This window comes from Sedimentibacter acidaminivorans (assembly GCF_017873955.1).
In the GTDB taxonomy this organism is placed as follows: domain Bacteria; phylum Bacillota; class Clostridia; order Tissierellales; family Sedimentibacteraceae; genus Sedimentibacter; species Sedimentibacter acidaminivorans.
This window is the reverse complement of record NZ_JAGGKS010000002.1, coordinates 173,015-403,700: the sequence shown is the minus strand read 5'-3', so window position 1 is coordinate 403,700 and position 230,686 is coordinate 173,015. Positions and strand designations below refer to the sequence as shown.

Below are 230,686 nucleotides of genomic sequence, written 5' to 3'. Positions count from 1 at the left end.
CCTGAGTTACAGGCATATGCAGGAGGAAAAGGCAGTATGTTAGCAAAAATGTATCAGTCAGGATATCCAGTTCCAGATGGTTTTGTCATCTTACCTTCTGCCTTTGAAAATGAAAAGTTAAATAATAAAGCTTCAGAATACTAAAGCTTGGTGGGGCTTATTGGTAGGAGGTAGTAAAGCTGGTCTTACTTTGACACCTATCAATAAGAAACTTACTGAAATGGTAGGAAGTGAAGATGCAAGTACATTGCTATCAAATCTTAGGGAAGATTCTGATTTACAGAGCCTTGGACCAGTTGTAGGAATTTTGAAGGTTATTAAGGGCAAAATGAGTAGAGAGGAATATTTGAAACAGTATGGTCACCGTCGCCCCCATGAATTCGAATTATCAATACCTGATCCAGGGGAAGATGAAAGTTGGTTAGATAAGCAGATAGAAGAGTATAAAAAGTCTGATACAAATGTTGAAGAACTTTTAAAGAAACAGCACAGGTGCACTGATATATGGAGTGATTCTTAATAAATTAGAGGTGCACTGGACAGTTATGGGAATGACAATATTAATGGTATCAATTTCAGTTATATTTTTGATTTCGTTATTAAGAATTCATGAAAGTTAACTTAAAATTGGAAGTTTTAAAACGTCATACTAGCTACCTAGTCAGCAAATTATAGGAGGATAGAATATGCCTAAAAACTTTATGATTTGAACGCTTTATATTATTAAATCATGTAAAATGTTCAATACTGATAACAACAATAAATGTATTGACCAATGTTTAATTATTAATATTATCAGGAGGATTTAAAATATGATTATCTCATTTCCAATTAAAAGTAATATTGATTCACGAAGATCAGCACGTAGTTATAAAATGATTTCTGTTGAAAAGGTTGTTATGGAATCCATACAGGACTTTGTAAAGTCATTATCAGTTCCTTTTGATCACAATGTCGAGATTAAGTTCTTTAATGCTAACGCTACAAAAACTCTTTATACAAACATGTTATCTCCACCAGATAACATTGCTTTTGTGGCAGAAACTGATATCATCTCAATCTCAAAGGTAGGTTTTATTGGGGAATTGTTAATACTTTTTGCACAAAGTAAAGGTCTTTCAACCTGTTGGTATGGGCACTATAAGTTATCAGAACTGGAAAGTTTAATGCCCCATTTACAATCTACGGATCAGTTAAAAGAGTCAAACATGGGTTATGGATATTCAAAAGGTGTAACCACCGGTAGACGGGTAATATGTATTACGCCTCTAGGATATTATGAAGATGGAGGACTTCGTCTTGTGGACAGAATTACTAAAAAGACTTCAAGTTTCAAGCGTAAAGATATTAAAGATTTGCTTGAGAATCCAAATGATTATGATAAGCTTTCAGATGACGTTTTATATGCGCTTGATTTAGGACGAAAAGCACCATCTGCTGCAAATTCTCAAATGTGGAAATTTGCTTTTGAAAATAGTTTCAAAACAATTACTGTTGCTATGACAGTGGGATATAAACACTTCAAATGGGAACATCCAAACGTAGATATAGGTATTTGTGCATGTCATGTCTGGCTTGGATTAATTGACAAAGGATACAATCCTAGTGTGACAGTTAGCGAAGATTCTGGGAGAGCTATTTGGAAAATTTCAATATAAATAAAATTTGTATTTAGAAAAACTCAATAAATCGTAGTATAAATTTAGAGCAATTAGTTATAGTGACGGACCTCTTCTGAAGTAATAGAGGGAAGAGCGAGGTTTAAAAGAATCTAATATAAGCATATAAAGTAAAAAAGAGACTTAATATGATAAAAAGTTTAGCATTTATATTCTCCTGAATTTCTCTAAATTTTTAATTCCATGATAAAAGAAAACTGCAGTTAATATGAATGACAAGAAATCTGCAAATGGCGCTGCATAAACTAAGCCTTCAATTCCCCAAATTTTCGAGAATATTATAATAGAAGGTATAAGTAGGATAACTTGTCTTGTAAGGGTTAAAAACATTGCAGTTTTTGACCTTCCAACTGCTTGGAAGAAATTAGCTCCAATAATTTGAAAACCAACAACTGGTAAACATAAGAACCATGCAAATATTGCAGAACTGCCGAATTTAAGAAGCTCAGGCTCTCTATTGAACATTGATATTATTTGCAATGGAAATAATCTAGTAATAATAAATCCAATTGATATGGTTATAGTAGCAGCTTTGACTGCTAATTTGGCTGCGCTTTTAACTCTGTCATATTTTTCAGCTCCAAAGTTGAAGCTGATGGATTGGCTGAACACCTTGGTTTAGTCCAATTATAGGCATAATTATCATCGTTTGAATGCTGTTTATTACGCCCATACCTGATACGGCAATATCTCCACCATATTGTTGCAAGTTCTTGTTTAAAATTAAATTTAATAAACTGCTGGCAATTTGCAATGAAAAACCTGGCAATCCTAAAGAAATATTTTAAAAACAACAGTAAAATCTGGTTTCAAATACTTTAGATTGAATTTTATTCTGCTTTTTTTTCCTGTGAAGTATGAAACCACCCAAATAAATGAAAATAATTGAGATAAAATTGTTGCAATTGCAGCACCTGCCATTCCCATTTTAAAATTCTACTATAATGCTTTTTATATAACAATAGTAATATTAAAAAAATCCGAGAGAATAATGCTAAATGTAGAATTTAATTAATTATTCTGAAATAGATTATGCGGTTTTGTTGGGTCATCATAAAAAAATAAAATTATAAAAATAGTATTTACAAATGACGCCTGTATGGTATAATGTGGTAGTTTAGTAAATCTTAAGGAGGTGCACATTGACTTTTGAAAAAAATGTTTTAGCAAAGATATCGTTACCAATATTATTGATATCTTTACCATTAACATCAATGAGTGTTCTATTGCCAGTATTTACGACTAGACTTGGATTGACTCCAATACAAGTAACTGGACTTTTTTCAGTGTTTTCTTTAGGTCTTTTAATATTTCGATTAATTGTAGGATACGTTTCTGATAAGGTAGGCAGAAAACCTATATTTATTTTAGGAATACTATTTTACGTGGTTTCTTATTTTGTTTTCTATAAAGCTACAACTTTACCTTTAATATATTTAGCGAGGGGATTACAATCAATAGCAGCTGTTTTTATTAGTATTTCAACTTTCAGTATGATTTCTGATTTGAACGGTAAAAATAATGCATATAATTTTGGAAAACTAGGCAGCTATTCTGAAAAAGGTGGTTTATTCGGTATAGCATTATGCTTTGCTTTCTTATACAATAATAAACTAGTGGTTGGGTGGGCTAATTTGTTTTTTACTTGTTCGGTAGCTGCAGTAATCGCTTTAGTTTATTCTTTGTTCAACATAATGGAAACCAAATCAATCAATAATAACAATAAAGATAATATTGTAAAATTTTTGTTACCTTCTAATAAGATGAAAATAGCATTATTTAATCTTGTTGCAAGTATATTCACTAGTGTAGTTTCATCAATTTTTGTCTTGTATTTACAAGCAAGATTTGATTCTGATTTGCTAGAAATAGCTTTAGCGTTTATTCTACCAACAATGATAATCGCCTTCTCATCTCCGCGTATTGGAACAATAAGTGATAATATTGGCGCTAAAAATGCAACTACGATTTCACTTTTATTGTTGTTTATTACTTTGTTAGTTATTCCATATTTAGAAAATATTTATTTGTACGGAGTAATATGGACGATATACTGTATTGCATTAACTATGCTTAACGTTACTATAAGCAGTATTTTTGTTGAAGGTATAGTTGAAGAAACAAAGGGATCTGCTATAGGCCAATTATCAACAGCTACAAATATAGGAAATACCATTGGACCGATAGTAGGAGGATTAGCTTTTCAGAATATCGGGTTAAAAGCCCCATATTTAATAAGCTCCTTAGGATTTGTTATTTTATTCTCGCTTAGTTTAAAAAATTTAAAACACCCTACTCCATAGGGTGTTTTCGGTAAAAATGATGAAGCAATTATAGAACTATTGTAAAAAAGAAACATAGATTTGGTTAAGGGGTATATGACGAGTTAAGTGTAGAATAAGTTAACGTTAATCACTAAGTCAAAGGAGTAGATATTGAAGTAGAGCAGGGAGACATCTTTGCATTACAACAGGTAGGAAGTAATTGATAAATGAACCGAGCTCTAAAGTGTGTTTAGCACTTTAGAGCTCGGTTGTTGTTATATGGTTTGGCACCAATATATACGTAATGATATTATTACACTAAATATACAATCAGTCAAGTAGCAAATTTTGTAAAGGAATATGTTAGTTAAATGTACTTTATTAACTCAAGCGGTACCTGGTACCGCTTGAGTAAAAAACAAAACCTCATTAAGCGGTAATATAAGGCAAAATAGAAAAATATATATAAAGTATACATTTTATGATATAATATGATAAATTATACCAAGGAGGAAGATATTTAATGAGAAAGATTTTAAGTTTAATCATTGTAATTGCAATTATGACAAGTAGCGTGGCTTTTGCGGGTGGTTGGTTTACTGGTGCTAGTGATTGGGCAGAAGAGGAGCTTTTAAATTCTGTAAAAAATGAAATACTAAGTTATGACGATTTTAATTTACCAGGAGTTGTGTTCAATAATAATATAAGCAGAGAGTCTTTTGCGATGCTTATTGTTAGATTATATAAAGCTATGACAGGTATCACACCTGAAGAAGCTCCAATCGATACATTTTCAGATACTGTAAATAGTGATGTTCTTGTGGCTAATAAGCTTGGCATTATTAAGGGAAAAGGTAATGGTATATTTGCACCAAACGATAAAATAACAAGACAAGAAATGGCTATAATGATAAAGAGAACACTTGATAGTATTGGTACCGATTATTATGCTGGTGATGGTGTTTTATCGTTTAATGATAAGGATATTGTAGCTTCTTGGGCTGTTCAGGGAGTTGACTTTGCATACGATAATGGTTTTATGAAAGGTGATGGTGTTAACTTTGGGCCACAAAGTAATACAACAATAGAGCAAGCGGTTATTATAGTGAATAGAGTTTTTGAAAAGTATCATGAGGTTCTAAAGAAAGAAAATGATTATTCTAAGGGTTACAAATTAAATATTCAAGGAAACAATCTTTACGTAACTTATGATAATACATCTAATAAGGAACTTATAGTAGAAGGTGTTAAAAAAGCAGATTATTTTGAAAATGAAAGCAGTAAAATATACTATATAGGTACTAATGGTCTTATATATAGATATAGTTTAGAAGGTAAATACCCTACATATATAAAGGATACAAAGAATGCTAAAGATTTCGTTTTAGTTGGAAATGGAACCTATTCAGGGTATATGATTTATGAGAGTGAATTACAAGGTACTACATACAAAGTTGTTAAGCTTAATGATGACTATAATGCAACATACATTGGAGACGTGGGATCAATGTATGATCCTAATTATGAAATATGTGAATTGTATGAACAGATGGAAAGTGATAAATATAAATTTACTATAGATGTAACAGATGCAGTTAATTTTGATGGATTGTCTCATTGGAGTGAAGATCATATGAAATTCTATAGTTATGCTTCTCATTATGATTATATTGACAATAAAGAAGGTTTTTTGAGAATGTATCCTTCTGATTATGATAAAGATAATTATTGCGCGCCTATGGGAATTATCGGGAACGATACATCTGTATTAGGTTATAATGGATATGGGGGAATATATAAGACAGAAGTTACTTTTAATGATAATGAAGACGGCAACGCAGGTATTGTATTTAATGTTAAATATTCAGCAGATGGAGTTGATGATTTTGCAGGATACTATGCAGGAATTAGTCCTGGTGGTAACACTGTAATTCTTCGTAAAGCATCTTATGGTAAATGGAATAAACTTGCTACCGAAGAACTAGGCTATGATATTTCAAAAGGTGATAAAATTATATTGTATGTTCAGAAAAATGGTTCAGAAATAAGTGTATTTGTAAATGGAAAAAACTATATATCAGTTACAGATAAAACATATAGTGATGTAGGCACATTTGGTATAAGAACTTGGAAATGTGATGCGACATATAGCAACTATACTGTAAATCCACTACCGTATTAAGTATCATATTAAAGATCGCTTTTATGAAAATTAGTTTCAAATGGGTCTAGAACATGGCAACTGTAAATATAGAATAGTAAAGTAAATCTATGACCTGTTATTACGAGAGTGGTATTCTAAAAGAAATATATGTTTTACTTGTTAAAGTAAGAAAATAATCATACATGGAGGGAATTAATGAAAAAAATAATTAGCGTACTTGTATTATTAACGTTAGTACTTACAGCATGTTCTGGAAATGAAACTTCGAAAACAGAAAAAGAATTAAAATCAGAAATAAAAGCTGAGATGGAGGCAGAAACAAATTTAAAAGAAGAACAAATTGAAGAAATAAAAGAAGAAATATCCCCAGAAGAAGAGACTGTTGAATTCACAGATGACGAGATTATTACCACATATGCCTATCCAAATATTGATGAAGTAGACGTATCTTCTTTAAAAGAGGTCGTATGTGATGCCTTAGAGGTTACTAGTGGTAATGGAACAAGTTATGAATATAAAATGGCTTTTTTTGGAGAAGTAAATAATGTAAAGATTAATTATAGTAGTTATGCTTACGAGAGTTTTGGATTAGAGATTGAGAGTTATGATCATTTAAAAGACACTTTATTGATTATCAAAACCAATGAGTTAGTTGATTATGCAGGATTTTTTGTGAGTTTTCAAGATGGAAGAGGAACAGATAATAGATTTTTCTTTGGTGATGAGATGGTAGCGACCAATGAAAAAAAAGAGTTAGTATCAGGGTTTACAGCCCTAGAAAAAACTCCTTCACCTTATTCGCCATATGGTATATCCGATATAACAATGTATATGGGGATGACAATAGATGAATTTGAAACTAGTAACATTATGCAGCATGCAGAAAAGCAAATAGGTGATGGCATGGATTATATGTTTTATCAATATACTTTGAACAATTATGTTAAAGGTGTTCAGATACAATTTGAAGCGTCAGAAGAAGATAATATTATAGATATATGTTATATACGTAAAGAGCAAGAAACTTATGAAAATTTATCAGATGAAGAAAAATATAATTTCCAAGGCATTGATTTTGATATGTCGGTAGCTAGGGCAAAATATAACTTAGATAATCAAGACTCATCCATAGAAATAAGTATTTGGGGAGAGACTCCAGACAGTTTGGTATCTGAACTATTACTTTCTAAGTAGATTTATGAAATAGAAATGGGGACGTTTTTCTAGCACAAAAATATCATGGTAATGTTTGCATAAAAAGTTTTATTATGTTTGGTATAATAAAACTTTTTAAAATAAGAAATGGTTCCTAATATAATTGTTATCTTCTAGTTGGAACCATTTCTATAATATTATATTTATTTGAATTGTTAAAAGTTAAAACTATCTTATAAACATTATCTTTTCTTATTGTGTTTATACATTTCACATTTTTATAAATATCACTTTTAGTTATATTTATAAAACCAAATCCTGTAAAATTATATAAACTAATTCTATATTCGCTGTTTCTATTTTTTTCTAAAACTGCCGCTAAATCATGTCCATAATTAAAATAATCTCCAAAAGTTATATCAACTAAATCCCAATCTGTAAAAAAAGAACCCTGCCATTTTTTGTAAAGTTTCTCTCCATCCCAAGAGTAAAAGAAAGGTCTATTTCTTACATCTTTATAGAATACAGTATCTTTATTTACTCCAATAAAAATATCTGTATCATTATCATTATCTAAATTACAAGCATCTACTTTCCAAGGAGTTATATTAGAAAAATCTTGTCTGTAGATCTCAGTAACTACAATAGTTTGATTAATTAAATTTGTATCATATATAACTAAATATTCACCATAAATACTTTTTTTATTTTGTTTTGTAATTACAAGAATTTCATCATTTTTATCTTCATCTATATCATAAAATTTAAAGTCAATTATTTTTTCTTGAAGCAGTTTTTTATATTTAAAATAATGATTATTTAAATAAAGAGTATTATTCTTAAATACAATTTTATAGATATTATTATCTATTTTAATATCATAATTTTTTGGCTGATTGCATAAAAACACTATGCAGCCAGCCAAAAAAATACTAATAACTATCAAATTTTTTTTCATTTAATTTGCCCAATCTATTTCCAGATCTTCATTAATGGTAACTTTATTTTCTTGCTCAGAAATAAATGATTTTGTCCATTCTGGTTTTGATGGAACATGAGGTGATGGCTCAGTTATTTCTACAGATTCAAAATATTCAACATCATCTCCTACAGTTTTATTTCCATTTTCATCGTATAAATCTTGGGTTACAAATTCATTTTTTGTTTCATCCTGATAGTGAATTACTTTTTTAATACCAATTAAATTATACCATTCTTCATCAGTCATTCTTTTATCTGATAAAAATTCATAATAATTAAATAATGAACCTTTAGCTAAATATGTTTTTCCGTTTGTGTTACATACAACATAAATTTCACAAGGGAGTCCATTCCCTAATTCTAAATAATTACCTGATGGTACAAACTCATTTGGCGCAACAGTTGAAACATCAGCAATAAGAGCAGAAGTATAATTGTCATCATCTTTTATACCAGCGTCCATAAGCATATAATTTAAACTTTGCATGATATAATCTATTCGTCCACCATATTGGTAAAGTTTTATATTTTCCTCTTCTGTTATAGCATGATTTGTAAGCTCTTTAACAGAAACATTCATTAAAGTTTCTTGCATTTCTATTATTGAATCAAGTATTTCTGTTGATCTTTCATCTAACATATTTCTAATACTTAAGTTTTCTTTTGTATTTTTTGCAAGCCATGTAAGTTTTGCATAAACTTCAACATTAGGTTCAACATAATTGTATGGAATAGTCATTTCGCCTCCACCACCCATTTCAGCGCCGGATTGTTTTTTATACAAAATACTATCATGTTTTAGTTCAGCATAGCTACCAAGTGCTGTATGTATATTTTTGTCAGTCCACTTTTGATTTCTCATAAATTGAGGCATTCCATCCACATCTTCAAAAGAAACAGAGGATGATTTTAAGCTCCATAACCAACCATTATATAAATCAGATTTCCATTCATCATCAGTTATAGATTTTTCCTTATCACGCATTATTTCTAAATTCTCTGTGTAATTTGGCCAATTTATTTTTGGTGCATAATAAATATCAAGTATTTCTTCAGCTCTTTTATTATCAAAAGCAGAAATAACATCGAGGCCTGATGGCACAGGGCGAAGTTGAGGTTCAATTAAATTTTGCATTGTTTCAGCATCAAATGAATATCTTTGCCCCATAAATCTAAATTGTTTACCAACTGGCGTTGTAACCATTGAATATTTAGCTTGTATTTTTGGTTCGGGCAACAATAATGCTTGTTCTAATAGTTTATCATTGTAGGAAGTATCTTTAAAAATATTAATATTAGGATTAGTACCATATACTTTTTTAATTAAATCCCTATATTCAAAGATTCCTAAGTCATCAGATAATCCAGTATATAAAGCTGTAGTTGAGTAAATATTTTCATAGTTTTTAAAAGTTTCTTCGTCACTAAGTGCTAGGGAAGTAATAATCATAGATTTAACCATATTATCCATATCCAAAGTTGGCTCAGTTTCTTCATCCATAAATACAGGGAAACCACATTGACCATACCACATCATAGTTTTAAAATATCTAATGAGATTATCATTTCCTGCATAATGTCCCCTTACAACAAATTGAGAATAATCAAGGTCTTTATTTAATATAGGAGATTCTTTAAATTCAGATGCATCATTAATAAGTACTATTTCTTTATCAACCATCGATGATATCTCAGATGGTATATTATGTTCGTCTATATTTATTTCCATTAACCTACAAGCAGTCATAAAATATGCAGATACAAACTTTAACTCTTCTTTTAAATTTTCATATTGAGGATCATTGTAATATTCAATACTCTTTTTAAGCATACTTTGTGATAATTTATCTAATTTTTCATACATAGAACTTAATTCAATATATTTTAAACTATTATCATAAAATATATGATATAAATGCAATGCCGAATCAACAGTTATAAACATAGGTGATTTTTTATACATAGGAAACTCGTAGATATGGTGCATTTGAAGATCAGAGTAGCTTGGTTTTAAAACAACAAATCCATCTTCATAAATAGAATTTTTTTGTTCTTCTGTAAAACCAGTGTATTGACCTGCATTGAATAAATTTAACAAATCTTTATTAATATCATAATTATTAACTTGAGGCGTAAATTCAGGCAATACATAGGGGATGTTGACATCATAAGATGACATTTCACTTTTCCATACAGGTGATGTTTCTTTATTATCCAATCCTTCATCATTATCAGTAACAGGAATTTCATCTTCTTGTTTTACTTGAGTATTAGCACATGATGTCAGTATAATTATTTGACATAAAAGTACTATGATAATGAAAAAACTTTTAAATTTTTTATTGTTCATTTTTACCTCCAAATACTTTAGTTTCTTTCGAAAACACAATTCATTATACCATATTATTACAAAATGGAAACGTGAAATTATAATTTTAAGTTTGAAAAAACTTTTCCTATAATGTATCAGGTTTTAAATGTTTAAGGGGAAAAGATAACTTTCACTTTGCAATATTAACTCACGCAATTTTTTTCTACATTATAGTTAGTTTAAATTACTATTAGAAATATTTAAACTTTTGAATTTAATAAATTTGTGTTAGAATATTATATATAATAATATGATGAAAGATGGTTGCTACTATTAGAAAATTTATTATAGTCGTCAATTTGGTGAGAACATAAAACTTGTGTAAATATTAATGGTAACAAATCTAATCTCATAAAAAGATTTAATGTCATATGCATTCATCATACATTGAAAGGAGTATCTTATGCAAAAGTATAATGAGTTACAAGACCTAATTTTAGAAAGTAACAATATAGTATTTTTTGGTGGGGCAGGAGTATCTACAGAGAGTGGTATTCCTGATTTTCGTAGTGTTGATGGGTTATATAATCAAAAATATAGTTATCCACCAGAACAAATACTTTCACATAGCTTCTTTATAAGTAATACCGAATATTTTTATGATTTTTATAAAAACAAGATGTTATTTTTAGAAGTTTCACCGAACAAAGCACATATAAAGCTTGCAGAACTTGAAAGGGTTGGAAAGCTAAAAGCAGTAATTACTCAAAATATAGATGGACTTCATCAAAAAGCAGGCAGCAAAAACGTATTGGAACTTCATGGTTCTGTACATCGAAATTATTGTATGAAGTGTGGGAAGTTTTATGATGTAGATAAAGTTATAGAAAGTAAAGGGATTCCTAGATGTACTTGTAATGGTATAATTAAACCAGATGTAGTTCTTTATGAAGAGGGTCTCGATAATGAAACTATTGATAAAGCAGTAAATTACATTTCTAATGCTGATGTATTAATTATTGGGGGTACTTCTTTAGCTGTATATCCTGCGGCTGGATTAATTAGATATTATAAAGGGAATAAATTGATTTTAATAAATAAGTCATCTACATCTATGGATAGTATGGCTAATTTGGTTATTAATGATAGTATAGGTAAAGTTTTTGAAGGAATAAAATTATAGAAGTAAGTTTATAAACATAAAATAAGAAAGATTAAAGAGATAAAATATGATATATAACAATATAAAAAAAGCAAAGTTTATTAATAGACCTAATAGGTTTATAGCCAACATTGAAATAGACGGTAAAAATGAAATATGCCATGTGAAAAATACAGGACGTTGCAAGGAACTTCTAACTGACAATGCAACTGTATTTGTGGAGGAATTTGATAGCTCTACTCGTAAAACAAAGTATGATTTAATATCAGTATACAAGGGTGAACGATTAATAAATATGGATAGTCAAGTGCCTAACAAGGTATTTCACGAGTGGGTTAAAAATTCTGGGCTATTTGAAAATATAACGATGATAAAACCAGAATATAAATATGGGAATTCACGATTTGATTTTTATATAGAAACTATAGATAAGAAAATATTTGTTGAAGTGAAGGGTGTTACATTGGAGGAAAATGATGTTGCAATGTTTCCTGATGCCCCAACATTAAGAGGTCTAAAACATATAAATGAACTAATTAATTCTGTTGAGGATGGATTCGAAGCTTATGTTGTGTTTATAGTTCAGATGAAAAATATAAAATATTTCACCCCAAACAATAAAACACATATGGAGTTTGGTGAAGCATTAGTATTAGCTAAAAGTAAGGGTGTAAATATATTAGCTCTTGATTGCGAAGTTACTAAAAATAGCATAGAAGCTAGAAATTTTGTAGATGTTAGATTATAAAAATATTTAGTATTAATCTTGAAGTAAAAAAGTTACAAAAAATAAGTAATAATTTTTTTGATTTAGATAGTAATTTATTAACTAATAACAAATAATCTAATTAATAGGGGGCATTAAAAGTGAAATTATTGATTCATGATTTAGGAGAAAACGATTTTTGTAGTATTTTTCCAAAGTTAGACGACAGTATAAGAGTTATTTCAGATGATGGTACAATACATAATTGTATAGGTTGTTTTGGATGTTGGATAAAAACGCCAGCTTCATGTGTAATACATGATAAATATTCTGATATGGGCGAATTATTATCTAAGTGTGACACATTAATTATTATTAGTAAATGTTACTACGGAGGATTTAGCCCATTTGTAAAGAATGTACTTGACAGAAGTATTTCGTATTCTCATCCGTATTTTGTAATAAGAAATGGCGAGATGCATCATAGGCGCAGATATGAAAATCATTTTGATTTACAAGTAACTTTCTATGGGGGAAATATTACGGAAAATGAAAAACAAACTGCAAAAAAATTGATAGAGGCAAATTCTATTAATTTAGATTGCAATGATTGTAGTGTTTCTTTTGTTGAAAGTTTAGCAGAAATGGGAGGGATAACTATATGAAAATAGCATTAATAAACGGTAGTCCCAAAGTGAAAAATAGCGCATCAGAAAATATTTTAAATACATTAAAAAAACTTTTTACTGAAAGTAATGTTATTTCAGAATATAATTTTAGAACACCAAAGTTGGATACTAAAGAGATAGAGGAAATATCGAAATGTAATGTAATAGTATTTGCGTTTCCTTTATATATTGATGAAATTCCAGCACATTTAAAAAGTTGTCTTTATCAAATGGAAACATACTTCAAAACGAATCTTAATCATGACATTAAGGTCTACGTTTTAGTGAACTGCGGATTTTATGAAGGAAAACAGGGTTTGATAGCACTTGAAATGATGGAAAATTGGTGTAAAAAAGCAGAAATTAGCTGGGGACAGGGTATAGGTATTGGTGGAGGTGGAATGTTGTCAGGGATGGCAAGTGTGCCGGACGGACAAGGTCCAAAAAAAAACGTTTGGAATGCTTTGAATATTCTTTCGAAAAATGTTTCAAATTGCATTAGCTCAGAAAATATTTTTGTTTCACCTAATCTTCCTAGATTTTTATATAAAATTGGAGGAGATGCAGGTTGGCGTCAACAGATAAAATCAAATGGATTAAGAAGTAAGGATTTATTCATTAAGAAGTAAGTAAGGTATTGTCAAATCCAACTTTAGAATAATTAATTTAAAAGGATAGTATTTAAAAATAAAAAATATATTTAAACAAAAGATGATATGTTACGTATCATTTTTTGTTTTTGCTATTTTAGTAGGTAAATAAATTATACAAATAAACCAAAAATTAATTATAAAATATTACTTTAACTTTTAAAAAAATATGATATAATTAATTAAAATCGAACATATGTTTTAACAGGAGCGATATTATGTCAAATATTATAATGCATGTAGATGTAAATTCAGCATTTTTATCATGGACAGCTGCATATGAGCAACAAATGGGATTGGAAAGAGATATAAGAGAAGTTGCATCTGTAATAGGCGGGAATGAAGAAAATAGACATGGGATTGTTTTAGCTAAATCAATGAAGGCAAAAAAATATGGAATAAAAACAGGTAATTCACTAATGGAAGCACGACTTATGTGTCCAAATCTTCTTGTAGTTCCTCCAAATTATCAAGTTTATGTACGTGCAAGCAAATCTTTATATGAATTACTAAATACATTTTCACCTGATATTGAGGTGTTTAGCATAGATGAATGCTTTATTCGCTTCATGGATTTAAACAAAGAAAAAGCTATTGAATTGGCATATTCAATTAAGGAACAGATAAAACAAGTTTTCGGTTACACTGTAAACATTGGAATATCTACAAATAAATTACTTGCAAAAATGGCAGGAGATTTTGAAAAACCTGATAAATGCCATACCTGCTTTCCAGAGGAAATAAAAGAAAAAATGTGGATATTGCCAGTAGAAAATTTATTTATGGTTGGACGTCGCACACAGCCTAAATTAAATAAGCTTGGAATATATACAATTGGAGATTTGGCAAATGCAGATTTCAATCTGATTTCAACATTATTAAAGTCACATGGACGGCTTATATATGCATATGCTAATGGACATGATGCGTCAACTTTCAAGCCTCCAACTCCAATAAAAAGCGTAGGAAACAGCTCAACTTTAAAATTTAATGTTGAAGATATAGAAACAGCTCACGTAATAATTTTAAGCCTTGTTGAGATGACAGCATGGCGCCTTAGAGAAGCCAAAATGATGTGTAGTGTAGTAAGTATAAGTATAAAGGATTCAAGTTTTGGATATATATCACGTCAGAAAAAGCTTCAATATTTCACTGACTGTACTCAGGATATCTATAAAAATATATGTAGTTTATTTGATAAAGTTTGGGATAAAAATCCCATTCGTCAGCTAGGTGTTTCAGTATCTGATTTGGATGAAGCCAAATTTCAACAATTGAGCATATTTAAAGATCGCAATAGTTTGAACAATGAAAAATTGGATAAGGTAATAGATAAAATAAGAGAAAAATATGGTGATGCAGCTATAATTCGTGGTGTGTTTGCTAACTCTGATTTAGAACCGCTCCTTGGTGGATATCCAGATGATGAATATCCTGGAATGTCAAGTATTCTATAAAGAAGGTGAAGTTTATGAAAATTCTTAATCAACCGATTAAGGTAATGGCTATTTTTTATCCAGATGGAAAAATACAGCCAGTTAAATTTAGATTAGATGAAAAAGCTGTAATAGTAGAAAAAATAATAAAGTCATACGAAGAAAAGATTGTAGGTAATAAAAGAGTTGTTTTTGTCTGCATTCACAATGGAAAAGATATATATGAATTAAAATATGAAATAGATTCTAAAACATGGTTCCTATTTAAAAAGTAAGTAAAAGTCATAAATTAAGTATAACAAAAAAACTTCAACATAAGAATGTGTTTATGTAGTATAATAATCACTATGAATATTAAGCATAATAATATCGGAGGATAAATGAAAAAATATTATACTATAACAGTTTTATTTTTGTTACAAATGCTTGCATATTTTGAAATGGCAGGTCTAATTTCAGCAAGTGGGCACATCATAGAAACATTTGGCGTTGAAAGTAATAAGGTCATGTATTTAAGTATAGGTGCGTATATAGTTGGGTTCTTTGCACCCTTCATTGGAAATTTCGCAGACAAATATGGGAAAAAACTTACTTTATTAATAAGTACTGCATTATTTATTATAGGAAGCTTCAGCATAGTTGTTTCAAATAATTTTATATTGTTTATTATATCTAGAATATCAATTGGATTTTTAGTTAGTAATGGAAATGCCATTATTTTAAGCTATATAGGAGATATTATTTCGTATGAAAATAGAGGTAAATTTTTTGGAATTATAAGAATATCAATTGGTATTGGTATTATGTTAACACCTATATATACGTCAAGAATTATATTGAATTATGGAACTGAAATGTTATATAAGTTATATATGGTTTATGCAGCAATATTATTTATTGCATTACTTTTTATCCCAGAGGTAAAGTCTCACGATAATGCTGAAAAAATCAAAGTATCAGATATATTTGATATACTAAAAGATGAAGTTGCAAGAAATTTTGTAATATTGCAGTGCTTATTAGCTTTTTCTGCAATAGCCATATTTGGGTATTTGGGCATACATATATTAAATGTATTAGGTGGTACCATAATACAAGTTGGATATGTTTTTACAATTGGAGGGTTGGGAACCGTTTTAGCTTCTTTTGCAAGCACTATTTTACTAGATAAATTAAATAGAATTAAATATACTAAATTTGTTTTTATAGCTACAGCAGTAGTTGTGTTGCCATTGTCATTTGTAAAAATCTCAATACTATATATATTTATGTTTTTATTTTCACTAAATTTTGATAGTTCTTGGCCTGCTTTTCAACTACTTTCTTCGGAAATAGTACCGCATAGAAAGTCAACATATATGTCAATATTAGGAGGATCAATGGCAATTACAAATATTTTTGCTGCTTTTATTGGGCAATATATGTATAGCTTTGGTGGATTGAGAGTAATGAGTATTACAGTGAGCATGTTATTTATAATTGCTATAGTTATTTTTAGTATAACAGTAAAAAAATATGAAAACAGATTTAGTCAATAAAATTTGTAATTTTGCTAGCAAGACACACTAATGACTTAAAAAACTGCTAAAATCAATTGATTTTAGCAGTTTTTTTCTTCTAAAGATTTAATAATGCAATATAGAACATGATTTACTGGGGTTTCTATATTTAATTTTTTACCCATTTCAATTACTGTTCCTGCAAAATAGTCAACCTCTGTTTTACGTTTTGCTTCTATATCCTGAAGCATTGATGTCTTGCCTTCTGGTGAAAAGTGACTCATTAATTTTAAATGATCATCTATATCTTCTTGTCTTAGGTCAATATTTTGTGCCTGCGCTATTGATAGAACTTCTTCCATTGATTCCTTAAAAATAATACGATTTGTTTCTATGCTAGTGGATTTTCCATATGGAACACCTGTTACTGCAGTTATTTGATTTACTCCCACATTTAGCATGAATTTTCTCCAAATGGTTCGTATCATATCATTATAAATTTTATTATTAATTTCAGCATTATCAAAACATTCTTTTACTGCTTGTACTTCTGGTGCAATAACTTTATTGTCTGCATCACCAAATTGTATTTCTCCGTTTTCTGTATTAACAACACCATCTTCGGTTCTTACAGCATCTATTCCCATAGACAAACCATAAAGTACTTTATTATTAGGATATGCTGATAGTATTCTATCCCTTGCAGTAACTCCATTAAGAAAAGTAATCATTATTGTATCTTTGCCTACAAAATTTTTAACATCTTCAATAGCTTCGTCAAGTTGATAATTTTTCACACAAAAAATTATTAAGTCAAATATAATCCCTTTGTCTTCTGATGAAAGAATTTGAGGATAAAAGGTGTTGTTATTTAATGTAAATCCATTTGATTTTAATTTTTCCTTACGTGATTCTCCAGTAATTACTGCGAAATCAGAGTCATATTTGTTGTAGAGAAGATTTCCATAAACAGTTCCAACTGCTCCCATACCAATTAATGCAACATTTTTTATACTCATAGCACGCTCCTTTAATTATTATTATAATTTAATTATAACATTATATATAAATTATGTAAATTAACTATATTCTAATATATATACTTAATACGAATTGACAAACAGTATATTCAAGGTTACACTATATGTAATAATTAACAATTGTTCCAATAATATATTTAATTATGATTTAACTGTATATGCAATTTTAAAAAATGCTTGGTTAATGGAAAGCAAGTAATTATCATAAGTAGTAGAGGAATATAATGAAAAATAACATAAAACATTTAGATGAAAACTATAAATTGGTTTTGTTAACTGAAGAACATCTTCAAACAATTTTTAATTGGAATATTGAAGAAACCCATTTCGAATATTATACATGCCGCCCCTTGAAATTAAGTAAATCTTATGAAGAATATTCTAGTAAAATACTAAGAGCAATTACAGAGGAAAAACAAAGAATTTATGTATTAGTAAAAGAAGATTGCAATAAGCCATTAGGTAAAATAACGTTATTTGATTTAAATGTTAGAAATCATAGTGCTGAATTTGGATATTATTTACCAGATAGTAATAGGGGTAAGGGATTGGGTAGTATAATGTTATATAAGTTCATACATAAATCATTCAATGACAATGAATTGAGTTTAAATAAATTGTATGCAACTACTTCTTCAAACAATTATCCTTCGGCAAAACTGTTGGAACAATATGGATTTAAATTAGATGGAAGATTAAGAGAACATTACTGGATTAATGAAAATTTATATGATCAACTTATTTATTCGATTCTAAGAAGAGAATGGATTAAGTAATGGTTATTTGAGATAGTACAATATAATTAATAATAAAGTTTGATAAACTTAAGGATGTTTAAAGGAGGTGAATCTTTTGAGAGATAAACGAATTAAATACTCAGTTCAGTTGATTCAAACTGTTGGCAGATTGGATTGAGGTTAATAATATTATGAAATATGCTAACAGTTGCAACTGAACTGTGCTATATAATTTGAAATTATTAGAAAATATTTAAATCAAATTAATAAAAAAGGAGCACAGTTATGCATAGTTTTAATAAATATATAAATAAAGTTGAAAGATTAGAATTTACAATAACAAATGGTTGTACAGGAAATTGCAAACATTGCTCAGAAGGAAATTTACCAGGAAATAAAAAACTTGATTTAGAAAAAGCAGCAAATGTAATTGCAGATATATCTTCTGCTTATGATGTAAAATCAATTATGACATTTGGAGGAGAGGCGTTATTATATCCAGATACGGTATGTGCTATACATGAAAAAGCAATGGAATGTAATATTCCAAATCGTCAGCTTATTACAAATGGTTGTTTCTCAAAGAATGAAGACAAGATTATTGAAGTTGCGAAAAATTTAAATAAAGTTGGCGTGAACGATATTTTATTATCTGTAGATTGTTTTCATGTTGAAAGTCTACCATTAGAATGGGTTCGTATGTTTGCAAAAGCGTTATGTCAAAATTATAATGGAAGGTTTAGATTACAGCCTACTTGGGTAAATGACGAGTTAGACGATAATCCATATAATAGAAAGACAAAAGAGTGCCTTACATATTTTGATGACCTTCATATTGAAAGAAATGGTGGAGATAGTGTTTTTCCATCTGGAAATGCTGTTAAATATCTTTCGGAATACTTTGATAAGAAACCATTAGATAGGAAATTTCAATGTGGTCACGCATTATATACAACGCGATTAGATAATATTAATGATTTAACGATAGATTGTAATGGTGATGTTTTAACTTGTAATTTTTCAATTGGTAATATTATGAATAATGATATTCTTGATATTATAGCTAATTATGATCCATATAAAAACCCGTACACAAAAGCATTATTAGATAATGGTATTCATGGATTGTTAAAAGAAGCAAAAAATAATGGAATTAATATCAATGCATCAGATTATTATTCTCCATGTGAAATTTGCAGAGAAATAGCAAAAATATTAAAGAAGTAAGTAATTAAAACAAGCAACATATAAATAGTATAAAATTATTAATATTAATATGTTGCTTATCTATATAAAATTAAGAAGTAAATCTAATAGATAAAGAAAAAGAAGCAGAATTTTTTAGGAGGTAAGAAGAAATGTCGTATTTACTAAATCCCTTAAATAAGGGCAAGTTAACTTTAAAAAACAGGTTGGTTATGCCGCCAATGGCTACATCAAAATCTGATAAGGATGGAAAAATAAGCAAGAGTATATTAGATTATTATGATGAAAAATCTAAGGGTGGTTATATATCATTGATTATAATTGAACATAGCTTTATTACACAACAAGGAAAAGTAAGTGAAGGTCAACTTTCGGTTGCAGATGATAGCCTTATTGATGATTTAAGTAAGCTAGCAGATATTATTCATAGAAACGGATCTAAAGCAGTAATGCAAATAAATCATGCTGGTAGTGCAGCAAAAGAAACTATAACAGGCTATGAGGCAGTTGGACCTTCTGCTGTAGCAAATCCACGTTTAGGTAATACTCCAAAAGAATTAAATCAAAAAGAAATTAAAGAGATAATTAATGAATTTAAAAATGCTGCATTACGTGTAAAAGAAGCTGGATTTGATGGTGTGGAAATTCATTCCGCTCACGGATATTTTCTAAATCAATTTTTTTCTCCTCTAACTAACAAGAGAACTGACGAATATGGTGGAGATGTATTAGGAAGAATCAAAATTCATTTAGAGGTTATTAACGCAGTTCGTGATGCTGTTGGTGATAATTTTCCAATTCTGTTGCGCTTAGGTGCTTCTGACTATATGGATGTTGGTAGTACAATTGAAGATAGTAAAATTGCAGCACAAGAGTTTGAAAAAGCAGGAGTAGATATTCTTGATGTTTCTGGTGGATTTTGTGGATATATTTCTCCAGAGATTGCTGGTCAAGGCTATTTTTCATCACTATCTGAAGAAATCAAGAAAGTTGTATCAATCCCTGTTATACTAACTGGTGGAATTACTGATGTTTCCGCTGCTGAAAAACTTCTTGCTGAAAATAAGGCGGATTTAATTGGTGTAGGAAGAGCAATATACAAAGATTCTGAGTGGGCTGAAAAAGCTATAAAAAATCTTTGTGATAATTAAAGTAATTTTGAGGATATATGCTTAGAAAAAATAGGGGTTAAAATGGTGTAAAATAGGTGGATGTACCTCTGAACAAAGTACATCCACCTGTATTTAATTTTTACCTTATATATATTGTATTACTGTCTATGGTTCTTTTTTGTTACCCTCGTATTTTTTACTATTAATTTCTTCAAATATATCATTGTTGTTATTTAAAGATAAAGGTCTCTTATTATCGTTTATTCCCACGAATAATTTAATTTGATTTATTTCGTTTATAATATTATTGTAGTCTTCTTTGGTCATAGGCTTCTTATTCTCCATTAGCTCATAGCCCAACTGTCCACTAACTTCAATAGTTCCATATTTCACGTCTTTGATAGAGGATATGCCTGATTGTCTTAACCTTGTTTCCAGCCTGTCTATTGACATTCTCAGTTTTTTTAGGTTATTTATCTTTGGCTCTCCATTTTCAATAACCATTACAGATTTACCAGTAAAAAATGTTTCCCATAAATCAATCTTAACTTCTAGATATTCAGTACCAATCATTAAAAAGGTAAACAGCAGTGATATTATCAAAGTAATAACTAAATTATTGCCAGACAAAGGCTGTATTAATAAAGAACCAATTCCAACCATAACTATAGTTTGTGTAATGGTCATCTGCGAAATTGATTTTCTGCCGCCTAATCTTAAAACAAATTTTCCAATAATAAATATAATTATAGTATCCCAAAACCAATGCAACTCAATATTTGCAATTTTATCCCAAATCATACGCCAAGACTCCTGTTATTTTAATTAATAGTTATTTTGCCACAAATTAAAATTAATAAACACATATTTTAATTATGATCTATAATTAAGAAGTTTTTGAATGGTTTGTTATAATAAGTAGCATGTATTAAAAATTAGTAAATAATAAAAAAATAGGAGGTAGGTACTCTTTTATATAATCTAACTCCTATTTTAACAATTACTTCGTTATTTTGTCTCTTTCTTTAATTTTAAAAGATAATGCTAAACCAATTGAAGCCGCTACAGCAGAAAAAATAAATGTAGAAGTATAACTACCTACCATTGATTTAATGAATATTCCTGATAATGCTGCAAGTCCATATGCTTGATAAACTACACCATAGTTAGATGCATATCTAAATGAACCAAATTCTTGATTTGTGAAAGTTGGAAATAATGCTAAAAATCCACCATAACCAACTGCAACTCCAATTACACTTAAATAGAATACTGCTTTTATTTCAGCTAAGAAACTAAGTGATAGCAGTGAAGTAATTGTTATTACAAATATTAGTTTTAATACATTAAGTGTACCAAACTTGTCGGATAAAGTACCTGAAATTAAACGACTGCCTGCATTCGAAATAGCTAGGATTGAAATAATCCCTGCAGCAGTTGCTGCATCTAAACCTGCAACTTCAATTCCTATATTTTTAGCAGCACCTAATACTAATAATCCTGGGATAACCGCTAACCAATACATAATCCAAGTAATGCGGAATTTTGATGTTTTTATCATTTCTAATGTTGTAAAATCACCTTCACCTTTTTCAGTTTTTTGTTTGACTAAACCTTCTGGATTATTTGTGAATATAGCACCAATTAAAATTAATGTCATAGAAATTATACCAAGTTTTAAGAATGCACCAGATACATCAGTAACTAATAGAAAATTCGAAATAACTTTTTGAAAAATAATACTTCCACCACCAAATACACCAACGGATAATCCAGTAATCATTCCTCTGTGTGTAGGGAACCATTTAATTAAAGTTGACAGTGGACATACATAAACAAACCCTACGCCTGCACCGGTAATTACTCCATAAGTTAAATATAGTAAAGAAGGAGAAGTTACAAATGAAGAAAGAATTAATCCACCACCATACAATAAACCACCAATAAATAGTGCTATTCTAGGTCCTTTTTTATCAACCAACTTGCCTGAAATTATTGTGCTAAATGCAAAAATAAATTGTGCAAGTGAATATGGGAATAAAATTTCATTGCCTCCCCATCCTCTTTCATGTTGAAGGGCCGTGCCAAAGATACTCCATGCATAAAGACCTGCAATAGTTACCTGTGCTAATAATGCACCTATTAATACCAAATACTTATTTTTAATATTAAACATAAACACCTCATTAAGTTATTTAACAACAGCCTCGGCTGTTATTTTTACGTAGTATATCATTCCATTATAATTTTGACTACATTTTTTTTATGGTAAAACAGATGTTTAATTATGCAGCGGATGAATATTAATTGAAAATAAGCCAAATAATTTGCATAGTTAATATTTTCATTATAAGTAAATATAAGTAAATTAGTAAGAGTAAATTATCGTTTTTAAGTATCATTAATATAAAAATTAACAATGGAAAAGATATTTAAGGGTTAAAATATAAAATGGATTATAAAATTTAGTTTTTCATTTTAAAAGACACTTGAAAATATTAAAAAATGATGAGAAAAAAATTTAAGAAATGGAGATGAATTTAAAAAATATGGAAAGACCTGTGGTGTTATTAAGTAAATGTATAGAACATGAAGCTTGTCGTTATGATGGTTCAATGGTTGGAGATAGTTTTGTAAAAAGGTTAGAAAATTATGTTGATTTTATTCTTGTATGCCCCGAGGTGGAGATTGGATTACCAATACCAAGAGAAGCTATTAGAATTATAGGTGATAATGGTGTTGAAAAACTTGTTTTTTCAAGAAGTGGTCATGATTTAACAAAAAAGATGCAAACTTTTGTAGAATATACTGTTGAAAATTTGAAAAAGAAATCTATTCATGGTGCTATACTTAAGAGTCGCTCTCCGTCTTGTGGAATCAAAGACGTTAAAGTATATAAAGATATTGGAAAATCTCCTTCCGCCGGTTATAAAACAGCAGGTTTTTTTGGCAGGGAAGTTATAAACATATTTGATGGATTGGCTATTGAAGACGAAGGAAGGTTGACTAATTATGACATTAGAAATCATTTCTTAACTAGAATATTTACCATGTATTCATATGAATCTGTTAAAAAAGAAAACTCAATTAATGAGTTAATAAAATTTCATAGTAGTAATAAGTATTTATTAATGGCATATCACCAAACTAATCAGAAAGTTTTAGGAAAATTAGTGGCTAATCACAATAATGAACCTATTAAGAAAATTATTATTGAATATGAGCAAATTTTAAAATATGCATTGGCAACCCCTATGAAAACAAGCAAAAATATAAACATGTTAATGCATTTGTTAGGTTATTTTAAAAACAAACTTTCAAAAGACGAAAAATCATATTTTTTAGATTTGTTAGAGCAATATTCATCAAAAAAAGTTCCTTTTTCAGTGCCACTTACATTGATAGGTGGTTGGGTAGTAAGGTTTAATGAACCATATTTAAAAGGGCAAACAATTTTCAGTCCATACCCTAGAGCAATATTAGATGTTGCTGATTCTGGTAAAGGAATTGATTAATTACATAACTAGGAGGCGTAAATGATTAACGAAGAATTTTATGAACAAATATATGAAGAATATTTTGACAAAACATACAATTTTATAAAATCAGGACTATCAGATGATATAGAAAAAGAAATTGATATGCTAGATAAGACTCTCGAAACACTTTATACAAGACAGGGCGACGATTAGATAGGAAGAGGCGAATTAGCTTCAATAAAATCTAATGCTACTATTGCTTCAATAGAAGTTGTAAATCTGAACTTTTGGAAAAAATTAAAAAGAGCACAGCTATATAGATATACTCAAATAACTTGAAATTAATTGGTATAAAATATATAATACTCATAAAATATTAATTGCAACCATAAGTTGCATAATGGAAACTATTAAGTGGTTGCAACATTAATACATTAAGTAGTATATTACATTCACGAGGAGTGATATTATGAGATTATATGAAACAATTCAAAAACTGCGTAAAGATGCAGGATATTCTCAAGAGCAATTAGCAGAAAAATTAGGTGTGTCAAGACAGGCTGTATCAAAATGGGAAAATGGTACAGCAAGTCCGGGAATGGATAGGTTGCAAGATATATGTCATGTATTTGGTGTATCCCTAGGTGAATTGGTTGGTACAGATTCAGATGATAAAGAATCTGACTTGGAACAAATTCAATTATATGAAGATGAAATAAAAAAACTAAAGAGTCAAAAACAATTTCAGAAAATTTTAATTCTTGGTACTGCAGTTACTGCAATAATATTATTAGTTTTATTTGTTACTTTATTTTATCGTATTGACTTAATGAATAATCATATACAACAGCTAGATAGTCAAGTAAGCCAAATATATAACAATGTTGATTATAAAATTGCGCAAATTGACTCTCAATTTTCTTCTATGCTAGAAGAAAAAGAAAGTCTAGTGGCAGAATATGCTATAGACGTTAAAAGTCTTAATATAAAAGATGGTCAATTAACTTTGAATTTACGTTCTACACCTAAATATTACAAAAAAGGTATGACAGCAGAATTTGTTATAAATGGGGAAAAGAGTTATTCGGCAAATTCAGTTTTTGAAAATGGTAGCTTTTGGGCGGATATCCCAGTAGATGTTAATGAAAATAACTTAAAGGTATTAGTACGCTTTACGAATGATGGAGAAACTAGTACTCAATATTTAGACTCCAATCCAAATATAATCAATAGTTTTATAATGGAAGTAGGGGCAGAAAATAAACTAAATTTTTTTAATGGTAAAGAAGGATTATTAATTACTGGAGAAGTAGTTACTACGTATAATCCACGTTATCATAATCAAAATTCGTATTCAACGCAAGCGAAATTAATTAATTATCCAGTTAGTGGAGAAGTTATTGTAGAGAAAGATGGAGTAGTTGTTATACAAAAGGAAGTAGAATTAGATATCGATCTATCTGATGGTCAGTATTCTAATTGTAGTATTTATACGCATTTCGAAGATAGAATTGAAGATTATAATAAAGATGATAAGATTAAAGTTATTAGTAAACTTGTTGATAATTTTGGCAATGTTCGTGAAACTGAAGTGTATTTTGATTCTGTTAGATAATTATTCACAAAGAGCTATCTTTAGGTATAAATAATAAATTGATTATATTTGAGCAAATGAAGTACAGGTAAACAAAAATTAACATACTATGTTTTTATTGATGAAATAGTATGTTAATTTTTATTTTCTTTTCTAATAATTATTCCTGGTTTAATTATAGAAGAACCATATTTTTGACGGATATTATGAATCGTGTTTTCAACACTTTCGATTTTATTCGAGGTTTTTTCATTGATTACAGGTAGCTCAAAAAGGGATATTTGTTCGGAATTTTTATTGCCATCAAAACCACTTAGACTTATGCCAAGCAATCTTATAGGCTTGTTATTCCAATTCTTTTTTAAAAGCTCAACTCCAGTAGTATAAATATCTTTTACTAGAAATGTTTCAGGTATAGTTATTTGTCTAGTTATACTTTTAAAATCTGAATACTTAATGTTAATTTGTACTGTATGACCTTTTTTACCATATTTTCTAGCTGTCATGCCTACATCATCGGATAGCTCAAATAAAACAGCTTTTGCATATTCTATATCTAGTGTATCATGAGGCAATGTAGTTGACCTTCCAATTGATTTCATATCACCTACAGAGTTAGGCGTTACTAAAGATGTATCAATCCCATTTGCTAACAAAGAGAGTTCTACAGCCATTCTCCCAAGGATTTTTAAGAGAAATTCTTTGTCTGCTAAGGCTAAATCTCTTATAATTTTAATTCCATGATTTTGAAGTTTTTGAGCTGTTTGCTTACCAACTCCATACATGTAGTTTACTGGAAGAGGCCACATTTTTTGCTTTATATCTTTTTTCCAAAGTTCTGTTATACCAAGTGGTTTTTTCATTTCTGATGCCATTTTGGATAGAAATTTATTTTCAGATATTCCAATAGAGCACCATAGACCTAATTCTGTTTTTATACGTTCCATAATATTCTTTGCTGACTCTACAGGCTCACCAAAAATTCCACTGCAACCAGTCATATCAAGCCATGCTTCATCTATGCTATTTTGTTCAACAAGAGGAGTGTAAGAAGCTAAAATTTTCATAACTTCTTTAGATTTTTGTTCATAGAATTGGTGGTCTGGTGGAATTATAATTAAATTTGGGCATAGTTTTAAAGCTTCTCTAACTACCATAGTTGTTTTAATTCCATATTTTCTAGCTTCATAGTTTGCAGTTAAGATTATTCCTGTACGATTTATAGGATCACCAGCTACTGCAGCAGGCTTACCTTCTATCTCAGGATGGCGTGTCCGTTCACAACTTATATAAAAAGCATTCATATCAACTAAGAAAACCACTCGTTCCATTTTTTCACCTACCTAAGCATTGAATGTAGTTATTGTAATTATTATATCATAATTAGGCGTTTTTTGTCATAAGTTTTTTAAATGATAAACCATTAGATTATAATATATAGTAATTAAAAATATTTAATTGCTTATATAATCATAAATTGAAATAAGGATGGTATCTTACATAAAATAAACTCATAATTATTTTTATAATAATTTACAGTTTATGTAAAAAAAATTACAATATAAATGTATAAGTTGAAAAATAATCTGGAATAGGGATTAAGCAAGAAAAGGCTACTGACATTTAGCCAATAGCCTTATTAAGATTAATTAGTATCTTTAATATACATGTTGATAGTTTTATAGAACAACCGTATACCAAATGATACAAACATCAGAAGGAAATTTAAATAATAGTTAATTACCTCTTAAAACATACCTTTGCCATAAACACTATTTTGCATTTCTTTTTTTGCATTTTGTAATTCTTCAGATCCTACAGATGTAGAACTATTTAAGCTAGGAACAGAATTTGTCATATTTCCTTGGCTTGCATTATTTGAAGTCATGTTAGCGCCTAAAATCATATTTTGACCTTTAGTTGAGTTCATATTTTGCTTAACATTTTGAATTTCTGCCTGACCTATTGATTGTGAATTTCTTAGACTAGGAATATTTCCATTTGTAATTGACATATTATATTACCTCCGTAAAAATTTTGTAAGTCTTGCTTACTTAAATTAGTATCTGCAAAAAAAGACTATGTATTCTAGTAGTATAATTTACAAAATTTACATAAATATGATGCTTCATGTAATATAAAGTGTAGTTATTTAATAATTGAAAATTTACATTATTTTTCAATTTAATAGTAATATTAAAAAATACTAAATTATTAATAAATGTATCCAAGACATTTATTTCATCCTTTGCTTTCAATGATTGTTGATTTCGAAAATAAGTTATGATATAATTTACAAAATGAAAAGAATGTATTTTATGAGACTATTCAAATATAAGCTGATTAAAGATGTTATCATTTAGTCAAATGAAAAAACTCTGTTCAAAAGTTTATTACTTGGAGGCGGATATGAATAATCGAGGAAATTTTAATTTAGGTGATGAAATTCGTTTTATTGTTCAAGATGCAGTGAACAATAGGGATTTCAACAGACTAAACCATGACATCAGGAATATTGTTAATGGTGCACTTGATGAGGTCAAAAATTCACTTGGGGGGAATCGTGGGCGTCAAGAGCCGTGGGACCATCAGACATGGAAAGTAAATGATTATTCCCAAAGTTATGATCAAGATTCACAAACCTGGAATTTTAATAATAATCAACAAGATTATGAAGACAATTCAAAAACAAGAAATGCACGAAATTCAAGTAAACAGAAATATAATAAAAATACGAATTATACCTACACTAATAGACAAAGGTATAAACACAACAGACAAGAGCCAAAGTATGATAAAGATACAGTTCCTGTGGGAAAAGTTTTAAGTACGCTTTTGACTGTATTTGGTTCAATTGGAAGTATTGGATTACTAATTGCAATAATCGTATTATCAATAATAGGTTATTCATTGAGAATTAACACTATGTTTAATATTATTTCTTTTATACTGTTACCCTGCTTTATAACAAGTATGGGTTTGTTATTGAATGGAGGCAGAATTCGTAAAAGATTGAAGAGATTCAAAAGGTATATATCACAGTTGCATAATCGTAATTATTGTATGATTAATGAATTGTCTTCTGTAACAGGTCGAAGTGTTAAATATATAGTTAAAGATTTACAAAAAATGATTGATATTGGAATGTTTCCAGAAGGTCATATCGATGATAAAAAAACTTGCTTCATGTTAAATGACGAAAGCTATGAGCAATATCTCAAATTACAAGAAAATATGAGAATGAGGGAAACTGAGGAAAAGAAAAAAGAAGAGAATTTGAATCAAAATCAGAAACAGGATGATAGAAGTGATAAGAAGGTTACCTTGGATCCAAAAATCAGAAAAGCAATTGATGAAGGCAGACAATATGTAAAAGAAATCAGATTTGCAAACATCGAAATACCAGGAGAAGAAATCTCACGTAAACTAGATAGACTGGAAGAAGTGACTGGAAAAATTTTTGATTATGTCGAGGCACATCCTGAAAAATTTCCTGAAATAAAGAAATTTGTAGAATATTTCTTACCAACGACATTAAAACTATTAGATGCTTACAGGGAATTCGACTACCAGCCTGTAGGCGGCACTAATATTTCAGCTGCTAAGAAAGAGATAGAGGAAACTATGGATACCATTATTCTTGCATTTGAAAATTTATTGGATGGTTTGTTTGAAGATGTGGCAATGGACATATCGACGGATATATCCGTTATGGAGACTATGTTTGCACAGGAAGGATTGTCACATAAAAATATAAAAAAATAAAAATACTATAGGGGAAGTAACCATGGATAATAAAGTACCTACATTAACCTTTGAACCTTTTGAAGAAGAAACATCTGAACAAGGGGAAATACTCAGTGAAATAGTTGAAAAGGAAAGCACTCAGATTGAAAAACCAACATTTGATGAAATTGATATGACACCAGAAGAGAAAAAAATGGTTGATGATTTTGTAAGTCAGATTGATTTAAGAAAATCAAATCAGATACTTCAATATGGTGTAGGAGCTCAGAAGAAAATTGCAGATTTTTCAGAGTCTACCCTAAATAATGTAAAGACCAAAGATTTAGGTGAAATAGGCGATATGCTATCAGGTGTTGTGACAGAACTAAAAAGTTTTGATGTAGATGAAGAGGAAAAAGGATTTTTGGGACTCTTTAAAAAATCGTCAAATAAACTTACGGCAATGAAGGCTAAGTATGATAAGGCAGAGGTAAATGTAAATAAAATCTGCGAGTCCCTAGAAAAGAATCAAATACAGTTACTTAAAGACATAGCAATGCTTGATAAAATGTATGACCTAAATAAAACATACTATAAAGAGCTTTCTATGTATATATTGGCTGGTAAAAAAAAGCTAGCTAAAGTTCAGAAGGAAGAATTGCCTGCATTAATAGAAAAGTCTAATGTAAGTGGCTTACCAGAAGATGCGCAGGCAGTTAACGACATGGTTGCTATCTGTAATCGATTTGAGAAGAAAATTCATGATTTGGAATTAACCAGAATGATTTCTATTCAAATGGCACCACAAATTCGCTTGGTTCAAGGAAATGATACTATAATGGCTGAGAAAATACAGTCAACAATTGTAAACACAATTCCTCTTTGGAAAAGCCAGATGGTTCTAGCCCTAGGAGTTACCCATTCAGGCCAAGCAGCAAAAGCTCAGAGGGAAGTAACGGATATGACCAATGAGCTATTAAGAAAAAATTCAGAAATACTCAAGATGGCAACAATAGATACAGCCAAGGAATCAGAACGAGGAGTTGTTGATATTGAAACACTTCGTATCACTAATGAGTCATTGATTTCAACTCTTGATGAAGTTATGCATATTCAAGCAGAAGGTCGTCAGAAGAGAAAAGAAGCAGAAATCGAGTTAAATCGAATTGAAGTAGAGTTGAAAAATAAGCTTTTAGAAGTGAGAGGCTAGAAACAGTACAACTGGATATTTATGTTATACAAATTGATATTTATCTAATAATTAAAGTCGGAGAATTACCTATTATAAAAATGATTGTATCAAGTTTGAAAAATGCAAGTTACAATATTTACGTAATTGATAATTGGAAACATAATATTATGTTTGACTTAAATATTATGTTATGCTAAAATTTTTATATATATGAAAAGCCTAGGAGATATTGAATAATACCTTTAGGCTTTTATTTTTAGTATTTCAATATAGGAGGTTTTAAAATGAAAAAATTTGTCATTGAGGATTCTTTTTTGAGTCTGTTTCCTAATGCAAAAATTGGAATTGTTATTTGTCAGGGCATGGATAATTTTATAAAAGACAAAGAGCAGTATGCGGAAATGATTTTAGAGGCAGAAAAGGAAGCATTAAAACATTTACAGAATGAAGAATTTAGTAAGAACAATGTAATAAAAGTATGGAGAGAAGCATTTCAAAAATTCAAAACAAAGAAAGGTGCAAGGGCTTCAATTGAATCATTGCTAAAGCGAGTTCATAATGGAAATCATATAGGAACTATTAACCCACTGGTCGATATTTACAATTCTATTTCATTAAGATATGCATTACCTTGTGGTGGAGAGGATATAGATAAATTTGTAGGTGATATAAGATTGACTACGGCTGTTGGAAATGAGGAATTTATTCCGCTTGGAACGGATGAAAATTCACCTCCTTATGAAGGAGAAATAGTCTACAAAGATGACAATGGTGCAATTTGCAGGTGTTGGAATTGGCGAGAAGCTGTAAGAACAATGCTTACTGAAAATACAAATAATGCTTTTATGTGTATAGAATTAATAGATGAAAGTAGATTAAATGATTTTGAAAGTGCACTAAAAGACCTGTCAACATTAGTACAGGATAATTTAGGTGGAAAGTGTAAAATTTCAATTATGGATATTAATAATAAGGAACTAGAAATAGAGTAATCTAGGAAGATAAATAAATGATCGTTAAAAAAATGAAAAATAAAGGAGGTCAACATGAATAAACCTAAGGTAGCATTTATATGTGTTCACAATTCATGCCGAAGTCAAATTGCAGAAGCTCTTGGAAAGCATTATGCAAGTGATGCTTTTGAAAGCTATTCAGCAGGAACTGATACTAAACCACAAATAAATCAAGATGCAGTAAGGTTAATGAAAAAAATATATAATATTGATATTGAAAAAACGCAATACTCAAAATTAATAACTGAACTTCCGGAGATAGATATAGTTATAAAAATGGGATGTAATGTAATTTGTCCATTTGTAGACAGTAAGTATGAAGAGGATTGGGGTTTGGATGATCCTACTGGCAAAAGTGATGAGGAATTTGAGCTAGTGATTACAAAGATAGAAACTAAAATAAAAGAGCTTGCTTATAAAGTAGAAAATAATAAATTATATTAATGAAATATAATAAAATTATGATACAGAATATGATTTAATTTGAGTGGGACCAATGTCTTTAATATAATGAAAATTATTTTATAAAATCCCACTCTATACAATATTCTTTTGTACTATTTTACTTAGTTATTAAAAAATTTAAACTAAAATAGTTTTCTGTTGCATTTTCAGATGGAAACATAAAATCAGACTGAGTATTACTATGATTACTATAACCAGAATACTCGGTATCGCATGAAAAAGTAATACCTGCCTCTTTAAATTTGAAATCCTCAAAGGTTTTATCACCAATTTGTTTAGCAATTCGGGTTGGAATCTTTGAAAATAGCTTCATTTCTTCCTGTGCACCGGCAAAAGCAAGGGAAGCTAAAAACATTTGTGTATCATAGGAACTAAGCAAATTTTCATTGTTTTTTATTTCAACTTCAAATGAAATACTTGACACATATCCTTTATCTAATGTAAAGTTATACTCTGGCTTTTCACCATGACCAATTTGAATATACATAGTCCCATCTTGATCATTTTCTACCCATTTCCCGTTTTTATCTAAGTATTCATTACCAAAATCAATATCAAAAAATTTAACATAGTAATTGTAGTTTTCAACAAATTCTTCTATTGTTAAATCACCTCGATTAGGTGGTATCTGCTGTGAGTATACTAATGCAACTAAAACAATCAGAACGACAGCATTAGCTCCAATATAAAATAGACTTCGATACCATTTCGTATCCTTGATGGTGTAAGATATAGACTCATCCCAAGGTTGAGTTTCGTTATCATTGCATATGCTGTAACTTTTCCAGAGACGTACAAGGTTATATATTGGAATATTGAATCCCATACCTATGCCTATAACTCTCCACGTTCGTTCTAAACCCTCACTATAAGAAAGAAGCCTGCCATCAGCAGTTTCTATTTTGAGACCAAAAATTGCCTTTCCTGGCGTAGTCCCAAACAAATGAAGAAGTAGTGGTTCTAAAAACAACATAATGGTAATTGCTATAAAAACATCAAGGATATTTTCAAGATTGCTTCTAACTGTCAAAGGTACATTAAATGCAAATGCTAGAAAAGACGACCAAAAGATATTGTATATGGTTATGTCAAAAAATCTAGCCAAATATCTGCGCCATGGGTGAAATACTTGTGGAAGTTCTTCGCTTTTTAATGGTAAATACGAGTTTTCTGTTTCCTTTGTTGTGAAGCACACATTCTGTGTAGAGGAAGCATCTCCTTTCTCTTGATTTTCAATTTCTTTATTAGTCATATAGTTTCCCCCTTTTATTTACTGCCTTCATTATAAACCATAAAGCCTATTAACAGTCAAGTTTTTTAAAAAAACTTTCTATAATTTGTAAGAAATATAAAAATAAGCAAACTAGTATGTATTTTCGTTTTGTTTCTTGATTTTGTATTTATAAGATTATCTTATTTACATGATTTGATTATTTTGGTATAATTATCCTACAAATATTAAGCAGAAATAAATTTAGATAAATCATAATTACTATCTAAATAAATTTAACTAATAAAATAAATTATGAGGAGAAAACTTTGAAATTTAAATCTTTTATTTTACTTTTAAATATCGCTATAATTTCGATTATACTTACCGCCTGTATTAACTCTCAGCAACAATATGAATTTCCTCTTGAAAGGGAAGAAGTTGAAAAAGTTTTATCAGATATTAATTTTGGGTGGTATATAGAAGATTTCAAATATTATGATGATAATACCATAAGTATTGTTACATTAAAAAATAATGATAATACTTTAGGTATACATACATTAGCAAAAGATAATGGCAAATCTATGTCAGTAACATGGTGGTTATCGAGAGAATATACAGATAAACAATTTAATGATTTTTATATGAAAGAGACACCTGAAATTTTTAATTTAGTTGGTAAGCTTTATGGTAATAAAAAATTAGAAATTGGACTAAAAGAATTTAATCGTTATTATGAAAAAGGTTATGGTAAATTTGAAGGAGGTTTGTTCTGGACTAAACGCATTGGAGAGTATCATGTACGGATGGATGTAAAGCCAACGTCAAGTTCTGAGGATAAAAGAAATAGAATAGGGTTACTGCTTATTACAAATATGTATGAAGATTATCTTAATGTTAGGTTTGAAAACATGAGGAATAGCGCGAAATATAATTCCATAGAATTATGGGATACTACAGTATCGGAAATAAAGAATTACGAGCCTATAGATTATGATAATTTTTACGGCAAACATTATATAATAAAAGGTCATTTAGAAAATATAAATGAAATTAAAGAAATACCAGATTCCCTTAAATATACACATTCTAGTTTATTAATACCTAACAAAGATAAATATTTAAAAGCTAAAATTGTTGATGATACAGGTGAATTGAATGTATTTCTAGAGACTACTTCTTTAAATGATAATGAATTATTAATGGAAAGAGAGCATCATGTTGTGTTACTTTATTATAAAAACAACCCATTCTATGTAGTTAAGTTCAGCGCGCTAAAAAAATACAAGGAGGGAAGGTGAATTGAATAGTACTGACACTCAAAATAATTTAAAACCAATTAAACGAAAAAATATATAATTATATAAGTGTAAAATTTATTAAAACTATTATATGAACCTCTTGATTAAATAAATGAGATAACACTAAAATATTAGAGCATGCTAAACAAGATAGAACGAAATATAAGTTTCGTAAACATATTTGAATTATATTGACATTTATATATATAAGATATATAATTTTTTCAAATAGGATCAATTATACAGTTTATCATAAAACCATTATAGAAAATGGTTTTTAATAAGCATACTATATGCATACATGCTCATATAGTGATATACGGTTTTGTTGTTGTATTTATAAAAAAATGAAATATAAAAAAGTGAAGGAGGCGATAATTTGATTGAAATTTTAAAAGCATTAGCAGATGAAACAAGGCTTCGAATAATATCTCAAATACTTAAAGGTGAAATGTGTGTATGTGAAATTGAAGAGTGTTTAGGGCTAACGCAGTCTAATGCTTCTAGACATTTAACTGTATTAAAGAAAGCAAGAATATTAGAAAGCTATAAAACTGCACAATGGACTTATTATAAAATTAGCGATGAATTTATTAGAGAAAATAAGAAACTATATGATTATCTAATAATTAAAATCGGCGAATTACCTTGCTATAAAAATGACTGTATTAAGTTTGAAAAATGTAAAATAAAAGATTTATGTAATTGCGATAATTAAAATGGAGGATATGTTATGAGTAATGAACAGACACAAGGAATAGGATTTTTTCAAAAATACTTAACATTATGGGTAGCAATTTGTATGGCGGTAGGAGTATTAATAGGAAAATTTATGCCTGTAATTCCTAAATTTTTCGGTAGATTTGAGTATGCTAATGTTTCTATCCCGACCGCTATACTTATTTGGGTAATGATATACCCTATGATGATGAAAGTAGATTTCCAAAGTATTAAAAATGTTAGAAAAAGCCCAAAAGGTTTATATGTAACATGGATCACGAATTGGATAATAAAACCTTTTACAATGTATGCTATAGCATCATTTTTCTTGTTTATAGTATTTAAAAACTTGATAACACCTGAACTAGCAAAGGAATATCTAGCAGGTGCGGTATTATTAGGAGCTGCTCCATGTACTGCAATGGTATTTGTTTGGAGTCAATTAACAAAAGGAAACCCAGCATATACTATAGTTCAAGTAGCAACTAATGATATAATAATTTTAATTGCATTTGTCCCTATTGTTAAGTTTTTATTAGGGGTAAGCAATATCTCTGTTCCGTGGAATACTCTTATTTTATCAGTAGTGCTTTTTGTAGTAATACCATTATCTGCAGGAATTTTAACTAGAATGAATATTACCAAAAAAAGAGGATTAAAATACTTTGAAAATGAGTTTTTACCTAAATTTGATAATGCTACAATAATTGGATTACTGCTTATGCTTATATTGTTATTCTCATTCCAGGGAGAGGTTATTTTAAATAATCCACTTCACATAATTTTGATAGCAGTACCACTAACAATACAAACATTTTTAATTTTCTTTATTGCATATATTGCATGTAAAACACTAAAATTACCATACAATATTGCTGCTCCTGCTGGAATGATCGGTGCATCAAATTTTTTCGAACTAGCAGTAGCAGTGGCGATTGCATTGTTTGGTATGGATTCACCTGCAGCATTAGCAACCGTTGTAGGGGTGTTAACTGAAGTTCCTGTAATGTTGTTATTAGTCAAAATAGCTAATAATACAAAACATTGGTTTCCAAAATCAAAGAATAATTGAAATAATAGCAAGGATGGAGATATTTAAATAAAAAAGAAATGTTTAAACTAGCTATGTTCTATCCAATATGATTTTGTAAAACCTTAAAGTGAACATTGTATAAGTAAATGGATAAAAAGTTCATTTTAGTTGTTAAGATAAATGGAGGTTAGATAAACATATCATAGAAGTTTGTGAAAATATAGAAATAGTTATCAAACGATTTATAGACAGCGGACTTTCTGTTGAAGAAACAGCTGTACGAATGGATGTGCCGGTTGACTACATAAAACTCCTTTGTTGAGGCAACTTAAAGATGATTGTTGATGTACCCTTATGTATTTTATACATATTATAAATGCAGGAGGGATATAAAAATGAATAAAGACTATTGCTACAAAGCAAACATCAGTATGAAGAAAATTGAGGAGACGTTTAAATATGATTACATTGAAATGCTTAAACTTACTATTAAATATCCGGTAATAAGCATGGAATATAATCCAAGATCAGAATGGATAATAAATAATCAAATAGCTATTAGTGTTAGAGAATATATAAGATACGCTGAGTATTTGTATCAACAAGCCATTAATTATTACAAAAACTCACAGGTTAATGATTTTCCGTTTCATCCATATGAAGCATATATGGAATATACAGTAACTTATAATGAAAATTGTTTTTTAAGTGTATATTTTGAAAAATATGAATTCACTGGAGGAGCTCACGGTAGTACAGTAAGAAGCTCAGAAACTTGGGAATTATGCAGCGGAATGCAGTTACCCCTTTATAGTTTTTTCAAACCAGAAATAAACTACAGGAATCTGCTTATAGAAGAAATAACAAAACAAGCAGAATATAATATAAAACAAAATTCTAACATTTATTTTACTGAATACAAAAGCTTAATTTTAAAGAATTTTAATGAAAATAATTTTTACCTCACTACTCAAGGAATAGTAATTTACTATGAGCAATATGATATTGCTCCATATGCTGCAGGCATTGTTGAATTTTTAATACCATATGCAACAATAGGATGGTATCCGCAATGCTGAGAGATTAAGGGGCGGTTCTAATGAACTTATTGATGAGCTTAAAATAAGTAATTAAATATAATACCATCAATAGAAATTTTTAACAATTATAATATATTGAAATTGGTAGAATATTCTGTTATATTAAAAAAGTAAAAAATATAATTGCTCTCATATAATTCCGATAATATGGTTCGGAAGTTTCTACAAAATAACCGTAAATTATTTAACTATGGGTAGAATGACAGTAATAAAATGCGAGGTAATATTTCCTACCTTTATTTTTTGATTATAAAAATCTGAAATTCTTTCCCAATTGGGGGAGTTTCAGATTTTTTGTTTTGTATTCCGTTTTTTGAGAGCAAACAATGGAGGAATATTAATGGATTTTAAAGATTTACTAGCAGCTTTAAGTGTTATTCTTAATGGGTTGCCACAAGGACTTTTAGCGTTATCGTTTGGATTTGCATCTGTACCTACAGCTTTTGCATTTATAGTTGGTGCAGTAGGATGTTTAGCTCTTGGAGTAGTAGCTCCAGTTTCATTTCAAGCCGAGACTATCACATTGGCTGGAACTATGGGAAAAAATATGAGAGAGCGTACTTCTATGGTTATGGTTGGTGCTATAGGTATGACAGCAATTGGTGTGTTCGGTTTGCTTGAGAAGATTGTCTCATTTATTGGACCAGCAATTACTAATGGTATGATGGCAGGTGTTGGTATTATGTTAGCACGTGTTTCTTTAGAAATGGCAAAGAAGAATAAAATTGTTGGTTATTCATCTATTGCTGTTAGCTTCGTAACATATATGATTACAAAAGACTTAGTTTATACAATTACTTTTTCAGTAATTGGTACAAGTATTCTTTCAATGGCTCTAAAAAAGCAAACAGGTATGGTCGCTACAGAAAGAGAAAAGTTAGTTTTCCAAAAACCTATTATAAATTTTGATGTTATACGTGGTGCACTAGCATTGATATGCTTAAATATTGGTGCTAATATAGCTTTTGGTCAAATTACTGGTTCTATTGCAAATACTAAAGTAAATATAGACCATTTATCTATCGTCAGCAGTTTAGCTGATTTAGCATCTGCATCATTTGGCGGTGGTCCTGTTGAGTCCATTATTTCAGCAACAGGAGGAGCACCAAATCCTTTATTTTCTGGTGTTTTGATGATGGGAATCATGGCCGCAATATTATTTGCAGGACTACTACCTAAAATTGGGAATTATATACCAAGTGAATCGATTGCAGGATTTTTATTCGTACTTGGAGCGATAGTAACTGCACCTAGCAGTGCATTAGCAGCATTAAGTGTAACAAATATACCAGGTGGAGCTATTGTTGGAGGAATAACTATGACAGTAACAGCAATCAGTGATCCGTTTTTTGGAATGCTATCTGGTGTTATTTTTAGAATTGTAGCGGGAACATTAGGAATGTAAAATTAAAGGAGGAAATGACATGAAAGATATCTATACTATTGAAGTAGCTGGAGTAAAAAGAGAACTGCCTATTATTAAAATCAGTAATAATCTTAGTATTGCAAGCTTTGTAATATTAGGAGATACAGAAATTGTTTGTGCAGCAGCACCTGAAATTGTCAAAAGATTGCCTGAAGTTGATATATTAGTAACTGCTGAAGCAAAGGGTATTCCACTTATATTTGAAATATCAAGACTTTTGAAAATGAAAAAATATATAGTTGCCAGGAAAAGTATAAAACCATACATGGATTCTCCACTTGTAGATGAGGTTGTATCCATTACGACTCAAAAGAAGCAGATTCTTGTTTTAGACGAACAGGATGCAGCTTTTATAAAAGGAAAAAGAGTTGCAATAATAGATGATGTAATAAGTACAGGTGAATCTATACAGGGTATTGAAAGGCTTGTTGAGTCTGCCGGAGGAATAATTACTGCAAAAGCAGCAATTTTAGCAGAAGGTGATGCTGCAAAAAGAGATGACATCATATTTCTTGAGCCACTTCCTTTGTTTGCAGAGCAATAAAATTTAAATAATATCAAGGTGACCAATAATAATAATGATCACCTTGGTAAAATAAAATTTTCTTGATTTCAACCTCTCGTTTATTATGACGAGAGGTTTTTTTCATACTTTTTATTATTTATACCTATTATTTGACCATTCGCTCGCAAACCATACATCAGAATTATCTTTATGATCAATTTTTTGTAGCTCAACATGTAAAATTAAGAAAAAAAATATAATTTTATAGAAATGCCTTTTAGAGTGGAGTATAATGGAAATGTTTAGTATAAATTTATTCATTATTTATATTAGGAGTCATTATCAAGCGAAATACAAATTATTTATATAGGATTATTTGAAAGGAGATTTTATTATGAAATATAAAGGATCATGTCTTTGTGGTGAAGTCACTTTTGAGATTGAAGGAGAATTTGAGAATTTCTTTCTTTGTCATTGTGAGAGATGTCGTAAGGATACAGGCTCAGCCCATGCGGCTAATCTGTTTTCTTCTACAGCCAAGTTAAGATGGCTGTCTGGTGAAAATAAAGCTAAAATTTTTAATTACAATTCAGAAGGTCACATAAAAAGCTTCTGCTCCAATTGCGGATCGGCGCTGCCAAATATTCAGTTTGATGGAAATCTGCTGGTTGTTCCCGCAGGATGTATTGATAGTGACATACACATGAAACCGCAAGGGCACATCTTCTACGCAAACAAAGCAAGTTGGGATAATGACTTAGAGAGCGTACAAAAGTTTGAAGAACTTCCTAAAGGATGAAGAAAGCCAATTTTAACTTCAAGACACGTTTGAGAGTATAATTCTGATGACATATGGTAATTTGAGAAGAATTTAGATTTAAGATTAAGTTTACAGGAATAATAAATCAGAATTTGCAAAGGAGCATATATGGTAATAAAAATAAATTGCTGAATGATATAACTGTTTTATATTTAATGGTAGGCATAAATTATTTGCAGAGCAATAAAAATTGAATAATATTAAATAACCAATGGTAATAATGGTAAAATAAAATTTGTTTAAATTTGAACCTCTCGGTTATTATGACGAGAGGTTTTTTCATGCTTCTTATTATTTATACCTATTATTTGCTGTATTGAAAGAGACAAGTCCCTGTGCTGCTGAACTTTATGTTATGATATTAAATTTAATATGAGATATATTCCTAATTAATATTGTTTAATAAAATATTACTATTGACTTTAACAATGTTAAATGTTACACTTAACATTGTTAAAGAGAGGTGATCGAAATGATGTTAGAAGTAGTTCCTGAATGGATGACAAACTTAGATGATGAGGACATATCATTTATAAAAAAATTCATTATGGCTTCAGGGTCATTAAAAGAAGTTGCTAATCAGTATTGTGTAACATATCCAACTGTTAGACTTAGATTAGATAGACTTATACAAAAAATTAAAATTAGTGAAGATAACGCAAATGAACCGTATGTTGCTTTGATAAAAAGACTTGCTATAAATGAAAAAATTGACTTTGATACAGCAAAAATATTAATTTCAGAGTATAAAAAAATAAGAAAGGAAGGTAAATAGTTATGTACAGAATAACATTTATATTGATCGCATTGATTATTATTCCATTAAGTTTATTTTATATCGAGTATCGATTAGCAAAAGAACAAAGCAAATTTGCTATTGTATTACCAGTTATTGTTTTGTGTTTTGCTGTAATAATACCATTTGTTGCTTTAACCAGTATTATTATGTTTGTAATATATTTTGTGGTAAAGTATTTAGAAAAAGAAAAGCAAGAAAAGTTGTCAGAAATAGAAAAAATGAATATTCAAGATTTAGAATAAATTTGTACAGATAGTATTATCCTTATATGTTGTGGAGGAATAAAAGTGAAAAAAGTAATAAGACATGGGGACGTAAAGACGTCTTAAACGTCCCCATGTCTTTCCCATGTCTTTAGTTGCGTAGTGAAATGGAAAGAGCTAAGTAACGACAAGGTTATTAAAGATAATTTATGTTTTGTGAGGTATGAAAAAATGTTAATAAATGAATTAGAAAATGTTTTATCAGAATACATTATAAAACCCATAACTGAAGAAAATATTGAAGATGTATTTCACTTAATGAAGAGTAATAAATATTTCTACTCTAAAACACAAAATCATGAAGTGACAATAGAAGAGTGTCTGGAAGATATTGATGCTCTGCCACCCAGAGTTGAAAAGTCAAAGAAGACATTTGTCGCTTTATATGACAAAAATAAATGTTTAGCAGTAATAGATTTTATTGAAGGATATCCTAGAGAAGACATAGGGTATTTAGGTTTGCTAATGTTAGATGAAAGCATTCAAAGAAAAGGGATGGGGAAAAAAATATTAACTAATATTTTTAAAGTTGCAAGGAATAAAAAATTCAAAATTATCGAATTGGCATGTTATGAAACCAATGAAAACGGGTTTGCTTTTTGGACTAAGATGGGTTTTGTTGAAGTGAGAAAATCCGAAAGAGAAACAGATGGGAAGATTTATAATTTAATTTCAATGCAGTATAGATTATGAGTAATAATCAGTCACTATAAAGATAATATGAAACGCAAATTATACACAATATTAAGACAAATAGTAATAAACTATAAATAAATGTATAAAAAGTCATTATCAGGACATGCGAACAAATTAATTAAATTTTATAAAGGAGAAACAAAACAGATGGAAATATTTAATACAGAATATTTGCCAGAATCATTTATATGGAATGATTCCATTGGATTAGTTACTAAATCGTTAGGTGCTGCGGCAGGGAGCCAAAAAATTTATGTGAATATTGATTACGTTCAGCCTAAAGCATATAGCACCAAATATCATAGCCATTCTCAACAAGAAGAGTTTTTTATGATCCTTTCTGGTGTTGGAACTTTGCGCTTGAATGACAAAGAATTCCCTGTGAAACAGGGTGACTTCATTGCAAAACCAGCGGCTCAAGAAATAGCACATACATTTTATAACTCTGGAAATGAAAATCTGGTAATTTTAGATATAGGAACCAACGAAAAGGAGGATACTTGCTACTATCCGGATGAGGATAGGTATCTTCAGAAATCCAATGACCAACGCCGGATTTTTAGAGGCAAAGATTTAGATTCGACGTGGACTTCAGAGCCGAACCATACATAATAGCAATAATGATAAATTATAGTTTGTGGAGGTTATAAAAAATTGCGAAAGATAGAATTTAATGTTGCAGAAGAAAAAAAATTACAAGAAATATTTAATATATTTTCTGCTGCAATTGAAGAAATGAATAAACATAATATTCCACAATGGGATGAAGTATATCCAGATAAACATACCCTTCAAAACGATATTAGAAAGAAACATCTTTATATTGGTAAGATTGATAGTGAGATTGTTTGTGTATATGTTTTGAATAGTGATTGCGATGAACAATATATTAATGGAAATTGGAAATATCCGAATGAAACATATAGTGTAATTCATAGAATGTGCGTAAATCCTAAATTTCAAAATCAAGGTATAGGAGCATTAACTTTAAATAATATTGAAAAAAGATTGAAAAGTGAAGGAGTAGGGACAATACGACTCGATGTTTTTTCATTAAATCCATTCGCTTTAAAAATGTATTTTAAACAAGGTTATATTAAAGTAGGAGAAGCAAATTGGCGAAAAGGTAAATTTTATCTTATGGAAAAGAAATTATAGAGGAGCCTTTGTCTATTTAGGAATTTATAAGACATGGGGACGTAAGACATGGGGACGTAAAAGACGTCTTAAACGTCCCCAAGTCTTACCCATGTATTAATCCCAAGTCTTATAGAAAGGAAATAACTAATATGAATAAATTTAAGATAGCGCTATTACAAACAAGAGTATATGAAAATAAAAATAAGAATATCGAGAACGCTCTAAGTTTTATTGAAGAGGTATCTAAAAAGGGTGCAGATATAGTGGTACTTCCTGAAATGTTTTGCTGTCCATATAATACTTCTTATTTTAAAGATTATGGAGAAGAAGAAAATGGTTTAGCGTACAAAGCGTTAAGTCAAGCGGCTCAAAACAACGAAATATATTTAGTTGCTGGAACAATGCCAGAAATTGACGGTGATAAAGTTTATAATACTTCTTATGTTTTCAATAGAAAGGGAATTCAAATTGAAAAGCATAGAAAAATGCATTTATTTGATATTGATGTAGAAGGTGGACAATCATTTAAAGAGTCAGATGTACTCTCGTCTGGAAGTAACATTACAGTTTTTGATACCGAATTTTGCAAAATTGGTCTATTAATATGCTATGATATAAGATTTCCTGAACTAAGCAGAATATTAGTTCAAAATGGAGCTGAAGTAATAATTGTTCCAGGTGCTTTTAATATGACTACAGGTCCAGCTCATTGGGAAACACTTTTTAAATGTAGAGCTCTTGATAATCAAGCATATACTGTAGGGGTTGCTCCAGCAAGAGACTATGATAGTGGATATACATCATACGGTAATTCTATAATCGTATCTCCTTGGGGCAATATCACTAATAAAATGGATGAAAATCAAGGATATATAATTGAAGAAATTGATTTAGATATAGTAAAAAAAGTTAGAAGTGAACTACCTCTATTAAAACATATTAGAAAAGATGTATATAAAATAGAATTAATTTAAATATGCTTTGGGAAAAAATGAATAAAATTAGAAAACATGATATAATATAGAATGTTTTTCATATTAATAATGAGGGTTCAATCCTATGTGCTGTTCGTATAAATTGGAGCAGTGCATAGGCGAGAACGCTCATCCTTATTCACAATGAAATAGTCTATAAATTTAAATAAATCCACCATCCAACGCATGCCACCATTGTACCGATAATGCTTGTAATGGTATCGTTCATAGTGTCCACTAAGCCTGGTGGTTGGATAGCATTCTCAGGTTGATGATTAATGACGGGGCTGTTCTTTTGCCAATGCTGATGATCGGTGTGAAAAGTGCTATCAATAAGGAATTCTAGGACCTCCCAAATCTCATGCAAGGCCAACGATAAGGCAAAACTAAATATCAATGTACCGACAAATCCGGCATCGGGTGCTTTTTTGGAAAACGATACTCCAAATCCGAAAAATAGTATTCCAGATAGGAAATGGATACTCCTATCCCACCATGGGTATAAATCATAATATTTATTTCCTGAACCTAGATACACAGCCATAAATGTAACAGTTTGAAATAAGAAACCCGTAAGTGCATTTATTTGGACATGTATTAGGCTGAGTAGCCAAGGTACAAATGTAAGAGCTATCACAATAACAGCGGGAGTAAGTTTTTTGTAATTTTGTTTAAATAATTGAACTACAGTCATAATTACTAATACTACCCTTACTAGATTAGTATATAAGAATAGAAAATTCATACTGAACACCTCCACATTTTTATAATAGTATGACATTTTATTAGTTATTTATCAAATATTACGTCGAAACAGTAAAATATGCTTTATATGTCAGCTGTTTTGGTATAATACAAAGCAGTAAAAGCATTGAATATTTATATAAATAGGAATTCAAGATAATATTTAGTTTTAGTACAAGGTGGTAAAAAAATCCAAAATAAATATTAATTATAGTTGGTGTTGTTAAATGGAAAGTGCTAAGTAACGATAAGGTTACTAGAGATAATTTATATTTTGCGAGAAATACGAATTAATTAAATTTTACAAAGGAGAAGTAAAACAGATGGAAATATTTAATGCAGAGCAATTACCAGAGTCATTTATATGGGATGATTCCATTGGATTAGTTACAAAATCGTTAGGTGCTGCGGCAGGGAGCCAAAAAATTTATGTGAATATTGATTACGTTCAGCCTAAAGCATATAGCACTAAATATCATAGTCATTCTCAACAAGAAGAGTTTTTTATGATCCTTTCTGGCGTTGGAACTTTGCGCTTGAATGACAAAGAATTCCCTGTGAAACACGGTGACTTCATTGCAAAACCAGCGGCTCAAGAAATAGCACATACATTTTATAACTCTGGAAATGAAAATCTGGTAATTTTAGATATAGGAACCAACGAAAAGGAAGATACTTGCTACTATCCGGACGAGGATATGTATCTTCAGAAATCCAATGACCAACGCCGTATTTTTAGAGGCAAAGATTTAGATTCGACGTGGACTTCAGAGCCGAACGACACAAAATAGTAATTAATGAGGTGAAAAATAAAAACATTACACAAGAATAAAAATAAGATGAATTCTAGTTTTTGGAGGGAAAAAATATGAGGAAAATAGAATTTAATGTTGCAGAAGAAAATAATATTATCGAGGTAGGAGAAGCAAATTGGCGAAAAGGTAAATTTTATCTTATGGAAAAGAAATTATAGAGGAGCCTTTGTCTATTTAGGAATTTATAGTTAGTATATTAAAAGATAAAACAGGCTTATATTGATGATTTAAATGCTATTATACGAATATATCAGGTTGTGTTATATGAAATTTGTCATCTACTAAATAAAGAAGGAGATGCATTTTCTCCTTCCTATATAAAATAGTAACTATCTGCTGTGTATTTCTTCTGTTGTAGGTTGTATTATAAGATCAAATCTTCTTTGGTCATTGGAGTCTTTGGAAGTAGGGCTTAAATATATTCTGAAAGTTGTAGTTTCGTCTTGAAATATCTGTACATGAAATAAATGTGCATCATAAAATCCATCAGTATATACAGAAATAATATAAAAATTATGATTGAGTTTACCCATCAATTCGTTATGAATTGGCAGTTCTGTAATCGGTATTTTTCCGTTTTCATCTGTTTTGTATTCGTATAGAATACTACCCTTACCAAATTCAAAAAACTGGCCCGAGTATGAAACACTCGAAATTAATACTGTAGCACCTCTTATTGGCATATTTGTGATGTCGTTGTATAAACTTATGTCAAGATAACCTGTTTCTTCTTTATCTATTCCTTGATTACATCTTATTAAATTATTATAGATATAATTTGGAGGAAAATAGCATTTTCTTGGATACATCATTTTCATTATCCTTTCTATAATTTTCTTATGATTCATATTATGTAGTAGAATAAATTTTGCGCCGATTAACTTTATTTCAATTATTCAAGAGATGTTAGTACTACGATATGAAAAATAAGACATTAAGAGTAACGTTTAATAGAAATTGAAAACAGGTTCACATAAAGGAGAACAGACATATGAATAAATTTAAAAGAGTGTTGTGAGATGCTAAAAAGTATATTATACCATGTTATGGAGTAAAATATTGACATGAGTATATATATAATATATAGTATTGCTAATAGTAATTTAACAATGAAATTGCATTCTAAAATAAAATTTGATGAGAGCAGTTTTTACTTAAAATATGATATTAATTAACCATTGGTAATCATATTTTTTTACTTGTAAAATAAATGAGACGAGAACAATTGAGGAGGACATATGGAAAATAATCAACATATAAAAAATAAAATACATAGTAACAGAGAATTTATGAAAAGCAAATTTGCCGAGGAAGGGTATGAATCTGACCAACAAAAACAACTTCCTCAGCCTCCTTTGACAAAAGCTCCTATAGGCAATAATTCAATTAAATTAACTAAGGAATTTTCTTCATTAATAAAAGAATCGGATTATTTGAAATTGGTGCAGGAAAGAAAAAGTCAACGTGTTTATAAAAAAGAAAGCATTACACTTGACCAATTATCATTTCTGCTATGGACTACCCAAGGAATTAAGGAAATAAAGGGAGATAATTATGCTACAATCAGGACAGTACCATCTGCAGGGGCAAGACATGCATTTGAAACATACTTGGCGGTATTGAATGTAGATGGTTTAGAAAAAGGTATATATCATTATTTACCACTTGATCATTCTATAGAACTAATTACAGAAGTGGATGATATTGAAAATAAAGTATCAAACAGTTTGTGTGAACAGAAATTTGCCGCAAAATCAGCAGTTGTTTTTTATTACAGTGCAGTTGCCTACAGAAGTGAATGGAGATATGTTTTAGAATCACACAAGGTTATGTTAATAGATGCAGGTCATGTAATGCAGAATTTATATTTAAGCTGTGGGGCTATAGGCTGTGGTACCTGTGCAATAGCTGCATTTAATCAAGAATTGGCTGACAATTTGCTTAAGCTTAATGGGAAAGATGAGTTTGTAATATATGCAGCACCTATTGGCAATGTATAATGATTAAATATGTGAGGTAATGATTATATTAGGTTCATAATTTACATTTGAGAGTGCGTAATTTAATTTAGGAAATTTTTATAAAAAAACAATGCAAACATACTTATGCTTGCATTGTTTTTTTATGGATACATTAGGTCGTCATTAATTTTCATATATATAGTTTCTATCATTGACATGTAATGAAACGGAAGATATAATGATTTATACAGACTATAGTCTGTTACTTTAGTTTGTGAATTTAAATATGAAACCACAAGGGGATATAATTGTATGAACAAGAGAGAACTTCAAGGAATAGAAACAAAAAAAAGGCTTATAGAATGTGCACGAAAACTGTTTAAGGAAAAGGGATTTAATAGGACAACGGTTGATGACATTATAAAAGAAGCCAACTCGTCAAAGGGTGGTTTTTACACTCATTTTAAATCAAAGGAAGAGTTGTTGTTTAATATGGTTCCATTGATTAATGAGATATATGATTCGTTTTTGAAAATGGATTTTAAATCGACAAACGCTATAGAGAAAATTTCCATATTTATTCAGTATGTTTTCAAAACTATGACTGATGAAATAGGTTTGGAGTTTATCTCAACAATTTATGCTTCTCAGATTAAAGACTTAACAACAGAGAGTTTTTTAATTATAGATTCGGAAAGAACATATTATATTGTGTTTGAAAAACTTATAGAGGAAGGCAAGGCAAAAAATGAAATTAAACCAGAAGTGAATACGAAGGATACTATAGATATTTTTACAACATGTTTCAGAGGAGCAATTTATGATTGGTGCTTGCATAAAGGAGAATTTAATCTTGCAGAGTATGGTGGGAAAATTATGGATATAATTTTAAATAGTATAAAAGTAGCACAAAAAAATGGACATACATTGTTAAACAGGGAGGTTTAATAAATGAAAAGAATCATTAGTTTAATTCTAGTAATCATGTTGCTATTTACAACAAATGTACAATATGTCTTTGCTAATGAAGACGTATACACCGATGAAGTAATTGTAGAGATGGACACAGAGTGGTTGACATCAGATTTAGTATTTGGAGTAGGCGATTATGAAGAATTTGCTACATCCGATGGTGAAATAATTTATTATAATATAAACGGCAATCTTAACCTGCCTTTAGTAGGAGAGAACGGCAGCTCCTTAGTTTGGTCTTCATCCGATGAGACATTTATTGAAGCAAACGGAGTGATACATAAACCCTCGTATTTGGAAGGGTACAAAATGGTAGTTATTACTGCTACATTGATAAAAGGTACGGTACAGACCGAGAAGCTTTTTGTTATAGAATTAAGCCCATCAGAACCAACAGCGGATGAACAAGCAGTACAAGCTGATTACGATTGGCTTGTAGGCGAGGATGTTATTCATTATGGCTGTTTTTACAATGATATTAGAAGTGATGTAACTATGCCAACAGAGGGTAAAAATGGCAGCACTATTACTTGGGCTTCATCAGATGAAAGATGGATTACAATTGATGGCACTGTAGAGCAGCCTCCTTTCTCTTTCGCTATGGGCAATGCTCCAGTGACACTTTCAGCAATTATATCCAGCGGGACCGTATCAAAGCAGAAAACGTTTGAATTGGAGGTAGTTGCTCAATCACCTACCGAAGGGGATAATGTTGCTATAGATAAGGAATGGCTTACGTATGAAAATATATTGAACAACAACAGTCAGGATAACGTTAAGACAAGGCTTTCACTACCTACGAAAACCGAAAGACGTTGGTCACCATCTGGCTTTTACAGCGGATGTAACATAGCTTGGGAATCTTCAAATCCCAATATTGTTGCAGTAGATGGAAGTGTCTACAGGCCTACACTAAGTGAAGGAAATCAAACTGTAACACTTACGGCTACCATATCATATGGTGAGGCTACTGACACAAAGACATTTAGTTTTGTGGTTACAGCTGTTGAGGAATTTCCACTTGCAATTATGTATCACAGTTTTGACGATTCATCTCGATTACAATTCAATGGTATCTCTGGAACTGTTGTAACAACAGATAGAGACGATAATGAAATTATAGCGTTACAATTTAACAACGATAGGGTGGCAGAACCAACTACAGGAGGAAGCATTTTTACTAAAAACAAAATTCGTTTGGGAGATGACTTATCCTTTAGCGCAGCTTTTTCTTATAAAAATCCTCATCCTGATTTTACAAAAGGAGAAGGAGGATTTATCTTTACTTTGCAAACAGTAGGCAATTCCATTTATGTGAATGATGAAGATATTGGGCCAAGCTTTAATATTGCATTTAATACAGATTATTATAGTGCACCTGGTTCTGGGCAATCTACCGGCTATGGCTATATTGAAAAAGCTGCGGTGTATTATAATGGAGACTATGAACAACGCACAGAGCAATATTTGGCCTCGGGGTCAACAAATGACTCTCCAACTTACAACAATGTATGGATTGAGTATGATGGTGTATCAAAGGTACTGGAGGTTCGTTTCAGTACGGATGGGATAAGACCTGTCAACAGTAATCTTAAGTTAGAAAATCTAGAGCTTGATCAGATTTTAACCAGCGCAGGATATGGTCTTGATATTGAAGATGTTCGTGAAGTCTATGTTGGTTTCATGGGCTCAATGGGAAATGCAAAGGATAAAAGTGAAATAAGAAGCTTATATTTTAAAAACGATTGTACTCCTATTGATTTTGAGCCATATAACTTCATTGATGTTTCTAATATTAATCTTATTGCAAATCCTCCAGCAGGGCAAGCAAGTACTACTATGTCAGCTATTGTATGTAGCGTAGATGGAACCCCTGTGTCTGACATACCGGTTTATTTTACTACTTCATTTGGGATGCTTGATTCATCCTATGAAGTTACAGATGATTCAGGCCATGCATCTGTTGAATTATACTCTGGCATATCAGGTACTGCACAGGTTAAAGCATATACAACTGGTGGAGCCACGGCTTTGGCAGATGTGCAACTATCAGCAAATGATACAGACCGGTTGTTTTTTGATTCATCTTGGCTGACAGGCGATAGAATAAAAGGTGAAAATACAACACTAAGTAGTGTTACTGTTAATTTGAATTTACCTTTGAATGCTCCAAATGGTAGCACTATAAGCTGGGAATCCAGTAACTCTGATTTTTTAAGCACAAATGGTGTAGTGACAAGATCTTCAATTACTCAAGGAGATCAATCTGTAACACTTAAAGCCAACATATCCATAGGCACTGAATCCATTCGAAAAACTTTTAACGTAAAAATTAAGGTGTGTGATGATGATTTGGCAAATGCTGACAGAGATTGGTTAACTGATGAAATTATCTTAGGAGAAAATGAGAGTAGGGATAAGATAATATCAGATTTAACCCTTCCAACTATTGGTGAAAACGGTAGTGCTATAAGCTGGAGGTCTGACAAAGTAGGTGCTGTGGCTTTAGATGGTACAGTGACCCGTCCTTCTTTCACCCAAGGAAATCAGACTGTGACTCTTACTGCAACTATAAAAATGGGAGAAGTAACTTTAGAAAAAACATTTAATATTACAGTTATTGCATCGGAGGCAATAGATGAAGAAATAGCATATGCTGATTTTGAATGGCTTACAGATGAGGTTATACTTAATGAAAATATAAATCTTAATGAGGTATTGTCAAGTTTGACGCTTCCTACAGTTGGAGTAAATGGCTCGCAAATTAGCTGGGAATCTACAAATGAGGATTTTATTAAAGTTGATGGTACCATAAATCGACCAACTTTCAGTCAAGGAACTCAATCTATAATGCTAACAGCAACCATAAGTGAAGGCTCTTTTGAATATACAAAAATATTTAATATGTTAGTGCTTCCATTGGCAACGGATGATGAAGCACTATCGCTTGATAAGGAGTGGCTAAATTACAGTAGGATTTTAGGAGAAAATAGCATTAATAATGTAACAGTTAATCTTAATCTACCCGTTCTTGGACTGTACGGTTCCTCTATAAGCTGGAAGTCAAGTAATGATACATTTATTATGCCTGATGGAACAGTTAACCGCCCAACCTTTACACAAGGAAATAAAACAGTTACACTTACTGCTTCCATATCAAAAGGTGGCAAAACTATTGACAAGAGCTTTTTATTTTCAGTTGAAAAGTTAGAACAAACTGATATGGAGGCTGTAGCGGCTGATAAAAGATGGCTTCAAGTGTCGCGAACCTTGGGAGGAAATCTGTCACAGTATTCAATAAATCAAAACTTAGCACTTCCTACATTAGCACCTAATGGCTCATTGATAACATGGGTTTCGGATATGCCATCAGTGATTTCACCAAACGGAGAAATCACAATACCTGAATACAGCGAAGGACATAAAAATGTAGTTTTGACTGCAACTATTGAAAAGGGAAGTGTTGTAGAAAGTGGTATATATAAATATACAGTTCTTTCTAAGTCAGACACATTTTTACCTGTTGTTATAGAAACAACACCAATTAACAATAGCGACAATGTTTTATGGAATACAAGAGAGATAACTATATCCTTTGATGAAGATATAAAATTGTTAACGCCGATAAATGACATAGAAAATTACGGGATTATACTTAATGGGTTGGAAACACCGAAAATTTCTGTTAGCATTTTCAAAAACAAGTTAACAGTTAATCTGATGGATTATTTAAAAGCAGGAGCAGAGTATGAGCTAATTGTTCCTTCTAACACCATTGCTGACAACTCTAATAATTATTTAGACGAAGAATTAAAAATATCATTTAGTGTTGAACAGAAGCCTGAAAATAAAATAGAGGTTGTTTCCTCGACACCAAACCACATGGAAAAAGAGATTTCCTGTGATATGGATCAATTATCCTTTAGATATAATTATAGCAATATTATCAAAGGAAGTGGGTTTGAAGATATTTCACTGCTTGATATTAGTGGCAATAAAGTTAATGCAACAAAGTCCATAACTAACGACACTGTGACTCTCGCTCTTGAAAAAGGAATAAATTTGAAGTCAGGTTCAGTTTATGAAGTAGCTATACCAGCTGATGCAGTTATTGACAGGTTTGAAAACAGCAGTATAGGAAAATCTATAAAATTCCGAACAAAGAGCAGTAATACCCTGCCATCAGTTACTGGGTATTATCCAAATAACAGTCAATCTAATGTTGATATACACCAAAAAATAGAAATAAATTTTTCTGAAGCAATAAATGCAAAAGACTGTAATTTAGTGCTGTTAGATGATAAAGGAAACAAAGTAAATACAGAAATAACAACATTAAGGGGTGTTCAAAATACTGTATTTATGGAAGCTCCGTACTTTGACAGCCTCAAGCCAAATACTGTATATACTGTTAAAGGAGCATATGACAGCTCGGAAGGTAGCTCAGATTTAGGGCTTGAAATGTCCTTTGCTACAGGAGACAATAAACTTTATATCACGAAGCCTAGTATGCTTTTAGGTGGTGATTTGCCAATAAATACACAAATTGAAATTCCATTTTCTGCATCCATATCCGAAGGTGATGATTTTGTCAATATTAAAGTTATGGATTCAAATAATAACCAGGTGAACTTTAGAACAAGTGTGATTGACAACAAGCTTGTTTTGACACCAGATTCACCACTGAATCCATCTGAAACATATGCTTTCTACATACCAGAAGGTGCGGTTAAAAATCAAGCTGACATAGAAAATGATTCTGTTAAATTTTTCCGTACAGCTGCAGAGCGGCTGAATTATGGAAGTTACTCATTTTATATGCCTTCAACTTGGGTAACTGAAAAGGTGATTACATTTAATGCAAGGTGGTTGGGGGAAATCAGCCGTCCACTTAAATCAATTACATGGGATTTTGGAGATGGAAAACAAGGAAGTGGCTTATTTCCAGCTAATGTATACTGGCATGCGGGCAATTACAAGGTTACTTTGACATTGGTTGATAACAGAGATATTTCATATAAATTTGAACAAAATATAACCATTAACGGATTAAGCTTAGACGATGCAAAAATATCAGTTTATCCAAATGATAATTGCTATTTTACCGTTTTTGAAGAAAACAACCAATACGGCTTGAAAAATCTTGAACCATTTAGTATTACCTTGTACTCACCATCAATTGGATATATTTCAGATGAAACAGTCAAGGTCAGCCTTTATAAAAATGGAGTTTTCGTAGAAAACCTCGGAAATATAAAAACAAAATATAACGGTGAAGCTGAATTTTCTTTCCTATACGGAAACAAGGATTATTTTGGAGGATATGAGTTAGTTTTTGAGCATGAAGGATCTAAAAATCAAAAGATTCGGGTACCTGTCAACTTTTCTGAGGAAACAAAAAAGCAAAGTATGGTTATTCAACTATATAATCAAGAAGAAGGCGGAATTATTGACGACCCACAGGATATGTATTTTGAATTAAATGGAGAAAAAACATTAGCTCAATATGAAAAAATTGAAGGTTGGTCAGAAGGCTGTTATGTAATCAAAGGCTTAGAAACAGGTGTATCTTATTCATTAAAACTCTCAAGCTCAGAGGATGTTGCATATGTCACTGAGGAGCAAGAGATTTATCATCAAGGGTCTGATTACCCTGTGTACTTAGCAACTAAAGTAAAACAACCTGGACTTAACTATATTAAATCTACTTTGACAGATTCAAGAGTTGGGAACAAGTATAAAGGGCTTTTTATTAATAATATAAGCATACCAAATCTGTATTTTGAACTGGATGGTGATTGGGATGGATTAGCTCCTGGATATTATGAACTTAAGTCATCAATGGGCAGCATTTCCCTAAAATCCGATAAACCCGTTTTTGAATTACAGCCAAGCTTGCAGATGCAAGTTGGTGAGGAATTATGGGGACGCATGGTTTCAAAATCTGGTGTTGCCACCTTATGGCAAAATGCTAATGTAATAGTAGCTCCTTATCCATCATTAGACAATGGAATAAAGCTAGATGTTAGCTACATAAATGGAAAGTATATTGTTGATTCGTTTGTAACGTTAAGCAGCCTTACAGGAGGTAAAGTTGATATACTTGATGGAGTACCCCTTTTAGATAGTGCTCAAAGCTTTGGACTTGGCAGCACTTCTAATAGATTTGAAGGCTCAATAAATGAAAGAGGATTATTAAAACTAATGTATGAGTACAGCTCGGGACGTGGTATGAGTACAAAAAAATCAAAAACTCTTACTACAGGATATGAGGTTGAAACTGACATTGCTTTTTATGGAAGTCTTAAATATGATAGATTTAATAAAAAGTGGAATTTAAACTACTACTACTATTATTTAAGTGGTAGGGGTGAGTATTACTGGAAAAGACCTTACACTATACCAAAGCTTGATATAGGTGGGTGGGGTAAAGTTGCAATCTGCCCTAACATCGACGGAAGATTAGCTGTTTATGGAAATGAATACAGCAATAAGGATTTTGAAGGGATACTTGAATTCGATCCGTCTGTATATGTTTCAATAGGCGCAGGTATTGAAAATACATTGTCTGTTGAAGGATATGTTACAGGTAGTATTCCTGCAGAGTTTCACATACCTACGGGATATATTCAGGTTGAGCCTAGTATCTCTGCTGGAATAGATGTTTATTATATATATGACTCTAGTGAGCTTTATTACAAGGAAATAGCAAGCACACACTGGGATAATGGAAAGGAAAAAGTTATATTGTTTTCGAGACAGCTTATAAATGAATCTAAAGAAGATGATATACAACTTACTTCTACCGCTAGAAATTACTTGGAAAGAGGTTCGCAGTGGCTTGTAGGAAGCAGTAAGAAACAAAAAAGCAGGATGATGGCAGTTTCTAAAGCAGCAACTGTTGAAGAGGATAAAATTTCCCTTGTAACAATGACGGAAAATATTTATCCAAGAGCAGAGGTTCAACAGATAAATGGAGAAAGTGAGCAGTGGCTGGTGTGGACAGACGACAATCCTATTAGAGATGCAAATAACCGTACACAATTGAAATATTCTATTTACAGAGATGGAAGCTGGTTAGAGCCAGGTTGGTTCGGACAGGATGATACTGCTGACTTTGCTCCTGTTGCGATCTCTTTAGGAGACGGTGTAATTTTAGCATGGCAAAATATTAAAAATGCTATGACTGAAGAAAATAAAAATGTTTCATATGTAAAGGATTCAGAAATAAGCGTTACTAATAGTATTTACAAAGCTAATGGCAATGAGCCGGATATAATAACACTGACTGATGACGAAAAATTTGACCATTCACCGGTTATTGCATCTGATAGCACAAATGCAATTTTGGTTTGGACGAAATCTGAAGGCTTGAGTCTTACATTTGGGGAAGATATGGATGCACTTCATTCTCCTGCAAATAGTGATTGTTTGTACAGTTCTGTTTGGGATGGTAACTCTTGGAGCACTCCTGAGGAAATTGAAAGCTCACTACCAACTATTTTAGATTCAAGCTTGACTATGCATAAAGAAGAAGGACTGCTCACGTACACTCTTGATACGGACAATGATTTATCAACCCAGGATGACAGAGAAGTTTATTACAGAATTTATGACGGGACAGCATGGGGTGATGCTATACAACTATCAAATAATAATGTTGAGGATTCTGTTCCTAAGGCAGTAAATATTAATAATGAATGGTTTGTTATATGGCAGCAAAACGGACACGTTATGTACAAAATAGGTTTAAGTGGAGAAACTAAGACTGATGAAAATCTTTCAAAAGTACCAAACAATTATAAAATTGCAATTATGGAAGGTGATGACCCACAACTTGCCATAGTATATGCAAATACAAATCAAGATAATACAACGTCACTTTTAGCATCTTTTTACGATATTAAAAAGGGTATATGGAGTAATCCAATTGCCCTTAGTGAAAATACAGGTTACATTCGTTCTTTCAGTCTAATATTTACAAATGAAGGAAAGCTGGATGTTGTCTATACTAAAGCTGAGGTTATAAATAAAGTTATTGAAGAAACTAGCTTTTTATCTCCTAGTGATAAGGTTGATTTGATGCTTTTAAGCTATACTCCTAAGCATGATATTGCCCTTGGTGAAGTTAGTAATCTACAATTAACTCCTTCGATTCCAGTTAAAGGAGCTTTGACAACAGTATCAGCAGTTGTAAAAAATCTTGGAGACTTTGCTGAAAATGCTACATTATATCTGTATGACGGTAACCCTGATAATGGCAATCTATTAGGTGAAACAGCAACAACAAAACCTATAGCAGCAGGTTCAATGGCTCAGTTAGAAGTTGAGTGGCTTGTTGGTTTAGAAGAAAAAAGCGAGTATGAGCTATATGCTATTGTTCGCTCTGATGGAGGAATTCATGATGCAAATGAAAATAACAATACTCTAAGCTTGAAAATTGCAACTTCAGATATAGCCGTTATAAATGTGGATTGTGAAAATATGGCTGGAAATGATTATTTAGCTAAAGCAACAGTAGCAAATACCGGTAGCACAATACTTGAAGATGTGGATGTGCAGGTTAAACATGAAAAGAGTGGTCAAATTTTGGGATCTAAGTCAATAGACCAAATAATGCCTGGGCAGAAAATAGATTTAAGCTTCCTCTTTACTTCTTCTGGATTAATTGAAGATAAAGACGGAGAAATAAACATGTATGTATGTACCAAGCTTAGCAATGCTGAGGAAGAGTATTCTACTGAAAATAACATATACAGATTTACTCTAGAGCAAGCTGTTATTACTGTAGATAAAATTGAGCCTTCGCCTAATGAAACACAAATAAACATAGCAAAACCTATAACAATTAGTTTCAATATGAATGTCGAGCCAGGCTTAGAATTTGGAGTGATAGAATTATATGATAATGATTTAAATGAAGTTGATATAAAAAGGGAATTGAACGGTAGAATCTTGACAATTACGCCACAAAACTCATTGGCATATAGCACAGGGTACACCCTTACATTACCAGAAAAGGTTGTTTCGGATTCATATGGACATACAATGAATGAATCCTATAGTCAGCATTTTGTTACTACGTCAAGCAACCCTGAAATAATTTTCGCTTATCCAGGTGATGGAATGACAGATATAGCATTGGATACAGAACTAAAGGTTAAATTTAATCAAAATGTTATGAGTGGCCAAACTTTTGATAATATTGCAATGTACACCAAAGATCTTAAAAAAGTTTCAATATCCACTTTAATAGATGGGGAATGGTTGTATGTGAACCTTGTAGGTCACTTAAGTGGCGGCACGGCTTACTCACTTGTAATTCCTGGAGGAGCAGTGAAAAATGTAAACAATGAGATGTTAGAGGAAGATTATACACTAAATTTCACAACCATCGTATCAAAAGATAATAATAATAAATCAGATTCACATTTTGTACAACAGGAATATAAGGTTTCAAAGGATGAAAAAGGTATTGTAACCATTGATATAACCAAACAGGCTTTGTTAAAGGCTCCATATATAATATCAATTCCTTATACGCCTACAACAGAAGAAATGTTAAACCCTGAAAGTATCATAATCAGATATGTAGATAACAGTGGCAATTTAGTTGTGGTTCCTGATGGGCACTATGATTCTGATACTGGAGTTTTAGTCTTCAATATCACTAGCTTCAGTCATTATGTAGTTAGTTTCAATAAGGTGGATTTTAGCGATGTAGCTTCTGATGCATGGTATAGGAAAGCTGTAAACTATATTGCAGCAAGAGGAATAACCTCAGGTACGGGATATGGCAAATATAGCCCTGATGCTAAACTAACACGAAGTGATTTTCTTGTACTGCTTATGAGGTCTTATAGCATAGCCCCTGATGTAAATACTACAGATAACTTTGTTGACAGTGGAAATACCTATTATACCAACTATCTAGCTACTGCAAAAAAACTTGGTATAACTGCTGGTGTAGGGAATAATATGTTTTTACCAGAAAAAGAAATTACACGTCAAGAAATGTTCACACTTTTATATAATGCTTTAAATGTTATAGGTCGTCTTCCTAAGCAAACTTCTGACAAAACACTTTCTGACTTCGCAGATGAAGAGTTGGTTGACTCTTGGGCTAAAGAGGCCATGACATTACTAATTGAAACAGGAACTATCTCAGGAAATGCTGGTAAACTTTCTCCAATAAGCACCACAACTAGAGCTGAAATGGCACAAGTGCTATATAATATGCTGTCAAGATAGCATAAATTATTTGTGGAAATTAGTTTGAAAACTAAAGAACTTCCCATAGAAACGAAAGATTATCTAGAAAAATAGAAAGTTCCTTGCAGAAACTTTGTAGGACGATAGATTAGAGGCAATGTAGTTTGAAAAAACGAGATAGTTTTAACAATTATCTCGTTTTCTTATGTCACAGATACATGGTCTGTAATTATTTGCAAACTAATTGTTAATTGAAGCAATAATATCTTAAAAATGTAATAATTACTAATATTTGTTAATCATTTCCTTCGTTTCATCAGTCTTTTTATATTTTTTCTTTTCTAGATTAATAAATTCTTTTACTTCATTATCCGTTAGCGATTCGGACTTAGTTTGATCTACTGTTTGTCTTGATTCCATACTTGTCAAAATTATTTCGTTATCCGAATTTATAGTCATAATAATCTCCTTTCATTAAACTAAGTAATGTTACTTAGATTTTCACAACATCATAAGATAAGAATATGTAGATATTTTATAACTATACTGATAAGTCTATCTTTTTTTGTGGTGAACTTTTTATTTTCAAACTGTGATACACATAAGGGCTAAATCTTTTGATATTATTAAATATTATGTATATAATAAAAATTATTGTAAATGATATAAAAATAATATAATGCAACCTAAAATAGGTGCGGCGTATGTATAATTATAACATATTCTGAGTTAAGGAAATTCGTAAAATTTGAACGGTTGAAGCTGCATGGAATAATATGGATATGGATCTTGGCGCGACATTGGAATTTAAAGGGTTTACAATAATGTAAAATTATGCTATAATACCAAAGGTAAATAAATTGATTAACAAACAGAACGGAGATGATGCATATATGATTATTTATGAAAATATTACAAAAAAATATGATGATGTAATTATTATAGACAACCTTAATTTAACTATAAATGATGGTGAGTTTGTAGTATTAATAGGACCATCTGGTTGTGGAAAAACTACAACATTAAAAATGATAAATAGATTAATTAAATATAATGAGGGAAATATTTATATTGATGATAAAAATATTAAGGACGTTAATGCTGTTGAACTTCGTAGAAAAATTGGTTATGTAATTCAGCAAATAGGATTGTTTCCTAATATGACTATAGAAGAAAATATATCAGTGGTACCTAAGTTATTGAAATGGAGCAAAGAAAAACAAATTAAAAGGGTTAAAGAACTATTAGAATTAGTAGATTTACCTTATGAAGAAAATGCTAAGAAATATCCGAATGAATTAAGTGGAGGTCAACAACAGCGTATTGGAGTTCTTAGAGCATTAGCTGCTGAGCCTCCTATTATTTTAATGGACGAACCATTTGGAGCCTTAGATCCAATTACAAGGGATAGCCTTCAAGATGAATTAAAAACATTACAACAAAAATTACACAAAACAATAATTTTTGTTACTCATGATATGGAGGAAGCTGTAAAATTAGCTGATAAAATAGTTTTTATGTCTGATGGTAAGGTATTACAAGCTGCTTCGCCAGAAGAAATGCTTAATAAACCAGCTCATCCTATGATAAGCAAGTTTATGGGTAAACTTTCATATTCTAGAAGTGGTAATGATTTAACATGTGAAGATGTAATGAAGAAAAAAATATTCACTGTACCAGAAACTAAAAAGACTCTAGAATGTATTGAACTTATGAAACAAAAAGAATTAGATACAGTTATTGTAGTTGATGCAAATGGTAAATATAAAGGAATTGTAACTATAGAATACATTAGGGAATATGGGAAACCAGGTGAGATGATTTCTAAGATTACGAAAACCGACCAACCATCAGTTCTGATAAATACAAATGCAAAAGATGCTATTGATAAACTTATAGAATTGAAATGTGACTATCTTGTTGTTTTAAATAGGAACAAGACAGTAGCAGGAATTCTTACGCGGACTAGCATAACAAAAGCATTAGCAAGTGTAGTTTGGGGTGAAGAGGATTGAGAATAATAACAAAATTCTTTGAAAATTATGGAGAAATGTTAGTTAAAGCTATATTAACTCATCTTCAATATGTATTTATTTCTGTAGGGCTAGGATTTATTATAGCTCTTATTTTAGGAATAGCTTTGTCAAGGTTACCAAAGTTTTCAAATATTATTATTACAATAATTGGAATATTTCAAACTGTTCCTGGTTTAGTGTTCATTGGAATTCTTTTTATTTATTTGGGTATGAAACCTATAACAGTTATAACAGCTCTTACAATATATGCAATATTTCCAATATTGAAAAATACCTATACAGGTATTCTTGATGTTGATAAAAGTTTAATAGAAGCTGCAAAGGGTTGCGGAATGACAAAAACTCAAATTTTATTTAAAGTAGAACTTCCACTAGCTATGAATTCAATTTTTAGCGGTTTAAGAATGTCAACTATATATACAGTCAGTTGGGCAGTTTTAACTGCTATGATTGGTCTAGGAGGCCTTGGAGAATTTGTATATCGTGGTATTGAAACTAACAACCAATCATTAATAATTGGTGGGGCTCTACCATCAGCAATACTTGCAATGACATTAGGATATATAATTGATAAAATTCAAAATAAAGTTACCCCTAAGGGTTTAAAGGGGAGTGAATAATTTGAAATTAGAAAAAGTATTAGAACATTTATATTTGGTTGGTATGGCTTGCTTATTTGCCACAATTGTTGGTCTTATGTTGGCGGTGATAGCCTATATTTCAAAACCATCAAGAAAAGTCATACTATGGGTTGTAGACGTTCTACAAACTATTCCAGCTCTTGCTTTACTAGGTATAATAATGATTGTTTTTGGACCGAATGGTACAACTGTAATAATAGGTCTTATGCTATATTCATTACTTCCTATAGTTAGAAATACCTATGTTGGATTACAAAACATCGAACCAGGTATTAAGGAAGCAGCATTAGGAATGGGAATGACAAAGATTCAGAGATTAATAGAAGTTGAACTGCCTTTAGCATTTCCAATGGTATTTACAGGAATTAGAATAGCAGTAGTAACATCAATTGGTACAGCAGTATTTGGAGCTATTGTAGGTGGTGGCGGTCTTGGGTCAATCATCAATAGAGCAATATTGATACAAGATATGGAAACATTAATAGAAGCAACTCTTGTCCTTATGGCCATGGCAATTATATTTGACTTTGGTATGGGATATGTAGAAAAAAAGTTAAAAACTAGAAACTAGGGAGGATTTATGAAAAAAAATATGAAGAAGAGTATTTGCATGATTTTAATAGTAGCTATGTTAGCTGTATCAGTTACAGCATGTAATAATGCTACAAAAGAAAGTAAAGACGAGATAGTATTGTTGAGTGGATATTTCACAGAAATTGAAATATTAATGCAGATGGCGGGTATTTTAATAGAAGAAAACACTGATTTGAAGGTGAAATTCCATGATTCTATGAATACAGTTCCAGCTTCTCAAGCAAATGAGTCTGGTGAAATAGACTTGTTTGTATCTTATGATGGAACAATGTTAACAACATTATTGGGATATGATGTTAGCGATGTGCCAGAAGGTGAAGATTTATTAGAATGGGTGAGAGCAAAGAGTATAGAAAAATTAGGACTTACATTAATGGAACCATTTGGTTTTGAAAACACTTACGCATTAGCAGTTCGTGAAGATTTTGCTAATGAAAACAATATACAAAGCATTAGTGACTTAGCGCAATACACTACAGATTTAGTCTTTGGAGCAGAGCATGAGTTTTTTGATGAAGAAGCTTCAATGCGTTTTAAACCACTTAATAAGCAATATGGACTTGAGTGGAAAGATAGTAAATCAATTGATATTGGCTTAAAATATGCAGCAATGGATAGCGGAAATATAGATGCAACAATAGCATATTCAACTGATGGTTTAGTAAAAAAATCAAACTTAAAAGTTCTTGAAGATGATAAATCTTTCTTCCCTCAATACTTCGCAGCATATCAAGTTAGAGATTCTTTATTTGAAGAATTCGCTGATTCAGCTCCAAACTTAGAAGAAGAATTAAATAAGTTAGCAGGCAAAATTGATAATGTAAGTATGACAGAACTAAATTATTTAGTAGATGTTGAAGGCCAAGATGCATATGATGTTGCTAAGGCATATTTGGTGAAAATTGGATTATCTAAATAGAAAAATACATTCTATATAGAAGAAAGAAACACGTATATACATTAATATACTTTAAATTATATAAATAAATATTTTTGATTAATTTACAAAAACCCCTGTTTTATACGCTGGATACTGCCAGCAGGCGAAACAGGGGTTTTGCATATAAAATATAAAGGATAAAGTAAATTATTTTTTTGTGAATATTTAATGGATAAATAACTACTCTTGTATTATAATTAATAAAAGAATATAAAAAGGTGGTTTTGACATGAAAATAAAAACTTTTAAAGTTGAACAATGGATGAATGAATTTGAAAATGATGCAATTTATAATTTGGGAGAGACTTGCATTGATTCTATGACATTAGGTGAATTGATAGAACTTTCAGGCTATAAACCAGAGGAATATTTAGCTGCGCTAAAGGATACGAGGATGACATACAGCCATATTTATGGTTCTCCAGAATTTTTAAATGGAGTATCCGGATTGTATAAAAGTATTAAACCTGAGCAGGTTATTCCTACTCATGGAGCAGTTGGAGCTAATCATATGGTTATTGTATCCATGATTGAACCAAGTGATAACATGATATCTGTAATGCCAACATACCAGCAGCATTATTCAATACCTGAATCAATTGGTGCAGAGGTTAGAATACTTCAACTTACGCCTGAAAATAAATTTTTGCCGGATTTGGACTTATTAAAAAAATTAGTTGATGAAAATACTAAAATGATTACCATAAATAATCCTGATAATCCGACAGGTTCATGGATACCTGAAAAGGAAATGATGGAGATTGTTGAAATAGCAAGAAATGTAGGTGCATACATATTATCAGATGAAGTTTATAGAGGGATCTCTGAGGATGGAAGATACATGCCGTCAATAGTTGATTTGTACGAAAAAGGAATTTCTGTAGGAAGCATGTCTAAAATTTTTTCTTTAGCTGGACTTCGTATGGGATGGATTGCTTCAAGAAGCGAAGAAGTAATCACTGCATGCCTTGAAAGAAGAGATTATGATACAATCAGCTGTGGAGTTCTAGATGATTTATTTGCTTCCATGGCACTTTCCAATAAAGAAAAGATATTTGAAAGAAACAGAAATATTTTGCAGAAAAACAGATTAATTTTGGATGAATGGGTTCAAGAAACACCTGAGGTACACTACATTAAGCCTGTTGCAGGAACAACTGCGCTTGTATATTATAATAAGAATATGCCATCATATGATTTGTGCGTAAAATTATTAAGAGAAAAAGGAGTATTGTTTACACCTGGTTCATGTTTTGAAATGGAAGGCAGCGTAAGAATCGGATATGCATTTGATTCTAAGACATTAAAGGACGGACTTAATAAATTTACAGAATTTTTAAGAGAAATATAAAGAAAGTTGAATCAATTCGGGGACGGTTCTTTTTGTTTGAAATCATCCTCGATCTTTTATAGACTTCAAATTATATTTCTTTATTTTGCGATAAACATTGGATAAATCAATCTTTAAAACTTGTGCAACCTTTAAGGGAGATTTGTACTGTTCCAGAAGATCAAGTAATAATTTTTTTTCACATTCATCCATGTAAGAGCTTAGTGAAAATATTTCATCATAATGTGAAATAGTATCCATATCAATAACTGATGATAAATTTGTTGACGAATTTGTACTGTTGGTTGTTTTATCTTCGTCTTGTAGTAGAGGTTCCTGTGGAATTGTTGAAATTATCAATTCTGTATCGGGAGATGATATAATTAGTCGCTCGATAAAATTTCGTAACTCTCGTACATTTCCATGCCATTTATAAGAAAGCATGGTATTTAGTACATTTTCATCCAATGCTTTTACACAATTGTATTTTTTGCAGAAATATTGAATATAAAACAAAGATAATGGAATTATATCTTCTTTACGCTCGCAGAGCGGAGGAATATATACAGATATTACATTAATACGGTAAAATAAATCGGAACGAAAAAGTTTTTTGCTAACAAGATCTGGTAGATTCTCATTTGTAGCGCACACTAGACGAAAGTCAATTTCTTTTGGTACAACAGATCCTAGACGCGTAACTTGTTTGGTTTCTAGTACACGTAGAAGCTTCGCTTGAAGTCCAAGTGGCATGGAGTTGATTTCGTCTAAAAATAAGGTGCCGCCGTTTGCAGCTTCAATCAAGCCCTCTTTACCATAAGAAGATGCTCCGCTGAATGCACCTTTTTCGTAACCATATAATTCAGATTCCATAAGGTTTTCGGGAATTGCAGCACAATTTAATACAATAAATGGACCTTTATTGCGAAGGCTTGTATGATGAATATATTTTGTCAAAACTTCTTTACCGACACCGGATGGTCCAGAAATTAATATTGAAGCATCGGTCTTCGATACATGGTACAGCATTTCTAATACTTGCTTCATTTGAGGACTTTCAGCTATAATGTCAAATTGTGGAGCCCTTGGATTTACTATAGAGCCTGTAATAACATGTCGATTTAATATTCCGGTCTGAATACGCTTGCTTGTCTTTTCAATTGGCTCTTGAGTAAAAAAAATATATTTAATTGAACCATCTGAATTAAAGGTTGGGGTAGCAGTAGTAAAAAAATGATATACCTTATTAAACAAAAAATCATTAATTGTGACAATAGTTGTTATAGGTGCTTTTTTCTCTATAACCATATCCCAGACACTAGAAGTCAAGTATCCCTGTTCCTTAAATTTTGGAATAGACATACCCTCATAAGTATCACGTGCTCTATTTAGAAGTTCACAATATTCATTGTTTACGTATAAATAATTGCCTTTCGCATCTAATACAAAAATACCAATATCTATATTTTCCAGTACTGTCATTAAAAATTCGTAACTATAGTTCATAAGATAATCTCCTGCTACAATATACTTTTTAATTAGTTTAGTAATGTTATCATAAAATTTGCGATAATGCAAGAAAAAATGGCGAAAATGCAAATATTTGCATTTTCGCCATTTTTTCTTGCGGAAATCATTATTAAAATCAAGTTCAAATTTAAAAATTGAATTACATGTAATTTTGTTGTGCTTTCAATGCTTAAGATAGGCAGAAATTTAAGTGTTGGTGCCTGAAAAAACAAATAAGAATGAATTGGCATAATAGTTGCTATTAAATAGTTTGTATTAAAAAATTGTATTTTAATTAGTATATGGAGGTTAATATTATGCGAATTGCTATTTTAGGTTGTGGGGCTATGGGTACTGTTCTAGGTGCATATTTAGCTAAGAATGGATGTTCAGTAGATTTTATCGATAACTACGAAGAGCATGTAAAAGTATTGAATGAAAAAGGTGCTCATATTATTGGCAAGGTTGATTTTACTGTTCCTGTCAAAGCTATTACACCTAATCAAATGGAAGATATTTACGATATTGTATTTTTGTTTACTAAACAAACTGCTAATGAAGTCATCCTTCCTCAATTGTTACCACATCTAGATGAAAACAGTACTGTCTGTACACTTCAGAACGGTGTACCAGAGCCTTTTGTTGCAAAGTATGTTGGTGAAAATCGTACAGTTGGAGGTGCAGTTTTATGGAGCGCAACCTTTTCTGCTCCAGGTGTTTCTGAATTGACTCAAGATGTGAGCAATCTTGATCATTTTTTTGAAATTGGAGAAATAAATGGAAAAATCACTGATCGAATTCAGAAAGTTGCTGAAATTCTAAACCTTATGGGTAAAGCATCAGTGTCAACTAACCTTATGGCTTCCAGATGGGGCAAGCTGGTCAACAATGCATGCGTGAGTGGCATGTCTGCTGCTTGTGGATGTACATTTGGTGAAGTGATGCAGAATGACAAAGCAAGAGCTTGCGTGAGTTATTTAGGACATGAGGTTAAAGTATGCTGTGAAGCAGCAGGCTATGAATTACCACCATTGGTTTTGGGTTTATCTCCTGATTCTTTATCACTTAAAGATCAAGAGCAATTTAATGAAAATCAGCAGATGTTTACATATATGTATTCATTTGCACCTAATGCTAAGGCAAGTATGCTTCAAGATTTGGAAAAGGGCAAGATTACTGAAGTGAAAATGATTAACGGTTACGTTTCTGAAATAGGTAAAAAATATGGAATTCCAACTCCGTTTAATGATACTGTTATCGAAATTGTTAAAAAAATCGAGAAAAAGGAATTACCGTTATCTATGAGTAATTTGAAATACTTTAATGATGATTGGTTTACTTACGATATGTATAAAGCAAAATAATGTAATTTATATTTGTGAATATAACAAATAAATAGAAATTTTAAGGAGGATTTAATGTGAATAACAAAGTAATAATTTCATGTGCTTTAACTGGTGCTCTAACACCAAAAGAAAAAAATCCAGCTGTTCCATATACACCTCAGGAAATAGCTGATGTCGCTTATGCAAGCTGGCAAGCAGGAGCTGCTATTGTACATCTTCATATGAGAGACGATAATGGTATTGGTACTATGGATAAAGAGAGATTTAAAGAAACTGTTCGCTTGATAAGAGAACATAAGGATTGTGATGTAGTAATTAATTGTACATCATCTGGTGGGTTCGTTTCAAATGAGGACGATAGAATGACTCATTTTATTGAAACTCCTGAAATTGAAATGGGTTCATTTGATATTGGTTCCTTTAATTGGGGAGATTCATTTATATTCGATAATAACCCTGTTTTTTTGAAGAAGTTATGCAATGTTTATAAACAGTACGATGTTAAACCGGAAGTGGAAATATTTGATTACGGTATGCTTGGAAATGCTAAGCATTACATTGAAAAAGAATATATTAAAAAGCCTATGTGGTGTCAATTAGTTCTTGGTGTTTTAGGTGGAATGGATGCTACAGTTGATAACTTATTATACTTAGTTAGACATTTGCCGGAAAATACTGTATGGTCGGCTTCGGGTATTGGAAACGGACATCTTCCAATCATGTACGCAGCTTTAGCATTAGGCGGCCATATACGCGTTGGTCTTGAGGATAACTTATATATGTCTCGTGGAGAGAAAGCAACAAACCCACTAATGGTTGAAAGAGCTGTAAGGATAGTCAAGGAATTTGGCAAGCAGCCGGCGACTTCCCAAGAAGCGCGTGAAATTCTTGGTATTAGGCCATTTGTTCGCTAATATAGCTCGTTTATAATTTAAGCAAGGTATATGCTATGTTGTATATTCTGCTAATATATTAAAATTTTAGGAGGTAATTATGAATAACAAAAGAGATGCAGTTGTATTGGCATATGGACGCTCTCCGCTAGCTAGAGCATTTAAAGGTTCTTTCGCAAATACTCATCCCATAGAATATGGTGCACAGACACTGAAAGGTGTCATTGCAAAGCTGCCTGGTTTTGATCTGGATGTTGTTGATGACGTCATTGTAGGATGTGCCACGCCAGAAAAATGTACAGGTTACAATATAGGACGTTTGATTGCTCAGCGTGCAGGTTTGCCTGATTTTGTACCGGGTCAGACAGTCAATAGATTTTGTTCATCTGGTCTTCAAACTATCGCTACAGCTGCAAATGCTATTATGGCAAATCAGATGGATGTAATAATAGCTGGCGGGATTGAGATGATGACTGGTATGAATATGTTACATCCTGAGGAATATCAGGATACATTGTTAGCTGAACAGGTTCCCGGCACTTACATTTCTATGGGCTTAACTGCTGAAAATGTTGCTGAACGCTACGGTATTGCTCGTCATGATATGGAAGTCATGGCTGTAGAAAGTCATAAGAAAGCAGCAGCGGCTCAAGTGGCCGGAAAGCTGGCTGATGAGATTATTCCCATAACAGTAGATACTGATAACGGACCAGTTGTTGTGTCTAAAGATGAAGGCATCCGACCAAATACAAATATAGAGGACTTAGCTACACTAAAAACACCATTTAAGGAGGATGGGGTAGTAACTGCTGCTACATCATCCCAAATGACTGATGGCACTGGTTTTGTTATATTGATGTCGCGTGAAAAGGCGGAAGAACTTGGCTATACTCCTATTGCAAAATTTGTATCATTTGCTGTGGGTGGTGTTGCTGCTGATGTGATGGGTTTAGGCCCTATTGTTGCTGTTCCTAAAGTTATGAAACGCGTGGGTTTAAATATTGATGATATGGATGTAATTGAAATTAATGAAGCATTTGCAGCACAAGCATTAGTTTGCATCCGTGAATTAAAGATGCCTTTAGAGAAAGTTAATCCAAATGGAGGCGCTATGGCTCTTGGTCATCCACTTGGTGCAACTGGAGCAGTTCTTACTTGCAAAGCACTATCTGAATTGAAACGCACAAACGGCAGATACGCATTAATCACTATGTGTATTGGCGGAGGAATGGGTGCAGCGGGTATCTTTGAAATGGAAAAGGATACTAAAAAATAAGGTTGAAATACTTAATACTTTAAGGATTATTAGTAAAAAAATCAAGGAGGCATATGACATGATATTTAATAACAGAGTTGCAGTTGTAACAGGTTCAACTAAAGGTATCGGACTTTCAATAGCGAAAAGGCTTGCAAAAGAAGGAGTAAAAGTTGTAGTAACAAGTAGAAATATTGGTAAAATAAATGAAGCTGTTGCTGAGATAAAAAATGAAGGAGGAGAAGCCTTTGGTCTTAAGTGCGATGTAACAAACAGAGAAGAAGTTAAAGCTCTAGGGGAGAAAGTTATCGAAAAATATGGCAGTATTGACATATTAGTCAACAATGCAGGAATAACCAAAGATTCATCTTTTAAAAAGATGACCGATGAACAATGGGATGAAGTTCTTGATTCTGATTTGAAGTCTGTATTTATTGTGACACAGGAATTAAGCAAATATATGGAATTAAACAGATATGGAAGAATCCTAAACTTAAGTTCAGTTGTTGGCCTTTCAGGAAACTATGGCCAGTCCAATTATTCAGCAGCGAAAGCGGGAATAATTGGGTTAACTAAAACATTAGCTATGGAATTAGGCAAAAAAGGAATTACTGTTAATGCGATAGCACCAGGCTTTATTGAAACGGCTATGACACAGGAAATTCCAGAAAATATTAGAATGGAAATTGTTGCAAGCATTCCGGTTGGCAGACCAGGATCACCTGAAGATATAGCAGCAGCTACAGCATACCTTGTGTCAGAAGAGGCTGGATTTATAAGTGGTGTTACACTTAGTGTTAATGGTGCAATGTATAGATCATAGAAAATATAGGACATTAATTAAGTATTCAGAATCTTAAATCTTCATTAAAGTATTAAAAATATTATATAAATAGATTTAATGCAAAATAATAAAGGTAATTTTATAAAAAATATTAAAAGGAGAAATAACATGAATACATTTGCAATTATTGGTCTTTTTTTAGCTGTAATAGTACTTGCTGGTGGCGCATACAAAGGATTGGGCGCCCTTGCATCTACACTTCTGGCTTCTCTTGTAGTAATACTAACAAATGGAATTGGGATATGGCAGGGATATTCAGAATTCTATATGAATGGTTACGTAGGGGCGTATGCCGGATATTTCTTGTTATTATGTTGTTCAAGCTTGTTCGCTAGTTTTATGAATGAATCCGGAAGTGCAACATCTATTGCGTATCAGTTTATTGATTGGTTTGGAAGGAAAAGAGTGTTACTTGTTTGCTATGCGATTACTGTAGTGCTGACATATGGCGGTATAAGTTTGTTTGTTGTTATATATACTTTGGCACCAATTGCATACACACTTTTCAAAGAAGCAAATTTGCCACGACATTTAATAGTAGCCGCAACAACAGCCGGTTCGGCGACGATTACAATGACTTCTCTTCCTGGTACGCCGGCACTTACTAACGTAATCCCTACTCAGTTCTTAGGTACGACGTTAACTGCTGCTCCTATTTTTGGAATTATCGCTTCAATAGTATTTATTGTAATGACATTGTTTTATTTTAGCTACAGTGAAAAGAAAGCAAGGTCTAATAACGAATGCTGGGTAAATCCTGAAGGTTTTGATGTTGCAAAAAATGAAATTCAGGATCGCAACATGCTGCCATCATCCATTAAAGCATTTTTACCGATAATAGTACTGCTTTTTATTATCGTATTGGGAAGCAGATTTGGACTTAATTCCACGATGCTTGCTACGGGAGCTATGTTAGCAGGTACTGCGGTTGTATGTGTTCTTAACTTTGATAAATTCAAAGGAAAAAATATTAAAAAGATATTATCCTCCGGATTAGAAGGTGGTATCGGTGCAATTGGAGGATTTGCAGGAGTTGTTGCTTTTGGAGCTGTTGTATCAAACTCTCAAGCTTTTACTTCGATAGTGAACTGGGTATTAAGCTTACAAATGAATCCATATACACAAGGGGTTGTTGCTACAGGGGTAGTGTCTGCCATAACAGGGTCATCATCAGGGGGATTAAGAATAATGTTTAGTGCATTTACTGATAGCTTTTTAGCCTCAGGTGTGAATCTGGATTTATTACATCGTTTGGTAAGCATAGCTGCCGGTGCATTAGATACCTTACCTCATTCACCTGGAATATTCTTGACATTTGCAGTGCTTGGTCTTACTCACAAGCAAGCATATAAACATGTACTTGCGACAAGTGTAGTAATACCAACCATAATTACGTTAGTATCATTAGTGATGTTGGTTGCGTTTTTCTAAAAGGTAGAAAAATATAATTATATGTTAATTAATATGAAATACTGCGATGTGTTAGACGCATCGCAGTATTAATAATAGAGAAGGTTTTATAGGAGGAAAATATGAACTGGTGTAATGAATATAAACAAAAATTAATGAATGCCGAAGAAGCAGTCACACTTATTAATTCTGGGGAGAGAGTTTATGTCGGTACTAGTTCTAGTGTAGCCTTTGTATTGATGAAGGCGTTGTGGGACAGGCGAGAAGAGCTTGAAAATGTTGAAATAACAAGTGCTTTAGCACTAAAATCTATGTCATTATATGATGAAGCAGAAGGGAACCCATTTACATTTGGAACTTTTTTTATGGGAGCTAAAGAAAGAAAGGCAAGAGACAATGGGTTAAATCTGAACTTTACATCAGTTCATCTGAGCCAAATTGATATATGGTGTAAAGAAGCCGCACGACCAGATGTCTGCTTATTTGATGTTTCTGAACCTGATGAGAATGGGTATATGTGTCTTGGTCCATCAGGTATCGCGCTTCATAAATTCCTAAAGGAAAGTGCGGATAAGGTAATTGTTCAAGTTAACAAACAAACATCATATATATTCGGACAAAACAACTTAATACACGTTTCTGAGGTAGATGCAATAATTGAGGTGGATGATGAACCGGTAACTTTAGCAAATCCAGAAATTGATGAAGTAACAAAAACCCTTTCAAATATCATTGTTGACCAAGTTCCGGAAGGTGCAACTATCCAGCTTGGACTAGGTTCGTTGTCAACTGCAATAGGATTTGAACTTGTTAATAAGAATGATCTTGGAATACATTCTGAATTGCTAAGCGAGCCCATGGTGGAATTAATGATTAATGGAAATGTTACAAACAAGTACAAAGGGTTTATGGATGGAAAAAGTGTGTTTGCGTTCGCTCTTGGATCTACAAAATTATATCGATATCTGAATAGAAATGAAAATATTTATGGTGCAGAATTTCCATTTGTAAATGATCCGAGAATTATTGCAAAAAATAAAAAAATGATTTCAATAAACTCAACGATGGCCTTTGATATTTTTGGTCAAGCAGCATCTGATTCATTGGGATGGAAACAACAAAGTGCAACAGGTGGACAACTGGATTTTGTAAGAGGCGCTCAGTGGTCGGAAGGTGGTAAATCTATTATTGCAACAACTTCAAGCTTTATAAAAGATGGTAAAAGGATTAGCAAGATAGTGACAGCATTCCCCGAAGGAACAGCAATTACAACACCTAGATCTGATATTCAATATGTTGCTACAGAGTATGGTTGTGTCAATTTAAAGATACTTAATATGTCAGATAGGGTAAAGGCAATGATTAACCTTGCTCATCCTGATTTTAGGGATCAGCTCACGGAAGATGCTAAAAGGTTTGATCTCATATAAAAATTAGAGGGACAGGCTGGATGTGGTTATATCTAGCTGTCCCTAATATAGTAAGAAGAATCGGTAGTGGAGCAAAGTGGGTATGCCGACTATTCAAAGAAACTATTAACCGATTTACTTCAAGTTTGAACGAGTTTGTAGCTAGGTAAAGTATACATAATTTAAAGTAATTTAATCAGCTTTTCTAACTCTTCAGATAAAATTTTTGCAAGCTCAAAATCAGTATCTTTTAAAGCTAATGCTATTTTCGTTTCCACTGATTTTTTCTTTTGTTCAATTTCTAAATAGTCTTTATCAAAGTGATTTGAATAAATCATCTTTCTAAATTTTCTCATGCTAATTTTTCTAATTGTTTTATCTTCAATGATTAAAACATAATCCATACAATTTATTATAGAATAGTAATCATGAGAAATCATAAGGATTGCACCATTATAGTTTTCTATAGCTTTTTCCAATGCTATTTGTGAATAGGTATCTAAATGACTTGTCGGTTCATCTAGAAGCAACAAGTTTGCATTATTAGAAGCAACTTTAGCCAATTGCAATATATTCTTTTCTCCGCCAGATAAAGATTCTATCTTTTGATTCATAACTTTTTCGTCAAAACCATAATTTGAAATATATGATTTAATTTCTTGATTAGTTTTAAATCCTGCATCAAAGAATTCTTCAATTATTGTATTAGATTCATTCAGTATTTCTACTTGAAGTTGAGATAAATAAGCTAATTTAACATCCTTATTTATTTCAATAGAGTCATGATTGTTTTTAAAGATTTCTCTCAATAAAGTAGTTTTACCACTACCATTTGAACCAATAAGAGCTACTTTTTCATTTGATTTAATCTCAAAGCTAACATTTTCTAAAAGAATTTCATCAAAGGAGACACTGTAATCATTAACTTTTAAAATAATGGTCTCCTCTTCAATTTTATTATCAGAAGCTAAGTTTATATATGGTTGTTTAATATCTACAAATGGAGCTTTAATTCTGCGTGTTTCTAATCTTTCTTGTATTTTAACTCTAGCTTTTAGAGTTTTTCCTTTAGAAGCGTCTGAATTATTTGTTGCAATAAATCTAAGTTTGTTAATTAAGGTTTTATTTCTTTCAATTTCTTCAATATCAGCAATTGCTAGTTCTTGTAACTCGATTTTAGTTTGAAGTAATGAAAAGTTATAATCAATATATCTTCCATCAAACTCTTGAAGCCCCATATTTTCAAGGTGTATAATTTTGTTAAAACAATGATTCAATAGATATCTGTTGTGTGTAATAACTAACATTGTTTTTTTGTAAGAATTTATTAGATTTTTAAGAGAATTAAGGTTTTCAAAATCCAAAAACACATCAGGTTCATCCATAATAATCAAATCTGGACTATTGAGCATTTCCTTAATCACTTGAATAAGTTTAAATTCACCACCACTTAGATCAGATATCATTAGATCTTTATGCTTATTTAAGTTTGCTAGATTTAGTTTCTTATTAATGTTGCTCTCGAATTCATCGCCATTAATTGCATCAAATGCATCTGAAGCTTGTTGGTACCTTTCTAGTAAAGTATCGATATCCGAAGCTGTTTCCATTTCAGCACAAATAGATGTTATTTCATTTTGTAATTTAATAAATTCTTCCCCTATATATTCGAAAACTGTAGTTTCTTTTACTTTGCCTAGTTGTGAAAACTGACTTACATACCCAATTCTACAATTTGGGTCTATATCTAACTTACCATCAAATAAATATTTCTCTGGATCCATAATTATATCTATCAGTGTACTCTTTCCACTTCCACTTGTTCCTATAAAAGCGCAATGTTGACCATCTTCTATTGTAAATGAAATCTTGTCATATAGATTTTTTTGTGGAAATGAGTAGGACAAGTTATCAACTTTTATCATATTATTACCTCTCTTTATCACTTAAAAAGAGCCTATAAAAATAAGCTCCTTAATATATAATCTTCCAAATTGCAATTTTGCAATTGATTATCATGTAGTAACGACATTTTATTTGGTGTTATCGTTGACAGTATAACATTTTTTATAATTAATTTCAATCTTTTAATATTAGAGATTTTCGTTACTCTGATTGATTTATGATAATGTCTTAGTATACCACATTTGATTATGTCCCAAATAAAAAAAGTATAGTATAATAAAACCTCATGACAAAAAATGAGGAGACAAAATGAGAAAGGCAATACTGACAATGAATGAAGAGAATAATAAGTTAAGTACCTGGTACGGCTCCAAACTTCAGATAAGTGATATACCATATTATGGAACAGAAATATTGACATGGGTAGATAGATGATATATATTATTGTTAATAGTTTTTGAACTGAGGGGAAAGGACGGTTGAAGTTTGAAAAAGAAAGATATAAAAAAAATATTACTTTATATAATTATAATATTATTTATTTGGTTTACTATACATATTATATTAATTACAACAGATGGACTAAATGATGAATTAGGAGTTTGTGATGCAGCTGTAGTATTAGGAAATAAAGTTGAATTGAATGGTAAGCCGTCTAAGAGATTACAAGGAAGATTGGACGAGGCAATAGAGCTTTATGAGAAGAACTACTTTGAATATGTAATAGTGAGTGGTGGAATAGGAAAAGAAGGCTTTGATGAAGCAGTTGTAATGAAAGAATATTTAGTTGAGGAAGGAATTGCCGATAATAAAGTAATAATTGACAGTGCTGGATACAATTCGTATATGACAGCAAAAAACACAAAGGTAATTATGAATGATAGGGGATTTAAAAGCATTATGATTATTACGCAGTTTTATCATATATCAAGAACAAAGTTAGCATTTGAAAAAGTGGGTGTTGGGAATGTTTATTCAGCCCACGCATCATATTTAGACATAAGAGATGTTTACTCAGTTGTGAGAGAATTTTTTGCATATTATAAGTATTTGTTATTGTGAAAAACAGAACATAAATTTAAATACAATTATATTTCAATGAAAAAGCAGTATAGGCATATATAATTTTGTCATTCTATAGCAAATTTAATAATTTATTAATATTTCTTTTATAGTTTTTTAAGTATGTGTATCTATAATTATATCAGGCACATAACAAAGGAACATTAGGAGAAATTATGGAAAACAAGAAAATTTATATTGTTCTTACAAGAACAAATACAATATTATCAAGATTGATTGGGTTTGTGAAAGATGATGAATATACACATGCTTCAATTTCATTGGATAGTGGATTAAGAGAAATGTACAGCTTTGGAAGAAAATATACATATAACCCTTTTGTCGGACGCTTCGTTAAAGAGAATTTTAATAAAGGGGTATACGGTAGGCACAATAATCTATACGGTTTAATAATGGAAATAGAAGTTTCCCAAGAACAGTATCAGAAAGCGGAGAATTTAATAAATGAATTCATTTTAAACAAAGATTTATACAAATACAATTATATTGGGCTTGTTAATTGTTTACTTAACATAGAATCATGCAATAATAAAAGATTTTTGTGCTCTGAATTTGTATATTATATTTTAATTATTAGTAATATAGTTGATTTGAAGAAATCCAGAAATCTTGTAAGACCGCAGGATTTGCTTAATATAAAAGGAAGGGTAGTCTTTAGTGGAAACTTGAAAAAAGCAAAGTGGCTAGGAAAAACATACAATGAAGATGAATTTTTACCAAAGTATCAATATGCTGAAATATAATACAAATTTTAATCAGCTCATTTTACATCAAATTATAATAAGAAAAACATGATAATAAAATTTTTAAAGGAGGTATTTTTTATGAAACCTGTTATAACTAATATTACCGACTTCAGTATTAGATTTGCAGAGAAAAAGGACGCGTCACTTATTGTTAAGTATATTCGTGATTTAGCTACTTATGAAAACGAGCTAGAAGATGTTTATGTTACCACAGAAACACTTGAAAAATATATGTTCGACAATAATGGCGCAGAAGCTCTTATCGGTATGTATAATGGAAATCCAGTAGGATTTGCTTTATTTCATTATAGCTTTTCTACATTTTTAGGTAGACCTGGTATAGCTTTAGTTGATTTATACATTGAACCAGATTTCAGGGGGAATGGATTCGGGAAGGCAATGTTATCTTATTTGGCTCAGTTAACTGTAAAACGAGATTGTGGTCGTCTAGAATGGTGGTGTCATGATTGGAATAAACCTGCAATTGAACGATATCTTAATTGGGGTGCAAATCCAGAAAAAAATATTCGTGTTTATCGTCTAACGAATCAAGTACTTTTTGATTTCGCAAAAGAGTATAAGTCAGAAAAATAAAGAATAACAAGTTTATATAGATACAATACTGGTTATAAAATATAAATGGGAGTGATTTAATGTGAATTTAAGATTATGTGATGAATATGATGAACAAATATGGATTAAGTTGAATCAGGAATTTATGAATTATGAAATTCAAGATGACGATTTTTGGAATAACACACAAAAAAATTCTGTGGAAGTATTCAGAAATACATTTATGGAGGCTTTAAAAAATCAAGATTTAATAAAATTGTTTTTAATTGAATATGAGAATGAAATTGTTGGATTTGCTAATATTATGATTGTATTTAGCGTTTGGGCTCATGGAAAAGCAATAATACTAGATGATTTATATATTAAAGAGGAATATAGAGGGAGAGGCATTGGCAGGGAAGTGTTGAAATACATAGAAATATATGCTAAAGAAAATGGATACAACCGATTGCAATTTCAATCCGAGTTAACAAACCATGATGCATTTAAATTTTATACAAAGATAGGTTATTCTCATGCGAAAATGAATTTTTACGTAAAATTTTTATAAATAATATATAATAGATTATAGAAGTGATAGTATATTTGATAACTTAATAGTGTTAAAAAAATACTATGACTTGTTAAGGAGATTTTATGAATGGAGAAATAACAAATATCAATCCGCTGATAATCATAATGATTTTAATAATTGTTATGGTGTATTTTTATTTGCAAAATAGGTGGATTGAAGTTGAACACTTTGATATAAAATTAGAAAATTTGCCAGTAAATTTTCAAAATTTAAAAATAGCACACATTTCGGATGTACATATTCCTAAAAATGTTTATGGTGCTGAAAAATTAATAAATGTATTAAAATTAGAAAAACCTGATTTTATTGTTCTCACAGGTGATTTAATTTATAAACATAATAAAATAGATGAAGTGCAGTTAGGAAAGTTGTGTTTAAGTTTATCTGAAATAACTAAAACATATGCAGTGACTGGAAATCATGAAATTTGGAATAATGAGGTAGAATGGTGGATTGAAATACTTAAATCAAGTAACGTTGAGGTTTTAGACAATAAAGTTAAAGTACTTAAAAAAAATAATTCTGAAGTTGTTATTATAGGGCTTAAAGAAGGCTGCATATATTCTGAAGAGTTTTTAGAATGTAAAGATTTAAAATGCAATGTTACTAAAATATTGTTGTCACATAGACCAGAAAAGTTTGATACTCACTGTTCATCTCCAGATTGCATTAGACCAGATTTGATACTTTCAGGTCATGCACATGGTGGACAATTTAGAATACCTTTTATCAATAAAGCAATTTATGCACCAAATCAGGGAGTTTTTCCGAAGTATTCATCCGGTCATTATATTTCTTCAAATAATGTCCAAATGGTAGTTAGTAGAGGATTAAGTAATAGTGGTTTTCCTATTAGGATAAATAATAGAATTCATTTGCCAATTATTCAAATAAAATGAAAAGTGGGCGGTTAAGCAGTTTTTGCTTAATTATCATTGGTATAAAGGCGAGATGTTAAGTTATTGTTTGTTATCAATAAGTTAATAAATTGTTAATAATTAGTTTATAGTTATTCAAGACTAATAATGTATTATATAATTATAATAAAAATGCTTAAGCTTTATTATAGTAAATTATATAATAGGAGGTTAATAAAAATGAAATTTAGTAAAAAAACAGCTACGCTATGTGCTTTTGCCCTAGGGGTTACACTCTTAGCTGCGTCAGCTTTTGCAGATACTATGCTTGGCTCAGGATTTCAAAGTTTGAAAGACTCTATAAAGACAACTATGTCAAAACTGACCAATGATGTTGATAACTTCAGTGCTAATATAATTGTATCTACTAAAATTGATGGTCAAGTTATTTCAGAATCAACTAATGATTTAAAGTTCGATGTAACAAATAAAGCCAAAGAAACGAGGGAAAAAATTGTTAAAAAAGGTGAAATAACTGAATTCTACAAGTATGATAATGAGAATCAAATTATATACAAAAACTTTGAGGATGATTCATATAATGTTTATGAGAAACGAAAATATAATAATGACAATAATAAAATAGTTGAAAACCCTTTTGAAGAGGAACAAGCCAAGGATGCAGAAAAGATTCTTGATGCATTTGTAGGTAGCTTACAAGATGTTATTGAAATCGAGGAATCAGGTGGAAAGAAAATGTATACAGGAAACCTATCAGAAACTCAAATTCCTCCTCTTGCAAATGCCATAGCATCCTTTGTTTTTAAGTATTCTATACTTGATGAAAGGAATGCAGATAGGCTAGATATTCCATATCCTAAATCAAATATATATCTTCTAAATGCTTCAGGTAAGGCAATTGAAGATGAAGAGGGGATTGTAGAAAGTGGAATTTTTACTGCAAGTATATCAGCGCAGGACAGTAAAGGTATTGAACACATTTATTCTTTGGATTTTTCAGTTGATATAAAAGATATAAACAATACAGTTGTTGTAGCTCCAAATTTAGATGGTCAAAAAGTCACTTATAACAAAGAAGGTTATGAATTTGACAATAAATATATTGGAAAATATAAAAATGATATAGTAAAAAGAGAAGGTAATTCCTTTGTGAAAGTGGGAGAAAGATTTATAGAAATTATTTCTATTGAAGATGGTAATGTAAAGGGCAAGTATTATGAGGTTTATAATGAAGGTTATGATGCTGATAATGTAAGAAGTTTTGACTTCTACTCAAACTATGATGAATCAATTCATTTTACAATAATACATTATACAAACGATAAGAGCGAAAATAAAACAGGAATTATTCATCGTACTGGTACACAGAATATTAACGTATCATTTAATGCTATAATTGATGAAGAAAATGGTGGTTACTCATATTCAAATGATGATGAAGAGGGATTTGATAATACCTTTATCAGAATATTTGAATAATAATAAATAAGGGTGTAAAAGATTGACTTTTATGCCCTAAGGCTTTTTCATGGCCTAACCCCGTTTTTTTGACCGTAAGGGATAGAAAAATGGTTGGTAGGTCAGATGTAGTGTAATCCCAATTTGCAAAGGAGGAACAGGATTGGATAAAGCAATTGTAATTGAAAATCTATCAAAAATGTATAAAAACAATCGCGGGATACAGGAAATTAATTTAGAAATTAATAAGGGAGAAATATTTGGATTTTTAGGACCTAATGGGGCAGGAAAAACCACTACGATGAAAGTTATGGTTGGGCTTATGAAAGCTGATAAAGGTGATGTTAAAATAAATGGTTTTAGTATTATAAATAACTATGAAAAAGCAATGAATGAAGTTGGATGTATTATTGAGAATGTAAATCCATTTCCTTATTTAACAGCATACGAAAATATGCAATTATGCGGTCGATTCAAAAAAGAAGTTAATAGAATTCGAATAGATGAATGCTTGGAGATTACCAGAATTATTAAATATAAGAATGAAAAGATAAAAAATTATTCCTTAGGAATGAAGCAAAGGCTTGGTATAGCCATGGCGATTTTGTCTAATCCTAAAATCATAATTTTGGATGAGCCATTTAATGGTTTAGATGTTGAAGGAATGGTTGAAATGAGAGAATTAATAATTTGTCTGTCCCAAAAACACAAAACTACATTTTTTATATCTAGCCATTTAATACACGACATAGAACTTACATGTGATAAGGTGGGAATTTTATATAATGGCAAGCTTGTAGGAGTTGACAGTACTCATAATATTCTAAAAAACTATTCTTCTTTAGAAAACTATTATTTAAGCGAGGTTGATTTGAATGCAGATTATTAAATCAGTTTTTATAAATGAAATATTCAAAATATCGAAAAAGAAAAAAATAACAGCAGCGTTGATATTTTCAATGCTATCTGTTATAATAGCAGCAATTGTGGAATATTCTTTAAATAACTTTGCAGGAATACGTGTAACGGGAAACTCAGAATTTTCGATTTTGATTTTAACGATTTTAATTTACTCACTTCTTCCGCTTTTTACTACATTTATTTGTGTAGATATGTTTGCTGGTGAATTTGCTGATCATACAATTAAATTTACTCTTACTGGACCTGCATCAAGAGCTAAAGTGTTTTTGGGAAAAATTCTTGCAATTGCTACGTTTATAATTTGTAATCTTATTGTAGTTATGATTTTTTCAATTGTTGCTTCTTTATTTTTAAATAGCAACTTGCCAAACTTTTTTAAAATATTAGTATCTTATTTTATGGCATTCTTACCTATTTTTATCTTTGCATTAGCTGCTGTTTTGATTTCTAATATTACAAGGGGTCCAACAAGTGCTTTTATGCTTTCTATTTTTGTGTTTTTAGTTTTTATTGGGTTAAACTTAGTTTTTCCACAAATTAGAAGTTTTTTATTTACTTCTTTTTTTGATTGGTTCAGATTGATTTTAGGAAACTATATAAATTATAGCAAGATTTTAAGAATATTTCTTATTTTGCTTGGTTACGGTATAATGTTTTGTGCAGCAGGTTACTACCTGTTTGAAAAAAAAGATATTTAGGATTATTGTATGAATTTAAAACAAAGATTTTTAACACAAAATATATTGATTCTCATAGGTACAATTGTTATTACCAGTTGTTTTGGCTTTGCCTATGTCCATTTTTACAATTTATTAAATGAATCTCATGTTGACGGGGGAGCTAGTCATGCATTTATTGTTGTAATGAAAAGCGATGATATTGTATATAATAGTGAAGATTTTACTGTGTTGCAAATTAAAGAAATACTAATGAATCTCAGTATTGAAAATAATTATTATGAATATGAAAATAGAAGATATGGCATAAGTGAAGAGAACTTTCACATACAGGATGGAGACAATTATAAAATAATAACTCTTAATGAGATTATAAGTATTAATAATTATTATAGTTCATTTATTACATTTGTTTTCATGACGTTTTTAATAGTTTTTATTGTTGCAAGCGTAATAGTTCAAAAACAATACATGAAAAATATTATAGTTCCTATTACTAATTTAACAAATGAAACAGAAAATTTAAGAATTGGTGAGCTTGAAACTACGATTACAGATAGTGGATATGGCGAAGTAAGAGAACTTGGAATTGCTATAGAACAATTACGACTTCAGCTTAAGAATTCAATATATTATCAGCAAAGAGTTGATGAAAATAGAAAGTTTTTAATATCAAGCATATCTCATGACCTAAAGACACCAGTCACATCCATAATAGGATATATAGATGGAGTTCTGGATGGTGTTGCAGATACTGATGAAAAAAAACAATATTACTTATCAAAAGCCATTGAAAAAACAAAGATGATAAATACAATGATTGAGGATTTATTGTTATATTCTAAGCTGGATTTGAATCAAATGACATTTGAAAATGAAAAAGTCAATATTGTAAAGTACTTAGAAAACTGTATTGAAGATAGTTCAGAAGAATTCATGCGTGAAAATAAAAGGATACTTTTTGAGAATAAACTTTCAACTTCATATTTTGTTATTATAGATATTGTTAAATTTAAACGGGTCATACAAAATATTTTGGATAATGCTAAAAGAAGCATTGAAACAAAAACAGGTCAGCTTAAAGTAATCTTAAGAGAAACAAATACCTCAATTATAATAGAATTTAAGGATAATGGTATAGGAATTAGTATACATGATTTGCCGCATGTTTTCGATAGATTTTATAGAGCTGATACTGCTAGAGAGGTTAAAGGCTCAAGTGGTTTGGGTCTTGCAATTTCCAAACAAATTATTGAAGGCTTGAACGGACGAATATGGGCAGTTAGTGAAAATGGTCAAGGAGCTTCGATTATAATTTCTTTAAAAAAGGTAAAAAAGGGGAAGTGACAATATGAAAAGAATTTTAATTATTGAAGATGATAAAAGCATATCAGAACTTCAAAAAGACTATTTGGAAATGAGCGGTTATGAGGTAGTTTGTGCTTTTGATGGTAATTCCGGTTTTGAATATATTAAAAATGAAAACTTTGATTTAATTATTTTGGATTTAATGCTTCCCCAAAAGGGAGGATTTGACATATTAAGGGAGATATCCGATTCAAAACAAATACCTGTACTTATTGTATCTGCAAAGTCTGATGAAATATTTAAGATTAAAGGATTAAACTTGGGAGCTGACGATTATATAACTAAACCTTTTGGAATGGGTGAACTGGTAGCAAGGGTGAATAGTCATATAAAAACATATGAAAAGTTTAAACACATTTCTAAAAAGAAGTTGATAACAGTTGGAGCAATATCTATTGATAAGCAAGACCGCAGGGTTTTTGTAGATGAAAATGAAGTTTTATTTACCCATAAGGAGTTTGATTTGCTGTTGTTTTTAGCAGAAAATCCAAATAGAGTTTTTAGTAAAGAACATCTATATGAAAGGATTTGGGGTTATGATTCTTTGTCAGATGCATCAACTATAACTGTACATATAGCAAGAATAAGGGAGAAGCTTGAAACTAACCCTGAAAGGCGACAAAACATTGAAACCGTATGGGGTACTGGATATAGATTTAAAATTTAAATATAAAATTTTAAATCTTGTACCAGAAGCGTTCCCTCTAGCTACTCCATTTAGTTACGTAATTAGCTTTATCAAAATAGGAATTGTTATTAATGATATTAATGTTGTTGCAGAAACAATAATTGCCGCAAATTCTTTTTCTTTATTGAAACTTTCAGCGAATATGGAAGTCATAGCTGATGCAGGCATAGCAGTCATAATAATTACAGAATAAACCGCTTTTGAGGAATCATTTAGGAGTAATGAAATTAAGTAAATTATAGTCGGAATAATAATTAGTTTGATTGCTATACCATAATAAACAATCCAGTCTTTTAGGTGCTGTCTTATTTTAACATTGGACAAAATAACACCGATAATAAGCATGGATATTGCTCCTGTTATATTCCCAATGCTTTTAATACTTAATAAAAGAGCTCCAGTTATTTCAATATTAAAGGCCATTATAACTATTCCCATAACAACGGCAATGATAGAGGGATTCAACAATAAATTTATAATTTCTCTTTTAATATATCCCTTTTCTAAATTACCCTTATAAAGTATAACTCCGTATGTCCACACAAAAATGACAAAGAACATATTGAATATGGAACCGTAAATTACACCTTCAGAACCGTATATGGAGTTTAAAACTGGAAATCCGACGTAACCTGTATTTACAAATATATTTGCAAAATGAAGTACTGTTTTTTTACTGTTTTTCACAGGTAACAGTAGAATATATGAGGCAGCTGCCATTATAATATATGCTCCTAAGCTGTAGTAAAATGTTTTTAAAACATTGTATTTAATAGTGTCATCATATTCGAACATAAACGATGATATAATCATAAAGGGAAGTGCTATCTTTATTAAGATATCAGTTAAGCCCTTATTTAATTCTTCTGTTATAATTTTTTTCCTGCTGCTGTAAACTCCTACCAAAATAATTATTAAAAGAGCAATAACACTGTTTGTTATAGGTGATACTTCCAAAATGAACCTCCTTTATTTTACTTATAATTATATTATTCAAGAAGCTTAGAATGTTTCTATACTGTACATGCATAAAAAAATAAACTCATGTTGTCATTAAAATTAAAAAATGAAATAATTATCTTCTTTATTAATTAAATTTACAATGTATTGATAAATAATTTTAATAAATATATATAGAATTTGCATAATTTGTAGGTTATAATAACATATATATTATTCTTGGAAAGCATTTTATGCTTGGAAAGAGGAAGGTATCATTATGTATATTGGAAAAAACATGAAATTATTATGTTTTATTACAGTAATTGTCTTAGTATTTATAGCGATAATGCTCCGTAACAGCAGAGATTCAACTGATAAAGAGTTAATTTCTGCAATTGAAAATGAAAATTCAAATATAATAAGCAACATTGATGTAGATGTAAAGGAAGAAGCCTCTAGGGAGGAAATCGATTTAATTGACAGAGAAGCAAATGAATCTTCAGATAATAATGAACTAAATGTAATAATGAAAGAAAATCAAGAAAAATTAGAAGAATCCGAAAAATATGAAGAGGTAGCGAGTTCTAAAGAATCTAAAGAGCGTGAAAATGAGATTAGTTCAAATGCAGTGGACATCATAGGGAATGATTTGCCTATTGAACATCCTCCAGAAAATGAGGGGAATTTTGTTATAATAAATAGTGTAGGTTATGAAAAGTTTATATTTAGCAAATATAATGCGAACATTTATGTTGAATCAGTTAATAATTATGTAGAAAACTTGACTGATGACGTTAAAATATATAGCCTTATTGCCCCTACATCAAGCGAATTTAATATGCCTGGTGATTATAGAGATTTGAGTGGTTCACAAAAAGATGGAATTGATTATGCTTATTCAAATATGGATAATAAAATTATAACTGTAGATGCTTACTCTAATATCGAAGCAAATAAGGAAGAATATTTGTATTTTAAAACAGATCACCATTGGACAGCTTTAGGCGCATATAGAGCATATGAAGCATTTATGAAAATTAAATGTGAAGTTTCAGTACCTTTAGAAAACTATAATAAAATAGATTCTAAAAATAAATATCTAGGTTCTATTTATAATATGACTCAAAATGAAAGATTAGAAAATAATTTGGATGATATATGGTATTATAAACCTTTGCAATCGGTTGAGTATTCATCGATAAACAGAGATGGAACAACATGGGATTCAAGTCAGATAATTTTTCCATTCTACTTTGAAAAAGCTAGGAAATATTCTGTTTTCATGGGCGGAGACACTGCTTTATCGCATATTAAAATTGATTCAGGCATGGAGAAAAAAATTCTCATCATTAAAGATTCATACGGAAATGCTTTTATTCCATTTCTTCTGCCCCATTACAGTGACATATTTGTAGCAGATCCACGCTATTTTACAAATAATATCTATGATGTCATACAGGAAAATAAAATCGATGAAGTACTCATAATCAATTATGCAACCGTTTTACAATTACCTGTGTATTCTCAAATGCTAGGGGATATGGGAGCTGTTGGTGTTACAAGCGAGACAGCAATCAAGGCAATACTAAATGATTAAAAATGAAGATGTGGAAAATTTCCTGTAACGAGGCATTTGTTGCATTATAAAAAGTATCGGAAATAATTATATATTTATTATTGTATAGAGAATAATAAAAATATGACATAATAAAACATCGGTTGATTTTGTTCAACCGATGTTAATAATTAATTTTCTATTGTTAGAATTATAACTTTTTAATTAGTTAGTGAACATTTGTGTCCAATAAGGTGTTCCGTTTGAATTTACGGCATATCCAACACCTAGTTTTGAGAAGTTAGTAGACATAATATTAGCTTTATGTCCAGGAGAGTTCATCCATGCAGTTACAACTTCTTGTGGTGTTCTTTGACCTGATGCGATATTTTCGCCCCATGCAGACCATTTGATTCCGTATTTTGTTAACATGTCTCCAGCACTACCATAAGTTGGTGATTGGTGTGCAAAATAATTGTTAGTTGCCATATCTTTAGATTTCATTCTTGCTACATTAGATATTGCTGTGTCAAGAGAAAGTGAAGACAAACCAGCTTTTTGTCTTTCAACATTTACAAGTTCTACTACTTTTTGCTCATATGAAGATACTGACGAAGAAACTTCTGTGTTGCTTGGTGCTGCTTGTTGAGTTGCAGCAGGTTTTTCGGATGTAGTTTGAGTCACCGATGGTTTTGTAACTGTCGATTGAGTTGCAGTTGGTTTTTCAGCTGTAGACTGAGTCGCGGCTGGTTTTGCAGCTGTTTGCTTTGTTTCTGCGGGACTAGTTGTTTTGTTATTCAATATCGATTTCCAATCTATTGAATTCAAATCTACTGTATTTCCATTTACAGTCATCTTAGTTATGTTAGTTTTCTCATTATCTAAATTACTGATGTAATTTTCCAAGTTGTTTAAATCATAATTAGATTCGGTACATGTTGTTGTTGATGCAAATACTGATGTTGATGATAAAGTTAGTGTTGCAGCCAAAGTTAATGCTAATATTTTCTTTTTCATAATGTCACTCCTATTTAGTCTTAGATTTTTTTGGAAGAAGGTTTTACCCCTTACTTCTTTTGAAACTTTATAACTTGTTAATGAGCTTTTCGTCATGATAGAATTATAGCATGTACTTTTTTGCTTTTAAACCCACAATAACTTGCTTAAATGGCAAACAAGACAATAATATTACACGAATTTTCATAAAAATAAAAATATTACAATAATATTACAGATTTAAAGAGTTTGGTTAAGGATTACTTAAGGATTTGTTAATAATATTCACAAAATATGTATATTTTGATTGTTTTTGACTGATTATTATAAGAAATAAAAAGCTTAACTTCACAATGATTAAGTTTTTCATTATTATTCTTAACACATTATAACCCTGCAATAAGGTGTATTAAGTGACAGTATTATTACAAATTTAAGCATTCGCTTCATATAACATCAGATTATTGTTTTATTATTTACTCTGAAATAACCTAATTACGACAAAATATAATTAATGAAAAATAAATAAATGAGTTGGCTGCAAATGCATGGGTATTATATAGATATAACTTAATAATCATTAATCTTAAAATTGTTAATTTAAAATGGAGGATAGAGGACATATGAAGATTAGGAATGTAAAAAAAATAGTTGCAGGAAAAAGAGCGGTTGATGGTGCAGGGGTAAGATTAGTTAGAGTAATAGGACATGATGATGTGGAAGACTTTGATCCGTTTTTAATGCTTGATGCATTTGATTCTGAAAATCCAGATGATTATGTAAAAGGCTTCCCATGGCATCCTCATAGGGGAATAGAGACTATCACATATTTAATAAAAGGAGATATAGAGCATGGTGACAGTTTGGGAAATAAAGGGAGCATTTTAGATGGATGTTGTCAATGGATGACTGCTGGAAGCGGAATTATGCATCAGGAAATGCCACAACCTTCTGATAGAATGCTTGGGTCGCAGCTTTGGTTGAATCTTCCTAAAAAGTATAAAATGACAAATCCTAGTTATTGTGATATTAAAGCGGATATGATACCTAAAGTTGAAGAAGCTGGAACTGTTGTAAGGGTAATATCTGGAGATTATAAAGGAAATACAAGTTCAGTTTACGGAGACTATGTAAAGATACTTTATTTTGATGTTGAAATGAAAGAAGGAGTCGAATGGAAATTTAAGACGGAAGAAGATTTAAACTTATTTATTTACATAGTAGAGGGAGATGGATTTTTCGGAGAATCGGAAGATAATTTAATTGATAGCAAGAGAGCTTTGTTATTTGATAATGGAGATGAATTTAGAGCTAAAGCTGGAAAAGGTGGTATAAGATTTTTTCTGTTTGCAGGCAAACCACTTAAAGAGCCAGTGGCCTGGGGCGGTCCAATTGTAATGAATACGAAAGAAGAATTAAATGAAGCTTATAAAGATCTTGATGAAGGTACATTTGTGAAACATAAATAAAATCAAAGCAGAGTATTTGAATAACTAAGTATTACTACCTTAATTCTTTTGAAATTTTTTCAATATGTGTTCGACTTAGAAGTTCTAAGTTGAACACATATTATTCAGTAATTTGTACAGTCAATGTTAAGGTTATATGAAGTTAAAATAGCTACATAACGAAAAGCACGGTTATACCTATAACAGATATAATTGCACCTATAATCTCTTTTGGGTATATTTTCTCTTTTAAAATAAATATCGATAAAGGAATAATAAGTACAGGGACAATGGACGTTATAGTAGAAGCTACACCTGTGGTTGTATGTTGAATTGCTAAAAGGCTAAAAGCTACACCTAGGAAAGGACCAAATAACGATCCAATTGTTATATACTTCATCGCTTCTTTATTTTTTATAGCTTCTTTTAACTTGTCCCACCTTTTCATAAACATAAATACTATAGTAAATCCAATAATACCAGATAATATTCGTATTTGAGTAGCTGCAAATGGATCATAACTCCCCATGCCTATTTTGCTAAGTATCAATCCTAATGATTGTCCAAGTGCACCTACAAAGGCATAAACAATTCCTTTAACAGAACGAGTAAATTTAAAACTTTTACCTTCAGGATTTTTGACTAATACTACAAAGGAAATACCTAAAATTGTTATAGCCATTCCTACCAAATTTGAAAGTGAAATCACTTCTCTCATAGTTATGAAACCTAAAAAAGCAGTGATTGGAGGTACCAGTGCCATAATAAGCATAGATATTCTTGAGCCGATTTCTAAATATGATTGAAATAGGAACAAATCTCCAATAACAAATCCTACAATACCTGATGCACTAAGCCAAATCCATGCCTCTACAGTTGCATCAAAGGGTAAAACCATTCCTCTTGAAAAAACTGTAAATAAACAAATTAGTATAAATCCTAATATTAATCTTATGTAATTTACAGATAAAGAACCTACTTTTTTCCCTGCCAATTCAAAAGAAATAGCAGTAAAAGTCCAAAATATTGCAGTAATAAGTGCATATATTTCTCCATAATGTGATTGAATCATATTGTATCCTCCATAATCGGGTAATTTAAAGTAACTTAAACAGTTATACTAAGCATTCTATGTAAATTTAAAATTATGTTGTTATATTTTTATTTGCTACAACAACACTACTTATGCTGTTCCTTGAGATATTATATTACGCACACTCCAACATATCAACAAGTAATTATTAATTCATGACTATAACATTAAAAGTAGATAACAACATATCACCTATTATTATGTTATATAAATTTTGTTCTATTTCTAGAGATATTAAAACTTTCTACGAGTATGATGATTATTGACCATATATTTACATATTAAAATAAAAATGGTATAATTTATTAAATGAATAACCTTATGGTTTCTATAAGGTTATCTGGTATAATAAATAAAAATAGATTTTAAGGAGATATATTATTAATGAAAAAGAAAATTCTAATTTTAGTGTTAATTTTAACACTTGCAATTACTTCTTCAGCATTTGCAGTAGATGTAAAAATTAATGAAGTGGATGTTCAATATAACAATGACTCTGGATTTCCATTTATTGATAAACAAGGTAGAACTCAAGTTCCTTTAAGAGCAACAATGGAATCATTTGGAGCTACTGTTGAATGGGATCAAGCAAGTTTAACTGCGACAGTAGAAAAAGACGGTATTAGTGTTAAAGTGCCTATCGGAAAATCTATTATTTATATAGATGGAGTTGAAGTTGCTAATGACACAGTTGCTCAAATAAAAGAAAACAGAACATATCTTCCCATAAGAGTTGTTTTAGAATCATTTGGATATACTGTAAGCTGGGAAAATAATAATGTTGTAGCAACTATAGCTGAAGAGAGTGTTTTGAAATCCGAGTTAGCTAAAAAAATTATAGAAGAGACTTCAAATAAAATAATTCATGCTATAAGTAATAAAGATTCAGAATTAATTTCCGAATTTGTTCATCCAGTCAAAGGTGTAAGGTTTACTCCATACACTTATGTTTCAATTGAGAATGATATTGTATTTAATCAAGAAGAAATTAATAATTTCTTCAATGATCAAGCTGTTTATACATGGGGAAGTTATGATGGTAAAGGTGATAATATTTTATTAACTTCAAACCAATATTATGATAAGTTCATTTATACAGCGGATTTCATTAATGCGGAGGTTATAGGATACAATGAAGTACTAAGTCGTGGAAATATGACTGAAAATCAATTTGAAGTATATAAAAATGCCATTGTAGTAGAATATTACTTTTCGGGATTTAATCCTGATTTCGCAGGAATAGACTGGCAAAGTCTTAGATTAGTATTTGAACAATATGAAGGTGATTGGAAATTAGTAGGTATTATTCACAATCAATGGACAATATAAAGAATCGAATAACCAGTTAATATGGTACAAACCAATGATAAAATGATATGCTCACCTTATGGTTAGATGCACCCAAAAAGTTGCATATCATATTTTAGTGCGCATTGTTTCGATACTTGATAGGATATGTTCAATTTATCTATGTAAGCGATTTTTATTTTGTTAATTTGAAAATTATGGTATAATGTACAGAAATTATAGTTGCGATATAAAAAATACTAATTTTAAAGTGAGGAGAATTTAAATGGGTGAAATTGTTATTAGAAGAGTTAAAAAAGAGGATTTGGATAAAATTGCGGAAATTGAAGTAGAATGCTTTCCAGCTGCTGAGGCAGCTTCAAAACAATCTATTGAGGAACGTATAGCTACTTTTCCAGAATCTTTTTTAGTAGCAGAAAAAAACAGGGAAATAGTTGGATTTATTAATGGTTGTGCAACGAATAGCCCTGTTATTTATGATGCATTATATCATGATTCCAGCCACCATATACCAGATGGTGAAAGTTTAGCAGTTTTTGGCCTTGACGTTCTACCTGAACATCAAAGACAAGGTATTGCTGCAAAACTAATGAATTATTATATTGAAATTGCTAGAACTGATTGCCGTAAAAGAGTTATCCTGACTTGCAAGGATAGACTTGTTCATTACTATGAATATTTTGGTTTTGTAAACAATGGCATTTCAGAATCAACATATGGCGGTGCTCAATGGTTTAATATGACACTTACAATATAAGTGGATTATCAGATAAATTATGTCCTTATAGATATACATAAATCTAATAGTAATATCTATTGTACGAATCTCCATGGGTATATTAATGTAAACTTATTTCAGGTGTGATGGTTGGAAAAATTTTTAATTTTTTTAGAAATAAAGTTTCGTAAATTTAAATTTTGTAGTATGATATATAAAAATCGGATTAAAGAGTATTTATTAGTATATAAAATTTTTTATATACTATTGGAATATTATTAACAACTTTCAATACGAAACATTACAGGGAGGAAGTATACCTATGAATTACAAAATGAAATATGGAAGAGAAAAAGTTGAAATTAAAATACCTGATGAAAACTTACTTGGAATTATTGAAAGTAATGCTATGGATGATAATAAAACTGAGGAAGAGGTAATACTTGATGCTTTAGAAAATCCTATTGATAGTGCAAAACTTTCGAAAATTGTTAAACCAGGAGAACGAGTATGTCTAGTTATTTCTGACATAACAAGAGCTTGGCAGAAGATGGGTACTTACCTTTATTATATAGTTAGAGAGCTTAATAAAGGTGGAGTTAGGGACGAGGATATTATATTTATATCTGCTACAGGCTCTCATAGAAAGCAAAGTGAGGAAGAGCATAGAGTGCTATTGGGAGAAAAACTTGCAGATAGATTCAAAGTTATTGATCATGTAAGTACTGATGAAGATAATTTAGTATATCTTGGGGAAACAAGCTATGGAACTCCAGTGAAGATAAATAAAATGGCTATGGAATGTGACCATATAGTTATTACCGGAGCAATAGTTTTTCATTTGTTAGTTGGATGGGGTGGAGGAAAGAAATCTATACTCCCTGGCATAGCTGGTTATGAAACCATAATGAAAAACCATTCAATGTCATTAAACCCTGAAATGGGAAGTGGATCAAATCCCGAAACTAAAAGTGGTAAGGTATTAAACAATCCAATACATGAAGACATGCTAGAGGCAGTAAACTTTGTTAAACCTTCCTTCATGTTTAATGTAATTATGGATTCTAATGGAAATATTGCACATGCTGTAGCAGGAAACTATATTAAAGCCCATGAAAAAGGTTGCGAAATAGTTAATAAAATAGATGGGATACCTATCAACGAAAAAGCTGATATGGTAATAGCAACTGCAGGGGGATATCCAAAAGATATAAACTTTTACCAAACTATCAAAACTGTAATTAATGCTAGAGAGGCAATTAAAGATGGTGGAGTAATGATTCTTCTAAGTGAATGCAGTGATGGTTTTGGAAATGAAGTAATAAGAAAGATTACACAGGATTTTGATAATGTGGTGGACAGAGAAATAGAATTGCGAAGAGATTATTCAATAGCAAAATATATAGGATACTATGTTAGTGAAGTTGCATCTAAAACTAATATGATTTTATTATCTTCTATGAATCCAGAGGATTTATCAATGGCAAATATATCTGTAGTTAAAACCATAGATGAAGCTTTAGAATTAGCAAAAAAATTAAAGGGCGAAAACTTAAAAACATATTTAATGCCACACGGAGCTAATACTTTACCTAAACTAATATAGGGGACTTATATATGTAGATAAAAAGACATACTAAAAAAGTACTATTCATAGAAAGACTTAAAAAGTTTTTTTTGAATAGTACTTTTTACTGAACATCAAATATTTTTTTATACTATATCAATTTATTCCCACTTAAAAAATTTAATAGAAATAATAATACAGATTACCGCAAGACTAATCATTACAATAATCGGAAATATAACCCCGTCTATGGATAAACCAAGTGAAGCTGCTTTTAGAAGTTTTATCCCTTGTGTTAATGGTAGAATATCAGCAACCTTTTGAAGTGCTGTCGGCATGACTTCATATGGCAATGTTGCTCCTGAAAAAATAAGCATAGGAAAATATAATATACTTGCGATAACACTTGCTATTTTGGAATTTGGTGCGATACCACCTACCGCCATACCAATGCTGAACATTGATACCATAACTAAAAGGTAACCACACCCAAATTGAAACCAAGAACCATTTAACTGATACCCAAAAAAATATTTTGCTACTGCATAGACAAGAACAAGTGAAACGAGGGAGTAAATCGTATAAATTGTTACCTGTACCGTTAAAATTACAGAAGGACTTGTGGGTGTTACCTTAAATCGTTTTAAGATTTTTTTGTGCCTATAATCTGATATTACTAAAGGAAGTCCCATAACACCACCTGCACATATTGCAATTGTAGAGATTGCGCCAAACGACTGTGCTAAAAAACTATATTCCGCATCGTCGTAAGCAGGTTTGTTTCCATAAATAACTCCTAGAATAATCAACACCACAATGGGCATGCAAATTGCGAAGATAAACATATCCATTCCCCGCAAAGATAGTTTAAGTTCCGTTTTGAGCATTGTATTAAATGTTTTCATTTTCTTTTTCCTCCTCGTCTGAGTACCAAAGATAAGCGTCCTCAAATTTATCAAAAGGACTTGAAGCTATTGCTTCTGCTATTGTACCGTAGAATACAGTTTTTCCTTTTTTAAGAATACAGATTTTGTCACATAAGACCTCAACCTCGTCCATAAAATGAGAGGTCAAAAGTATAGTTAGTCCTTTTTCTTTCAAATTCGAAAGGCTTTTCCAAACGTCCCGCCTTGCTTTTGCGTCAAGTCCCGTTGTCAGTTCGTCTAAAAAGACAACTTTGGGTTTTGGAATGAGGGCAAGAATAATGAACAGTCGTTGTCTTTGCCCTCCTGAAAGTTCACTAACAGGGCTTTTTGTTTTATCCAAAAGTCCAAATTGTTTTAGCAAGTCGTGGTAATCTGCTGCTGTTTTATAAAGGGATTGGGTGACTTCGCAAAGTTCACCTACTGTTATTTTGTCTTGATAATTTGCTTCTTGAAATTGAATACCAACTTCTTCAAACAATTTTTTGCGGTCTGTTTGTGGACACATACCTAAAATGGATACTGTTCCACTATCTTGTTTCTTCGTACCTAAAATACACTCTATCGTTGTACTTTTTCCTGCTCCGTTAGCTCCAAGAAGGCCGAACACCATACCTGGGCTGATTGAAATGTTAACATTTTCGATTGCTACTAATCCATTGTAAGATTTACTAAGTTTTTCGACTTCAATTGTCGTCTGCATTTTTTAAATTCCTCCTTTGACCTATTTACAAAAAAAGAATAACACCAACCCAAGGGTTGGTGTTAAAGTGTAGGGTTTAAAATTTATCTTTCATACGATTAATATGAAGCAGCATTATTTGTGCGTTATATTCAGCATCTTTCAATGAAGTAATTAATTTATCGCATACAGATATAATATTATCACTCTCTTTTGGTGTATCAAGGACTTTTTTTATATTTATTTTAGGATTATGGGATAGGGCATTCAACATTCGTAAGATAGCTTCAAGAGAATAATTAGCACAACGAAGCGAACGTATTATTTTCAATCGTTTAATATCTTCATCTGTATATATTCGATAACCATTTTCCCTACGTTTAACAGTTAACAGACCGTTCATTTCCCAATTTCTCAAAGCATCCATGGAAACATGCAAATATTCTGCAGCCTCTTTCCTTTTTAAGGTTAAAAGATTAAATTCTTGGTTATTATATAACAGTTGAGTTACACTTACTATGGCTTCCTCTGCATTGTTTTGTTCATCTTGTATCTGTTGCAAATAATTGTATGTAAGGTAGATAGCTCTATCAAAGTTACCCGTAGCAGAACATTTTACTATATTAACTACCTTTTTACGTAAACCATTTTGAAGTACCTCTATGCTTAAAGCTATTCTTGCTAGTTTAAATTGTTCAATATGAAAATCTGTAAACACTCTATAACCATTTATTTGTCGTTCAGGTTTAGAGATAAGTCCAAGTTCTTCATAAAGACGTACAGTATTAGGGTGTATTCCTATTATTTTTGCGACTTCTGATGTTTTGTAAGTATTCATTTTTCATTTCACCTCGTTTCTCACAATAAATAATAGCACTTAATAAAAGTCTGGTGTTATAGTGGAAGGTTTGATAAGGTTTAAATTTACTGAAAATAAACAAGCTTACAATGAATTATATATATAGCGTGATTTTCACATATTATTCGTTTTCATTTATATATTCTTCTTTATTTATTAAAGGAATAATACGTTTCAACTCTGATACATGAATATCCAAAAGTTCATTTAATAATTGTTGCATTTTTTCATTATTAATTGAATATTCAATTTTAACAATCCATTTAGGGTTATAATAACCAGGCAACTCTTCAATTTCACATATTCTATCTGAAAAAACTTCTTCGTTATATAAATCAAAAACTCCTTGATATTTCCAATCTTCTTCGATTTCATCAGTAGTTAATGTTAAATAGATATAATATACATCGCCATCTTCCATGGCATAAATTTTATCTATATATTCAATATATTTAGTTATTTCATATGAGCCTATTGTTTCAACAAGAAAACCTGTCTCTTTTTCCTTTTTCATAAGTATTAAGTTGTTGTAATTATCCATCATTATCTCCTCATATATGCTGTAATTTAAATTTTATATTATTGCATTATATAACAAATTATGATATTAGTATAGCTGTAAATTAAAATATAAATACTAAAAGTGCAGGATGCTGTTCATGTGGTTCTGTGTGTTAGATAACTTGAAAAAGTTTTATGAAGCAATGAAAATTAAGCAAAACAGATAAGATAGAAATTAAAATAAACTAATTTAGAAAAAGCGGCGGTTAATTTGACGTCGTTTTTGTTTTGCGCTTAGCAAATATTACAAAAACAGGGTGTCAGTATCGAAAATATTATGTATACCAGTATATTTTGTCTTAAGGCAATTCTAAATCACTTAGTCTTAGAATAACTCTTAATAACACTAAAATACTTATAAAAATTAAATTGGATTTTTTTACTTTATTATGGTATAATTAGAAAAAGATATAATTAACTTTTATCGCTGAATTCTTATTTATAGGAAGCGGGGGAACCGGTTTTCTGGGGTGAATCTCACAATTGTGGGTAGGGCTAACTTTACAGTCCGAATCCGTCAGCTAACTTCGCAAGCGTTGTAAGGTGTTTATTAGATTTGAATATTTTTGATATTTAATTTTCTGGGCTACCTTATTAATTGAGGTAGTCCTTTTGATTTTTTATAATAGTTAAGAATTAGAAAATAAGAAGATAAGGATGGTAGAATGAATAAAATTACAGGCTCAAAGATACTTGTGAATACCTTAGAAAAACTTAAAGTGGATACGATTTTTGGTATTCCAGGAATTCATAATCTTGATATTTATGAAGCAATGATTGATAGTAATATTCACCATGTTACTGCTAGAAACGAAAGTGGAGCGGGGTTCATGGCAGATGGATTTGCCAGGTCTACAGGAAAACCTGGGGTAGCCCTTGTTATTACGGGTCCAGGTCTTACAAATATAATGACACCGATGGGTCAGGCTTTTCATGATTCTATTCCGATGGTTGTTATATCCAGTCAGGTTCCAACAACCTTTTTGGATCAAGGTGCTGGTTTTTTACATGAACTAAAAAATTCTACAATAATGGTTAAGTCAGTAGCAAAGGAGAGCAGGACAGTTCTTAGTGCAGATGCTATCGGGCTTTATTTAGAAGAAGCTTATTATCTCTCAATGTCAGGTAGACCAGGACCTGTTCATATCGAAATACCCATGGATATTCTACGGGAATTAGTAGATGACATGGAAGTTCCTAATAGAAATTTAATAAATTCTAACCCTGTTATTAATGAAGACTACATAATAAAGGCCTCAGATATGATTAATGCATCTAAAACGGTTATGTTAATTGTAGGTGGTGGAGCTGTAAATTGTGACAAGGAGATTCTTGAGTTAGCAAACAAGATATCTGCTCCGGTTATACAGACGACTGCTGGTAAGGGAATTGTTGATGAAACTCATGCTCTATGCCTTGGCAGTCGACTTCATTTTAGTGCAGTTAAAGATAAATTAATGGAAACTGATGTTGTAATAGCGATAGGGACTCAATTGTCTCCCACTGATTTGTGGGAAGTGCCACTTAGTTTACATGGTAAATTGATACAAATTGATATAGATCCAGGTCAATTTAATAGGAACTATAGAGCTGACATCGGAATAAAGGGAGATGCACGTGATGTTTTAAACGCGTTAATTTCAAAATTGAAATATAGAGAGACTGATGGGGTTGACCATAATATATCAGAGATAATTGTTAAAACAGGTCAACAGCTTAAGACACTTACTGATATGGAAGATTCAATGGATTTTATTAAAGAAATGTTGGGAGCCATTCGAAGAATCCTTCCTAAGGATGGTATTTTATGTACAGATATGACTACCTCCTCATATGTTGCGATAAGTGAATTTCCATCGTATATGGAAAGAACATTTTTGCATCCTGTAGGATTCGGGACACTTGGACATGCTTTACCTGCAGGTATAGGTGCAAAGCTCGCAAATCCTGAAAAAGTAGTATTAGTACTAGAGGGAGATGGAGGGTTTCAATTCACAATGCAGGAGCTTTCATGTGCAATTGAAGAAGGAATTTCACTTCCCGTAATAGTATGGGACAATGGAGGCTTTGGTGAAATAAGGAGAAATGAGAAGGCTAGGAATTTTAGTAAAAATATCGCGGTTGATAATTCAAACCCTGATTTTTTAAAACTTGCGGATGCTTATGGGATAAGAGGATTTAGTGTATCAAATGGAAAAGAGATGGAAGAGGCTTTAATACAAGCAATTGAGATAGAAGGTGTTTCTTTAATTGTAGTAAATGTAACAGTAAATGGAGGTTGATATAAATGGATATAAAAGGACTTAGAAAGGCAGTATATACTGTAAATCCCTATGTTCCAGGTAAGACAATTGGTGAAGTACAAAGAGAATATGCTCTAGATAATATTATAAAGTTGGGCTCAAATGAAAATCCATATGGACCTTTTCCAAATGCAATCAAAGCTATGGAAAGGGAGCTTAAAAGTTTAAATACCTATCCAGATACTAACTTTAATGAAATAAAAGAAGTAATTGGAGAGAAATTTGGAGTTGACACTTCCTATATTGCAGTCTCCCATGGCTCTGGTGGTATGCTTCAAACATTGGCGAAAACATTTATTGAAGATGGAGATGAGGTTTTGATACCTCTAGAGACTTATGGGCTATATAAGGAAATATCAAAGCTCATGGGTGGAGTTATAAAACAAATTCCATTAAAAAGTGATTATACTTTGGATCTTGATGGAATAAGAAATGCAATTACAGATAAAACAAAGCTTATATGGCTTTGTAATCCCAATAATCCTACAGGGACAGTATTTAATCTTGAGGCATACAACTTGCTACTAGATTCTCTACCAGCACATACATGGGTTGTGCTAGATGAAGCATATGCAGAATTTGCAAATGAGGAGATACTTCCAGATGCAATAGGGGATATAGTTAGGGAAAAGAATATAATTATGGTTCGTACTTTTTCCAAGGCTTACGGTCTTGCGGGTGCGAGAATGGGTTATGCAATTGCAAGACCTGAGATGATTAAGGCAATTGATACAGTAAGTGAGCCTTTTAATGCAAGTTGTGTTGCATTAGCTGGAGCTATATCAACACTTAATGAAGATAGAGAGAATTATGAAGAATGTCTCCGAAATATTAAAAGAGATCGTGAAAGAATGATTTTAGAGCTTGAAAAAATGGGGTTTAAAGTTTTAGATACTCATACTAATTTTGTGTTTTTTCAAACGCCTTATGATGGAGCAAAAATTGCTCAGGAACTATTAATGATGGGTGTTATTGTTCGTTCATGTGAAGCTTGGGAATATCCTAATGCTATTAGAGTTACCGTTGGAACACGTGAAGAAGTAGATGAATTCCTAAATAGTTTTAGAAAAGTAATACATTTACAGGATGATGAAAGTAGAATATCTTAAGAATAATAATAAAATTTTTATATAAAGGGTGGTGGTTTTGATGGTTAAATTTGAGAATGTTTCAAAGGTATACCCCGATGGTACAGCAGCTGTAAAGGGACTAGATTTAGAAATAAAAGAGGGAGAGTTTGTTGTATTCATTGGACCTAGTGGATGTGGTAAAACGACAACTTTAAAAATGATTAATAGGTTGGCAGAGTGCACTTCGGGGAAAATTTATGTAAATGGTAGTGACATAGCAACTGTTGATGCGGTTCAGCTTAGAAGAAATATTGGATATGTTATTCAAGAAACAGGACTAATGCCTCATATAACAGTTGGAGAAAATATAGCGGTAGTTCCACAGCTGCTTAAGTGGAATAAAAAAAAGATTCAAAATCGTGTAGATGAACTCCTTGAAATGGCAGGCTTGCCACCGGAGAAATATAAATACAGGCTTCCTTCACAGCTGAGTGGAGGACAAAAACAAAGAATAGGTGTTCTAAGGGGATTAGCAGCGGAGCCGGATGTTGTATTGATGGATGAACCTTTTGGTGCATTAGATCCAATTAGTAGAGAAAATTTGCAAAATGAATTGATGGATTTGCAAAAAAAGCTTAAAAAGACAATTATTTTTGTAACACATGACATAGATGAAGCACTGAAGCTTAGTGATCGAATTGTCCTCATGCGTCATGGGAAAGTTGAGCAAATAGGGACACCAAATGAACTTCAAAATAATCCTGCATCGGAATTTGTTAAAAATTTCATTGGGCAAGATAGAATCTCTCAGATATCTCCTGATGATTCAGTTGAAGTTTTAGTTGAGGAATCAGCTATTAATGTACTGCCCAATTTCTTAGCCTCATCTGTATTGGAACAAATGGAGAACATTGGAAAGGAAAGTGCTCAGGTTGTAAATAAAAATGGTAAATGGATGGGGATGGCTCTCATGCAAAATGTTAAAAAGGTTTCTTCTCGTGGAGGCAGTATAAAAGAAGCACTTATCATTGATAGGAAGCTTTATATTGAAGATGCTACATTAAGAGATGCAGCTGAAATGCTATCAGCTCAACCACTTCCTGTTCCAGTGATAGATAAAAATGATAGGTTTATTGGTGTTGTAACAGGTAGTGGAATGGCAAGGATTACAATGGATAGACTTAAGAGGAAACAAATAAGTTAGTAAAAAGACAATAAATAAAAAAATGTAAAGGGGTGATATCATGGCAAATGATCCAAATTTTCTTCAACTTTTTTATAAATTTTTAACAGAACAATATCTTCGAATTTTGCTATTAACTGGAGAGCATATTATTATTTCGTTGATAGCATTATCGATTACTTTAGTAATATGTATTCCACTTGGAATATATCTTACAAAAAATGAAAGACTTGCACCTATAGTTATTGGTGCAGCCAACGTATTTCAAACAATACCAAGTATTGCACTATTAGGTTTTTTAATAGTATTTATAGGAATAGGAAACAAAAATGCTATTTGTGCTCTCGTACTATATTCTATGCTTCCTGTTTTGCAGAATACATATATTGGAATTAAAGGTGTTTCTTCAGCTCTTGTACAGGCTGCAAGAGGTATGGGTATGACTGATATGCAGATTCTCTTTAAGGTTGAGCTGCCGCTTGCATTCCCTGTTATAGTAGGAGGGGTTCGTGTTGCTACAGTTTGGATTATAGGTACTGCTTCTCTTGCCGCAGCAATTGGAGGCGGAGGACTTGGAAGATTGATTTTCTCAGGACTTGCATCACTGCGTAATGAAGTTATTTTTGCTGGAGCACTTCCAGCTACGCTTCTTGCTCTTCTTGTAGACCGAGGGCTTAAGCAGTTCCAGATATATTTAAGTCCTAGTAATAAGGTAAAGAGACTTTTAAAAGCATCAAAGAAATTTGAAAGCAATGAAAAAACAAATAAAATGGAGGTTGTAAAATGAAAATAAAACTTAGTAGAATTATAATTGTACTTATGTTGGTTGTTAGTTTATCTATGATATTTACAGGTTGTGGCGAAAAAAAGGTAGTGAGAGTAGCTTCACAAAATGTAAATGAAACGATTGTTTTAGCTCATATGGCAAAAATATTAATTCAAGATAGCACAGGACTTGATGCGACTGTTAATACAGAGTTTAATGGTTCGTCGGTTCTTCATCAAGCTATGCTAAATAAGGAAATTGATATATATCCAACATGGACTGGTACACAGTTAACTGGAGTTCTTCGCTATGAAGGTCCAAATTTAAGTACTGAAGAAACTTACAAAAGGGTTACTGAAGGCTTTAAAGAAAAATTTGATATGACATGGGGAGAGCCTCTTGGATTTAATAATACTTATATTTTCACAGTGACAAAGGAAACAGCTGATGAGCATAATTTGAAAAAAGCTTCTGATTTAGCATCCGTTGCAGAAGATTGGCTTTTAGCTGGGGATACAAATTTTGATACCCGCGCAGATGCATATCCAGGATGGTCAAAGACTTATGGTATCAATTTTAAAAAAGTTCTTCCAATGCAGTATGGACTTATGTATACAGCACTTTCAACGGGTGAGGTTCAAGCAGCAGTTGCATATTCCACAGATTCACGTATTGCAAAGATGAATTTGGTTACACTTGAAGATGACAAACATTTCTTTCCTGATTATAGTGGAGCATATGTATTATCTGATGAATTTTTGAAAGAGTATCCAAAGGCATTAGAGGCCGTAAACAAGTTAGGTGGAATGATAGATACAGCTCAGATGACTGCCTTAAATTTAAGATATGATAATGGTGAGGACCCAGAAAAAATAGCATCTGAATTCTTGAAGGAAAAGGGATTGATAAAATAATTATGATAAAAAAACAACTTGAAAATTTGATGCAGAAAGAATATGGCTTGTTTATTAATGGTGACTTTCAGCCATCCATATCAGGGTTAACATTTGAAACCTTTAATCCTGTAGACAGTGAAATGATTGCTAGGGTGAGTAAAGCAAATGAAGAAGATGTAGATAGAGCAGTTGACAGTGCACGACAAGCATTTGAAAGTTGGAAGCTTATTAGTGCTAAGGAGAGGTCTGATCTTCTTTTAAAAATAGCAGATGCTTTAGAGAAAAATATAGAGTTTTTGGCAGGTGTTGAGAGCCTTGATACTGGAAGGGCTATTATTGAAACTCGTGAGGATATAATAGGAGGTGTCGATCAGTTTAGGTACTTTGCAGGCGTTATCCGCAGTCATGAGGATTCGGCTGTACAGCACAGCAGTGAAGCTTTTAGTTTGATACTCAGGGAACCTCTTGGAGTGGTTGGTCAGATAGTGCCTTGGAATTTTCCATTTCTAATTTCGGTCTGGAAAATTGCCCCTGCTCTTGCAGGAGGGAATACAATAGTTATTAAACCAGCAAGTAACACTCCACTATCACTTTTAGAGATGGCAAAGATACTCAAGCCACTACTTCCACCTGGAGTTTTAAATGTAATTCCAGGCTCTGGAAGAAAATGTGGGGAGAGACTTATCAATCATCAAGGTATTGATAAAATTGCATTTACAGGTTCCACGGATATAGGAATTCATGTTGCAAAGGTTGCGGCAGAAAAGATAATACCTGCTACATTAGAGCTAGGTGGCAAATCTGCAAATATTATATTTCCAGATGCCCCAATGGAAAAGGCAATTGAAGGAGCAACGTTGGGAATATTATATGCCCAAGGTCAAGTTTGTAATGCAGGTTCAAGACTATTTGTACATAAAGATGTATACGATGATGTGGTTGACAGTTTGATAAGATTTTTTAAGAATGTTGTAATTGGAGATCCACTTGATGAAAATACTAGGATGGGCTCGTTGGTTGATGAAAATCAGATAAAAAGTGTCCTTGGTTTTATAGAGGAAGGGCAAAAAGAAGGTGCAAAATTAGTATATGGTGGAACAAGGCTTGTTGAGGATGGCAAGGATAAAGGGTGCTTTATAAAGCCCGCTCTATTTACTAATGTAACTAATGACATGAAAATTGCACAGGAAGAAATTTTTGGCCCTGTACTTGTAGTTATTAAGTTTAATGATGAAAAGGAAGTTATAGAAATGGCAAATGATTCTCAGTATGGTCTTGCGGGAGGGGTTTGGACAAAGGATATAAACCGTGCATTAAGAGTTGCAAAGGCCGTCAATACAGGAACTATGTGGATCAATGAATATAATATTGTACCTTCTCATTCTCCTTTTGGAGGCTATAAAAAATCAGGATTTGGCAGGGAAGTACATAAGATGGCATTAGAGAGTTACACACAGGTTAAGAATATATATATAAGTCTTAGTGAAGAGCCTTGTGGCTGGTATGATTAGATTAACAAAATAGAAACTGCAAATAAAAGCCCAAGGCTACTTGAAAGTATTATCATTTAAAATACTTTCAAGTAGTCTTGGGCTTTTAAAATATTCCTAAATATCTGCCTTTAATGAGAGAAAGATGACAAAGAAACCTATAAACTTACAGTAGGTTCAATAATCGTCAGTGTATTATTATAAGTATTGAGATTTGCAACTGCACCTATGGGAATAGCCATTTTGTATATACCATGTCCTGAAGCCAAATTTGTCATGAGAGGTTTACCAAAAGGAACTATTACCTCATTGATAAAATCCTCATAAGATTTGCCATAAGCATCATCACAATTTGTACATTCTCCCATGATAATACCTGCGCAGTCCTGAAACTTTCCTGCATGAAATAAATGACTTATGAGCCTATATACATGAGTTATTGGTTCATGAGTTTCCTCAATAAAAAGAATTCTTCCTCTAGTATCAACTTCAAATGGAGTACCCAAAGTATCTACGAAAGATGTAAGATTGCCACCTACGATAGTACCTGTTACATTACCAGGTATTCTGCTTATCAAAGGTATTCCCGGAGGATTATCAAGCTGTCTCGGTGAAACTATAGTAGATGTAGCTGTAAAAAACTGGTCAAAGTTATATGCAGGGGTAGTGTTTCTGAAATCTAATAGAAGAAGGCTGTGAAAAGTGATTAAATTTGCCCATATGTATAAGACATTTAATAAAACTGTTATATCACTGTATCCAGTAATAATTTTTGGGTTTCGATTTATTATACCGTAATCAAGATATGGAATTATATCTACGACACCCACGCCACCTCTTGTAGGGATTATCGCTTTAACTACTGGGTTTTCAAACATACTCATTAAATCAGATGCTCGTTGTTGTGGTGTAGCTGCTAAATATCCTGCTGATGAATAAACATATTTGCCCACGACTACATTAAATCCTATACTTTCAAGGAACTGTATCCTTGCATCAATTGTTTCCTTATCCCGTGGGCTTCCAAGGGTAACTATTCCTACGGTATCTCCTGCACGCAAAATAGGTGGTCTGATAGCCATTTTTGTATCGCCTCCTGTAATTTTAAATATTCAGCTAAATTAGTTAGCATATTCAGTATATGAGAATACTCTTGATTTGGTTAATGGATATTAGATTAAGCATACCAGAAATAAAATAAAAAGTAAGTATTTGGTAGATTATTACATCTGCTTGGTGTATACTATAATGGGCGAAGACATAATATTACAATAATGTAAATACTCTTTGTTTATTTGATTGAGGTGAAAAAGATGAACAGGATAAAGGAATTTTTGTTAGATGAAAACAAATTTGCTGTTAATAAAATTAATTTTATCTTAAATTGTCTAATTATTTCCAGTGCAGTTTTTTATCATGAAATTATGTCCTATGTATTCTATTTGCTAATGGGTTTTGTAATGCTTAAGCTAATGTTAAAGGAAAAATATATTAATAAAAGCAAATTTAATTATTTCTATTTATTAATTTGTATTATAATAACTCTTAAAATATTATCTAAATTATTATATGACTTTATAATATAACTATGTATCTATTTGATTGCTATAATTGGAGGTAAAAAATGGTTGGAATAATGTTTGAGATTATAATTATATTAATGGGTTTTACAATTATATCAATAATACTGGATTTTAAACTGAAAAATTTTATTTTGGAAGCATATAAAAGCATATTTTTTATTATTTTTTATTGTGCAATGTTTTTCAAAAATATGTTAAAAACCAATGGGTTAACTACGGAAACATATACAACTGTTGCGCTATTAATTTTTTTCGCTATAATCAGTATTTCTATTATTTCAAACAAGAATAAAATTTACTGTTTTAAAGGAATAGATAAAAATCTTGTTAAAGTAAATATAAATAAAATATCAAAGATAATAGATGACTATAAAGATAATAATTTAGATGATAAATCAAAAATATCATTTATTAAAAATAGAATAGTTTTTGAAGATGTCAGTAAAACTCAAATAAAAGAATGTTTGTCATTGGTTGGAAATTTCTTGGATGAAAACAGAATAAAATATACAATAAAAGACTATTTTACTTATTATCTGAAGACATTAGTTCTTCCATCTGTAATTATGGCAACAATTGCATTTTTATTAATTAAAATAATTTTAATATAAGGTTATATTATAATAATTTATATAACTTATTATAATAAAGGAGGAATAAGCAATGAAGAAGACTATAGTTTATTGGGGAATTTCCATCATATTCTTTATAATTAATTTTAAAATCCTAGGATTTATATATGATAAATTTGTACCATCCAATACCATAACAGATATAATGGTAATATTTATAATTATCTTTATTAACATTCCTCTTTCTGTTATATGTACAGAAAAAGTATTTTCTATAGTAAGAGAAGAATAGTTTATGAAAAATTGATTGAGTTTTTGATTATTCTATGTCAGAGGTTCTACCGATTGATTTTTGAAATATTTTTTACATCGTTAAATTGTTTAGTTAAACGAATAAATTAGGGAGCGATAAACATTGATATATAAGGTATATATTGCAATCATGATTACTATTGTCTTTTTAGCATTGTTTCAAATTTTTAAAATTGAATTTAATAAAAGAAATAGAATAAATGAAGAAATTATTTATTTAAATAAAAATCTATATAATTTTATATTTGGTTTAGCTAATTTTATATGTGCTATTGCTTCAATAACTTGTTTTATTTATGAAGCACAAGATATTTATAGGTTATTAAAAATTGATTATATTAGTAATGTGTTTCAATTGTTGAACTTTGAATTTATGGAAGAATTAAGGGAATATTTTTTTCAAAATACAATGATAACTCAGCTTAATCATATAGTAAATTTTCTCAATAATGCCCCTAACTTGATTTTTTGGTTTAATTTTAATTTATGGATTTCAATATTGTTTTTTTATGAAGGATTTCAGAAAAATTTAATTTATAAGAAAGGGATACTCGTTAATTCTGCAATAATTGATTGGAATAAAATTATTGACTATAAATGGAGTAATGTTTATAAAAGAAGGATATTTGATAAAGGTGAGTATTATAATTTAGTGCTTACATTACCTAAGTTTTATGATTTAAATCATGAAGTTAAATTGAGGGTTAATTATAATGATAGAGATAAAGTTGATGATATTTTAAAAAAGTATACAAATAAAGAAAATTTATAATATTATTAAAAGCAAGGGGAAATTTTAAACGCTGACGAGGTGTTTTCAATTATTCGCGATACAAATATTGCGTCACAAAATGTTGCAAAGCGAAATGGTATGGAAGTAACAAATAGATTTATTAATTGTATCCGATTTAGGTCATACGATACCAGTGTATTAACTCGGCATGTAATGTTGCATTTAAATGATTGCTGCAAATGGAAATTATTAATGAAAACGAAAAAAGTTTTTTATCACTATTAGTCAAATTTAATAATGTGTTGACGGAAATAAAATAATAACGTGGATTATATAACAAGGAGAATTAGATAAATGCAAAAATGTAAAGAGTGTTCTAATAAATTTAGATATAAGGATATTATTAAATCAATATGGCTTAAAGGATATGCCCCAATTACATGCGCTTACTGTGATACCATTAATTATGTTAATATTTCAACAAGGTTAATTCTTAGCTTATCTATATCCCTTCCGTTAATTATTAATGTTTTTGTAAATCTATTTTTTGACTACTTTTACAATTTATCTTACTTTTCTATAATACTATATTTATTTTGGGTTAGTATCATTATTGGTGTAACACCTTTTTATGCGAGATATCATACTAAATCTAATGTTGAACCTGATGATGGTACTAAAGCATTATTAGCTTCAAAATTAAATAGAGCAGAGGCTGAAATAGTTATTTCTATTTTAGAATCATATGGTATACCTTACTTAAAAAAATCTAACGAAACAAAAAAAACAATAGAAATATATGCAGAATACAGCAATCATAAAATAGATATATATGTTCCACCAAATATGATTCAAATGTCTAGAGAATTAACGAATCATTATTAAATAGCGTTGGAACCGTAAATCTTGCTAAGTAATTAGATTTAATACAATAGGGGTAAATGGTATAAAATTACCCTCCGTGGTATTATATTGAGGAGGCAAAAACTTAAATAAATAATTCAAATTCAAGGAGCAACAATTATGAAAAGTAAAATAAAGGGAGGATTTTCAATATTACTGATGTCACTTATCTTTTATTGTATGATTACAACTAAGTATACTCATGCCCTAGGAGATTATATAGTGGAATTTGTAGGATTAAACTCATGGACAGGAGATAATAGTGGCGTTCATTTAACAATAATATATTTTGGAATTCCTTTCATCATAGCGTTACTTGAAGTAGAAAGATATGTTATAAATGGTTTGAACATTAGCAGAATCCATGTATTTCTGATTTTTATAGTATTGATGACTATATTTTATTTATTGACAGGATTGATTGTAAGTAATATTAAGAAAAATTCTCCAGGATTATTATCCATAGCATTTAACCCTGAAAACAGCAGTATTAATTATAGTACAAAGGATAAAGAACTTGTTGAATTCACTGCTGAATTCGAACTGATTAATTATAGTAATGAAAAGAGGACTTTCTACATAAGTATTGATAGACCTTCATATAGACAGGATGGCATTGAAGCAATTAGCTTTTATACAATCAATGGAGAGAAAGCAGTTTTCCAATTGGAAGGTAACGAAACTAAATTTTTTTCATTGAATTTAAATGATTATAAAGTAGTTGGAGGTAGGAGGTTTCAAAATGGAAGCGAATCTGGAACCATTGAAGAAATTGTACTAACTGATGATGAAGGAGATAAAGTTATCTTGAATAGAAATAATGGCTTTTTTGCTGAGTTGAGTAGATGAAGATATAGATATTAATTATAGGAATACTGAGATTTTATAGGAGGTGTGAAGTATGAAATGTCCAAAATGTGGAGTTGAGATGAATACTGGTTATTTACAAACTGGAAATTTGGTTGCTTTTAACAAACAGAGGCATAAAATATCGTTGAATTCAAAAGATCCTGAAGATGTTATGGTATCCCGTAGAGCGTTTACATCTAATGATTTTACTGGATATATCTGCAAGCAATGCGGTTTAATTGTTTTTGATTACTTAAACCCAAAGACTCGGCTTTAATTATAATATTTTCTGTTATCGGTGACACAATTTTTGTGAATTATTATAATATTTTCGGAGGGTGTCGAAATGAGAAAAGTAATAAAATTTATTTGTATTTTATGTTTAATTATATTTAATTTAATTGGCTGCAGTAATTCTGAAGGGAAGGATTCACAAAGTGTAGCTGAAAAATTTGCGAAAGAACTTTACACGGTAGATGCAAAAGAAATTGATAATTTTAATGAAATTTCAAATTTTAAAACTAATGACATTAAGATATTTATTGAGGAAATTGAGTCAATGCACAAAAAAATAAAACCCTTAATGACAGAAAATTCATATAAAACACTTTTAAATAGCAGGACAAAATTTGCTTTAATCCAACTATGTGCCAAGGAAAATTACCTTATGCAAGTTACAGATTTTAGTTTATCTAAAACTACTAATGATACAGATGTTAACAATGAGGGTTACATGTTTGAAGTAAAGTTAAAGTTTATATCAATGAAAGATAAAACGGAAAAAGAAGATGTCGGTAAAGGATATATAGGACTAACCAAAAAAAGCGGTAAATGGAAAATCTCTGGATATAAAATTAATGTATTGCCAAACTTATTGACAGAGACAGACTAATAACGTATTTATATGATAAAGATGAAATAAAAAGTAATTTAATTTTTAAGAGTATTTTAATCAAATTAATAGGTGTTTTAGTTGATGAAATTTTATAATTAGAGAATAAATTAAGCATTTAGGGTGAAATAGATTATAAATGGGGGGTATCATTATGGAAGATTGTGTTCGTGTTGTACAAGAGCATTATGACGGAGATGTACAAAAGGAGTGGAATAGACTCGAAAGGCATCCTTTTGAATTCATAATAACTACTGGTATGATGGATAGATATATAAAGCCAGGTGACAAAATTCTTGATATTGGCGGAGGACCAGGGCGCTATTCGATTTATTATGCTAAGAAAGGATGCGATGTTACTCTTGTAGACCTATCACCAGAAAATGTAAAGTTTGCAATAGAAAAATCAAAAGAACAGAATGTCAAAATTAAAGCAATTTCTGGTGATGCAAGAGAAGTTAATAAATTGGTAAATGGAGAATTTGACCATATATTTGTTATGGGACCAATGTATCATCTACTTGATGAAAGGGATAGAATTAAAGCCTTAAGGTCAGCAATAACAATGCTTAAAGATAGTGGTATGATGTATGTTTCATTTATTCTTATGTTTGCAGAAATGATTTATGGGATGAAACATATGCCTCAATTATTGCTTATGGACACTGAACAGATTTATATTGATGAGGTTTTAAAAGGAAAATCCTATAGTGGTGATTCATTTACTAAAGCATTTTTTATAAACCATAAAGATATAATACCTTTTATGGAGAAATTTAACCTTAAGAAAAAGCATTTTTTCGGTCAGGAAGGCATTCTTTCTCCATGTGAGTTGAATATACTTAATCAGCCTCAGGAAGTTATAGATAAATGGGTAGAGGTTGCAGAACAACTATGTGAAAGGGAAGAATTACTAAGTTATTCTGAACATGCTATGTATATAGGACAGAAGATTTCCAGGACAATGGGATTAGATGAATACTAAAATCACATCAAACAAACATCTATATTAGTATATTAATTAATATAAGTCTTCTATTGAATTTTTAATGGAGGTTGAATTATGATAAAAAAGGAAATGACGATATTAGATATTGTTGAAAAATATCCCAAAACGGAAGAAATTTTTAAAAGTTATGATAAATTGGTTGGTAAATGTGTTCTATGCAACAATTTATTTGATTCACTTGATAGTTTTACAGCAGATAATAATATTGATTTACAAGATTTGATTGATAAAATAGATAACTCTATTTGATTAAATTAATATATTAAAATTAATGCTATAATATATCAAAAAACTGTTAAATTGATGTTTTTATTTCAAAAATTATGAATGAAGAGTTAATTATAACATCATAGCTGTGGAACCTAGATAAATAAAAATCGTCATATGTAATATAAGGAGGTAACTATTTATGAATAAAAAATTTATTTATATTATTTCATGTATAACTGCAATGACGATGATAGTTTCAAGCTGTACTTCACCTGCTAACGATTTAATGAAGGGTTACGTTTCAAAAGTAGATGTATCATCACTTGAACCAATTGATGAAAATTTAAAGGAAGCTATTTTAAATTTTTCTTGGAATATGTTTAAAGAAAATAGCCAAAATACAGGTAATTTGATGATATCACCAGTTTCTATATATACTGCATTAGCTATGACTTTAAACGGTGCAGACGGTGACACTAAAGCAGCTATGTTAGAAGCACTTTCAGCAAAGGGCATAACAGAAGAAGATTTAAATGCTGGAATGAAATCATGGATTAGTTCTTTAACTAATGATGATAGGATTGCTAAATTAAATGTAGCAAATTCTATTTGGTATAGAAATAGCTTTGAAGCTGATGAAAAATTTCTTCAAAAGAATGCAGATTATTATTCTGCTTCTATTAAAAAATTAGATTTCAGTAAAGAGGATTCAGTAAATACAATAAATGATTGGGTAAAGGATTCTACAAATGGAACCATTGACAAAATTATTGACAATATCAATGATGATACAATGATGTATTTAATTAATGCTATTTATTTTAAGGGAGATTGGAAAGACCAATTCAAAGCAAATAATACATATAAACAACCATTTAATTCACCTACAGATGTTATTGATACTGACTTTATGCATCGCAGAGGGGATATTGGCTATTTAAATGGTGATGGAGTTACTGGTGTAATTTTACCATATTTGGATGAGCAATTTGCTTTTATTGCTTTATTACCAGAGGAAGGAAAAACAACAAGAGAATTAATTGATAATTTTAGTGCTTTGAACTTAATTAAATTACTCGAAAATAAGAAAAATGCTAATATAGATTTATCCTTGCCAAAATTTGAAGGCAAGTATGAAGATAGCCTCAATGATGAACTTGCAAAATTAGGTATGGATATTGCCTTTGATCCGAATTTGGCTGATTTTTCTTTAATGAGCAAAAGTCATAAAAGAGAACTTTTTATAAACAATGTAAAGCACAAAACTTTTATAAGAGTTGACGAAAAAGGTACTGAAGCAGCTGCTGTTACTTCTGTAGAAATGAATGTGACAGGTATGCCAATGGATGTACAAAAAGTAGTATTTGACAGACCTTTTATTTATGGAATAATCGATGTTACAACAGGCATACCTCTATTTATGGGGGTTTTAGAAAATCCAGATGCTGAATAATTTATTTATTTATCGGATTTAAAAAATAATACATTTTAACAAAGACTGATTATCTATCAGTCTTTGTTAAGGATATTTTAGCAATTTGGATTAGAACGTATTTGATTGTATCTTAAGAATATATAATAATGTTGCAATTGTCAGCTTTATAAAATCATAAGGAAGAAAGGGGTAATGCAATTTGGTAATCACTTTTCCTAACGGAGCAATGTATGATGGTGAAATAAAAAATGATATGATGCATGGACAAGGGATACTCACCAATGTTGATGGAACAAAATATGTTGGTGAATTTAAGGACAACAAGATGCATGGGCAAGGTGTATTTATTAATTCTGATGGAAGAAAGTATGTTGGTGAATTTAAAGATGATAAGATGCAAGGACAAGGAATGTTTATTAATGTTGATAGAACTAAGTATATTGGTATAATCGAAGATGGAAAAGTGTACGGACAAGGAATATACATTGATTCTCATGGAGAACGTTTTGTTGGAGAATATAAAATCAATGATACAAATAAAAAGGTAAAGTTTACTAAAAATATATTTGAACAAGTGCAATATATACTTCTTATTTTGTGGTTTATTAGTAGAATTATTCCATACATTTTGTATTTTTTACAGGAAAATTTATAAGTTGATATTTTATTTTTATTTCTATACAAATTAATTTTTATACCATTAAAAGTTAAAGGTTTTCTTTGTTTCTAGGTTCTGTGATTACTATTTTCCTGTGAAAAGTGTGTAATTTTTTTTTACTTACACACTTGATTTACTCTCGCGTTACATATTTTTTTGTAAGTATATTTAATATACGCACCATGAACTAAAATTATAAATTATCTGTAGCAAACTATAATTATTTTTTAAATATTTTTAAAAGTCTTAAATAGTGATTTGCTTCACGCAATGTATGATCTCCTAATAAAGGTATAATTATTGATTTAACTTTACATTCAATTAATCCTTGTGTTCCTTGTTCCTTGAAGTCACGTAATGCCTTTGTTGCTTTGAGACTTTCATCTGTAACCTTTATTAAAGGCATGGCCTTATCCATAGCAGCCTTTGAAGCTACTGTCAATTGATTAAACTCCTTTCCAAAATTATTAGCTGCATTAATTAATTCATCTTCAGTTGGGTCAAGTAAACCACGAATGAATTTTGAATGTTCTGCCATAATTCTATTCCAGAATAACTCTTGTTCTGCAACTTCTCTTTCCATATTTATATGTTCTCTGTTTTGAAGTTTTTGGATTGTCTGTAAATAAAGATTAGCTTCCCTCATAATGTGATCTATCAATAATGGATAATTTACTGTAAACATTTTACATTCTAAAACATTATTTAAAATATTTGCTTTAAACTGTATTAATGCACTAACTAATTTAATAGCCCATTGGTTTATATAAAATACTCTTTCTTCGATTATTGGATTGTATGGTGTTTTGCCTGCACACATTAATTCAGCCTCTTCTTGAGTTAGTTTAGTTGGAATCTGTATTCCTGTATAATATGATGAAACCATTTCAGCTTTAAGTGTATAAGGTGTTATTACTTCACCAGATTGAAGTACGCTTTGGCTAACAACACCATTAGAAAGTAAAATAACTTCTCCTAAAAATTTGTCAAACTCTCTACGAAATTCGTCTGCTTTTTGTGTATAATTAGTATCCCTTGGGGTAAATCCCAACTCTAGAAAAAATGAGTGTTCTTTCATGATTCGTCCAAAAAAAAGATGTAGCTCTAATGACTGACGTACAAAATCCATGCTTGTTGGCATAGCAATTCCTCCTTAAAATATTCAAACTATGTTACATATTATGATTTCTAATAATAACTGCTACAGTTTTTATTAGATAATAATGAAACGAAACTTCTTGGGATAATTGGGACGGTTCTTTTTGTTTGATGAATAAATATAAGAGTCATAATTAGTCGAAACCCGTCTTTTTTACATAAATGATAGAATAAACCTTGAGCACCATAAAATAGGTCATGATTTATCAATAAAAAAATACCACATAACATATTATTATGATATAATTTAATTTCAGTTGTCGAAAAAAGTAATATTTGGAGGAATATACAAATATGATATTGTTTAAAGATATGCCTCGTTTAATGCAAATTATTCAGGCTTATATATTTTGGTATCCATTTTTAATGTCTTTATTTTGGATTGCAGGGTCTGTTATTTTCTCTATGTTCCGTGAAAATGATAATGAGATTAATATTGAAAATTATAACTGGCCGAAAATTAGTATTTTGGTTCCTTGTTATAATGAAGGAGAAACAATTGCAGAAACAATAGAATTTCTGTCAAAATTGTCGTATCCAGATTTTGAAATTATTGCAGTAAATGATGGAAGCCGTGATTTTACTGAGAGTATATTAATTGAATTATCAGAGAAGTATGATTGCCTCAAGGTTATTAGTTGTCGAGAAAATAGAGGAAAAGCAAACGCCTTACATATTGCTGCACATGCGGCTGAATCTGAATATTTGTTATGTGTTGATTCGGATGCGTTATTAGACGATAAAGCACCTTATTATTTAATAAAACATTTCTTAGAACGTGGTGAAAGAGTAGGTGCTGTTACTGGAAATCCAAGAATTAGGAATAGGGATACACTTTTATCAAAATTACAGTTAGTTGAATATGCATCAATAATTGGGTCTATAAAAAGAGCACAAAGAATTCTGGGAAAAATCATGACGGTTTCTGGTGTTATTGTTGCCTTTAGAAAGAAAGCATTAATAGACGTTGAATTATGGGATCGTGATATGATTACAGAAGATATTGCAGTTTCATGGAAATTACAAAAAAAATTTTGGGATATTAGATATGAACCACGTGCTTTATGTTGGATGCTTGTACCAGAAACACTATCTGGAATATGGAAACAACGTGTCAGATGGGCCCAGGGTAGCCAAGAAGTTATTTTAAAGCATTGGGACGTTTTTAAAGATTGGCGTCAAAGAAGGATATGGCCAATTTATATTGAACAAGTAATGAGTATACTTTGGTCTGTATTATGGCTCATAGTAAGCATATGTTTTATTTTTAGTGCAACAAGCTTGAAACAATTATTGATTTGGATATCATTTAATTCTTTTGCAATGGTATTGATGAGTAATATTCAGTTGTTTATGTCATTACGAAATGATTCAAGATATGATAAAGTATTAAAATACTACTTATGGGCAGCTTGGTATCCAACGGTATATTGGATGGTTAATGTATTTGTTGTTATAAGTGCAATACCAAAATCAATTAAATCAAGAATAAAAGGAGGATATGCAACGTGGAATTCACCGGACAGAGGAATGAGAAGCAGCCTATAAATAATAGTGAAGAAGTGTTAAATGACAATAATGTTAAAGAAGGTTCAATAGATAAATTTCTTGTAAGGTCAAAACAACCATTAATAAAGAAAATATTTGTTTATGTAATTAACATATTTATGTGGCTATATATGTTGGTTGTAGTATATTTTTTTATAAGTGCTTGCTTTAATTATAATGATTATTTCATAGGAATATTAAAAATTAGTTTTAAAATAACAAATTATGATATAAGAATGTTTTTGCTTTCTACATTCATCTTTTTTATCATATTTTTTGTAGGATTGCTTATGTGGAAATATTATAATAAAAATAGATTTGGTAAGCTCAATAGAAGAGCTATGCCAAATGAATCGACAGATGATGATATGCTTGCATTAAATTTAATTGATCCTAATGCATATGAACTACTTAAGTATCAAAAGGTGATTATATTTGAAAAAAATCCTATTAAAGAATTGTAAGGAGGTAAAATGTAAATTGATGAAGAAAATATTTCCTTCAATAATCGCATTTTGTTTAATTATTGTATTAAGTATTAAGGTTTTTACATTAGCATTAAAAGCTGATGCTGATACTTTGGATGTTTATGAAGTAATTCCTAAAGAAAATGTTTGTGTTGCTTTGACATATCATCGAATAAGGAGTTCAAATTTGTGGAATACTGCAATAGAGAAACTTACAGATAATAAAGAACTTGCGATTTATTCTGTTTATAAGGATGAATTTCAAAATCAAATTGATTATATGATTAAATCAGGAGCATATTTTGTAACATTAGATGAGCTTAAAGAGTTTAAGATAAAGGGAAAATATCCTGATAAATGCGTTTGGATTTGTTTTGATGATGTAGATATCTCTGTATATAAAAATGCGTTTCCAATTTTAAAAGAAAGAAATATTCCATTTACTTTATTTGTAATTGCAGGTCAGGTTGGGAATAAGGATTTTAATAATTTTCAAATAGCATCATGGGATGATCTTCGTGAAATGAGGGATAGTGGTTTGGCTTCGTTTGGATCTCATACATATGATATGCACTATTTACAAGATAAACAAGCAAAATTTCTAAATGAAGATATGTATGAAGAATTTACAAAAGATATACAAAAAAGTAAAGAAGTTTTGCAAAGAGAGTTGGGTCTTGAAATTACAAGTTTAGCATATCCATTTGGGGAATCTTCTAAGGAAGTTGTAAATTGTGTTAAGGAAGCTAAGTTTACAGATGCATATATATTATCCCCCCATCCAATTGATAGTTTCAGCGATTCATATAATCAGTGTAGATATTTAATTGATTGTAAAAATTTTTATAAAATAGTAGTTCCGTGGTTGGAAAATTAATGCCTTGAGCGAGGCGAAAGGAATGGTTATAATTATGTATAAAAATGATACGGTTTATTATCCACAGGATGAAATGACTACGGTTTTACTGCCGGTAACATCAGGGTGCTCATATAACAAATGTGTATTCTGTGCTATGTATAAAGATATTAAATACAGTGAAGTTCAGTTTTCCGATATAGAAGCAGAATTGCTAAATATATCTATATATACTGAAAAAGTATTTTTGATAGGAGCAGATCCTATTTCAATAGGATTTGACAACATGAAACGTTTACTAGATAAGATACATCAGTATTTGCCATATTGTGCGTGTGTGTCCTCGTATGCATCCATAAAGTATATTTCCAAATATTCAGTTGAGGAACTTTCCATTCTCCATGATGCGGGACTTAGACTTCTCTATATTGGTTTTGAAACAGGCAGAGATGATATACTGAAATTGATGAATAAAGGTCATACAGTAAATGAAGCAATTAAACAAGCAAAGAAGCTTAATGAAGCAAAAATACCATTTAACTCTATCGTTATGTATGGAATAGCGGGCAAAGGCGAATCTGTAGATAACGCAGTTGCAACTGCTAAAATGATTAATCAATTTATAACAAATGGAGTTATTACCATGAATCTAAAAGTTGCTAACCAAACGGAGTTAAATAACATGGTAATTAGAGGTGATTTTATTCTTCCAGACGGAAACGAACGATTAGTAGAAATAAGAACACTTTTAGAAAATCTCGAACCTAAGAAACAAATGATATTTGATACAACACATCCAACAAATATAATTAAAATAAAAGGTACATTACAGCAAGATAAAGAAAGATTAATAGATAAAGTAACAAGTTATATTAAATAAAAAATCGATATATTTCCTTGAAAGTTGGTATATAGTAGTAGTATTTAAGGTTTATGGTTGACATATGTTTTTTATAGCGTTATAATTTAAATGCAAATGAATTGCATTTGCAAATAAATTATGGGTGATGATAAAATGAATATAAAAAAATTATTACGTAATACTTTTGGTGTTATGATTATACTGAGTGGGATGCTTTTATTTGGCTGTAGTAATAATGAGCAAGAAAATGTAAAAGAAGACAAACCAATTATTGCGGTTACTATTGTTCCAGAACAGACTTTTGTAGAAGCTGTTTGTGGAGACCTGGCTGAAGTGGTCGTTTTGGTTCCTCCTGGAAATAGTCCGGAGAATTATGAACCTACTCCTATGGTAATTGAAAAATTTAGCAAGGCATCACTTTATTTTTCAATTGGTGTTTCCACAGAGGAAGCAAATATTTTACCAAAAGCGACTGATATTAAAACAATTGCTTTACAAGATGAAGTTGCTTTAATATATGATGATAGAACATTCGAATCTAATGAAAGAGATCCGCACATATGGCTTTCTCCTAAACGGGTTAAAGTAATGATAGAAGTAATATCTCGTGAAATGGGTAAACTAGATGTAGCTAATAAAGAAACATATGAAAAAAATGCTAAAGCGTATATTGAACAATTAGATGAACTTGATAAAGAAATAAAAGAATCTCTTGATGGTGTTCAAAATAAGAAAATTATCGTATATCATCCTGCTTTTGGATATCTTGCAGATGATTATAGTCTTGAAATGTATTCATTAGAGGAAGAAGGAAAAGAGTCGACAGTTATGCATTTGCAGGAAATGATTGACCTTGCAAAAAAGGAAAATATAAAAGCTATTTTTTATCAGGAAGAAATAGACAGTAGCCAGTCTAAGGCATTTGCAGAAGAGATTGGCGGTAAAACCGTACAGCTTTCACCATTAGCTGCTGATTATATCGATAACCTTAAAAAAATGGCAGAAACTATATCAGAGGTTATGCAATGAGAAAAACGGCAGTAAATATAGAAAAATTATCAGTATATTATGGAGAAACCCCAGCGATTACTAATATTTGTATGGATGTAGAGGATGGTGAATTTTTAGGAATTATAGGTCCTAACGGTGGAGGAAAATCTACACTTCTAAAATCTATTCTGGGTCTTGTTCCTATCACTACTGGGAGCATTAAAATATATAATGAGAAACTTGGGAAAAATAAAACATTGTTTGGATATGTTCCGCAGTTTGCTACTATGGATAAAAACTTTCCAATTTCTTGTCTTGAAGTTGTTTTGACTGGATGTATAAAAGGAGGGTTATCTCCTTTTTTTAGATTTGCAAAAAAAGATAGAGACATTGCATTTGATCAGCTTGAAAGGGTTGGTATAAAAAAACTTGCAAACAAGCAAATAGGTGAATTATCGGGAGGAGAATTTCAAAAAATGCTCATTGCAAGAGCACTTGCAGTAAATCCTAAGATTTTATTTTTAGATGAGCCTACTGCTAGTGTGGATGCAAGTTCTAGGGAACAAATTTACGATTTGCTTGAAGAATTAAACAAGAATATTACAATCATACTGGTAACACATGATCTAATGGCTATTTCATCTAAAGTTGGAAGATTAGCATGCTTAAATGAAAATTTAGTTTATCATGGAAAACCAGAGTTAAATGATAACATTGTAAATAAGCTCTATGGCTGTCCAATTGATTTAATTGCACATGGCGTGCCTCATAGAGTATTAAGGGAACATGGGGAGGAAAAGTAATTGATACATGCAATATTTGAATATAAATTCCTGCAAAATGCATTGGCTGCCAGTATTCTTGCCAGTATAGTATGCGGAATTATCGGCGTTATAATTGTGGAGAAAAAATTAGTTATGATGAGCGGAGGTATAGCCCATACTGCTTATGGAGGGGTAGGTCTTGGTTATTTAATGGGATTCGAGCCTATGATAGGTGCTTTTATCTTCTCTGCATGTGCAGCAATGGGAATAGGATTTATCAAAAGGAAAGGTGGTGCACAATCTGATGTAATAATAGGACTTTTTTGGTCCTTAGGAATGGCACTTGGTATTGTTTTTATTGCATTTATGCCTGGATATCCGCCTGATTTAAACTCTTATCTTTTTGGAAATATTTTATCTGTAACAAAATCAGATATTTATTTAATGCTTATATTGACGTTTATAGTAGTTTTCGTAGTAATTGCATTGTATAATAATTGGAAAGCTTATTTATTTGATGAAGAATTTGCTTTTATTATTGGTATAAATACAGCTTTTTTAGAATATCTGCTATTGGTTTTAATTGCAATGACAGTTGTTGTTTTGATAAGAGTTGCGGGTATAATAATGGTAATAGCATTGCTTACCGCGCCTGCAGCAACAGCGGGGATAGTTTCTTCAAAACTTAAAAATCGTATGGTTTATGCAATTATCTTTGGAATTATTTTCTGTGTTGCTGGATTATGGATTTCTTATGTTTTAAATATTGCATCAGGAGCAATAATAGTAATATTATCAGTAATATTTTATTTTTCTATGTATTCTATAAGTTACACTCGAATAAAAGCAAAAAGAAAAGGGATAGCAATAAGACAAGAATTGTCATGAAAGGTGGTTCATTGATATTGAATAAAAGAGCTGAGTATGAAGACGATTTAAAACAAAGCGGATTAAAAAATACAAAAAGTCGTAAAGCGATTATTGATATTTTAATACAAAGCGATCAACCTATAACTGCAGAACAAATATATCTTAAACTGAAAGAAAGTAAAACAGAAATTAATTTATCCACTGTGTATAGGACGCTGGAAACTTTAGATAATAAAGGTCTTGTTACAAAGCTGAGTATTATGGATGATGATAGAATGTTTTTTGAATATAATAAAATGGGACATAGACACTACTTAGTATGTATTAATTGTAAAAAAATTGTTACAATTCATGGATGTCCTCTGACCTCGTATGAAGAAGAATTAGAAAAGGAAACAGACTTTCATATTGTAGGTCATAAACTATATTTATATGGATATTGTTCGGATTGTAAGAAAAAGTAAAATGTGATATGCGGATTTAAGTCAATTGATTAAAAATGAAATTTTATTCAATTGGCTTTGGTTTTGTGTATTATGACAAATTGATTTTCCTTGCTTTAAAATTATTTATTAGATATAATGTAAAAAAGATTATAATTAAGGAGAAATCGTATGGAGAGTATAAGGAAATTCGAAATATTGGAAGATGAAGCACTTCTGCAATTAGATAAGTTTGTTACAATACCTACGATTATTTTTAATAATAAAGAAGTTTTATATTTAAATGAAAGCTGTAAGAAAATGTTAGGATATGAAGAAAATGACTTGAATTATAAAGAGGTCAGAGACTTTGTTAACTATTTAGAAAAAGAATACTTATTCATATATAATCATAACTTTTTAGAAAGTACAACGGATACAGTGAAACAAGAAATACTAATTAATAAGAATAGTAAAGAGAGCATATGGGTAGAATTTACTGGTAAAATTGTCATATATCGTGAGAAAAAAACTTTTATTGGACATTTATATGATATTTCAGATAAAAAAGTGAGTCAATTGAATTTATCTAGAACATCTAAACTTAGGGATTTGATGCTTGAAGTGACTCAGTCAATCTTAAAAATGGAAGATATCAATCAAATATTCCAATTAATTTTAAATAATTCATTAATAGCTTTAGAAAACTCGACATTAGGAACCATTTTTATAAGGGAAGACGACTGTTTTAAGGTTGTCGCTTCTGTTGGTTTTGTAGATGATATTAAAAATTTTAAATTACATGTTGATGGTTGTTTTCTCTACAAAGCAACTGATGGTAAAATGGATAGGATAGTCAATATTAGAGATTTAACAAAATATAATGGTTATGATTGTATTAAAGCTAATATTGGAGAAGGAATGTTTATTAAATCTACCATGTCGGTTCCAATATACCATGAAGGTAGTTTTTTTGGTATGATTAATATTGATTCTGTTGAAAAAAATGCTTTTGATGAAGATGATGTGAAGTCAATGGAATTCATAAGAAATAATGCTGAAATTGCCGTTTCAAATTACCTTTTATATAAAGAAAAAGCTTTTTTAGCTAAACATGATCAACTAACTGGTTTATACAATCGATACTATTTTGAAGAAAGTTTTTTAAAGTTAAAGGAGAAAGCAATACAATATAATGAAACTTTTCAACTTGTTGTTTTTGATATCGATGGTTTGAAAAAAATTAATGATTCTATGGGGCACTTGATTGGTGATGAAGTGATAAAGAAAATTGCACAATCAATAAAAAGTAGTATTAGGAAAAGTGATATCATTGCTCGAGTAGGAGGCGATGAATTTTCGGGAATTATTTTTGTATCAAATAAGGAATATTTAGTAGAAAAATTTCAAAAGATTTTAAACCAACTTGAGAATGATCCTCTATTAATGGTTAATGAGGAGATAATATGTACGTTTAGCTATGGAATAGCTAGTTTTCCACAAGAAGGAATAGAACTTAACGAATTGATTAAAATTGCTGATGAAAGAATGTATTCTTATAAAAAAATCAATTAAAAGCGACTATCAGTTAAGGCTGTAATCTTTATCTTAACAAGGGCATACTTCCTGTCAACTTGTTAATTTTTTTCTTGTTGCCGTAAATAGCAATTCCCAAATAAGTATGGTCAGCTTCTTTTGTAGTCTTTGCCTTAAGCATATATTCATCATATATATTACAACCCTGTGCTACATCAGAAAAATCAACAACAATCATATCGCTGAAATCTTGTGTATAAAGTTTTTCTCTCAAAGTCTTAAGTATTTCTATGTTGCCCTTCAAAATTGGTACAGGTATAGCTATTATACCCTTATGAACTTGTCCAGAAGCGTCCTGAGCATCTTCACCTACGCATTCCGGCACTTGCCTGCCTAATGTAATCCCTAATATTGCAGTTGTATTAGCAATAATCCCTATAGGGAGAGCTTCGTCTACTACGATGACGCATTTTGTTTTCTGATCTGCCATTATGTATCTCCTTTAAATTATGTTATTTTTTCAATGAAATAAAAATCTTATTTAGTTTAAGAGTGCTCATCCTTATCAATATCTATAAATATTCGCATGTATTGTTTGGGTGTTAATCCAATCAGCTTTTTAAAAAAGTTTGTAAAATGGCTTTGATCGCTAAAGCCTGTTTGAAATGCGACTTCAATAGGTCGAATGCCTTGTTCTAATAGTTTTTTTGCATTGCTGATACGAATTGTTTCAAGATAACTGTAAGGTGAAATTCCTTTTTGCCTAGTAAAAGAACGAATAAAATGATATTTGCTTAATCCTGCTAATGTGCTTAAGTCATCAAGCGCAATTGTTTTTGTATAGTTTAACTCCAAATAATCACATGCGGCTTTAATTTCAGATACTGGTTCTATTGTATTTTGTGCGGGAGTTGTGTCAGAATAGTCCTGAATTAATTGCTCTATTAAGAACAAAAAAAGCTCCTCTTTTTTAAAGTCTGTATCTTTATTTAAAATCATAAGATGTAATTCCCTCAATGATGTCGCAATATCATTGTGATAGAGCACTGATTGTGTGAATTTGGGAAGGTACTCTCTTCTAGTTATTTCAAACACAGTACGTAGCATAATATCTGACTTTATATTGATACACCGATAATCTAGAGTTTTTCCGTCTACTTGTTCGCATGTATGGGTATCTCGTGGATTAAAGATTGTGATATCTCCAGGGTTAATTATATATTCCTTATTGTTGCATAACAAATACCGCTGACCGTTTTCTATAAAACCAATGACATAATAGTCGTGAAAGTGATTGGGAAACTTCTGCATAATTCCTTCAAAACGATATGCTTCTATTTTTAAATCCGTATCATAACATACGGTACGAACTTCATTTACCATTAATAATCACCCTTTTCTTATTAGCTTCTGGAATAAGTATAACATATAGCTATGGGTAATTCTTGCATATTGTTGCTCAAATTCAATTAAATTAAAAAAATATATATAAAATATCATTCACTGGGTGATATGAATAAAATGAAACTTTATTAAGAAATTAAATATAAGGGTGAGCTAGTTTATACTTTTCCAGCAGTAATGGAGGAAAATATTCGGGAAATCAAGTTCGCATTGAAGCTGGAAAATATAAGTTGATAGTACCTGAAAATGATTAATCTTTTTTCTCGAAAAACTTGTAAAATATGCAAGTTTTTTGTTTGCAATAAAATAAAAATAGTGCTTTTTTATTGCAGTAGTTTATAATTAAACTGCGTTATAATAAATGTACAGGAAGGAGGGGAGGTATGGAAAAGGAAAGCTTGTTAATCAAAGAGTCAATTGAAGGTGACGAAGAAGCTTTTACTCAGATAGTTAATCTTTATAAGAATTATATTTTCGCAATTATACTAAATTTCATAAAGGATTATGGAGAAGCTGAAAATGTTGCACAGGAAGTCTTTCTGCAAATCTATGCTTCTCTAAGTACATATGATAATAAAAACTTTAAGGGGTGGATTGGCAAAATAGCTGCCAATAAGTCTATTGACTGGATAAGAAAAAAGAAATCAAGATTTCGAGAAGAAGCTTTTGACAACACGACGGATATGATAGACAGTATGGTATCCGATCAAAACAACAACCCAGAAATTTCTTTAGTTGACAAAGAGAGAAAAGAAATGCTTACAAAAGTTATAAGTAACATTCCTGAAATCTACAGAAATACTATTGAAAAATTCTATTTTCAAGATAAGTCTTACGAACAAATTTCAAAAGAAGAAGATGTACCAATAAAAACTATAGCATCAAGACTTTACAGAGCAAAGATATTATTAAAAGAGAAATGGAGGGAAGAAAATGAAGCATTATGATTATATTGAGTGGCTGCTTTATAAAAATAAAATGTTGACTAAAGAAAAATTAGATGAAATGGAACAACATTTATTTAACTGCGATACTTGTATGGAGATTTTTCTAACCCTTATTGATGAAGAAGAAGTAAGAAGTGCAGGGAAATTTGTAACTAATAATTTTACATCTAATGTTATAGAAAAAATGCCTAAATTAAAAATAGTTAAACATAAGAAAAAACAAAAAAAGAAAATATTTAATTATCAGTTTGGTTATTACGTAGCTGTTGCATCAGTAACTATAATTTTAACATTTGGGGGATTCTATACTGATTTGGTTGATATAGTGCCAAAACTTTCGGCTTCAATTAAAGTACCAAATAAGAGTACCAATATAATTGCCAATTTTTCAGACAGTATAGTAGATTCTACATCAAGTTTTTTGTTTAGTATTGAAAATATTGATAGAAATAAAAGGAGGAAAAACATTGAGAGATAAAAGTAAATTTATAGCATTTGTATTATCAGTTATACCTGGTCTGGCTCATTTATATATTGGATTGAAGGAAAGAGCTTTAATATTTTTTATAATGTTTGCTGGATTATTCGCAGGAAGTATGGGTTTATCAATAATACTATATGATAATGATTTTTTGATAATTATTTTAATAGGATATCCTATTTTATGGTTAATTGCTTTGCTGGATATGTATTCAGCTTGGAGAAATATTGAAATAAGGCAGTTGTATAACAATGCGGAAATACCGCGAAATATTCCTATGGATAATAAATTAAACAAAAGAAGTAAAACTCTTGCATTATCAATAATACCAGGTGCAGGACACATGTATCTGGGTTATCAGAAAAAGGGATTAATTATAATGGGAGCATTTGCGTTTTCCATATTTTTTATGGGATGGTTGGGAATATCTTTACTGCTGTTTTTATTGCCCTTGATTTGGTTTTATAGTTTCTTTGATGCAATGCATACAGTAGATGGTTCTAATGAGGGAATTAAAAATCAAGAAATAATTTTCCCTGAAATAAAACCAGAGTGGATTGGATTTGCATTAATAGGAATTGGGGTTATGATAATGTTGGAAAGAGTACTATACCCGTTAATTGATTATGAAATCCGAAGATATATCCAAACATCTATTGTATCATTAATATTTATTTTTGCTGGTATACGTATGTTGATTAAGAATAAAAAGAGTGCTGATGTCTTGACTGATGCAGAAGAGGAGAATATTGAAGATGAAGATTAAAAGAGTAGGCACTATTTCAATGGGTATTGTATTAGTTGCTTTTGGGTTAATATTATTTGTGTCACAAATTAAACAATCATCGGCATTGAATATGATATCTACAATGTGGCCAATAGTATTAGTTTTATTAGGGCTAGAAATACTATGGTTCAGATATTCGTCCAAGGATGAGAATATAGCTATAAAATATGATATATTCAGTATCTTTATCGTATTTGCTATTTTATTTGTAAATATAGGAATATATGCAGTAACTGAAGTTGGAGTGATGAGTAGATTGCAAAATATGGTGTTGTCTGAAGATTACAATATGGATGCTGTTATAAACGAATATATAATTGATAAAAATATAAATAAAATAATAATAAATGAAATAGATAATTTGGACATTAGAGCTACAGAAGACAATAAAATAAGCGGTATATGTAAACTTAATATTTATGCTATAAGTCAGGAAGAAGCAAAAAAATTAAGTTCAGAAGAATATATTAAGTATAAAAAATCAGGTAATACTTTATATATTTACGCTGCAAGTAATAGAAATAATAACAATAGTTACTCAAATCCAGGCAGTGTTGAAATGTTTCTACCTAGTAATATTGATGTAGAAGTAACCGATTGTTACAATTTAGATTTAGTCTATAGTAATTTTAACAATACATGGTTATTTGATAGGGTAAACAGAATAAATGTTAGACTTGACGAAATTTCAAATGTAAAAATAAATGCATTTGTAGAATCATTAGATTTGCTAGGAGGAAACATAAAGTGGTCGTTTAATAGTTTTGGAGAATATATAAAGGGTGAGGGAGCCAATTTAATAAAAATTCTAAGCAGCGATAACATAATTGTTAATGAAGTATAAAAAACAATTAATTATTTTATGTGATAATAATATTGTCTTTTTAAGATTCAAACCACACATTTGAAAAATAATAAGAAAATTCAGTGTCATAATATTGGTTGATGTCTACATGATTTAGATAAAAAAAATTAAAATCAGGCTTTTCTATATTCTTTACTTACCGATTATGGTATAATAAGAAAAAAATAAATGGGAGGTACGCACATATGTTAATAAGATCAATTATTATGCCTGCAAATAAATTAATAACTTTATCTACAAAAGATACTGCTCAAAAAGCAGTTCAAACAATCGAGGAAAATGGCTTTTTATCTTTGCCAGTCTTTGAGGATAAGAAATTTGTAGGGTTTTTATCAAAGCAATTTGTTTATGATGAGTTTTTTAAGTCAGGGGAAACAGATTATAATAAGTTTTTTCAAAAACCTGTAGCAGAATTTATAACAACACCTCTTGAAGCATTAAAAGATAGTACTCCTGTGGAAGAAGCAGCTGAAATTTTCTTCAAGTCAAAGGTGAGATTTTTGCCTGTAGTAGACAGCGATGATAGATTTTTAGGAATTTTGACGCAAAAAGTTCTTTTTGATATTATAATTAAGGTTTTTGGTCTAAAGGATGCGAAACTTGTAATATTGGCTAGCGATTTTTCTGGTGTCATTGCTAAAATTTCTGAAATAATTTATAAAAATGGAGCAAATATAACTAACATAGTACAGATGGATACCGGAGTAATGGAAATTAAGGAGATATCAATAAGACTTGAAGGTGATGGCCTTGAGAAGATAGTTGAAAAACTTAAAAACAATGGGGTAAAGATAAGAGAGTTTATACCATCAAAATAAACGGTTTAGTTTGAAATTAACAATTTTCCAAATTTAAGGTATTTGTAAAGTAAAAAAATATTTTTCATGCTTAGAACTCTTAAATCAGGGTATATATTAAATATAATAAAAATAGGAGGCTTACATGAAAATATATGATTTTATAGTAAAAGATATACAAGACGAAGATTTTTCTTTGTCAGAATATAAAGGTAAAGTATTGCTAGTAATAAATGGTGCTACAGGTTGTGGATTTACACCGCAATATGATGGTCTTCAGGGACTTTATGAAAAATATAGTCCTGATGGTTTTGAAATTTTGGATTTTCCAAGCAATCAATTTTTAGAACAAGCGCCAGGAACAAATGAAGAAATAGTTGGATTTTGTAAATTAAGTTTTGGTGTTGAATTTAAACAATTTGCTAAAATTAAAGTAAATGGAGAAAATGAAGAACCGTTATACAAATATTTGAAATCTACTGTTGATGAAACTAAAAATGATGGTACAGATAAATTTTATCAAAAAGTTAAAGGTTATACGCCAGGAATTGCTGAAAAAGATATAAGATGGAACTTTACTAAGTTTTTAATAGACAGCAAAGGAACTGTAGTAGCAAGATTCGCACCAACAGTTACACCAGAAGAAATAGAAAAATATGTAATAGAATTGCTCCAACAAAATAATGATGAGAATAATACGGAGACGGTATGTTCTTCAGATTTTTCCAAAGGATGCATCTAACATAAAATTTAGGTGTTACGATGTGACAATAAAGCTGTAAAGGATGTGTAAATATGTCAGAAAAATTTATTGATGATGATAAAGCAGTGTTACTTTTGTCTGATCTAAATGATATTGATGCAAAAATTATTATTTCAATGCTTGAATCATACGGCATACCAGTTATGAAAAAAAACAAAGGTTCTGGTGGAATTATGGAAGTTTACTTTGGAGCTAATAATTTTGGCATAGATTTATATGTTCCATCTAAAATGTTGGATAAATCACTGGAACTAATAAATTCAGATCCTGTAGAATATGATGATATTCAGATTAAAAAATAGATTGTGAATATCTTTAATTAGAGATTTTATAATGGAAATAGTATTATTGTTGAAATTAATAGGAGACGATTTTTAGTGTATATTATGTATCTTGAAAATCGTCTCTTTGCATTGAACGAAATATAAAGATGATAAAAATTTTAATTAATATCATTGTCTATTATTCTATTGCTCATTAAAATACTTAACCAATCCTGTATAAATTGCCCAAGCGATTTTTTCTTGATAATCATCAGTAATTAGCTTTTTTTCTTCCTCGTTATTAGACAAGAAACCACACTCAATAAGTATTGTAGGTATAGTTGAATTGTCCATAATTCTTATATCTTTTTTTGCTTGCGGAACTCTATTGTTATCTTTATCTAGTATTTCCTTTAGATTATCTTGTAGCATTTCTGCTGCTATTTTGCTTGTTTCACAGTTTTTTTTGTAAAAAACATGAGCTCCATAATATTGCTTTTGTGGAAATGAATTGAGGTGAATAGATATAGCTAAGTCAGCATTTGAATTATTGATGGCGTCAACTCTGTTATTTAAATCTTCATTTTTCTTAGCTCTAATCGTAGAAGACTTTTCAGTATACAATCCAGTATCCTCATATCTAGTCATTTCTGCTTCAAATCCGCCACCTTCTAAGAATTTCATAAGTTTAGTGGATATTTCTAAATTTATAGGAGCTTCGGCTATCTTTAGGTCTCCAGATGTTCCAGGGTCAACTCCACCATGTCCAGGGTCAATTAGTATTTTTATTTTTTGATTATTTACAGCTTCGTTTGAAGCATCTATTATCGTTTCAGTAGATTTTGTTAGAATACCATATATAGTCATTAAAATCATAATGACGATAGCTATTAAAAATATTGAATTTACCCTTTTGAAAAATTTTTCCATAAGTAGCCCCCTAAAATTATTATCTTATTTAATTTTATGAGGGATTTACTTTATAATAACTAAAAAATAATTAAAATACCCAATTTTATTTATTTATTGACAATTATTCTTCCTTATTATATAATTTAAACCAATAGAATATAGATTGATTTGGTAACAATTTGTTTTAAAAGGGAAAACAGTTGAATCTGTTACAGCCCCCGCTACTGTGAAAGGCGATAATATTTATATACCACTGTGTTTATAACACGGGAAGGTGAATGTTAGATGAACCGATAGTCAGGAGACCTGCCAAATTATGTTTGTTGATTTTCGGGAGGATTATCTAAAATAATTTTAATGATATGAGAATATTTGTGTGATTATTGCATCTTCCAAGAAATTGGAGGATTTTTTTGTTTTTAAGATGCGATAAAAATTTAAAAATACTAGAGGCTATTATGAAGGATTATATTGTTAAAAATGGAAAAAAACTAAGATGTGGTATCACTACTGGAACATGTGCTACTGCTTCTGCAACAGCTGCTATACAAATGTTGCTCTCTGGTAATATTATAGATAGTGTTTTTGTAAGACTACCTGATGGCGAAGTTTTATCAATTAGTATATTTGAACCTTTTATAAATGGCTATCAAGCAAGCTGTTGTGTAAAAAAATATAGTGGTGATGACCCAGATGTAACTGATGGTATTTTAATTTACGCGTATGTTAGACTGGATCATACAGATGTTATTAGTATAGATGGTGGCGAAGGTGTTGGTAGGGTTACTCAAAAAGGATTGGATTGTCCTGTAGGACATGCCGCAATTAATTCTGTTCCTATTAAAATGATAAAGCAGAATGTTCAAAAAGTTTGTGATGAATATGGTTATCGTGGAGGAGTGAGTATTCTTATTTCAGTACCAGAAGGGAAAGAACTAGCAAAAAAAACTTTTAATCCACATTTAGGAATTATAGGCGGAATATCAATTATAGGAACTACAGGTATAGTTGAGCCTATGAGTGAAAAAGCGTTAATTGATAGTTTAAAAGTAGAAATGCGGGTTATTAAAGAAAAGGGATACAAAGAAATTTTAGCTTTCCCCGGTAATTATGCAAAATCCTTCATTGATAAAACACTGGGTATTCGTGGAGATAACAGTTTAAAGTTTAGCAACTATCTAGGAGAAGTGTTAGACTATGCATTAGAACTAGAATTTGATGAGATTCTAATAGTCGGACACATAGGAAAAATGGTCAAAGTTGCAGGCGGCATGATGAATACTCATTCTCACAATGGTGATTTCAGAATGGAAGTTTTAGCTTGCTATGCAGCATTGTTTGGAGCAGATAAAGAAATCGTAAAAGAAATTCTATCGTCAATTACCACTGAACAGGCTATTGAAATATTAATTAGAGAAAATATTGAAAAAGAAGTCATAGATAAGGTAAGTGAAAGAGCTGAATTTTATATAAATAAAAGAGTTGATAATAAAATAAAAACTAAATTAATAATATACTCAAATGAGAAAGGTATATTAAACTAAAGGAGAAATATATGTTATATTTTGTAGGCGCAGGTCCGGGAGCGGTTGATTTAATTACAATGAGAGGGCATAAATTATTGACAGAAGCTGATAAAGTTATATATGCAGGATCATTAGTAAATCCTGAACTGCTAAATTACTGTAAAGAAGGTTGTGAAAAACTCAACAGTGCACATATGACCTTAGAAGAAGTTATAGAAGAAGTAAAAAAATCGGAATTAGAAAATAAAATGACAGTTAGATTACATACTGGTGATTCTAGCATTTATGGAGCTATCAGGGAGCAAATTGATATGTTAAAAAGTTTGAATATTAATTTTGAAGTTGTACCTGGGGTAAGTTCGTTTTGCGGAGCAGCCGCTTCTATTGGTGCAGAATACACATTGCCTAATGTTAGCCAATCCGTAATTATAACTAGGATGGAAGGTAGAACTCCAGTGCCTGAAAGAGAGAGCATACGTTCATTTGCAGCCCATAAGGCGACAATGGTATTGTTTTTAAGCTCTGGTTTAACTGAGGAACTATCTAAAGAACTGATTGCAGGTGGATACGAACCTGAAACCCCTGTTGCAGTAGTTTATAAAGCTACATGGCCTGATGAAAAAATATTTAAGTGTACAATAAGTACCCTTCCATCTGTGATGAAAGAAAATAATATTAATAAAACAGCATTAATTTTAGTTGGATATTTTCTCGGTGATGAATATGAAAGAAGTGAACTTTACAATCCGACATTCACTCATGAGTTCAGAAAAGGTATTGAGTAATATGAATAAATTACATATTTGTATATTTGGAGGTACGACTGAGGGTAGGTTACTTTTTGAAATCTTATCTAAAAATAATATAATGACAGATTTGTTTATTGCTACAGAGTATGGACAACAGTTTGTAAACAAATTAGAAAATGTGAATGTATATCAAAGCAGATTAGATGAAAAGCAAATGATAGAGTTATTTTTAGAGAAAAAATATAACTTTGTTGTTGATGCAACTCATCCATTTGCTAAAATAGTTACAGCAAATATAATGAAAGCAACAGATTATTGCAATATTGAATACCTTAGAGTTGTTAGGGAATCAGTTGTAGATATGAAATGCAAATATTTTGATACTATTGAAGAGTGTGTTTTATATTTAAATGATAAAGAAGGAAATATTCTACTTACAACAGGTAGCAAGGATCTTAATAAGTTTGTAAATTTAAATAACTGTGATAGAAGAGTGTACGTTAGAATTCTGCCTATGGAAAGTTCACTGAAAAGGTCTATTGAATTAGGATTTTCAAATAAAAATATTATATGTATGCAGGGTCCATTTAGCGAAGAACTAAATACTGCCATAATAAATACTATTGATGCAAAGTACCTCGTTACAAAGGAAAGTTCCAGTTCAGGAGGATTTACAGAAAAGGCTGAATCTTGCATTAAAACTGGTGCAGAATGCCTTGTAATCAGAAAACCTGATGAAAGCGGCTTGACATTAGATGAAATCATAAATTACTTTAATATAAAGAGGTGACTTATTAATGAAGAATGTTAGTATAATAGGGATTGGTATTGGTAATTTAGATTTCACACATAAAAAATCAATAGACTTAATTAGCAATTCTGATTGTTTAATTGGAGCTAAGAGAATGCTGTCCGATTTTATATACTTAAATAAAGATACATTTGAAAGTTCTAAAGCAGAGGATATTTATGAATACATATCAAAAGACAACATACATAAAAATTTCGGAGTTTTAGTTTCTGGTGATACAGGATTTTACAGCTTATCAAAAAAACTAACTGAAATACTAGAACAAGATGAATCTATTAAAGTGGAGAATATACCAGCGATAGGGTCACTCCAGTATTTTTGTTCAAAGTTAAACTTATCGTGGGACAGCATAAAATTTGTCAGCGCTCATGGCAGAAATTTAAATATTATTTCAAATATAATGTTCAATAAAAAAACATTTATGCTTACAGGCGGAGAATTAAAGCCTAAAAATATATGCAAATTATTAGTTGATAAAGGTTTAGGTAATCTTCAAGTTTCCGTTGGCGAAAATTTATCTTATAACAATGAAAGAATTATAGAAGATAAGTCTTCTAGTATTGCAAATATGGATTTTGATAGTCTTGCAGTAATGATAATACATAATGATAATGCGATAGAAATAGATAGTGGATTTCGTTCTATACGAGATGATGAATTTATTACTGGACATGCGCCTATGACTAAAAGTGAGGTCAGAACAATTTCAATCGGAAAGCTTAACCTTAAATCTGATTCTATTGTGTATGATATTGGTGCGGGTACAGGTTCCGTATCCATAGAAACTGCCCTTAAATTGAGCGGTGGAACATTATATGCTATTGAAAAAAATAAAGGCGCTATTGATTTAATTAAAGAAAATATAGAAAAATTCAAAGTTTATAATATTGAAATAATTGAAGGCGTTGCACCAGAGGGATTGGATAATTTACCAAAACCAGACTCCGTGTTTATAGGTGGAAGCAGTGGCAATATGGATGCAATATTCGATTGCTTATTAAAGAAAAGCCCTCATGTTAATATTGTAATAAACACTATAACGCTTCAAAGCTTAAATGAAGCCCTTGAAGCAATGGAAAAATATAAATTTGAAGATGTAGAAATAGTAAATGTTTCAATATCTAAATCAAAAAAAATTAGTCGATATGACATGATGATGGGTCAGAATCCAATATATATAATTAGCGGAAAAGGAAGTGGTTTATATTAAAGTTAAATGTAATGTACCAAGAATTATGATTACAGCAGCAAGCAGCAATAGTGGAAAAACTACAATTACTACATCACTTTTAAAAGCTTTTTCAATGAGGGGTAAAAATGTTTCTGCTTATAAGTCAGGTCCAGATTATATTGACCCGATGTTTCACAGAGAAGTTGTAAAAATTCCATCAAGGAATTTAGATGAATTTATGATAGGCGAAAACAATTGTAAATATGTGCTGTGTAAAAATAGCAAAGATGCTGATATATCCATTATTGAAGGCGTAATGGGTTATTATGACGGAATAGGGACTAATACATCCTGTAGTACTTATGAATTAGCCAAACTATTAGACTGTCCTGTAATATTAGTTTTAAACTGCAAAGGTATGGCAGCGTCTGTTTGTGCATTAATAGAAGGATTTAAAAATTTCAGAGAAAAAAGCAATATTAAAGGTGTTATTTTAAATGATATATCAAAGGGCTTATACGGTTATTATAAAAATATAATAGAATCGAATACAGATGTTAAGGTTTATGGTTATCTGCCTTACTTGCAGGACTGCAAACTGGAAAGCAGGCATCTTGGACTTGTCACAGCACAGGAAATTGGAAATTTAGAAGATATAGTAAAAAAACTTGGAGAAGCCTCACTTAAAACTATTGATTTAGAAGGGTTATATGAACTTGCATTAAACTCTAGTGTTTTAGAATATGAAGAATCTAATATAGAAACGGTAGGAAAAACTAAAATTGCAGTTGCAATGGATAAGGCTTTTTGCTTTTATTATAGAGATAATTTAGACTTGTTTGAACAATTAGGAGCTGAAATAGTTGAATTCAGCCCACTTAATGACAAGGAACTGCCAAAAGACATAGGTGGTTTATATTTAGGTGGAGGTTATCCTGAACTTTACATGAAAGAATTATCAGAGAATAAATCTATGTTAAAGGATTTAAAGGAAAAGATTAATATGGGACTGCCTACCTTTGCTGAATGTGGAGGATATATGTACCTAATGGAAAGCTTTAAGGATGAAAATGCCATTGAGCACAATTTAGTTGGGGCAATAGAGGGTCAAAGCAATATGACAAAGTCACTAGAAAATTTCGGATATGCTACACTAGTGGCTAATTGTGATAATTTAATGTGCAATAAGGGTCAGTCTATAAATGTACATGAGTTTCATTATAGCACAAGTACAAATAAGGGGAGTTCATTTACAGCAAAAAAACCTCAATCTGAGAAACGGTATGATTGTATAATTGCAGATGAAACAAAATTTATGGGATATCCACATTTCCATTTCCTTGGAAATATAGGTTTTGCACGAAATTTTATTGAAAAGTGTACAGAATATAGTACAGAGAACTGCTATAATAATAGCAAAAACAGAAGGACACAATTATGATTTCACTAATTATAGGATATATATTAGACTTAATCATTGGAGACCCTCACGGTTTCTTTCATCCAATTAAACTAATTGGCAATATGATAAGTACAGTTGAAAAAAAGCTTAGAACAAATTGTAAAAATAAAGATGACGAAAGAAGAGCTGGGACTATCTTATGGATGTTAGTTGTAGGGACATCTTTTGTTGTTCCATATTTAATACTTGTATTAGCTTCAAGTATTAATCTGATTTTAGCAATAACATTAGAAAGCGTTATGTGCTATTATATACTTGCAACTAAAAGCCTCAGAGATGAGAGTATGAAGGTATATAAAGCTTTGAAAGAAAATAATATAGTTGATGCAAGAAAGTATTTGTCTTACATTGTTGGAAGAGATACAGAAAACTTAAATGAATCTTCTGTAGCAAAGGGAGCTGTTGAAACAGTGGCAGAAAATACTTCAGATGGTGTTATTGCACCAATTATATTTATTTTAATTGGTGGGGCGCCATTAGGTTTTATGTACAAGGCTATAAACACACTTGACTCAATGGTAGGATATAAAAATGAAAAATATATTGATTTTGGAAGAATTTCAGCTATTTCAGATGATGTTGCCAACTACTTACCATCTAGAATTTCAGCATATTTAATGATAATAGCCTCTATGATTTTAGGTATGGATTCTAAAAATGCATACAAAATATATAAAAGAGACAGATACAATCATCTCAGTCCTAATTCTGCACAAACTGAATCAGTATGTGCAGGCGCTTTAAACATCAGCCTCGGTGGAGGAAACTATTACGGAGGTATATTGGTTTCAAAGCAGACTATAGGAGATGATGACAGACCTATTGAAGCAGAAGATATTAAAAAGGCAAATAATCTGATGTATTTAACTTCATTTATATGTTTGATATTAGGAATAGTAATAGTCATTTTGTTTTAGAATGATTTCTTGAGGAGGAAATATGAATAACGATAGTCATGGTGCAGATATATATGGAGCATCAAAAATATTTGGAATTGATGAAGACGATATAATAGATTTTTCGTCTAATATAAATCCCTTTGGAATTCCTGACAATGTCCAAGAAGCAATTATTCGTTCAATCAAATACTCAATTAGATATCCGGACATTAACTCAAGAGAGCTTATAAAGGGTTTATCAAATTGTGAAAAAATACCGGAAAGTTGGTTTTTTTGTTCCAATGGAGCGGCAGAAGCAATATTTAGAATTGCTTTATGTATGATTCCACAAAATGCAATACTTATATCACCTACATTCAGCGAATATGAGCAGGCATTAACTACGGTAGGAACCGATGTTAAGTATTTTACATTAGAAGAGGAAAATGGTTTTAAATTAACAGATAAGATAATAGATGATATAAAAATTGATACAGATATTGTATTTATATGTAATCCCAATAATCCTACAGGACAAATTATAGATAAAATATTATTGGAAAAAATAATTTCACATTGCAAATTAATGAATACGACAATTGTTATTGATGAATGCTTCATGGACTTTGTTGAAAATAAAGAGAAATATAGTACGATTGATTTAATGGAAAAATACGATAATTTAATTGTGCTGAAAGCATTTACTAAAATATATGCGATTCCTGGAATTAGGCTTGGATACTGCATGTCATCTAATATAAATGTTATTGCTAACTTGAAAAAATCCGGCCCACCTTGGAATGTATCAACAATAGCTCAAGCAGCAGGAGTAGCATCGTTAGAAGAAAGAGAATACGTGACAAAATCTGTTAAGTATGTAAAGAAACAAAGACAATATTTGATTGATGAAATGAATAGACTAAATATTAAAATATATGAAGCACATGCTAATTACATATTTTTTAAATTAATAAGAAAAATTAATTTGTATGATGAACTTTTGAAAAAAGGAATACTTATTAGAAGTTGTTCAAATTACAGAAATCTTGATGATAGCTATTATAGAATTGCTGTGAAATCAGAATATGAAAATAAAATATTAATAGAAAACTTAAAAGAAATAATAGGTAATAAATGAAAACAATATTGATTATATTAGATGGAATAAGTGAAGGTAAATTTGAACAACTGAATAATATGACCCCATTAGAATATGCAAATACTCCAATTTTGGATAAAATAATAAATGAAGGTATTCATGAGAAAACCTGTTTTTATCCAACTAATAGAGATCCAGATAGTCTGGTTTGTATACTTTCAATTTTAGGAGTAGAAGAAAAGCTGATTCCAAAAAATAGAGCGTATCTGGAAGCATTGGCTGCTGGAATAAATATTGCATATGATGAGGTAGTACTTAGATGCAATCTTGTTAGCATCAAAAATAATAAATTAGAATCATTTAATGCTAAGGGACTAACCAATTCTGAAATGAAAGATGTTACAAAAAACACAATTTCAGATGAATCTATTAGATTTTACCATATAAGTGATTATCGAAATTTAATAGTAATGAAAAGAAGTGATGAAATATTGAATTTAGTTGATATGCCACCACATGAAAATGTTGGACAAAGTATTGATTATATGCTTAGTCATATAAAAAGTGTAGATAGCCTGAATGATTTTATAAAAAATAACCGTTATAAATTGAATGATGCAGACTATATGTTTTATCCATGGGGTGTATCAGAAAAAACTATTTTGCCAACATTTTTAAAGTTACATAAAAAATCATGCTCTTGTGTTTGTAGTGCAGAAATAGTTAAAGGTATTGCAAAGGCGATGAAAATTAATTTAGCCCATCTCGAAAATTCAACTGGAGACACAGATACTGATTTACTTGAAAAATCGAAGGCTGTATTAAATGAAATTAAGAATCATGATACAGTAATAGCTCATATAAACGGAACAGATGAAGTATCACATAGGAAAGACCTAAATGGAAAAATTAAATTTATTGAAAAAATAGATAGAGAATTTTTAAAAGAAATTTATATGAATGTTGGGAAAAAAACAAAGATAATTATCGTATCTGATCATCAAACCAGTTCAATAACTGGAAAACATGAAAAAGGATATGTTGATATAATTGAGAATATAACATAAGAAAGAGAAAGGAATAATTCTATGGCTAAGGTTATAATGGTTCAAGGAACAACCTCAAATGCAGGCAAGAGTTTAATTACCGCCGCACTTTGCAGGATATTTAAACAAGATGGATATAGGACAGCACCATTTAAATCTCAAAATATGGCCCTTAATTCATTCATAACTAAAGAAGGCTTAGAAATGGGAAGAGCGCAAGTTATGCAAGCTGAAGCGGCGGGTATTGATGCAGATGTAAGAATGAATCCTATTTTATTAAAGCCTACAGGTGAAAAGGGTTCACAGGTAATATTAAATGGTGAAGTTTTAAGAGATATGACAGCTCAGGAATATTACACTTGCAAAAATGAGCTTGTTCCACATATTTTAAAATCATTTAATTCATTGACAGATGAATACGACATAATAGTAATTGAAGGTGCAGGAAGTCCTGCTGAGATAAATTTGAAGCAACAGGATATTGTAAATATGGGAATGGCGAAAATGGTTGATGCCCCTGTAATTATAGTTGGAGATATAGACAGGGGTGGAGTATTTGCATCATTAGCTGGAACAATGCTCTTATTTGATGAAGAAGAAAAATCTAGGGTTAAAGGTTTCGTTATTAATAAATTCAGAGGGGACGTAGAAATATTGAAACCTGGACTAGATATGCTAAGAGACATAACTAATGTTGATGTTCTGGGAGTAGTACCATATTTAAATGTTGACATAGATGATGAGGATAGCCTCTCTGAAAAATTAGTATCGAATGAAACCTACAACATCATAGATATTGCAGTTATAAGGCTGCCACGTATATCTAATTTTACTGACTTTAACGTATTTTCTATGATTAAGGGAGTATCACTAAGATATGTCAAGAATCTAAGAGAACTGGGAAACCCTGACATGATAATCATACCCGGAACTAAAAACACAATTGAGGATTTGAAATGGCTAAGACAATCAGGACTTGAATCTAAAATAATAAGACATGTAAGTGAAGGTAAAGCAGTTTTTGGTGTTTGTGGCGGCTATCAAATGCTTGGTGAAATGATTAATGACCCTGATAATGTTGAGGCTGGCGGGAGTATAAAAGGTCTGGGGCTTCTTAAAAACATAACAACATTTTATAAGCAAAAAACAAGAACACAGGTAAGCGGTAAAATAAATGAAATAAATGGATTCTATCATGAATTATCAGGTATAGACGTTACTGGCTATGAAATCCATATGGGAGATACTGAAATTTTAGAGGGCGATTTTCTAAATACAATTGATGTATCGGCAGGAGAATCAAATAATAAGTATGATGGATGTGTTTGTGATAATGTTGCAGGAAGCTACATCCATGGAATATTCGACAACAGTGACGTTGTAAATTCTGTTGTAAATATATTATTAAAACAAAAAGGTATGAGCGTTGATGAATTAGAAAAATTCGATATAAAATCTTACAAAGAAAGTCAATATGACTTATTAGCAGATTCCGTAAGAAAATCACTTGATATGGGGAAAATATACAATGCTTTGGGTACAGTGTCTCTCACATCTAGGAGCGAAGATTAAATGAATATAGATATATATGCTTTTTCAAGTAATGGTGCCAAACTGTGTGATAAAATTATAGAGGGATTAAAAGAACCTGATTTAACAGCATATGTACCTGAAAAATATGTAAACTCAGCTTGTAATGTTGTGATTAGACAGGAAAATTTGTATAAAAGTACTGAAAAATCATTTAAAGATAAGAATTGCATAGTATTTGTAGGGGCTGTTGGAATTGCAGTTAGGGCTATTGCTCCTTTTGTTAGGAGTAAAAAAACAGATCCTGCCGTCATTTGTGTTGATGAAAAGGGTTTAAATGTTATTTCTCTTTTAAGTGGACACATAGGTGGAGCCAATCAACTTGCTAGAAAAATTGCAGAAATTACAGGAGGAGACCCAATAATTACTACAGCTACTGATATCAATGGAAAATTTGCAGTTGATGAGTGGGCTAACAATAAAAGCATGCATATATTAAGTCTTAAATCAGCCAGAGATATTGCAGCGGATATATTAGAAAATAAAAAAATAGGTTTGTGTTGTGATTTCAATATAAAAGGTGAAATACCCGAAGAAATAGATATAAATGAAAAAGAAATCGGGGTTTGTGTAAGCTTAGATAGTAATAAAAAACCATTTAAAAATACATTAAATTTGATTCCAAAAATAATATCAATTGGTGTAGGATGCAGGAAGGGAACACCTTGCAATACTATATACAATGCAATAAAGGATATATTATCTGAAAATGAAATATCACATTTTGCAATAAATTCAATAAATTCAATAGATTTAAAAAAAGAAGAGGAAGGAATTCTAAAAACCTCCAAAATTTTTAAGGTTCCATTTTATACTTATACCAAAGAAGAACTTAATGATTTGGAAGGAAAATTTTCTAATTCTGATTTTGTAAAATCTATTGCAGGTGTTGACAGTGTTTGCGAAAGAGCATCAATGATAGGTAATAAAAATAAAAAATTGATAATCAGTAAAACAATAAAAAATTCCGTAACAGTTGCGGCATCTATAGATGATTACGCAGTAAATTTTGAATATAAATAATTGTTTTATATTACAGGGAGAAAAAATGAACAATATAAAATTTGTAGAACCTCATAATATTGAAAAAAGAAGCTTTGAATTAATTCAAAAGGAACTGGGAGATATAATACTAGACCCTGAAAAGGAACCAATAATAAAAAGAGCGATTCATACCTCGGCGGATTTTGACTATTTAGAAAATTTATGCTTTTCAGAAAATGCAATAAAAAATGCAAAGCATGCAATAAAAAATGGTGCCACCATAGTAACTGATACAAACATGGCATTAGCAGGCATAAATAAAAAGGTAGCCGCAAAATATGGAGTAAATGTTCATTGTTTCATGGCCGATGAGGATGTTTTTACAGAAGCTGAGGAAAGAGGAGAAACAAGGGCTACAATTTCTATGGAGAGGGCATCGAAGATAGAGGGTCCTGTAATATTTGCCATAGGAAATGCACCTACGGCATTGATAAAGCTACATGAAATAATAAAAGAAGGAAAATTCAAACCCGAACTAATCATAGGAGTTCCCGTTGGGTTTGTCAATGTAGTAGAAGCTAAAGAACTGATAATGAGTTTGGAAAATTTAGAATACATAGTAGCAAAGGGCAGAAAAGGCGGCAGCAATATTGCAGCGGCAATTTGCAATGCTTTGCTTTATAACATTTAGAGCGATTGGAGAACAATTATGTTTTATGGAATAGGAGTAGGCGTTGGAAGTTCTGATGCAGTGACAAAATATGGGATTGACGTATTGCAAAAATTAGATGTATTGTACGTTCCGACAGCGAAAAGTGCAGATTCCTTTAGTGTGGCACATGAAATAGTCAGAGGATACTTAAAAGAAAGCACTTTGATTAAAGACAGGCATTTTCCAATGAATTATAATACAAAAGAGTTACAGAATGCATGGAACAATATAGCTTCGGAAATAGAAAGTGATGTGTTAAAAGGGAAGAACGTGGGATTTGTTACTATCGGTGACCCTATGGTATACAGCACATATATATATTTATTAAGAATTCTCAAGAATAAAGTTAAAGTAGTTACAATACCCGGAATAACGTCATTTTTAGATATAGCGTCTAAAAATAATTTTCCGTTGGTTGAAGGTGAAGATGCATTAGTAGTAGTACCTGCTACAATGGGTTTAGAAAAAATTAAACAATATGTAAAAAATGAAAATTCTATTGTATTGATGAAGGTATATAAAAACTTCGATGAAATTATAAATCTTTTACTAGAAGAAAAACTTGAAAAACATTCAATAGTGGTAAGCAATTCATCAAAGAATGAAGAAAAAGTATATGCAGATATAAAAAGCATTAAAAAAGAGGATGTTTCTTATTTTACAACTATACTAATAAATAAAAAATGGGAGATATAAATGATATATGTAATAGGAATAGGTCCAGGAAGCTATGAAACAATGACACATGAAGCTATTAGTGCCATTGAAAATTCAGATGTCATAGTCGGATATAAAACGTATATAAACTTGATAGAGGATTTAATAAATGGAAAAGAAATTGTTTCAAATGGAATGAAACAAGAAATAGATAGAGTTAAAAAAGCAATAGAAATTTCAAAAACAGGTAAAATAGTATCTGTAATAAGTTCCGGGGATGCAGGAGTATATGGTATGGCAGGTCTTGTTCTGGAAATGTCAGAAGATGAAGATGTGAGAGTAATAAGCGGTGTAACCGCATCAACGGCGGCGGCTTCCGTTCTTGGAGCACCTTTGATGCATGATTTCTGCCACATAAGTTTAAGCGATTTGCTAACTCCATTAGAACTAATATATAAGAGAGTAGAATTAGCATCAGAAGGTGATTTTGTTATATGTCTGTATAACCCAAAAAGTAACGGCAGACCACATTATTTAGAAAAAGCATTTGATATAATGAAAAAGTATAAAAATTCTTCAACACCTGTAGGAATAGTAAAAAATGCAACAAGAGAAAATCAGGAAGTTCATATATGTACTTTAGATACTATAAATTATGAGTTAGTAGACATGCTAAGTATAGTAATAGTTGGCAATAGTTCTACATATATTAAAGATGGGAAAATAATTACTAGAAGAGGGTATCAATTGTAAATTAAAAAGATGTGCTGGGTACAGTCCCTAACACATCTTTTTGCTATCTTTTTTTCCATATAGATGGTGACATTAATACAAAAATTGGCATTACTTCAAGTCTTCCTATAATCATACAACATGTTAGGACAATTTTACTTAATACTGAAAAATCAGCATAATTACCCATTGGACCTACTATTTCAAATCCTGGTCCAATGTTGCTTATGGTAGCTAAGACAGCTGAAAATGTAGTCATAAAATCAAAGTTATCTAAAGACACAATTAATATTGCAACAATCATTGTAGCTACATACGCAAAAAAGAAAACCATAATTCCTGACATAACACTTATATCAACTTTTCTTCCATTAATTTTAATTGTACCTATTGAATTTGGATGAACCGTATGTCTTATTTCATATGCAACAGCTTTAAATAACAACAATACTCTTATAAACTTTATTCCACCACCAGTAGAACCAGCACATGCTCCAAAGAACATGAGCATTAGAAGTATTGATTTTGGAAGCATAGGCCATAAATTGAAATCTGTTGTTGCGTAACCGGTAGTAGTAACAATAGTAGCAACTTGGAATGATGACTTTGTAAGAGAATCGGCTACAGAATAATTATATAATGGTAAAACATTAATACATATAATTATAATGGAAATTATAACAGTCAACCAATACAAACGAAACTCTTCATTTTTTAGAATTGACTTAAAATCTCCTTTTAAAAGAAGATAATGAAGTGAGAAGTTCACTCCAAATAATAGCATGAATATTGTTATTATCCATTCTATTAAGGGACTGTTATATGCCCCAACACTTAATCCTTTATTTGAGAAACCTCCAGTACCAGCAGTACCAAAAGCATGAATAAATGCATCATAAAGTGACATTTTTGCTATAACTAGAAGTATAATTTGAATGATAGTCATTCCAGCATAGATTATGTATAATAACTTTGCTGTTTCGGAAATTTTAGGCACTAATTTTCCAGGTGAAGGACCAGGGCTTTCTGCACGCATTAGAAAAACTGAACGAGCTCCAAGTGACGGCATAAGTGCTAATGTTAGTATAAGTACACCCATACCCCCAATCCAGTGTGTGAAACTTCTCCAAAACAGTATACCACGTGGTAGAATTTCAATGTCTGTTAGTATGCTTGAACCAGTAGTTGTGAAACCGGAAACAGTTTCAAATACTGCGTCAATATACGCTGGAATTGCACCACTTATATAAAAAGGTAAAGCACCAAGTAAAGACATAACAACCCAACATATGGCAACACCTGCAAAACCCTCTCTATTTCTCATTTGAAAACCATTAGTTTTTATGTTCATTAAAGCAAAACCAAGTACACCAATAATTATTATAGAAATAATAAATGCACTAATTTCATAACTATTATCTAGTATGGCTATTATAAGTGAGGGAATCATTAAAATCGATTCCCACATTAATACTGTACCTAATAGTTTAAGTACAACTCTCATATTCATTTTTTGTCCTCCAAATTACTAACCTAAAATATCGTTAAGGTCTGAAATAAAGCCTGTTTTTGTAATAACGATAACTTTGTCTTCTTCCTTTATAAAATCATTTCCATAAGGAATTATTATTTTTTTGTTTCGAACTATTGCAGCAATTAATATATTTTCTTTTATAACTAAATCTTTTAATTTAATATTTAGAAATTTAGTAGAGCTGTTAGCTGTGAATTCAGCAACCTCAGCTTTGTCATCTAAAATTTTATAAAGTTTTTCAACAGCACTACCTCTAGAGTTGTTTAAAGCTCTAACATATCTTAATATGTTATTTGCTGCAGTATATTTAGGACTTATTATGCTATCTAAACCAAGTTGATTTACGATAGGTATATAATTCACACGGTTAATTTTTAAAATCACCTTTGGAACACCACATTGATGTGCATAAATTGAACTAATTAAATTTTCCTCATCTCTATCTGTAAGTGCAATAAAAGCATCTGTTGAATGAATGTTTTCATTTTCTAAAACATCTTGGTCTGTACCATCGCCACATATAATAAGTGCATGCGGTAGAACTTCACTTAATAAAACACATCTATTGTTATTGAGTTCTATAACTTTTACATTAATACCTGTTTCAGTTAGTAACCATGTTAAATAAATACTAATTCTGCTACCTCCAACAATAGTAACATTTTTAGCTCTTTGTGCACTTCTACCTAAGTATTTAAAAAATTTAGAAATTCCACTTCTTTCACCTATTACATAAACCACATCGCCAACTTCGAAGATGTAGTTTCCATTAGGTATAATAATTTGATTATTATGTTTTACTGAACAAAATAAAACCTTAGAAGGTAACTTTTTAGTAAGGTCCATGAGCTTTATATTTATTATAGGGTCTGATTCCATTACTCTAAATTCGACCATTTCCAACATATTATTTGCAAATGTTTCAACATTAGCAGCAAATGGAAATTGTAGTATACGAGCAATTTCTGCAGCAGCATCCATTTCAGGGTTTATTACTAAATCTAATTCAAGTTCTTCTTTAAGCATGTGGTGTTCACCGGAATAGTCAGTGTTACGTATACGTGCAACAGTATGCTTAGCACCAAGTTTTTTTCCTATAACACAACAAATCATATTAAGCTCATCACCATCAGTAACTGCTATTAATAAGTCGGAATCAGCTACATTTGCCTCCTGTAGAACCTCTACGCTAGCTCCATTACCCTTTATGCACATTACATCAAGCGTTTCATCTGCACGATTAAGGGCACTGATATTATTATCTATGACAGTAATATCATGATTTTCTGTAGAAAGTTGCTTTGCCAATGTGTAACCTACCTTACCTCCACCAATAATAATTATCTTCATTAATTTCCTCCAAATAAGCAATTACTTATATTTAAAATATTTTAATGCAATTAACGGATTATAATACCATATCTATTAATTATAACATTTTTTCAACAAGAAATCAATAACTATAAAAATTACAATGATATATATGGACAAAAACGATAATCGTGATGATTTATATGTCCAATAACTGACAACATTATATGCTAAATGAAGAGGTGTATATGTAATGTTCATTTAACATTTTATAATTATAGAGGATATTAAGAGTTGAGTTTTAGTGGAAATATTTGAAATTATGCAAAAAAGTGTAAATTGATTTATTGTTTAGTAAGAGTCTAATATAGGTGTCAATAAATCGACTCAGTGTCGAAAATATGACACAAAATATATAGCTATATACTTTAAGTTTATTTGATATTTCAATTAAATTTGAAAAGTTTAATAAAAATAAATGTGGCATGTAATTTGCTAATAATAAAATAAGTAAGTAGTTCAAATATATTTGAGGAGAGCGTATATGAGAATTGAAAATCATCCTATTCTTGAATTTAACAGAGGTAAAAAAATAAAATTTACTTTTAACGGTCAAGAAATAGAAGGATATGAAGGCGAAACCATAGCTGCTGCATTGCATGCAGCAGGTGTTAAGGTTCTTGGAAAAAGTTTGTTTTTACATAGACCTAGAGGGTTCTATTGTGCAATAGGAAATTGTTCATCATGCTTAATGGTGGTTGATGGTGTTCCTAATGTAAAAACATGTACCACTGATTTAATTGAAGGAATGGTAGTACAAACACAGGAAGGAAAAGGAGTGATAGCATGAAAGAGGCTGAATTAGTTATAGTGGGCGCAGGTCCTGCTGGTTTATGCGCAGCAATTAGTGCAGCATCAAGTGGAGCAAAGGTCCTTATTATAGAAAGAAACAAGTCATTAGGTGGACAACTAGTAAAACAAACACATATGTTTTTTGGTTCAGAAAAGCAATATGCATCTACAAGGGGAATTGACATAACTGATATTTTACTAACTGAATTAAAAAAATATGAAAAAAATGTCGAAATTCTAACAAATTCGACAGTTGTAGGAATGTATGAAGATGGAATTATTACCGTATTACATAAAGAAGATAAATATTTTAAAATAAAACCAAAAGCTGTTATAGTTTGTACTGGAGCATTTGAAAAGTCTCTTGCATTTCCTAATAATGATTTACCTGGAATTTATGGCGCAGGTGCAGTTCAGACATTAATGAATGTATATGGTGTAAAACCAGGGAATAAGGTTCTTATGGTAGGAGCAGGTAATATTGGTTTAATAGTAAGTTATCAACTGATGCAAGCAGGAGTAGAAGTAGTAGCAATACTTGATGCAGCGCCTAAAATAGGTGGATATTTAGTTCATGCTTCTAAAATAAGGAGAATGGGTGTTCCAATTTTAACAGGATACACAGTTAAAGAGGCTATAGGAAAAGATTACCTTGAAAAAGCGGTAATATGTAAGTTAGATAATAAATTTCAACAAATACCAGGAACAGAACAAACACTTGATGCTGATGTAATGTGCATTTCAGTAGGATTAACACCTTTGAATGAATTGCTGTCAATGAGTGGCTGTGAAATGAAATATATTCCTCAATTGAGTGGTACAGTTCCTGTTAGAAATGAAGATTATGAAACAACAATCGAAAATTTATTTGTTGCAGGAGACATATCAGGTGTTGAAGAGGCAAGTGCTGCTATGGTTGAGGGATATTTAGCAGGTCTTTGTGCTGCAGCTAAAATTGGTCATAAAGCTGAAGACTTTGAAAATAAAAAAATGGATTATTTAAAACAATTGAGTGAACTTCGTTCAGGTCCTGTTGGTGAACATATTTTAGCAGGAATAGAGCAGATAGTAAGATAACGAGGAGGGTTAATATGTTCGAACAAACAGGAATACCAAGTATAGAAATGGTTATGGAAAAATTTCCTTCGCTAGATAGAATAAATAAGGGTCCGGTTGCAGTGGTTGAGTGTTATAAAAAAATACCATGTAACCCATGTCAGACTGCGTGTAAATTTGATGCAATTAATGTAGGTGAAGATATAAACAATATACCAGAAGTAAATACTGATAATTGTACTGGTTGTGCAATATGTTTAAGTAAATGTCCTGGACTTGCAATTATGGTAGTTGATGGTTCGAAATCAAATGACAAGGTTTTGGTGAAGATTCCATATGAATTTTTACCACTTCCAGAGGAAGGCAAGATGGTAAAAGGGTTAGATAGGGAAGGAAACTATTTAACTGATGTAAAAGTACTAAAGGTATTAAATCCTAAATCATTTGATAGAACACCTGTAATTACAGTTGAGGTGGATAGAAAATATATGTATGATTTTAGAAATATTAAGGTTGAGGTGTAGTCATATGGAGGAAAATACAATTATCTGTAGATGTTCAGATGTTACTTTAAAAGAAGTTAGAGATTTAATAAAGGAAGGCTATGTAACATATGATGAGATAAAAAGAATAACACGTATAGGAATGGGACCTTGTCAGGGAAAAACTTGTGGTCAATTAGTAATGAAAGAAATTGCTATGAGTACGGGACAAAATATCAAGGATGTTAAATTTCAAACTACAAGACCTCCTGTAGTAGGAGTAAGATTAGGGTTGATAGCAGAGGAGGGCAGAAATAATGAAGAATAGTGCAGAAATAGTTATTATAGGTGCTGGAATCTCTGGATGTTCGATTGCATATAACCTAGCTAAAAAAGGTGTAAAAAACATAGTTGTTATAGAGAAAAATTATATATGCAGTGGTTCTACAGGCAGATGTGGTGCAGGTGTAAGAATGCAGTGGGGAACTGAGATGAACTGTAAGATAGGAAAAAAGAGTATTGAATTTTATGAAAATGCTAATGAAATACTTGAATATAAAAGAGATGTTGAATTTAAACAAAGTGGATACTTGTTGATTGCTGATACTGATAAAGAAATCAAGCAGTTTAAAAAGAATATAGAAGTACAGCATGTATGTGGAATTCCATCTAAAATGTTAAGTTTAGAAGAGGCAAAGGAAATTGTACCATATTTGAATACGAATTTATTAAAGGGTGCAGCATTTTGTGAAAAAGATGGATTTTTAAATCCTTTCCATACAACTGATGCATTTTATTCTGCTGCAAAAAAACTTGGAGTTGAATTTAATACATTTACAGAGGTTACAGGAATAAAGGTTGAAAAAAATAAGGTAGTAGGAGTTGAAACTGACAAGGGACATATAGCGACAAATTGTGTTGTAAATGCAACAAATGGTTTTTCTAAAAAGATAAGTGAAATGGTTGAAGTAGATATACCTGTTTATTCAGAAAGGCATCAAATTCTTGTTACGGAACCTGTAGAACCTATGCAAGGACCAATGGTAATGTCATTTGGTTTAAATTTATATGTACAACAATCACCGCATGGTTCATTTATAATGGGTAGGGGTGATGCTAATGAACCAAGAGATTTAAGAATAACATCAAGTTGGCATTTTATTGAGGAAATGGCTAAAACTATTGATGACATACTTCCGCCAATTTCAAAGCTAAGAGTTATTAGACAGTGGGCAGGGCTTTATAATATGACACCTGATAAACAACCAATTTATGACAAAGCAGAAAATATAGAAGGATTCTATATGGCAGTTGGATTTAGTGGTCATGGATTTATGTTTGGACCTATAACGGGTGTAGTTATGTCTGAAATGATACTAGGAGAAAAACCAACAATTGATGTAAGCATGCTTAATTTGAACCGATTCAAAACTGGAAACTTACTTTTAGAACCATCAGTAGTGTAAAAAATTATAAGAACTGCAAAAATAGAATAGCCATTCAATGTGATAAAGATTAGGTTGCTATTTCATGTCAAGCGATTTATAATTATATTAATAATTTAGAAAATATTTATATTTAAAGGAGATGCATTCAATGAATAAAAAATATTTGGATAAGCTTGTGTCAATTTTGCAAAAAAAGGAGTTAGATGCGTTACTCGTTGCACCATCAGAGGAAATGGAATTTTTAATGGGTCATAACACACATTTGTGTGAAAGGTTTCAAGCTTTAATAATAAAAAAGGATGGGACGTATTTTTATATATGTAATCTGTTAACAGTTGCAGAAGTTCAGGCTGTTTTAGGGCCTGATGTTAAAGTTTACGGGTGGTTTGATGGAGATGTATTTACAGATACAGTGAAAAAAGCATTTGTAGAGAATGGATTAATAGGCAAAACAATAGGTGTTAATTCTACTGAAAGAGCGATTTTAATACTTCAAATTATGGAAGAAGTGGACGTAAAATTTGTTAATGGAAAACCTATTCTTGAAGAAATGCGTATGATTAAAGATGAAGAAGAACTGGAAAACCTTAGAATTGCTGCAAGAATAACAGATGAGTCGTATGATGAATTATTAAAATTTATTAAGCCAGGTATAAAAGAGATTGATATAGCCAATAAAATGATTGAAATATTTAAAGCAAAGGGTGCTGATGAAGGATTTACAATGGTATGCTCTGGACCAAATTCTTCTTATCCACACTATAATGATAATCAAAGAGTTATTGAAGAAAAAGATGTAATAGTTCTTGACTGGGGTTGCAAATATAAAAATATGTGTGCAGATATGTCAAGAACAGTATTTGTTGGTGGTGTAACTGATGAAGAAAGAAAAATTTACGAAATTGTTCTAGAGTCTCAAGAGGCTGGAGAAAAAGCAGCAGTAAAGGGTGCGTATATACCTGATGTTGATAAAGCGGCAAGGGAGATCATAGAAAATGCTGGATACGGGGAGTATTTCTTTACTAGATTAGGACATGGCATAGGATATTCAGTTCATGAAGCTCCAGATATTAAAGCAAGTCACAATAGATATCTTGATAAGGGCATGGTTTTTAGTATAGAACCAGGTATTTACATAGCTGGAAAGGTTGGAATGAGAATAGAGGATATTGTTGCGGTAACAGAAGATGGTAACGAAATTTTAAATAAGGCAACAAAAAGTATTCAAATAGTATGTCCTAAACAATAACATAGTAATAGCAATTATAGAGCAATAGGCGAGCTATTGTTCTATAATTGCATACCTGTTGTTCAAAAATTACCTTGTAAAATAATCATAAACTAACTATAATAGAAATAATATTAGCAATAAAGGAGATTGAGATGGATCATAAAGAAATAGCTTTAGAGTTACATAAGAATTCTGTTGTAGTAGATACTCATTTAGATCTAGCAGGAGAAATATATAATAGATACATGGCAGGAGAAAAAGAAGTAATTAAGCGAAATTATCTTGAAAACTTTAAAAAAGCAGGATTTAATATAATTGTATCATCATTATATATTGATGATATATTTTTGCCCGAAATGGCACTGCGTGTTGCTTTAGGACAAATACGGGCTCTGCTGGAAGATATAGAAACCTGTGACGGAGAGGTTGTATTGGTTAAAACTAAAAAAGAGTTGAATGATGCTGTAAATCAAAATAAAATTGCGATAATTTTGTCATTTGAGGGATTAGAACCAATAGGTACAGATATAGGATTATTAAGAATTTTTTATGAGCTAGGAGTTAGAGCTGCTGGACTAGTATGGAGCAGAAGGAATTATGTTGCAGATGGATGCCATTTCAGTCCTGCCGAAGAAGGTCAAAAGGGTGGACTTACTAAATTTGGTGTTGAAGTAGTAAAAAAACTAGAAGATATGCATATGTTGATTGATGTAAGTCATTTAAATGACGAAGGTTTTTGGGACATAGTTAAATTTACGAAAAAACCATTTATTGCTTCTCATTCATGTGTACGTAGCATACATGATAGAATGAGAAATCTCACAGATGATCAAATTAAAATTATTGCAGAAAGAAATGGTGTTATAGGGTTAAATGCCTATATAAATATTGCAGGTATTAAAGAAGGAGAAAATCCAATTGTAAAACTTTGTGACCATATTGAGTATATTGTTCGATTAGTTGGAGCAGAGCATATTGGATATGGATTTGATTTATGTAATAGCTACTATGAAAGTGAACTTAAATTTAAATTTCAACCACATAATAGTGACGGATTGAAGTCTCATGCAGAAACGATATTATTGACTGAAGAGCTCCTTAAAAGAGGAATTTCAAGTGAAGATGTAAAACTTATAATAGGCGGTAACTTTTTAAGGGTATTTAATGAAATACTTCTGTAAAAAAAATAAATAAAAAATGAATGGATGTGGAATTATGAAGTATTTTATAAAAGAATGGATTATCCCCATTTTAGTAGCGCTTGTTATTGTGCTTTTCTTGAATAAATTTATATTTATCTTAGTAACGGTTCCTACCGGCTCAATGGAGGATACAATTATACCTGGTGATAGACTTTATGTAAATGAAATATTTGATATAAATAAAGCAGAGCGTGGAGATATAATTGTTTTTAGATCTATAGAATTAGACAATAAGAGGCTTGTAAAGAGATTAATCGGATTACCAGGTGATAAAGTTGAAGTAAAAGAAGATGGAAGTGTAGTTGTAAATGATAAAAAAATAAATGAACCATATGCTATAAAATCAACAGGACAGGCAAAAACTTTTAATGTACCAGAAAAGTGCTATTTCTTTTTAGGTGATAATAGACCAATATCATATGATGCAAGATTTTGGGATAATCCTTACATATCAGAAGAACAGATAATTGGTAAGGTGTTGTTTAGATTTTTCCCTTTTAATAGAATTGGAAGCGTAGAATAGAAGAATATAAAAATAGAAGAACAATGGACGAACAATAGTGGAATTATTGTATAACTATTGTTCTTTAAATATTTACAAATAAATTATTTAATAGGAGAAATAAAATGGAAAGAATTTTAAAAAACTTAAAACCTGAAAAGCTGTTTTATTATTTTGAAGAGGTAACTAGAATTCCAAGAGGCTCAGGAAATGAAAAAGAAATTTCTGATTATTTGCTCAATTTATCTAAAAACAAGGGCTGGGAAGTGTTTCAAGATGAATTTTTAAATATTATTATTAGAAAGCCAGCTACTAAAGGATATGAAAATGCTCCAGTAGTTATGATTCAAGGTCATATGGATATGGTTTGCGAAAAAAACGAAGGTATTGAACATGACTTTGAAAAGGATCCAATAGCATTAAGAATAATCGATGGATGCATATATGCTACAGAAACTACATTAGGTGCAGATAATGGAATAGCAGTGGCAATGGCTTTGGCAATATTAGATTCTGATGATTTATCACATCCTGAATTGGAAGTATTTATTTCGGTAGATGAAGAAAAAGGGATGACTGGCGCAATAAAAGTAGATGGTAGTATATTTAAAAGTAAATATTTATTGAACTTAGATAGCGAGGAAGAAGGTATCTTTACATCTGGTTGTGCAGGTGGGTGCGATATTTCATTTAAAATACCAATAATAGAGCAAAATACAAATGAAAAAAATGCATATAAAGTTGTGGTAAAAGGGCTATTGGGAGGACATTCAGGAGCAGAAATACATAAAGAAAGGGGAAATGCAAATAAAATACTTGGAAGAGTTCTTTATGATATTCAAGATGATGTTGAATTGGTAAAAATTAACGGAGGTTCAAAAACAAATGCTATACCTCGTGAATCATATGCAGTTTTTACAACTGATAAAATTGATGAAGTTAAAGATAAAATAAAATTTTGGAATGAGATACTCAAAAACGAATTTACTTTTACAGACCCATCAGTTACTGTACTCGTTCAAGAAACAAACACAAAAGAAGTTCCAATTAAAAAGGATTGCTTTAAAAAAATAGTATCGGCTATAAATATTATACCATCAGGCGTGCTGTCAAGGAGTACTGTAATTGATTTAGTTATTAGCTCTAATAATTTAGGTGTAATAACAACAGAAAAAAACTTTGTAAATATTTATAATAGCTCAAGAAGTTCTGTTGAAACTTTGTTAACTTGTAATGTTGAACCTATGATGAAACAAATAGCTGAAACGTTGGACATAAAATGCAAAGTTGGTAACTATTACCCGGGATGGGAATATGCGAAAAAATCTGAAGTTAGAGAATTATGCATAGATACATATAAAGAGTTATATAATAAAGAACCAAAAGTAGAGGCTATTCATGCTGGACTAGAATGTGGTCTTTTGATGAAGAAAGTACAAGGATTAGATGCAATTTCAATAGGACCTGATACGTGGGATGTACATTCTCCAAATGAACATATTAGTATTAAATCTATTGAAAATACATATTATTTTATTTGCGAAGTATTGAAAAGGGCTAAATAAATTTACTATATGTAAAATAGTTCCTATTTGTAAAAAAATATTTAGCATTTTTTACCTTTAAATGGAAAGGTATTTCAATATAAAAATTAAAGCTATTTAGAAGGTAAAATATGTCTTTGAAATAATTACAAAATAAGTTAAATGAATGCGAAAAAAAATTCTTTCAACTATGATAGTTTATAAAAAGCAGTGAAAGTATATACAAAAAAACAGTTGTGTAATGATAGGTAAAAGTTTAAATTGCTATTATTTGAACACGATTGCAACGGATAAAAAACGATTGCATGCATAAAAAAACATTTTCCGCTTAACAAACTAAAATATTGATATTGTATTTTTTTTGTGCTATAATTAGGTACTACTATTTTAATAAAGAGAGGAGATAATATAGTGGGAAGATATATATTAAAAAGAATTTTTTCATCAGTAATAACTATATGGTTTATTATGACACTAACATTTATATTGATGAAAAGTATACCGGGAGATCCATTTGTTTCAGAACGTGCTATGACTCCGCAAGTAAAAGCAGCAGTGTATGCTAAATATGGATTAGATAAACCAGAATTTGAGCAGTATCTAACCTATATGACAAATTTTTTAAAAGGGGACTTTGGTGTATCTTTTAACAGAATTGGACTTACAACACAAGATATAATAAAAGGAGGGTTTCCATATTCTTTAAAAATAGGAGGGTGGGCTTCCTTATTTATAATAGTTGTTGGAATATTTCTCGGAATTATTGCTGCCCTACGGCAAAATAAAGTTAGTGATAGAACGGTAATGTTTATTTCCACCTTAGGGGCAACGATACCAAGTTTTGTTTTTGCAACTGGGTATTTGTATTTTTTTAGTAAAAAACTTGGATGGGCGCCTTCTTTTGGCGTAGGTTCATGGAAACATTTTGTTGGACCAGTTATTTGTATAGGTATGTTTTCGCTATCCTATGTAACTAGACTAACAAGAACTTCCGTTCTTGATGTTTTACAACAAGACTATATTAGAACAGCAAGAGCAAAAGGATTATCTGAATTTGTGGTAATAGGCAAGCATGCGCTTAGAAATGCATTAATTCCAGTAGTAACTTATATTGGACCGATGATAGCTGGTATTGTTACAGGTTCTTTTGTTATTGAAAAAGTATTTGGTATAGCAGGAATAGGTTCTTTGTTTACTACAAGTATATTAGGTAGAGACTACACATTAATAATGGGTATAACGGTGTTCTTTGGTATATTTTTGGTTACTGCAGTTTTGATTGTGGATATAGTATATGTTTTGATTGATCCACGTATAAAATACGATTAGGAGGAAACATAATGGATGATTACAAAAAAATATCTCCTGATATGTGGGAAAATTTAGATAAGTCACAAAAGGACTCAGAGAAAGTATCTAGAAAAAGTTTAACATATTGGCAGGACGCAGCAAGGAGATTGAAACAAAATAAAGTTGCAGTTGTATCTTTGATAGTTATATTAATGGTTGTTTTAATGGCAATATTTGTGCCTCTATTTTGGCCAATCCAATATTCTAATCAAGTACTTGATTTTTCTAACATACCGCCAAATCTTGAAGTTTATGAAGTAACAGATGGTAATTATATATATATTACTAAGGCTTATAAAGCTATAGAGGTTTCAAAAGACGGAGAGCTTTTGCAGATGTCTGAAATTAAAAAAGATGATCAGAATAATAGAATGTATATTTACGAATTTGATGGAAAAGAATTAATTGTAGATTACAGTTTGTATTTGCAAGCTAAAAAAGAATATTTAGCTTTAGAAAAAAAAGCTAAAAAAGATCCTAGTATCAATCTAGAAGAAGCACAATTTAATTTAGATAATGCTAAGAAAGTTGAAATAAGATTTGATGGAAAAGAAATACTTCCTACAAAAACTATAAGAAATAAAACTTATGTATTTGGTACAGATTATTTAGGAAGAGATATGTTTATTAGAGTTGTATATGGTGGCCGTATATCCTTAATAGTAGGTTTTGTAGCAGCATTTCTTAATTTTATTATAGGTGTATTATACGGTGGTATTTCAGGTTATTTTGGCGGGCGTGTTGATAATATTATGATGCGTATAGTTGATATAATTGGTTCAATACCAACGTTGCTTTATGTTATACTTTTAATGGTAATTATGCAACCTGGTCTTGGTACAATAATAGTAGCTTTAAGTATAACTCATTGGCTAGGTATGGCAAGAATAGTAAGAGGACAAGTATTAAGTTTAAAAGAGCAAGAATTTGTATTGGCGGCTAAAACGTTGGGAGCTTCTACAAAAAGAATAATGTTAAAACATTTAATTCCTAATATAATGGGTCCGGTAATGGTATCTGTAACAATGCAGGTGCCACAGGCAATATTTACTGAAGCCTTCTTAAGTTTTGTTGGCTTAGGTATATCAGCACCAAAAGCTTCATGGGGTGCTTTATGTAATGACGCTTTAGCAGGATTATTTACTTATCCATATCAGTTATTCTATCCAGCTTTAGCAATATCAATTACTATTTTGGCATTTAATCTATTTGGTGATGGTCTTAGAGATGCATTAGACCCAAAACAAAGAAAGTAAAGTGAGGTGTATGAAAGTGGCAGAAAAATTATTAGAAGTTAAAGATCTGAGAACATCTTTTTTCACTCACTTAGGCGAAGTTAAAGCAATAAGAGGCGTAAGCTTTGATGTAGAAAAAGGTGAAGCTATAGGAATAGTTGGAGAATCAGGCAGTGGTAAAAGTGTTACTTCTCTTTCTATTATGAAACTTTTGTTGTACCCAGGTAAAATAGTGGGTGGCGAAGTTTGGTTTAAAGGTGAAAATTTAGCTAACAAATCAAATAAAGAAATGATGAATGTCAGGGGAAATGAAATAGCAATGATATTCCAGGACCCTATGACATCTTTAAATCCTGTTTATACAATAGGTAATCAAATATCTGAAGCAATAATCAAACATCAAAAATTATCTAAAAAAGATGCTCATGAAAAAGCTTTAGAAATGTTAAGATTGGTTAACATACCAGACCCAGAAAAAAGAATAAATAATTTCCCGCATGAATTTTCAGGTGGTATGAGGCAAAGGGCTATGATTGCTATAGCGTTGTCATGTGAGCCTGATTTGTTAATTGCAGATGAGCCAACAACGGCACTGGATGTTACTATTCAAGCTCAGATTTTAAAGCTTATGAAAGATTTAAATAAAAAATTAGACACATCTACTATGTTGATAACTCATGATTTAGGAGTTGTTGCAGATGTATGTTCTAGAGTGGTTGTAATGTATGGTGGACTTATAATGGAAAAAGGCTCAAGTAGAGATATATATTATTCACCTATGCATCCATACACAATGGGACTATTAAAATCAATACCTAAAATTGCTTCTGATGAAAAACAAAGATTGATTCCAATAACAGGAACACCACCTGATTTATTGAATCCTCCTACTGGATGTCCATTCTATGCAAGGTGTGATTTTGCAATGAAAGTATGTAATCAAGAGCAACCACCATATTTTAAATCAGAAAATGGAAAGCATGAAGCTATGTGCTGGTTACTTCACCCTGATGCACCAAAAAATGAAGTGTATGATAGTTTGAAGGGAGGAGTAAGAATTGGAAAATAACGAAAAATTAATAGAAATTAAAAACTTAAAAAAATTCTTTACTAAAAATAAAGGTTTTATTAAAAAAAACGTAGAAGTTGTAAAAGCAGTTGATGATGTTTCATTTTATATAAAAAGAGGTGAAACTCTAGGACTTGTTGGAGAATCTGGTTGTGGTAAATCTACAACAGGCAGAACTATAATAAGACTTTATGAACCGACTGCAGGTGAAATATTATATGATGGCAAGGATATAGCTAAGCTTGGAAATCATGATTTAATGAAATACAGAAGAAAAATGCAAATGATATTTCAAGATCCATATGCTTCTTTAAATTCGAGAATGACAGTTTCTGATATAATTGGAGAACCTATGGATATTCACCATTTGGCATCTGGTAAAGAAAGAGAAGATCGTATATATGAGCTTTTAGAAACAGTAGGACTTGGTAAAGACCATGCAAGTCGTTATCCTCATGAATTTTCTGGAGGACAAAGACAACGTATTGGAATTGCTAGGGCACTTGCTGTAGACCCTGAATTTATTATATGTGACGAACCAATATCAGCACTTGATGTATCTATTCAAGCTCAGGTTGTTAATATGCTTGATGATTTGCAGCAGGAAAGGGGATTGACATATTTATTTATAGCTCATGACCTTTCAATGGTTAAGCATATTTCTAGTAGAGTAGGAGTTATGTATTTAGGAAGTTTAGTTGAAGTTGCAAAAAGTGGTGAACTTTATAAAAACCCCGTTCACCCATATACACAAGCTTTGTTATCGTCAATTCCTATACCAGATCCTGATTTAACAGAATCTGCAAAGCGTATAGTTCTTGAGGGTGATGTACCAAGTCCTGTAAATCCACCATCAGGATGCAAATTTAGAACTAGATGTAGGTATGCAATGGATATATGTTCAGAGGTTGATCCAGTACTCAAAGATATTGGTGGAGAACATTTTGCAGCATGTCATTTATTGGATAAATAATTTTGTTATTATACCTATTTTATGCAGTATTAGAAAGCGCTTGACATATTGTATAAAATAGGTAATAATATAGATGCAGTTGTTTAACTGTATATACATAAATAAACATTTGGAGGGATTTTATGTTTAAAAAAGTAGTATCGATGTTAATTGTACTTACAATGGTATTGTCTCTAGCAGTTGGCTGTTCTCAGCCTCAAGAAACAACACCACCTGCTGAAACACCAGCAGAAACGCCAGGAGAAACTCCAGCACCAGAAGAACCAGCTGCAGAAGCAGATACATTGGTTTGGAATCTTGGAGCAGACCCTAAAACTTTTGACCCAGGTTTAAATAATGCATCTGATGGCGGTCATATTATCAATAATATGTTCGAAGGATTGATGAGAGACACTGGAACTGGCTTAGAGCCTGGTATAGCTGAAAGCTATGAAATATCAGCTAATGCTGAGGGCGCTGAAGGTACAGTTTATACTTTCAAAATTAGAGAAGGTGCAAAATGGTCAGATGGTCAACCTGTAACTGCTAAGGATTTTGAATATTCTTGGAAAAGAGTTTGTGATCCTGCAACAGCTTCTGAATATTCATTTATCATGGCTCCTTATATAAAAGGTGCAAATGATTACTTAAATGGAACTGGTTCAAGAGACGATATGGCTGTTTCTAGCCCAGATGACAGCACATTAGTAGTAGAATTAAACTTCCCAGTACCTTATTTCTTAAGTTTAACTACATTCTATACTTATCTACCAGTTAGAGAAGATATAGTTACAGCTAATGGCGAAGGTTGGGAGAAGAAACCAGAAACTTGTATTTCTAATGGACCTTTCAAATTGGAAGAATACCAAACAGGTTCTCATATTTCTTTAGTTAAAAATGAAAACTATTGGGATGCTGACAATGTTAAACTTGAAAAAATTAAAGCTTTAATGATAGTTGAAGCTACAACTGCATTAAGTGGATATGAAAATGGCGAAATAGCAGTACTAGATAGCGGTGCTATACCACAAGATGAGATTCCAAGACTTAAGGCAGAAGATCCATACTTCTCTATAGCTCCAAGAGTTGGAACATACTATGGTATATTTAATGTTGATGCAGAACCTACAAACGATATAAGAGTTAGAAAAGCATTAACACTTGCTATAGACCAAAAACAAATTTGTGAGCAAGTAGCTAAAGGTGGACAATTACCTGCAACAGGATTTATACCTCCTTCATTATCTTACTCTACAGGGGAATCTTGTAGACAATTAGATGCTGATGGAAATCCAGTAGAAGAATATGGATTAGATCCTAACAAAGCTCAAGTAGAAGAAGCACAAGCCTTATTGGCAGAAGCAGGATATCCTAATGGTGAAGGATTCCCTTCTATAACATTCTTATATAACACAAATGAAAATCATAAGAAAATTGCTGAAGCTTTACAAGAAATGTGGAAAGCAAATCTTAATATTGATGTAGAACTTAGAAATGAAGAATGGGCAACATTCCAAGATACTAGAAGACTTGGCGATTTTACATTGGCTAGAGGCGGCTGGTTAGGAGATTATGACGATCCTATGACTATGCTTGACTTATACACTTCTTATTCAGGAAATAATGATGCTCAATGGAGATGGAATTTACAACCTACTGTAGCTTCTCATGATACTGTATTAAATGAAACAAACAAAGAATTTGATGAAGTTATAGCTGCTGCACAATTAGCAACAGGAACTGAAAGAGATGCTTTATTAAAAAGAGCTGAAGAAATTATGGCAGAAGAATTTATAACTTTTAACATTTATTATTACACATATGTTCAAGTAATAGATGAATCTGTAGTTGAAGGTGTAAATAGAACTACAATGGGTCAATTTATATTTAAAGATTCTGAATTAGTAAAATAGTTTAAATTTATATAAGAAGCGGTTCACGATAAAGTGGACTGCTTTTTAGTATAAGTGGTATTAAATTATGGAGATGAATATATGACTTATAAAATGATTGTAACAGATTTAGATGGAACTTTACTTAACGATGATAAAAAAATTAGTAAAAAAGATGTGGAAACATTAAATAAATTAAATGATGAGGGAATAGAAATTGTTGTAGCAACTGGCAGAAATTATTTTATGGCAAAAAATCTTACTGAACAAATAAAAAATATTAATCCTGTTATTTTAGCAAATAATGGTTCGGTTACAAGAAGGTCAAATACAGATGAATTGATGGAGTATAATTACTTAAATCCAGATGTCTTTGAAAAAATATATAATCATGGATTAAAGTATAATCTACATCCTGTTTTGCATGTTGATGAATATTACAATGGGTATGATATGATATATGAGAATAAAAACTTGGAAGAAGTTTATTTAGGTTACATTAAAAAAGATGATGTAAGAGCAAAGTTAATTCAATTTAATCCAAGAGAAATAAAAAATATATTATCTGTATGTTATCTTGAAGAATTAGATAAACTTCATGATTTTAATTTAGAAATGAATGAGATAAATGAAGGTCAGTTTAATATTATTTGCAATAGAAATATAAGTAAAAGAGCTTTACTTGAATTTCTGCACACTGATGGTTGTAAATGGCGTGCATTAAAAAAGTATGCAGATAGCATAAATATTAAGCCAAGGGAAATAATATCTTTTGGTGATGATAATAATGATTTAGAATTAATTGTTAATTCTGGAATGGGCATTTCTATGAAAAATGGAACTGAAAATTGTAAAAAAGTTTCGAAAATGATAACTGAATTTGACAACAATAATTCGGGAGTATCATATGAATTAACAAAAATATTTAATATAAAGTAGAAATATTACCGGTATGTACACATATTTCCTTGAAAACTAAATATAATGTAATAAAAAGGTTTTAAGGAGGACGTATGAAAATAATTACTGCTATATCATCAATTCTTATATTGATAGGAGCGTTAAATTGGGGACTATATGGTTTGACTAAAGTAGATATTGTAGATAGCTTTTTTGGTGGTTGGAAAAATCCTATAGGAAGAGCTATATATATTTTAATTGGACTTGCTGGATTATATTCCTTGTTTTATGTTATTTTTGCATAATAATAACCAATATAACAGAAAGCATGCTGAGACTTTAGCATGCTTTCTGTTGTTTGTGTCGTTATCGACCCATTAAAAACTTAATTGTGTCATCTACTTAAAATTGACAGCTTTTGATACTTTTCTCATCATTTCCTGTTGATGGCCATTTTCGTTCATCATTCCCATTGAACCAAGAAATACATGAGCTAAACCAAAACCAATGATTCCATTTCTATAAGAATCTGGGAGATTTGTATTTTTTAAAGCCATTCCAGTGGCAGTAACACAAGTTCCTACTACTGTAGGAATTAAACCTTCTTTTATATGCATTTTTTAAACCTCCTATATTAATTTGCATTCTTATTATTTACAAAAAACTTAAAAACATTTCAATTATTTAATGGAAAAAAAGATAAAAAAATTATTATAATAATTTTTGAATAAAAGAAAAGAATACTTATGTAATTAAAATTATTAAAATTACAAGTTTTGTTATAGTATCCAAAAATAAGTTTGATTTTAATTATAAAATAAACTATAATTTAGTGAATACATCTATTATTCATAGTTGAATTTTTAGTTGTAAAATTTATTAATTTGGAGAAGTACTTTGATTTTATATAATGAGTATTCAAAATATTTAAAAGATAAATATGGAGAAAAGGTATATAAGCTTCCTGTAAATATTCCTGTTACCTGTCCTAATAGAGATGGAACAATCGGATTCGGAGGATGTACATTTTGCTCTGAGATTGGTGCTGGATTTGAAATGCTAGATAATACTTTAAGTGTTAAAGACCAAATTCAAAAAAATATGGACTATATTTCAAGTAAATATAAAGCAAAAAAGTTTATTGCATATTTTCAAAACTATACAAATACATATTTAGAACTTGATTCTTTTAAAAAATATATTATAGAAGCAATAGTTCCTAATGTAGTAGAAATTTCAATATCAACAAGGCCAGATTGTATTGGTGATGAATATTTGAAGTTTTTAGAAGGTATTCATCGTGAGTACAATGTAAATATTTCAATTGAGTTAGGTTTGCAGACATCAAATTATCACACTTTGCTAAAAATAAACAGAGGACATACACTTGCTGAATTTATTGATGCAGTTACTAGAATAAAAAAATTCAATTTTGCAATTTGCACCCATGTAATACTAAATTTACCTTGGGATAATATAGAAGACACAATAGAAACAGCGAAAATATTATCTGTTTTAAAAGTTGAGCAGGTTAAAATTCATTCATTGTATATAATGGATAATACAGAAATGGGAAGACAATACAAAGAAAAAGAAATAGCATTGATTTCTAAAGACGAATATATTGAAAGAGTAATAATATTTCTAGAATATTCAAATCGTGATATTGTGGTACAAAGACTTATAGGAAGGGCACCTAAAGAAAATTCGCTTTTTGTAAACTGGGGAATTAGTTGGTGGAAAATAAAAGATGAAATTTTAGATAAAATGTTAATGGAAGAAAGATATCAAGGAAAAAAAGAAAAATTCATAATTAATAAAAATTATTAAAAATTTATAGTGTAAACATTTTCAATATATGGTACAATATTATTGTAATAGTTTAACTTTTTAAATAACAAAATAAATATAATAGGAGTGTGATTATTATGGTGCAATTAATTTGTGGGCATAACGGAACAGGAAAAACTAGAAGGATGATTGAGCTAGCAAATAGTACAGTGGATGGAATACAAGGTAAAATGGTTTTTTTAGAAGCCAACAATAGACACATATTTGATTTAGATTATAGAATCAGATATATTAATACTAAAGAGTATGGATTGACAAATGAAGATCAGTTCCAAGGATTTGTATGTGGTTTAATTGCAACTGACTATGATGTTGAGGAAGTTTACATAGATGGGTTATACAAGATTGCACAAGCTGAAAAGGATAAACTTGAACCTGTTATAGAGCGATTAGAATTTTTATCAGAAAAATTTGATGTTAAATTTATTATGAGTGTTAATTACGAAGTAGATGATATATCTGAACCTTTAAAAAGCAAGGTATTAAGCTAATTTTGATTGATGTCATCCACAGATTTTATAATCTGTGGATGTTTTTTCTTGTTGATATTAATTTGTTTTTCTGTTAGAATATTTATTATGTTAATTTTGTAGAAAGAGTGATGATATGAACTATTTCAAACCTAATAAAAGTATTTTTGATGATTTTTTTGAACATAGAGATATGTTGATAATACAACATATGAATGGTGATATTAATAAAAAAGAGTATCTAGAGCTTAATTATAAGTATATGCTTGAGAAAAACATAAAGCCATTTCAACGTATTGACAGTATAGAAAAAGGTATGTATAACTATCAATATTACAATATGATGGCTAAGTATCATAGAATGGTTGCTCAGGATATTAAAGATAAAGGAAAGCATATAAGCTTTTACAGCAAATATCTAGAGGAAGCAGATTATTATTATAATGAAAAAGATAAAACCACATTTAGATTATTAAGATTTCTTCATTATGAAAATGTAGAAGCTTATTTTATTAAGATGGAGTCGTATAATCTTGAAGGAAAGTTATATGAAATTGTTCTTAGTGACTATGAATATGCAGTTCTTCATTCTAAAAGCATATGGCTTTTAGATGTATTGAAAAAAGAAAATGTATTTATTGAAGGAAGGAAAAAATCTGTAATAGATTATTATGTAAATCAAAGATACTAAATATAAAAAAAGTTGCTATGCAACTTTCGAGTATATAAAAAAAGTGGACGTTATCAACGTCCGTTTTTGTTTGAATTAATTTGCTTTAGCAATTATTTTAATTATATCATCTAAGTTTGTCCCAATAGATATTTCGAAACTACCACTTTGTAGCTTAGTATCAAGCCCCATTTCTACAGATCTATTTAGAAATTCATTTTTATCTACAATTAGATTAGAATTAATTAAAATATCACCTATTTTAGATGGAAATGAACCTGCTGGAATTTCAACTGTAGCAACAACATCGCTTTCTGTAGGAGTAGGGTTGTTAGGTTCGGTTGGTTCTTCTTCATCTTCTTCTTTATTAGGAATTTCTTCGTCTTTATCATTATTTGTTTGGTCATTTGTAACTGGAACTTCTACTTGAATATCGTTTGGAACAACTGCAAGTGTTTCTTTTTCTATATCCCTGTTAAATAGGATGTTAAATCTCCAGCCTAGCACAGCTATCATAATAACAGCTACGGTTATTATTAATCCATAGTCAGTCAATATATATAAAAAGTCTCTTATAGCGTTAATTATTTTTTTCATTTGAAGCACCTCAACAAATTTATAGTTACCACATAATATATTAACATAAAAATTGCATAGATACAATATATACGTTTAATAAAATTATGTAAATATTTTCTTATATTATTTAATAATGGGTTATATTTTGATGTATAATAATATTGGATGGTATAATTTTATTTCTTTTTGTGATGCTATCTGCTATAATACAAATAATAATTTAAGTTTAATTAGTATAGCATATAGTAATTATAAAAGAGTAGTGTTAAAAAATATAAAATACAATTGGAGTAAATATGAAAGAGATAATAATTACAAATAATGAATCTGGACAAAGAATGGATAGGTTTCTGAAAAAATATCTTAATAAAGCTAATTCAGCTTTCATTTATAAAATGATAAGGAAAAAAAACATAAAATTGAATAATTCCAAGGTAGAACCAGAAGTAGTTTTAGAAAAAGAAGATGTGGTACAAATTTATTTGTCTGATGATACTATAGATAAATTTAGGGAAAAGAAAAGTTTGCTTCAAACAGCAATTCATTTTAAAGTAGTGTACGAAGATGAAAATATACTAGTAGTAAATAAGCCTGTTGGGCTCAGTACACAACCTGATTTAACAAGTAAAAAGAGTTTAGTAGATGAAGTTAAAATGTATTTAGATGCAAAAGAGAAAAATATAAGTTTTACATTTAAACCAGCTGTATGCAATAGATTGGATAAGAATACTTCTGGTCTTGTAATTGCTGCTAAAAATTATGAAACTGTTAAGCAGGTTAATAAGGCAATAAGGGATAGAAATATAAAAAAATATTATGAAACTAAGGTACATGGAATAGTTTTAAAAGATTTAGAGCTTGAAGATTATATGATTAAAGATGATTATAAAAATATTGTTGAAATAGTTAAAGAAGAAATTGAAAGTGCTAAAAAAATAATTACATATGTACACCCTATTAAAAGAGAGGGTAAGTTTACATGGCTTGAAATAGAACTAGAAACAGGTAGGGCTCATCAAATTAGAGCTCATTTAGCATCTATAGGTCATCCTGTTGTGGGTGATAAAAAATATGGTAAAAGAGATAATGAGAAATATCAAATTTTACATGCATATAAAATTTTGCTAAATGGCTTCGAAGAAGAATTAAGTTACCTGAATGGAAAAGAAATAATATCGCATATAGATGAAAGATATGTTTTATAATATTAATAAATTGAATTATAAAATTGGAGGATTTCATGAAAATAGAAGTACAAAATGTAAAACAGTGTAATCAGATAGTTGAAATGGAAAAAGATGAATCGTTTTATGATTTAGTAAAAAAAATGGACAAAGAAAATTATAAAAAATATCTTGCAGTAAAGGTTAATAATAAACTGCAGGAACTTATAGTAAACAGCTACAATGAAGATGATAAAGTTAAATTTCTAGATTTAAATGATAATGACGGTCAGAGAATTTATATAAGGACTCTTTGTTTTATATATATTAAGGCCTGTAAAGATATTTTTAATTTTGTAGATGTTAATATTGAACATTCTTTAAATAGGGGCTTATATACAGAAATAAAAACTAAAAAAACCATAAATCAAGGCGATTTAAAAAGAATAAAAGATAGAATGCAAGAAATTATTTATAAACAAATGCCAATTAACAAAAAAATATTAAGTACGAAAGAAGCAACTGATATTTTTGCATCACAGGGTATGCATGATAAGGTTGAACTACTAAAACATTGGAATTCTGAATTTATAAGAGTGTATGAACTTGATGGTTACTATGATACATTTTATGGATATGTTGCTCCTAACACAAATGTAATAGACAAGTTTGATTTAAAATTATTTTTTCCAGGCATAATTTTGATTTTCCCAACTAAGGAAAACAATTTCGAACTTCCTGAATATATTGAACAAAAGAAACTTTCTAAAGTTTTTAAGGAAGCAGAGGATTGGGGGGAGATAATGGACATTGGTAATGTAGGCGTATTGAACAATAAAATAGTCGACAGTACTATTGATGATATGATACGCGTAAACGAAGCATTCCATGAGAAAAAAATTGCATATATAGCAGATGAAATTACTAAGGATAAAAATATAAAAATTGTATTGATAGCAGGCCCTTCATCTTCAGGGAAAACAACATTTGCCCAAAGGTTGTCAATTCAATTGAGAGTAAACGGCAAAAAAACTTATGCATTGTCTTTAGATGATTATTTTGTAAATAGGGATATGACTCCACGTGATGAGAATGGAGATTATGATTATGAAACAATAGGGGCATTGGACTTGGAACTTTTTAATGAGCAACTATTAAATTTAATGACCTGTCAACAAGTTCAAATACCTGTATTTAATTTTAAAATTGGAATGAGGGAATTTACTAGAGAACCAATAGAGTTAACTGATGATCATATAATTATTATAGAAGGAATACATGGTCTAAATGATAAGTTAACAGAAAATATTCCTCAAAAAAATAAGTTTAGAATATATATTAGTGCATTGACGCAACTTAACATTGATAACCATAACAGAATTGCAACATCTGATTTAAGATTAATAAGGCGAATAGTTAGAGATAACACACATAGAGGAAATGATGCACTAAAAACGCTTGAACTTTGGGATAATGTTGTAAAAGGTGCAGAAAAGTATATATTCCCATTTCAAGAAAATGCAGATGCTATATTTAATTCAGCACTTGTATATGAATTATGTGTGTTAAAAAAATATGCTATTCCATTGATTAAAAAAATTGATGAAGATAGCGAATACTATCCTGAGAGACAAAGATTATTAAAATTTTTAAGTTACTTTAAAAATATAGACAATGAAAGAGCAATTCCATACACATCCATATTGAGGGAATTTATAGGTGGAAGTTGCTTTGAGTAATCAATAGCATTGATTTTAAAGGTTTTATAGGGGACGCATTTTATGCGTCCTTTTTATGAATTATAACAATTTAATTAATATTTAATTTAAAATTTATTTCCTTTTACTCATCTATCATTTAAAACTCATTTAAATCAAAGCTATTTCTCTTCATACCTACTCCGAGGCATAAACCTATACTTACCATGTTAACTAACATAAAAGTTCCACCATAGCTAACAAATGGTAAAGGAATACCTGTTACAGGAACAAGCCCCATAGTCATACCAACATTTTCAAAGATGTGAAAAAAAAGCATTGCGGTGATTCCAGTTGCAATTAAAGATCCAAACATGCTTGTTGTGTGTTTAGCAATTCTTATGAGTCTATATAAGAGTATCGAATAAAGTACAAGTAAAAAAATTCCTCCTATAAAACCTAACTCTTCACCTATCACGGCAAATATAAAATCAGTTTCTTTTGTTGGAAGATAACCAAGTTGATTTTGAACACCTTTATACAAACCTCTACCGTATAGTAATCCAGAGCCAATTGCAGTTTTGGATTGTATAACCTGATATCCAGTATCTGTTGGATCTAGTTCAGGATAAACAAAAGTAACAATTCTGTCAAATTGATAGTTATCCCCCACTTGATAATCTTTCATAATATAAAAAAATGCACCAATAGCAATAACAGCAAAAATTAATCCTATAATTAAAACGACAGTTACATATTTATAGTCTATCCCACCTGCAAAAATCATTACTGCAATAAAGAATATAAAAACAAGAGCAGTACCTAAATCAGGTTGAAGTAATATTAGCCCGACTGGGAATAAAGCAAAAACTAGAATTTTAAAAAGTATAAATGGTTCATTTATATTATCCTTATTTAAATCAATATATTTTGCTAATGATATTATGACACCAAATTTGGCAATCTCTGATGGCTGGAAAACTATGGGGCCTATACTAATCCAGCTCCTTACATCACCCCATTCGGATGCATTTACAGGGTTCACCAAGGCATATAACAAAAGAATGTTTGAAAGAGCATAAATTTGTAGGTAAAACGTTCCATACAGGTCATAATCAATTATAACTAATACAAGAGCACAAATTAAACCAAGTACAAATGCTATAGTTTGTGTTCTTAAAAACCTATCACTACCCATAGCCTGGCTCATAGTGGCACTTTTAATTACAAGAAATCCGTATAAACATAAAATAAGAGTTGTAAATAATAATATAAAATCAAACCTTTTAAGTTTGTTGTCTTTTGTAAACATTTAATCCTCCAAATCTTAGATTTATGGTTATTATATCATAAAGCAAGCCAGATAACGGCTTGCATCACAACGATACAATAAATACATCAAGACAAAGACTTATGTCTTTGTTTCTTAGTTGTATTTATTATAACACAATGAATTATATAATAAAATATAATTTTTGTCTTAACCGTAGATTAAGAAATGCATAAAATATACAGAGGTGATTTTATGTCGGATATAGGTTTAGTTCTAGGTGGAGGCGGTGCTAAAGGAGCATATGAAATAGGTGCATGGCATGCATTGTGTCAACATGGAATAAATAAGAATATAAAAATGTATTCTGGTGCTTCTATTGGAGCAATTAATTGTGCACTAATACAATTGATGGACAGTGATAGTGCTGCTGAAGTATGGCTAGAGTATGATTTGCAAAAAAGGTTTATGGATAATGGAATTGATTACAATGAAATAGTACAAATTATAAACAGAATTAAAAAAGGTAAAAATGTAGATTTTGATGGTATTTTATCAAGAGATGGATTAATTGAATTATTAGATGAATTAAATATAGAAAACTTAGAAAAATCTGAAAAAGATTTTTATGCTTCAGTAGTAAATATAACTAAAATACCTAAAGAAAGGAGGTTTTTAAAGCCAGCTATTGATTGGTACGAAGGTAGAAAAACAGGATTTACACAGTATATTAATTTAAAAAATGCAAATAAAGATTTTATTGTAAAAGTTTTGTCTGCGTCATCAGCACTACCTGTTATATATACACCTATTATAATTGAAGACCAATATTTTGTTGACGGAGGTGTAAATGATAACTTACCAATATATCCTGTATATCAAAGTGGATATAGAAAAATTATTGTAATATCCTGTGAGAGAGTGAATTATTTTAGCATTATGAGAAGATACCCATCAATACAAATGATTTTAATTCAGCCATCAAGGTATTTAGGCAATCTTCTAAATGGAACACTAAATTTTAATCAAGATAAACTAAAGCAGTCATTTGAATTAGGATATAACGATGCTATGAATGCAATAAAGAGAAATCATTCTATTTTTGGTACTACTTTTTTAGGAGATTAGCCCAATTGAGTTGTAACATAAAATGTCAATGTGAATAGAATAAATACAAGCCACAAAGTAAAGGAATGATGATATGTTTTGCTGTGTAATACCTTGGCTAGCCTTAGGGTTTGGATTAGGCAGATGCAATAACTGCGGATGCAGGAGAGATAGATGCTGCTGCAATCGACGTTGTTGCGGAAATAGAAGATACTAAAAAAATAAATTTAAACTATATGTTTTAAAATATGAGCCATAACGATTATCGCTGTGGCTTTTATTTATTATATTGTTTTCAATGCATATATTTTGATGTATAATGTATTTAAATTAATGATTTTATGAGAAAAAGGAGATTGTTTTGATTAATAGTAAGAGAGTTGCTGTAGCCCTTAGTGGTGGTGTTGATAGTGGGGCAGTAGCATATATTTTAAAAGAACAGGGTTATAATGTGTTTGGAATTACTATGAAATTATTTGATGAATTTGATGTTAGTAGTTCTCAATATGTTGCAAAAATGCTAAATATAGAGCACTATATTGTAGATTTTAAAGAATATTTTGAAAATGAGGTTATAGATAAATTTGTAGGTGAATATTTAGAAGGAAAAACACCAAATCCATGTATAATGTGTAATATTAAAGTTAAATATGGTTTGATGATTGAAAAGGCTAAAGAATTAGGAGCAGATTTCATGGCTTTTGGACACTATGCAAATATAAAATATGATGAAAAGGATTTGAAATTTCACTTATATAAAAGTGATATAGAAAAAAAAGACCAATCATACTTTCTTTACCATTTAAACCAAGAGCAGTTATCATCGGTATTATTACCTTTAAATGGATATAAAAATAAAAATGAAGTAAGAGAGCTCGTCAAAAAAATCATTCCAGAAACTTCCGGAAAAAAAGACAGTCAAGACATATGTTTCATAACCAATATGAGCCATGGTAAATTTATAAAAAAAAGATGTGGGTTAATAAATACTGAAGGTAATTTTGTTGATTTAGACGGAAATTTTATTGGTAAACACACGGGTATATACAATTATACAATTGGTCAAAAAAGAGGGTTAGGAATTAACAATAATAATTCACTTTTTGTACTTAAAATAAATAATAAAACAAATGAGATTGTTCTTGGTGATGAAAAACATTTATATAAAGACGAAATAATAGTTGAAAATATAACATATATAGATGAAAACAATAAAAGATTACAAAGTATAGATTGTGAAGTTAAACTTTGTCAATGGGGATACTATTTAAAATGCATTGTAATAAACAAAGGTTGCAGTAAAGCTGTAGTGAGGTTTGAAAAACCTGAGAGAGCACCAGCACCTGGTCAATCAGCAGTATTCTACATAGGTGATGAGGTACTTGGTGGAGGAATAATTGTTTAAATAGAATAATGAAAGTCTATTTGAGGCAGCGCAAAAGCTGCATAATGGAGGTAATTATGAAAAGAATAAAACTTACTATCGTTTCAGTAGACAAGAAAATAGCTGAAGGATATAAGCAAGACATCGAAAAATTTTTCAATGGTACTATAGAAATAGAGATTAGTAGCATAGAAAAACATGAAATTATTAAAGAAATTGATGCAGATCTTATTCTTATATCAACATATTCAATATTTCGTTTAGTTAAACAATATGCTTCAAAAGATTGTGAAATAATAAAGATAAATACAACATTAAGTAAAAAGGGATATGAGAAAATAAGGAATTTACCTGTTGGGACAAATGCACTTCTTGTAAATGTAGGGCCTAGTACTGCAACAGAAACAATTTCGCTTCTGTATAATATAGGAAGAAAAGACATAGAATTATATCCTTATTACCCAGAAATAAAAGAATATCCCAAACTTGATATTGCAATTACTCCTGGTGAAGTAAAAATCATACCAAATTCAGTTAAAACTATAATAGACATTGGTAATAGAGTTACAGATGTTAGTACAATATTAAATATTATAACTAAACTTAATTTGAATAAGGAAAAATACAAACAGAAAATATTAGAGTATTGTAATGAAACAATCACTGCTAATTATGGCATAAGATATATAGTTACGGAAAATTACGAATTAGAAAATCAATTAGATATGCTGTTTGAAAACTTAAATGAAGGAATAATAATATATGATGAAAGTGGAATTATTAAAGATAGTAGCGGTAGTGCTAATAAACTAATAATGAATGATTATCAAAATATCGTAGGGGAAAAAGTTAAAGATATATTATTTATAAATGAAAATGAGGTTCATGTACTAAACACGGTTGAAAAGGTATTAAAAATAAATCAAAATGATATAATAGCTACGATTGTTCCTGCTAAAAAAGTGGGGTTAAATAATGGTGGTATCATCATATTAAAAAAATTTAGCGATGTAGAAAGAAAAATGCATGAGCATAGACAAATGGTAATGGGAAAAGGGCATAAATCTAAATATAGGCTTAATGATATAATTGGAAGCAGTCAAGAAATAAAAAAGTGTAAGCAAATAGCAATAAGGATGGCAAAATCAGAATCATCTGTACTTATTACGGGGGAAAGTGGTACAGGCAAAGAAATATTTGCTCACATAATTCATAATAATTCAAAAAGAAGAGATAATCAATTTGTTGCTGTTAACTGTTCTTCTTTTCCAGAAAATTTACTTGAAAGTGAATTGTTTGGTTATGAAGAAGGAGCATTTACAGGAGCTAAAAAAGGTGGAAAACAAGGATTGTTTGAAATAGCTCATGGAGGAACACTTTTTCTAGATGAAATTGGTGAAATACCGATACATTTGCAAAATAGATTACTTAGAGTATTGCAAGAACAAGAAGTAATGAGAATAGGTGGAGATAATGTGATGCATATTGATGTGCGTATAATTGCAGCAACAAATATCGATTTAGAAAAGAGAATTAAAGAAGGACAGTTTAGAAAAGATTTGTATTATAGATTAAGTGTACTCCCATTAAGCGTGCCTTCTTTAAGGGAACGGGAGAACGATATCTTTGAAATTTTTGAATATTATAGGAAAAAATATAAAGGGAAATTTGCCTTGTCAGATGAGGTTAAATATTTTTTTAAGAACTATGGTTGGGATGGAAACATTAGAGAACTTAAAAATTATGTTGAGTATTTTGCAAATTTAGAGAAACTAATTATTGAAAAAAATGATATACCTATATCCAATATTGAAAAACAAGATGTTTTGAAATTCCATGAGGGTGTCAATAATATAGAAAATACAAAGGTTAATTTTGAAGAAGAGTTATATACTATAATTTTAAAAATATTATATACATATTATAGGCAAAAGAAAAAAATAGGTAGAAAACAAATGTCTATAGAGTTAGAAAAACAGAATATATGCATGAGTGAACAGGAAGTAAGGAATTATCTTAAAATACTTGAACATTATGGATATGTTGAGATAGGAATAGGGAGAGGCGGAACAAAGATAACTCAAAATGGAGTAAACAAAATAAGCAAATTGTAACAATTGTAAAAATATAACACAATTTTTACAGTTAAACAGATAATCTATCCTATTAGAATAGTAAACCCCTTATAAAGCAATGAGTCATAGATTTAACAACTATTGGCATACAAATTGCTAAATAATCTTGTATAACAAGAATGGAGGTTAACATGAGGCCAGTTATAGGTATTACATCATATTTTGTAAAATCATATGAAGTTGATGGATTTAGACCAAGAGGAGTCAAAGGTCAAGATATGCTCATGTCAACAATGGATTATTTTAAATCAGTAGAAAGAGCGGGAGGAGTACCAATAGCAATACCTGTAATAAAAAGCCCTAACTACATAGAGGATATTACAGATAAAATAGACGGACTTATACTTGCTGGCGGACCTGACATATACCCCTTATTATATGATAAAAGTATAAGCAGGGGGTGCAAGAAAATAGTGGCTGACAGAGATCGATTTGAACTTGAATTGTTAAAGAAAACATTGGAGAAAAGCAAACCAGTATTCGGTATTTGTAGAGGGTTTCATATGTTAAATATATTTTTTGGTGGGACGTTATACCAGGATATATATTTTGATAATTTAACAAATATTGCTCATTCAGGAAGTAAAGCAACTCCTGACGAACCATGCCACAGTGTGTATTTTGAAAAAGGTAGCTTATTCAATAATGTTTTGGGAGATAAAACTAATGTTAATAGTTTTCATCACCAAGCAATCAAAGTAATTGGCAAAGGTTTAAAGGCTGTAGGATGGTCATGTGAAGATGATTTGATAGAAGCAATAGTACACGAAAGTATTGATTCCATACTTGGCGTTCAGTGGCATCCAGAAATGATGGCAGAGAATAATTATGAACAAATAAAAATTCTTAAATATTTTGTTAATCTAGTAAAAAGTAAGGGGGAGAAAAATGAAAATTAAAAAGATATTAGTAGTATTATTAGTTTGTGTAATGGTATTTAGCATTGTAGCATGTGAAAAGGCATCGGAACCAACAGATAATCAACCAGTTCAAGAAGAATCTGTAGTGCTTAATGAAGCGGATAAAATCCCTGCATTAGAAATGTGGATTACTTCTCAAACATATGATCCCGTTAGGTACGAAGCAGGAATTATGATTGCAGATTCGTGGAAAGAATTAGGATTTGATGTAAATATTACTACAATGGAATGGGCAACCATGTCAGCTGAAGGTATGGCTGGACATAAACACGATGCATTTATGATTCAATGGGGAGGTAAATCTGAACGTATAGATCCATTTCATTGGCTTTATACAATGCATTACTCAGGAGAAGGTGAAGAAGGTGGATATAATGTTGCTGGATACAATAACCCTAAATATGATGCTTTAGCAGAAGAATTTGCTACTAATATGGATACATCAGTAAGAATAGAGAAATCGGCAGAAATGCAAAAAATATTAGCTTCTGATGTTCCACAGCCACCAATAGCTCATAGAATATTGACGCAAGTTTATAATAAAGATAAATATGATAACGTTACACCCGCAATGGGTGAAGGTTTATATAGTTTTTGGAACTGGATAAATGTAACACCTAAGACAGATGATAAAATTATAAAATTTGGTTCGGTTCTTGATATAAAACTACTAAATCCACTTACTACAAAAACCGGTCAAGATATTTATATGTTAAATTTAATTTATGACCCATTAGTTAGAGTGGATATTAAAGGACAAGTGGTTCCGTGGCTTGCAGAATCATATGATGTCATAGATGATACTACTATAGACGTAACTTTAAGAGATAATGTAAAATTCCATGATGGAAAACCTTTGACTGTGGAAGATGTTAAATTTACATTTGATTTTGCAAAAGAGGTTAGTTCTCCATATTATTTATCAAAAATAAAAGCACTTGATTCAGTTGAAATAATTGCAGAAAATGAATTGAGATTTAAACTTTCTGAACCATTTGCGCCGTTTATTTCTAATGGATTAGCTTTAGTTGGAATACTTCCTAAGCATATTTGGGAAAAAGAATATGAAGAAAGAGGAATGGAAGGAATTCTTTCATGGGAGAATTTACCTACAATTGGTAGTGGACCATTTATGTTCGATTATTGGAGACCGAATGAAGAGTTTATGCTTACTTCAAATAAAGAACATTTCTCTGCTCCAAAAACTGATGGAATATTAAGAATACCATTTACACAGTCATTTGGTGTAGTACAATCATTAAAATCTGGAGAAATAGATATTACAGGAAATAATATGCTTCCTCTTGAGTTAGAAGAAATTGCAAATGCTGAGCATCTTCAAACTGTAGAAATTGCAGATCAAGGTAGTTACTTTTTACATTATAACATGAGAAAAGCGCCATTTAATGATGTTCATGCTAGAAGAGCATTAACAATGGCAATACCAAAGCAGGCTATAGTGGATGTAGTATTTGGAGGCAGAGCATTAAAAGCATATTCTGTAGTAGCTGAAATTAATGAAACGTGGCATAATTCAGATATTGAGAAAATAGATTACAATATGAACAATGCTAAAAAAGAATTAGAAGATGCAGGATTTAGATGGGATGAAAATGGAAAATTATACTTCCCTGAAAATTATGTACCACAAGAATATTTAGATTAATATGTGAGGCGGGCTAAAGCCCGCTTCAGGCTTATGACAAACCCCAATTTCTTCGTTGCTTCAAAAATGTTCAATCCTCACGTATTACGTATACGTTGCGGTTGCCCATTTTTTCGCGCCTTGAAATTGAACTTTGTCAAAAGCCTGTCATCTTGCTTACTTTGTCAGCAATCTGAGGCGGGCTAAAGCCCGCTTCTTGAAAATTTTTTTTAAATATAGTTAACATAAAACGGAGTTGTTAAAATGAGACTATTAAAATATATAACCAAAAGAATATTAGTAATGTTACTTACCTTATTTGTACTCGTAACAATATTATTCTTTTTATTTAGAGTAGTGCCAGGAGATCCGGTAAGCATGTTCATAGATTCTGGTCTAGATAGGGAATCACAAGAGTTATTGCTAAAACATTATGGACTAGATAAGCCTATAGGACAGCAATATATAATTTATATAAAAAATTTATTAAAAGGAGATTTTGGTAATTCATTTCAGTATGGTAAATCAGCATTAGAAGTTATAGCAGAAAGATTTTGTAACACAATGATACTTATGGTTACATCGCTAATAATAGCTTTTTTTATAGGTATAACAGCTGGTGCGGCATTGGCGTGGAAGAGAAATACAAAATTTGACATGATAGGGACAATAATAGCGTTAATAGTTAGATGTGCGCCTATATTCTGGACAGGAATGATATTATTATCTATATTTGCATTTAAATTAAAAATATTGCCTTTAGGCGGAATGAATACACCAGGGATGAGATTTGATAATCTATTAGAGAAATATTTGAATTTTGATTTTTTAAAACATCTTATTTTACCAGCTGTAACAGCAGCACTGTATTCAGCTGCCACACCTCTACTTGTCATGCGTACATCAATGCTAGAGGTAATCAAAGAAGACTATATAGAATTAGCGCGGGCAAAGGGATTAAAAGAAAAAAGAATAATGAGAAAACATGCAATGAGAACTGCATTATTGCCTGTAGTAACAATATTTGCTGTACAGGCAGGATTTGCCATTGGGGGATCTGTTCTTATTGAAACTGTGTTTAGATGGCCAGGAATGGGAAGAGAAATAGTTCTAGCAGTATCCTTTAGAGATTATCCTCTTGCTCAAACAGCATTTTTACTTATAGGGGTCATGACAGCACTATTTAACTTGATTGCTGACATATTATATGCATATCTTGACCCAAGAGTAGCATTGGATTAAAGGAGGACTAAAATGATAACATTAAATAAAATCTTAAGAATGTTAAGAAATAACAAAGTAGGAATGATAGGTCTTTTAATATTTTTGAGTTTTGTAATAATTGCAGTTTTTGCAGACCGTATTGCTCCATATGATCCAATGAAAATACAATATGATAGTGATGGAGGAGTTAAAAGACTTCAACCCCCTTCCAAAGAACATTATTTAGGTACTACGTGGATGGGGAGAGATGTTTTTTCTCAAATGATTGTAGGATCACGTATAGCAGTACTAGTTGGAGTAATATCTGCTGTATGTGTAGTTTTTATTGGTACTAATATAGGCCTTATAGCTGGATATTTTGGTGGTACATTAGATAACGTAATGATGCGTTTAGTTGATATAGTATATGGAATACCTTTTCTTCCTTTTGCACTTATATTGGTTGCAATTTTAGGACCAGGAATTAAAAACATAATACTTGCAATAGTGCTTATAACATGGAGAAATTCTTCTCGTGTAATAAGGTCACAAGTATTATCATTGAAAAATAGAACTTTTATTGAGGCAGCAAAATTAAGTGGTGCAAGTCATTGGCGAATAATATATAAACATATTGCCCCAAATGTTATGCCGTTATCACTTGTATATGTTTCAACAACAATGGCATCAGCAATAATGACTGAGTCAAGTTTAAGTTTTCTTGGTTTTGGAGATCCTCTTCAAGTAAGCTGGGGGAAAATATTATATGCATGTTATTCATCTCAAGCTATGTTTAAAGCATGGTGGTGGATGATACCACCTGGAATAGCAATAACACTTTTGGTATTGTCAGGATATCTTATGGGAAGAGCTTTTGAAGAAATAGCTAATCCTAAGCTCAGAGAGAGATAATTAGATAAGAATAGCGAAAGGAATGTAATTACTATGAAACTATTAGAATTGAATAACGTAAGTATAGATTATAAAACTATAGAAGGAAATATAAGAGCTGTAGATAAAATATGTCTAAGTATAGAAGATGGAGAAATATTAGGTTTGGTTGGAGAATCAGGATGCGGAAAAACCACTCTCATTAAAAGTATAATTGGACTATTGCCTCAAAATGGAACTGTTGCTGAAGGAGAAATATTTTTCGAAAATGAAAATCTATTAAAACTAACAAAAGATGAAATGAGAAAAAAAAGGTGGAAAGATATTTCCATGATTACTCAAAGTGCGATGAACTCTTTGAATCCTGTTTATAAAATTAGTTGGCAAATAGTTGAAGCTATTCAAGCTCATAAAGAAATATCAAAAGAAGATGCATATAAAAGAGCAGAAGAATTGTTTGAACTTGTAGGATTAGAAAAAGGAAGATTAAATGATTATCCACATCAATATAGTGGAGGCATGAAACAAAGAGCAATAATTGCTATGGCACTAGCTTTAAATCCTAAGATTATAATAGCAGATGAACCAACGACAGCCTTAGATGTAATAGTTCAATCCCAGATACTAGAAAGAATAAACAAACTATTAGAAAATTATCAAGGTTCTATGATACTTGTAACTCATGATATGTCAGTAATCGCACAAACCTGTACAAAAGTAGCGGTAATGTATGGTGGTAAAATAGTTGAATATGGAGAAGTAAATCAAGTTTTTAAAGAACCTAATCATCCGTATACTATGGGATTGAAAAATGCATTTCCAAGCCTTGTTGGGGAGAAAAACGACCTCATTTCAATACCTGGCATTCCACCGAATCTACTTAATGAAATAAAAGGCTGTAGGTTTAAAGATAGATGTCCATTTTCAATAGAAAAATGTTCACAGGAAAACCCTAAAAAAACTAATATAGAAGAAGGTTTCTTCTATTGTCATCGTGAAGAAGAAAGAGAAAAATTAAGAGTGCTTGCAAGTAAACAAGAAACATGGTTGCAAGAAAACATTAAGGAGTGACAATATGAGTAGTTTACAAGATAGCAGGTATATCTTAGAGGCAAATAATATAAGAAAAGATTTTAATGTAAAAGTTAAAAATAATAAAATAGTTGCAGAAGAAAAAATTCTTAAAGCTGTAGATAATATAAATTTAAAAATAAAACCAGGTGAAACGTTAGGCTTAGTTGGGGAATCAGGATGTGGAAAAACCACTACAGCTAAACTTCTTTTAGGACTTTATAAACCAACAGAAGGAAAAATAATATGCGAAGGTACTGATATTACTGCTTTCAAACGTAAACAGTTAAAAGCCTTTAGGAAAAAAGCTCAAATGATATTCCAAGATCCTTATGAATCTTTAAATCCAAGATTTAAAATTAAAGATGTATTAATTGAACCATTAATTATACATAAAATAGGTAGTAATTATAAAGAACAATTGAAAATAGCTGAAGATATACTTGAAGAAGTCGGTTTAAAACCAGCACAAACATATTTGGAGAGATATCCGCATGAAATGAGTGGAGGACAAAGACAAAGAGTGGCAATAGCAAGAGCATTAATATTAAATCCTTCATTACTTATAGCTGATGAGCCGGTATCAATGCTTGACGTGTCTATAAGAGCAGGAATATTAAGTTTATTAAGAAAAATGATAAAAGAAAGAAACTTAGCTGCTATTTGTATATCACATGATCTTTCTTTAATAAGGTATATAAGTGATTATACTGCTGTAATGTATTTAGGTAAAATTGTTGAAATCGCACCTACGGAACAACTAATCAAAAAAAGATTTCATCCATATACAGAAGCTTTGTTAGAAGCAGTGCCTAATCCTGATCCAGACTTTAAAATAAGTTTACAAAATATAAAAGGGGAAGCACCAAATCCTGTAGATAAACCTAATGGCTGCAGCTTTCATCCAAGGTGTGTAAAATGTATGGAAATATGTAAAAAGGAACAGCCACAGCAAGTTGAAATTGAAAAGGGGCATTTTGTACTTTGTCATTTGCATAAAAATAAAAATTCATGAGGATATGGCTAAAATAAAAACTGAAAGGAAGTAAAATGAAAGCATTAATTTTAGAAGAATTAACATGGGTAGAGTTAAATAAGTATATAAATGATGTAAAAGTAGCATTAGTACCTACTGGTTCTTATGAGCAACATGGGCCAAATACAACATTCGCTACAGATACGGTTAGAGCATACGAAATAGCTAAAATGCTAGGAGAGAAATATGGAAGTGATGCATTGATTTGTCCACCTGTTGGATATGGTATATCTCCTCATCACATGAAATTTCCTGGTACAATTACATTGCGACCGGATACATATATTTCAATTTTAATGGATATTGCATGGAGTTTGAAACAGCATGGTATAAATAAAATATTGTATCTTACAGGGCATGGAGGAAATAGATTTGCATTAGGCACAGCAATAACAAAGATAAAAATGGAGTATAATATAGATGCATATTGGTCAGGAGTTGGTTCGGGAGTAGTAAAAGATTTGTTAGATGAAAAAAACTGCTCAAAGATAAGGGGGCATGCTTGCGAAGCAGAAACATCACAAAGTTGGTATTTAGCTCCATGGCTCGTAAAAGAGGAAGCATTGGAAAAAGGAAAAATAAAAAAAGAAAGCAAATATAAAGATAAAGGAATTGTAAAAGATGGTGGAGTGTATTGGGATTTTTATGAAGTTTCTGAAAATGGGGCATTAGGAGATTCTACGAAGGCAAGCATAGAGCTTGGAAAAGAAATAACAGATTTGGTTATAGAAAGACTATGTGAAATGATAGATAAAATAATATTATAAACAATAAAGGCTGCAAATGCAGCCTTTGTTACTTGTTAAATAAGTTTTTCTTAACAAAATAGTAAAGTTATGATATAATTAAACTGCAATTGTTGAATAAATTACAGAACTATAAGGAAAAATTAGACAATTAATAAATCTAATAAAAGGACTAATATGATAATATTTGGAATTGATCCAGGTCTTGCAATTTCGGGATATGGAGTAGTTAATTACATAGGAAATAAATTTGAAGTTCTTGAATATGGTGCAGTCATAACAAATAGCTGTGAGGAATTTCCAAATAGGTTAAAGATAATTTATGATAGCTATACTGAACTATTTGAAAAGTACAAGCCTGAAGCTGTGTCTATTGAAGAACTTTTTTATAATAAGAATGTTAAAACTGCAATAGCTGTAGCACAAGCTAGAGGCGTACACTTATTAGCAGCTGTAAACCAAAGTATTCCACTTTATGAATATACACCATTGCAAATAAAGCAGGGAATAGTTGGCTATGGAAGGGCTGAAAAGAGACAGGTTCAAGAAATGGTTAAAGTAATATTAAAACTTGATGAAGTACCAAAACCCGATGATGTGGCAGATGGATTAGCTGCTGCTATTTGCCATGCACATTCGTTAAAATTCGCAAATAAATTTAAAATAGAGAAATATTAGAAAGTAAATGAGGGTAGTATCTTATGATAAGTTTTATAAAAGGTGAAATAGTAAAAAAGGGTCTAGATTATTTAATAGTTGAGAATAATGGCATAGGTTACTTTATAAATACTTCTTTTAGTACTTTAAATATGGTAAAAGAAGGTGAAAAATTATTAATATATACCTATATGCATGTTAGAGAAGATATTCTTTCCCTTTTTGGATTTTTAAAGCAGGAAGAAATTGATATGTTTAAAAAGCTAATTTCAGTTAGCGGAGTAGGTCCAAAGGCAGGTCTTTCAATATTGTCAACATATGATACTAATACTATAAAAGCAATAATATTAAAAGATGATTCAACTAAGATGTCTAAGGTGCCAGGAATAGGAAAGAAAACTGCAAGTAAAATAATTCTTGAGTTAAAAGATAAAGTAGGAACTATAGAATCATTAGATAAAGATGATTATTTATTAGATGAATATGTATCAACAACAAGTAGTGATAAAGAATCTTCATCAGATGTAATAAATGCATTAGTTGCTTTAGGTTTTACTCAGTTTGAAGCAAAAAAAGCCCTGGAGAATATTGATATTAAGGGCAAGTCGGAAAATGAAATAATTATGGAATTATTAAAAAATATTAACAGTTAGGGTGGAATAATGATAGATAGAGAAAATGAAATTATCGTAAGTACCCTTAATGAAGGGGAAGAGGATATTGAATTAGGTCTGCGCCCACAAAAGTTAGCGAACTACATAGGTCAAGATAAGGTAAAGGAAACTTTGGATATATTTATAGAGTCTGCTAAAATGAGAAATCAGCCTTTAGACCATGTATTGTTGTCCGGGCCTCCTGGTCTTGGTAAAACAACTTTAGCTAATATTATTTCTAATGAAATGGGTGTGAATATTAGAGTTACTTCAGGACCTGCAATTGAGCGCCCTGGTGATTTAGCGGCCATACTTACCAATTTAAATGAAAATGATGTTTTGTTTATAGATGAAATACATAGATTAAATAAAAGTGTTGAAGAAATAATGTATCCAGCACTAGAAGATTATGCTCTTGATATAATTATAGGAAAAGGTCCATCTGCAAGGTCTATTAGACTTGATTTGCCTAAGTTCACTCTGATAGGAGCTACAACCAGAGCTGGTATGCTTGCTTCACCACTTAGAGATAGGTTTGGTGTAATGTGTAACCTTGATTTTTATAATGCAGAGGATTTGAAAAAAATAATTTTAAGATCTGCTGGTATAATTAATATACAAATTAATGAAACTGGTGCAGAAGAAATTGCAAGAAGGTCAAGGGGTACACCGAGAATTGCTAACAGACTTTTAAAAAGAGTTAGGGATTATGCCATAGTTAAAGGTGATGGTATAATAGATACTCAAACAGCGGATAAAGCTCTTAAAATGTTAGAAATAGATGGAACGGGATTGGATAAATTAGATAGAAGAATATTAAATACAATAATAGATTATTATAAAGGTGGTCCCGTTGGACTAGAAACCCTTGCAGCATCTATAGGAGAAGAAAAGGGTACAATTGAAGATGTTTATGAACCCTATTTGTTACAAATAGGTTTTATAAATAGAACGCCTAGAGGTAGAATTGTAACTGAATTAGGATATAAACATGTAAATAAGGCTAAAGATGAAAATAGTAATCAAATAAGCATGAATTATGAAGGGTGAAGAGATGAAAAAAATTGCTAAAGGCTTTATAATTGTTGTTGTTTTATTGATGTTTTCCATAGGTACATGCTTTGGGTTAGATGCAGATACTTATGTTAGGGTAAGGATTAGATCGCCTAGAGGTTATAATGAGCATGCAATGCTAAAAGGATATGATAATATTCATGTTTATGAGAAAAATGGCAATGAATTAGTTGAACTATTTCAATTAGATACAGAACTTAATTTCTTATTAGACACATATTATGATAGTAATTTAAATGTACAATTAAAAAACCCAACAACTGGTCCTTATCATGTAAAATTAAAGAATAAGCAATTTTCTACATTTGAGGAAACTCAAGTAGAGATAAGAAACCTGGAAAAAAGTATTGATTTATGTTTTTATCCATATTACAATGGTGAACGATATGAAATAACCGTTGGTTCTTATGTGGATGAAAATACAGCTATTGATACTATTAATAAACTTAATAATAACAATTTAGATAGCGAAATACTTTGTGGTATAAATAAAAATATTGTTGTCTATAATAGCGAAAATAATATTGCATTTATGTATAGTAATAATTATAATATTTATTTTACATCATATAACAGCAATTTATCATTCAATATGATAAGTATTGATAAAAAACCATTTAGAGGAATGATGGGATTTTATATAATTGATGAATCAAAGCTTATATCTATAAATTATGTAGATATAGAAGGCTATTTATATGGAGTTGTTCCAAATGAAATTATTCCGTCATGGCCAATTGAGGCTATTAAGGCTCAAGTATTAGCTGCTAGGACGTATGCCATGTCATGCTTAGATTATAAGTCAAATTATGGTTACGATCTAGAGGATAATCAAGATAGTCAGGTTTATAGAGGATATGCTAGTGAATATGAAGATATTAATAAGGCGGTTGACGATACTAAAGGACAAAAGATATACTATGATGATAAATTAATTAAGGCATTTTTTCATTCATCTAGTGGTGGAAGTACGGAAAACTCTGAAAATATTTGGTTTGAAGCGTTACCTTACTTACGAGGTGTACAGGATGAATATTCTAATATTTCTCCACAAACTGAGTGGAATAAGGTTGCTACAAAGGATTATATTATTGGGAAACTTCAAGATGATGGTAATGATATAAATGATCTCTATGGTATTGAAATATCTAAAGTTTCTGAGAATTACAGGGTTTTGGAGTGCATATTTCTAACTGATATTGGTAAAATTACATATAAGAAAGAAAATGTAAGAAGGGTTCTCGGTTATGACTTTTTATTAAGTTCATGGTTTACAACTAAAAATAGCAACTTTTTTTATTTTACCAATGAATCATTTGCAGAATTAAGTAAGAATGTTATTATGCAAAAAGAAGAGAATACTGGTAGTAGTATATTAGATGTTATTGTTGATTTAGATGATGAAGAATTAGATAGTTCTTATGAGGAAATTAATCCATCTACAGTATTAGATACAGGCAATATTGATGGGAAATATTTAATTTCAAGTACAAAAACTGCAAGTGTAAATAAAAATAGTACAGCCTTTATTAGTAAATCAGGAATATCAATTCAAGATAATGATACATCTGAGTACAATTTCAGTGGTAGAGGTTGGGGACATGGCATTGGTATGAGCCAATATGGAGCAAAGGAAATGGCAACGCAAGGTTTTACATATGAAGAAATACTAAAATATTATTATACTGGAGTTACAATTAAATGATAGAAATAAATTCGAAAACAAGTGATTTTTACTATGATTTACCAGAAGAACTTATAGCACAAACGCCATTACAGGATAGGGATCATTCTAGGTTATTAGTTTTGGACAAATCTACTGGTGAAATAGAACATAAACATTTTTATGATGTGGTTGACTATCTAAATGAAGGTGATTGTATTGTTATTAATGATACTAAAGTTTTACCAGCTAGGTTGTTTGGAGTGAGAAAAGACACAGGCGCTGTCATCGAGTTGTTGTTATTGAAAAGAATTGATGATAAAAAGTGGGAAACACTTGTTAAACCAGGAAAAAAAGCAAAAGTAGGAGCAGAGCTGATTTTTAAAGATAACTTGCTCTTAGGAAAAATAACTGATGTTCATGATGATGGAAATAGAATAATAGAGTTTGAATTTGAAGGTATATTTGAAGAAATTTTGGACCAACTAGGCGAAATGCCTCTGCCTCCATACATACATGAAAAATTAGAAGATAAAAATAGATATCAGACTATTTACGCTGCTAATCCAGGTTCTGCGGCGGCTCCAACGGCAGGGTTACATTTTAATGATGAAGTTATAAAAATGATAGAAGAGAAGGGCGTAATTATTGCAAAATTAACTTTACATGTTGGGTTAGGGACATTTAGGCCAGTTAAGTCAGAGTATATTCTAGAACATAAAATGCATTCTGAATATTATGAACTATCAGAAGGTGAAGCAGAAAAAATAAATAAGGCTAAACTTGATGGAAAAAAAGTTATTTCCGTTGGTACCACCAGTACAAGAACATTGGAAACTATTGGAGATGACAAAGGATTAGTAAGAGCGCAAAATGGATGGACTGATATATTCATTTATCCAGGATATAGTTTTAAAGTAGTAGATTCACTCATTACAAATTTTCATCTGCCTGAATCTACGCTCATTATGCTTGTAAGCGCTTTGGCAGGTAAAGAAAATATAATGAATGCATACAATGAGGCTGTTAAAAATAAATACAGGTTTTTCAGTTTTGGTGATGCAATGATAATAAAATAAAAAGTAGGTGAATTATGTTTGAATTTGAATTAATAAAGGAATCTTCGGAATGTAAAGCTAGACTTGGCAAGATACACACTAATCATGGAGATATTGAGACACCAATATTTATGCCTGTTGGTACAAAGGCAACAGTAAAGGCAATGACTCCAGAAGAATTAAAAGATATAGAAGCTCAAATAATATTGGGCAATACATATCATTTGTATCTTAGACCAGGTCATGATTTAATAGAAGAGGCTGGTGGTTTGCACAAATTTATGAATTGGGACAGACCAATACTAACTGACAGTGGTGGTTTTCAAGTTTTTAGTCTTGGAAATTTAAGAAAAATTACTGAAGAAGGTGTTGAATTTAGATCCCATGTTGATGGCTCTAAACATTTTATAAGTCCGGAAAAATCTATGGAAATACAAAATAGCCTTGGTTCTGATATTATGATGGCATTTGATGAATGTGTTCCATATCCTGCAACATATGAATATGCTAAAAATTCTATGGAAAGGACTACTAGATGGGCTAAAAGATGTAAGGAATACCATAAGAATACTGAAAATCAAGCTTTGTTTGGGATAGTTCAAGGAAGCATGTATGAGGATTTAAGAAAAGAAAGTGTAAAGCAACTTACTGAACTTGATTTCCCAGGTTATGGTATAGGTGGCTTGAGTGTTGGTGAACCTAGAGATTTGATGTGTGAAGTAATGGATTACACTGTAGAATTGCTTCCTAAGGATAAACCTAGATATCTTATGGGAGTAGGAAGCCCTGACTACCTTTTTGAAGCAGTTGAAAGAGGTATTGATATGGCAGATTGTGTATTGCCTACTAGAATGGCTAGAAATGGGGCCTTTATAACAAGTAAAGGTCAGGTTACAATCAAGAATGCAAAGTATAAGCGAGATTTTTCGCCAATAGACTCAAATTGCAACTGTTATACTTGCAGAAATTATTCTAAAGCGTACATGAGGCATCTTTTCAATGAAAATGAGATTTTAGGGGCAAGGCTTGCCACAATTCACAATTTATTTTTCTTGATTAATTTGATGAAACGTATTAGAATAAGTATTGAGGAAAATAATTTCATTAACTTTAAAAAAGAGTTTTATGAAAATTATGGATATTAGACAAGATTAATTAAATTTTAGGAGGAACTATGCCACAACAATTAACAAGTATAGTTATGATGGTCGTTTTATTTGGTGCTATGTACTTTTTAATGATTAGACCGCAGAAAAAAAAGGACAAAGAAGTAAGAGCTATGAGAGATAGCCTATCTCAAGGTGATGAAGTCATCACAATTGGTGGAATCCATGGTAAAGTTGTTAAGGTAAATGAAGAATTAGTAACTTTAGAAATGACTTATGGAAAACAAAGAATCAATTTCTCAAAATGGGCAATAGGTAGTGTTACTAAAAAGGGAAAAGGGTCTAAAGCTGACGAAGTTGTAGAAGAATTACCTGAAGTAACTGAAGATAAAAAAGAAGATTAAGAATAGCTATAATAAAAGGAGCAAAGCTTATATGTGCTAGCTCCTTTTTTTCATATTATTTATTAGTTTTTCTAATAATAGTTTTTACTAATACAACAAGTTCATGTGATACTAATGGTACCATTGATAATAGCAACAAGTCTATCCATTCTGTTAATGAAAGTTGTACCGTTTCAAAAACTTCTATTAAAATAGGAACTTCAGTAACCGCTACTTGAAGAGCTAAACCTGTTACAAATGCTAAAATCATAGCTTTGTTATCAAAATGATTCATTTTAAATAAGGATTTATTTGTGTTTCGCATTCCTATAGCATGAAATAATTGTGATGTACCGAGGGTTATAAAAGCATATGTCTGTGCGTGCATAATATCATTAGGACTTAATAGCATTGTTTTTATGGAAGCTAATGTTACTTGAGTTCCATCTGCAATAAGATGTTGTATAGGAAAATATAGAAATGCTCCTAATGTAATAAATGCAATCATTAAACCATTGTAAAGTGTAAAAATCATTCCACCATTTGCAAATAAGCTTTCTTTAGGGTCTCTAGGTTTCAACCTCATTATATCTTTGTCTTTGGTGTCAACACCAAGTGCTAGTGCTGGAAGTGAATCTGTTATTAAATTAACCCAAAGGATATGTATAGCTTGAAGTGGCGCTGCTAAACCTACAACAATTGCTGTAAACATGGATATAACTTCTCCAAAGTTTGCTGAAAGGAGGAATAATACTGTTTTCTTTATATTTTCATAAATATTTCTACCTTCTGCAACAGCGCGTTCAATAGTTGCAAAGTTATCGTCTGTAAGAACCATGTCAGCTGCTCCTTTGGCAACATCTGTACCAGTTATACCCATCGCCACTCCAATGTCGGCAGTTTTTAGAGAAGGAGCATCATTAACTCCATCGCCTGTCATTGATACTATATTACCATGGGCTTTAAAAGCTTTTACAATCATAACTTTATTTTCAGGCGATACACGAGCAAAAACACGGAGATTGCTTACTTTTTGATTTAGTTCTTCTTGAGTTAGGTCATTTAGCTCACTACCTGTTATGCATTGTGTTTCACTATCTGCAATTCCAAGTTCTTCTGCTATAGCTAGAGCGGTGTCTTTGTGGTCGCCAGTAATCATAATTGTTTTTATGCCAGCACTTTTAAATACACTAACAGCATCTTTAGCTTCAGGACGTGGAGGATCTATCATTCCAACTAAACCTGTAAAAACAAGATTTTCTTCAGTAGCAGAATCATCATCTTCTTTTATAGCTAAAGCTAAAACTCTCAACGCACCTCTTGCCATTTCAGTAGCAGCATCTTTAATATTTTTTATATGATTTTGATTTATATTTTCGATTTTTCCGTTAAGTATAATTTTGTTACACCTTTCAAGAATTATATCCATTGCTCCTTTGGTGTAACTAATAATTTTGTCGTTTTGAGTTTTATGTACAGTTGTCATCATTTTACGAGTTGAATCAAATGATTGTTCATTTATTCTAGGGTTGCTAGTTTCAAGCCCTTCTTTTGTTACATTTACTTTAGTACCCATATCTAAAAGGGCAATTTCTGTTGGGTCACCAATTCTGGAGCCATTATCTGTAGATGCATCATTACAAAGTACAAATCCATTTATAAATAAATCATCTTTATCCAAAGATAGTTCATTTACATCTTTAAGTTGATTATTTAAATAGATTTTTGTAACTGTCATTTTATTTTGTGTAAGTGTACCTGTTTTGTCTGAACAAACTATACTTACTGCACCTAAAGTCTCGACTGATGGTAATTTCCTTACTATTGTGTTTACCTTTACCATTCTTTGAACACCAAGAGCTAAAACTATTGTTACTATTGCTGGTAAACCTTCTGGAACAGCTGCAACGGCCAATGAAATAGCAGTTAAAAGCATTTCAACTATATCACGTTTTTGAAAAACGGCAATTCCAAACATTGCAACGCATATAACTATTGCTAAAATACCAAGAAGTTTTCCTAAATCTTCAAGTCTTTTTTGGAGAGGAGTCATTTCGTCTGATGATTGGCTTATTAATGTTGCAATCTTACCAATTTCAGTGTTCATTCCCGTGTGAACAACGATACCCTCACCTCTACCATAAGCTACACTAGTAGATGAGAATGCCATATTGATTTGGTCTCCAACACCAATTTCTTCAGTTGCAATATATTTGCAATCTTTTTCTGATGGAACAGATTCTCCAGTTAGTGCAGATTCTTCAATTTTTAAGTTTATAGATGATATAAGTCTTAAATCTGCTGGAATGATTCGACCTGCTTCTAATAAAACAATATCACCAACAACTAGTTCTGTAGCAGGAACTTCTATAATCTTTCCATCACGTCTTAAAGCAGCAAATGGACTTGAGAGCTTTTTTAAAGCTTCGAGTGCTTGTTCTGCCTTTGATTCTTGAATCATGCCTATAGTTGCATTTAATAGAACTACGATTAAAATTATTACTGAATCACTAAATTCTCCTAAAATAGCTGAAACAGTTGCTGCTGCAAATAGTATGTAGATCATTGTATCTTTTAATTGTGATATAAACATAGCGATTTTAGTTTTTGGTTTTTTCTCTACTAAAGCATTTGGTCCACTTTCTTCATATCGCTTTTTTGCTTCTTCTTTAGATAAACCTGTACTTTGATTTGTTTCAGTTTTTAAATATGTATCTTTTATACTTTTTTGATAGTACATTTTTTTACTCTCCTTATTGTTTTAAAATTTATAACATTGTAGTTAAAAAAAAGACTTCTAGTATATCTTTTATCAAATAATAAAAAATATACTAAAAGTCTTGTTACCTAGGCAGATTTTTAGCCAGAATTATTAAAATAATTCATGCATGTTGACTAAAAATTTAAAACTACTCCCCTTTAGTATTATATACCATTAATGGTTGTTATTGAAATTATATCATTTGTATTTTTTCTTGTAAAGATAATTTATTAAAAATTTTAATATAATGGATATTTAAATTAATGTTCTTTTTTTATGTTTTTTGAATATAAATATAATGTAATAATTTAGGGGGGTCTATGTTATGAAAATAGGATCATTGTTGAAATATTCGTTATATTTAATTATTATGATATTGGTTACATTTTTAATGCTTACAGTTTATTTATACTTTTTCTCAAATAATCAATCTATTGAAATGGGATATAGTATTCTTATTCCACTTTGTATTTTTATCACGTCTTTATTGTATGCAAGGAGTACTCATGAGAGAGGGCTTATAAGAGGTGTGGAGATATGGGTAGTATATTTTGCAGTTGTTTCTTTATTTAGGTTATTATTAAACAATTCTACTGATATGAGCATGCTTATGCACTTAATATATCTTCCAATTTCAATACTCGGAGGTGTTATTGGCGTTAATTTAAAAAAATAAAAAAAATACTTTTAAATGACTTCCAAAAATGCTATAATTTATAAAGTTGATTTAGGAGGTATATGATGATACATATTAAAACATTAAACAAAACAAAATTAACAGAAAATATCAGCGTGAAGGGTTGCGGAGAATGCCAAACTTCTTGTCAATCAGCATGCAAAACTTCTTGTACAGTAGGAAATCAAAAGTGCGAGAATAAATAAATTTGTAGTGGCTAAAGCCACTACTTTTTTAGTTTGTAGGATTATTTTTAATAAGTATATATAAAAAATTTGGAGGAATAAATTAAATGATACATGTATTTAAAGTTGATGACGTGTATGGAGTAGTAGACACAAACAGTGGTTTAGTTCATATAGTAGATGAAATTATATATGATTTATTAGTGGATGAAGGGTTTAAATCTATTGATAAAATCCAGGATATTTATAATAAATATGGACAAGTTACGGTTGATGAAGCTATTTCTGAAATAAAATATCTAATAGAAAACAAACAGCTCTATACAGAAGAAATAGTAATAAAAAATAAAATTAAACCTGTAGTTAAGGCGATGTGTTTAAACATGGCTCATGATTGCAATCTAAAATGTGAATATTGTTTTGCATCGCAGGGTAATTTTAAAGGCCAAAGAAGTTTAATGAGCTATGAAGTAGGTCAGAAAGCTTTTGATTACCTTGTGAAAAATTCTGGCAGCAGAGTTAATCTTGAGGTTGATTTTTTTGGTGGAGAGCCTTTAATGAACTTTGATGTAATAAAAAAGCTTGTTGATTATGCAAGGTCTTTAGAAAAAGATAATAATAAAAGGTTTAGATTTACTATCACTACAAATGGGGTTCTGCTTGATGATGAAATAATTAAATACATTAACGAGAATATGGACAATGTAGTTTTAAGTATTGATGGAAGAAAATCAGTTAATGATAAAATGAGAAAAACTTTGAATGATAAGGGTAGCTATGATGTTATAGTTAATAATTTCAAAAAATTAGTTGCCAATAGAAAAGAAAAGGACTACTTCGCACGTGGTACTTATACTGCATACAATCTTGATTTTTCTGAAGATGTAAAGCATATGAGAGAGTTAGGGTTTGAGCATATTTCCGTTGAACCGGTTGTTACAAAACCTGAAGAAAAATATGCTTTGACGGAAGAACATGTAAATACATTAAAAGAAGAATACGAAAAACTTGCGAAAATGTATGTAAATGATTATAAGGATAAAGACAAAAAGTTCAGTTTTTTCCATTTTAATATTGAATTAGATGGTGGTCCATGTATATATAAGCGTTCAGTTGGATGCGGTGCAGGAACTGAATATATAGCAGTAACACCAGAGGGAGATTTTTATCCATGTCATCAATTTGTTGGAGAAACTGAATTTATAATAGGTAATGTAAATGATGGAATAACTAATGAGTTAATAGTTGATAAGTTTAGAAATGTTTCCGTAAATGATAAACCTACATGCAAGGAGTGTTGGGCAAAATATTATTGCAGTGGTGGATGTCATGCAAATGCATATAATTTTAATAATGACTTCAAAGTTCCGTACAATGTAGGTTGTGAACTAGAAAAAAAGAGAATAGAATGTTCTATAATGATAAAAGCTAAGCTTCAAGATGAAGTATAATTTCAAAATTTAATAATTATGGTTTTAAATTAAAAAACAGTGGTAAATATATATTAAAGTGTAGTATAATGTACCTAATAAAAATATTTCCCTTAGAAAGGAGAGTAACTATGCAACTTGGTTTTATTCTTGTATTAATTATTTCGATTATTGTTGCTATTTTTGCTATTCAAAACGGAGCTTTAGTAGTAGTCGATTTGTTTTTCTTTCAGTTAAAAACTCCTTTAGCTGTAGTTATGATGGTTTGCCTTATAATTGGTGCTATTATAGTATTAGCGCTCGGTGCGTTTAGACAGGTAAAAAAGGTGTCGGAATCAAAGGAACTAAAAAATAAAATTAAAGTATTTGAAAATGAAAAAATTCAGTATGAAAATAGTACTAAAATGATGGATACGGAAATTCAAACTCTTAAAAATAATAACAATGCTCTTTCCTTAAAAGTTTTGGAGCTTCAGGAAAAAAACAATTTACAGGCAGATAAGATTTCTAATCTTTCAGAAAAATTAAAAAATAATGAATCTGTAATTGAGAAAGTAGTTGTAGAAGGTGCTGGTTCAGAATTAAATGATGAAAAAAGTAAAGCCAATAGTTAAAAATTATAATGATGAAGAAATAGAACTAATAAGCAAAAAGTTTAATTTAACTCATATTTCTTCTAGAATTCTTTTAAATAGAAAATTAAGAACAGTTGAGGAAATAAATGAATTTCTTTATCCAAACTTTAATTTTTTTGAAGATGCTAAAATATATAAAGATTTAGAGAAGGGCTGCAAAAGGATTATTGAAGCTATAAATAATAAAGAAAGAATATTAATTTATGGTGATTATGATGTTGATGGTGTTACATCAATAAGTCAATTTGTAATCCTCTTGAAAAAAGCAGGAGCAGTTGTTTCGTATTATGTTCCTGAAAGAGAAAATGAGGGTTATGGCATAAGTCGTGATTTTATAGAGAAGATTACAAAAGATGAAATAAAAATGGATTTATTGATTACTGTAGATTGTGGAATAGCAGAGGTTAATACAATAAATGAAATAAATAATTTAAGTAAAGAAGTTATTATTTTGGATCATCATCAATGTGGTGATTTGTTACCAGCTGCATATGCAGTAATAAATCCTAAACAAAAGGATTGTCCGTCTAAAAACAAGCAGTTATGTGCAGCCGGACTGTCTTTTAAATTTTTGAAGCATTTAAATAGTTTTCTTAATATAACAGATGTAGAAAATAAACTTTTAGAATTAGCATGTCTTGGCACAATTGCAGATATAGTGGACTTAATAGGCGATAATAGAATAATTACTTATAACGGTTTAAAGTTAATTAATGATACAAAAATCATTGGTTTAAAAAAACTTATTGAAAAAGCTGGAATTGTTGATAAAATTATTGAATCATATCACATTGGGTATATATTAGCACCTAGAATAAATGCTGCTGGTAGGATGAGTTCGGCTATAAAAGCTATAAGATTAATGCTTACTGAAGATGAAAATGAAGCAGAATATTTAGCTGAAGAATTAGAAAGATTAAATTTATATAGAAAGCAAACTGAATCAGAGATTTTTAACGAAGCTATAAATAAAATTGAAGAGGATTATTTATACAAAAAAAACATAATTGTTGTGTATGGTGAAAATTGGCATGAAGGAGTTCTTGGAATTGTTTCATCAAAAATAACAGAAAAATATGAAAAGCCTTCTATTGTGATTTCTGTTAAAGAAGGAATTGGAAAAGGTTCAGCTAGAAGTTTAGATTATTTAAATATTTATGAGGCACTGAAAAGTTCTGAACAATATTTATCTAAGTATGGTGGACATAAACTAGCGGCAGGATTAACTTTAAATATTGAAAATATCAATCAGCTTTATAATGAATTGAATAAATATATTGATAAAATTGCATTAAATGAGTTAGAGTATAAAGAATTAGATGTAGATTCTTATATTGAAAGTAAAGATATAACTTATAGGCTTTATGATGAAATATATAAATTTGAACCTTTTGGACATGGCAATCATAAACCTATTTTTGCTATTGAAAATGTTGTTGTTAAGGATTTAAGGAGAGTAGGAAAAATAGGTAATCATTTAAGTTTTAAAGTTGAAGGTTATAATAATGATATTCCAGTCATTGGATTTGGCAAAATTGGATTATTGGAAAAAATTTTAACTAAGCCATCATCTTTGATTGTTTCAATTACTGAAAATGAATTTAGAGGCAATAAAAAATTGCAATTAGTTTTAATAAATGTTGAAGAAAAAAACAAACTTGATTGTGATATAGACGAAAATAAAGTGAAAATAATTAATTCAGTAATTAATAAATCTAAATCAAAAATCATTAAAACGGATATATTTAGATTTGTAGAAAAATTAAATAATTTATACAATATAAAAACTACCGAAGAAGAGGTAATTTGCATATTGAGAAAAGATGAAAGTATTGAATATGTTTTAAAAGAAGACATCTTATATATTAAGAAATAAAAAGTAATTTGATATATATATATATGATTTTTTATATAATTCGGAGGGTAAAATGGACTTAAAAAATAAAATTAGAGTGATTGAAGGGTTTCCAACAGATGGAATAAGTTTTAAGGATATAACAACATTGCTTCAAGATGCAGAAGGATTAAAACAATGTATAAATCAAATGGCGGATAAGTTTAAAGATTTACATGTTGACATAATTGTTGGACCTGAGTCAAGAGGATTTATATTTGCAACACCTCTTGCATATTTATTGGGAACAGGTTTTGTACCTGTTAGAAAACCTGGTAAACTACCAGCCGAATCAATAAAATATGAGTATGAATTAGAATATGGCAAAGATTCTTTGGAAATACACAAGGATTCTATAAAACCAGGTCAAAAAGTTTTAATAATTGATGATTTGTTAGCTACTGGTGGAACTATGGTAGCAGCTGCTAAGCTTGTTGAACAGCTTGGTGGAGAGGTAGTAGGGCTTGGGTTTCTAATTGAATTAATGGATTTGAGAGGTAGAGAAAAACTTTCAAAATATAGAGTGGAGTCTCTTGTAAAATATAATTAAAATTATTATTAATCTTTAACTAGAATAGTGGTGGCTAAAATGTTAGAAAATATTATCAAACAAATTAAATCATATAATCCTAATGCTGATGTAGATGTTGTAATTAAAGCTTATAACTTTGCTGAATCAGCTCACACAAATGCTCAAATAAGACTTTCGGGTGAGAGATATTTTATTCACCCATATAATGTCGCTCTGATTTTGGCTGATCTACATGTAGATGTAGCTACTATTGCTGCGGGTTTTTTGCATGATGTTGTAGAAGATACAGGAATAACTTATGAAGAGATAAAAAAAGAATTTGGCGATGAAATTGCTAATATGGTTGATGGTGTTACCAAATTAAGCAAAGTAAAGTACAGAAACAAAGAGGAAAGACAAGCCGAATCTCTTAGAAAAATGATTATTGCTATGTCTAAGGATATTAGGGTAGTAATAATTAAACTTGCAGATCGTTTGCATAATATTAGAACCCTAGAATACATGTCACCAGAAAAACAAAAACAGAAAGCAATTGAAACAATTGAAATATATGCGCCTATAGCTAATAGGTTAGGTATGGCATCTATTAAATGGGAATTAGAAGATTTAAGCTTACAATTCATTGATCCTCAAGGCTATGATGACCTTTTAAAGAAAATTAAAGAAAAAAATGAGAAGCGTAAAGAGTATATAAATCAAATAATTTCAGTTATGTCAGAGAAATTGACTGAGGCTGGAATCGAAGCGGATATAAAGGGTAGACCAAAAAGTTTATATAGCATATATAAAAAAATGTATTTTAAAAACAAGTCGTTTGATCAAATATATGATTTGATTGCAGTTAGGATAATAGTAGACAATATTAAGGATTGTTATGGATCTTTAGGTACTGTTCATACACTTTGGAAACCTATACCTGGTAGATTTAAAGATTATATTGCGATGCCTAAACCTAACATGTACCAATCTCTCCATACTACTGTTATAGGACCTGATGGAGAACCATTTGAAATTCAGATTAGAACTTTAGAAATGCATAGAACGGCTGAATATGGTATTGCTGCTCACTGGAAGTATAAAGAAGGAATTAGTGAAGAAAACAATTTTGATGAAAAATTAAATTGGCTAAGACAAATGCTTGAGTGGCAGCAAGAAACTAATGATCCTCAAGAATTTATGGAGTCATTAAAAATAGATTTATATTCAGATGAAGTGTTTGTTTTTACGCCTAATGGTGAAGTTGTTAATATACCGAAGGGTTCAACTCCAATTGACTTTGCATATAGAGTACATAGCGCTATAGGAAACAAATGTGTTGGAGCTAAAGTTAATGGTAGGATTGTTCCATTGGATACAAAGTTAAGAACAGGAAATCAAGTTGAGATTTTAACTTCACAATCAAGTATAGGACCCAGTAAGGATTGGTTAAAAATTGTAGCAAGTAGTCAAGCAAAGGCTAAAATTAGAAAATTTTTTAAAGATAAAGATAAAGACTTTAATGTTGATAAAGGTAAAGAGCAAATTGAAAGAGAAATAAAAAAACAAGGGTTTTTAGTTTCAGATTTGCTTAAAGAAGATTGGGTTAAAGTAGTTGCAGATAAATACAACATGTATACTTCAAGTAACTTGTATGCTGCTGTAGGAAATGGTGGAATTACTGAAAATCAAGTTGTAAATAGGTTAAAACAAATTTATATAGAAAAAAATAAAGATAAAATTGAATTAGAAAGAATACAGAATCTTGAAAAAAATAGTGAAATACCAGAAAAATATTCAAATAAATCAGATAAACATGCATCTGGTGTTGTAATTAAGGGTGTAGATAATATTAAAATAAGATTTTCAAAATGTTGTAATCCTGTACCTGGAGATGCAATTGTAGGTTTTATTACAAGAGGTAGAGGTGTTTCTGTTCATAGAGCTGATTGTACCAACATACATGATTTGAATGGTTCAGAAGATGAAAGATTCATTGAAGTCGAGTGGGACACGGGAAAACAAGTAACATTTGTTAGTGAATTACAAATTAAAGCTTTAGATAGACCTAAGCTTTTGCAAGATCTAACAGGCTTGTATGCTGAAGCAAAGCTTAATGCAACATCTTTAAATTTAAGGATTAACAAAGAAAAAATAGCAATTATTGATATTGCTTTTGAGATAAATGAAACAAAACAACTAGTTGATTTAATTAAAAAAATAAAAAAACTTGATGGTGTATTAGAAGTTTTTAGAACTAAGAAGTAAAGAGTAGGTGAATCAATGCGAGGCGTAGTACAAAGGGTAAAACGAGCAAAGGTTACAGTAGATAATGAAATAACTGGTTCTATAGACCATGGAATATTATTGTTACTTAGCGTAGAAGACAATGATGACGAAAAAGATTTGGAATATATGTGTGATAAAGTTGTGAATTTAAGAATTTTTGAAGATGAAAATGATAAAATGAATATGAGTCTATTAGATGTAGGTGGTAGTATTCTAGTAGTATCACAATTTACTTTGCACGGCGATGCGAGAAAAGGACGTAGACCTAGCTTTATAGCTGCTGCACGTCCAGACAAAGCAATACCCCTTTATGAAAAATTCATACAAAATATGAAAGATCAAGGGATTAAAACAACTTCTGGTAAGTTTGGTGCCGATATGCAAGTTGAGCTTGTAAATGATGGCCCAGTTACAATCTTATTAGATAGCAAAAAAACATTTTAGGAGGAAATTATGATATTTGAAGCTATAACAGTAGGATCTTATATGTCAAATTGTTATATTTTAGGTAGTGAAAAAACGAAGGAAGCAGCAATCATAGATCCAGGAGCAGAATTTAATAAAATAGATGGAAAAATAAAAGAATTAGAAGTTACTCCAAAGATGATAATATTAACTCATGCTCATGGTGACCACATAGGTGCTGTTTTAGAGTTTATTGAAAAGTATCATATTCCAGTATACATTCATGAAGATGATGCTAAGGCGCTGGTTGATAGTAATATTAATCTTACTAAGGTGTTATTTAGTAAAGAAGTTACTATTAATCCAGATGTAAAGGTTAAAGATGGAGATAAAATTATTCTTGGAGATTTAGAATTTGAAATAATTCATACACCAGGGCACACTCCAGGTGGAATATCTATTAAAGTTGAAAATATAATGATGACAGGCGATACACTTTTTAATAGGTCAATTGGAAGAACTGATTTTCCAGGAGGATCATTTGACCAAATAATTGATTCAATAAGAAATAAAATATTTAAATATGATGATGAGACAATTGTATATCCAGGTCATAATTCTCCAACTACAATAGAGTCAGAAAAAATAGGAAATCCGTTTATTCGAAGCTAGTAATTTTAAAATTTAGGAGATAAAATGTTCAGTTTTTATTTTGTAGGACATAATTATGAATATGAATTAAGGAATGAATTAAGGGTATTTGATTTAAATATTGAGTATGAAATAAAGCATGAAAGTAAACTAAAAAGCAATACGGGTATAGGATTGCTTTCTATTTTAGAAAATAATGATGATGAATATATTGGATATGCAAAGTTGTATTACCATAATGAATTATTATTTGAATCTAAGTTTAGTAGTAAAGAAATAGTCTTAGAAAAAGAAAATGAGAAGAAATTAAAAAAAACTTTGGTTGTTAAATCTATGCACCAAGTTATGAAAAAGTATTATAATATAAAACCAGACTATGGAATTTTAACAGGAGTAAGACCTGTTAAAATTTTATTTGTGGCTAAAGAATCTGGCAAATCGGATGAAGAAATAAATTATATATTAGAAAATACATACGAGGTTTCTTTAGATAAGATAAAGCTTTTATGGGAAGTCTTAAAAATAGAAGAAAAACATATTAATAAAAATAGTAATATAAAAAATTATAATCTTTATATAGGGATACCATTTTGCCCTTCTAAATGTAGTTATTGTTCTTTTACATCATATGTAAAATGCCAAGATTTTCAAATAGATAAGTATTTAGATACTCTGCTGTATGAGATAGAAAAAACAATTGAATTTTCTTTGAAAAAAAATTTAAATTTAAATTCTATTTATATTGGAGGAGGAACTCCATCTGTTCTTAATGAAAAACAAATTAATAGAATATTTGATACAATTAAAAAATATTATGATTTATCAAGAATCAATGAGATAACTTTTGAAGCTGGAAGACCTGATACTATAACAAAAGAAAAGTTAATATGTTTAAAAAGTAATTATGTTAGTAGAATAAGTATAAATCCACAAACTATGAAATATGATACACTGAAAGCTATAGGAAGAGAACACAGTGTAGATGATGTACGCGAAAAATATAATCTCGCTAAAAGTATAGGTTTTAATTCTATAAATATGGATATAATATTAGGATTGCCAGGTGAAGATGAAAAAGACACAGAATATACAATTAATGAAATAATAAAGCTTCATCCAGCAAATATTACCGTTCATTCTTTGTCTTACAAAAAAGGTTCTGCTTTAAAACAGAATAATCTTCAGCAATTTTCTAAAGAATATAGATTGTTAAAATCTATGCATGATGTAGTTGATGAAAAATGTGCAAATTTCGGTTATAAGCCATATTATTTATATAGACAAAAGAATATTAAAGGAAACCTAGAGAATATTGGTTACACCATCAATGATAAAGAAAGTATATACAATATAGTTATAATTGAGGAAATAGAGACAATTCTTGCATGCGGTGCAGGAGTATCTAGCAAAATTTTCATAGATAGTAATAGGCATGAACCAGTTTACAATTTTAAAGGATTAAAAGAGTATAGTTTTAGAATTGATGAAATATTAGAAAAAAAGAAAGATTTACTCCGTATTTAAAATGATTATATTTTGTCATTTTAAAATAAATATGAAAGGAAGTAGAATAAATGAAAAAAGTAACTATGTTTTATTTAGAGGGCTGTCCACATTGTAAAAAAGCATTTAAAATGATAGACGTATTAAAGGAAAAGAAACCAGAGTACGAAAACGTTCAAATTGAAAAAATTGAAGAATCAAAAAATGCACATATTGCAGAGACTCATGATTATTATTATGTACCCACTTTCTATGTTGATGGAGTTAAGATTCATGAAGGAGTACCAAGTTTAGATAAGATAGAGGCTGTTCTAAAATCAGCAATATAGATTAATATTTTATGACGATAATTGTATTGTAAATTATCGTCATTTTTGATACTATGTATATAATACATTAAATGTATGAAATATTATTAATTAAGGGGTGCTTATATTGGATAACAAGTTATCAAAAAAACCAAATAGAAAAGAGTTAATTTATGAAATTGGTCTACTTATGACAGCTTTGATATGGGGTAGTTCTTTTCCAATTGGAAAAGTTGCATTAACATATTATTCACCGCTATTTCTTGCCATGTCGAGATATTTATTAGGTGGAATTATAATAGGAATTTATTTGAATAAAAGGATATTTTCTATTACAAAACAACAGCTACTAGGCGGAGCACTTTGCGGTGTAATATTTTATTTTGCATATTTGATACAAATTGTAGGACTTCAATATACCGCACCAGCAAAGCAATCATTTCTTGCTGCTTTATATGTAATTATTGTACCGTTTTTATATTGGATAGTATACAAAAAAAAGCCGGATATATATAATTTTGTTGCAGCTATTTTAACACTCATTGGTATTTATTTACTCACAGTAAATGGCCCAGGCGGTTTTAATAAAGGTGACTTGATTACTATATTTAGTTCGTTTTTATATGCTGCGCACATTGCTGTAATTGGATATCTAGTTAAAAGGATGGATCCAATAATATTAACATTTTTGCAAACAATAATAGCTGGAATAATCGGACTTGGATTTTCGTTGGTTTTAGAACCTCTTCCAACAGAGTTTCCTTTAATGGGAATACTATCAGTGATTTATTTGACTGTTTTTTGTACAATTATAGCATATGGAATACAGGTGTTGTGTCAAAAGTATATATCAGAAATGAAAACATCAATACTACTTTGTCTAGAATCAGTTTTTGGAACTCTTTTGTCTGTGATTTTTTTAAACGATCCTTTTACAATAATCATGCTTATAGGTTGTATAATAATATTTATAGGAATACTAACATCTGAAACAAAGTGGGAGTTTTTAAAGAAGAAAGAGTAACGGAGGAAGTATATGCTAAAAATAGGTTGTCATTTATCAATATCAAATGGATTTGAAGCAATGGGGAAGGATGCCCTTGAAATAAAAGCTAATACATTTCAGTTTTTTACTCGCAATCCAAGAGGAAGTAAAGCAAAAAATATTGATATAAATGATGTTGAAAAGTTACTAAAATTAATGAAAGAAAATAATTTTGCTAAAATATTAGGGCATGCACCATATACACTAAATATTTGTTCTGCCGATGAAAGAACTAGAGAGTTTGCTTTAGAGGTATTGGAAGACGATTTGAAAAGATTGGAATTATTACCTAATAATTATTACAATTTTCATCCAGGAAGTCATGTAAAGCAGGGCGTAGAAACAGGAATAAAATTCATTGTTGATGCACTTAATAAAATATTAAAACCTGAACAATCAACAATTGTTTTACTTGAAACAATGTCTGGAAAAGGAACAGAAATTGGGCGGACATTTGAAGAATTAAAAGAGATAATCGATGGCGTGTTGCTTTCTAATAAAATAGGAGTGTGTCTTGATACATGCCACGTGTATGATGCTGGCTACGATATAGTAAAAAATTTAGATGGAGTGTTAAATGAGTTTGATAGAATTATTGGACTTGATAAGTTATATGCGATTCATTTAAATGATAGTAAAAATCCTTTTGAGAGTCATAAGGACAGACATGAAATAATTGGAGAAGGTCATATTGGTTATGATGCTATTGTTAAAATCATTAATCACCCTAAATTGCGTAATTTACCATTCTTTTTAGAAACTCCAAATGACTTATTTGGTCATGGAGAAGAAATTAAATTATTAAGACAATCTTATAAAGATATACCTGCTATATAATTATTTGGTATATTAAAAGTACCACTTAAATATATTTATATTAATATATAAAGGGTGGTGGAAAATTTGATAGTATCAATTAAATGGAAAAATATAAAAATAGTAATAGGATGTTTTATTTTGCTATTTGCAGCAGCTTTTGCATTAGATAAGTTTTATACTAATATTTCAATTTCTGCATCGACAGAAATCACTAATTGGGGACTAAGTTTTCAAGATAAAGGAAGATGTCCTATTGGTAATGCAACACCTAATCACTTAAGGAAATTTAATTCATATTATATTGGTGATTCTGATGAAAAAGCGATTTATTTAACCTTTGATGCAGGATTTGAGAATGGTTATACTCCTTCTATACTAGATACTTTAAAAAAACATAATATTAAAGCCGCGTTTTTTTTAGTTGGAAACTATATTGAAAAAGAGCCAGATTTAGTTAAGCGAATGGTGGAAGAGGGGCATATTGTTGGAAATCATACATATAATCATCCTGATATGTCTAAAATTTCTGATATGGCATCATTTAAAAAAGAAATTAATGCTCTTGAAGAGTTGTACAAAAGTACAACAGGGCAAGAAATGCTTAAGTTTTATAGACCTCCACAAGGTAAGTTTAATGAAAATAATTTAAAACTAGCAAATGAATTAGGTTATAAGACCATTTTCTGGAGCTTAGCATATGTTGATTGGTATGTTAATAAGCAACCAACTAAGGAATATGCTTTTGAAAAATTAGTACCACGTATTCATCCTGGTGCAGTAGTTTTATTGCACAGCACATCTAAAACAAATTGCGAAATATTAGATGAGCTATTAACTAAGTGGGAATCAGAAGGATATGAATTTAAAACATTAAATGATTTAGTAAATAATAATTGAGATTTTACAACCTGTTAAAAAAAGTCAGCTTGTATAATGAGCTGTCTTTTTTTAGTTTCATAATTTACATAAGAAAAAAATATTGACAAATAAATTTTATTATGATAATTTTATTGTAATAAATATTGCATGAGGAAGAGTAATCATTTAGTTGTAATTTAAGAGAGATAGGGTTGGTGTGAGCCTATTATTAAACTTTGATGAAGACACCTTGAATGTATGCAACAACAATTGAGAGGGACTATTATGTAGTCCAAGTAGGGTGGCAACGCGGGTTATTCTCGTCCCTATAGCGGGGCGATTTTTATTTTTTTGATAAAAATCGATTATAATTTAAAAATCGGAGGATACAATTATGGAAACAATGGGAACACTCAGAAGAACTAACATGTGTGGCGACTTATCAATGAATGATGTAAACAAAGAAGTCGTTTTAATGGGATGGGTTCAAAAAAGAAGGAGTCTTGGAGGACTTATATTTGCAGATTTAAGAGATATAACTGGATTAGTTCAAGTTGTATTTGATACAGATTACAACAATGATGCATTTGAAAAAGCAGAAAGCTTGAGAAGTGAGTTTGTTATTGCAGTTAAAGGTGAAATTCGTGAAAGACAGTCAAAGAACCTTGATATGGCGACAGGCGAAATTGAAGTATATATAAAAGAGTTAAAAATACTAGATAGCTCAGAAACTCCACCAATTTATATTAAAGATAATGATGATGTTTCGGAACAAATGAGATTAAAATATAGATTTTTAGATTTAAGAAAACCATCAATGCAGAAAAATCTCTTAATGAGAAGCAAAACTTCGAAGATTATTAGAGATTTTATGTACGACAATGGTTTCAATGAAATAGAAACACCTTTTTTAACTAAACCTACACCAGAAGGTGCAAGGGATTATTTAGTACCTAGTAGAGTAAATCCAGGTAAATTTTATGCATTGCCACAATCACCTCAGTTGTTTAAACAACTTTTAATGGTTTCTGGTATGAATAGATATTATCAAATAGTTAGATGCTTTAGAGATGAAGATTTAAGAGCAAACAGACAGCCCGAATTTACGCAATTAGACCTTGAAATGTCATTTGTAGATGTAGAGGATGTAATAGAGTTAAATGAAAGATTAATACAAAAAATATTTAAGGAAGTTAAAAATATAGATGTATCTCTTCCTATTAAAAGAATGTCATATCAAGTTGCAATGGATAAGTATGGTTGTGATAAACCAGATTTGAGATTTGGGTATGAGTTAAATAATATAAGTGAAATATTTAAAAATTCTGAGTTTAACGCTTTTAAATCAACACTTGATAATGGTGGAATAATTAAATGTGTTAAAATTGATGGTTCAGCAGAAAGTTTTTCTAAAAAAGGAATATCTAAACTTGAAAAATTTGTTAAAACTTATGGAGCAAAAGGCTTAGCTTGGTTCAAATTCGAAAATGGAGTTTTAGAATCACCTATAGCTAAATTCTTAAGTGAATATGAAATAAATGAATTGATGAAATCACTTAATATAAAAGAAGGAGATATAGCCTTTATAGTTGCTGACAAGGAATCAGTTGTAAATACTTCATTAGGAGCATTGAGAATTGAAATTGCACATGATAAAAATCTAATAGATGAAAATTCATTTGAAATGGTATGGATTACTGATTTCCCATTATTTGAATACAGTGAAGAGGAAGATAGATATGTTGCTAAACATCATCCGTTTACAGCACCAGTTGATAAAGATTTAGATAAACTAGAATCAGATCCAGGTTCATGTAGAGCTAAAGCTTACGATATAGTTATTAATGGTGATGAAATTGGTGGCGGTAGCATAAGAATTACAAATAGGGATTTACAAAATAGAATGTTTAAGGCCCTTGGGTTTACGCAAGAAGAAGCTAATGAAAAGTTTGGTTTCTTGTTAGAAGCATTTAAATACGGGGTACCGCCTCATGGTGGATTAGCATTTGGACTGGATCGTCTCATGATGATGTTAACTAATAGTGATAATATTAGAGACGTAATAGCATTTCCTAAAACACAAAGTGCGTCTTGTTTAATGACAGAAGCACCAGCTTTTACATCGGATAAACAACTAAAGGAATTAGGTATAAATGTTGTAGAATAAAAAATTAAAATATGATATAATAAATACACAAATGAAACAAAGACAGTATGATTAGGGCAATCTCTTGCGGTTGCCCTAATCATTAACAAATATATACTATATATTGAAACTGCTTATACATTAGAATCATAGAAAGGAAGTGTTATAATGGAACAAGTAGGAAAAATCGAGAGAATAGATGGAAATATGGCAACTATTTTAGTTAAAAGAGTATCTATGTGTGGAGATAATTGTAAGAGTTGTTCTTCAGCATGCAAGGTTAATGGTGTTGTAATAAAAACTGAGGTAGCAAGTGATATAAAAGTTGGAGATTATGTTGAAATATCAACGGAGAATGAAGTAATGTTCAAACATATATTTATGTTGTATGGAACTCCTTTTGTTATAATGTTAGGAACTATTTTTGCATTTATGTTTTTATTTAAAAATAGTTCAAATAGAGATTTAATATCTGCTTTATCAGGACTTGCATCTTTAGGTTTATCATATTTTATTTTGAAAAACTATGATAAAAAAGAAATGGAAAACAATGCAATTAAATATACGGTTGCAAAAAAACTATAAATAAATATAATTATTTATGAAGGAATTATAATGAATATATTTGATTTGCAGTATGAAAATTCAATAAAAAAAAAGGGACCTTTAGCTGAACGTATGAGACCTTTAAGTTTAGAATATTTTGTTGGTCAAAAGCATATAGTAGGTGAAGGAAAAATATTAAACAGAGCAATAATTTCTGATAAACTTTCATCTGCAATTTTTTATGGACCACCTGGAACAGGTAAAACAACTTTAGCTAAAATTATAGCAGAAAAAACTAAAAATAATTTTACTACCTTAAATGCTGTTACTAGTGGAATCAAAGATATAAAGGAAAAGATTAAATTTGCAGTTGATGAATTATCTATTTATAATAAAAGGACAATCCTTTTTATAGATGAAATTCATCGTTTTAATAAAGCACAGCAAGATGCTTTGCTACCTTATGTTGAAAATGGAACTATAATATTAATAGGGGCAACAACTGAAAATCCATATTTTGAAGTAAATCCTGCTCTAATATCAAGGTCATTAGTATTTGAATTTAAACAAATAACAAATGATGATATTAAAAGTGTATTAAAAAAAGCACTTTTGGACAAAGAAAGAGGATATGGAGATAAAGACATTCTGGTTTCTGAGTCAGCACTTGATATAATTATAGATAATTCAAATGGTGATATTAGGAAAGCCTTAAGTGCACTTGAATTAGGTGTTGAAACAACCTTACCTGAGGAGAATCAAATCGTCAAAATAGACGATGATATTGCACAAGAATGTATTCAGAATAAAAAAATTGTTTATGATAAAAATGGTGATAATCATTATGATACCATATCAGCGTTTATAAAAAGTATGCGGGGTTCAGACCCTGATGCGGCTGTATATTGGCTTGCGAAAATGATAAAGGGTGGAGAAGATCCTAAATTTATAGGACGTAGAATTATAATATGTGCTTCAGAAGATGTTGGAAATGCGGATCCTAGAGCTTTAGAAGTAGCAGTAAATGCATTCAAAGCTATTGAAATAATAGGAATGCCTGAAGGGCGCATAATTCTTGCTCAAGCAGCTATATATATAGCATGCGCACCAAAAAGCAATGCTTCATACATTGCTATAAATAGAGCAATGGTAGATGCAGATAAAAATTCTCTGGAAATACCGTCTCATCTAAGAGATAAAAGTTACTCTGGAGCAACTAAACTTAATAGAGGAGTTTCATATAAATATCCTCATGACTATGATAAATTTTATGTTAAGCAGCAATACTTGCCAGATAATTTAAGTAATACAAATTATTATGAACCTAAAGAATCAGGTTATGAAGCTAGAATGAAAAAGTTTTTAGATTATTTGAAACTCAGTTAGGATATACCATTTTGCCTTGGTTGTCCTATAGGATAGGAGGATTAAAATGGAATTAAAGATATTAGATATTAATATTACAAACGAAAATATAGAACAAAAAATATATGAGAAAATAAATTTAGAAGAATTTGAACTCGATAAAGAATATGACATTGTTGCTTCGTTTTATAACAGGGATTTGATTGAAGATAGTTTAAATGAAGATGTACTTTATGAAATTAAAAAGAAACATTTTAAGTTTATTAAAATAGTTAGAAATATATTTGAAAAAAACAATATTATAATTAATAAATTTTATCTAATGGGTACAATAGTGGAACTTTTAGATGATGAAATTGATATAAAAATAAAAAAATCAAATAGTAAAAACATTAAAAGCAATGTTATATGGCCTTGTAAAGAAATATTCATATATGAAGATGGGAAAAACAAATTAGATAGTTTGTTATTTACTAATCAGATTTCTATGGAAGAATATGAGTCTAATTTAGAAGATTTGAAATATGAACTGAGCATATATGAAAATGAAGAAGAATTCGAGTATTTAAATTAAAAAGTATAATTATAAATATAGTAAAAAAAGCATGTTGTTAAAAAGAATTGGAGGCAATAATATGAAAGCTTATGATTTGATTAATAAAGTAGAAATAGAAGTAACTTATGATAGCCTTATAAATTTAATGTCAAATGAAAACAGACAAGTAGATTTAATACTTAACGAAAAAGTGACAGATGAAGATGGTTATCTAACTTGGGATGCTGAGCATTGGACAACCGTAGATTCAAAAAGATTTATGAGATGTTATTCATTAGGAGATAGACAGTTAAGGGATTTTACTTCACATAATATATATGATTTAAAAAATGATTTCAAACCAGAAAAAGCAAAAGAAATTCAAATAAATTAATAACTTTATAAAATAAATTTTAATTAACACAAAAATGCAATGGAAAGTCCCATTGCATTTTTGTCATTAATAATTTAATTTCCTAAGCCTCTATTATGTTGTAACCTATTAGATTATCTTTAATAAAATAAATAAGGGTAATAAGATAACTAGTAATAATTTGAACATTCTAATATCTTAACAGCATAAAGGAGGAGTCAAATGGAGATTTATATTATTACATTCAAGCAAGGAAACTATACTATAGCTGCATTTAGCAGACTTGAAAATATGGGATTTAAAGATATAAAGTTGTCTTCAGTGCCATTCAGTATTAAAAGTGAATGTGATTTATGTATAAGAACAAATAACTATGAAATGCTAAAATCAATTTTAAGAGAGTGTAGGGGGAAATATCCAATTAACAATGTTTATAGTTCAATAAAAGTAAACGGAACATATGTTTATAAATTACTTCCTATAACAATTGATTAGCTTTTGATATTCTCTAGAAAAACAATTATATATAAGAAAATAAAAAAAGAAAAGTAATAGGTAATCTATTGTTTTTCTTTTTTTATTAAAGATGAATGCATAAAGTGCTTACCTTGCAACAGAAAAAAATATGGGAAGTAAAAAATATTTAATGTTGACAAAATTAGTTGGGTATAATATAATCTAATTAATCCCTAGTTAAAAGGTCGGGAATAAACATTGAAAGGAGTTAAGTTATGATATTATCTACAAAAGGAAGATATGGATTGAAGGCAGTATTTGAACTTTCTCTCAATTATGGTTTGGGTCCTGTATCTCTTAAAAAAATATCGGATAAATACAATATGTCAGAAAATTATTTAGAACAGCTTTTTTCAAAATTAAAGAAAAAAGGGTATATAGAAACTGTAAGGGGAGCTCAGGGTGGATATTTGCTAGCAAAGGATCCCAGTGAGTTGACTGTAGGTATGATACTTAGAACACTAGAGGGAGAAATGACTACTTCGGATTGTTTAAGCAAGGAAATATGTTCTAGAGAGTCTGTTTGTGCAACAAGAGGGATATTTGAAAAAATAGAAAAAAGTATAAATGATGTTATAGATAATATAACTTTAGCAGATATGAATAAAGACCATGAAAAAATAAACACAGAGGAGAAATAGTAAAATGAACAGAAAAATTTATTTAGACAATGCTGCAACTACAAAAGTAAAAAAAGAAGTAATAGAAGAAATGAAAAGCTATTTTGATGAAATGTATGGAAATCCTTCTAGTGGGATTTATGAGCTTGGAAGAAGGTCGAAAGAAGCTGTTGAAAATGCAAGAAAAACTGTAGCAGACTTTATAAATGCTGATGAAAAAGAACTATATTTTACTGCTGGTGGTTCGGAGTCTGATAACTGGGCTATAAAAGGAGTTGCTTTTGCTAATAAAGATAAGGGAAATCATATTATTACCACCAAAATAGAGCACCATGCTGTTTTGCATACATGCGAATATCTTGAAAAGTTTGGATTTGAAACAACTTACCTAGATGTAGATGAATATGGAATGATAGATTTAGAACAATTAAAAAGTAGCATAAAACCAGAAACAATATTAATATCAATAATGTATGCAAACAATGAAATAGGAACAATTCAGCCAATAGAAAAAATAGGTGAAATCGCAAAAGAACATAATATTATTTTCCATACTGACGCAGTTCAAGCTCTTGGAGCTGTTAGAATAGATGTAAAAAAACAACATATAGATTTAATGTCAATGTCGGCTCATAAATTAGGTGGTCCTAAGGGAATTGGTGGAATGTACATTAGAAAAGGAATTAAAATAGATAATTTAATTCACGGTGGAGGACAAGAAAGAGGAAAAAGAGCTGGCACTGAAGGAGTTCAAAATATAGTTGGTTTTGGAAAAGCTGTTGAATTAGCTAGTAAAAATTTCGAACAATATGTTTCTAAATTAACTGAAACTAGAAATAAGTTAATGGAAGGTATTAAAAACAACATACCTGATGTAGTGTTAAATGGTCATCCAACTATGAGACTACCAAATAATGTTAATTTTTCATACCAATATGTAGAGGGTGAATCAATACTACTCCTGTTAGATATGGATGGAATAGCTGCATCAAGTGGCTCTGCTTGTACATCTGGTTCGCTTGATCCATCGCATGTACTTTTAGCAACTGGGCTTGACCATGGAACGGCTCACGGATCAATTAGGTTTACAATAAGTGAAGAAACAACAGATGAAGACATTAATTTTGTAATAGAAACAATGAAAAATATAATTGAAAAGCTACGAGCAATTTCACCACTAAAAAAGAATATGTAAACAAGTGATAACAATATTAAAGTAAATTGGAGGATAAAGATATGTATACAGAAATAGTAATGGATCATTTTAAAAACCCAAGGAATGTAGGTTCAATAGAAAATGCAGATGGTGTTGGCCAAGTTGGTAATGCTAAATGTGGAGATATAATGAAAATATATTTAAAAATTAATGATGATATAATTGAAGATGCAAAATTTGAGACATTTGGTTGCGGTTCAGCAATTGCATCATCTAGCATGGCTACAGAATTAATAATAGGTAAAAGTATAAATGAAGCTGTAGAATTTTCTAACAAGGCTGTTGTTGAAGCTTTAGGAGGGCTTCCACCTGTTAAAGTTCACTGTTCAGTTCTTGCAGAACAAGCAATTAAATCGGCATTATATGATTACGCACAAAAAACAAATAAAGTTATTAAAGGTTTAGAAAATTATACTCCTGAAGATGAAGAGGTTCATTGTCATTAATATAAAAGACTTTGAAAAAAATATTTAAGAGCGGTGACGTAATGTAAGCATTACAGTCACCGCTTTGCGTTGTACATAAATTACTAGATTATAATTATTTGTTGACAACATACGATTGCATACATTATAATTTACTTTATTATAATGCGTACGAATGAAAATATAATGGAGGATATGAATGAATAGATTTTCAATAAACAATATAAGAAAAGAATTTTTAGAATTTTTTAAAAATAAAGAGCATTTAACAGAGCAAAGCTTTTCTCTTGTTCCTAAGAACGATAAAAGCTTATTGCTTATAGGTGCAGGAATGGCACCTATGAAAAGATATTTTACTGGAGCGGAAAAACCACCTGCTAAAAGAATAGCTACATGTCAAAAATGCATTAGAACTGGAGATATTGATAATGTAGGCGTTACAGCTAGGCATCTAACTTTTTTTGAAATGCTTGGAAACTTTTCGTTTGGAGATTATTTTAAAGAAGAAGCGATAGAATGGGCGTGGGAGTTTTTAACTGAAACCATTAAAATTGAAAAAGATAAACTTTGGGTTACTGTTTATGATAAAGATGAAGAAGCTTTAAAAATATGGAATGAGAAAGTTGGTCTTTCTCTGGATAGAATTATTAAGTTAAAAGATAATTTCTGGGAGTTAGAAATAGGTCCAAGTGGTCCAGACTCAGAAATATTTTATGATACAGGGATAGAGAATGGTTGTGATTCACCTGATTGTAAACCAGGTTGTGAGTGCGATAGATTTATAGAAATATGGAATCTTGTATTTACCCAATTTGATAAAGATGAACAAGGAAATTATAATCCACTTGAAAATCCAAATATAGATACAGGAATGGGACTAGAAAGAGTTTCAACAGTATTGCAAGGTAAAAAATCTGTTTTTGATGTTGAACCTTTAATAAGTATCATAAGAAAGGTTGAAGAAATATCAAAAGTAAAATATGGTGTTGAAGCTAAGAAAAATACTGCGATGAAAATTATTTGTGATCACTCACGAGCTGCTACTTTTATGATTTCTGATGGTGTTATACCATCGAATGAAGGTAGAGGATATGTTCTTAGAAGGTTGATTAGAAGGGCTATTCGTCAAGGAAAATATTTAGGGATTGAAAACCAGTTTTTGTGCGATACTGTACAGGTTGTTATAAATGAGTGGAAAGAGGCTTATAAAGAGCTTTCAGAAAAAGAAAGCTATATTTTAAAAGTTATAAGCTTAGAAGAAGAAAAATTTAAAACTACTATAGATCAAGGACTTGAATTGCTTCAAAAAGAAATAGATATAATAAAAGAAAAAAATGTAGATATTTTAGATGGTAGCATAGCATTTAAGCTATATGATACTTATGGGTTTCCATTAGAACTTACAGAAGAAATATTAAAAGAAAACGGATTTAATCTCAATAAAGATGAGTTTGTTTCAATTATGGAACAACATAGAAAAATGGCTAGAAATGCAAGAAACAAAACTGGAAGTTCAGGTTGGAAAGATGAACAATTTAATATAGAAACATCTAAAACAGAGTTTACAGGATATACAGATGAATCAAATGCATCTGAAATTCTTAGTATTGTTGTTGATGGAACTGAGGTGAATTCTATAAAAAATGGACAAAAAGGTGCAATTATACTTGATAAAACGCCATTTTATGCTGAAGGTGGCGGGCAGATAGGGGATACTGGAAGTATATTATCTGAAAGCGCTAAAATAAATGTATTAAATACAAGAAAATTCAATAAGGACATTTTCATTCATGAGGTAGAAGTGGTAAAAGGTGAAGTGTCTGTAGGTGAAAAAGTTGCTTCTAATATAGATTTGCAAAGAAGGAAGAATATTGCTAAAAATCATACATGTACACATTTGCTTCACGGAGTGTTAAGAAATTTGTTTGGTGAGCATGTTAATCAAGCAGGTTCATATGTTTCTGAAGATAGATTAAGATTTGATTATACACACTTCGAAGCTGTAGATAGTGAAACAATTAAAGAAATAGAAAATCGAGTAAATGAAGCAATACAGGCTGATTATAAAATATCTGTTGATTTTTTAAACTTAGAAGAAGCAAGAAAAACAGGTGCGACAGCACTTTTTGATGAAAAATATGGAGATGTTGTAAGAGTTGTTAGCATAGAAAATTTTAGTAAAGAGTTATGTGGTGGTACTCATATTGAGGAAACGTCAAAAATCGGAATGTTTAAAATACTTTCAGAAGGTAGCATTGCATCTGGAGTTAGAAGGGTAGAAGCAGTAACTGGAAAGGCAGCATATGAATATTTAGTAGAGCTTAATAATGTGGTAGAAGAATTGTCTAATATAATGAAATCTACTAAGGATGAATTGTTAAGTAAAGTTACAAATTTAAAAAAAGAATCAAAAGAAAAAGATAAAGAAATTCAAAGATTAAATAATGAAATTCTTAAAAATAGTATGGATGAAATTCTTGAGCAATATGAAGAAATTAATGGAATTAAATTATTTGCTTTAAAGTTGAAGGATAAAGATGCTAACTCACTAAGAGAAATAGCTGATAAAATTAAGGATAAAAACAATAGCTGTATAATTCTTTTAGCATCTGAATTAAATGAAAAAGTACTGTTTGTATCATCTGTAACAAAGGATTTAATTCAAAAGGGTTTCCATGCAGGTAATATAGTTAAAGAAGCTGCTTCTATAGCTGGTGGCGGCGGTGGCGGTAGGCCAGATTTTGCACAAGCAGGTGGGAAAAATCCAAATAAAATAGATGATGCAGTAAATGCTGTTCGTAATATATTAAGTCGATAAATAACTAAAATTTAATATAAAGTATAAAATAGAATCTGATAAATAAACCATAATTATCCATGATTGTTTCTTAATACAAATAATAAATAATTATGGTTGATTTTATTACAAAAATGTATTATAATTAAAAGAGGTGTTTTTTATGGATAAAAAAGTCAATAATACTGCAAAGTTTGATTATAATATGGAATCTCTAAATGGGGCTAGGGAAATTATATCTCAGGTGTATCAGTCATTAAAGGAAAAAGGATACAATCCAAACAATCAGCTCATAGGGTACATATTATCAGGAGATCCAACATATATTACTAATCATAACAATGCAAGAAGTTTAATACGTAAAATTGAAAGAGATGAACTATTAGAAGAAATACTAAATGTGTATTTAGATGTAATTGAACTTTAAATTACTGAAGTAAACAGCAGTATATTTATCAATATACTGCTTCATTTTTATATGGTGAAAATAATGGACTATATTAATTTTTTTGAGAAAGCAAATGTTTCTAAATTATGTTATGGAACTCTTTCTCTAAGTGATTTGCAAAATAATGATACTGATTATAATAAAATAAAATTATTAAATTATGCTTATGAAAAAGGAATAAATTTTTTAGATACTGCCGAGCTTTATAATAACTATAAATTATTAAAAGAATTCATAAAAGATAAAGACAGGGAAACACTAACTTTAGCTACAAAAAGCTATGCATACGATGAGAAAACTGCTGAATATAGTATTATGAAAGCTTTAAAAGAAATGAATACCGATTATATTGATATATTCATGCTTCATGAGCAAGATAATGGAAATAATTTCAAAGGTCACAGTAAAGCTGTAGAGCGATTTATGAAATACAAAGAAGACGGAATAATTAAACATTTTGGAATATCAACTCACAGAGTGGAAGCAGTAAATGACAGCATAAAATTTAAAGAAATTGAAATAGTATTTCCTTTACTAAATATGAAAGGTATTGGAATACAAGATGGTAACATTACAGATATGCTGAATGCTGTAGAATTAGCAAAAAAGAACAACAAATTTATTTTAGCTATGAAAATTTATGGAGGAGGACACCTCATAAATGATGCAAAAAATGCATTTAATTTTGTGAAAAATTTAAATGAAGTAGATGCTATAGCTGTTGGTATGAGCACAAAAGAAGAAATTGATGCAAATATCAGTTACTTGGAAAACAATGAGTTAAATCATAATATAAAGAATAAACTAAAAAATCAAAAACGTACTCTCGTGATAGAAGAGTGGTGTATAGGTTGTGGAAGATGCGTAAAAAAATGCAAACAAAATGCTCTTGAAATTGTTGATGGAAAGTGTAAAGTCGATATGAGTAAATGTGTTTTGTGCAGTTATTGCGCAGGTGAATGTACGGATTTTTATATCAAAATTGTGTGAGGTATATATGGACAGAATTATGGGTCTTGATGTGGGAGACAGAACGATAGGAGTTGCAGTAAGTGATTTGTTAATGATAACAGCACAAGGAGTAACTACTATAAAAAGAACAAATTTAAAGAACGATATTAATGAGCTCAAGAAAATAATAGAAGAATATAAGGTTACTATAATTGTTTCAGGACTACCAAAAATGTTAGATGGGACGGTTGGAATCCAAGGTGAAAAAGTTTTACAATTTTTGGAAAAAATGAAAAAACATATAGATTTACCTGTTGAGCTTGAAGATGAGCGTTTTACTACATCAATATCTGAAAGAATGTTAATAGATGCCGATGTTAAAAGAAAAAAAAGAAAAGAAGTAATAGACAAATTAGCTGCTGTTCAAATATTGACAACATACATGCAGAGAACAAAATTAAAAGGCAACTAATTGTCAAATATATGGAGGTCACATGGAATATGGAAGATAATATAGTTGAACTTATTAATGATGAAGGTAAAGTAGAAAAACTCGTTATTGAAGCTACTTTTCATGTTGACGATGTTCAGTATGCAGTGCTTCATGAAGTAGATTCTGATGAAGGTATGATATATAGCTTAGATGAAACTGATGACGGGGAAATTATACTTAATATAATTGACGATGAAGAGGAATTAAAAGAGGTAATTGAAATCTATGAAGGAATAGCTGATGAACTAATATAGTTAAATTTTGAGGTGAAATTATGGGTTGTGTTGAATTCTTAAAAGAAAAACTTGGAGAAAGAAATTTCAAATTAACAAATCAAAGAAAAGTAGTTTTTGAAATCTTGACTGAAAAAAAAGAAGAGCATCTTAGCCCAGAAGAAATATATGAACATATAAAGGATATTTATCCTGAAATAGGTCTTGCGACAATATATAGAACACTTCAGTTGTTTGAGGAAATAGGATTAGTTTATAAGCTTAATTTTGATGATGGATGTTATAGATATGAAATATTATCTCCAAATAACAAGGAAGTTCATCAGCACCATCATTTAATTTGCAAAAAATGCGGTAAAATCATAGAAGTCAAAGAAGATCTAATGAACTCATTGGAAGAAATAATAGAAAAACAATACAATTTTGAAATAAAAAATCATATAGTTAAATTCACCGGAATCTGCAGTCAATGTAGAAATAAGGAGAATAATAATGGCAACAGAAAAGAAACATAAACTTAAGATAATTCCTTTAGGGGGATTAGGTGAAATCGGGAAAAATATGACAGTAATAGAATATGGTAGCAATATTGTTGTTATAGACTGTGGTATGTCGTTCCCAGAAGATGAAATGTTAGGAATTGATATTGTAATTCCAGATATAACTTATTTGATTAAAAATAAAGATAAAGTTAAGGGTATACTTTTAACACATGGTCATGAAGATCATATTGGTAACATACCATATTTGCTTAAGAAAATCAATGTTCCTATATATGGAACAAAACTTACCCTTGGTTTGGTTGAAAATAAACTTTTAGAACATAAAATAGAAGATGCACAGTTAAAAGTGCTTAATGCTGGTAAAACAATTAATCTTGGATGCTTTAAGATTACATTTATAAGAGGTAGCCACAGTATTCCAGATGCAGTTGGAATGGCAATTGAAACTCCTATTGGAATATTAGTTCATACGGGAGACTTTAAAATAGATTATACTCCTATAAGTGGCGAAGCAATTGACCTTGATATGTTTGCAGAGTTTGGAAGAAAAGGTGTGCTTGTAGCTATGTCAGATAGCACAAACGTAGAAAGACCAGGAACTACAGACTCAGAGCGTATTATAAGTAATAAATTTATGGAAATGTTTAAAACCTGTGATACAAGAATAATAGTTGCTTCCTTTGCATCGAATGTTTATAGAGTACAACAAGTAATTAATGCTGCTGTTGCATATGGAAGAAAAGTTGCAATATCTGGTAGGAGCATGATAAATGTAGTAAAGGTATCTCAAGAATTGGGTTATTTAGATGTTCCTGAGGGTACATTGGTACATGTAAATGACCTTAAAAGATACAAGGATAGTGAAATTGTTATTATTACAACAGGTAGTCAAGGTGAGCCTTTGTCAGCTCTTACGCGTATGGCAAACAGTGATCATAAAAAGCTTGAGATAAAAGCAGGTGATTTAGTTATTATATCTGCTAGTCCAATACCAGGCAATGAAAAAACAGTATCAAGAGTTATTAATATGCTGTATGAAAAGGGAGCCGAGGTAATGTATAGTGCGATTACACAGGTTCATGTGTCTGGTCATGCAAGGCGCGACGAATTAAAATTGATGCTCACTCTTTTAAAACCTAAGTTTTTTATTCCAGTACATGGAGAATATAGACATCTTATTCAACACGCAAAGTTAGCAGAAGAGCTTGGAATTGATGAGAAACATTCTATTGTAGGTAAAAATGGCGATGTAATTGAAATTACATCAAAATCAATTACGAAAAACGGAAATGTAACATCAGGTAATATCCTCGTAGATGGTCTAGGTGTAGGGGATGTTGGAAATATAGTTTTAAGAGATAGAAAGCTTTTATCTGAGAATGGATTGATAATTATAGTTTTATCTACCGAAAGAGGTACAGGACGAGTTCTTGCCGGTCCTGAAATTGTTTCAAGAGGATTTATCTATGTTAGAGAAAACATTGATTTAATAGAAGAATCAAAGGCTGTAGTGAGACGCGCTTTGTGTAAATGCCAAGAAACCAATACAAGAGAGTGGAATAATATAAAGATGGCTATCAAAGATGCACTTAGTAGCTTTATTTATGAAAAAATTAAAAGAAGTCCAATGATACTTCCAATAATTGTAGAAGTTAATAATAATGAATTACCAGATTTGTCAGATAAATAATCAAAAAGATAAGGGCTTTAGAGCCCTTTTTCTATTTCTGATGGAGGATTTTCAATTTCTTCAATGGGTAAATCTTTGTAGCACATATACCATTGAACACAATTTAAACCATCAATATTTGGGTTGTTAGCCCTTTCTAATAATTCGTCAAATGTCTTTGGGTAAGGTACAATTACAGGATCTCCAGGCATCCAGTTAGCAGGAGTATTAACCTTAAATTCATCAGTAACTTGAAGAGCATCTATTAGTCTTAATATTTCATACATATTTCTACCGTTTGTTGCTGGATAAGTAAGTATGGCTCTTATTTTTTGAGATGGGTCTATTAGAAAAACATCTCTTACAGTTTGCTCATAAATTCTATCTGGATTTACCATACCATATGTAGCCGCAATAACTGAGTCCCTGTCAGCTATTAGTGGGAAAGGAATTTTTATTCCTGTAAATTCTAGTATGTTATAAAACCATCCTAGGTGAGCTGGATTACTGTCTATACTTATACCTAACAATTGTACATTTCTTTTTACAAATTCAGGATAAAGCTGAGCAAAAGAAATAAATTCCGATGTACAAACTGGAGTAAAATCCCCAGGATGAGAGAAAAATAAAACCCATTTCCCCCTATATTGTGACATTGTAATAGGTCCTTGAGTAGTAATTGCTGTAAAATTAGGTGCAATTCTTCCTATAGTAAGACATTCTCTTTGCCTATTTAAATTATTGTTATTAATATTATCAACATTGTTATTTTTTGAAATCATGATAACCTCCTTGTTATATATCTATGGTTATTATATGATTGAAATATTGTATTGTTAATTTATAAGTAATAAAAAGAAGAAGCCACTTGTGCGACTTCTTCTTACTTACATATTATTTTTTTACATTATGAAAGTTAACACCTAATACCGGTCCAAATTGAGATGGTTTATTGTTTACAATCTTTTTTTCCTTAATTCGAGTATTTTCACTATTAATAACACTACTTAAATTTGGATTTAGAGAACCTGATTTTAAATCAGATAATCGAGACTGACCATCGTTTTTTATTTTGATTTTATTTATCTTGTTAATACTTTCAAAATTAGGAGTGTTACCATAGTTACCATTTTCGTAGTCCAAAGCAACCAGTCCTTTCAAAATAATTCTTTCATAACACTTATTTAATGTAAGCAATATTATATTAACCAATATAGAATTAAATATTCAAAAAACATCGTAAATATTTTTTTTATTGTAAAAATTAATAAAAGATTGTATAATAAAATGAATTCAAATAAGTTTATATTATTTTTTGGAGGATACATGAAAAAAAAATTAGGTTTTTTCTTATTAGTTATAATTATATTTGCTATAGGAATTAATTATTATATAAACTACTATATTGACATTTCTTTAAGACCAGTTAATTCTAATGATGATAAGAAAATTATAGTGGAAATTCCAGAAGGAAGCTCAACGAACAATATAGCAGAGATACTATTAGATAATAAATTAATTCAAAATCCTAAAATATTCAAGTATTATGCAAAAAAAACAAATTCAGATATTAAATTGAAGGCTGGAAATTATATTTTATCTAGAAATATGAGTGTGGATGAATTATTGGAGGTTCTTATAAAAGGTGGAACTACAGGAAATACTGTAGATATAACTATTATAGAAGGACTAACCATTGAAAAAACTGCACAGACAATTTCAGAGCAGCTTGGATTAAATTATGAATTAATGTTAGATTTGATGAATAATGCTGATTATTTTAGTGAGGATTATCAATTTTTGATAGATAATCCAGAAGTAAAGAGCTTACAAGGATATTTGATGCCAGAAACTTACAATGTTTATATGAAATCTGATGAAGAAACTGTGATAAGAGTTATGCTTTCTCAATTTGATGATTTTTATAAAGAAGATATTATGCCTTTGCTTTCTAATTCAAGTCTTAGCATATTAGATGTTATTAACCTGGCAAGTATAGTCGAAAAAGAAGCTGTTCTTGACGAGGAGAGAGATGTTGTCGCGGCTACATTTTTAAACCGCTTAGATGTAAACATGAAGTTACAATCGTGTGCAACAGTTAATTATGCCCGTGGTGAATGGAAGGAACGACTTACAAATGAAGATATATCCATAGATTCGCCATTCAATACTTATATAATTGAAGGCTTGCCACCTGGACCAATTAATTCACCAGGTAAAAATTCTATTTTGGCAGTATTAGATCCAGCAGATGTTGATTATTTGTTTTTCGTAGCAAAAGGAGATGGTTCACACTATTTCTCAAATAATTACGAAGATCATCTAGCTGCAAAAAATAAATATTTAAATTAAAAAGGATTACAAATGGACAATATAAATAGAGAATACATAGATGTGTATATTAATAGTTTAATTGAAAATAGAGATGAAGAATTAGAGAAATTTAGGTTAGAGTGTGTTGAAAGACAATTGCCTATAATTCACAAAGAAGTTGGACAGTTTATAAAGCTTATAATTAATCAGATAAATGCCAAAAATATAATTGAAGTTGGTACTAATGTAGGATACTCTTCAATATTTATGAGTCATGTCATGAATAATGAAGGTAGAATAGTAACATTAGAAAGAAGTGAAAAGTTTTATAAAGAAGCAATTGAAAATATCAAGAAATATAATTTAGATAAAAATATAGAAGTTTTTTATGGAGATGCTGTTGAAATTTTAGATAATATTAATATTGATGGATTTTTTGATTTAGCTTTTATAGACGCAGCAAAGAGTTATTATACTACATTTTTTGATAAATGTTCTAAAATGATGAAATCAGGTGGAATAATAATTTCTGATAATGTATTGTATCAAGGAATGATTGCAACTGATGATTTGGTTGTTAGAAGGAAAAAAACATTGGTAAGGAATATGAGAGAATATCTAGATTATATTTCACATGACGATAGATATATAACGTCAATTTTACCATTAGGAGATGGGTTAGCAGTTACATTAATAAAATAAAATTTAAGGAGATATAAATGTTACCTAAATTATTAGCACCTGCTGGAAGTATGGATAAGTTAATTATGGCAGTAGAGTATGGTGCAGATGAAATATATTTTGCAGGAAAATCACTTGGTTTGAGAGCAGGAAGTAAAAATTTTACTAACAAAGGATTAGAAGAAGGCATAGAATATTGTCATAAACATGGTAGAAAATCAAATATTACCGTTAATATAGTTCCTCACAATGATGATTTGAAGGGTTTTGAGGAATATATTAAATATTTGTATAAAATAGGGGCAGATGCACTTATAGTTGCAGATCCTGGTTCTATAGAAATTGTTAAACAAACAATTCCAGATATGAAAATTCACCTAAGTACTCAAGCAAATACTACAAATTATTATACTGCAAATTTTTGGCATAAGCAGGGAGTTAATCGTATAGTATTAGCTAGAGAGCTTTCTTTTGCAGAGATAGGAGAAATAATAAAAAATTCTCCTGATGATTTAGAATTTGAAGCATTTATACATGGTGCAATGTGTATATCTTATTCAGGTAGATGTTTGCTAAGTAGTTTTATGACAGGTAGATACTCTAATAAGGGAGATTGTGCACAGCCTTGCAGATGGAAATACAATTTAGTTGAAGAAAAAAGACCTGGTGAGTATTATCCAATTGAAGAAAATGATGAAGGAACATTTATTTTCAATTCTAAGGATATGTGTTTAGTTGAACATATGCAAAAATTTGTAGATCTTGGGGTAAAAGCAGTAAAAATTGAAGGAAGAATGAAAAGTGAATATTATACTGCAATTGCAGTTAGGTCATATAGAAATGCATTGGATGAGATATTGAAACCTGAAAGTGAAAGAAATACAAAATACTGGAAAGAAGAATTGGAAAAAGCTTCACATAGAGATTTCACTTATGGATTTTATTTTGGTAATCCGTATAAGGATGGACAATTATATACATCGAGCAGTTATATTCGTTCATATGATGTTGTTGGTATAATAAAATCATATGATAAAGCAAATGGCATAGCTTGGGTAGAACAAAGAAATAAATTTAATGAAGGTGATGTACTGGAATGCTTCGGTCCGAAGGGAATGCATTTTGATGTTGTTGCAATGGATATGAAAGATGAGAAAGGTAAAAAAATAGATTCTGCACCACACGCTCAACAAATTGTTCAAATGAAAATACCACAAGAAGTAAATCCTCTTTATATTTTAAGAAAAAAAATAGAAAACTAAGAAAATATATTTTAATCAAAAAAATAAAAGTATTCAACATCTATAAAAAATTGAATACTTTTATTTTTTGTTTTATGTACTTATTTACCAACATTGGCAACGAGAGCATCATACAGTTTATTTAATGCTTTTTTTTCTATTCTTGAAACGTAAGATCTTGAAATACCTAAAAGTTTCGCTATTTCTCTCTGTGTTTTATGCTCATTATTTCTAATTCCATATCTAAGTTCAATTATTGTTTTTTCTCTTTTTTGAAGAGTTTTATCGAGAATTTCATCAAGTGCTTTTATTTTTTGCTCTCTATCAATTCTAGATACAATTTCTTCACCTTCGTATTTTATTATGTCTATTAGATAAATGTTGTTTCCTTCTTTATCAGTTCCTAGTGGTCCTTGTAATGAAATTTCTTTTTTTAGTTTTTTATCGCTTCTTATTGTCATAAGAACTTCATTATCAATGCATTTAGCAGCATATGTAGCAAGTCTTATTCCTTTGTTGTTATCAAATGTTGAAACAGCTTTAATTAACCCGATAGTACCTATTGAAATTAGGTCCTCTTGATCTATGCTCACAGTTTTATATTTTTTTATAACATGAGCAACTAATCTAAGATTTCTTTCAATAAGCATGTTTCTAGCTTCAATATCTCCTTCTTTAGATTTTTCTATAAGTTCAAGTTCTTCATCTTTATTTAATGGTTGTGGAAAGGAACTACCACTTGTGATATAACCAAAGATGAAAATTGAGAATGGAAATATTAATTGCAATGCATTCTCTATCAAAAAAACACCCCCATAGTACTTAATATTATATGCAGACATTTAGAAATTGTGTATGTACACTTTATTAAATTTTGTTGATATTCAAAGGTTTGTACAGATTTAATTTTGAACTTTATAATTGCTTTTGGGGAAATAAATATGAAGCTAAAATGCAGCAAATGCTACATTTTAGTTTCATTAGCTAATTAATTTTCATCTATTTGCATGTCATTCATATCATTTAACTGCTCCATGCAATTCATTCGTTTCATATATTCGTATAATTGTTTACAATTCATTTGTGTACCAGGCATTGGATAATTTGGCATATTACCTTCTGGCATCCCAGGCATCGTTGGGTAAGTTGGCATATTATTTTCTGGCATACGAGGCTTCATTGGGTATGTTCTGTTGTTGTTTGGCATTCCAGGCATTGTACCAGGCATTCCAGGCATTGTACCAGGCATTCCAGGCATATCTGGATATGTTGGCATGTTCATATTTGGCATATTGTTCGTGGGCATGCTAGGTAATGCAGGCATATCACCATTAGGCATAGACATATTACTTTTAGTAGGAATATAGCTATCTGGAATAAATGGCATAGATGATGGGTATCCTGTATTGTCCATGCAAGCCATTCCCATTACAGGCATTGGAATATTTCCATAATAAGGTGGCATGTTATTAGGATTCATGTAATCTTTCATATTGTAAAATCCTTGTGAATAATTCATATATAATATCCTCCAAATTTCTTTTTTTAAATTTCTTACAATTAATATACGTAGCAAAATGATAATAGTGAATTAAAATTAAAATGTTTCTTTACTATTTTAAGTACATGAATTAAAATATAGTTGTACATATAGCTTTGCTATTTGAATATTTAACTGTATTATGTAATTGATTACTATATGGAAAAAGGAGGTAAATAATGCATTTAACAAATTTACATACACATACAAAATATTGTGATGGTAAATATTCAGCTGAAGATATGATTATAGCAGCAATAAATAATAATATGCAGTCAATAGGGATATCTACACATGGACCGTTACCATTTGCGTCAGATTGGAATATACAAAAGATGGAAGTCGATAATTATATTGATGAAATAATAAACCTTAAACAAAAATATAATGGTACTATTGAAGTTTATTTAGGAATGGAACTAGATTATTTACCAGGTATTGGATTTGATGAATATACTTTAGATTTGATTAAGAGACTTGATTATTATATTGGATCTGTTCATTTTCTTGCTAAATTTAATAATGGAGTAATGTGGACAGTAGATTATAATTTAGATGAATTAATGAAAGGTATAGATGAGAGTTTTAATGGAAATATAAGGATTGCCGTTGAGACCTACTATGATTATATTGGGGAGATGGCTTTAGAATATAAACCACATATTATAGGGCATTTTGATTTATTTAAAAAAAACAATATTAATAATATTTTGTTTGATGAAAATGAAAAGTGGTATATAGACGCAGTTGAAAAATGTTTAAGTATAATAGCAAAGACTCCTTGTATAGTAGAAATAAATACAGGAGGAATTGCTAGAGGGTATACAAATGAACAATATCCCTCAACTTTTATTCTTAAAATGATAAAAGAAAAAGATATTCCTGTTATAATAAACTCAGATGCTCATTCAACTGATGGAATTAATTGCAAATTTGAAGATATTTATAAGTTAGTTTATGATTTAGGTTTTGAAAAAATTTCTTACCTATCAGAAAATGGATGGAAAAATCAAATAATAAAAATAGTATAATTTAATAGTGCAGAAAATCGAAGATCTGCTTTCTGCACATTGAAATAATTTTGTTAAAAGTCACTACCTTTTTCAATAACTTCTTTAATTTTATTCATTATATTTTCATAGCTTCCGGATGAGTGTGGAACAAGACATTTTGAGCAATCCTTTATGCCTGCATTTTTAATAAAGTTTCCGCCACAATCTCCTTTTAGCATATATAAAGGACAATAGCAAAATAAACAATTAAAATTTTCAATGTCATTTGTTTTATGGCATGGAAAGTATTCGCATTCTTTGTTTTGAAAAAACTTAAAGTGTTCTGTATTCATTTAGTACTCCTTTAAAGTCAAAATTAACTTTTATTTTTTTATAAATTATAACATATTAATATAAAAAAGTAAAATTATATGGTATAATGATATGATATATTGATAAATTTTATAAATAATAAGGTGAGCACTCTATGCGAGCCTCGATATAAAACCAATTAATAATTAATTTATGAGGAGATGTGATTATGATTAATATATTATTAGTAACACATGGTGAGTTTGGGAAGGAATTGCTGAAAAGTTCTGAAATAATAATAGGAAATTTAGAAGATGCAGAAACTATATCCTTTAATTTAGGTGAAAGTTATGATCAACTTTCAAAAGAAGTAGAGGAAACTATAGATAGGTTGACAAAGAATGATGAATTAATTGTATTCACTGATATGTATGGGGGAAGTCCTTTTAATGCTGTTTGCAAATCCATGAAAAATAGAGATTTTTATCATATAACAGGAATTAACTTTCCTTTGTTTATTGATATAGCAGTTAATAGGAGTTCATATAGCATGTCAGAAATTGCTGAAAAAATAATAAAAAATGGAAAGAAAAGTATAGTATTTGTAAATGAAAAATTTACAACGGATTAACGGAGGACTAATGAAAAACATTGTATTGACGAGGATTGATGATAGATTATTACATGGTCAAGTAATCGTATCATGGATACCATTTTTAAATATAGATGAAATTATTATAGTTGATAATGAATATGCAGGTGATGATTTTATGTCAAGTTTAATAAAAGAAGCATCACCTGATCATCTTAATGTAAATGTGTTAACTATAGAAGAAACAAAAGAATTTTTGGAATCAGGGGATAATAAATCAAGGGTTTTGATTTTAAGTCGATATATAGAAAATATTGCAAAATTGATACAATTAGATATCAAAATAAATAAGGTTAACATAGGTGGGCTAGGATTTCATAATGGACGTAAAAAATTTGTGAATGCTATTCATTTGAGCGATTCAGAAATTGATTTATTGAAAAATATCTCAGCTAATGGAATTGAAGTTGAAGTTCAAATGCTTCCAAAAGATAAAATAATAAAAATATAATGAAGAGGATTTTTTAATGACTACTTTGAATTTTTTGCTGCTAAGTATATTATATTTTTGGGGTAGCAGTACTGCTTTATCTATGGGAATTGGATATTATACTTTATATAGGCCAATAATATCGGGAATGATAACAGGATTGATTTTAGGAGATGTAAAGCTTGGAATTTTAGCTGGTAGTGTAGTAAATATAATGTATATAGATTTTATTTCTACAGGAGGTTCACTTAAAGGTGACCAATGTCTAACTGCAATTATAGCAGCTTCTGTTTCTATAATTTTTAAAATATCTTCAATAGAGAGCGCTGCTATTGCATATCCATTTGGGTATTTGGGCATATTTATTTGGAAATACAGGTTATCTATAAATACTATTTTTGTTAACAAATATGAAGAAAAATTCAATAATAAACTTAATCCTAGCATTGCCTTATTTGATGGGTTGTATCCTCAAATTCTATTATATGTAATGAGTACAGTAGTGATTCTTATTTCTTTTTTAGCAGTTTTTACATTTAGGAATTTGATTATTAAAGAGAATATAGAGTATTGGTTGTATTTGTTTGGAATATTTTTGTTAAATATATCTATCATAAATGTATTGTTGAAATTAAAAAATAAATATAGTTTAGTTTTATATGCATCAACCTTAGGGTTGGTTTTAGCCTTTAAGGCAAGTTCTTTTTTAATGACTTTGTTTGTAATAATTATAGTAATTAGTTTATCATATAAAGATGTTTTTCTGTCAATTACATCTAAATTAGAGAAGCATGATAATAGAATTTTAAATAAAAGAGATTTATTTTATTCATGGTTTATTTGGATGAACTTTTCACACGCTTGCTATAATTATGAAAGACTGCAAGGCATGGCATATGCTCATAGCATGAAAAATATAATAAAGAAGCTATATAAAGATAATTCGGAGATAGTATCTACAATAAATAAATATACTGAGTTTTTTAACACTGAGCCAAATATAGGTACACCTATACATGGTTATATAATTTATTTAGAAGAAGAAAAATCATTGGGAAATAAAACTATAGAAATATCTTATATTAAAAAGGGAATGATGGGAATTGCTGCTGGTTTAGGAGATTCCTTTACACAAGTTGTTTTATCTCCACTCTTTATTTCTATTTCGTTAATGCTGAGTCTAGATAATGAATTTTTTGTAGCTATGGTTCCAATTGTGTTACTTGGTATCATTATTATTTATATATCGTATACTGGGTGGATGAGTGGTTATTATAATGGTAGGCAAAGTTTAATAAATAGGATAAACCTAGTTAAGAAAAGTAAGGTTAAGTTGAAATTTCCTTTAATTTTTGGAAGTATGCTTGGCGTTATAACAGCAAAACTAATAGAGTTGAATTACCGTGTTATAAGTAATAACTCGTTTGATATTATTGCTGTTTTAGTGATTTCAATAATATTTATTATTGCCGAAAAGATAAAACAAAAGAAAAATTTGAGGTGAATAATTAATGAAAAGAAGAATTGGTGTTATGGGAGGTACTTTTGATCCCATACATTATGGACATTTAATTATTGCAAATGAAGTATTAGATAAATACAATATGGAAAAAATAATTTTTGTACCAGCAGGAAAACCACCTCATAAAAAGGTTACTGGTGCTTGTGCATTGGATAGATTTTTAATGACAAATATAGCTACATTATCAAATAATAAATTTATTGTGTCTGATATTGAAATTAAATCTCTAGAAAAGAGTTATACCATAAATACTATAAGAAAATTAATAAATGAATATGATAATACTGAATTTTATTTTATAACTGGAACGGATGCGATAGTGGAATTGCCTAATTGGCATGAGACTGAAAATCTACTAAAAATGTGTAAATTTATAGGAGTAAGCAGATCAGGTTATAGTACATTGGATATAGAGTTTAAAATCAATGAAATTATGAATCGTTACAATGGTCAAATTGAACTTTTACAAGTACCTATGCTAGAAATTTCATCTACAGATATCAGGGAAAGAATCAACCTAGGAAGGTCTATAAAATATTTATTGCCAGAAATAGTAGAGAAATTTATTATAAAAAATAATTTATATTTGGAGTAAAAGTTTATTATGAATATTGAAGAGATGAAAGTTGAACTTGAAAAATCAGTAGGAACTAAATTATTTGGACACTGTGTTAGAACAATGGAAGAAGCAGTAAAGCTTGCGAAGAATTACAATGTAGATGTAGAAAAAGCAAAATTAGCCGGACTCTTGCACGACTGTGGTAAATTGTGGGATAAGCAAACTGATAATTTAAAGCATGCAAAAGTTGGAGCTGAATTAGCAAAGAAGTCATATTCTATTCAAGATGTTGACATATTGAATGCCATAAGGTATCATACTACAGGTAGAGAGGCAATGAGCTTATTAGAAAAGATAATATATATAGCTGATAAGATAGAGCCAAATAGAAATTTCGCAGGTGTTGAAGAAATTCGAGAGTTAGCATATAATAATATTAATGAAGCAATAATAAAATCTTTAATTAGCACAATTTCTTTTGTAAAACAAAGAAATTTAGAGCTTGACTCAGAATCTTTGAAAACACTAAATTATTTAAATAAGAGGAGGTAAGGTATTGAATTTAGACCATAAAAATATTGAAGTAATTTTGAAAGCATGCGATAACAAAAAAGCATATAATTTTGTAGTTCTTGATGTTTCAAAAATCAGTTCTATAACTGATTATTTTATAATATGTAGCGCTAATAATGAAAGGCAAACAGCTGCAATAGCAGATGAAGTAATAGAAAAACTACATGAAGAAGGCATTAAAATCTATCACAAAGAGGGATTTGAAACAGGTAGATGGATTTTACTAGAAACCGATAACATTATTGTTCATATTTTTCATAGAGATGAAAGAGAAACTTATGATATTGAATCTTTGTGGTTTGATAACAACTCTTTAGATGTTGAACAATATGGTATAAAAAATTGGAAATAATAAAAGGAGGCAATATGTCAAATCAAGTTCTTTTTACTAAAAATGCACCTGCTGCACTAGGTCCTTATTCACAAGGAATTAAAGCGGG

At 30.4% G+C, this 230,686-nt stretch carries 231 protein-coding genes, 2 pseudogenes, 3 riboswitches and 1 other annotated feature (2 of these 237 cut by a window edge); of the genes and pseudogenes, 194 read left to right on the top strand and 39 right to left on the bottom strand.

The window, feature by feature from the left end; translation table 11 throughout:
- The 3 genes from J2Z76_RS05210 to J2Z76_RS05200 form a co-directional block, all read left to right on the top strand.
- Positions 1-144 carry the 3' portion of a PEP/pyruvate-binding domain-containing protein gene (locus J2Z76_RS05210; protein ID WP_209510939.1) on the top strand. It extends 36 nt beyond the left edge of the window, so only the last 144 of its 180 coding nucleotides appear in the window; its start codon lies off the left edge, out of view; its stop codon occupies positions 142-144.
- Positions 145-160: 16 nt separating this feature from the next.
- Positions 161-520 carry a hypothetical protein gene (locus J2Z76_RS05205; protein WP_209510938.1) on the top strand — a complete coding sequence of 120 codons (360 nt, stop codon included), beginning with the start codon at positions 161-163 and terminating at the stop codon, positions 518-520.
- 292 nt (positions 521-812) lie between these two features.
- Entirely contained in the window at positions 813-1,658 is an 846-nt protein-coding gene (locus J2Z76_RS05200; protein WP_209510937.1) for a nitroreductase family protein, read from the top strand.
- A gap of 168 nt (positions 1,659-1,826) precedes the next feature.
- On the opposite strand, the gene J2Z76_RS05195 is transcribed toward J2Z76_RS05200, so the two are convergent.
- The 3 genes from J2Z76_RS05195 to J2Z76_RS17050 are packed head-to-tail and all read right to left on the bottom strand — an operon-like array spanning position 1,827 to position 2,550.
- The gene (locus J2Z76_RS05195) at positions 1,827-2,291 is read right to left on the bottom strand and encodes an MATE family efflux transporter (protein ID WP_209510936.1); all 465 of its coding nucleotides are present in this window, start codon (positions 2,289-2,291) and stop codon (positions 1,827-1,829) included.
- Positions 2,254-2,448, bottom strand: a complete 195-nt coding sequence (locus J2Z76_RS05190) for an MATE family efflux transporter (RefSeq protein WP_209510935.1) — start codon at positions 2,446-2,448, stop codon at positions 2,254-2,256. The genes J2Z76_RS05195 and J2Z76_RS05190 overlap by 38 nt, the downstream gene beginning before the upstream one ends.
- Before the next feature lie 15 nt (positions 2,449-2,463).
- Complete coding sequence (locus tag J2Z76_RS17050) at positions 2,464-2,550, bottom strand: DUF2627 family protein (protein ID WP_425347557.1); 87 nt, start codon at positions 2,548-2,550, stop codon at positions 2,464-2,466.
- 271 nt (positions 2,551-2,821) lie between these two features.
- On the opposite strand from J2Z76_RS17050, the gene J2Z76_RS05180 reads away from it, so the two are divergent.
- From J2Z76_RS05180 to J2Z76_RS05170, 3 genes are all read left to right on the top strand, one after another.
- Complete coding sequence (locus tag J2Z76_RS05180) at positions 2,822-3,982, top strand: MFS transporter (protein WP_209510934.1); 1,161 nt, start codon at positions 2,822-2,824, stop codon at positions 3,980-3,982.
- A gap of 484 nt (positions 3,983-4,466) precedes the next feature.
- Entirely contained in the window at positions 4,467-6,125 is a 1,659-nt protein-coding gene (locus J2Z76_RS05175; protein ID WP_209510933.1) for an S-layer homology domain-containing protein, read from the top strand.
- 177 nt (positions 6,126-6,302) lie between these two features.
- Positions 6,303-7,301, top strand: a complete 999-nt coding sequence (locus J2Z76_RS05170) for a hypothetical protein (protein WP_209510932.1) — start codon at positions 6,303-6,305, stop codon at positions 7,299-7,301.
- Positions 7,302-7,428: 127 nt separating this feature from the next.
- Here J2Z76_RS05170 and J2Z76_RS05165 read toward each other — a convergent pair whose 3' ends face one another.
- Positions 7,429-8,220 carry a hypothetical protein gene (locus J2Z76_RS05165; protein ID WP_209510931.1) on the bottom strand — a complete coding sequence of 264 codons (792 nt, stop codon included), beginning with the start codon at positions 8,218-8,220 and terminating at the stop codon, positions 7,429-7,431.
- Positions 8,221-10,593, bottom strand: coding sequence for a DUF3160 domain-containing protein (locus J2Z76_RS05160; protein WP_209510930.1), 2,373 nt, complete (start codon positions 10,591-10,593; stop codon positions 8,221-8,223).
- A gap of 424 nt (positions 10,594-11,017) precedes the next feature.
- Between J2Z76_RS05160 and J2Z76_RS05155 the strand changes: the two genes are divergently transcribed.
- The 7 genes from J2Z76_RS05155 (at position 11,018) to J2Z76_RS05125 (ending at position 16,714) form a co-directional block, all read left to right on the top strand.
- Positions 11,018-11,737, top strand: a complete 720-nt coding sequence (locus tag J2Z76_RS05155; RefSeq protein WP_209510929.1) for an NAD-dependent protein deacylase — start codon at positions 11,018-11,020, stop codon at positions 11,735-11,737.
- A gap of 46 nt (positions 11,738-11,783) precedes the next feature.
- Positions 11,784-12,464 carry a DNA/RNA nuclease SfsA gene (gene sfsA, locus J2Z76_RS05150; RefSeq protein ID WP_209510928.1) on the top strand — a complete coding sequence of 227 codons (681 nt, stop codon included), beginning with the start codon at positions 11,784-11,786 and terminating at the stop codon, positions 12,462-12,464.
- A 119-nt stretch (positions 12,465-12,583) separates the two neighbouring features.
- The gene (locus J2Z76_RS05145; protein WP_209510927.1) at positions 12,584-13,087 is read left to right on the top strand and encodes a flavodoxin family protein; all 504 of its coding nucleotides are present in this window, start codon (positions 12,584-12,586) and stop codon (positions 13,085-13,087) included.
- Positions 13,084-13,719, top strand: a complete 636-nt coding sequence (locus J2Z76_RS05140) for an NAD(P)H-dependent oxidoreductase (protein WP_209510926.1) — start codon at positions 13,084-13,086, stop codon at positions 13,717-13,719. The genes J2Z76_RS05145 and J2Z76_RS05140 overlap by 4 nt, the downstream gene beginning before the upstream one ends.
- 239 nt (positions 13,720-13,958) lie before the next feature.
- A complete protein-coding gene (locus tag J2Z76_RS05135) occupies positions 13,959-15,197 on the top strand; it encodes a DNA polymerase Y family protein (RefSeq protein ID WP_209510925.1) in 1,239 nt (412 codons plus the stop codon).
- A gap of 14 nt (positions 15,198-15,211) precedes the next feature.
- Positions 15,212-15,451: a hypothetical protein gene (locus tag J2Z76_RS05130; RefSeq protein WP_209510924.1), complete on the top strand. Its 240-nt coding sequence runs from the start codon at positions 15,212-15,214 to the stop codon at positions 15,449-15,451.
- Between the two features lie 105 nt (positions 15,452-15,556).
- On the top strand, positions 15,557-16,714 hold the full coding sequence (locus tag J2Z76_RS05125; RefSeq protein ID WP_209510923.1) for an MFS transporter: 1,158 nt from the start codon (positions 15,557-15,559) through the stop codon (positions 16,712-16,714).
- Between the two features lie 62 nt (positions 16,715-16,776).
- Here J2Z76_RS05125 and J2Z76_RS05120 read toward each other — a convergent pair whose 3' ends face one another.
- Complete coding sequence (locus tag J2Z76_RS05120; protein ID WP_209510922.1) at positions 16,777-17,694, bottom strand: ketopantoate reductase family protein; 918 nt, start codon at positions 17,692-17,694, stop codon at positions 16,777-16,779.
- Between the two features lie 245 nt (positions 17,695-17,939).
- On the opposite strand from J2Z76_RS05120, the gene J2Z76_RS05115 reads away from it, so the two are divergent.
- The 3 genes from J2Z76_RS05115 (at position 17,940) to J2Z76_RS05105 (ending at position 20,809) form a co-directional block, all read left to right on the top strand.
- Positions 17,940-18,491, top strand: coding sequence for a GNAT family N-acetyltransferase (locus J2Z76_RS05115; protein ID WP_209510921.1), 552 nt, complete (start codon positions 17,940-17,942; stop codon positions 18,489-18,491).
- Positions 18,492-18,737: 246 nt separating this feature from the next.
- On the top strand, positions 18,738-19,679 hold the full coding sequence (locus J2Z76_RS05110; protein WP_209510920.1) for a radical SAM/SPASM domain-containing protein: 942 nt from the start codon (positions 18,738-18,740) through the stop codon (positions 19,677-19,679).
- Positions 19,680-19,810: 131 nt separating this feature from the next.
- Positions 19,811-20,809 (top strand): NADH:flavin oxidoreductase, encoded by a 999-nt coding sequence (locus J2Z76_RS05105; RefSeq protein WP_209510919.1) that lies wholly within the window; start codon positions 19,811-19,813, stop codon positions 20,807-20,809.
- Between the two features lie 126 nt (positions 20,810-20,935).
- On the opposite strand, the gene J2Z76_RS05100 is transcribed toward J2Z76_RS05105, so the two are convergent.
- Both J2Z76_RS05100 and J2Z76_RS05095 read right to left on the bottom strand, forming a co-directional pair.
- Positions 20,936-21,571, bottom strand: a complete 636-nt coding sequence (locus tag J2Z76_RS05100; protein ID WP_245210326.1) for a DUF421 domain-containing protein — start codon at positions 21,569-21,571, stop codon at positions 20,936-20,938.
- 199 nt (positions 21,572-21,770) lie between these two features.
- Complete coding sequence (locus tag J2Z76_RS05095; protein WP_209510918.1) at positions 21,771-22,946, bottom strand: L-lactate MFS transporter; 1,176 nt, start codon at positions 22,944-22,946, stop codon at positions 21,771-21,773.
- Positions 22,947-23,298: 352 nt separating this feature from the next.
- Between J2Z76_RS05095 and J2Z76_RS05090 the strand changes: the two genes are divergently transcribed.
- The 3 genes from J2Z76_RS05090 (at position 23,299) to J2Z76_RS05080 (ending at position 25,864) form a co-directional block, all read left to right on the top strand.
- Entirely contained in the window at positions 23,299-24,285 is a 987-nt protein-coding gene (locus J2Z76_RS05090; RefSeq protein WP_209510917.1) for a YbgA family protein, read from the top strand.
- Positions 24,286-24,306: 21 nt separating this feature from the next.
- Positions 24,307-24,462, top strand: coding sequence for a hypothetical protein (locus J2Z76_RS05085; RefSeq protein WP_209510916.1), 156 nt, complete (start codon positions 24,307-24,309; stop codon positions 24,460-24,462).
- 256 nt (positions 24,463-24,718) lie between these two features.
- Positions 24,719-25,864, top strand: coding sequence for a helix-turn-helix domain-containing protein (locus J2Z76_RS05080; protein WP_209510915.1), 1,146 nt, complete (start codon positions 24,719-24,721; stop codon positions 25,862-25,864).
- A gap of 113 nt (positions 25,865-25,977) precedes the next feature.
- Here J2Z76_RS05080 and J2Z76_RS05075 read toward each other — a convergent pair whose 3' ends face one another.
- Entirely contained in the window at positions 25,978-27,174 is a 1,197-nt protein-coding gene (locus J2Z76_RS05075; RefSeq protein ID WP_209510914.1) for a DNA polymerase IV, read from the bottom strand.
- A 416-nt stretch (positions 27,175-27,590) separates the two neighbouring features.
- Positions 27,591-27,857, bottom strand: coding sequence for a hypothetical protein (locus tag J2Z76_RS05070; protein WP_209510913.1), 267 nt, complete (start codon positions 27,855-27,857; stop codon positions 27,591-27,593).
- A 395-nt stretch (positions 27,858-28,252) separates the two neighbouring features.
- Here J2Z76_RS05070 and J2Z76_RS05065 point away from each other — a divergent pair, with 395 nt between their 5' ends.
- The 4 genes from J2Z76_RS05065 to J2Z76_RS05050 all read left to right on the top strand — a co-directional run bounded on the left by J2Z76_RS05065 (position 28,253) and on the right by J2Z76_RS05050 (position 32,218).
- Positions 28,253-29,608: a 5-bromo-4-chloroindolyl phosphate hydrolysis family protein gene (locus J2Z76_RS05065; protein WP_209510912.1), complete on the top strand. Its 1,356-nt coding sequence runs from the start codon at positions 28,253-28,255 to the stop codon at positions 29,606-29,608.
- Positions 29,609-29,630: 22 nt separating this feature from the next.
- Positions 29,631-30,779, top strand: a complete 1,149-nt coding sequence (locus J2Z76_RS05060; RefSeq protein WP_209510911.1) for a toxic anion resistance protein — start codon at positions 29,631-29,633, stop codon at positions 30,777-30,779.
- 266 nt (positions 30,780-31,045) lie between these two features.
- Positions 31,046-31,753 (top strand): B3/B4 domain-containing protein, encoded by a 708-nt coding sequence (locus J2Z76_RS05055; protein ID WP_209510910.1) that lies wholly within the window; start codon positions 31,046-31,048, stop codon positions 31,751-31,753.
- 54 nt (positions 31,754-31,807) lie between these two features.
- On the top strand, positions 31,808-32,218 hold the full coding sequence (locus tag J2Z76_RS05050; RefSeq protein WP_209510909.1) for an arsenate reductase ArsC: 411 nt from the start codon (positions 31,808-31,810) through the stop codon (positions 32,216-32,218).
- A gap of 118 nt (positions 32,219-32,336) precedes the next feature.
- On the opposite strand, the gene J2Z76_RS05045 is transcribed toward J2Z76_RS05050, so the two are convergent.
- Positions 32,337-33,491, bottom strand: coding sequence for an RDD family protein (locus tag J2Z76_RS05045; RefSeq protein WP_209510908.1), 1,155 nt, complete (start codon positions 33,489-33,491; stop codon positions 32,337-32,339).
- 287 nt (positions 33,492-33,778) lie between these two features.
- Between J2Z76_RS05045 and J2Z76_RS05040 the strand changes: the two genes are divergently transcribed.
- The 14 genes and pseudogenes from J2Z76_RS05040 (at position 33,779) to J2Z76_RS04980 (ending at position 44,229) form a co-directional block, all read left to right on the top strand.
- Positions 33,779-34,753: a hypothetical protein gene (locus J2Z76_RS05040; protein ID WP_209510907.1), complete on the top strand. Its 975-nt coding sequence runs from the start codon at positions 33,779-33,781 to the stop codon at positions 34,751-34,753.
- A 379-nt stretch (positions 34,754-35,132) separates the two neighbouring features.
- Positions 35,133-35,471 carry an ArsR/SmtB family transcription factor gene (locus J2Z76_RS05035; RefSeq protein WP_209510906.1) on the top strand — a complete coding sequence of 113 codons (339 nt, stop codon included), beginning with the start codon at positions 35,133-35,135 and terminating at the stop codon, positions 35,469-35,471.
- A gap of 15 nt (positions 35,472-35,486) precedes the next feature.
- Positions 35,487-36,545, top strand: a complete 1,059-nt coding sequence (gene arsB / locus J2Z76_RS05030) for an ACR3 family arsenite efflux transporter (RefSeq protein WP_209510905.1) — start codon at positions 35,487-35,489, stop codon at positions 36,543-36,545.
- Positions 36,546-36,696: 151 nt separating this feature from the next.
- Positions 36,697-36,828 (top strand): annotated as a pseudogene (locus tag J2Z76_RS16580) (VOC family protein); the annotation flags it as partial.
- Positions 36,829-36,901: 73 nt separating this feature from the next.
- A complete protein-coding gene (locus tag J2Z76_RS05025) occupies positions 36,902-37,585 on the top strand; it encodes a DUF3298 and DUF4163 domain-containing protein (RefSeq protein WP_209510904.1) in 684 nt (227 codons plus the stop codon).
- 130 nt (positions 37,586-37,715) lie between these two features.
- A riboswitch (purine riboswitch) is annotated at positions 37,716-37,817 on the top strand.
- A 129-nt stretch (positions 37,818-37,946) separates the two neighbouring features.
- Positions 37,947-39,011, top strand: coding sequence for an NCS2 family permease (locus J2Z76_RS05020; RefSeq protein ID WP_209510903.1), 1,065 nt, complete (start codon positions 37,947-37,949; stop codon positions 39,009-39,011).
- Positions 39,012-39,030: 19 nt separating this feature from the next.
- On the top strand, positions 39,031-39,576 hold the full coding sequence (locus tag J2Z76_RS05015) for a phosphoribosyltransferase family protein (RefSeq protein ID WP_209510902.1): 546 nt from the start codon (positions 39,031-39,033) through the stop codon (positions 39,574-39,576).
- 355 nt (positions 39,577-39,931) lie between these two features.
- Entirely contained in the window at positions 39,932-40,336 is a 405-nt protein-coding gene (locus tag J2Z76_RS05010; protein ID WP_209510901.1) for a GFA family protein, read from the top strand.
- 493 nt (positions 40,337-40,829) lie between these two features.
- Positions 40,830-41,132 (top strand): DUF2089 family protein, encoded by a 303-nt coding sequence (locus tag J2Z76_RS05005; RefSeq protein WP_209510900.1) that lies wholly within the window; start codon positions 40,830-40,832, stop codon positions 41,130-41,132.
- A gap of 2 nt (positions 41,133-41,134) precedes the next feature.
- Positions 41,135-41,398 (top strand): hypothetical protein, encoded by a 264-nt coding sequence (locus J2Z76_RS05000; RefSeq protein WP_209510899.1) that lies wholly within the window; start codon positions 41,135-41,137, stop codon positions 41,396-41,398.
- 123 nt (positions 41,399-41,521) lie between these two features.
- Positions 41,522-42,112: a GNAT family N-acetyltransferase gene (locus J2Z76_RS04995; protein ID WP_209510898.1), complete on the top strand. Its 591-nt coding sequence runs from the start codon at positions 41,522-41,524 to the stop codon at positions 42,110-42,112.
- Positions 42,113-42,262: 150 nt separating this feature from the next.
- Positions 42,263-42,727: a cupin domain-containing protein gene (locus J2Z76_RS04990; RefSeq protein WP_209511031.1), complete on the top strand. Its 465-nt coding sequence runs from the start codon at positions 42,263-42,265 to the stop codon at positions 42,725-42,727.
- A 42-nt stretch (positions 42,728-42,769) separates the two neighbouring features.
- Entirely contained in the window at positions 42,770-43,273 is a 504-nt protein-coding gene (locus tag J2Z76_RS04985; RefSeq protein ID WP_209510897.1) for a GNAT family N-acetyltransferase, read from the top strand.
- 131 nt (positions 43,274-43,404) lie between these two features.
- The gene (locus tag J2Z76_RS04980) at positions 43,405-44,229 is read left to right on the top strand and encodes a carbon-nitrogen hydrolase family protein (protein ID WP_209510896.1); all 825 of its coding nucleotides are present in this window, start codon (positions 43,405-43,407) and stop codon (positions 44,227-44,229) included.
- 154 nt (positions 44,230-44,383) lie between these two features.
- Here J2Z76_RS04980 and J2Z76_RS04975 read toward each other — a convergent pair whose 3' ends face one another.
- A complete protein-coding gene (locus J2Z76_RS04975) occupies positions 44,384-44,974 on the bottom strand; it encodes a DUF2238 domain-containing protein (RefSeq protein ID WP_209510895.1) in 591 nt (196 codons plus the stop codon).
- 322 nt (positions 44,975-45,296) lie between these two features.
- On the opposite strand from J2Z76_RS04975, the gene J2Z76_RS04970 reads away from it, so the two are divergent.
- On the top strand, positions 45,297-45,764 hold the full coding sequence (locus tag J2Z76_RS04970) for a cupin domain-containing protein (RefSeq protein WP_209510894.1): 468 nt from the start codon (positions 45,297-45,299) through the stop codon (positions 45,762-45,764).
- A 353-nt stretch (positions 45,765-46,117) separates the two neighbouring features.
- On the opposite strand, the gene J2Z76_RS04965 is transcribed toward J2Z76_RS04970, so the two are convergent.
- A complete protein-coding gene (locus tag J2Z76_RS04965; RefSeq protein WP_209510893.1) occupies positions 46,118-46,636 on the bottom strand; it encodes a hypothetical protein in 519 nt (172 codons plus the stop codon).
- Between the two features lie 390 nt (positions 46,637-47,026).
- Here J2Z76_RS04965 and J2Z76_RS04960 point away from each other — a divergent pair, with 390 nt between their 5' ends.
- The 3 genes from J2Z76_RS04960 (at position 47,027) to J2Z76_RS04950 (ending at position 58,972) form a co-directional block, all read left to right on the top strand.
- Positions 47,027-47,788 (top strand): SagB/ThcOx family dehydrogenase, encoded by a 762-nt coding sequence (locus J2Z76_RS04960; RefSeq protein WP_209510892.1) that lies wholly within the window; start codon positions 47,027-47,029, stop codon positions 47,786-47,788.
- Positions 47,789-48,061: 273 nt separating this feature from the next.
- Positions 48,062-48,697, top strand: coding sequence for a TetR/AcrR family transcriptional regulator (locus J2Z76_RS04955; RefSeq protein ID WP_209510891.1), 636 nt, complete (start codon positions 48,062-48,064; stop codon positions 48,695-48,697).
- A gap of 3 nt (positions 48,698-48,700) precedes the next feature.
- Positions 48,701-58,972: an immunoglobulin-like domain-containing protein gene (locus tag J2Z76_RS04950; RefSeq protein ID WP_209510890.1), complete on the top strand. Its 10,272-nt coding sequence runs from the start codon at positions 48,701-48,703 to the stop codon at positions 58,970-58,972.
- Between the two features lie 246 nt (positions 58,973-59,218).
- On the opposite strand, the gene J2Z76_RS04945 is transcribed toward J2Z76_RS04950, so the two are convergent.
- Positions 59,219-59,392: a hypothetical protein gene (locus J2Z76_RS04945; protein ID WP_209510889.1), complete on the bottom strand. Its 174-nt coding sequence runs from the start codon at positions 59,390-59,392 to the stop codon at positions 59,219-59,221.
- A 401-nt stretch (positions 59,393-59,793) separates the two neighbouring features.
- Here J2Z76_RS04945 and J2Z76_RS04940 point away from each other — a divergent pair, with 401 nt between their 5' ends.
- The 5 genes from J2Z76_RS04940 to J2Z76_RS04920 all read left to right on the top strand — a co-directional run bounded on the left by J2Z76_RS04940 (position 59,794) and on the right by J2Z76_RS04920 (position 64,495).
- A complete protein-coding gene (locus tag J2Z76_RS04940) occupies positions 59,794-60,948 on the top strand; it encodes a betaine/proline/choline family ABC transporter ATP-binding protein (protein WP_342455012.1) in 1,155 nt (384 codons plus the stop codon).
- A 35-nt stretch (positions 60,949-60,983) separates the two neighbouring features.
- Positions 60,984-61,589 carry an ABC transporter permease gene (locus J2Z76_RS04935; RefSeq protein ID WP_209511029.1) on the top strand — a complete coding sequence of 202 codons (606 nt, stop codon included), beginning with the start codon at positions 60,984-60,986 and terminating at the stop codon, positions 61,587-61,589.
- A 1-nt stretch (position 61,590) separates the two neighbouring features.
- Positions 61,591-62,181 (top strand): ABC transporter permease, encoded by a 591-nt coding sequence (locus J2Z76_RS04930; protein WP_209510888.1) that lies wholly within the window; start codon positions 61,591-61,593, stop codon positions 62,179-62,181.
- 9 nt (positions 62,182-62,190) lie between these two features.
- Positions 62,191-63,123: a glycine betaine ABC transporter substrate-binding protein gene (locus J2Z76_RS04925; RefSeq protein ID WP_209510887.1), complete on the top strand. Its 933-nt coding sequence runs from the start codon at positions 62,191-62,193 to the stop codon at positions 63,121-63,123.
- A gap of 250 nt (positions 63,124-63,373) precedes the next feature.
- Complete coding sequence (locus J2Z76_RS04920) at positions 63,374-64,495, top strand: aminotransferase (RefSeq protein ID WP_209510886.1); 1,122 nt, start codon at positions 63,374-63,376, stop codon at positions 64,493-64,495.
- Between the two features lie 42 nt (positions 64,496-64,537).
- On the opposite strand, the gene J2Z76_RS04915 is transcribed toward J2Z76_RS04920, so the two are convergent.
- Positions 64,538-65,980, bottom strand: a complete 1,443-nt coding sequence (locus J2Z76_RS04915; protein ID WP_209510885.1) for a sigma-54 interaction domain-containing protein — start codon at positions 65,978-65,980, stop codon at positions 64,538-64,540.
- A 320-nt stretch (positions 65,981-66,300) separates the two neighbouring features.
- On the opposite strand from J2Z76_RS04915, the gene J2Z76_RS04910 reads away from it, so the two are divergent.
- The 6 genes from J2Z76_RS04910 (at position 66,301) to J2Z76_RS04885 (ending at position 73,161) form a co-directional block, all read left to right on the top strand.
- On the top strand, positions 66,301-67,347 hold the full coding sequence (locus J2Z76_RS04910) for a ketopantoate reductase family protein (protein ID WP_209510884.1): 1,047 nt from the start codon (positions 66,301-66,303) through the stop codon (positions 67,345-67,347).
- A gap of 56 nt (positions 67,348-67,403) precedes the next feature.
- Entirely contained in the window at positions 67,404-68,243 is an 840-nt protein-coding gene (locus J2Z76_RS04905; RefSeq protein WP_209510883.1) for a beta-keto acid cleavage family enzyme, read from the top strand.
- A gap of 79 nt (positions 68,244-68,322) precedes the next feature.
- The gene (locus tag J2Z76_RS04900; protein WP_209510882.1) at positions 68,323-69,498 is read left to right on the top strand and encodes a thiolase family protein; all 1,176 of its coding nucleotides are present in this window, start codon (positions 68,323-68,325) and stop codon (positions 69,496-69,498) included.
- Positions 69,499-69,556: 58 nt separating this feature from the next.
- Positions 69,557-70,300, top strand: coding sequence for a 3-oxoacyl-[acyl-carrier-protein] reductase (gene fabG / locus J2Z76_RS04895; protein WP_209510881.1), 744 nt, complete (start codon positions 69,557-69,559; stop codon positions 70,298-70,300).
- A 198-nt stretch (positions 70,301-70,498) separates the two neighbouring features.
- Positions 70,499-71,752, top strand: a complete 1,254-nt coding sequence (locus tag J2Z76_RS04890) for a GntP family permease (protein WP_245210325.1) — start codon at positions 70,499-70,501, stop codon at positions 71,750-71,752.
- A 101-nt stretch (positions 71,753-71,853) separates the two neighbouring features.
- Positions 71,854-73,161: an acetyl-CoA hydrolase/transferase family protein gene (locus tag J2Z76_RS04885; RefSeq protein WP_209510879.1), complete on the top strand. Its 1,308-nt coding sequence runs from the start codon at positions 71,854-71,856 to the stop codon at positions 73,159-73,161.
- 161 nt (positions 73,162-73,322) lie between these two features.
- Here J2Z76_RS04885 and J2Z76_RS04880 read toward each other — a convergent pair whose 3' ends face one another.
- The gene (locus J2Z76_RS04880) at positions 73,323-75,065 is read right to left on the bottom strand and encodes an ABC-F family ATP-binding cassette domain-containing protein (RefSeq protein WP_209510878.1); all 1,743 of its coding nucleotides are present in this window, start codon (positions 75,063-75,065) and stop codon (positions 73,323-73,325) included.
- A gap of 289 nt (positions 75,066-75,354) precedes the next feature.
- Between J2Z76_RS04880 and J2Z76_RS16785 the strand changes: the two genes are divergently transcribed.
- The 11 genes from J2Z76_RS16785 to J2Z76_RS04830 all read left to right on the top strand — a co-directional run bounded on the left by J2Z76_RS16785 (position 75,355) and on the right by J2Z76_RS04830 (position 83,990).
- Positions 75,355-75,480, top strand: coding sequence for a hypothetical protein (locus J2Z76_RS16785; protein ID WP_280922368.1), 126 nt, complete (start codon positions 75,355-75,357; stop codon positions 75,478-75,480).
- 51 nt (positions 75,481-75,531) lie between these two features.
- Entirely contained in the window at positions 75,532-76,107 is a 576-nt protein-coding gene (locus tag J2Z76_RS04875) for a YdcF family protein (protein WP_245210324.1), read from the top strand.
- Positions 76,108-76,283: 176 nt separating this feature from the next.
- Entirely contained in the window at positions 76,284-76,871 is a 588-nt protein-coding gene (locus J2Z76_RS04870; RefSeq protein ID WP_209510877.1) for a hypothetical protein, read from the top strand.
- Between the two features lie 81 nt (positions 76,872-76,952).
- Entirely contained in the window at positions 76,953-77,468 is a 516-nt protein-coding gene (locus J2Z76_RS04865; RefSeq protein ID WP_209510876.1) for a GNAT family N-acetyltransferase, read from the top strand.
- Between the two features lie 61 nt (positions 77,469-77,529).
- The gene (locus J2Z76_RS04860; protein ID WP_209510875.1) at positions 77,530-77,997 is read left to right on the top strand and encodes a GNAT family N-acetyltransferase; all 468 of its coding nucleotides are present in this window, start codon (positions 77,530-77,532) and stop codon (positions 77,995-77,997) included.
- A gap of 86 nt (positions 77,998-78,083) precedes the next feature.
- The gene (locus J2Z76_RS04855; protein ID WP_209510874.1) at positions 78,084-78,920 is read left to right on the top strand and encodes a metallophosphoesterase; all 837 of its coding nucleotides are present in this window, start codon (positions 78,084-78,086) and stop codon (positions 78,918-78,920) included.
- A 198-nt stretch (positions 78,921-79,118) separates the two neighbouring features.
- Complete coding sequence (locus J2Z76_RS04850) at positions 79,119-80,378, top strand: hypothetical protein (protein WP_209510873.1); 1,260 nt, start codon at positions 79,119-79,121, stop codon at positions 80,376-80,378.
- A gap of 142 nt (positions 80,379-80,520) precedes the next feature.
- A complete protein-coding gene (locus J2Z76_RS04845) occupies positions 80,521-81,246 on the top strand; it encodes an ABC transporter ATP-binding protein (RefSeq protein WP_209510872.1) in 726 nt (241 codons plus the stop codon).
- Positions 81,233-81,976, top strand: a complete 744-nt coding sequence (locus tag J2Z76_RS04840; RefSeq protein ID WP_209510871.1) for an ABC transporter permease — start codon at positions 81,233-81,235, stop codon at positions 81,974-81,976. The genes J2Z76_RS04845 and J2Z76_RS04840 overlap by 14 nt, the downstream gene beginning before the upstream one ends.
- 9 nt (positions 81,977-81,985) lie before the next feature.
- Positions 81,986-83,302 carry a sensor histidine kinase gene (locus J2Z76_RS04835; RefSeq protein ID WP_209510870.1) on the top strand — a complete coding sequence of 439 codons (1,317 nt, stop codon included), beginning with the start codon at positions 81,986-81,988 and terminating at the stop codon, positions 83,300-83,302.
- A gap of 4 nt (positions 83,303-83,306) precedes the next feature.
- The gene (locus J2Z76_RS04830; RefSeq protein ID WP_209510869.1) at positions 83,307-83,990 is read left to right on the top strand and encodes a response regulator transcription factor; all 684 of its coding nucleotides are present in this window, start codon (positions 83,307-83,309) and stop codon (positions 83,988-83,990) included.
- Positions 83,991-84,044: 54 nt separating this feature from the next.
- Here the strand turns inward: J2Z76_RS04830 and J2Z76_RS04825 are convergent, their stop codons facing one another.
- Complete coding sequence (locus J2Z76_RS04825) at positions 84,045-84,968, bottom strand: AEC family transporter (protein ID WP_209510868.1); 924 nt, start codon at positions 84,966-84,968, stop codon at positions 84,045-84,047.
- Between the two features lie 262 nt (positions 84,969-85,230).
- On the opposite strand from J2Z76_RS04825, the gene J2Z76_RS04820 reads away from it, so the two are divergent.
- Positions 85,231-86,550: a DHHW family protein gene (locus J2Z76_RS04820; RefSeq protein ID WP_209510867.1), complete on the top strand. Its 1,320-nt coding sequence runs from the start codon at positions 85,231-85,233 to the stop codon at positions 86,548-86,550.
- A gap of 183 nt (positions 86,551-86,733) precedes the next feature.
- On the opposite strand, the gene J2Z76_RS04815 is transcribed toward J2Z76_RS04820, so the two are convergent.
- The gene (locus tag J2Z76_RS04815; protein WP_245210323.1) at positions 86,734-87,525 is read right to left on the bottom strand and encodes a CAP domain-containing protein; all 792 of its coding nucleotides are present in this window, start codon (positions 87,523-87,525) and stop codon (positions 86,734-86,736) included.
- Positions 87,526-88,127: 602 nt separating this feature from the next.
- On the opposite strand from J2Z76_RS04815, the gene J2Z76_RS04810 reads away from it, so the two are divergent.
- Positions 88,128-88,973: a pirin family protein gene (locus J2Z76_RS04810; protein WP_209510866.1), complete on the top strand. Its 846-nt coding sequence runs from the start codon at positions 88,128-88,130 to the stop codon at positions 88,971-88,973.
- A 151-nt stretch (positions 88,974-89,124) separates the two neighbouring features.
- On the opposite strand, the gene J2Z76_RS04805 is transcribed toward J2Z76_RS04810, so the two are convergent.
- Positions 89,125-90,024 carry a DMT family transporter gene (locus tag J2Z76_RS04805; RefSeq protein WP_209510865.1) on the bottom strand — a complete coding sequence of 300 codons (900 nt, stop codon included), beginning with the start codon at positions 90,022-90,024 and terminating at the stop codon, positions 89,125-89,127.
- A gap of 405 nt (positions 90,025-90,429) precedes the next feature.
- On the opposite strand from J2Z76_RS04805, the gene J2Z76_RS04800 reads away from it, so the two are divergent.
- From J2Z76_RS04800 to J2Z76_RS04790, 3 genes are all read left to right on the top strand, one after another.
- Positions 90,430-91,374 (top strand): copper amine oxidase N-terminal domain-containing protein, encoded by a 945-nt coding sequence (locus J2Z76_RS04800; RefSeq protein ID WP_209510864.1) that lies wholly within the window; start codon positions 90,430-90,432, stop codon positions 91,372-91,374.
- 244 nt (positions 91,375-91,618) lie between these two features.
- Positions 91,619-92,110 carry a GNAT family N-acetyltransferase gene (locus J2Z76_RS04795; RefSeq protein WP_209510863.1) on the top strand — a complete coding sequence of 164 codons (492 nt, stop codon included), beginning with the start codon at positions 91,619-91,621 and terminating at the stop codon, positions 92,108-92,110.
- Between the two features lie 283 nt (positions 92,111-92,393).
- Positions 92,394-93,677: a lactate racemase domain-containing protein gene (locus J2Z76_RS04790; protein WP_209510862.1), complete on the top strand. Its 1,284-nt coding sequence runs from the start codon at positions 92,394-92,396 to the stop codon at positions 93,675-93,677.
- Positions 93,678-93,799: 122 nt separating this feature from the next.
- Here the strand turns inward: J2Z76_RS04790 and J2Z76_RS04785 are convergent, their stop codons facing one another.
- The 4 genes from J2Z76_RS04785 to J2Z76_RS04770 all read right to left on the bottom strand — a co-directional run bounded on the left by J2Z76_RS04785 (position 93,800) and on the right by J2Z76_RS04770 (position 96,643).
- The gene (locus tag J2Z76_RS04785; protein WP_209510861.1) at positions 93,800-94,543 is read right to left on the bottom strand and encodes an ABC transporter permease; all 744 of its coding nucleotides are present in this window, start codon (positions 94,541-94,543) and stop codon (positions 93,800-93,802) included.
- On the bottom strand, positions 94,530-95,264 hold the full coding sequence (locus J2Z76_RS04780; RefSeq protein WP_209510860.1) for an ABC transporter ATP-binding protein: 735 nt from the start codon (positions 95,262-95,264) through the stop codon (positions 94,530-94,532). Before J2Z76_RS04780 ends, J2Z76_RS04785 begins: the two co-directional genes overlap by 14 nt.
- A gap of 76 nt (positions 95,265-95,340) precedes the next feature.
- On the bottom strand, positions 95,341-96,081 hold the full coding sequence (locus tag J2Z76_RS04775) for a MerR family transcriptional regulator (RefSeq protein ID WP_209510859.1): 741 nt from the start codon (positions 96,079-96,081) through the stop codon (positions 95,341-95,343).
- 142 nt (positions 96,082-96,223) lie between these two features.
- Positions 96,224-96,643, bottom strand: a complete 420-nt coding sequence (locus tag J2Z76_RS04770) for a DUF6762 family protein (protein ID WP_209510858.1) — start codon at positions 96,641-96,643, stop codon at positions 96,224-96,226.
- Between the two features lie 435 nt (positions 96,644-97,078).
- Positions 97,079-97,214, top strand: a riboswitch (cyclic di-AMP (ydaO/yuaA leader).
- Positions 97,215-97,328: 114 nt separating this feature from the next.
- On the opposite strand from J2Z76_RS04770, the gene J2Z76_RS04765 reads away from it, so the two are divergent.
- Genes J2Z76_RS04765 through J2Z76_RS04740 form a run of 6 tightly spaced genes read left to right on the top strand, consistent with a single transcriptional unit; the run spans position 97,329 to position 104,392 of the window.
- Positions 97,329-98,945 carry a thiamine pyrophosphate-binding protein gene (locus J2Z76_RS04765; protein ID WP_209510857.1) on the top strand — a complete coding sequence of 539 codons (1,617 nt, stop codon included), beginning with the start codon at positions 97,329-97,331 and terminating at the stop codon, positions 98,943-98,945.
- A gap of 5 nt (positions 98,946-98,950) precedes the next feature.
- Positions 98,951-100,075, top strand: coding sequence for a histidinol-phosphate transaminase (hisC, locus tag J2Z76_RS04760; RefSeq protein ID WP_209510856.1), 1,125 nt, complete (start codon positions 98,951-98,953; stop codon positions 100,073-100,075).
- 40 nt (positions 100,076-100,115) lie between these two features.
- Positions 100,116-101,240: an ABC transporter ATP-binding protein gene (locus J2Z76_RS04755; protein ID WP_209510855.1), complete on the top strand. Its 1,125-nt coding sequence runs from the start codon at positions 100,116-100,118 to the stop codon at positions 101,238-101,240.
- A gap of 40 nt (positions 101,241-101,280) precedes the next feature.
- Complete coding sequence (locus tag J2Z76_RS04750; RefSeq protein ID WP_209510854.1) at positions 101,281-102,006, top strand: ABC transporter permease; 726 nt, start codon at positions 101,281-101,283, stop codon at positions 102,004-102,006.
- On the top strand, positions 102,003-102,899 hold the full coding sequence (locus J2Z76_RS04745; RefSeq protein WP_209510853.1) for an ABC transporter substrate-binding protein: 897 nt from the start codon (positions 102,003-102,005) through the stop codon (positions 102,897-102,899). The genes J2Z76_RS04750 and J2Z76_RS04745 overlap by 4 nt, the downstream gene beginning before the upstream one ends.
- A gap of 2 nt (positions 102,900-102,901) precedes the next feature.
- Positions 102,902-104,392, top strand: coding sequence for an aldehyde dehydrogenase family protein (locus J2Z76_RS04740; RefSeq protein ID WP_245210322.1), 1,491 nt, complete (start codon positions 102,902-102,904; stop codon positions 104,390-104,392).
- 137 nt (positions 104,393-104,529) lie between these two features.
- Here J2Z76_RS04740 and J2Z76_RS04735 read toward each other — a convergent pair whose 3' ends face one another.
- Complete coding sequence (locus J2Z76_RS04735; protein ID WP_209510852.1) at positions 104,530-105,453, bottom strand: S66 peptidase family protein; 924 nt, start codon at positions 105,451-105,453, stop codon at positions 104,530-104,532.
- 542 nt (positions 105,454-105,995) lie between these two features.
- On the opposite strand from J2Z76_RS04735, the gene J2Z76_RS04730 reads away from it, so the two are divergent.
- From J2Z76_RS04730 to J2Z76_RS04680, 12 genes and pseudogenes are all read left to right on the top strand, one after another.
- Positions 105,996-106,565, top strand: coding sequence for a hypothetical protein (locus tag J2Z76_RS04730; protein WP_209510851.1), 570 nt, complete (start codon positions 105,996-105,998; stop codon positions 106,563-106,565).
- A 52-nt stretch (positions 106,566-106,617) separates the two neighbouring features.
- A complete protein-coding gene (locus J2Z76_RS04725) occupies positions 106,618-106,818 on the top strand; it encodes a hypothetical protein (RefSeq protein WP_209510850.1) in 201 nt (66 codons plus the stop codon).
- Between the two features lie 123 nt (positions 106,819-106,941).
- On the top strand, positions 106,942-107,610 hold the full coding sequence (locus J2Z76_RS04720) for a hypothetical protein (protein ID WP_209510849.1): 669 nt from the start codon (positions 106,942-106,944) through the stop codon (positions 107,608-107,610).
- A gap of 18 nt (positions 107,611-107,628) precedes the next feature.
- A pseudogene (locus J2Z76_RS16575) lies at positions 107,629-107,856 on the top strand (hypothetical protein); the annotation flags it as partial.
- A 69-nt stretch (positions 107,857-107,925) separates the two neighbouring features.
- Positions 107,926-108,456 (top strand): TIGR04104 family putative zinc finger protein, encoded by a 531-nt coding sequence (locus J2Z76_RS04715; protein ID WP_209510848.1) that lies wholly within the window; start codon positions 107,926-107,928, stop codon positions 108,454-108,456.
- 138 nt (positions 108,457-108,594) lie between these two features.
- The gene (locus tag J2Z76_RS04710; protein WP_209510847.1) at positions 108,595-109,323 is read left to right on the top strand and encodes a hypothetical protein; all 729 of its coding nucleotides are present in this window, start codon (positions 108,595-108,597) and stop codon (positions 109,321-109,323) included.
- A gap of 52 nt (positions 109,324-109,375) precedes the next feature.
- Positions 109,376-109,600, top strand: coding sequence for a PF20097 family protein (locus J2Z76_RS04705; protein ID WP_209510846.1), 225 nt, complete (start codon positions 109,376-109,378; stop codon positions 109,598-109,600).
- Positions 109,601-109,669: 69 nt separating this feature from the next.
- On the top strand, positions 109,670-110,215 hold the full coding sequence (locus J2Z76_RS04700) for a hypothetical protein (RefSeq protein ID WP_209510845.1): 546 nt from the start codon (positions 109,670-109,672) through the stop codon (positions 110,213-110,215).
- 154 nt (positions 110,216-110,369) lie between these two features.
- Entirely contained in the window at positions 110,370-111,200 is an 831-nt protein-coding gene (locus J2Z76_RS04695; protein ID WP_209510844.1) for a class I SAM-dependent methyltransferase, read from the top strand.
- A gap of 78 nt (positions 111,201-111,278) precedes the next feature.
- Positions 111,279-111,473, top strand: a complete 195-nt coding sequence (locus tag J2Z76_RS04690; RefSeq protein ID WP_209510843.1) for a hypothetical protein — start codon at positions 111,279-111,281, stop codon at positions 111,471-111,473.
- Positions 111,474-111,633: 160 nt separating this feature from the next.
- Entirely contained in the window at positions 111,634-112,887 is a 1,254-nt protein-coding gene (locus J2Z76_RS04685) for a serpin family protein (protein WP_209510842.1), read from the top strand.
- A gap of 181 nt (positions 112,888-113,068) precedes the next feature.
- Entirely contained in the window at positions 113,069-113,524 is a 456-nt protein-coding gene (locus J2Z76_RS04680) for a hypothetical protein (protein ID WP_209510841.1), read from the top strand.
- 223 nt (positions 113,525-113,747) lie between these two features.
- On the opposite strand, the gene J2Z76_RS04675 is transcribed toward J2Z76_RS04680, so the two are convergent.
- On the bottom strand, positions 113,748-114,668 hold the full coding sequence (locus tag J2Z76_RS04675) for a DUF2935 domain-containing protein (protein ID WP_209510840.1): 921 nt from the start codon (positions 114,666-114,668) through the stop codon (positions 113,748-113,750).
- A 311-nt stretch (positions 114,669-114,979) separates the two neighbouring features.
- On the opposite strand from J2Z76_RS04675, the gene pgaC reads away from it, so the two are divergent.
- The 9 genes from pgaC to J2Z76_RS04630 all read left to right on the top strand — a co-directional run bounded on the left by pgaC (position 114,980) and on the right by J2Z76_RS04630 (position 123,039).
- Positions 114,980-116,233, top strand: coding sequence for a poly-beta-1,6-N-acetyl-D-glucosamine synthase (gene pgaC, locus J2Z76_RS04670; RefSeq protein WP_245210321.1), 1,254 nt, complete (start codon positions 114,980-114,982; stop codon positions 116,231-116,233).
- Complete coding sequence (locus tag J2Z76_RS04665; RefSeq protein WP_209510839.1) at positions 116,194-116,697, top strand: hypothetical protein; 504 nt, start codon at positions 116,194-116,196, stop codon at positions 116,695-116,697. Before pgaC ends, J2Z76_RS04665 begins: the two co-directional genes overlap by 40 nt.
- A gap of 19 nt (positions 116,698-116,716) precedes the next feature.
- Complete coding sequence (locus J2Z76_RS04660) at positions 116,717-117,577, top strand: polysaccharide deacetylase family protein (RefSeq protein ID WP_209510838.1); 861 nt, start codon at positions 116,717-116,719, stop codon at positions 117,575-117,577.
- 22 nt (positions 117,578-117,599) lie between these two features.
- Positions 117,600-118,436, top strand: coding sequence for a radical SAM protein (locus J2Z76_RS04655; protein ID WP_245210320.1), 837 nt, complete (start codon positions 117,600-117,602; stop codon positions 118,434-118,436).
- Positions 118,437-118,571: 135 nt separating this feature from the next.
- Positions 118,572-119,447 (top strand): metal ABC transporter solute-binding protein, Zn/Mn family, encoded by an 876-nt coding sequence (locus J2Z76_RS04650; protein ID WP_209510837.1) that lies wholly within the window; start codon positions 118,572-118,574, stop codon positions 119,445-119,447.
- Positions 119,444-120,211, top strand: coding sequence for a metal ABC transporter ATP-binding protein (locus tag J2Z76_RS04645; RefSeq protein WP_209510836.1), 768 nt, complete (start codon positions 119,444-119,446; stop codon positions 120,209-120,211). Before J2Z76_RS04650 ends, J2Z76_RS04645 begins: the two co-directional genes overlap by 4 nt.
- A complete protein-coding gene (locus tag J2Z76_RS04640) occupies positions 120,212-121,060 on the top strand; it encodes a metal ABC transporter permease (RefSeq protein WP_209510835.1) in 849 nt (282 codons plus the stop codon).
- Positions 121,057-121,506, top strand: a complete 450-nt coding sequence (locus J2Z76_RS04635) for a Fur family transcriptional regulator (RefSeq protein WP_209510834.1) — start codon at positions 121,057-121,059, stop codon at positions 121,504-121,506. The genes J2Z76_RS04640 and J2Z76_RS04635 overlap by 4 nt, the downstream gene beginning before the upstream one ends.
- Positions 121,507-121,656: 150 nt before the next feature.
- Complete coding sequence (locus J2Z76_RS04630; RefSeq protein ID WP_209510833.1) at positions 121,657-123,039, top strand: diguanylate cyclase; 1,383 nt, start codon at positions 121,657-121,659, stop codon at positions 123,037-123,039.
- A gap of 28 nt (positions 123,040-123,067) precedes the next feature.
- On the opposite strand, the gene J2Z76_RS04625 is transcribed toward J2Z76_RS04630, so the two are convergent.
- Complete coding sequence (locus J2Z76_RS04625; RefSeq protein WP_209510832.1) at positions 123,068-123,490, bottom strand: DUF2000 domain-containing protein; 423 nt, start codon at positions 123,488-123,490, stop codon at positions 123,068-123,070.
- Between the two features lie 56 nt (positions 123,491-123,546).
- The gene (locus J2Z76_RS04620; RefSeq protein WP_209510831.1) at positions 123,547-124,383 is read right to left on the bottom strand and encodes an AraC family ligand binding domain-containing protein; all 837 of its coding nucleotides are present in this window, start codon (positions 124,381-124,383) and stop codon (positions 123,547-123,549) included.
- Positions 124,384-124,787: 404 nt separating this feature from the next.
- Between J2Z76_RS04620 and J2Z76_RS04615 the strand changes: the two genes are divergently transcribed.
- From J2Z76_RS04615 to J2Z76_RS04585, 7 genes are all read left to right on the top strand, one after another.
- Complete coding sequence (locus tag J2Z76_RS04615) at positions 124,788-125,351, top strand: RNA polymerase sigma factor (protein WP_209510830.1); 564 nt, start codon at positions 124,788-124,790, stop codon at positions 125,349-125,351.
- The gene (locus J2Z76_RS04610) at positions 125,338-125,829 is read left to right on the top strand and encodes a hypothetical protein (protein WP_209510829.1); all 492 of its coding nucleotides are present in this window, start codon (positions 125,338-125,340) and stop codon (positions 125,827-125,829) included. The genes J2Z76_RS04615 and J2Z76_RS04610 overlap by 14 nt, the downstream gene beginning before the upstream one ends.
- Complete coding sequence (locus tag J2Z76_RS04605; protein ID WP_209510828.1) at positions 125,819-126,598, top strand: hypothetical protein; 780 nt, start codon at positions 125,819-125,821, stop codon at positions 126,596-126,598. Before J2Z76_RS04610 ends, J2Z76_RS04605 begins: the two co-directional genes overlap by 11 nt.
- Entirely contained in the window at positions 126,588-127,463 is an 876-nt protein-coding gene (locus J2Z76_RS04600) for a LiaF transmembrane domain-containing protein (protein WP_209510827.1), read from the top strand. Before J2Z76_RS04605 ends, J2Z76_RS04600 begins: the two co-directional genes overlap by 11 nt.
- 206 nt (positions 127,464-127,669) lie before the next feature.
- Complete coding sequence (locus J2Z76_RS04595; RefSeq protein WP_209510826.1) at positions 127,670-128,302, top strand: CBS domain-containing protein; 633 nt, start codon at positions 127,670-127,672, stop codon at positions 128,300-128,302.
- 124 nt (positions 128,303-128,426) lie between these two features.
- A complete protein-coding gene (locus J2Z76_RS04590) occupies positions 128,427-129,023 on the top strand; it encodes a glutathione peroxidase (protein WP_209510825.1) in 597 nt (198 codons plus the stop codon).
- Positions 129,024-129,076: 53 nt separating this feature from the next.
- Entirely contained in the window at positions 129,077-129,346 is a 270-nt protein-coding gene (locus J2Z76_RS04585) for a putative signal transducing protein (RefSeq protein ID WP_209510824.1), read from the top strand.
- Positions 129,347-129,511: 165 nt separating this feature from the next.
- On the opposite strand, the gene J2Z76_RS04580 is transcribed toward J2Z76_RS04585, so the two are convergent.
- Positions 129,512-130,237 carry an N-acetylmuramoyl-L-alanine amidase gene (locus J2Z76_RS04580; RefSeq protein ID WP_209510823.1) on the bottom strand — a complete coding sequence of 242 codons (726 nt, stop codon included), beginning with the start codon at positions 130,235-130,237 and terminating at the stop codon, positions 129,512-129,514.
- A gap of 134 nt (positions 130,238-130,371) precedes the next feature.
- Positions 130,372-130,547, top strand: a riboswitch (cobalamin riboswitch).
- Between the two features lie 85 nt (positions 130,548-130,632).
- Between J2Z76_RS04580 and cbiD the strand changes: the two genes are divergently transcribed.
- Genes cbiD through cobJ form a run of 13 tightly spaced genes read left to right on the top strand, consistent with a single transcriptional unit; the run spans position 130,633 to position 143,657 of the window.
- The gene (gene cbiD, locus J2Z76_RS04575) at positions 130,633-131,763 is read left to right on the top strand and encodes a cobalt-precorrin-5B (C(1))-methyltransferase CbiD (protein WP_209510822.1); all 1,131 of its coding nucleotides are present in this window, start codon (positions 130,633-130,635) and stop codon (positions 131,761-131,763) included.
- An 11-nt stretch (positions 131,764-131,774) separates the two neighbouring features.
- Complete coding sequence (gene cobM / locus J2Z76_RS04570; protein WP_209510821.1) at positions 131,775-132,530, top strand: precorrin-4 C(11)-methyltransferase; 756 nt, start codon at positions 131,775-131,777, stop codon at positions 132,528-132,530.
- Complete coding sequence (gene cobK, locus J2Z76_RS04565; protein WP_342455010.1) at positions 132,463-133,284, top strand: precorrin-6A reductase; 822 nt, start codon at positions 132,463-132,465, stop codon at positions 133,282-133,284. Before cobM ends, cobK begins: the two co-directional genes overlap by 68 nt.
- A gap of 7 nt (positions 133,285-133,291) precedes the next feature.
- The gene (gene cbiE, locus J2Z76_RS04560) at positions 133,292-134,515 is read left to right on the top strand and encodes a precorrin-6y C5,15-methyltransferase (decarboxylating) subunit CbiE (protein WP_209510819.1); all 1,224 of its coding nucleotides are present in this window, start codon (positions 133,292-133,294) and stop codon (positions 134,513-134,515) included.
- A complete protein-coding gene (locus J2Z76_RS04555; protein ID WP_342455009.1) occupies positions 134,502-135,917 on the top strand; it encodes a cobyrinic acid a,c-diamide synthase CobB in 1,416 nt (471 codons plus the stop codon). The genes cbiE and J2Z76_RS04555 overlap by 14 nt, the downstream gene beginning before the upstream one ends.
- Positions 135,914-136,855, top strand: coding sequence for an adenosylcobinamide-phosphate synthase CbiB (cbiB, locus tag J2Z76_RS04550; protein WP_209510818.1), 942 nt, complete (start codon positions 135,914-135,916; stop codon positions 136,853-136,855). Before J2Z76_RS04555 ends, cbiB begins: the two co-directional genes overlap by 4 nt.
- Before the next feature lie 22 nt (positions 136,856-136,877).
- Positions 136,878-137,954: a threonine-phosphate decarboxylase CobD gene (gene cobD / locus J2Z76_RS04545; RefSeq protein WP_209510817.1), complete on the top strand. Its 1,077-nt coding sequence runs from the start codon at positions 136,878-136,880 to the stop codon at positions 137,952-137,954.
- The gene (locus J2Z76_RS04540) at positions 137,951-138,982 is read left to right on the top strand and encodes an alkaline phosphatase family protein (RefSeq protein WP_209510816.1); all 1,032 of its coding nucleotides are present in this window, start codon (positions 137,951-137,953) and stop codon (positions 138,980-138,982) included. The genes cobD and J2Z76_RS04540 overlap by 4 nt, the downstream gene beginning before the upstream one ends.
- 21 nt (positions 138,983-139,003) lie before the next feature.
- Complete coding sequence (locus J2Z76_RS04535; RefSeq protein WP_209510815.1) at positions 139,004-140,533, top strand: cobyric acid synthase; 1,530 nt, start codon at positions 139,004-139,006, stop codon at positions 140,531-140,533.
- The gene (locus J2Z76_RS04530) at positions 140,534-141,574 is read left to right on the top strand and encodes a cobalt-precorrin 5A hydrolase (RefSeq protein ID WP_209510814.1); all 1,041 of its coding nucleotides are present in this window, start codon (positions 140,534-140,536) and stop codon (positions 141,572-141,574) included.
- Between the two features lie 25 nt (positions 141,575-141,599).
- Positions 141,600-142,226, top strand: a complete 627-nt coding sequence (locus tag J2Z76_RS04525; RefSeq protein ID WP_209510813.1) for a precorrin-8X methylmutase — start codon at positions 141,600-141,602, stop codon at positions 142,224-142,226.
- Positions 142,227-142,244: 18 nt separating this feature from the next.
- Positions 142,245-142,943, top strand: a complete 699-nt coding sequence (gene cobI, locus J2Z76_RS04520; RefSeq protein ID WP_209510812.1) for a precorrin-2 C(20)-methyltransferase — start codon at positions 142,245-142,247, stop codon at positions 142,941-142,943.
- Entirely contained in the window at positions 142,944-143,657 is a 714-nt protein-coding gene (gene cobJ / locus J2Z76_RS04515) for a precorrin-3B C(17)-methyltransferase (protein WP_209510811.1), read from the top strand.
- Between the two features lie 43 nt (positions 143,658-143,700).
- Here cobJ and J2Z76_RS04510 read toward each other — a convergent pair whose 3' ends face one another.
- Positions 143,701-145,146, bottom strand: a complete 1,446-nt coding sequence (locus tag J2Z76_RS04510) for a TrkH family potassium uptake protein (RefSeq protein ID WP_209510810.1) — start codon at positions 145,144-145,146, stop codon at positions 143,701-143,703.
- 18 nt (positions 145,147-145,164) lie between these two features.
- The gene (gene trkA / locus J2Z76_RS04505) at positions 145,165-146,520 is read right to left on the bottom strand and encodes a Trk system potassium transporter TrkA (RefSeq protein WP_209510809.1); all 1,356 of its coding nucleotides are present in this window, start codon (positions 146,518-146,520) and stop codon (positions 145,165-145,167) included.
- 505 nt (positions 146,521-147,025) lie between these two features.
- Here trkA and J2Z76_RS04500 point away from each other — a divergent pair.
- The 16 genes from J2Z76_RS04500 (at position 147,026) to J2Z76_RS04425 (ending at position 162,501) form a co-directional block, all read left to right on the top strand.
- Positions 147,026-147,331 carry a (2Fe-2S)-binding protein gene (locus tag J2Z76_RS04500; RefSeq protein WP_209510808.1) on the top strand — a complete coding sequence of 102 codons (306 nt, stop codon included), beginning with the start codon at positions 147,026-147,028 and terminating at the stop codon, positions 147,329-147,331.
- Positions 147,328-148,410, top strand: coding sequence for an NAD(P)/FAD-dependent oxidoreductase (locus tag J2Z76_RS04495; RefSeq protein WP_209510807.1), 1,083 nt, complete (start codon positions 147,328-147,330; stop codon positions 148,408-148,410). Before J2Z76_RS04500 ends, J2Z76_RS04495 begins: the two co-directional genes overlap by 4 nt.
- Positions 148,411-148,424: 14 nt before the next feature.
- Entirely contained in the window at positions 148,425-148,913 is a 489-nt protein-coding gene (locus J2Z76_RS04490; RefSeq protein ID WP_209510806.1) for a 4Fe-4S binding protein, read from the top strand.
- A gap of 4 nt (positions 148,914-148,917) precedes the next feature.
- Positions 148,918-149,199 (top strand): (2Fe-2S)-binding protein, encoded by a 282-nt coding sequence (locus J2Z76_RS04485; protein ID WP_209510805.1) that lies wholly within the window; start codon positions 148,918-148,920, stop codon positions 149,197-149,199.
- Positions 149,189-150,337, top strand: a complete 1,149-nt coding sequence (locus J2Z76_RS04480) for an NAD(P)/FAD-dependent oxidoreductase (protein ID WP_209510804.1) — start codon at positions 149,189-149,191, stop codon at positions 150,335-150,337. Before J2Z76_RS04485 ends, J2Z76_RS04480 begins: the two co-directional genes overlap by 11 nt.
- Before the next feature lie 130 nt (positions 150,338-150,467).
- Positions 150,468-151,568, top strand: coding sequence for a M24 family metallopeptidase (locus J2Z76_RS04475; RefSeq protein WP_209510803.1), 1,101 nt, complete (start codon positions 150,468-150,470; stop codon positions 151,566-151,568).
- A gap of 134 nt (positions 151,569-151,702) precedes the next feature.
- Positions 151,703-152,731 carry a dipeptidase gene (locus J2Z76_RS04470; RefSeq protein WP_209510802.1) on the top strand — a complete coding sequence of 343 codons (1,029 nt, stop codon included), beginning with the start codon at positions 151,703-151,705 and terminating at the stop codon, positions 152,729-152,731.
- Between the two features lie 34 nt (positions 152,732-152,765).
- On the top strand, positions 152,766-153,275 hold the full coding sequence (gene lepB / locus J2Z76_RS04465) for a signal peptidase I (RefSeq protein WP_245210319.1): 510 nt from the start codon (positions 152,766-152,768) through the stop codon (positions 153,273-153,275).
- A 104-nt stretch (positions 153,276-153,379) separates the two neighbouring features.
- Complete coding sequence (locus J2Z76_RS04460; RefSeq protein ID WP_209510800.1) at positions 153,380-154,819, top strand: aminoacyl-histidine dipeptidase; 1,440 nt, start codon at positions 153,380-153,382, stop codon at positions 154,817-154,819.
- 390 nt (positions 154,820-155,209) lie between these two features.
- Positions 155,210-156,127: an ABC transporter permease gene (locus J2Z76_RS04455; RefSeq protein ID WP_209510799.1), complete on the top strand. Its 918-nt coding sequence runs from the start codon at positions 155,210-155,212 to the stop codon at positions 156,125-156,127.
- Between the two features lie 11 nt (positions 156,128-156,138).
- The gene (locus J2Z76_RS04450) at positions 156,139-157,404 is read left to right on the top strand and encodes an ABC transporter permease (protein WP_280922367.1); all 1,266 of its coding nucleotides are present in this window, start codon (positions 156,139-156,141) and stop codon (positions 157,402-157,404) included.
- Positions 157,405-157,414: 10 nt separating this feature from the next.
- Positions 157,415-158,452, top strand: a complete 1,038-nt coding sequence (locus J2Z76_RS04445) for an ABC transporter ATP-binding protein (RefSeq protein WP_209510798.1) — start codon at positions 157,415-157,417, stop codon at positions 158,450-158,452.
- A complete protein-coding gene (locus J2Z76_RS04440) occupies positions 158,442-159,425 on the top strand; it encodes an ABC transporter ATP-binding protein (RefSeq protein ID WP_209510797.1) in 984 nt (327 codons plus the stop codon). Before J2Z76_RS04445 ends, J2Z76_RS04440 begins: the two co-directional genes overlap by 11 nt.
- Positions 159,426-159,547: 122 nt before the next feature.
- A complete protein-coding gene (locus tag J2Z76_RS04435) occupies positions 159,548-161,317 on the top strand; it encodes a peptide ABC transporter substrate-binding protein (RefSeq protein WP_209510796.1) in 1,770 nt (589 codons plus the stop codon).
- Positions 161,318-161,398: 81 nt separating this feature from the next.
- A complete protein-coding gene (locus tag J2Z76_RS04430; RefSeq protein WP_209510795.1) occupies positions 161,399-162,235 on the top strand; it encodes a Cof-type HAD-IIB family hydrolase in 837 nt (278 codons plus the stop codon).
- Between the two features lie 74 nt (positions 162,236-162,309).
- Positions 162,310-162,501: a DUF378 domain-containing protein gene (locus tag J2Z76_RS04425; RefSeq protein WP_209510794.1), complete on the top strand. Its 192-nt coding sequence runs from the start codon at positions 162,310-162,312 to the stop codon at positions 162,499-162,501.
- Between the two features lie 93 nt (positions 162,502-162,594).
- Here J2Z76_RS04425 and J2Z76_RS04420 read toward each other — a convergent pair whose 3' ends face one another.
- A complete protein-coding gene (locus tag J2Z76_RS04420) occupies positions 162,595-162,813 on the bottom strand; it encodes an asparagine synthase (protein WP_209510793.1) in 219 nt (72 codons plus the stop codon).
- Between the two features lie 283 nt (positions 162,814-163,096).
- Here J2Z76_RS04420 and mnmL point away from each other — a divergent pair, with 283 nt between their 5' ends.
- From mnmL to J2Z76_RS04405, 3 genes are all read left to right on the top strand, one after another.
- Complete coding sequence (mnmL, locus tag J2Z76_RS04415) at positions 163,097-164,026, top strand: tRNA modification radical SAM protein MnmL/YtqA (protein ID WP_209511021.1); 930 nt, start codon at positions 163,097-163,099, stop codon at positions 164,024-164,026.
- 98 nt (positions 164,027-164,124) lie between these two features.
- Positions 164,125-164,538, top strand: a complete 414-nt coding sequence (locus J2Z76_RS04410) for a twitching motility protein PilT (protein WP_209510792.1) — start codon at positions 164,125-164,127, stop codon at positions 164,536-164,538.
- Positions 164,539-164,653: 115 nt separating this feature from the next.
- Entirely contained in the window at positions 164,654-165,208 is a 555-nt protein-coding gene (locus tag J2Z76_RS04405) for a DUF6648 family protein (protein ID WP_209510791.1), read from the top strand.
- 75 nt (positions 165,209-165,283) lie between these two features.
- Here the strand turns inward: J2Z76_RS04405 and J2Z76_RS04400 are convergent, their stop codons facing one another.
- A complete protein-coding gene (locus tag J2Z76_RS04400; protein ID WP_209510790.1) occupies positions 165,284-165,784 on the bottom strand; it encodes a hypothetical protein in 501 nt (166 codons plus the stop codon).
- A gap of 278 nt (positions 165,785-166,062) precedes the next feature.
- Here J2Z76_RS04400 and J2Z76_RS04395 point away from each other — a divergent pair, with 278 nt between their 5' ends.
- Complete coding sequence (locus tag J2Z76_RS04395) at positions 166,063-166,971, top strand: RluA family pseudouridine synthase (RefSeq protein ID WP_209510789.1); 909 nt, start codon at positions 166,063-166,065, stop codon at positions 166,969-166,971.
- A gap of 35 nt (positions 166,972-167,006) precedes the next feature.
- Positions 167,007-168,668 (top strand): nucleoside kinase, encoded by a 1,662-nt coding sequence (locus J2Z76_RS04390; RefSeq protein ID WP_209510788.1) that lies wholly within the window; start codon positions 167,007-167,009, stop codon positions 168,666-168,668.
- Positions 168,669-168,786: 118 nt separating this feature from the next.
- Here the strand turns inward: J2Z76_RS04390 and rodA are convergent, their stop codons facing one another.
- The gene (rodA, locus tag J2Z76_RS04385; RefSeq protein WP_209510787.1) at positions 168,787-169,938 is read right to left on the bottom strand and encodes a rod shape-determining protein RodA; all 1,152 of its coding nucleotides are present in this window, start codon (positions 169,936-169,938) and stop codon (positions 168,787-168,789) included.
- 213 nt (positions 169,939-170,151) lie between these two features.
- Here rodA and J2Z76_RS04380 point away from each other — a divergent pair, with 213 nt between their 5' ends.
- The 17 genes from J2Z76_RS04380 (at position 170,152) to yajC (ending at position 188,649) form a co-directional block, all read left to right on the top strand.
- Positions 170,152-171,024, top strand: coding sequence for a patatin-like phospholipase family protein (locus tag J2Z76_RS04380; protein ID WP_209510786.1), 873 nt, complete (start codon positions 170,152-170,154; stop codon positions 171,022-171,024).
- A 340-nt stretch (positions 171,025-171,364) separates the two neighbouring features.
- Complete coding sequence (gene mnmA, locus J2Z76_RS04375) at positions 171,365-172,408, top strand: tRNA 2-thiouridine(34) synthase MnmA (protein ID WP_209510785.1); 1,044 nt, start codon at positions 171,365-171,367, stop codon at positions 172,406-172,408.
- 56 nt (positions 172,409-172,464) lie between these two features.
- Complete coding sequence (locus J2Z76_RS04370) at positions 172,465-174,501, top strand: sigma-54 interaction domain-containing protein (protein ID WP_209510784.1); 2,037 nt, start codon at positions 172,465-172,467, stop codon at positions 174,499-174,501.
- A 152-nt stretch (positions 174,502-174,653) separates the two neighbouring features.
- Positions 174,654-175,421 carry a gamma-glutamyl-gamma-aminobutyrate hydrolase family protein gene (locus tag J2Z76_RS04365; RefSeq protein WP_209510783.1) on the top strand — a complete coding sequence of 256 codons (768 nt, stop codon included), beginning with the start codon at positions 174,654-174,656 and terminating at the stop codon, positions 175,419-175,421.
- On the top strand, positions 175,411-177,108 hold the full coding sequence (locus J2Z76_RS04360; protein WP_209510782.1) for an ABC transporter substrate-binding protein: 1,698 nt from the start codon (positions 175,411-175,413) through the stop codon (positions 177,106-177,108). The genes J2Z76_RS04365 and J2Z76_RS04360 overlap by 11 nt, the downstream gene beginning before the upstream one ends.
- A 243-nt stretch (positions 177,109-177,351) precedes the next feature.
- Positions 177,352-178,329, top strand: coding sequence for an ABC transporter permease (locus tag J2Z76_RS04355; protein WP_209510781.1), 978 nt, complete (start codon positions 177,352-177,354; stop codon positions 178,327-178,329).
- Positions 178,330-178,341: 12 nt separating this feature from the next.
- Positions 178,342-179,202: an ABC transporter permease gene (locus J2Z76_RS04350; protein ID WP_209510780.1), complete on the top strand. Its 861-nt coding sequence runs from the start codon at positions 178,342-178,344 to the stop codon at positions 179,200-179,202.
- A 33-nt stretch (positions 179,203-179,235) separates the two neighbouring features.
- The gene (locus tag J2Z76_RS04345; RefSeq protein WP_209510779.1) at positions 179,236-180,252 is read left to right on the top strand and encodes an ABC transporter ATP-binding protein; all 1,017 of its coding nucleotides are present in this window, start codon (positions 179,236-179,238) and stop codon (positions 180,250-180,252) included.
- A 4-nt stretch (positions 180,253-180,256) separates the two neighbouring features.
- A complete protein-coding gene (locus tag J2Z76_RS04340; RefSeq protein ID WP_209510778.1) occupies positions 180,257-181,267 on the top strand; it encodes an ABC transporter ATP-binding protein in 1,011 nt (336 codons plus the stop codon).
- 35 nt (positions 181,268-181,302) lie between these two features.
- Positions 181,303-182,055, top strand: coding sequence for a creatininase family protein (locus tag J2Z76_RS04335; protein ID WP_209510777.1), 753 nt, complete (start codon positions 181,303-181,305; stop codon positions 182,053-182,055).
- A 156-nt stretch (positions 182,056-182,211) separates the two neighbouring features.
- Positions 182,212-182,712: a crossover junction endodeoxyribonuclease RuvC gene (gene ruvC, locus J2Z76_RS04330; RefSeq protein WP_209510776.1), complete on the top strand. Its 501-nt coding sequence runs from the start codon at positions 182,212-182,214 to the stop codon at positions 182,710-182,712.
- Between the two features lie 23 nt (positions 182,713-182,735).
- Positions 182,736-183,344 carry a Holliday junction branch migration protein RuvA gene (gene ruvA, locus J2Z76_RS04325; RefSeq protein WP_209510775.1) on the top strand — a complete coding sequence of 203 codons (609 nt, stop codon included), beginning with the start codon at positions 182,736-182,738 and terminating at the stop codon, positions 183,342-183,344.
- A 9-nt stretch (positions 183,345-183,353) separates the two neighbouring features.
- Positions 183,354-184,394, top strand: a complete 1,041-nt coding sequence (gene ruvB, locus J2Z76_RS04320; RefSeq protein WP_209510774.1) for a Holliday junction branch migration DNA helicase RuvB — start codon at positions 183,354-183,356, stop codon at positions 184,392-184,394.
- Entirely contained in the window at positions 184,384-186,123 is a 1,740-nt protein-coding gene (locus J2Z76_RS04315; protein WP_209510773.1) for a SpoIID/LytB domain-containing protein, read from the top strand. Before ruvB ends, J2Z76_RS04315 begins: the two co-directional genes overlap by 11 nt.
- The gene (queA, locus tag J2Z76_RS04310; protein WP_209510772.1) at positions 186,120-187,160 is read left to right on the top strand and encodes a tRNA preQ1(34) S-adenosylmethionine ribosyltransferase-isomerase QueA; all 1,041 of its coding nucleotides are present in this window, start codon (positions 186,120-186,122) and stop codon (positions 187,158-187,160) included. Before J2Z76_RS04315 ends, queA begins: the two co-directional genes overlap by 4 nt.
- Positions 187,161-187,174: 14 nt before the next feature.
- Positions 187,175-188,284 carry a tRNA guanosine(34) transglycosylase Tgt gene (gene tgt / locus J2Z76_RS04305; RefSeq protein WP_209510771.1) on the top strand — a complete coding sequence of 370 codons (1,110 nt, stop codon included), beginning with the start codon at positions 187,175-187,177 and terminating at the stop codon, positions 188,282-188,284.
- A gap of 29 nt (positions 188,285-188,313) precedes the next feature.
- Positions 188,314-188,649 carry a preprotein translocase subunit YajC gene (gene yajC, locus J2Z76_RS04300; RefSeq protein WP_209510770.1) on the top strand — a complete coding sequence of 112 codons (336 nt, stop codon included), beginning with the start codon at positions 188,314-188,316 and terminating at the stop codon, positions 188,647-188,649.
- A gap of 55 nt (positions 188,650-188,704) precedes the next feature.
- On the opposite strand, the gene J2Z76_RS04295 is transcribed toward yajC, so the two are convergent.
- Entirely contained in the window at positions 188,705-191,368 is a 2,664-nt protein-coding gene (locus tag J2Z76_RS04295; protein ID WP_209510769.1) for a cation-translocating P-type ATPase, read from the bottom strand.
- Between the two features lie 346 nt (positions 191,369-191,714).
- Between J2Z76_RS04295 and J2Z76_RS04290 the strand changes: the two genes are divergently transcribed.
- The 30 genes from J2Z76_RS04290 (at position 191,715) to J2Z76_RS04145 (ending at position 219,452) form a co-directional block, all read left to right on the top strand.
- Positions 191,715-192,065 carry a TIGR04086 family membrane protein gene (locus tag J2Z76_RS04290; protein ID WP_209510768.1) on the top strand — a complete coding sequence of 117 codons (351 nt, stop codon included), beginning with the start codon at positions 191,715-191,717 and terminating at the stop codon, positions 192,063-192,065.
- A gap of 65 nt (positions 192,066-192,130) precedes the next feature.
- The gene (gene scfA, locus J2Z76_RS04285) at positions 192,131-192,271 is read left to right on the top strand and encodes a six-cysteine ranthipeptide SCIFF (RefSeq protein WP_209510767.1); all 141 of its coding nucleotides are present in this window, start codon (positions 192,131-192,133) and stop codon (positions 192,269-192,271) included.
- 86 nt (positions 192,272-192,357) lie between these two features.
- The gene (gene scfB / locus J2Z76_RS04280) at positions 192,358-193,701 is read left to right on the top strand and encodes a thioether cross-link-forming SCIFF peptide maturase (protein ID WP_209510766.1); all 1,344 of its coding nucleotides are present in this window, start codon (positions 192,358-192,360) and stop codon (positions 193,699-193,701) included.
- Positions 193,702-193,811: 110 nt separating this feature from the next.
- Positions 193,812-194,294 (top strand): LapA family protein, encoded by a 483-nt coding sequence (locus J2Z76_RS04275; RefSeq protein WP_209510765.1) that lies wholly within the window; start codon positions 193,812-193,814, stop codon positions 194,292-194,294.
- Positions 194,269-196,191, top strand: coding sequence for a single-stranded-DNA-specific exonuclease RecJ (gene recJ, locus J2Z76_RS04270; protein ID WP_209510764.1), 1,923 nt, complete (start codon positions 194,269-194,271; stop codon positions 196,189-196,191). Before J2Z76_RS04275 ends, recJ begins: the two co-directional genes overlap by 26 nt.
- Before the next feature lie 52 nt (positions 196,192-196,243).
- Complete coding sequence (locus tag J2Z76_RS04265) at positions 196,244-196,759, top strand: adenine phosphoribosyltransferase (protein WP_209510763.1); 516 nt, start codon at positions 196,244-196,246, stop codon at positions 196,757-196,759.
- A gap of 39 nt (positions 196,760-196,798) precedes the next feature.
- Positions 196,799-198,985, top strand: a complete 2,187-nt coding sequence (locus tag J2Z76_RS04260; protein ID WP_245210317.1) for a RelA/SpoT family protein — start codon at positions 196,799-196,801, stop codon at positions 198,983-198,985.
- A gap of 15 nt (positions 198,986-199,000) precedes the next feature.
- Positions 199,001-199,450, top strand: coding sequence for a D-aminoacyl-tRNA deacylase (gene dtd, locus J2Z76_RS04255; RefSeq protein ID WP_209510762.1), 450 nt, complete (start codon positions 199,001-199,003; stop codon positions 199,448-199,450).
- 9 nt (positions 199,451-199,459) lie between these two features.
- Complete coding sequence (locus tag J2Z76_RS04250; RefSeq protein ID WP_209510761.1) at positions 199,460-200,083, top strand: MBL fold metallo-hydrolase; 624 nt, start codon at positions 199,460-199,462, stop codon at positions 200,081-200,083.
- A 24-nt stretch (positions 200,084-200,107) separates the two neighbouring features.
- Positions 200,108-201,586: a coproporphyrinogen dehydrogenase HemZ gene (hemZ, locus tag J2Z76_RS04245; protein WP_209510760.1), complete on the top strand. Its 1,479-nt coding sequence runs from the start codon at positions 200,108-200,110 to the stop codon at positions 201,584-201,586.
- Positions 201,587-201,636: 50 nt separating this feature from the next.
- Entirely contained in the window at positions 201,637-201,894 is a 258-nt protein-coding gene (locus J2Z76_RS04240) for a glutaredoxin family protein (protein WP_209510759.1), read from the top strand.
- Between the two features lie 106 nt (positions 201,895-202,000).
- The gene (locus J2Z76_RS04235) at positions 202,001-202,897 is read left to right on the top strand and encodes a DMT family transporter (RefSeq protein ID WP_209510758.1); all 897 of its coding nucleotides are present in this window, start codon (positions 202,001-202,003) and stop codon (positions 202,895-202,897) included.
- A gap of 12 nt (positions 202,898-202,909) precedes the next feature.
- On the top strand, positions 202,910-203,755 hold the full coding sequence (locus J2Z76_RS04230) for a deoxyribonuclease IV (protein ID WP_209510757.1): 846 nt from the start codon (positions 202,910-202,912) through the stop codon (positions 203,753-203,755).
- Positions 203,756-203,821: 66 nt separating this feature from the next.
- On the top strand, positions 203,822-204,634 hold the full coding sequence (pdaA, locus tag J2Z76_RS04225) for a delta-lactam-biosynthetic de-N-acetylase (protein WP_425347555.1): 813 nt from the start codon (positions 203,822-203,824) through the stop codon (positions 204,632-204,634).
- 117 nt (positions 204,635-204,751) lie between these two features.
- Positions 204,752-204,926, top strand: a binding site (T-box leader).
- A 63-nt stretch (positions 204,927-204,989) separates the two neighbouring features.
- The gene (aspS, locus tag J2Z76_RS04220) at positions 204,990-206,762 is read left to right on the top strand and encodes an aspartate--tRNA ligase (protein WP_245210316.1); all 1,773 of its coding nucleotides are present in this window, start codon (positions 204,990-204,992) and stop codon (positions 206,760-206,762) included.
- A gap of 147 nt (positions 206,763-206,909) precedes the next feature.
- On the top strand, positions 206,910-207,326 hold the full coding sequence (locus J2Z76_RS04215; protein WP_209510756.1) for a SoxR reducing system RseC family protein: 417 nt from the start codon (positions 206,910-206,912) through the stop codon (positions 207,324-207,326).
- Positions 207,327-207,356: 30 nt separating this feature from the next.
- On the top strand, positions 207,357-208,673 hold the full coding sequence (locus tag J2Z76_RS04210) for a replication-associated recombination protein A (protein ID WP_209510755.1): 1,317 nt from the start codon (positions 207,357-207,359) through the stop codon (positions 208,671-208,673).
- Positions 208,674-208,719: 46 nt separating this feature from the next.
- Positions 208,720-209,226 (top strand): hypothetical protein, encoded by a 507-nt coding sequence (locus J2Z76_RS04205; protein ID WP_209510754.1) that lies wholly within the window; start codon positions 208,720-208,722, stop codon positions 209,224-209,226.
- A 61-nt stretch (positions 209,227-209,287) separates the two neighbouring features.
- Positions 209,288-209,581 (top strand): hypothetical protein, encoded by a 294-nt coding sequence (locus J2Z76_RS04200; RefSeq protein ID WP_209510753.1) that lies wholly within the window; start codon positions 209,288-209,290, stop codon positions 209,579-209,581.
- Between the two features lie 201 nt (positions 209,582-209,782).
- A complete protein-coding gene (locus J2Z76_RS04195; RefSeq protein WP_209510752.1) occupies positions 209,783-210,055 on the top strand; it encodes a putative Se/S carrier-like protein in 273 nt (90 codons plus the stop codon).
- A 236-nt stretch (positions 210,056-210,291) separates the two neighbouring features.
- Positions 210,292-210,717, top strand: a complete 426-nt coding sequence (locus tag J2Z76_RS04190) for an RrF2 family transcriptional regulator (protein ID WP_209510751.1) — start codon at positions 210,292-210,294, stop codon at positions 210,715-210,717.
- Positions 210,718-210,721: 4 nt separating this feature from the next.
- A complete protein-coding gene (gene nifS, locus J2Z76_RS04185; protein ID WP_209510750.1) occupies positions 210,722-211,891 on the top strand; it encodes a cysteine desulfurase NifS in 1,170 nt (389 codons plus the stop codon).
- Positions 211,892-211,932: 41 nt separating this feature from the next.
- Complete coding sequence (gene nifU, locus J2Z76_RS04180; protein WP_209510749.1) at positions 211,933-212,358, top strand: Fe-S cluster assembly scaffold protein NifU; 426 nt, start codon at positions 211,933-211,935, stop codon at positions 212,356-212,358.
- A 178-nt stretch (positions 212,359-212,536) separates the two neighbouring features.
- On the top strand, positions 212,537-215,155 hold the full coding sequence (gene alaS, locus J2Z76_RS04175) for an alanine--tRNA ligase (protein ID WP_209510748.1): 2,619 nt from the start codon (positions 212,537-212,539) through the stop codon (positions 215,153-215,155).
- 142 nt (positions 215,156-215,297) lie between these two features.
- Positions 215,298-215,561 (top strand): IreB family regulatory phosphoprotein, encoded by a 264-nt coding sequence (locus J2Z76_RS04170; protein ID WP_209510747.1) that lies wholly within the window; start codon positions 215,298-215,300, stop codon positions 215,559-215,561.
- Between the two features lie 63 nt (positions 215,562-215,624).
- A complete protein-coding gene (locus J2Z76_RS04165) occupies positions 215,625-216,572 on the top strand; it encodes an aldo/keto reductase (protein WP_209510746.1) in 948 nt (315 codons plus the stop codon).
- A gap of 7 nt (positions 216,573-216,579) precedes the next feature.
- Positions 216,580-217,005 carry a Holliday junction resolvase RuvX gene (ruvX, locus tag J2Z76_RS04160; protein WP_209510745.1) on the top strand — a complete coding sequence of 142 codons (426 nt, stop codon included), beginning with the start codon at positions 216,580-216,582 and terminating at the stop codon, positions 217,003-217,005.
- A gap of 29 nt (positions 217,006-217,034) precedes the next feature.
- On the top strand, positions 217,035-217,280 hold the full coding sequence (locus J2Z76_RS04155) for a DUF1292 domain-containing protein (protein WP_209510744.1): 246 nt from the start codon (positions 217,035-217,037) through the stop codon (positions 217,278-217,280).
- Between the two features lie 20 nt (positions 217,281-217,300).
- Entirely contained in the window at positions 217,301-217,774 is a 474-nt protein-coding gene (locus J2Z76_RS04150; protein ID WP_209510743.1) for a Fur family transcriptional regulator, read from the top strand.
- The gene (locus J2Z76_RS04145) at positions 217,752-219,452 is read left to right on the top strand and encodes a ribonuclease J (RefSeq protein WP_209510742.1); all 1,701 of its coding nucleotides are present in this window, start codon (positions 217,752-217,754) and stop codon (positions 219,450-219,452) included. The genes J2Z76_RS04150 and J2Z76_RS04145 overlap by 23 nt, the downstream gene beginning before the upstream one ends.
- 17 nt (positions 219,453-219,469) lie before the next feature.
- On the opposite strand, the gene J2Z76_RS04140 is transcribed toward J2Z76_RS04145, so the two are convergent.
- Complete coding sequence (locus J2Z76_RS04140) at positions 219,470-220,213, bottom strand: peroxiredoxin (RefSeq protein WP_209510741.1); 744 nt, start codon at positions 220,211-220,213, stop codon at positions 219,470-219,472.
- Between the two features lie 112 nt (positions 220,214-220,325).
- Positions 220,326-220,592: a hypothetical protein gene (locus tag J2Z76_RS04135; RefSeq protein WP_209510740.1), complete on the bottom strand. Its 267-nt coding sequence runs from the start codon at positions 220,590-220,592 to the stop codon at positions 220,326-220,328.
- Between the two features lie 165 nt (positions 220,593-220,757).
- Between J2Z76_RS04135 and mltG the strand changes: the two genes are divergently transcribed.
- From mltG to J2Z76_RS04120, 3 genes are read left to right on the top strand one after another with little or no spacing between them, the layout of a single operon-like run.
- Positions 220,758-221,783, top strand: a complete 1,026-nt coding sequence (gene mltG, locus J2Z76_RS04130) for an endolytic transglycosylase MltG (RefSeq protein WP_209510739.1) — start codon at positions 220,758-220,760, stop codon at positions 221,781-221,783.
- A gap of 12 nt (positions 221,784-221,795) precedes the next feature.
- Positions 221,796-222,446 (top strand): O-methyltransferase, encoded by a 651-nt coding sequence (locus tag J2Z76_RS04125; protein WP_209510738.1) that lies wholly within the window; start codon positions 221,796-221,798, stop codon positions 222,444-222,446.
- Between the two features lie 17 nt (positions 222,447-222,463).
- Positions 222,464-223,687 carry a peptidase U32 family protein gene (locus tag J2Z76_RS04120; RefSeq protein ID WP_209510737.1) on the top strand — a complete coding sequence of 408 codons (1,224 nt, stop codon included), beginning with the start codon at positions 222,464-222,466 and terminating at the stop codon, positions 223,685-223,687.
- 80 nt (positions 223,688-223,767) lie between these two features.
- Here the strand turns inward: J2Z76_RS04120 and sigK are convergent, their stop codons facing one another.
- A complete protein-coding gene (gene sigK, locus J2Z76_RS04115; RefSeq protein ID WP_245210315.1) occupies positions 223,768-224,469 on the bottom strand; it encodes an RNA polymerase sporulation sigma factor SigK in 702 nt (233 codons plus the stop codon).
- A gap of 185 nt (positions 224,470-224,654) precedes the next feature.
- Complete coding sequence (locus J2Z76_RS04110; RefSeq protein WP_209510735.1) at positions 224,655-225,185, bottom strand: hypothetical protein; 531 nt, start codon at positions 225,183-225,185, stop codon at positions 224,655-224,657.
- A 200-nt stretch (positions 225,186-225,385) separates the two neighbouring features.
- Here J2Z76_RS04110 and J2Z76_RS04105 point away from each other — a divergent pair, with 200 nt between their 5' ends.
- Entirely contained in the window at positions 225,386-226,237 is an 852-nt protein-coding gene (locus J2Z76_RS04105; RefSeq protein WP_209510734.1) for a histidinol-phosphatase, read from the top strand.
- A 53-nt stretch (positions 226,238-226,290) separates the two neighbouring features.
- On the opposite strand, the gene J2Z76_RS04100 is transcribed toward J2Z76_RS04105, so the two are convergent.
- The gene (locus tag J2Z76_RS04100; protein WP_209510733.1) at positions 226,291-226,551 is read right to left on the bottom strand and encodes a cysteine-rich small domain-containing protein; all 261 of its coding nucleotides are present in this window, start codon (positions 226,549-226,551) and stop codon (positions 226,291-226,293) included.
- A gap of 188 nt (positions 226,552-226,739) precedes the next feature.
- On the opposite strand from J2Z76_RS04100, the gene J2Z76_RS04095 reads away from it, so the two are divergent.
- The 7 genes in view from J2Z76_RS04095 to J2Z76_RS04065 are tightly spaced (at most 16 nt apart) and all read left to right on the top strand, a layout consistent with a single transcriptional unit that may run on beyond the window.
- The gene (locus J2Z76_RS04095; protein WP_209510732.1) at positions 226,740-227,141 is read left to right on the top strand and encodes a PTS sugar transporter subunit IIA; all 402 of its coding nucleotides are present in this window, start codon (positions 226,740-226,742) and stop codon (positions 227,139-227,141) included.
- Positions 227,142-227,151: 10 nt separating this feature from the next.
- Complete coding sequence (locus J2Z76_RS04090) at positions 227,152-227,613, top strand: PTS sugar transporter subunit IIB (protein ID WP_209510731.1); 462 nt, start codon at positions 227,152-227,154, stop codon at positions 227,611-227,613.
- Positions 227,614-227,629: 16 nt separating this feature from the next.
- Positions 227,630-229,096, top strand: a complete 1,467-nt coding sequence (locus J2Z76_RS04085) for a PTS system mannose/fructose/sorbose family transporter subunit IID (protein ID WP_209510730.1) — start codon at positions 227,630-227,632, stop codon at positions 229,094-229,096.
- 7 nt (positions 229,097-229,103) lie between these two features.
- Entirely contained in the window at positions 229,104-229,709 is a 606-nt protein-coding gene (gene nadD, locus J2Z76_RS04080) for a nicotinate-nucleotide adenylyltransferase (RefSeq protein WP_209510729.1), read from the top strand.
- Between the two features lie 9 nt (positions 229,710-229,718).
- Positions 229,719-230,225, top strand: coding sequence for a bis(5'-nucleosyl)-tetraphosphatase (symmetrical) YqeK (yqeK, locus tag J2Z76_RS04075; RefSeq protein WP_209510728.1), 507 nt, complete (start codon positions 229,719-229,721; stop codon positions 230,223-230,225).
- Positions 230,226-230,229: 4 nt separating this feature from the next.
- Entirely contained in the window at positions 230,230-230,598 is a 369-nt protein-coding gene (gene rsfS / locus J2Z76_RS04070) for a ribosome silencing factor (RefSeq protein WP_209510727.1), read from the top strand.
- A 14-nt stretch (positions 230,599-230,612) separates the two neighbouring features.
- Positions 230,613-230,686, top strand: partial view of a RidA family protein gene (locus J2Z76_RS04065; protein WP_209510726.1) — the start only. The gene runs 310 nt beyond the window's last position; 74 of the gene's 384 nt are visible here — the first part of the coding sequence; it begins with the start codon at positions 230,613-230,615; its stop codon lies off the right edge, out of view.

Bases quoted from the DNA above. Each gene is read 5' to 3' on its own strand.
- J2Z76_RS05200 (WP_209510937.1), top strand. From the start codon at position 813: ATGATTATCTCATTTCCAATTAAAAGTAATATTGATTCACGAAGATCA.
- J2Z76_RS05175 (WP_209510933.1), top strand. From the start codon at position 4,467: ATGAGAAAGATTTTAAGTTTAATCATTGTAATTGCAATTATGACAAGT.
- J2Z76_RS05170 (WP_209510932.1), top strand. From the start codon at position 6,303: ATGAAAAAAATAATTAGCGTACTTGTATTATTAACGTTAGTACTTACA.
- J2Z76_RS05165 (WP_209510931.1), bottom strand. From the start codon at position 8,220: ATGAAAAAAAATTTGATAGTTATTAGTATTTTTTTGGCTGGCTGCATA.
- J2Z76_RS05160 (WP_209510930.1), bottom strand. From the start codon at position 10,593: ATGAACAATAAAAAATTTAAAAGTTTTTTCATTATCATAGTACTTTTA.
- J2Z76_RS05155 (WP_209510929.1), top strand. From the start codon at position 11,018: ATGCAAAAGTATAATGAGTTACAAGACCTAATTTTAGAAAGTAACAAT.
- sfsA (WP_209510928.1), top strand. From the start codon at position 11,784: ATGATATATAACAATATAAAAAAAGCAAAGTTTATTAATAGACCTAAT.
- J2Z76_RS05140 (WP_209510926.1), top strand. From the start codon at position 13,084: ATGAAAATAGCATTAATAAACGGTAGTCCCAAAGTGAAAAATAGCGCA.
- J2Z76_RS05135 (WP_209510925.1), top strand. From the start codon at position 13,959: ATGTCAAATATTATAATGCATGTAGATGTAAATTCAGCATTTTTATCA.
- J2Z76_RS05130 (WP_209510924.1), top strand. From the start codon at position 15,212: ATGAAAATTCTTAATCAACCGATTAAGGTAATGGCTATTTTTTATCCA.
- J2Z76_RS05125 (WP_209510923.1), top strand. From the start codon at position 15,557: ATGAAAAAATATTATACTATAACAGTTTTATTTTTGTTACAAATGCTT.
- J2Z76_RS05120 (WP_209510922.1), bottom strand. From the start codon at position 17,694: ATGAGTATAAAAAATGTTGCATTAATTGGTATGGGAGCAGTTGGAACT.
- J2Z76_RS05115 (WP_209510921.1), top strand. From the start codon at position 17,940: ATGAAAAATAACATAAAACATTTAGATGAAAACTATAAATTGGTTTTG.
- J2Z76_RS05110 (WP_209510920.1), top strand. From the start codon at position 18,738: ATGCATAGTTTTAATAAATATATAAATAAAGTTGAAAGATTAGAATTT.
- J2Z76_RS05105 (WP_209510919.1), top strand. From the start codon at position 19,811: ATGTCGTATTTACTAAATCCCTTAAATAAGGGCAAGTTAACTTTAAAA.
- J2Z76_RS05100 (WP_245210326.1), bottom strand. From the start codon at position 21,571: ATGATTTGGGATAAAATTGCAAATATTGAGTTGCATTGGTTTTGGGAT.
- J2Z76_RS05095 (WP_209510918.1), bottom strand. From the start codon at position 22,946: ATGTTTAATATTAAAAATAAGTATTTGGTATTAATAGGTGCATTATTA.
- J2Z76_RS05090 (WP_209510917.1), top strand. From the start codon at position 23,299: ATGGAGATGAATTTAAAAAATATGGAAAGACCTGTGGTGTTATTAAGT.
- J2Z76_RS05085 (WP_209510916.1), top strand. From the start codon at position 24,307: ATGATTAACGAAGAATTTTATGAACAAATATATGAAGAATATTTTGAC.
- J2Z76_RS05080 (WP_209510915.1), top strand. From the start codon at position 24,719: ATGAGATTATATGAAACAATTCAAAAACTGCGTAAAGATGCAGGATAT.
- J2Z76_RS05075 (WP_209510914.1), bottom strand. From the start codon at position 27,174: ATGGAACGAGTGGTTTTCTTAGTTGATATGAATGCTTTTTATATAAGT.
- J2Z76_RS05070 (WP_209510913.1), bottom strand. From the start codon at position 27,857: ATGTCAATTACAAATGGAAATATTCCTAGTCTAAGAAATTCACAATCA.
- J2Z76_RS05065 (WP_209510912.1), top strand. From the start codon at position 28,253: ATGAATAATCGAGGAAATTTTAATTTAGGTGATGAAATTCGTTTTATT.
- J2Z76_RS05060 (WP_209510911.1), top strand. From the start codon at position 29,631: ATGGATAATAAAGTACCTACATTAACCTTTGAACCTTTTGAAGAAGAA.
- J2Z76_RS05055 (WP_209510910.1), top strand. From the start codon at position 31,046: ATGAAAAAATTTGTCATTGAGGATTCTTTTTTGAGTCTGTTTCCTAAT.
- J2Z76_RS05050 (WP_209510909.1), top strand. From the start codon at position 31,808: ATGAATAAACCTAAGGTAGCATTTATATGTGTTCACAATTCATGCCGA.
- J2Z76_RS05045 (WP_209510908.1), bottom strand. From the start codon at position 33,491: ATGACTAATAAAGAAATTGAAAATCAAGAGAAAGGAGATGCTTCCTCT.
- arsB (WP_209510905.1), top strand. From the start codon at position 35,487: ATGAGTAATGAACAGACACAAGGAATAGGATTTTTTCAAAAATACTTA.
- J2Z76_RS05025 (WP_209510904.1), top strand. From the start codon at position 36,902: ATGAATAAAGACTATTGCTACAAAGCAAACATCAGTATGAAGAAAATT.
- J2Z76_RS05020 (WP_209510903.1), top strand. From the start codon at position 37,947: ATGGATTTTAAAGATTTACTAGCAGCTTTAAGTGTTATTCTTAATGGG.
- J2Z76_RS05015 (WP_209510902.1), top strand. From the start codon at position 39,031: ATGAAAGATATCTATACTATTGAAGTAGCTGGAGTAAAAAGAGAACTG.
- J2Z76_RS05010 (WP_209510901.1), top strand. From the start codon at position 39,932: ATGAAATATAAAGGATCATGTCTTTGTGGTGAAGTCACTTTTGAGATT.
- J2Z76_RS05005 (WP_209510900.1), top strand. From the start codon at position 40,830: ATGATGTTAGAAGTAGTTCCTGAATGGATGACAAACTTAGATGATGAG.
- J2Z76_RS05000 (WP_209510899.1), top strand. From the start codon at position 41,135: ATGTACAGAATAACATTTATATTGATCGCATTGATTATTATTCCATTA.
- J2Z76_RS04990 (WP_209511031.1), top strand. From the start codon at position 42,263: ATGGAAATATTTAATACAGAATATTTGCCAGAATCATTTATATGGAAT.
- J2Z76_RS04980 (WP_209510896.1), top strand. From the start codon at position 43,405: ATGAATAAATTTAAGATAGCGCTATTACAAACAAGAGTATATGAAAAT.
- J2Z76_RS04975 (WP_209510895.1), bottom strand. From the start codon at position 44,974: ATGAATTTTCTATTCTTATATACTAATCTAGTAAGGGTAGTATTAGTA.
- J2Z76_RS04970 (WP_209510894.1), top strand. From the start codon at position 45,297: ATGGAAATATTTAATGCAGAGCAATTACCAGAGTCATTTATATGGGAT.
- J2Z76_RS04965 (WP_209510893.1), bottom strand. From the start codon at position 46,636: ATGAATCATAAGAAAATTATAGAAAGGATAATGAAAATGATGTATCCA.
- J2Z76_RS04960 (WP_209510892.1), top strand. From the start codon at position 47,027: ATGGAAAATAATCAACATATAAAAAATAAAATACATAGTAACAGAGAA.
- J2Z76_RS04955 (WP_209510891.1), top strand. From the start codon at position 48,062: ATGAACAAGAGAGAACTTCAAGGAATAGAAACAAAAAAAAGGCTTATA.
- J2Z76_RS04950 (WP_209510890.1), top strand. From the start codon at position 48,701: ATGAAAAGAATCATTAGTTTAATTCTAGTAATCATGTTGCTATTTACA.
- J2Z76_RS04945 (WP_209510889.1), bottom strand. From the start codon at position 59,392: ATGACTATAAATTCGGATAACGAAATAATTTTGACAAGTATGGAATCA.
- J2Z76_RS04935 (WP_209511029.1), top strand. From the start codon at position 60,984: ATGTTAGTTAAAGCTATATTAACTCATCTTCAATATGTATTTATTTCT.
- J2Z76_RS04925 (WP_209510887.1), top strand. From the start codon at position 62,191: ATGAAAAAAAATATGAAGAAGAGTATTTGCATGATTTTAATAGTAGCT.
- J2Z76_RS04920 (WP_209510886.1), top strand. From the start codon at position 63,374: ATGAAAATAAAAACTTTTAAAGTTGAACAATGGATGAATGAATTTGAA.
- J2Z76_RS04915 (WP_209510885.1), bottom strand. From the start codon at position 65,980: ATGAACTATAGTTACGAATTTTTAATGACAGTACTGGAAAATATAGAT.
- J2Z76_RS04910 (WP_209510884.1), top strand. From the start codon at position 66,301: ATGCGAATTGCTATTTTAGGTTGTGGGGCTATGGGTACTGTTCTAGGT.
- J2Z76_RS04900 (WP_209510882.1), top strand. From the start codon at position 68,323: ATGAATAACAAAAGAGATGCAGTTGTATTGGCATATGGACGCTCTCCG.
- fabG (WP_209510881.1), top strand. From the start codon at position 69,557: ATGATATTTAATAACAGAGTTGCAGTTGTAACAGGTTCAACTAAAGGT.
- J2Z76_RS04885 (WP_209510879.1), top strand. From the start codon at position 71,854: ATGAACTGGTGTAATGAATATAAACAAAAATTAATGAATGCCGAAGAA.
- J2Z76_RS04880 (WP_209510878.1), bottom strand. From the start codon at position 75,065: ATGATAAAAGTTGATAACTTGTCCTACTCATTTCCACAAAAAAATCTA.
- J2Z76_RS16785 (WP_280922368.1), top strand. From the start codon at position 75,355: ATGAGAAAGGCAATACTGACAATGAATGAAGAGAATAATAAGTTAAGT.
- J2Z76_RS04870 (WP_209510877.1), top strand. From the start codon at position 76,284: ATGGAAAACAAGAAAATTTATATTGTTCTTACAAGAACAAATACAATA.
- J2Z76_RS04865 (WP_209510876.1), top strand. From the start codon at position 76,953: ATGAAACCTGTTATAACTAATATTACCGACTTCAGTATTAGATTTGCA.
- J2Z76_RS04855 (WP_209510874.1), top strand. From the start codon at position 78,084: ATGAATGGAGAAATAACAAATATCAATCCGCTGATAATCATAATGATT.
- J2Z76_RS04850 (WP_209510873.1), top strand. From the start codon at position 79,119: ATGAAATTTAGTAAAAAAACAGCTACGCTATGTGCTTTTGCCCTAGGG.
- J2Z76_RS04840 (WP_209510871.1), top strand. From the start codon at position 81,233: ATGCAGATTATTAAATCAGTTTTTATAAATGAAATATTCAAAATATCG.
- J2Z76_RS04835 (WP_209510870.1), top strand. From the start codon at position 81,986: ATGAATTTAAAACAAAGATTTTTAACACAAAATATATTGATTCTCATA.
- J2Z76_RS04830 (WP_209510869.1), top strand. From the start codon at position 83,307: ATGAAAAGAATTTTAATTATTGAAGATGATAAAAGCATATCAGAACTT.
- J2Z76_RS04820 (WP_209510867.1), top strand. From the start codon at position 85,231: ATGTATATTGGAAAAAACATGAAATTATTATGTTTTATTACAGTAATT.
- J2Z76_RS04815 (WP_245210323.1), bottom strand. From the start codon at position 87,525: ATGAAAAAGAAAATATTAGCATTAACTTTGGCTGCAACACTAACTTTA.
- J2Z76_RS04810 (WP_209510866.1), top strand. From the start codon at position 88,128: ATGAAGATTAGGAATGTAAAAAAAATAGTTGCAGGAAAAAGAGCGGTT.
- J2Z76_RS04805 (WP_209510865.1), bottom strand. From the start codon at position 90,024: ATGATTCAATCACATTATGGAGAAATATATGCACTTATTACTGCAATA.
- J2Z76_RS04800 (WP_209510864.1), top strand. From the start codon at position 90,430: ATGAAAAAGAAAATTCTAATTTTAGTGTTAATTTTAACACTTGCAATT.
- J2Z76_RS04795 (WP_209510863.1), top strand. From the start codon at position 91,619: ATGGGTGAAATTGTTATTAGAAGAGTTAAAAAAGAGGATTTGGATAAA.
- J2Z76_RS04790 (WP_209510862.1), top strand. From the start codon at position 92,394: ATGAATTACAAAATGAAATATGGAAGAGAAAAAGTTGAAATTAAAATA.
- J2Z76_RS04785 (WP_209510861.1), bottom strand. From the start codon at position 94,543: ATGAAAACATTTAATACAATGCTCAAAACGGAACTTAAACTATCTTTG.
- J2Z76_RS04780 (WP_209510860.1), bottom strand. From the start codon at position 95,264: ATGCAGACGACAATTGAAGTCGAAAAACTTAGTAAATCTTACAATGGA.
- J2Z76_RS04775 (WP_209510859.1), bottom strand. From the start codon at position 96,081: ATGAATACTTACAAAACATCAGAAGTCGCAAAAATAATAGGAATACAC.
- J2Z76_RS04770 (WP_209510858.1), bottom strand. From the start codon at position 96,643: ATGGATAATTACAACAACTTAATACTTATGAAAAAGGAAAAAGAGACA.
- J2Z76_RS04765 (WP_209510857.1), top strand. From the start codon at position 97,329: ATGAATAAAATTACAGGCTCAAAGATACTTGTGAATACCTTAGAAAAA.
- hisC (WP_209510856.1), top strand. From the start codon at position 98,951: ATGGATATAAAAGGACTTAGAAAGGCAGTATATACTGTAAATCCCTAT.
- J2Z76_RS04755 (WP_209510855.1), top strand. From the start codon at position 100,116: ATGGTTAAATTTGAGAATGTTTCAAAGGTATACCCCGATGGTACAGCA.
- J2Z76_RS04750 (WP_209510854.1), top strand. From the start codon at position 101,281: ATGGCAAATGATCCAAATTTTCTTCAACTTTTTTATAAATTTTTAACA.
- J2Z76_RS04745 (WP_209510853.1), top strand. From the start codon at position 102,003: ATGAAAATAAAACTTAGTAGAATTATAATTGTACTTATGTTGGTTGTT.
- J2Z76_RS04740 (WP_245210322.1), top strand. From the start codon at position 102,902: ATGATAAAAAAACAACTTGAAAATTTGATGCAGAAAGAATATGGCTTG.
- J2Z76_RS04735 (WP_209510852.1), bottom strand. From the start codon at position 105,453: ATGGCTATCAGACCACCTATTTTGCGTGCAGGAGATACCGTAGGAATA.
- J2Z76_RS04730 (WP_209510851.1), top strand. From the start codon at position 105,996: ATGGTTGGAATAATGTTTGAGATTATAATTATATTAATGGGTTTTACA.
- J2Z76_RS04725 (WP_209510850.1), top strand. From the start codon at position 106,618: ATGAAGAAGACTATAGTTTATTGGGGAATTTCCATCATATTCTTTATA.
- J2Z76_RS04715 (WP_209510848.1), top strand. From the start codon at position 107,926: ATGCAAAAATGTAAAGAGTGTTCTAATAAATTTAGATATAAGGATATT.
- J2Z76_RS04710 (WP_209510847.1), top strand. From the start codon at position 108,595: ATGAAAAGTAAAATAAAGGGAGGATTTTCAATATTACTGATGTCACTT.
- J2Z76_RS04705 (WP_209510846.1), top strand. From the start codon at position 109,376: ATGAAATGTCCAAAATGTGGAGTTGAGATGAATACTGGTTATTTACAA.
- J2Z76_RS04700 (WP_209510845.1), top strand. From the start codon at position 109,670: ATGAGAAAAGTAATAAAATTTATTTGTATTTTATGTTTAATTATATTT.
- J2Z76_RS04695 (WP_209510844.1), top strand. From the start codon at position 110,370: ATGGAAGATTGTGTTCGTGTTGTACAAGAGCATTATGACGGAGATGTA.
- J2Z76_RS04690 (WP_209510843.1), top strand. From the start codon at position 111,279: ATGATAAAAAAGGAAATGACGATATTAGATATTGTTGAAAAATATCCC.
- J2Z76_RS04685 (WP_209510842.1), top strand. From the start codon at position 111,634: ATGAATAAAAAATTTATTTATATTATTTCATGTATAACTGCAATGACG.
- J2Z76_RS04675 (WP_209510840.1), bottom strand. From the start codon at position 114,668: ATGCCAACAAGCATGGATTTTGTACGTCAGTCATTAGAGCTACATCTT.
- pgaC (WP_245210321.1), top strand. From the start codon at position 114,980: ATGATATTGTTTAAAGATATGCCTCGTTTAATGCAAATTATTCAGGCT.
- J2Z76_RS04660 (WP_209510838.1), top strand. From the start codon at position 116,717: ATGAAGAAAATATTTCCTTCAATAATCGCATTTTGTTTAATTATTGTA.
- J2Z76_RS04655 (WP_245210320.1), top strand. From the start codon at position 117,600: ATGGTTATAATTATGTATAAAAATGATACGGTTTATTATCCACAGGAT.
- J2Z76_RS04650 (WP_209510837.1), top strand. From the start codon at position 118,572: ATGAATATAAAAAAATTATTACGTAATACTTTTGGTGTTATGATTATA.
- J2Z76_RS04645 (WP_209510836.1), top strand. From the start codon at position 119,444: ATGAGAAAAACGGCAGTAAATATAGAAAAATTATCAGTATATTATGGA.
- J2Z76_RS04635 (WP_209510834.1), top strand. From the start codon at position 121,057: ATGAAAGGTGGTTCATTGATATTGAATAAAAGAGCTGAGTATGAAGAC.
- J2Z76_RS04630 (WP_209510833.1), top strand. From the start codon at position 121,657: ATGGAGAGTATAAGGAAATTCGAAATATTGGAAGATGAAGCACTTCTG.
- J2Z76_RS04625 (WP_209510832.1), bottom strand. From the start codon at position 123,490: ATGGCAGATCAGAAAACAAAATGCGTCATCGTAGTAGACGAAGCTCTC.
- J2Z76_RS04620 (WP_209510831.1), bottom strand. From the start codon at position 124,383: ATGGTAAATGAAGTTCGTACCGTATGTTATGATACGGATTTAAAAATA.
- J2Z76_RS04615 (WP_209510830.1), top strand. From the start codon at position 124,788: ATGGAAAAGGAAAGCTTGTTAATCAAAGAGTCAATTGAAGGTGACGAA.
- J2Z76_RS04610 (WP_209510829.1), top strand. From the start codon at position 125,338: ATGAAGCATTATGATTATATTGAGTGGCTGCTTTATAAAAATAAAATG.
- J2Z76_RS04600 (WP_209510827.1), top strand. From the start codon at position 126,588: ATGAAGATTAAAAGAGTAGGCACTATTTCAATGGGTATTGTATTAGTT.
- J2Z76_RS04595 (WP_209510826.1), top strand. From the start codon at position 127,670: ATGTTAATAAGATCAATTATTATGCCTGCAAATAAATTAATAACTTTA.
- J2Z76_RS04590 (WP_209510825.1), top strand. From the start codon at position 128,427: ATGAAAATATATGATTTTATAGTAAAAGATATACAAGACGAAGATTTT.
- J2Z76_RS04585 (WP_209510824.1), top strand. From the start codon at position 129,077: ATGTCAGAAAAATTTATTGATGATGATAAAGCAGTGTTACTTTTGTCT.
- J2Z76_RS04580 (WP_209510823.1), bottom strand. From the start codon at position 130,237: ATGGAAAAATTTTTCAAAAGGGTAAATTCAATATTTTTAATAGCTATC.
- cobM (WP_209510821.1), top strand. From the start codon at position 131,775: ATGTTATATTTTGTAGGCGCAGGTCCGGGAGCGGTTGATTTAATTACA.
- cobK (WP_342455010.1), top strand. From the start codon at position 132,463: ATGAATATGAAAGAAGTGAACTTTACAATCCGACATTCACTCATGAGT.
- cbiE (WP_209510819.1), top strand. From the start codon at position 133,292: ATGAAGAATGTTAGTATAATAGGGATTGGTATTGGTAATTTAGATTTC.
- cbiB (WP_209510818.1), top strand. From the start codon at position 135,914: ATGATTTCACTAATTATAGGATATATATTAGACTTAATCATTGGAGAC.
- cobD (WP_209510817.1), top strand. From the start codon at position 136,878: ATGAATAACGATAGTCATGGTGCAGATATATATGGAGCATCAAAAATA.
- J2Z76_RS04540 (WP_209510816.1), top strand. From the start codon at position 137,951: ATGAAAACAATATTGATTATATTAGATGGAATAAGTGAAGGTAAATTT.
- J2Z76_RS04535 (WP_209510815.1), top strand. From the start codon at position 139,004: ATGGCTAAGGTTATAATGGTTCAAGGAACAACCTCAAATGCAGGCAAG.
- J2Z76_RS04530 (WP_209510814.1), top strand. From the start codon at position 140,534: ATGAATATAGATATATATGCTTTTTCAAGTAATGGTGCCAAACTGTGT.
- J2Z76_RS04525 (WP_209510813.1), top strand. From the start codon at position 141,600: ATGAACAATATAAAATTTGTAGAACCTCATAATATTGAAAAAAGAAGC.
- cobI (WP_209510812.1), top strand. From the start codon at position 142,245: ATGTTTTATGGAATAGGAGTAGGCGTTGGAAGTTCTGATGCAGTGACA.
- cobJ (WP_209510811.1), top strand. From the start codon at position 142,944: ATGATATATGTAATAGGAATAGGTCCAGGAAGCTATGAAACAATGACA.
- J2Z76_RS04510 (WP_209510810.1), bottom strand. From the start codon at position 145,146: ATGAATATGAGAGTTGTACTTAAACTATTAGGTACAGTATTAATGTGG.
- trkA (WP_209510809.1), bottom strand. From the start codon at position 146,520: ATGAAGATAATTATTATTGGTGGAGGTAAGGTAGGTTACACATTGGCA.
- J2Z76_RS04500 (WP_209510808.1), top strand. From the start codon at position 147,026: ATGAGAATTGAAAATCATCCTATTCTTGAATTTAACAGAGGTAAAAAA.
- J2Z76_RS04495 (WP_209510807.1), top strand. From the start codon at position 147,328: ATGAAAGAGGCTGAATTAGTTATAGTGGGCGCAGGTCCTGCTGGTTTA.
- J2Z76_RS04490 (WP_209510806.1), top strand. From the start codon at position 148,425: ATGTTCGAACAAACAGGAATACCAAGTATAGAAATGGTTATGGAAAAA.
- J2Z76_RS04485 (WP_209510805.1), top strand. From the start codon at position 148,918: ATGGAGGAAAATACAATTATCTGTAGATGTTCAGATGTTACTTTAAAA.
- J2Z76_RS04480 (WP_209510804.1), top strand. From the start codon at position 149,189: ATGAAGAATAGTGCAGAAATAGTTATTATAGGTGCTGGAATCTCTGGA.
- J2Z76_RS04475 (WP_209510803.1), top strand. From the start codon at position 150,468: ATGAATAAAAAATATTTGGATAAGCTTGTGTCAATTTTGCAAAAAAAG.
- J2Z76_RS04470 (WP_209510802.1), top strand. From the start codon at position 151,703: ATGGATCATAAAGAAATAGCTTTAGAGTTACATAAGAATTCTGTTGTA.
- lepB (WP_245210319.1), top strand. From the start codon at position 152,766: ATGAAGTATTTTATAAAAGAATGGATTATCCCCATTTTAGTAGCGCTT.
- J2Z76_RS04460 (WP_209510800.1), top strand. From the start codon at position 153,380: ATGGAAAGAATTTTAAAAAACTTAAAACCTGAAAAGCTGTTTTATTAT.
- J2Z76_RS04450 (WP_280922367.1), top strand. From the start codon at position 156,139: ATGGATGATTACAAAAAAATATCTCCTGATATGTGGGAAAATTTAGAT.
- J2Z76_RS04445 (WP_209510798.1), top strand. From the start codon at position 157,415: ATGAAAGTGGCAGAAAAATTATTAGAAGTTAAAGATCTGAGAACATCT.
- J2Z76_RS04435 (WP_209510796.1), top strand. From the start codon at position 159,548: ATGTTTAAAAAAGTAGTATCGATGTTAATTGTACTTACAATGGTATTG.
- J2Z76_RS04430 (WP_209510795.1), top strand. From the start codon at position 161,399: ATGACTTATAAAATGATTGTAACAGATTTAGATGGAACTTTACTTAAC.
- J2Z76_RS04425 (WP_209510794.1), top strand. From the start codon at position 162,310: ATGAAAATAATTACTGCTATATCATCAATTCTTATATTGATAGGAGCG.
- J2Z76_RS04420 (WP_209510793.1), bottom strand. From the start codon at position 162,813: ATGCATATAAAAGAAGGTTTAATTCCTACAGTAGTAGGAACTTGTGTT.
- J2Z76_RS04410 (WP_209510792.1), top strand. From the start codon at position 164,125: ATGGTGCAATTAATTTGTGGGCATAACGGAACAGGAAAAACTAGAAGG.
- J2Z76_RS04405 (WP_209510791.1), top strand. From the start codon at position 164,654: ATGAACTATTTCAAACCTAATAAAAGTATTTTTGATGATTTTTTTGAA.
- J2Z76_RS04400 (WP_209510790.1), bottom strand. From the start codon at position 165,784: ATGAAAAAAATAATTAACGCTATAAGAGACTTTTTATATATATTGACT.
- J2Z76_RS04395 (WP_209510789.1), top strand. From the start codon at position 166,063: ATGAAAGAGATAATAATTACAAATAATGAATCTGGACAAAGAATGGAT.
- J2Z76_RS04390 (WP_209510788.1), top strand. From the start codon at position 167,007: ATGAAAATAGAAGTACAAAATGTAAAACAGTGTAATCAGATAGTTGAA.
- rodA (WP_209510787.1), bottom strand. From the start codon at position 169,938: ATGTTTACAAAAGACAACAAACTTAAAAGGTTTGATTTTATATTATTA.
- J2Z76_RS04380 (WP_209510786.1), top strand. From the start codon at position 170,152: ATGTCGGATATAGGTTTAGTTCTAGGTGGAGGCGGTGCTAAAGGAGCA.
- J2Z76_RS04370 (WP_209510784.1), top strand. From the start codon at position 172,465: ATGAAAAGAATAAAACTTACTATCGTTTCAGTAGACAAGAAAATAGCT.
- J2Z76_RS04365 (WP_209510783.1), top strand. From the start codon at position 174,654: ATGAGGCCAGTTATAGGTATTACATCATATTTTGTAAAATCATATGAA.
- J2Z76_RS04360 (WP_209510782.1), top strand. From the start codon at position 175,411: ATGAAAATTAAAAAGATATTAGTAGTATTATTAGTTTGTGTAATGGTA.
- J2Z76_RS04355 (WP_209510781.1), top strand. From the start codon at position 177,352: ATGAGACTATTAAAATATATAACCAAAAGAATATTAGTAATGTTACTT.
- J2Z76_RS04350 (WP_209510780.1), top strand. From the start codon at position 178,342: ATGATAACATTAAATAAAATCTTAAGAATGTTAAGAAATAACAAAGTA.
- J2Z76_RS04345 (WP_209510779.1), top strand. From the start codon at position 179,236: ATGAAACTATTAGAATTGAATAACGTAAGTATAGATTATAAAACTATA.
- J2Z76_RS04340 (WP_209510778.1), top strand. From the start codon at position 180,257: ATGAGTAGTTTACAAGATAGCAGGTATATCTTAGAGGCAAATAATATA.
- J2Z76_RS04335 (WP_209510777.1), top strand. From the start codon at position 181,303: ATGAAAGCATTAATTTTAGAAGAATTAACATGGGTAGAGTTAAATAAG.
- ruvC (WP_209510776.1), top strand. From the start codon at position 182,212: ATGATAATATTTGGAATTGATCCAGGTCTTGCAATTTCGGGATATGGA.
- ruvA (WP_209510775.1), top strand. From the start codon at position 182,736: ATGATAAGTTTTATAAAAGGTGAAATAGTAAAAAAGGGTCTAGATTAT.
- ruvB (WP_209510774.1), top strand. From the start codon at position 183,354: ATGATAGATAGAGAAAATGAAATTATCGTAAGTACCCTTAATGAAGGG.
- J2Z76_RS04315 (WP_209510773.1), top strand. From the start codon at position 184,384: ATGAAGGGTGAAGAGATGAAAAAAATTGCTAAAGGCTTTATAATTGTT.
- queA (WP_209510772.1), top strand. From the start codon at position 186,120: ATGATAGAAATAAATTCGAAAACAAGTGATTTTTACTATGATTTACCA.
- tgt (WP_209510771.1), top strand. From the start codon at position 187,175: ATGTTTGAATTTGAATTAATAAAGGAATCTTCGGAATGTAAAGCTAGA.
- yajC (WP_209510770.1), top strand. From the start codon at position 188,314: ATGCCACAACAATTAACAAGTATAGTTATGATGGTCGTTTTATTTGGT.
- J2Z76_RS04295 (WP_209510769.1), bottom strand. From the start codon at position 191,368: ATGTACTATCAAAAAAGTATAAAAGATACATATTTAAAAACTGAAACA.
- J2Z76_RS04290 (WP_209510768.1), top strand. From the start codon at position 191,715: ATGAAAATAGGATCATTGTTGAAATATTCGTTATATTTAATTATTATG.
- scfA (WP_209510767.1), top strand. From the start codon at position 192,131: ATGATACATATTAAAACATTAAACAAAACAAAATTAACAGAAAATATC.
- scfB (WP_209510766.1), top strand. From the start codon at position 192,358: ATGATACATGTATTTAAAGTTGATGACGTGTATGGAGTAGTAGACACA.
- J2Z76_RS04275 (WP_209510765.1), top strand. From the start codon at position 193,812: ATGCAACTTGGTTTTATTCTTGTATTAATTATTTCGATTATTGTTGCT.
- recJ (WP_209510764.1), top strand. From the start codon at position 194,269: ATGAAAAAAGTAAAGCCAATAGTTAAAAATTATAATGATGAAGAAATA.
- J2Z76_RS04265 (WP_209510763.1), top strand. From the start codon at position 196,244: ATGGACTTAAAAAATAAAATTAGAGTGATTGAAGGGTTTCCAACAGAT.
- J2Z76_RS04260 (WP_245210317.1), top strand. From the start codon at position 196,799: ATGTTAGAAAATATTATCAAACAAATTAAATCATATAATCCTAATGCT.
- dtd (WP_209510762.1), top strand. From the start codon at position 199,001: ATGCGAGGCGTAGTACAAAGGGTAAAACGAGCAAAGGTTACAGTAGAT.
- J2Z76_RS04250 (WP_209510761.1), top strand. From the start codon at position 199,460: ATGATATTTGAAGCTATAACAGTAGGATCTTATATGTCAAATTGTTAT.
- hemZ (WP_209510760.1), top strand. From the start codon at position 200,108: ATGTTCAGTTTTTATTTTGTAGGACATAATTATGAATATGAATTAAGG.
- J2Z76_RS04240 (WP_209510759.1), top strand. From the start codon at position 201,637: ATGAAAAAAGTAACTATGTTTTATTTAGAGGGCTGTCCACATTGTAAA.
- J2Z76_RS04230 (WP_209510757.1), top strand. From the start codon at position 202,910: ATGCTAAAAATAGGTTGTCATTTATCAATATCAAATGGATTTGAAGCA.
- aspS (WP_245210316.1), top strand. From the start codon at position 204,990: ATGGAAACAATGGGAACACTCAGAAGAACTAACATGTGTGGCGACTTA.
- J2Z76_RS04215 (WP_209510756.1), top strand. From the start codon at position 206,910: ATGGAACAAGTAGGAAAAATCGAGAGAATAGATGGAAATATGGCAACT.
- J2Z76_RS04210 (WP_209510755.1), top strand. From the start codon at position 207,357: ATGAATATATTTGATTTGCAGTATGAAAATTCAATAAAAAAAAAGGGA.
- J2Z76_RS04205 (WP_209510754.1), top strand. From the start codon at position 208,720: ATGGAATTAAAGATATTAGATATTAATATTACAAACGAAAATATAGAA.
- J2Z76_RS04200 (WP_209510753.1), top strand. From the start codon at position 209,288: ATGAAAGCTTATGATTTGATTAATAAAGTAGAAATAGAAGTAACTTAT.
- J2Z76_RS04195 (WP_209510752.1), top strand. From the start codon at position 209,783: ATGGAGATTTATATTATTACATTCAAGCAAGGAAACTATACTATAGCT.
- J2Z76_RS04190 (WP_209510751.1), top strand. From the start codon at position 210,292: ATGATATTATCTACAAAAGGAAGATATGGATTGAAGGCAGTATTTGAA.
- nifS (WP_209510750.1), top strand. From the start codon at position 210,722: ATGAACAGAAAAATTTATTTAGACAATGCTGCAACTACAAAAGTAAAA.
- nifU (WP_209510749.1), top strand. From the start codon at position 211,933: ATGTATACAGAAATAGTAATGGATCATTTTAAAAACCCAAGGAATGTA.
- alaS (WP_209510748.1), top strand. From the start codon at position 212,537: ATGAATAGATTTTCAATAAACAATATAAGAAAAGAATTTTTAGAATTT.
- J2Z76_RS04170 (WP_209510747.1), top strand. From the start codon at position 215,298: ATGGATAAAAAAGTCAATAATACTGCAAAGTTTGATTATAATATGGAA.
- J2Z76_RS04165 (WP_209510746.1), top strand. From the start codon at position 215,625: ATGGACTATATTAATTTTTTTGAGAAAGCAAATGTTTCTAAATTATGT.
- ruvX (WP_209510745.1), top strand. From the start codon at position 216,580: ATGGACAGAATTATGGGTCTTGATGTGGGAGACAGAACGATAGGAGTT.
- J2Z76_RS04155 (WP_209510744.1), top strand. From the start codon at position 217,035: ATGGAAGATAATATAGTTGAACTTATTAATGATGAAGGTAAAGTAGAA.
- J2Z76_RS04150 (WP_209510743.1), top strand. From the start codon at position 217,301: ATGGGTTGTGTTGAATTCTTAAAAGAAAAACTTGGAGAAAGAAATTTC.
- J2Z76_RS04145 (WP_209510742.1), top strand. From the start codon at position 217,752: ATGGCAACAGAAAAGAAACATAAACTTAAGATAATTCCTTTAGGGGGA.
- J2Z76_RS04140 (WP_209510741.1), bottom strand. From the start codon at position 220,213: ATGATTTCAAAAAATAACAATGTTGATAATATTAATAACAATAATTTA.
- mltG (WP_209510739.1), top strand. From the start codon at position 220,758: ATGAAAAAAAAATTAGGTTTTTTCTTATTAGTTATAATTATATTTGCT.
- J2Z76_RS04125 (WP_209510738.1), top strand. From the start codon at position 221,796: ATGGACAATATAAATAGAGAATACATAGATGTGTATATTAATAGTTTA.
- J2Z76_RS04120 (WP_209510737.1), top strand. From the start codon at position 222,464: ATGTTACCTAAATTATTAGCACCTGCTGGAAGTATGGATAAGTTAATT.
- J2Z76_RS04110 (WP_209510735.1), bottom strand. From the start codon at position 225,185: ATGAATTATTCACAAGGATTTTACAATATGAAAGATTACATGAATCCT.
- J2Z76_RS04105 (WP_209510734.1), top strand. From the start codon at position 225,386: ATGCATTTAACAAATTTACATACACATACAAAATATTGTGATGGTAAA.
- J2Z76_RS04100 (WP_209510733.1), bottom strand. From the start codon at position 226,551: ATGAATACAGAACACTTTAAGTTTTTTCAAAACAAAGAATGCGAATAC.
- J2Z76_RS04095 (WP_209510732.1), top strand. From the start codon at position 226,740: ATGATTAATATATTATTAGTAACACATGGTGAGTTTGGGAAGGAATTG.
- J2Z76_RS04090 (WP_209510731.1), top strand. From the start codon at position 227,152: ATGAAAAACATTGTATTGACGAGGATTGATGATAGATTATTACATGGT.
- J2Z76_RS04085 (WP_209510730.1), top strand. From the start codon at position 227,630: ATGACTACTTTGAATTTTTTGCTGCTAAGTATATTATATTTTTGGGGT.
- nadD (WP_209510729.1), top strand. From the start codon at position 229,104: ATGAAAAGAAGAATTGGTGTTATGGGAGGTACTTTTGATCCCATACAT.
- yqeK (WP_209510728.1), top strand. From the start codon at position 229,719: ATGAATATTGAAGAGATGAAAGTTGAACTTGAAAAATCAGTAGGAACT.